This window comes from Dongia sp. (assembly GCF_041910485.1).
GTDB lineage: Bacteria > Pseudomonadota > Alphaproteobacteria > Dongiales > Dongiaceae > Dongia.
In genome coordinates this window covers 1-190,501 of the sequence record NZ_JAYRQR010000047.1, presented here as the reverse complement: position 1 = coordinate 190,501, position 190,501 = coordinate 1, and the positions used below count along the sequence as shown (strand labels likewise).

The 190,501-nt window shown below is 60.5% G+C and carries 168 protein-coding genes, 7 tRNA genes and 1 pseudogene; 114 read left to right on the top strand and 62 right to left on the bottom strand.

Annotated elements, in window-relative coordinates; translation table 11 throughout:
• On the bottom strand, window positions 1-426 hold a 426-nt coding region (locus ACE3PP_RS15720; protein WP_374383956.1), incomplete at its 3' end, for a LysR family transcriptional regulator.
• Between the two features lie 146 nt (window positions 427-572).
• Here ACE3PP_RS15720 and ACE3PP_RS15715 point away from each other — a divergent pair.
• From ACE3PP_RS15715 to ACE3PP_RS15700, 4 genes are all read left to right on the top strand, one after another.
• Entirely contained in the window at window positions 573-791 is a 219-nt protein-coding gene (locus ACE3PP_RS15715) for a hypothetical protein (RefSeq protein WP_374383954.1), read from the top strand.
• Between the two features lie 251 nt (window positions 792-1,042).
• Window positions 1,043-3,859 (top strand): DNA gyrase subunit A, encoded by a 2,817-nt coding sequence (gene gyrA, locus ACE3PP_RS15710; RefSeq protein ID WP_374383952.1) that lies wholly within the window; start codon window positions 1,043-1,045, stop codon window positions 3,857-3,859.
• Window positions 3,852-4,376 carry a pantetheine-phosphate adenylyltransferase gene (coaD, locus tag ACE3PP_RS15705; protein WP_374383950.1) on the top strand — a complete coding sequence of 175 codons (525 nt, stop codon included), beginning with the start codon at window positions 3,852-3,854 and terminating at the stop codon, window positions 4,374-4,376. Before gyrA ends, coaD begins: the two co-directional genes overlap by 8 nt.
• A 113-nt stretch (window positions 4,377-4,489) precedes the next feature.
• Window positions 4,490-4,564, top strand: a tRNA-Lys gene (locus ACE3PP_RS15700).
• A 38-nt stretch (window positions 4,565-4,602) separates the two neighbouring features.
• Here the strand turns inward: ACE3PP_RS15700 and ACE3PP_RS15695 are convergent.
• Window positions 4,603-5,730: an HPP family protein gene (locus tag ACE3PP_RS15695; RefSeq protein ID WP_374383948.1), complete on the bottom strand. Its 1,128-nt coding sequence runs from the start codon at window positions 5,728-5,730 to the stop codon at window positions 4,603-4,605.
• Between the two features lie 246 nt (window positions 5,731-5,976).
• Here ACE3PP_RS15695 and ACE3PP_RS15690 point away from each other — a divergent pair, with 246 nt between their 5' ends.
• Window positions 5,977-6,549, top strand: a complete 573-nt coding sequence (locus ACE3PP_RS15690; RefSeq protein WP_374383946.1) for a biotin transporter BioY — start codon at window positions 5,977-5,979, stop codon at window positions 6,547-6,549.
• Window positions 6,550-6,774: 225 nt separating this feature from the next.
• Here the strand turns inward: ACE3PP_RS15690 and ACE3PP_RS15685 are convergent.
• Window positions 6,775-6,849: transfer RNA gene (locus ACE3PP_RS15685), tRNA-Thr, on the bottom strand.
• A 453-nt stretch (window positions 6,850-7,302) separates the two neighbouring features.
• On the opposite strand from ACE3PP_RS15685, the gene ACE3PP_RS15680 reads away from it, so the two are divergent.
• Window positions 7,303-8,025, top strand: a complete 723-nt coding sequence (locus ACE3PP_RS15680) for a hypothetical protein (RefSeq protein ID WP_374383944.1) — start codon at window positions 7,303-7,305, stop codon at window positions 8,023-8,025.
• A gap of 6 nt (window positions 8,026-8,031) precedes the next feature.
• On the opposite strand, the gene hutC is transcribed toward ACE3PP_RS15680, so the two are convergent.
• Window positions 8,032-8,748, bottom strand: coding sequence for a histidine utilization repressor (gene hutC / locus ACE3PP_RS15675; protein WP_374383942.1), 717 nt, complete (start codon window positions 8,746-8,748; stop codon window positions 8,032-8,034).
• A 92-nt stretch (window positions 8,749-8,840) separates the two neighbouring features.
• Here hutC and ACE3PP_RS15670 point away from each other — a divergent pair, with 92 nt between their 5' ends.
• On the top strand, window positions 8,841-10,202 hold the full coding sequence (locus ACE3PP_RS15670; protein WP_374383940.1) for a formimidoylglutamate deiminase: 1,362 nt from the start codon (window positions 8,841-8,843) through the stop codon (window positions 10,200-10,202).
• A gap of 16 nt (window positions 10,203-10,218) precedes the next feature.
• Here ACE3PP_RS15670 and ACE3PP_RS15665 read toward each other — a convergent pair whose 3' ends face one another.
• The 7 genes from ACE3PP_RS15665 to hutU form a co-directional block, all read right to left on the bottom strand.
• Window positions 10,219-10,665, bottom strand: a complete 447-nt coding sequence (locus ACE3PP_RS15665; protein WP_374383938.1) for a hypothetical protein — start codon at window positions 10,663-10,665, stop codon at window positions 10,219-10,221.
• 117 nt (window positions 10,666-10,782) lie between these two features.
• A complete protein-coding gene (locus ACE3PP_RS15660) occupies window positions 10,783-12,141 on the bottom strand; it encodes a PepSY-associated TM helix domain-containing protein (protein WP_374383936.1) in 1,359 nt (452 codons plus the stop codon).
• A gap of 71 nt (window positions 12,142-12,212) precedes the next feature.
• Entirely contained in the window at window positions 12,213-12,635 is a 423-nt protein-coding gene (locus ACE3PP_RS15655) for a hypothetical protein (RefSeq protein WP_374383934.1), read from the bottom strand.
• Between the two features lie 52 nt (window positions 12,636-12,687).
• Window positions 12,688-13,476, bottom strand: coding sequence for an N-formylglutamate deformylase (gene hutG / locus ACE3PP_RS15650; protein WP_374383932.1), 789 nt, complete (start codon window positions 13,474-13,476; stop codon window positions 12,688-12,690).
• Window positions 13,476-14,057, bottom strand: coding sequence for a HutD family protein (locus ACE3PP_RS15645; RefSeq protein ID WP_374383931.1), 582 nt, complete (start codon window positions 14,055-14,057; stop codon window positions 13,476-13,478). The genes hutG and ACE3PP_RS15645 overlap by 1 nt, the downstream gene beginning before the upstream one ends.
• The gene (gene hutI / locus ACE3PP_RS15640) at window positions 14,048-15,271 is read right to left on the bottom strand and encodes an imidazolonepropionase (RefSeq protein WP_374383929.1); all 1,224 of its coding nucleotides are present in this window, start codon (window positions 15,269-15,271) and stop codon (window positions 14,048-14,050) included. Before hutI ends, ACE3PP_RS15645 begins: the two co-directional genes overlap by 10 nt.
• A gap of 14 nt (window positions 15,272-15,285) precedes the next feature.
• Window positions 15,286-16,962: a urocanate hydratase gene (gene hutU, locus ACE3PP_RS15635; RefSeq protein ID WP_374383928.1), complete on the bottom strand. Its 1,677-nt coding sequence runs from the start codon at window positions 16,960-16,962 to the stop codon at window positions 15,286-15,288.
• Between the two features lie 145 nt (window positions 16,963-17,107).
• On the opposite strand from hutU, the gene ACE3PP_RS15630 reads away from it, so the two are divergent.
• The gene (locus tag ACE3PP_RS15630; protein ID WP_374383926.1) at window positions 17,108-17,989 is read left to right on the top strand and encodes a DMT family transporter; all 882 of its coding nucleotides are present in this window, start codon (window positions 17,108-17,110) and stop codon (window positions 17,987-17,989) included.
• A 10-nt stretch (window positions 17,990-17,999) separates the two neighbouring features.
• Window positions 18,000-18,476, top strand: a complete 477-nt coding sequence (locus ACE3PP_RS15625) for a 2,4'-dihydroxyacetophenone dioxygenase family protein (protein WP_374383924.1) — start codon at window positions 18,000-18,002, stop codon at window positions 18,474-18,476.
• On the opposite strand, the gene ACE3PP_RS15620 is transcribed toward ACE3PP_RS15625, so the two are convergent.
• Both ACE3PP_RS15620 and ACE3PP_RS15615 read right to left on the bottom strand, forming a co-directional pair.
• The gene (locus ACE3PP_RS15620) at window positions 18,397-21,501 is read right to left on the bottom strand and encodes an efflux RND transporter permease subunit (RefSeq protein ID WP_374383922.1); all 3,105 of its coding nucleotides are present in this window, start codon (window positions 21,499-21,501) and stop codon (window positions 18,397-18,399) included. The two genes, ACE3PP_RS15625 and ACE3PP_RS15620, sit on opposite strands and share 80 nt — an antisense overlap.
• Window positions 21,502-21,513: 12 nt before the next feature.
• Window positions 21,514-22,629: an efflux RND transporter periplasmic adaptor subunit gene (locus ACE3PP_RS15615; protein ID WP_374383920.1), complete on the bottom strand. Its 1,116-nt coding sequence runs from the start codon at window positions 22,627-22,629 to the stop codon at window positions 21,514-21,516.
• Between the two features lie 289 nt (window positions 22,630-22,918).
• Between ACE3PP_RS15615 and ACE3PP_RS15610 the strand changes: the two genes are divergently transcribed.
• The 18 genes from ACE3PP_RS15610 to ACE3PP_RS15525 all read left to right on the top strand — a co-directional run bounded on the left by ACE3PP_RS15610 (window position 22,919) and on the right by ACE3PP_RS15525 (window position 40,744).
• Window positions 22,919-22,995: transfer RNA gene (locus ACE3PP_RS15610), tRNA-Asp, on the top strand.
• Window positions 22,996-23,267: 272 nt separating this feature from the next.
• A complete protein-coding gene (locus tag ACE3PP_RS15605) occupies window positions 23,268-23,633 on the top strand; it encodes an NADH-quinone oxidoreductase subunit A (protein WP_374383918.1) in 366 nt (121 codons plus the stop codon).
• 19 nt (window positions 23,634-23,652) lie between these two features.
• The gene (locus ACE3PP_RS15600; protein ID WP_374383916.1) at window positions 23,653-24,201 is read left to right on the top strand and encodes an NADH-quinone oxidoreductase subunit B family protein; all 549 of its coding nucleotides are present in this window, start codon (window positions 23,653-23,655) and stop codon (window positions 24,199-24,201) included.
• Between the two features lie 49 nt (window positions 24,202-24,250).
• Complete coding sequence (locus ACE3PP_RS15595; protein WP_374383914.1) at window positions 24,251-24,883, top strand: NADH-quinone oxidoreductase subunit C; 633 nt, start codon at window positions 24,251-24,253, stop codon at window positions 24,881-24,883.
• A complete protein-coding gene (locus ACE3PP_RS15590) occupies window positions 24,883-26,061 on the top strand; it encodes an NADH-quinone oxidoreductase subunit D (RefSeq protein ID WP_374383912.1) in 1,179 nt (392 codons plus the stop codon). The genes ACE3PP_RS15595 and ACE3PP_RS15590 overlap by 1 nt, the downstream gene beginning before the upstream one ends.
• The gene (nuoE, locus tag ACE3PP_RS15585; RefSeq protein ID WP_374383910.1) at window positions 26,058-26,699 is read left to right on the top strand and encodes an NADH-quinone oxidoreductase subunit NuoE; all 642 of its coding nucleotides are present in this window, start codon (window positions 26,058-26,060) and stop codon (window positions 26,697-26,699) included. The genes ACE3PP_RS15590 and nuoE overlap by 4 nt, the downstream gene beginning before the upstream one ends.
• Entirely contained in the window at window positions 26,699-27,982 is a 1,284-nt protein-coding gene (gene nuoF, locus ACE3PP_RS15580) for an NADH-quinone oxidoreductase subunit NuoF (RefSeq protein WP_374383908.1), read from the top strand. Before nuoE ends, nuoF begins: the two co-directional genes overlap by 1 nt.
• Before the next feature lie 24 nt (window positions 27,983-28,006).
• Entirely contained in the window at window positions 28,007-30,073 is a 2,067-nt protein-coding gene (nuoG, locus tag ACE3PP_RS15575) for an NADH-quinone oxidoreductase subunit NuoG (RefSeq protein WP_374383906.1), read from the top strand.
• Window positions 30,066-31,142, top strand: a complete 1,077-nt coding sequence (gene nuoH, locus ACE3PP_RS15570) for an NADH-quinone oxidoreductase subunit NuoH (protein WP_374383904.1) — start codon at window positions 30,066-30,068, stop codon at window positions 31,140-31,142. Before nuoG ends, nuoH begins: the two co-directional genes overlap by 8 nt.
• Before the next feature lie 12 nt (window positions 31,143-31,154).
• Complete coding sequence (nuoI, locus tag ACE3PP_RS15565) at window positions 31,155-31,643, top strand: NADH-quinone oxidoreductase subunit NuoI (protein WP_374383902.1); 489 nt, start codon at window positions 31,155-31,157, stop codon at window positions 31,641-31,643.
• A 29-nt stretch (window positions 31,644-31,672) separates the two neighbouring features.
• Window positions 31,673-32,290 carry an NADH-quinone oxidoreductase subunit J gene (locus ACE3PP_RS15560; RefSeq protein ID WP_374383900.1) on the top strand — a complete coding sequence of 206 codons (618 nt, stop codon included), beginning with the start codon at window positions 31,673-31,675 and terminating at the stop codon, window positions 32,288-32,290.
• Window positions 32,290-32,598, top strand: coding sequence for an NADH-quinone oxidoreductase subunit NuoK (gene nuoK / locus ACE3PP_RS15555; protein WP_320500986.1), 309 nt, complete (start codon window positions 32,290-32,292; stop codon window positions 32,596-32,598). Before ACE3PP_RS15560 ends, nuoK begins: the two co-directional genes overlap by 1 nt.
• Window position 32,599: 1 nt before the next feature.
• Window positions 32,600-34,552 (top strand): NADH-quinone oxidoreductase subunit L, encoded by a 1,953-nt coding sequence (nuoL, locus tag ACE3PP_RS15550; RefSeq protein ID WP_374383898.1) that lies wholly within the window; start codon window positions 32,600-32,602, stop codon window positions 34,550-34,552.
• Window positions 34,553-34,560: 8 nt separating this feature from the next.
• On the top strand, window positions 34,561-36,093 hold the full coding sequence (locus ACE3PP_RS15545) for an NADH-quinone oxidoreductase subunit M (protein ID WP_374383896.1): 1,533 nt from the start codon (window positions 34,561-34,563) through the stop codon (window positions 36,091-36,093).
• A gap of 19 nt (window positions 36,094-36,112) precedes the next feature.
• Entirely contained in the window at window positions 36,113-37,549 is a 1,437-nt protein-coding gene (nuoN, locus tag ACE3PP_RS15540) for an NADH-quinone oxidoreductase subunit NuoN (RefSeq protein ID WP_374383894.1), read from the top strand.
• Window positions 37,546-38,292: a biotin--[acetyl-CoA-carboxylase] ligase gene (locus ACE3PP_RS15535; protein WP_374383892.1), complete on the top strand. Its 747-nt coding sequence runs from the start codon at window positions 37,546-37,548 to the stop codon at window positions 38,290-38,292. The genes nuoN and ACE3PP_RS15535 overlap by 4 nt, the downstream gene beginning before the upstream one ends.
• A 17-nt stretch (window positions 38,293-38,309) precedes the next feature.
• Entirely contained in the window at window positions 38,310-39,083 is a 774-nt protein-coding gene (locus ACE3PP_RS15530) for a type III pantothenate kinase (protein ID WP_374383890.1), read from the top strand.
• Window positions 39,080-40,744, top strand: coding sequence for a ribonuclease J (locus ACE3PP_RS15525; RefSeq protein WP_374383888.1), 1,665 nt, complete (start codon window positions 39,080-39,082; stop codon window positions 40,742-40,744). The genes ACE3PP_RS15530 and ACE3PP_RS15525 overlap by 4 nt, the downstream gene beginning before the upstream one ends.
• Before the next feature lie 3 nt (window positions 40,745-40,747).
• Here the strand turns inward: ACE3PP_RS15525 and ACE3PP_RS15520 are convergent, their stop codons facing one another.
• Window positions 40,748-42,109: a hypothetical protein gene (locus ACE3PP_RS15520; protein ID WP_374383886.1), complete on the bottom strand. Its 1,362-nt coding sequence runs from the start codon at window positions 42,107-42,109 to the stop codon at window positions 40,748-40,750.
• A gap of 127 nt (window positions 42,110-42,236) precedes the next feature.
• Between ACE3PP_RS15520 and ACE3PP_RS15515 the strand changes: the two genes are divergently transcribed.
• From ACE3PP_RS15515 to dnaE, 8 genes are all read left to right on the top strand, one after another.
• Entirely contained in the window at window positions 42,237-42,704 is a 468-nt protein-coding gene (locus ACE3PP_RS15515) for a hypothetical protein (RefSeq protein ID WP_374383884.1), read from the top strand.
• Between the two features lie 110 nt (window positions 42,705-42,814).
• The gene (proS, locus tag ACE3PP_RS15510; protein ID WP_374383882.1) at window positions 42,815-44,131 is read left to right on the top strand and encodes a proline--tRNA ligase; all 1,317 of its coding nucleotides are present in this window, start codon (window positions 42,815-42,817) and stop codon (window positions 44,129-44,131) included.
• A complete protein-coding gene (locus ACE3PP_RS15505) occupies window positions 44,128-45,375 on the top strand; it encodes a lipoprotein-releasing ABC transporter permease subunit (RefSeq protein WP_374383880.1) in 1,248 nt (415 codons plus the stop codon). Before proS ends, ACE3PP_RS15505 begins: the two co-directional genes overlap by 4 nt.
• Window positions 45,368-46,069 carry an ABC transporter ATP-binding protein gene (locus ACE3PP_RS15500; protein ID WP_374383878.1) on the top strand — a complete coding sequence of 234 codons (702 nt, stop codon included), beginning with the start codon at window positions 45,368-45,370 and terminating at the stop codon, window positions 46,067-46,069. Before ACE3PP_RS15505 ends, ACE3PP_RS15500 begins: the two co-directional genes overlap by 8 nt.
• 101 nt (window positions 46,070-46,170) lie before the next feature.
• Window positions 46,171-48,126: a PhoX family phosphatase gene (locus ACE3PP_RS15495; protein WP_374383876.1), complete on the top strand. Its 1,956-nt coding sequence runs from the start codon at window positions 46,171-46,173 to the stop codon at window positions 48,124-48,126.
• 147 nt (window positions 48,127-48,273) lie between these two features.
• Complete coding sequence (locus tag ACE3PP_RS15490; RefSeq protein ID WP_374383874.1) at window positions 48,274-50,169, top strand: PhoX family phosphatase; 1,896 nt, start codon at window positions 48,274-48,276, stop codon at window positions 50,167-50,169.
• Window positions 50,170-50,324: 155 nt separating this feature from the next.
• Entirely contained in the window at window positions 50,325-51,050 is a 726-nt protein-coding gene (locus ACE3PP_RS15485; protein ID WP_374383872.1) for a hypothetical protein, read from the top strand.
• A gap of 242 nt (window positions 51,051-51,292) precedes the next feature.
• Window positions 51,293-54,727 carry a DNA polymerase III subunit alpha gene (dnaE, locus tag ACE3PP_RS15480; protein WP_374383870.1) on the top strand — a complete coding sequence of 1,145 codons (3,435 nt, stop codon included), beginning with the start codon at window positions 51,293-51,295 and terminating at the stop codon, window positions 54,725-54,727.
• A 13-nt stretch (window positions 54,728-54,740) separates the two neighbouring features.
• Here dnaE and ACE3PP_RS15475 read toward each other — a convergent pair whose 3' ends face one another.
• Window positions 54,741-55,523 (bottom strand): outer membrane protein, encoded by a 783-nt coding sequence (locus tag ACE3PP_RS15475; RefSeq protein ID WP_374383868.1) that lies wholly within the window; start codon window positions 55,521-55,523, stop codon window positions 54,741-54,743.
• Window positions 55,524-55,781: 258 nt separating this feature from the next.
• Here ACE3PP_RS15475 and rpsB point away from each other — a divergent pair, with 258 nt between their 5' ends.
• The 11 genes from rpsB to fabZ all read left to right on the top strand — a co-directional run bounded on the left by rpsB (window position 55,782) and on the right by fabZ (window position 66,736).
• Entirely contained in the window at window positions 55,782-56,564 is a 783-nt protein-coding gene (rpsB, locus tag ACE3PP_RS15470; RefSeq protein WP_374383866.1) for a 30S ribosomal protein S2, read from the top strand.
• 102 nt (window positions 56,565-56,666) lie between these two features.
• Window positions 56,667-57,587, top strand: coding sequence for a translation elongation factor Ts (gene tsf / locus ACE3PP_RS15465; protein WP_374383864.1), 921 nt, complete (start codon window positions 56,667-56,669; stop codon window positions 57,585-57,587).
• Between the two features lie 164 nt (window positions 57,588-57,751).
• Window positions 57,752-58,564: a UMP kinase gene (gene pyrH, locus ACE3PP_RS15460; protein ID WP_374383863.1), complete on the top strand. Its 813-nt coding sequence runs from the start codon at window positions 57,752-57,754 to the stop codon at window positions 58,562-58,564.
• Between the two features lie 23 nt (window positions 58,565-58,587).
• Window positions 58,588-59,145: a ribosome recycling factor gene (frr, locus tag ACE3PP_RS15455; RefSeq protein ID WP_374383862.1), complete on the top strand. Its 558-nt coding sequence runs from the start codon at window positions 58,588-58,590 to the stop codon at window positions 59,143-59,145.
• A 118-nt stretch (window positions 59,146-59,263) separates the two neighbouring features.
• Window positions 59,264-59,935, top strand: a complete 672-nt coding sequence (gene uppS / locus ACE3PP_RS15450; RefSeq protein ID WP_374383962.1) for a polyprenyl diphosphate synthase — start codon at window positions 59,264-59,266, stop codon at window positions 59,933-59,935.
• Window positions 59,919-60,821: a phosphatidate cytidylyltransferase gene (locus ACE3PP_RS15445; RefSeq protein ID WP_374383860.1), complete on the top strand. Its 903-nt coding sequence runs from the start codon at window positions 59,919-59,921 to the stop codon at window positions 60,819-60,821. The genes uppS and ACE3PP_RS15445 overlap by 17 nt, the downstream gene beginning before the upstream one ends.
• The gene (locus ACE3PP_RS15440; protein ID WP_374383858.1) at window positions 60,812-62,023 is read left to right on the top strand and encodes a 1-deoxy-D-xylulose-5-phosphate reductoisomerase; all 1,212 of its coding nucleotides are present in this window, start codon (window positions 60,812-60,814) and stop codon (window positions 62,021-62,023) included. The genes ACE3PP_RS15445 and ACE3PP_RS15440 overlap by 10 nt, the downstream gene beginning before the upstream one ends.
• A 64-nt stretch (window positions 62,024-62,087) precedes the next feature.
• A complete protein-coding gene (gene rseP / locus ACE3PP_RS15435; RefSeq protein ID WP_374383857.1) occupies window positions 62,088-63,224 on the top strand; it encodes an RIP metalloprotease RseP in 1,137 nt (378 codons plus the stop codon).
• A 17-nt stretch (window positions 63,225-63,241) separates the two neighbouring features.
• On the top strand, window positions 63,242-65,608 hold the full coding sequence (gene bamA, locus ACE3PP_RS15430) for an outer membrane protein assembly factor BamA (RefSeq protein WP_374383855.1): 2,367 nt from the start codon (window positions 63,242-63,244) through the stop codon (window positions 65,606-65,608).
• A gap of 31 nt (window positions 65,609-65,639) precedes the next feature.
• A complete protein-coding gene (locus ACE3PP_RS15425; RefSeq protein ID WP_374383853.1) occupies window positions 65,640-66,215 on the top strand; it encodes an OmpH family outer membrane protein in 576 nt (191 codons plus the stop codon).
• Window positions 66,216-66,274: 59 nt separating this feature from the next.
• The gene (gene fabZ / locus ACE3PP_RS15420; protein WP_374383851.1) at window positions 66,275-66,736 is read left to right on the top strand and encodes a 3-hydroxyacyl-ACP dehydratase FabZ; all 462 of its coding nucleotides are present in this window, start codon (window positions 66,275-66,277) and stop codon (window positions 66,734-66,736) included.
• Here the strand turns inward: fabZ and ACE3PP_RS15415 are convergent.
• Genes ACE3PP_RS15415 through ACE3PP_RS15405 form a run of 3 tightly spaced genes read right to left on the bottom strand, consistent with a single transcriptional unit; the run spans window position 66,733 to window position 69,217 of the window.
• Complete coding sequence (locus ACE3PP_RS15415) at window positions 66,733-67,068, bottom strand: AzlD domain-containing protein (protein ID WP_374383849.1); 336 nt, start codon at window positions 67,066-67,068, stop codon at window positions 66,733-66,735. The genes fabZ and ACE3PP_RS15415 overlap by 4 nt on opposite strands.
• Window positions 67,065-67,811 (bottom strand): AzlC family ABC transporter permease, encoded by a 747-nt coding sequence (locus ACE3PP_RS15410; protein ID WP_374383847.1) that lies wholly within the window; start codon window positions 67,809-67,811, stop codon window positions 67,065-67,067. Before ACE3PP_RS15410 ends, ACE3PP_RS15415 begins: the two co-directional genes overlap by 4 nt.
• Window positions 67,812-67,816: 5 nt before the next feature.
• On the bottom strand, window positions 67,817-69,217 hold the full coding sequence (locus ACE3PP_RS15405) for a PLP-dependent aminotransferase family protein (protein ID WP_374383845.1): 1,401 nt from the start codon (window positions 69,215-69,217) through the stop codon (window positions 67,817-67,819).
• Window positions 69,218-69,330: 113 nt separating this feature from the next.
• Between ACE3PP_RS15405 and ACE3PP_RS15400 the strand changes: the two genes are divergently transcribed.
• From ACE3PP_RS15400 to ACE3PP_RS15380, 5 genes are all read left to right on the top strand, one after another.
• Window positions 69,331-69,558: a DUF1127 domain-containing protein gene (locus tag ACE3PP_RS15400; protein ID WP_374383843.1), complete on the top strand. Its 228-nt coding sequence runs from the start codon at window positions 69,331-69,333 to the stop codon at window positions 69,556-69,558.
• Between the two features lie 28 nt (window positions 69,559-69,586).
• On the top strand, window positions 69,587-70,393 hold the full coding sequence (locus tag ACE3PP_RS15395; protein ID WP_374383841.1) for a PhzF family phenazine biosynthesis protein: 807 nt from the start codon (window positions 69,587-69,589) through the stop codon (window positions 70,391-70,393).
• Window positions 70,394-70,570: 177 nt separating this feature from the next.
• Window positions 70,571-71,710, top strand: coding sequence for an ATP phosphoribosyltransferase regulatory subunit (locus ACE3PP_RS15390; protein ID WP_374383839.1), 1,140 nt, complete (start codon window positions 70,571-70,573; stop codon window positions 71,708-71,710).
• 19 nt (window positions 71,711-71,729) lie between these two features.
• Window positions 71,730-73,025 carry an adenylosuccinate synthase gene (locus ACE3PP_RS15385; RefSeq protein ID WP_374383837.1) on the top strand — a complete coding sequence of 432 codons (1,296 nt, stop codon included), beginning with the start codon at window positions 71,730-71,732 and terminating at the stop codon, window positions 73,023-73,025.
• Window positions 73,026-73,035: 10 nt separating this feature from the next.
• Entirely contained in the window at window positions 73,036-73,539 is a 504-nt protein-coding gene (locus ACE3PP_RS15380) for a hypothetical protein (protein WP_374383835.1), read from the top strand.
• A 21-nt stretch (window positions 73,540-73,560) separates the two neighbouring features.
• Here the strand turns inward: ACE3PP_RS15380 and ACE3PP_RS15375 are convergent, their stop codons facing one another.
• Window positions 73,561-74,946, bottom strand: a complete 1,386-nt coding sequence (locus tag ACE3PP_RS15375; protein WP_374383833.1) for a protoglobin domain-containing protein — start codon at window positions 74,944-74,946, stop codon at window positions 73,561-73,563.
• A 425-nt stretch (window positions 74,947-75,371) separates the two neighbouring features.
• Here ACE3PP_RS15375 and ACE3PP_RS15370 point away from each other — a divergent pair, with 425 nt between their 5' ends.
• Entirely contained in the window at window positions 75,372-76,073 is a 702-nt protein-coding gene (locus tag ACE3PP_RS15370; protein ID WP_374383831.1) for a Crp/Fnr family transcriptional regulator, read from the top strand.
• Between the two features lie 6 nt (window positions 76,074-76,079).
• Here ACE3PP_RS15370 and ACE3PP_RS15365 read toward each other — a convergent pair whose 3' ends face one another.
• Together ACE3PP_RS15365 and ACE3PP_RS15360 are read right to left on the bottom strand one after the other, a co-directional pair.
• Window positions 76,080-76,535, bottom strand: coding sequence for a MaoC family dehydratase (locus ACE3PP_RS15365; protein WP_374383830.1), 456 nt, complete (start codon window positions 76,533-76,535; stop codon window positions 76,080-76,082).
• Window positions 76,532-77,962 carry an aromatic amino acid lyase gene (locus ACE3PP_RS15360; RefSeq protein WP_374383828.1) on the bottom strand — a complete coding sequence of 477 codons (1,431 nt, stop codon included), beginning with the start codon at window positions 77,960-77,962 and terminating at the stop codon, window positions 76,532-76,534. Before ACE3PP_RS15360 ends, ACE3PP_RS15365 begins: the two co-directional genes overlap by 4 nt.
• A gap of 177 nt (window positions 77,963-78,139) precedes the next feature.
• On the opposite strand from ACE3PP_RS15360, the gene ACE3PP_RS15355 reads away from it, so the two are divergent.
• The 3 genes from ACE3PP_RS15355 to ACE3PP_RS15345 all read left to right on the top strand — a co-directional run bounded on the left by ACE3PP_RS15355 (window position 78,140) and on the right by ACE3PP_RS15345 (window position 81,293).
• Window positions 78,140-78,616, top strand: coding sequence for a DUF992 domain-containing protein (locus ACE3PP_RS15355; protein ID WP_374383826.1), 477 nt, complete (start codon window positions 78,140-78,142; stop codon window positions 78,614-78,616).
• A gap of 130 nt (window positions 78,617-78,746) precedes the next feature.
• Window positions 78,747-80,783 carry a hypothetical protein gene (locus ACE3PP_RS15350; protein WP_374383824.1) on the top strand — a complete coding sequence of 679 codons (2,037 nt, stop codon included), beginning with the start codon at window positions 78,747-78,749 and terminating at the stop codon, window positions 80,781-80,783.
• Between the two features lie 15 nt (window positions 80,784-80,798).
• Window positions 80,799-81,293, top strand: a complete 495-nt coding sequence (locus ACE3PP_RS15345; protein ID WP_374383822.1) for a hypothetical protein — start codon at window positions 80,799-80,801, stop codon at window positions 81,291-81,293.
• Between the two features lie 39 nt (window positions 81,294-81,332).
• On the opposite strand, the gene ilvD is transcribed toward ACE3PP_RS15345, so the two are convergent.
• The 4 genes from ilvD to ACE3PP_RS15325 form a co-directional block, all read right to left on the bottom strand.
• Entirely contained in the window at window positions 81,333-83,183 is a 1,851-nt protein-coding gene (gene ilvD / locus ACE3PP_RS15340) for a dihydroxy-acid dehydratase (RefSeq protein ID WP_374383820.1), read from the bottom strand.
• 731 nt (window positions 83,184-83,914) lie between these two features.
• Window positions 83,915-84,757 carry a hypothetical protein gene (locus ACE3PP_RS15335; protein ID WP_374383818.1) on the bottom strand — a complete coding sequence of 281 codons (843 nt, stop codon included), beginning with the start codon at window positions 84,755-84,757 and terminating at the stop codon, window positions 83,915-83,917.
• A gap of 5 nt (window positions 84,758-84,762) precedes the next feature.
• Window positions 84,763-86,439: a hypothetical protein gene (locus ACE3PP_RS15330; RefSeq protein ID WP_374383816.1), complete on the bottom strand. Its 1,677-nt coding sequence runs from the start codon at window positions 86,437-86,439 to the stop codon at window positions 84,763-84,765.
• Between the two features lie 15 nt (window positions 86,440-86,454).
• A complete protein-coding gene (locus ACE3PP_RS15325) occupies window positions 86,455-87,768 on the bottom strand; it encodes a class I SAM-dependent DNA methyltransferase (RefSeq protein WP_374383814.1) in 1,314 nt (437 codons plus the stop codon).
• Between the two features lie 114 nt (window positions 87,769-87,882).
• On the opposite strand from ACE3PP_RS15325, the gene ACE3PP_RS15320 reads away from it, so the two are divergent.
• Window positions 87,883-88,680, top strand: coding sequence for a pyrroline-5-carboxylate reductase family protein (locus tag ACE3PP_RS15320; RefSeq protein WP_374383813.1), 798 nt, complete (start codon window positions 87,883-87,885; stop codon window positions 88,678-88,680).
• A gap of 255 nt (window positions 88,681-88,935) precedes the next feature.
• Here the strand turns inward: ACE3PP_RS15320 and rpoH are convergent, their stop codons facing one another.
• Both rpoH and ACE3PP_RS15310 read right to left on the bottom strand, forming a co-directional pair.
• A complete protein-coding gene (gene rpoH / locus ACE3PP_RS15315) occupies window positions 88,936-89,829 on the bottom strand; it encodes an RNA polymerase sigma factor RpoH (RefSeq protein WP_374383811.1) in 894 nt (297 codons plus the stop codon).
• A gap of 196 nt (window positions 89,830-90,025) precedes the next feature.
• A complete protein-coding gene (locus tag ACE3PP_RS15310) occupies window positions 90,026-90,997 on the bottom strand; it encodes an RluA family pseudouridine synthase (RefSeq protein WP_374383809.1) in 972 nt (323 codons plus the stop codon).
• Between the two features lie 10 nt (window positions 90,998-91,007).
• On the opposite strand from ACE3PP_RS15310, the gene ACE3PP_RS15305 reads away from it, so the two are divergent.
• The 3 genes from ACE3PP_RS15305 to ACE3PP_RS15295 all read left to right on the top strand — a co-directional run bounded on the left by ACE3PP_RS15305 (window position 91,008) and on the right by ACE3PP_RS15295 (window position 92,549).
• Window positions 91,008-91,316, top strand: a complete 309-nt coding sequence (locus ACE3PP_RS15305; RefSeq protein ID WP_374383807.1) for a DUF6476 family protein — start codon at window positions 91,008-91,010, stop codon at window positions 91,314-91,316.
• Entirely contained in the window at window positions 91,313-92,356 is a 1,044-nt protein-coding gene (locus ACE3PP_RS15300; protein WP_374383805.1) for a low specificity L-threonine aldolase, read from the top strand. Before ACE3PP_RS15305 ends, ACE3PP_RS15300 begins: the two co-directional genes overlap by 4 nt.
• A 117-nt stretch (window positions 92,357-92,473) precedes the next feature.
• Window positions 92,474-92,549 (top strand) — tRNA-Glu (locus ACE3PP_RS15295).
• Here ACE3PP_RS15295 and ACE3PP_RS15290 read toward each other — a convergent pair.
• Complete coding sequence (locus ACE3PP_RS15290) at window positions 92,509-94,134, bottom strand: recombinase family protein (RefSeq protein ID WP_374383960.1); 1,626 nt, start codon at window positions 94,132-94,134, stop codon at window positions 92,509-92,511. The genes ACE3PP_RS15295 and ACE3PP_RS15290 overlap by 41 nt on opposite strands.
• 536 nt (window positions 94,135-94,670) lie before the next feature.
• On the opposite strand from ACE3PP_RS15290, the gene ACE3PP_RS15285 reads away from it, so the two are divergent.
• Complete coding sequence (locus ACE3PP_RS15285) at window positions 94,671-95,666, top strand: hypothetical protein (RefSeq protein WP_374383803.1); 996 nt, start codon at window positions 94,671-94,673, stop codon at window positions 95,664-95,666.
• Window positions 95,667-95,776: 110 nt separating this feature from the next.
• Here ACE3PP_RS15285 and ACE3PP_RS15280 read toward each other — a convergent pair whose 3' ends face one another.
• From ACE3PP_RS15280 to ACE3PP_RS15265, 4 genes are all read right to left on the bottom strand, one after another.
• A complete protein-coding gene (locus ACE3PP_RS15280; RefSeq protein WP_374383801.1) occupies window positions 95,777-96,103 on the bottom strand; it encodes a hypothetical protein in 327 nt (108 codons plus the stop codon).
• A 106-nt stretch (window positions 96,104-96,209) separates the two neighbouring features.
• Window positions 96,210-96,770, bottom strand: a complete 561-nt coding sequence (locus tag ACE3PP_RS15275) for a recombinase family protein (RefSeq protein WP_374383799.1) — start codon at window positions 96,768-96,770, stop codon at window positions 96,210-96,212.
• A gap of 1,300 nt (window positions 96,771-98,070) precedes the next feature.
• A complete protein-coding gene (locus ACE3PP_RS15270; RefSeq protein ID WP_374383797.1) occupies window positions 98,071-98,400 on the bottom strand; it encodes a hypothetical protein in 330 nt (109 codons plus the stop codon).
• A gap of 300 nt (window positions 98,401-98,700) precedes the next feature.
• The gene (locus ACE3PP_RS15265; protein ID WP_374383795.1) at window positions 98,701-100,566 is read right to left on the bottom strand and encodes a sigma-54-dependent Fis family transcriptional regulator; all 1,866 of its coding nucleotides are present in this window, start codon (window positions 100,564-100,566) and stop codon (window positions 98,701-98,703) included.
• 232 nt (window positions 100,567-100,798) lie between these two features.
• On the opposite strand from ACE3PP_RS15265, the gene ACE3PP_RS15260 reads away from it, so the two are divergent.
• From ACE3PP_RS15260 to ACE3PP_RS15235, 6 genes are read left to right on the top strand one after another with little or no spacing between them, the layout of a single operon-like run.
• Window positions 100,799-101,851, top strand: a complete 1,053-nt coding sequence (locus ACE3PP_RS15260) for an NAD(P)-dependent alcohol dehydrogenase (protein WP_374383793.1) — start codon at window positions 100,799-100,801, stop codon at window positions 101,849-101,851.
• Between the two features lie 48 nt (window positions 101,852-101,899).
• Window positions 101,900-103,462 carry an ABC transporter substrate-binding protein gene (locus tag ACE3PP_RS15255; protein WP_374383791.1) on the top strand — a complete coding sequence of 521 codons (1,563 nt, stop codon included), beginning with the start codon at window positions 101,900-101,902 and terminating at the stop codon, window positions 103,460-103,462.
• 58 nt (window positions 103,463-103,520) lie between these two features.
• Window positions 103,521-104,402 (top strand): carbohydrate ABC transporter permease, encoded by an 882-nt coding sequence (locus ACE3PP_RS15250; protein ID WP_374383789.1) that lies wholly within the window; start codon window positions 103,521-103,523, stop codon window positions 104,400-104,402.
• Entirely contained in the window at window positions 104,402-105,244 is an 843-nt protein-coding gene (locus tag ACE3PP_RS15245) for a carbohydrate ABC transporter permease (protein WP_374383787.1), read from the top strand. Before ACE3PP_RS15250 ends, ACE3PP_RS15245 begins: the two co-directional genes overlap by 1 nt.
• Window positions 105,245-105,257: 13 nt before the next feature.
• Window positions 105,258-106,328 (top strand): ABC transporter ATP-binding protein, encoded by a 1,071-nt coding sequence (locus tag ACE3PP_RS15240; protein WP_374383785.1) that lies wholly within the window; start codon window positions 105,258-105,260, stop codon window positions 106,326-106,328.
• Window positions 106,321-107,391, top strand: a complete 1,071-nt coding sequence (locus ACE3PP_RS15235) for an ABC transporter ATP-binding protein (protein WP_374383783.1) — start codon at window positions 106,321-106,323, stop codon at window positions 107,389-107,391. The genes ACE3PP_RS15240 and ACE3PP_RS15235 overlap by 8 nt, the downstream gene beginning before the upstream one ends.
• A 10-nt stretch (window positions 107,392-107,401) precedes the next feature.
• Here ACE3PP_RS15235 and ACE3PP_RS15230 read toward each other — a convergent pair whose 3' ends face one another.
• The 6 genes from ACE3PP_RS15230 to kdpA form a co-directional block, all read right to left on the bottom strand.
• Window positions 107,402-107,608, bottom strand: coding sequence for a hypothetical protein (locus ACE3PP_RS15230; protein WP_374383781.1), 207 nt, complete (start codon window positions 107,606-107,608; stop codon window positions 107,402-107,404).
• A 125-nt stretch (window positions 107,609-107,733) separates the two neighbouring features.
• Window positions 107,734-108,429 (bottom strand): response regulator, encoded by a 696-nt coding sequence (locus tag ACE3PP_RS15225; RefSeq protein WP_374383779.1) that lies wholly within the window; start codon window positions 108,427-108,429, stop codon window positions 107,734-107,736.
• The gene (locus ACE3PP_RS15220) at window positions 108,426-111,113 is read right to left on the bottom strand and encodes a DUF4118 domain-containing protein (RefSeq protein ID WP_374383777.1); all 2,688 of its coding nucleotides are present in this window, start codon (window positions 111,111-111,113) and stop codon (window positions 108,426-108,428) included. Before ACE3PP_RS15220 ends, ACE3PP_RS15225 begins: the two co-directional genes overlap by 4 nt.
• A 16-nt stretch (window positions 111,114-111,129) precedes the next feature.
• On the bottom strand, window positions 111,130-111,699 hold the full coding sequence (gene kdpC, locus ACE3PP_RS15215; protein WP_374383775.1) for a potassium-transporting ATPase subunit KdpC: 570 nt from the start codon (window positions 111,697-111,699) through the stop codon (window positions 111,130-111,132).
• 16 nt (window positions 111,700-111,715) lie between these two features.
• On the bottom strand, window positions 111,716-113,767 hold the full coding sequence (kdpB, locus tag ACE3PP_RS15210; protein ID WP_374383773.1) for a potassium-transporting ATPase subunit KdpB: 2,052 nt from the start codon (window positions 113,765-113,767) through the stop codon (window positions 111,716-111,718).
• Window positions 113,768-113,778: 11 nt separating this feature from the next.
• A complete protein-coding gene (gene kdpA / locus ACE3PP_RS15205) occupies window positions 113,779-115,506 on the bottom strand; it encodes a potassium-transporting ATPase subunit KdpA (RefSeq protein WP_374383771.1) in 1,728 nt (575 codons plus the stop codon).
• A gap of 404 nt (window positions 115,507-115,910) precedes the next feature.
• On the opposite strand from kdpA, the gene ACE3PP_RS15200 reads away from it, so the two are divergent.
• Complete coding sequence (locus ACE3PP_RS15200) at window positions 115,911-117,635, top strand: ABC transporter ATP-binding protein/permease (RefSeq protein ID WP_374383768.1); 1,725 nt, start codon at window positions 115,911-115,913, stop codon at window positions 117,633-117,635.
• 10 nt (window positions 117,636-117,645) lie between these two features.
• Here the strand turns inward: ACE3PP_RS15200 and ACE3PP_RS15195 are convergent, their stop codons facing one another.
• Window positions 117,646-118,965: a GH1 family beta-glucosidase gene (locus ACE3PP_RS15195; RefSeq protein WP_374383766.1), complete on the bottom strand. Its 1,320-nt coding sequence runs from the start codon at window positions 118,963-118,965 to the stop codon at window positions 117,646-117,648.
• Window positions 118,962-119,534 (bottom strand): response regulator, encoded by a 573-nt coding sequence (locus ACE3PP_RS15190; RefSeq protein ID WP_374383764.1) that lies wholly within the window; start codon window positions 119,532-119,534, stop codon window positions 118,962-118,964. Before ACE3PP_RS15190 ends, ACE3PP_RS15195 begins: the two co-directional genes overlap by 4 nt.
• Before the next feature lie 176 nt (window positions 119,535-119,710).
• Here ACE3PP_RS15190 and ACE3PP_RS15185 point away from each other — a divergent pair, with 176 nt between their 5' ends.
• Entirely contained in the window at window positions 119,711-120,358 is a 648-nt protein-coding gene (locus ACE3PP_RS15185; RefSeq protein WP_374383762.1) for a phosphoribosyltransferase, read from the top strand.
• A gap of 73 nt (window positions 120,359-120,431) precedes the next feature.
• On the opposite strand, the gene ACE3PP_RS15180 is transcribed toward ACE3PP_RS15185, so the two are convergent.
• Window positions 120,432-121,133, bottom strand: coding sequence for an AAA family ATPase (locus tag ACE3PP_RS15180; protein ID WP_374383958.1), 702 nt, complete (start codon window positions 121,131-121,133; stop codon window positions 120,432-120,434).
• 75 nt (window positions 121,134-121,208) lie between these two features.
• Window positions 121,209-121,634 (bottom strand): annotated as a pseudogene (locus ACE3PP_RS15175) (phosphotransferase); the annotation flags it as partial.
• A 510-nt stretch (window positions 121,635-122,144) separates the two neighbouring features.
• Between ACE3PP_RS15175 and ACE3PP_RS15170 the strand changes: the two are divergent.
• A complete protein-coding gene (locus ACE3PP_RS15170; RefSeq protein ID WP_374383760.1) occupies window positions 122,145-122,642 on the top strand; it encodes a host attachment protein in 498 nt (165 codons plus the stop codon).
• An 11-nt stretch (window positions 122,643-122,653) separates the two neighbouring features.
• On the opposite strand, the gene ACE3PP_RS15165 is transcribed toward ACE3PP_RS15170, so the two are convergent.
• The gene (locus tag ACE3PP_RS15165; protein WP_374383758.1) at window positions 122,654-123,766 is read right to left on the bottom strand and encodes a murein L,D-transpeptidase; all 1,113 of its coding nucleotides are present in this window, start codon (window positions 123,764-123,766) and stop codon (window positions 122,654-122,656) included.
• Window positions 123,767-123,984: 218 nt separating this feature from the next.
• Between ACE3PP_RS15165 and ACE3PP_RS15160 the strand changes: the two genes are divergently transcribed.
• The 5 genes from ACE3PP_RS15160 (at window position 123,985) to ACE3PP_RS15140 (ending at window position 130,999) form a co-directional block, all read left to right on the top strand.
• Window positions 123,985-126,102, top strand: coding sequence for a mechanosensitive ion channel family protein (locus ACE3PP_RS15160; protein WP_374383756.1), 2,118 nt, complete (start codon window positions 123,985-123,987; stop codon window positions 126,100-126,102).
• 363 nt (window positions 126,103-126,465) lie between these two features.
• Entirely contained in the window at window positions 126,466-127,410 is a 945-nt protein-coding gene (locus tag ACE3PP_RS15155; protein WP_374383755.1) for a fumarylacetoacetate hydrolase family protein, read from the top strand.
• Between the two features lie 10 nt (window positions 127,411-127,420).
• Window positions 127,421-128,329, top strand: a complete 909-nt coding sequence (locus ACE3PP_RS15150) for an NAD(P)-dependent oxidoreductase (RefSeq protein WP_374383753.1) — start codon at window positions 127,421-127,423, stop codon at window positions 128,327-128,329.
• Between the two features lie 9 nt (window positions 128,330-128,338).
• Window positions 128,339-129,943, top strand: a complete 1,605-nt coding sequence (locus tag ACE3PP_RS15145) for a GMC family oxidoreductase (protein ID WP_374383751.1) — start codon at window positions 128,339-128,341, stop codon at window positions 129,941-129,943.
• A 165-nt stretch (window positions 129,944-130,108) separates the two neighbouring features.
• Complete coding sequence (locus ACE3PP_RS15140) at window positions 130,109-130,999, top strand: ferritin-like domain-containing protein (RefSeq protein ID WP_374383750.1); 891 nt, start codon at window positions 130,109-130,111, stop codon at window positions 130,997-130,999.
• 1 nt (window position 131,000) lies between these two features.
• Here the strand turns inward: ACE3PP_RS15140 and ACE3PP_RS15135 are convergent, their stop codons facing one another.
• Window positions 131,001-131,219 (bottom strand): hypothetical protein, encoded by a 219-nt coding sequence (locus ACE3PP_RS15135; protein ID WP_374383748.1) that lies wholly within the window; start codon window positions 131,217-131,219, stop codon window positions 131,001-131,003.
• A 531-nt stretch (window positions 131,220-131,750) separates the two neighbouring features.
• Between ACE3PP_RS15135 and ACE3PP_RS15130 the strand changes: the two genes are divergently transcribed.
• The 3 genes from ACE3PP_RS15130 to ACE3PP_RS15120 all read left to right on the top strand — a co-directional run bounded on the left by ACE3PP_RS15130 (window position 131,751) and on the right by ACE3PP_RS15120 (window position 137,228).
• Window positions 131,751-133,715: a methyl-accepting chemotaxis protein gene (locus tag ACE3PP_RS15130; protein WP_374383747.1), complete on the top strand. Its 1,965-nt coding sequence runs from the start codon at window positions 131,751-131,753 to the stop codon at window positions 133,713-133,715.
• Between the two features lie 164 nt (window positions 133,716-133,879).
• Complete coding sequence (locus ACE3PP_RS15125) at window positions 133,880-134,743, top strand: phosphotransferase (protein WP_374383745.1); 864 nt, start codon at window positions 133,880-133,882, stop codon at window positions 134,741-134,743.
• Window positions 134,744-134,753: 10 nt separating this feature from the next.
• Window positions 134,754-137,228, top strand: coding sequence for an FAD-dependent oxidoreductase (locus ACE3PP_RS15120; protein ID WP_374383743.1), 2,475 nt, complete (start codon window positions 134,754-134,756; stop codon window positions 137,226-137,228).
• On the opposite strand, the gene ACE3PP_RS15115 is transcribed toward ACE3PP_RS15120, so the two are convergent.
• Entirely contained in the window at window positions 137,229-139,247 is a 2,019-nt protein-coding gene (locus tag ACE3PP_RS15115) for a molybdopterin-dependent oxidoreductase (protein ID WP_374383741.1), read from the bottom strand.
• Window positions 139,248-139,356: 109 nt separating this feature from the next.
• Between ACE3PP_RS15115 and ACE3PP_RS15110 the strand changes: the two genes are divergently transcribed.
• The gene (locus ACE3PP_RS15110; protein WP_374383738.1) at window positions 139,357-142,758 is read left to right on the top strand and encodes an acyl-[ACP]--phospholipid O-acyltransferase; all 3,402 of its coding nucleotides are present in this window, start codon (window positions 139,357-139,359) and stop codon (window positions 142,756-142,758) included.
• Here the strand turns inward: ACE3PP_RS15110 and ACE3PP_RS15105 are convergent.
• Both ACE3PP_RS15105 and ACE3PP_RS15100 read right to left on the bottom strand, forming a co-directional pair.
• Window positions 142,738-143,742 carry an AbrB family transcriptional regulator gene (locus tag ACE3PP_RS15105; RefSeq protein WP_374383736.1) on the bottom strand — a complete coding sequence of 335 codons (1,005 nt, stop codon included), beginning with the start codon at window positions 143,740-143,742 and terminating at the stop codon, window positions 142,738-142,740. The genes ACE3PP_RS15110 and ACE3PP_RS15105 overlap by 21 nt on opposite strands.
• Window positions 143,743-143,793: 51 nt before the next feature.
• Window positions 143,794-145,755 (bottom strand): FAD-dependent oxidoreductase, encoded by a 1,962-nt coding sequence (locus ACE3PP_RS15100; RefSeq protein WP_374383734.1) that lies wholly within the window; start codon window positions 145,753-145,755, stop codon window positions 143,794-143,796.
• 174 nt (window positions 145,756-145,929) lie between these two features.
• Here ACE3PP_RS15100 and purB point away from each other — a divergent pair, with 174 nt between their 5' ends.
• Both purB and ACE3PP_RS15090 read left to right on the top strand, forming a co-directional pair.
• A complete protein-coding gene (gene purB / locus ACE3PP_RS15095; RefSeq protein ID WP_374383732.1) occupies window positions 145,930-147,228 on the top strand; it encodes an adenylosuccinate lyase in 1,299 nt (432 codons plus the stop codon).
• On the top strand, window positions 147,188-148,042 hold the full coding sequence (locus ACE3PP_RS15090) for a GNAT family N-acetyltransferase (RefSeq protein WP_374383730.1): 855 nt from the start codon (window positions 147,188-147,190) through the stop codon (window positions 148,040-148,042). Before purB ends, ACE3PP_RS15090 begins: the two co-directional genes overlap by 41 nt.
• Here the strand turns inward: ACE3PP_RS15090 and ACE3PP_RS15085 are convergent.
• Entirely contained in the window at window positions 148,039-148,368 is a 330-nt protein-coding gene (locus tag ACE3PP_RS15085) for a DUF1476 domain-containing protein (RefSeq protein ID WP_374383728.1), read from the bottom strand. The genes ACE3PP_RS15090 and ACE3PP_RS15085 overlap by 4 nt on opposite strands.
• 135 nt (window positions 148,369-148,503) lie before the next feature.
• On the opposite strand from ACE3PP_RS15085, the gene ACE3PP_RS15080 reads away from it, so the two are divergent.
• From ACE3PP_RS15080 to ACE3PP_RS14995, 18 genes are all read left to right on the top strand, one after another.
• Entirely contained in the window at window positions 148,504-149,253 is a 750-nt protein-coding gene (locus ACE3PP_RS15080) for an NRDE family protein (RefSeq protein ID WP_374383726.1), read from the top strand.
• 79 nt (window positions 149,254-149,332) lie between these two features.
• On the top strand, window positions 149,333-150,256 hold the full coding sequence (locus ACE3PP_RS15075; RefSeq protein ID WP_374383724.1) for a metal ABC transporter solute-binding protein, Zn/Mn family: 924 nt from the start codon (window positions 149,333-149,335) through the stop codon (window positions 150,254-150,256).
• A gap of 40 nt (window positions 150,257-150,296) precedes the next feature.
• Window positions 150,297-150,587 (top strand): hypothetical protein, encoded by a 291-nt coding sequence (locus ACE3PP_RS15070; RefSeq protein ID WP_374383722.1) that lies wholly within the window; start codon window positions 150,297-150,299, stop codon window positions 150,585-150,587.
• 3 nt (window positions 150,588-150,590) lie between these two features.
• Window positions 150,591-151,178, top strand: coding sequence for a DUF1007 family protein (locus ACE3PP_RS15065; RefSeq protein WP_374383720.1), 588 nt, complete (start codon window positions 150,591-150,593; stop codon window positions 151,176-151,178).
• Window positions 151,175-152,149 carry a nickel/cobalt transporter gene (locus tag ACE3PP_RS15060; protein WP_374383718.1) on the top strand — a complete coding sequence of 325 codons (975 nt, stop codon included), beginning with the start codon at window positions 151,175-151,177 and terminating at the stop codon, window positions 152,147-152,149. The genes ACE3PP_RS15065 and ACE3PP_RS15060 overlap by 4 nt, the downstream gene beginning before the upstream one ends.
• Window positions 152,150-152,308: 159 nt before the next feature.
• Window positions 152,309-153,073 (top strand): phosphoribosylaminoimidazolesuccinocarboxamide synthase, encoded by a 765-nt coding sequence (purC, locus tag ACE3PP_RS15055; RefSeq protein WP_374383716.1) that lies wholly within the window; start codon window positions 152,309-152,311, stop codon window positions 153,071-153,073.
• Between the two features lie 90 nt (window positions 153,074-153,163).
• On the top strand, window positions 153,164-153,406 hold the full coding sequence (purS, locus tag ACE3PP_RS15050; protein WP_374383714.1) for a phosphoribosylformylglycinamidine synthase subunit PurS: 243 nt from the start codon (window positions 153,164-153,166) through the stop codon (window positions 153,404-153,406).
• Window positions 153,407-153,409: 3 nt separating this feature from the next.
• Entirely contained in the window at window positions 153,410-154,099 is a 690-nt protein-coding gene (gene purQ / locus ACE3PP_RS15045) for a phosphoribosylformylglycinamidine synthase subunit PurQ (RefSeq protein ID WP_374383712.1), read from the top strand.
• Entirely contained in the window at window positions 154,096-156,300 is a 2,205-nt protein-coding gene (gene purL / locus ACE3PP_RS15040; RefSeq protein ID WP_374383710.1) for a phosphoribosylformylglycinamidine synthase subunit PurL, read from the top strand. The genes purQ and purL overlap by 4 nt, the downstream gene beginning before the upstream one ends.
• Window positions 156,301-156,318: 18 nt before the next feature.
• The gene (locus tag ACE3PP_RS15035; RefSeq protein WP_374383709.1) at window positions 156,319-156,555 is read left to right on the top strand and encodes a BolA family protein; all 237 of its coding nucleotides are present in this window, start codon (window positions 156,319-156,321) and stop codon (window positions 156,553-156,555) included.
• A 350-nt stretch (window positions 156,556-156,905) separates the two neighbouring features.
• Window positions 156,906-157,247, top strand: a complete 342-nt coding sequence (gene grxD, locus ACE3PP_RS15030; RefSeq protein ID WP_374383707.1) for a Grx4 family monothiol glutaredoxin — start codon at window positions 156,906-156,908, stop codon at window positions 157,245-157,247.
• Window positions 157,248-157,471: 224 nt separating this feature from the next.
• Window positions 157,472-158,440 carry an ABC transporter substrate-binding protein gene (locus tag ACE3PP_RS15025; RefSeq protein ID WP_374383705.1) on the top strand — a complete coding sequence of 323 codons (969 nt, stop codon included), beginning with the start codon at window positions 157,472-157,474 and terminating at the stop codon, window positions 158,438-158,440.
• A 272-nt stretch (window positions 158,441-158,712) separates the two neighbouring features.
• Window positions 158,713-159,618: a glycine betaine/L-proline ABC transporter ATP-binding protein gene (locus ACE3PP_RS15020; protein WP_374383703.1), complete on the top strand. Its 906-nt coding sequence runs from the start codon at window positions 158,713-158,715 to the stop codon at window positions 159,616-159,618.
• Window positions 159,615-161,606 (top strand): ABC transporter permease, encoded by a 1,992-nt coding sequence (locus ACE3PP_RS15015; protein WP_374383701.1) that lies wholly within the window; start codon window positions 159,615-159,617, stop codon window positions 161,604-161,606. Before ACE3PP_RS15020 ends, ACE3PP_RS15015 begins: the two co-directional genes overlap by 4 nt.
• Complete coding sequence (locus ACE3PP_RS15010; protein ID WP_374383699.1) at window positions 161,530-162,420, top strand: DeoR/GlpR family DNA-binding transcription regulator; 891 nt, start codon at window positions 161,530-161,532, stop codon at window positions 162,418-162,420. The genes ACE3PP_RS15015 and ACE3PP_RS15010 overlap by 77 nt, the downstream gene beginning before the upstream one ends.
• Window positions 162,421-162,465: 45 nt before the next feature.
• The gene (locus tag ACE3PP_RS15005) at window positions 162,466-164,886 is read left to right on the top strand and encodes an FAD-dependent oxidoreductase (RefSeq protein ID WP_374383697.1); all 2,421 of its coding nucleotides are present in this window, start codon (window positions 162,466-162,468) and stop codon (window positions 164,884-164,886) included.
• Window positions 164,887-164,896: 10 nt separating this feature from the next.
• Window positions 164,897-165,820, top strand: a complete 924-nt coding sequence (locus ACE3PP_RS15000; RefSeq protein ID WP_374383695.1) for a phosphotransferase — start codon at window positions 164,897-164,899, stop codon at window positions 165,818-165,820.
• Between the two features lie 105 nt (window positions 165,821-165,925).
• A complete protein-coding gene (locus ACE3PP_RS14995; RefSeq protein ID WP_374383693.1) occupies window positions 165,926-167,191 on the top strand; it encodes a hypothetical protein in 1,266 nt (421 codons plus the stop codon).
• On the opposite strand, the gene ACE3PP_RS14990 is transcribed toward ACE3PP_RS14995, so the two are convergent.
• Window positions 167,188-167,544, bottom strand: a complete 357-nt coding sequence (locus ACE3PP_RS14990) for an EamA family transporter (protein ID WP_374383691.1) — start codon at window positions 167,542-167,544, stop codon at window positions 167,188-167,190. The genes ACE3PP_RS14995 and ACE3PP_RS14990 overlap by 4 nt on opposite strands.
• A 69-nt stretch (window positions 167,545-167,613) precedes the next feature.
• On the bottom strand, window positions 167,614-168,048 hold the full coding sequence (locus ACE3PP_RS14985) for a hypothetical protein (RefSeq protein WP_374383689.1): 435 nt from the start codon (window positions 168,046-168,048) through the stop codon (window positions 167,614-167,616).
• Window positions 168,049-168,290: 242 nt separating this feature from the next.
• On the opposite strand from ACE3PP_RS14985, the gene ACE3PP_RS14980 reads away from it, so the two are divergent.
• Window positions 168,291-169,064 carry a class II glutamine amidotransferase gene (locus ACE3PP_RS14980; RefSeq protein ID WP_374383687.1) on the top strand — a complete coding sequence of 258 codons (774 nt, stop codon included), beginning with the start codon at window positions 168,291-168,293 and terminating at the stop codon, window positions 169,062-169,064.
• A 52-nt stretch (window positions 169,065-169,116) separates the two neighbouring features.
• Here ACE3PP_RS14980 and ACE3PP_RS14975 read toward each other — a convergent pair.
• Window positions 169,117-169,192: transfer RNA gene (locus ACE3PP_RS14975), tRNA-Asn, on the bottom strand.
• Window positions 169,193-169,458: 266 nt separating this feature from the next.
• On the opposite strand from ACE3PP_RS14975, the gene ACE3PP_RS14970 reads away from it, so the two are divergent.
• Window positions 169,459-170,184: a sugar phosphate nucleotidyltransferase gene (locus tag ACE3PP_RS14970; protein WP_374383685.1), complete on the top strand. Its 726-nt coding sequence runs from the start codon at window positions 169,459-169,461 to the stop codon at window positions 170,182-170,184.
• 33 nt (window positions 170,185-170,217) lie between these two features.
• On the opposite strand, the gene xth is transcribed toward ACE3PP_RS14970, so the two are convergent.
• The gene (gene xth, locus ACE3PP_RS14965; protein ID WP_374383683.1) at window positions 170,218-171,012 is read right to left on the bottom strand and encodes an exodeoxyribonuclease III; all 795 of its coding nucleotides are present in this window, start codon (window positions 171,010-171,012) and stop codon (window positions 170,218-170,220) included.
• A gap of 13 nt (window positions 171,013-171,025) precedes the next feature.
• On the bottom strand, window positions 171,026-171,376 hold the full coding sequence (erpA, locus tag ACE3PP_RS14960; RefSeq protein WP_374383681.1) for an iron-sulfur cluster insertion protein ErpA: 351 nt from the start codon (window positions 171,374-171,376) through the stop codon (window positions 171,026-171,028).
• A gap of 174 nt (window positions 171,377-171,550) precedes the next feature.
• Here erpA and ACE3PP_RS14955 point away from each other — a divergent pair, with 174 nt between their 5' ends.
• From ACE3PP_RS14955 to ACE3PP_RS14925, 7 genes are all read left to right on the top strand, one after another.
• Window positions 171,551-172,759 carry a deoxyguanosinetriphosphate triphosphohydrolase gene (locus ACE3PP_RS14955; protein ID WP_374383679.1) on the top strand — a complete coding sequence of 403 codons (1,209 nt, stop codon included), beginning with the start codon at window positions 171,551-171,553 and terminating at the stop codon, window positions 172,757-172,759.
• A gap of 131 nt (window positions 172,760-172,890) precedes the next feature.
• Window positions 172,891-174,096: an SPOR domain-containing protein gene (locus ACE3PP_RS14950; protein ID WP_374383677.1), complete on the top strand. Its 1,206-nt coding sequence runs from the start codon at window positions 172,891-172,893 to the stop codon at window positions 174,094-174,096.
• Between the two features lie 24 nt (window positions 174,097-174,120).
• Entirely contained in the window at window positions 174,121-175,125 is a 1,005-nt protein-coding gene (nagZ, locus tag ACE3PP_RS14945; protein WP_374383675.1) for a beta-N-acetylhexosaminidase, read from the top strand.
• Between the two features lie 73 nt (window positions 175,126-175,198).
• Window positions 175,199-175,897 (top strand): site-2 protease family protein, encoded by a 699-nt coding sequence (locus ACE3PP_RS14940; RefSeq protein ID WP_374383673.1) that lies wholly within the window; start codon window positions 175,199-175,201, stop codon window positions 175,895-175,897.
• Entirely contained in the window at window positions 175,897-176,865 is a 969-nt protein-coding gene (locus ACE3PP_RS14935) for a ScpA family protein (RefSeq protein ID WP_374383671.1), read from the top strand. Before ACE3PP_RS14940 ends, ACE3PP_RS14935 begins: the two co-directional genes overlap by 1 nt.
• Window positions 176,862-177,851, top strand: a complete 990-nt coding sequence (gene scpB, locus ACE3PP_RS14930) for an SMC-Scp complex subunit ScpB (RefSeq protein ID WP_374383669.1) — start codon at window positions 176,862-176,864, stop codon at window positions 177,849-177,851. Before ACE3PP_RS14935 ends, scpB begins: the two co-directional genes overlap by 4 nt.
• 101 nt (window positions 177,852-177,952) lie before the next feature.
• The gene (locus tag ACE3PP_RS14925) at window positions 177,953-178,384 is read left to right on the top strand and encodes a CBS domain-containing protein (protein WP_374383667.1); all 432 of its coding nucleotides are present in this window, start codon (window positions 177,953-177,955) and stop codon (window positions 178,382-178,384) included.
• A 28-nt stretch (window positions 178,385-178,412) separates the two neighbouring features.
• On the opposite strand, the gene ACE3PP_RS14920 is transcribed toward ACE3PP_RS14925, so the two are convergent.
• Window positions 178,413-178,892, bottom strand: a complete 480-nt coding sequence (locus ACE3PP_RS14920) for a PAS domain-containing protein (protein ID WP_374383665.1) — start codon at window positions 178,890-178,892, stop codon at window positions 178,413-178,415.
• A gap of 227 nt (window positions 178,893-179,119) precedes the next feature.
• Here ACE3PP_RS14920 and ACE3PP_RS14915 point away from each other — a divergent pair, with 227 nt between their 5' ends.
• Window positions 179,120-179,287 (top strand): hypothetical protein, encoded by a 168-nt coding sequence (locus tag ACE3PP_RS14915; protein ID WP_374383663.1) that lies wholly within the window; start codon window positions 179,120-179,122, stop codon window positions 179,285-179,287.
• Between the two features lie 40 nt (window positions 179,288-179,327).
• On the opposite strand, the gene ACE3PP_RS14910 is transcribed toward ACE3PP_RS14915, so the two are convergent.
• Window positions 179,328-180,911, bottom strand: a complete 1,584-nt coding sequence (locus ACE3PP_RS14910) for an ATP-binding protein (protein ID WP_374383661.1) — start codon at window positions 180,909-180,911, stop codon at window positions 179,328-179,330.
• A 265-nt stretch (window positions 180,912-181,176) separates the two neighbouring features.
• Here ACE3PP_RS14910 and ACE3PP_RS14905 point away from each other — a divergent pair, with 265 nt between their 5' ends.
• On the top strand, window positions 181,177-182,223 hold the full coding sequence (locus tag ACE3PP_RS14905) for a transglycosylase SLT domain-containing protein (RefSeq protein ID WP_374383659.1): 1,047 nt from the start codon (window positions 181,177-181,179) through the stop codon (window positions 182,221-182,223).
• A gap of 38 nt (window positions 182,224-182,261) precedes the next feature.
• Here ACE3PP_RS14905 and ACE3PP_RS14900 read toward each other — a convergent pair whose 3' ends face one another.
• The gene (locus ACE3PP_RS14900; protein ID WP_374383657.1) at window positions 182,262-183,650 is read right to left on the bottom strand and encodes a PLP-dependent aminotransferase family protein; all 1,389 of its coding nucleotides are present in this window, start codon (window positions 183,648-183,650) and stop codon (window positions 182,262-182,264) included.
• A gap of 79 nt (window positions 183,651-183,729) precedes the next feature.
• On the opposite strand from ACE3PP_RS14900, the gene ACE3PP_RS14895 reads away from it, so the two are divergent.
• Complete coding sequence (locus ACE3PP_RS14895) at window positions 183,730-185,136, top strand: aspartate aminotransferase family protein (protein ID WP_374383655.1); 1,407 nt, start codon at window positions 183,730-183,732, stop codon at window positions 185,134-185,136.
• Between the two features lie 55 nt (window positions 185,137-185,191).
• On the opposite strand, the gene ACE3PP_RS14890 is transcribed toward ACE3PP_RS14895, so the two are convergent.
• From ACE3PP_RS14890 to ACE3PP_RS14880, 3 genes are all read right to left on the bottom strand, one after another.
• Window positions 185,192-185,458: a hypothetical protein gene (locus ACE3PP_RS14890; RefSeq protein WP_374383653.1), complete on the bottom strand. Its 267-nt coding sequence runs from the start codon at window positions 185,456-185,458 to the stop codon at window positions 185,192-185,194.
• 136 nt (window positions 185,459-185,594) lie between these two features.
• Window positions 185,595-186,056 carry a CoA-binding protein gene (locus tag ACE3PP_RS14885; RefSeq protein WP_374383651.1) on the bottom strand — a complete coding sequence of 154 codons (462 nt, stop codon included), beginning with the start codon at window positions 186,054-186,056 and terminating at the stop codon, window positions 185,595-185,597.
• 9 nt (window positions 186,057-186,065) lie between these two features.
• Complete coding sequence (locus ACE3PP_RS14880; RefSeq protein WP_374383649.1) at window positions 186,066-186,971, bottom strand: phytanoyl-CoA dioxygenase family protein; 906 nt, start codon at window positions 186,969-186,971, stop codon at window positions 186,066-186,068.
• Window positions 186,972-187,173: 202 nt separating this feature from the next.
• Between ACE3PP_RS14880 and ACE3PP_RS14875 the strand changes: the two genes are divergently transcribed.
• Window positions 187,174-187,395: a hypothetical protein gene (locus ACE3PP_RS14875; protein ID WP_374383647.1), complete on the top strand. Its 222-nt coding sequence runs from the start codon at window positions 187,174-187,176 to the stop codon at window positions 187,393-187,395.
• A gap of 76 nt (window positions 187,396-187,471) precedes the next feature.
• On the opposite strand, the gene ACE3PP_RS14870 is transcribed toward ACE3PP_RS14875, so the two are convergent.
• From ACE3PP_RS14870 to rlmB, 3 genes are all read right to left on the bottom strand, one after another.
• Complete coding sequence (locus ACE3PP_RS14870; RefSeq protein WP_374383645.1) at window positions 187,472-188,509, bottom strand: Fe(3+) ABC transporter substrate-binding protein; 1,038 nt, start codon at window positions 188,507-188,509, stop codon at window positions 187,472-187,474.
• 129 nt (window positions 188,510-188,638) lie between these two features.
• Window positions 188,639-189,040, bottom strand: a complete 402-nt coding sequence (locus ACE3PP_RS14865) for an EF-hand domain-containing protein (protein ID WP_374383643.1) — start codon at window positions 189,038-189,040, stop codon at window positions 188,639-188,641.
• A 17-nt stretch (window positions 189,041-189,057) separates the two neighbouring features.
• Complete coding sequence (rlmB, locus tag ACE3PP_RS14860; protein WP_374383641.1) at window positions 189,058-189,873, bottom strand: 23S rRNA (guanosine(2251)-2'-O)-methyltransferase RlmB; 816 nt, start codon at window positions 189,871-189,873, stop codon at window positions 189,058-189,060.
• A 163-nt stretch (window positions 189,874-190,036) separates the two neighbouring features.
• Between rlmB and ACE3PP_RS14855 the strand changes: the two genes are divergently transcribed.
• The 3 genes from ACE3PP_RS14855 to ACE3PP_RS14845 all read left to right on the top strand — a co-directional run.
• Window positions 190,037-190,122 (top strand) — tRNA-Tyr (locus tag ACE3PP_RS14855).
• Window positions 190,123-190,188: 66 nt separating this feature from the next.
• A tRNA-Gly gene (locus tag ACE3PP_RS14850) sits at window positions 190,189-190,262 on the top strand.
• 98 nt (window positions 190,263-190,360) lie between these two features.
• On the top strand, window positions 190,361-190,501 hold a 141-nt coding region (locus ACE3PP_RS14845), incomplete at its 3' end, for a GTP-binding protein (protein WP_374383146.1).

The following is a 190,501-nucleotide window of genomic DNA, read 5'->3' as shown; positions in this document are numbered from 1 at the left end:
GGGTTCGAGGTGCGACCAGCTGGTGGCGGTTTCCAGCACCACGTCGACGCTGCCGGGCCGGGCGCGGTAGCGCTGCAGGCGGGTGAGGAGCCAGTTGGCGGCCAGCGCCGGGTCCTCAATCCGCAGGCGCAGGGAGAGGCCTTTGAGGCCCTTGCGCATCCGGTCGGAGACTCGGGCGAGAATGCGGAAGGCTTGGGTGAGGTCGTCTTTCACTTCCTGGCCGACGCGGGTGAGGACGATGCCGGTCCCCTGGCGCTGAACCAGGGCGCCGCCGATTTCGGCCTCCAGGGCCTTGACCTGCTGGCTGACGGCCCCTGGCGTCACGTTGAGCTCGTTCGCCGCCTGGCGGACACTGCCGAGGCGCGCCACGGCTTCGAAGGCCCGCAGGCCGGGCAGGGCGGCAAGACGTCGCGGATTGTTTAGCATAGCTAAACATATCCGTTACTAACTATCGCGTGTCAATCGGGCAGTTCGGTCCTAAATTACCACCACGAAACAAATGCTGCAGGGCGGCATGAACCTCCGGATGAGGACATGCGACGGACTGCAGCTAAATAACTGGAGATTAGATCATGCTGACCCGTCTGTTCCTCCGTGGCCGCGCCAAGGCGATCTCGCCCAAGCTCGAGACGGTGCTGGCGGATTACGACGCCCACCTGTTGCAGGATATGGGGTTGCTGCGCGATCCGGCGAACCATCTGATGCGCGCCCCGGCCGAGTTCTATGCCTACGACACGAGCAAGTTCATGCCCGGTTTCGCCCACGGTTTCGAGGGCCCGAAAGCCGCCTGATCGGGCGCCTTTTCGGACCCTTTGAAAGACCCGGACTCGACCCGTTCCGGGTGACCCCTACCGAAACATCCCTGACTTCTGCCCGCCGCCATCGCCAGATCGCGGCGGGCCTTTGTTTTTATTGACTTTTTTCCGCCTGCAGCCGTGCCGCTTTTGTTGTGGCGCCGGGGCCGATCTGCTATCTTCCGGACGCGGTTTCGGGGGATCCCGCGCTGCCCAATAAAGCATTGAATCACAAGGCATAATTTCCAGTGACTGAAACGCCCGCCACACCCGGATTCGATATCGCGCCAATCAATATCGAAGAGGAGATGAAGCGCTCCTATCTCGACTATGCGATGAGCGTGATCGTCAGCCGCGCGCTGCCCGATGTGCGCGACGGCCTGAAGCCGGTCCATCGCCGCATCCTCTACGCCATGAACGAGGGTGGGTTCTCCTCCTCCAGCGGCTTCAAGAAGTCGGCCCGCGCGGTCGGTGACGTGATGGCCAACTATCACCCGCACGGCGATCAGGCGATCTATGACGCCCTGGTGCGCATGGCGCAGGATTTCTCGCTCAGGGTGTTGCTGGTCGACGGGCAGGGGAATTTCGGCTCGATGGACGGCGATCCGCCGGCCGCCATGCGTTACACGGAATCGCGCCTCTCCAAGGCGGCCGAGGCCCTGCTCGAGGATATCGAGAAGGACACGGTCGACTTCCAGGACAATTACGACGGCCGCGCCCAGGAGCCGGTCGTCCTCCCCGCGCGCTTCCCCAATCTGCTCGTCAACGGCGCCGGCGGCATCGCCGTCGGCATGGCGACCAACATTCCGACGCACAATCTTTCCGAAGTGATCGACGCCTGCTGTGCCTATGTCGACGATCCGGGCCTCGGCATCGACGATCTGATGCGCTTCGTGCCGGGGCCGGATTTCCCGACCGGCGGCATCATTCTGGGGCGCAATGGCATCCGCGAAGCCTATCATTTCGGCCGCGGCTCGGTCGTCATGCGGGGGCGTACCCATGTTGAGGAGATCCGCAAGGACCGCGAAGCGATCGTCATCACCGAAATCCCGTACCAGGTGAACAAGGCCCGCATGATCGAGCGCATGGCCGAATGCGTGCGCGAGAAGATCATCGAAGGCATCGCCGATCTCCGCGATGAGAGCGACCGCGACGGTGTCCGCGTCGTCGTCGAACTGAAGCGCGACGCGATGGCGGATGTGGTCCTGAACCAGCTCTTCCGCTTCACGCCGCTGCAATCCTCTTTCGGCGTGAATATGCTGGCGCTCAACGGCGGCAAGCCGGAGATGCTGACGCTGAAATCGATCATCAGCGCCTTCGTCGAGTTCCGCGAGGAAGTGATCACCCGCCGGACCATCTTCGACCTCGGTAAGGCGCGGGAGCGGGCCCATGTGTTGGTGGGCTTGGCAATCGCCGTCGCCAATATCGACGAGGTGATTCATCTCATCCGCACGGCGCCGGATCCGCAGGTCGCCAAGGAGCGCCTCCTTGCGCGCGATTGGCCGGCTTCCGATGTGGCGCCGCTCATCCGTCTCATCGACGACCCTGAACACCCGATGGGTGAGGGCGAGACCTATCGCCTCTCCGAAGCGCAGGCGAAGGCCATTCTGGACTTGCGCCTGCAGCGCCTGACCGGCCTCGAGCGGGACAAGATCGCGGAGGAACTGAACGGCCTTTCCAAGGAGATCACCGATCACCTGGAGACGCTGGAAAGCCGACCCAAGCGCCTCAATATCCTCAAGAACGAACTCATTGCCGTGAAGAGCCAGTTCGGCTCGGCGCGCAAGACGACGATCGAGGATTCCGAGTTCGAGCACGATATCGAGGACCTGATCCAACGCGAGGACATGGTCGTCACGGTGACTCATGGCGGCTATATCAAGCGCGTGCCGCTCTCTGCCTATCGGGCACAGCGGCGCGGCGGCAAGGGCCGCTCCGGCATGTCGACCCGCGACGAAGATTTCGTAAGCCAAGTCTTCGTCACCAACACCCATACGCCGGTCTTGTTCTTCTCGACCAAGGGCATGGTCTACAAGACCAAGGTCTATCGCTTGCCGCTGGGCAACCCGCAGGCGCGCGGCAAGGCACTGGTCAACATGCTGCCGCTGGGCGAGGGCGAGACCATCTCGACCCTGATGCCCCTGCCGGAAGACGAGGCGACCTGGCGCAACAGCCATGTCATGTTCGCCACCGCCAGCGGCTATGTGCGCCGCAATGAACTCAGCGATTTCGTCGATGTGAAGGCCAATGGCAAGATCGCCATGAAGCTGGAAGAGGGCGACAAGCTGATCGGCGTCGCCGTCTGCACCGACGAGAACGACATTCTCCTCGCCGCCAGAAGCGGCAAGGCGATCCGCTTCCCGGTGACCGATGTGCGCGTCTTTGCCGGCCGCGATTCCGTCGGCGTGCGCGGCATCAAGCTGGAGAGCGGCGACAATGTCGTCTCCATGTCGGTCCTCAATCACATCGATGTCGAGATCGAGGAACGCGACGCCTATCTGCGCATCGCCGCCCAGAAGCGACGCGGCAGCGAGGAGGGGGCGGCGGAACCCGACGAGGCGCCGGCAGAGAATGCCGTTACCCTATCCCCCGAACGCGTGGCAGAGCTTGAGGCCAAGGATGAGTTGATCCTCACCATCACGGCAAAGGGTTTCGGCAAGCGCACTTCGGCTTACGAGTACCGTGTCACCGGCCGCGGTGGCCAGGGCATCGCCAATATCGAAACGTCGGCCCGCAACGGGTCGGTTGCCGCCTCGTTCCCAGTGACCGAGCGCGACCAGATCATGCTGGTGACGGATGGCGGACAGCTGATCCGCTGCCCGGTCCACGACATCCGCGTCGCCCGTCGTCAGACCCAGGGCGTCACCGTCTTCAAGGTTGCCGGCGACGAACAGGTCGTTGCGGTCGCCCACCTGCCCGATATCGGGGATGAGGGCGAGGATGCCGAGGAAGCCAACGGCGAGGCGACCGAGGGACAGGCTCCCGATGCTGGAGCCGCGGGTGACGACGGCCAGGGAGACGACGGCCAGGGCAACGAAGGCGCGGGGGAAGGGGACAATGGCTGAGGGCAGCGGGGCCAAGCGGATCGGCGTCTATCCGGGTACGTTCGATCCGGTGACCAACGGCCACATGGACATCATCAAGCGGGCTTGCCTGCTTGCGGACCGGCTGATCATTGCCGTTTCGACCAACGCCGGGAAAGGCCCACTCCTCACCATCAACGAACGCATGTCGCTGATGAAGGCCGAGATTGCGGACCCCCGGAACGGCCTCGACCCGGACAAGGTCGAGGTACGTGCCTTCGACAATCTGCTGATGCATTTCGTCGAGGAGATGGGGGCCCAGTTCATCATCCGGGGCCTCCGCGCTGTTTCGGACTTCGAGTACGAGTTCCAAATGGCCGGCATGAATGCCCGCCTGGACCCGCAGGTCGAGACGGTCTTCCTCATGGCATCAGAGCGCCAGCAATTCATCTCCTCGCGTTTCATCAAGGAGATCGGGCGGTTGGGTGGCCGGATTGATGAATTCGTGTCGCCACGGGTCAATGACTATCTGAAGAAGATTTTCAGCGACGGCCGGTAACAGGCTGATTATAAAAAATTAAATTTCCCGCTGAGCGCTGGGGTGCAGACCGGTGATGAGGCTTGCTTTTTCACCCGGATAATGGGATTTCATCGCCGCCGCAGTTGAAGGTGGGGCCGGTAGCTCAGCGGTAGAGCATCTGACTTTTAATCAGAGGGTCGCGGGTTCGAACCCCGCCCGGCTCACCAGTCCACCCAAATTCCATTCACTTCAAAGCATTCGCTTCTCATCCAACAGCCGGCACGCGGCCAAGGGTGGCGAGCAGATCTGTCTGCGTGACCACGCCGGCGAGATGGCCCGCCGCATCCGTGATGACCGCCGCGTGGGTCTTGCCGTCGGTGAGTGGGGCGATGAGATCGATCGCCGGTCGGTCGGCCTCTGTCGTCCAGGCAGGCGACATGACGGTTTCGACCGTGTCGCCGGGGCGGAGCAATTCGCGCAGACCCACCGCGCCCACCACCTTCCCGGCTGGGTCGAGCACCGGCAGCATACGGAGGTTCCGGGTGAGCAGAAGCACCCGCGCATCCGCCGGCGGTGTCTGCGGTCCGACATGGACGATGTCCCGCGACATGATGTCGGCGCAGGTGAGGTTGCCATGTCCGCGCTCCAAGGCCCGCAGTTCGACCCGGGAGAGGAGGCGGTCGAGATCGCCCCGGTCGATGTCGAAGGTCTCGCCAAGATCGGCCAGCGCGCCGTCGATATCACGGGCTGTGAAACCGATACGGGTTCCCGGCGCCAGATCCCTGGTGCCATGCGTGTTGACGGGGGCGGGGGCTGGTCGATGTGGGTAGTTGTGCTTGAGCAACCGGTGGTAGGCGAGTCCAACCAGGGTGATCAGCGCGGCGTTGATCGCCACCGGATCGAGCGCGAAGAGGAAGCCGGCATCGGTCACAGCCTTGCCGCCCAGGACGGCAAGCAGGGCAGCGGCGCCACCCGGCGGGTGCAGGCATCGACAAACCGACATCGCAGCGATGGCGAGGGCCACGGCCAACCCGGCGGCAAGGATCGGATCCGGCACCAACAAGGCGACGGCGATCCCGACGAAAGCAGAGATCGAATTGCCACCGATGATCGGCCAGGGCTGGGCGAGCGGGCTCGCCGGGACGGCAAAGAGCAAGACGGCGGTCGCGCCCATCGGGGCCACCAGCAGGGGCAAGTGGGCGATCTCGTTCCCGAAACTGCCCGTGCTGAAGATTCCCAACGTCAGCCGACACAAGAGATAGGTGACGCAAATGCCGACCAGGGCACCGAGACAGGCGATGGCCCGGTCGCGCCAAGTGGCGCCGGCCAGGATCGGCAGAAAGAAGCGCGGCTTGCGACCGGTCGGGTCCGGCGGCGGTGGGCAGGAAGGCATGGGCGGACTACTCGGTCGTGAGGTTCGGCAGCAGGCGTCGGCGGGCCGTCGATCGGCGCCCTACCGATTGCACCATGCTCGGCCCACCCGCTGGTTGCAACTTGCCTCAGAACGGCGTCTTTTGCACCGTTAACCCATTATGCAAGCGAAGGAAAAACCCCTTTCATATCAAGGATGACAGGCGGCTCGGTTCCCCGATATAAGCCACCCATCGCTCTTGCCCATTAGTTACAGGATCTGCCTCTCATGAACGCCATCACGGTGAATGCAACGCTCGCTGAGTCCTTCTGGTCGGGTCTGGCCGCAAGCCGCTTGCGGCAGGTCCTGGCTGTCCTGGTCGGCACCCTTGCGCTCGCGATCTCGGCCCGCATTCAGGTCCCGTTCTGGCCGGTGCCGATGACGATGCAGACTTTCGTCGTTCTGATGATCGGTGCCGCCTTCGGTGCGCGTCTCGCGGTCGCCACCTTATTCACCTATCTCTTTGAAGGTGCCATCGGACTTCCGGTCTTCGCCACCGGTACCGGCCTTGCCTACATGACCGGGCCGACAGCCGGCTATCTGATCGGCTTCCTGGCGGCTGCGACACTTGTCGGCTGGTTCGCCGATCGCGGCCTCGGCCGTTCGGTCGCCACGACGCTGCTGGCCTTCGTTGCAGGCGAGGTCGTGATCTTCAGCCTTGGCACCGGCTGGCTGGCCGCGCAATTTGGTGTCGAGAAGGCTCTGTCTGGCGGCCTGCTGCCGTTCCTGCCCGGTGAAGGCGTGAAATTGGCTCTGGCTTGCGCCCTTCTGCCGGTTCTGTGGCGCCTGAGCCGGCGCTGATCATTCGCCAGAAAATCCTGTAGCCGTCTTCAGCTTTTGCGCGACGAGAGCCCGGGGCAGGGCAACCTGCTGTGCGACGAGCTTGTCCGCTAGATCTCGACCGCTTGGACGATCATTTGCTGAAAGAGGTTGGCTCAGCCGCGCCGACGCCGGAACGGAGGCGGCCACACGCTGTTGGCCGCCGCAAAGGGTCCGGTGACTGGTGATTCGGATGACGGGGAGAAATGGTGCCGGCAGAGGGATTTGAACCCCCGACCTTCGGTTTACAAAACCGCTGCACTACCACTGTGCTATGCCGGCGACTTTGATTACTGGTTACTGCCCAATGCGTTATCGCCAAGTGCGTCAGAGCGCAACTCACTGCGACTGCCCATCGGGCCAGGATTGCAAAGTACGGCCCTACATAAACAAGCTTTTCCGAGGAGGGAAGGGCCTTCGACTGGCAAACCGACCTGAGACGCCAGAGAAAATTGGCCGGACAGGCCCTCTGATGAGGGGCCCAGAAACGATTGCGGACGTCCAGTGGGGATGGCACCAGACGTCCGCGGTCTGAAGCGGAGATGGGGACGGTTGGGTGACCCCGCTTCATGGAGAGAAACTAGGGTGTCACGCGTCGGCCGTCTGTGACTGGGGTCACAAAGACTGAAAAGACAGGTTCCTGTCGAGTGACTAGGTGACGCACTCATTGCTTGGCGTGGCGGCGGAATCTCGTTAGGTTCGCCGCCCTGTCCGATTGTCAAAACGGGGTTATCCGTGGCTTACGAGTTCACCGTCAAGCGCTGGTGGCGCAAGTTCAAACGCTATCTGGGCTGGCGGCTGCGCAATCCCTTCGCGCCCTATGAGGACTATTACGTCTATTCGGTGATGAAGAAGATCCGCCACGGTGCAGGTCATCCGGCCATCGGCTCGGCATCCCGGCCCGTGCGCGAGCATACCGAACTTCTCGATTTTCTTAAGAGGTACGGCCTCCAACCAAATGATGTCGCGGTCGACTATGGCTGCGGCTCGTTGCGCCTTGGTGCGGCTGTCATCGATTTTCTGGAGCCCGGCAAGTTCTGGGGCGTCGACATTACTGACGAGTTCTACAAGCTGGGTCTAGAGGCGCGTGATCCAGCATGGGTGCAGCAGAAGAAGCCGAAACTTGGAATTATCAATCCAGAGACCTTGGCCAAAGTGCAGGCAGACAAGCCCCGGTTGATCGGCTCATGGCATGTCTGCTCAAAGGTTCCCGAGGCGCGCCTCGACAGCTATATCGGCAACATCGTGTCGCTGATGTCACCGGGTAGCATTGCCATCATCCATTTCCCCGAGACTGCGGAGCGGCGACAATTGTCGGGTCTGGCCTGGAGCAGCCCGCGTTCGCTGATGGAGAAAGTGGCGCGCCGTCACGCCCCGAATGCAACGATCAGCTTCGATCCGTTGACTGACAAAGAGGTTGATGGCATTCGCCAGACATTGCTCGTCATCCGGACTTGAAGGGTTTCAGGACTTTGGTGCGATCCGGCCACTGAGCCGGTAGCGACTGCCCGGATAGACAAGCCGCACGTGGCTTACGGGTTTGCCAGCCGACCAGGTGCGGCGGGTGAGCTGCAGGCACGGCTCCTGCGCATCGATTTTCAGCAGCTTGCGTTCGGTCGCGTTCGGCAGCACCGCCTCGATGATATGCTCGGCTTCTGAGATGGGCGCGATTGCGGTCAGATAGACATAAGGTGTCTGGCGCGTGAAATCCTGATCGAGATAAGCGGCTGCGTGCCGTGGATCGACATAGCGGTCCTCGATCTGTACCGGCAGCTCATTTTCCCGGTGCAGAAGAAGCGAGTGGAAGACCCTCGTCCCGGGCCTGACGCCAAACGTTGCAGCGACATCGTCCGGCGCTGCTTCGGCCTTCAGGCTGATGACCTCAGCCCGATGCTCGTGGCCGCGCTCGGCAATCTCCTCGGCGATGTTGCGGACTTCGAAGAGGGCGGCCTGTGGCTTGACGTTCGCCACGAATGTCCCGACCCCCTGGACGCGCGTGAGGACGCCCTCAAGCGTCAATTCGCGCAGGGCACGGTTGATGGTCATCCGGCTGACCCCGAACGCCTTGACCAATTCCGCCTCGGATGAGATCCGGTCACCCGCATTCCAAGTACCAGCCGATATGCGGTCGGCGATCATGCGCTTGACGCGCTGATAATGTGGGACGATGTCCTGGTTCATTCGATGTGCGCCCAGATCAATGACCGGACTCGACAGATTTGCCGAAATCCAAGATATATATACATGTATAGACAGCTATTCGGATAGCCCCCATGCCCAAGTCCCTTTTTGCGCCAACAGCGTTGTTGCCCGAAGGTTGGGCACAGAATGTCCTCGTCGAATTCGACCGCAGCGGAATCATCACCAAGGTCCATGTCGGTGCTAGCGCACCTCAGGACGCTGTTCAATGCCAGGGGCCGGTCATCCCGGGAATGCCGAACCTGCATTCGCATGCGTTTCAGCGTGCGATGGCGGGACTCGCCGAGGTGGCGCTCAATCCGGAAGACAGTTTCTGGACATGGCGCGACGTCATGTACCGCCTGGTCGGCCGCCTGACACCGGACCAGGTGGAGGATATCGCACGTTATCTCTATATCGACATGCTGAAGGCCGGTTATACGGCGGTGGCGGAATTCCACTATCTGCACCACGATAGTGATGGCCGGCCTTACGCGGACCCGGCGGAAATGTCTCGGCGTGTCTTGCGCGCTGCCGAGCGAGCCGGCATCGGCATGACGCTGCTGCCTGTCCTCTATGCTCATGGAGGCTTCGGGGGAAGGCCGCCAAGTGACGGGCAAAAGCGTTTCATCCATTCGACCGACGGCTATCTCAAATTGCAGGAGACCCTTGCCAAAGATTGCCAGGGGCCAGGGCGGAGGCTCGGTTTCTGCTTTCACTCGCTGCGCGCGGTGACGCTGGAGCAGATCAAAGAAGTACTCGGCAGCAGTGCAGACGACCGCCCCGTTCATGTCCACATCGCCGAGCAGCAGAAAGAAGTCGACGATTGCCTGGCCTGGAGTGCGCTGCGACCGATTGAATGGCTCTACGACAATGTTGCCGTCGACGGCCGTTGGTGCCTCATTCATGCAACGCACGCGGAAGCCAATGAAGTGACTGCCATGGTGACGAGCGGCGCGGTGGCGGGCCTTTGTCCGACCACCGAGGCCAATCTCGGCGACGGACTGTTTCCGGCCGTGGACTTCGCGGCTGCGGGTGGCCGGTTTGGGATCGGGTCCGACAGTCACGTCTCGTTGAGTGTCGTTGAAGAACTGCGATGGCTGGAATATGGCCAGCGGCTGAAGCATGAGCGGCGCAATCGCCTTCATGATGCCAACAAACATGTGGCGGGCTATCTCTATCGGTCGGCGCTCGCCGGTGGCGCGCAGGCTCTGGGGCAGAATATGGGGCGCATTTCCGTGGGAAGCCGAGCCGATCTGGTCGTGCTGGATGGCCAGCACCCGCTGCTGGCGCATGTCGAGAAGGACGACATCTTGGGGCGTTGGCTTTTCGCCGGCCTCAACCGCATGGTGAAGGATGTGATGGTCGGCGGCGATTGGGTCGTGCAGGATGGTCGGCATGCCGATGAGATCGAGGCAGGTCGCGCCTTTGCTGCCGCCGTGAAGGCTGCAATCTAACCTTAGCTTCAAGCGGCTATAGCAGCTGCATTTCAAATCCGGCGGGCGCATCCGACCGGGCAATCTCGCCGAAGACAAGTCCGCCATAGATGAGATTCGGTGCGACGAAGCAGGCAACGCCCTCGACAAAGCGGGGGACCTTGTCGCGGATGGAGACGATCTGGCGCATCCAGATGGGCTTGTGCTCAGCGGCACAGCGGTGAAAACCGGCAAGGACGTCGGCACTATAGGGGCCGTGGAGAAACTCCTCCAGATCGTGACCACGCAGGTTCCGCTCGAATGCCCGATCGAGCGCCGTCCCGGTTAGACGGACGCGCAGATGAGAACCTGCAGCCGAATCCGGATGCAACTCGAGGATAAAGAGGTGCGGCAACACCTGTGGTGGAACTGCGAGCGGATCGAATGCCCCGACACCCTTGAGGCGTAGAAGCGCATCGGCGATCTGTTGCAGAATGGGATGCATCAAGGTTCTCCGATCGAACCGACGCCATGATCATCCCACGAACAAAACGGCCGTGCCAAGATCAGAGACCTTGCGTGGCAGCCGACCTCGGCTTTTCAGCCGAGGTCGGTGTCAGTCCTATGCCTGTTGAGTCTTTAATCCCTTCAGGAAAAGAAAATCGAACGCCAGCGCAACCAGGATGGAGGCGCCCGTCAGCGGAAAGAGAAGGCCAAGGGCGGCGACGATAGCGATAACACCTTTCGCCAGGCGATAGCTCGGTATCGTGCGCGGAGCACCGAGGCTGCCTTTGGGACGTCGCTGCCACCACATGACAATAGCCGAGACGGACATCAGGATGATGGCCAGGCATGCGGCCAGCATGACCAGCTGATTGACCCGGCCGAATTGCTGCCCCATATGCACGCTGACACCCCATTCGATCGCTTGACCGACCGGACCCAAATCCTTGAAGCCGGCGTCGAAGAGAACTTTCCCGCTGTATTGGTCGAGGTGGATGATCCGCTCCAGCGCAATTTCATCGGGATAGACGGAGGCCGAAAAGACGCCCTCCGGACTCTGCGGCAGATCGACAACATAGCCGGGTTGGATTCCAAGCTTATCGAAAGTCGCGACGGCCTGGTCGATGCTGAAAGCCGGGGCTCCCGTCGGCGTCGATTCCGGCATCGGCGCCTGTTCCATCGTCCAGTTGATCTGGCTCATCGCATCTTGCATCGGCACGGTCGAGACGGGGATGTCGTCCCAGTAACCGGTCGGATAGCCGAGCCCAGCCTGGTTGGCATAGGTGTTGACCTTGTCACCCCAGAAGCCCGACCAGGGGAGGCCGGTCACAGCCAGGAAGAGGATGACCAATCCAGTGTAGATCCCGGTCACGGCGTGCAGATCCCGCCAGAATGGCCGCCGCCGCGTCCCTTGTCGGATTTTGAAGGTACCAACATCGCGCCCGCGTGGGAGCCACAGATAGATGCCCGTGATGACCAGAATGATGGCCCATCCGGCCACGATTTCTATCACGCGGTTGGCGACCCAGCCGAAATATTCGAGGCTGTGGATCTTGCGCACCAACTTCATGAACGGGGTCCCCGCAAAGCCCGCATCGCCGAGAGTGCCCAGGACGGTGCCGTCATATGGATTCACATAGACCCGTTCTTTGCCGGCCTCGGACTTTACCGTCACGATGGCTGCGGAATCGGCGCTGGAAGGTGGTACATAGGTTGACGGCTTGCCCGGATGGCTCGCCAAGGCGTTCTCGACGATCACCGATGGCAACAGCATCTCCTGCGGCTGCGCGGCAACCTGCAGGTAAGAACCGTAGAAGGCGTTGTTGATCTCATCTTTGAGGAGATAGATCCCGCCGGTCACGGCCAGCATGATCATGAAGGGAATGACCAAGAGGCCCGCGTAAAAGTGCCAGCGCCAGATGGTCCGATAGAGTGGCGGCAGCGTCAGCGCCGCCGCCTCCCGAGTTGGAAGTGACATGAAAAATCCCTCGATTTAGGCCGCGCGAAGAACCCGCCCGGCCATTGCGACTGATGGAAGTGTGGCTTCGGTTAGGTCAGTCGAACCGGAGGGGCGCGATTGGCGAGGTCTGAGGGAAAGCGAGACGCCGGCAGAATGTGCGGCGTGGCAATGGCGCGCGGAGCCGGGGCGGAGCAGGGTGCAACCGGCATGAAGATGGGCGCTGGCGGCTGCGGCAGCGCAATCTGCCCGCCGATCCCGATGCAGGCAGTCTTGCAGTTGAAGCAATCACGATCGCTGGCAGGACTGCCAGGCGCTTGCTTGGTCGGCGTGGAAACGGCGCCGTCGGCGCACAAACTGACGAGGCCGAGTGCCTGCTGCTCGGCCATTGCAAACGCATGGGTGCTGGCCAGCGCCGTGCCCAGAACCGATTGCAGCAACAGGGCATAGGCGAGCGCCAACGTCCGGAGGACCGGGCGGTTGAAGGCAATCAGCGATGGTCGCGTGCGGCGCATGGGCTTCTTTTACGCGGCCGAGCGCTAAGCGGCAAGGGTGGCGCTGCGGCGATCAGGCGGGGCGCCAGCGGGCCAGGGTCTCGACAAACCGCGACAAAGGCTCCTGTACGCGCGTGGCGAGGTGGGGTTGATAGTCGAAAGGCGCCTCTTCGCGCATATAGGTGCGCTGTGCCAGTTCAAGCTGAACCGCGTGGATACCATTCGCCGGTTCACCATAGTGGCGCGTGATATAGCCACCCTTGAAGCGACCATTGACGACCCGTTCGTATCCCGGCACGTCGCACGCCGCGGCCAGCGCCGTCTCAAGTTCGGCCGCGCAGCTCTTGCCGTCGTTCGTGCCGATGTTGAAATCGGGCAATTCACCACTGAACAAGCGGGGAATGAAGCCTTTGATCGAATGGGCGTCGAACAGAACGGCATAGCCATGCGTGCTCTTGATCCGCGCCAGTTCGGCGCCGAGACGATTGTGGTAGGGCTCCCAAATCTCCGTTAGGGCCCGCGTCCTGACCCCATCGCCGGGCGCAGCACCTTGCCGGAACAAGGGTTGGCCGTCGAAAAGGATATCCGGGTACAGGCCGGTCGTCGCCGTCGCGTAGAGCGGTTTGTCGTCCGAGGGGCGATTGAGATCGATGTTGAAGCGCGACCAGCGCGCGACCAACAAGCCAGCGCCCAAAGTGCGCGCAAAATCATAGAGGCGCGGCAGATGCCAGTCGGTATCACAAAGGCCCTGCGCTTCCGGCGTGAGGCCATCTTCGACTTCCGGCAGCAACTCCGTGCCGACATGTGGCATGCTGATGAGAAGTGGGCTCGTCCCTGGGATGAAGTCGTAGGCCTGCAGCATTACCCATGTGCTTTCAGTGAAATGACCACCAGCCGTGCTTTGGGGCTGAGGACAGTGAGTTTCGTCAGCGCTGTCGTCTCACTGTCGAGGCGCAGCGTATCAGCTTCGGACATGGTGTGCCCAGCGACCGACACGCTGCCTTCCAAGAGGTGCAGCAGCACAAGCGGTGCGACGGCGAGGGTCAGGTTCTGCCCCTCGACAAATTGGAAGCCGTTGACGGAGGCGGCGCCCCATTCATGCCGCACCATGACGTTGAAATCCTGGATAGGGCCGTCGACCAGACGGCAATCCGTTTTCCATTCACCTTTGAAGGAATGCGGTTGAAGCGGTTTTGAGAGGACGACCGGTGGTGCACTGTCGCCAAAACTCAGGACCATGCCATGCCCTTTCACCAGCATGATCGTCCGGTCGATGCCGTTGAACGCCGAGAAGGGGCCCGAGGTCGCCACATCTGCAATCGACAGGCGCCAATTGAAGCCGCCATCGGGGGCCGGGTCCTGTAGCAATTCCAGTGTCGACCCGCCGCCATTCTTCCACGGCATGCGCTTGTAGTCCGCAGGACCCAAGGCAGTTACGCGCATTTCTTTACCCACGTACCGTTCTGAATAATGCCGCTGCAGGGATTGCTGCCGAACCAATAGCTGAGTTCCGCCGGCCGTTCGACCGACCAGATCGCGATATCCGCATTCATGCCCGCCTGCAATTGGCCATGCGTCTTCTGCAGGCCGAGCGCTCTGGCCGCGTGCCGGGTCGCCCCGGCCAGCACTTCCTCCGGCGTCATGCGGAAGAAGGTCGTAGCCATGCTGAGCATCAGCAGCAACGACAATGTCGGCGAAGTACCGGGGTTGTGGTCGGTCGAAATGGCAATCGGCACCCCGGCCTTGCGGAAGGCATCGACCGGCGGCAGTTTGGTTTCGCGCAGCGCATAGAAGGCGCCGGGCAGCAGTACGGCAACAGCCCCGGATTTCGCCATGGCGGCGATGCCGTCATCGCTGACATATTCCAGATGGTCGCAGGAGAGTGCGCCGAATTCGCTCGCAAGCTGCGTCCCGCCTTGGTCCGAGAGTTGCTCGGCATGAAGTTTCACTGGCAGGCCGAGGCGCTTGGCGGTCTCGAACACTCTGCGAGTCTGCGCGGTGGAGAAGGCGATTTTTTCGCAGAAGGCATCGACGGCATCGGCAAGACCTTCCCGCGCGATTGTGGGGAGAATCTCGTTGCAGACTTTATCGATATAACCGTCGCTATTGCCGGCGAATTCGGGCGGCAAGGCATGGGCTGCCAGACAGGTGGTGCGGATAGTGACCGGGTGTATCTCGCCCAGGCGCCGTGCTGCCGCCAGCTGCTTACGTTCATTCTCAAGGTCGAGGCCGTAGCCTGATTTGATTTCGATTGTCGTGACACCTTCCGCCGTGATCTCGGCAAGGCGTCGGGCGGCGCTGGCCGCCAGGCTGTCGATCCCGGCGGCACGCGTCGCCTTCACAGTTGAGGCGATGCCGCCGCCGGCCTTGGCGATCTCCTCGTAGGTGGCGCCTTTGAGGCGAAGTTCGAATTCGGCCGCCCGATCGCCGCCATAGACGAGATGCGTATGACAATCGATAAGGCCGGGACTGACCCAGCGCCCGCCGAGGCGTACATGCTCTTTCGCATTACCGGTAGGAAGGTCGCTTAGCGCCCCGACCCAGGCAATCTTGCCGTCCTTCAGAGCGATCACGGCATCTTCGATCGCACCATAGGGATTGCCGTTCTCCGACATGGTGGCGGCACGGCAATCGGTCAGCAGGATATCCCAGGTCATTTGCGTGCCGTGGTTTACTTGTTCAGCATCGGCAGATTTAGCCCTTGCTCGCGGGCACATTCAATGGCCGTTTCATAGCCCGCATCGGCGTGGCGCATAACACCAGTGCCGGGATCATTCGTCAGCACATTGCGCAGACGCTTATCCGCATCTTCCGATCCATCGCACAACACAACCATGCCCGAATGTTGCGAGAAACCGATGCCGACGCCGCCGCCATGATGCAGGCTGACCCAGGTGGCGCCTGATGCCGTGTTGAGTAGGGCGTTGAGAAGCGGCCAGTCGGAGACCGCGTCCGACCCGTCGCGCATCCCCTCCGTTTCGCGGTTGGGGCTGGACACGGAACCAGAATCAAGGTGGTCGCGGCCGATGACGATCGGCGCCTTCAACTCGCCCTTACGCACCATCTCGTTGAAGGCGAGGCCAAGACGCATGCGTTGGCCCAAACCCACCCAGCAGATGCGCGCGGGCAGGCCCTGGAACTTGATACGGCTACCGGCCATGTCGAGCCCGTTGTGGAGGTGCTTATCGTCCGGGATCAGTTCCTTAACCTTGGCATCGGTCTTGTAGATGTCTTCAGGATCGCCAGAGAGCGCCACCCAGCGGAACGGACCGACGCCGCGGCAGAAGAGGGGGCGGATATAGGCCGGGACGAAGCCCGGGAAATCGAAGGCGTTGGCGACACCCACTTCTTTGGCCATTTGGCGGATGTTGTTGCCGTAATCAAAGGTGGGGATGCCCATCTTGTGGAAGTCGAGCATCGCGCGAACCTGGATCGCCATCGATTCCTTGGCGGCCTTCACGACAGCTGCGGGGTCCTTCTGGCGCATTTCGGCGGCCTTGGCGAGGCTCCAGCCGGCGGGGAGATAGCCGTTCAGCGGGTCATGGGCACTGGTCTGATCGGTGACCATGTCGGGACGGATGCCGCGCTTCACGATCTCCGGGAAAATCTCGGCAGCGTTGCCGAGGAGGCCGATGGAGATTGCCTTGCCGTCCTTCTTCGCCTTTTCCAGGATGGCAAGGGCCTCGTCGAGCGAATTGGCTTTCACGTCGACATAGCGCGTTTCAAGCCGCTTCTCGATACGGGAAGGTTCGCATTCGACAGCGATCATCGATGCGCCTGCCATAGTTGCGGCCAGCGTCTGCGCGCCGCCCATGCCGCCGAGGCCACCGGTAAGGATCCAGCGTCCCTTGAGATTGCCGCCGTAATGTTGGCGGCCGGCTTCGACGAAAGTCTCGTAGGTTCCCTGCACGATGCCCTGGCTGCCGATGTAGATCCACGATCCGGCCGTCATCTGCCCGTACATCATCAGGCCCTTGGCATCGAGCTCGCGGAAATGCTCCCAGGTTGCCCAATGCGGCACGAGGTTGGAGTTGGCAAGCAGTACGCGCGGCGCGTTTTCATGGGTGCGAAAGACACCAACAGGCTTCCCGGACTGGATCAGGAGAGTCTCGTCCCCTTCCATCTTCTTCAGCGTTTCGACGATTTTGTCGAAGCAGGCCCAATTGCGCGCGGCCTTGCCGATGCCGCCATAAACCACTAGTTCGCCCGGATTCTCGGCCACTTCTGGATCGAGATTGTTCATGAGCATCCGCAAGGGAGCTTCCGTCGCCCAGGATTTGGCATTGAGTCCGGTACCACGGGGAGCACGAATGACGCGCTGGTTGCTGGACGTGACGGAAGCGTTCATGGAGCAGACCTCTGTTGGGCAACTTGTATAGACAGGTATGGACAATATCATCGTGCCTGAGGGCAGGCAAGTGTTGCGCGTTCTTATGGCGGCGCAGCCAAAGCCTCTGTAAGCTTATTTCTTAACAGGGGTAGGCGGGGGCGGAATGTCTAATGAAATGAAGGGCGTACTGCTGGCGATCGGCGCTACGGTCGGCTGGAGCCTGAGCGGCGTCTTCATTCGTTTCGTCCCAGAGATCGATGCCTGGACCTTCAATGCCTATCGCGGTGCCAGCATGAGCGGGGCGTTGCTCCTGTGGATGCTGCTGCGCTATCGCGGCGAGACCCTTTCGCATTTTCGCCAAGCGACTTTGGTGCCGTTGATTGCCACGGCTGGTTTTTTCGGCATCGGATCTTCGCTCTATATCCTGGCCATGCAGAAGGCGAGCGTGGCCGCCGTCTCTTGTGTCGCGGCCACGTCGCCGCTCTTTGCCGCGCTCCTGGCCTGGGTATGGCTGCGGGAGCGGACGCGACTTATCGTCTTTGCCGCCATTTTCATTGCTCTTGGTGGTGTGGCGATCGTCGCCTTCGGTGAAAGCGGGGCCTCTCTCTCCGGACTTGAAGGCGCGCTGATCGCGCTGCTGGTGGCTCTCTGCTTTGCGGGCCAAAGCGTCACTTTGCGCCGCTATCACTCCGTCGAAATGGCACCATCACTCATCGTCGGCGGCATCGGAATCTTCGTCGTGGTCTCCCTGACCCAGGGTTTGGCACCGATCAGCCTGCAGCAATTCTTGACCTTGGCGGCAATGGGCACGGTGCAATTGGCGCTGCCGCTGGTCCTCTACATGCGAGGTGCGCGCTATGTGCCCGCTGTTCAGATGGTTCTGATTTCGTTGGCCGACGCATTTCTGAACCCTTTCTGGGTCTGGCTCGTACATGGCGAAGTCCCTGAAACCAGCGTATTCTTGGGCGGCGCCTTGATCCTAGGTGCGATCGCTGCCGTTACTTTGCGCCGCGCCGCGCCCGACACGACCATGCCAGCAACTTGAAAGCGAGCCCATGAAGTTCGACAGCGTCAATGTGATGAGTGAAATCGTTCAGCATGTCTCTGAAGACGATCCGCTATGGGTTCCGCTGACCGATCAGGTGCAGTTGCGGCCATTGATGTTCGATTGTTCGAATGGCGCGTGGTCGAACCTCTTGAAGGTGACGCCGGGAGGTAGCCTCGCTTGCCACTATCACACGGCACCCGTACATGCCTTTGTGGTCGCAGGCGCATGGCGTTATCTGGAACATGATTGGGTCGCCGATACCGGCAGCTTCATCTATGAGCCGCCGGGAGAGGTGCATACGCTGGTCTCAGACGAGAAGCGGGGCATGACAACCTTTTTCGTCACGCGCGGCTCGCTGATCTACACCGATGCTGCCGGTAAACAGATCGGCTATGAAGATGTCTTCACCCGGCTTGCACGGTTCCGTGAGCATTTGGCGAGTCAGGGGCTGGATCAGACAATTGCTGATCAATTGATTCGCTGAACTTGGCGGCGATCAGCGTGTAGGCGACGGGTACCACGAACAACGTGAAAAAGCTGCCGAAGGTCAGGCCGCCGACGATGACCCAGCCGATGGCTTGGCGCGATTCAGCGCCGGCGCCTTCGGCATAGGCGAGCGGTATTGTGCCCAGGACCATGGCGCCTGTCGTCATCAGGATGGGACGCAGGCGCAAGACAGCGGATTCAATCACTGCCTGCTCAAGGTCAAGACCGGTCGCGCGTCGTTGATTGGCGAATTCGACGATCAAGATGCCGTGCTTGGTGATAAGGCCGATCAGAGTTACGAGGCCAATCTGGCTATAGACATTGAGCGTCCCGCTGGTGAGGCTCATCGCCAGCAGCGCACCTGTCATGGCAAGCGGCACCGTCAGCATGATGATGAAGGGGTCCCGGAAACTCTCGAATTGGGCTGAGAGGACCAGATAAATGAACGCCAAGGCCAAGATGAAAACGGTCAGGCCGCTCTGGCTGGAAGCCCGCAGTTCACGCGATTGGCCGGCATAATCGACCTGCATATTCGCCGGCAGGGTGCGGTCCGCAATCTCCTGCAGAGCATTGATGGCGTCGCCGGATGTATATCCGGGGCCAGCATTGGCCGAAATCGTCGCTGCACGCAACTGGTTCCAGCGGTTGAGGTCCTTTGGCGAAACCGTCTCGCGCAGGCTGACGAGATTGGAAAGTGGCACCATGCTGCCGCCGGCCGCGCGCATATAGATCAGCTTGGCCTGATCGGGCGTTGAGCGAGACCGGTCATCGACTTTGACGACAACGTCATATTGGCGACCGTCACGCTTGAAGCGCGTTACGTCTCGACCGGCAAGCAGAGACTCGATCGTCGTCCCGATGCGCTCCACATTGATACCGAGATCGGCCGCTTTGTCGCGATCGACGGAAAGGCGAATCTCTGGTTTGGACAGTTTGAGGTCGGAGTCGGGGTTGGCAAGGCGTGGGTCGTCACGTGCCGTATCCAGGATGGATTGAACGACTTCATCCAATTCTTCGTAGCTTCCGGTGCTGAGTACCACTAGTTCAGCCGCCTTGGTGTTGGGGCTTTGTCCAAGAGACGGTGGGACATTGGCAAAGACGTTGACGCCGGGCAACTGAGTCAATGGGGCGCGCAGGGATGCAGCGATCTCCTTCGACGATCTATCACGTTCATCCCACGGCTTCAGGCGTAACGGTGCCATGGCTTGCGATGGACTCTGGTTGCCGGCAACCGTGAAATAGGAGCGCAGTTCCGGTACCGTGGCGAAAATGCTCTCCATCTTTCTAACATAGCTCGACGTGTATTCGATGGTGGCGCCTTCAGGCCCGGTGACGGAGGCAAAAAGGATGCCGCGATCCTCCACCGGGGTCAGTTCGTGTTTCAGTCCCGAGAACAGCCAGACCGCGGAAGTCGCCACCAGCAGAACGACGATGACGACAAGCCAGCGCACGGCCATGCAGGCGCGCAGGGTAGCGGCATACGCGCGGGTCAAGCGGTCAAGCAGGAACTCAATGGCGCCGTAGATCGGGCCGTGCTTTTCATGTTCGCGGTCGGGGAGAATCTTGGCGCACATCATCGGTGATAGGGTGAGTGCCACGAAACCGGAAACGAGTACGGCGCCTGCCAGTGTCAAAGCGAACTCGGTGAAGAGCTTGCCGGTGCGGCCACTCTGTAGCGCCACTGGCACATAGACCGCAGCCAACGTGATGGTCATGGCCAGTACTGCGAACGCGATTTCGCGACTGCCGACAAGTGCCGCACGAAGGGGGGAGAGGCCCTCTTCGATGTGACGGTGGATATTTTCCAGCATGACAATCGCGTCATCGACTACCAGGCCGATGGCCAGAACGAAGGACAGCATGGTGAGCGTGTTGAGGCTGAAGCCGAGCGCGTACATGATGGCGCAAGCGCCGATCAGAGACAGTGGGATTGTCACAAGAGGAATGAGCGTCGCACGGAACGAACGCAGGAAGAAGATGATGACCAGGAGGACCAGTACGACCGCTTCGACGATGGCGCGGTAGACATTGTCAATCGACGTCTGGATGAAGGTCGATGAATCGTAGGCCATTTCCAGTTTCATGCCGGACGGCAAGCTCGCCTGGATGGCAGGAAGATTGGCGCGAATCCCGGCGGAGACATCGAGCGGGTTCGCAGTCGATTGCTTGATGATGCCGAGCGACACGCCCGTTTGGCCATTGATGCGCGTGCGTATCGTGTCGTCATATGCGCCGAGCTCCACGTCCGCTACGTCACCAAGCCGTACCAGCGCCTGTTCGGATTTCTTGACGATAATGGCGGCAAATTCCTCTGGCGTGGAGACGCCGGTGTCGGAAAGAACCGAGAATTCCCGCGCTTTGCTTTCGATCGTGCCGGCCGGCATTTCGACGTTCTGGCCGCGCAATGCGTCTTCCACGTCCTGAACGGTCAAGCGATAGGCGGCAAGACGTTCGGGTTTCAGCCAGACGCGCATGGCCGGCTTGCGTTCACCGAAGATGCGGACTTCGGAGATGCCTGAAAGTGTCTGCAGCTTATTCTTCACAAATCGATCGACGTAATCGGATATTTGCAGCGATGAGTCGACATCGCTGGTGAACGCCATCCAGATGATCGGTTGGGCGTCCGCCTCGACCTTGGCGATGACCGGTTCCTCGACATCGTCCGGCAACTTGCCGCGTGCCCGCGAAACTCGATCTCGCACGTCTGCTGCTGCGGAATCGATGTCACGGCTTGGTCGGAAAGTGATGCTGATGCGCGATGATTCGGCGCGGCTTGCTGATTTGATGAAGTCGATGCCTTCGATACCGGAGAGGCTTTCTTCCAGTTCCTGCGTGACCTGCAGCTCCATGATTTCGGCAGAAGCGCCACGGAAGGTCGTCGAAACGCTGACGACCGGCTCGTCGATGTCGGGATACTCGCGCACCGTCAGGCGTTGATATGCGATGATGCCGATCAGCAGAACGACAAGATTGATGACGGTGGCGAAGACGGGGCGGCGGATGCACAGCTCGGGAAGGCGCATATCCGAACTCTCCTAGGGCTGGGCAATCGAAACATCAGCGCCTGGGCGCAGCTTGATCTGGCCGTCAGTGACCACAGTCTCGCCGGCGGAAAGGCCTTCAACGATCTGCACTTGACCCGCCTGACGGAGTCCCGTTTTCACCGGTTTCATGACGGCTTTGTTGTCTTCGACTGTATAGACGAAGACACGGTCGCCGCGTGCGACGAGGGCTTGCTCTGGAACGACGACGGCATCGGCAATTCGGCCCGCATCGATCTCGACTTCGATGAACAAACCGGGTTTGAGGCGGCTTTCAGAATTGGCGATCTCGGCACGTACTGAAACTGCGCGAGCTGCAGCGTCCAGCTGTGGATCGATGGCTAGAATGCGACCGGTGAAAGTTTCGCCCGGAAAAGCATCTGTCGAGATGATGACCGGTGTGTCTTGTTTGAGAACAGCCAGCTCCGTCTGCGGAACTGCGAAATCGACGTAAAGAGGATCGATGCGGCTCAGTGTAAAGATTGCCTGGCCGGCTGACAGATACTCGCCCACGCTGACTTGGCGTAAGCCGAGCGCGCCACTGAAGGGGGCCGTAATTCGGGCCTTGGCGAGATTCGCTTGAGCAAGATTGAGGGCCGCTTCAGCCACCCCCAATTCCGATGCAGCCTCATCGACTGCTTTCGGTGTTCCGGCACCTTTGGCCATCAGGCTTGTCGCGCGCTCCGAATTGGCCTTCCAGAGTTTACGTTTCGCGTCTGCTTCCGCCACTTGCGCTTCGTAGATTGACGTGTCGAGCTGGGCGAGCAGATCGCCCTTGTTGACTTGGTCGCCCTGGGCGTCGGAAACGCTGACGAGGCGGCCGGGGATCTCGGGGCTGATCGTTACTGTATTTGAGGCGGTGAGTGTGCCCACCGAGCGGGACTGCCGAATTAGCGTCTGACTTTCCGCCTTGGCCACATAGACCGACACTGGCGCGTTTCTTTGGCTACCGCTGGGATTGGGAGCAGCAGCGGATGAAGGCAGCAGCCCGGCCGGCAAAAGGTCGGCGGGCAAATAGTCCCGCCCCCAATAGATCGTGCCGGCGAGAGCGGCGAGAATGATCAGCGCGAGTAGGCGAGGGGCGTGGGATTTTTTGTGCCGCTTGGTCATCTTGTCACTAGAGTGTCCGAATCAGGGGGGCTCGGTTGCACGGCGAAGGCATTTGGCGCTGGGATTGCGTGGCGTGAGCCAAACTGGCTGTCGATTTTAGGCAGCCCGTATTTCACGTATGATGGCGACAAATCCTGCGCGGAATCAGCATAGAACGAAATCATGGCAAAGTGTTGCACCGCATCGGAAGAATTCGCTGCCGATGCGTGTTGACAGGGGATGCGGCATTGAAGTACATGCTGCCCCGCCGAACAGACGAGGCCGGTTACCGGCTTCGATCCTGTCTTGCGCGGGTGTAGCTCAGTTGGTTAGAGCGCCGGCCTGTCACGCCGGAGGCCGCGGGTTCAAGTCCCGTCACTCGCGCCATTTTCCTTTACAAAAAATGATCTGAATCAAGATATTAGGTCCTGTTGGGGACTTAATTCACGCTGCGTTTTGGTGGTTTTTGCCCTTCCTTGGCTGCGTTAACCTCTTTATAGTGAGGCCGCCCGGAGTCGTGCCAGTAAGCGCGATCAGGGTCTTTTGCGCTGCGAAAAATTGGCGTAAAGGACGCTGTCTGCGGGCAAAGAGGTCGGCCAGCCGGTTCTCAGCGGGCTGAATCGGCCAAAGTAGGGTGATGGAGCGTAGGAAAAGCCGGGATGGACGACCTACTTAAAGAATATCTGCCGATCCTGATTTTCTTGCTGATCGCTACGGCGCTCACGCTGGTGATGGTCACCGCATCGTTGATCGCCGGCAAGCAGAACCCGGATTCCGAGAAGCTCTCGCCTTACGAATGCGGTTTCGAGGCGTTCGACGATGCCCGCCGTCAATTCGATGTGCGCTTTTATCTGGTTTCCATTCTTTTCATCATCTTCGATCTGGAAGTTGCCTTCCTCTTCCCTTGGGCGGTTTCGCTGGGGAACATCGGCGTTTTCGGCTTCTGGTCGATGATCATTTTCCTTGGCGTCCTCACCGTAGGGTTCATCTACGAGTGGAAAAAGGGCGCCCTTGAGTGGGAATAAGGGGAGCGGGAGTAAGCCAATGAGCCAGCCCCAATCAGTGCCAGCCAGCGGAATTCTGCGACCCGGGTCGGCGCAGGACCAAGTGCTGACGCAGGTCACCAACGAACTGCAGGACAAAGGCTTCGTCATCGCACAGATGGACAAGCTGGTGAACTGGGCGCGAACCGGTTCGCTGTGGCCGATGACCTTCGGCCTGGCCTGCTGCGCCGTCGAAATGATGCACGCCTATATGGCGCGCTACGATCTCGACCGGTTCGGCGTCGTGCCGCGAGGGAGCCCCCGCCAGTCCGACGTCATGATCGTCGCAGGGACGCTCACCAACAAGATGGCCCCGGCCCTGCGCAAGGTCTACGACCAGATGGCCGAGCCGCGCTGGGTCATCTCCATGGGCTCCTGCGCCAATGGCGGCGGCTACTACCACTATTCATATTCGGTCGTGCGCGGCTGCGATCGCATCGTGCCGGTGGATGTCTATGTTCCGGGCTGCCCGCCGACGGCTGAGGCGCTGGTCTATGGCATCCTGCAACTGCAGAAGAAGATCCGACGTACCACGACGATTGCGCGCTGACAGCGCATCGACCGGCGCGTACTAGGGGAAGGGTAGGGATAACACCATCATGACGGACGTCTATCGCGAGCTCGGCGAATATATCGCCGCCGCCCTCGGGGATGCGGTGCTGCGCACTGAAGTGGCCCTGGGCGAATTGATGGTTTATGTGCCGGCCGCACGGATTGAGCGGGTGCTCGGTTTCCTGCGCGACGATGCAAATTGCCAATTCAAGATGCTGATCGACGTCTGCGGCGTCGACTATCCGGAACGGGCGGATCGCTTTGACGTGGTCTACAATCTGCTGAGCCTCAGCCTCAATCGCCGCTGCCGCGTGAAGGTCGCAATCGGCGAAGACGATTCGGTTCCCAGCGTTGTCGGCGTTCACCCGTCCGCGGCTTGGTTCGAGCGCGAAGCCTATGACCTTTACGGCATTTTCTTTGACGGCAATCCGGACCTGCGGCGCATCCTCACCGATTACGGTTTCGAGGGGCATCCGTTCCGCAAGGATTTCCCGCTCACCGGCTATGTCGAGGTTCGCTATGACGAAGCGCTGAAGCGCGTCGTCTATGAACCGGTCAAACTTCAGCAGGAATTCCGATCGTTCGACTTCCTGTCGCCTTGGGAAGGCATGCTACAGCCGCGCCCCGTTCTGCCGGGTGACGAGAAAGCTGGGGAAGCCCCGGCTGGGAAGACAAACTGATGGCCGAAACCCATATCAAACCAATGACCATGAACTTTGGGCCGCAGCATCCGGCGGCCCACGGTGTGTTGCGTATGGTCATGGAAATGGATGGCGAAATCGTGCGCCGCGTCGATCCGCATATCGGCCTGCTGCATCGCGGCACCGAGAAGCTGATCGAGTACAAGACCTATACGCAGGCCATTCCCTATTTCGATCGCCTCGATTACGTGAGCCCGATGTGCCAGGAGCATGCTTTCGTGCTCGCCGTCGAGAAGCTCCTTGGGCTCGAAGTGCCGATCCGCGGCCAGTATATCCGCGTCATGTTCGACGAGGTGACGCGCATCCTCAATCACCTGCTGAACATCCCGGCCTATGCGATGGACGTGGGCGCGGTAACGCCGTTCCTGTGGGTGTTCGAGCAGCGCGAATTGCTGATGGAATTCTACGAGCGCGTTTCGGGTGCGCGCCTGCACGCGGCTTACTACCGGCCGGGTGGCGTTCATCAGGATCTGCCGGCCGGTCTGCTCGAAGACCTTTGGGCCTGGAGTGAGAAGTTTCCGAAGATCGTCGACGATATGGAAGGGCTTCTCACTGAGAACCGCATCTTCAAGCAGCGTCTGGTCGATGTCTGCCCGGTCTCGGCCGAGGATGCGATTGCCTGGGGCTTCACTGGCCCGGTGCTGCGTGCTTCGGGCGTGCCGTGGGATTTGCGCAAATCGCAGCCCTATCTCGTCTACGACAAGATGGATTTCGATATTCCCGTCGGGAAGCACGGCGATTGCTACGATCGCTATCTGGTGCGTGTCGCCGAGATGCGCGAGAGCCTCAAGATCGTGCGTCAGTGCATCAAGGAAATGCCGGGTGGCCCCGCCACGTCGACCGATCACAAGGTGACGCCGCCCAAGCGCGGTGAGATGAAGCATTCGATGGAAGCGCTGATCCATCACTTCAAGCTTTATACCGAGGGCTATCACGTGCCCGCCGGCGAGACTTACACGGCAGTCGAAGCGCCCAAGGGCGAATTCGGCGTCTATCTGGTCTCCGATGGCAGCAACAAGCCGCATCGCTGCAAGATCCGGGCGCCGGGCTTCCCGCATCTCGCGGCTATGGATTTCCTCTGCAAGGGCTACATGCTGGCGGATTCGGTGGCGATCCTCGGCTCCCTCGACATTGTGTTCGGTGAGATCGACAGATGAGTGCACACGCAAACACCGATGTGGTTCAGCCGACCAACTTCGCCTTCAATGCTGAGAATTTGGAGAAGGCGAAGAAGATCATCGCGCGCTACCCGGAAGGGCGTCAGCCGTCCGCGGTGATGCCGCTGCTCGATCTGGCGCAGCGCCAGGAAGGCTGGGTTTCACGCGTGGCGATGGACGTCATCGCTGGCATGCTCGACATGGCGCCGATCCGCGTCTACGAGGTCGCGACCTTCTACACGATGTACAACCTGCAGCCAGTCGGTAAGCACCTCATCCAAGTCTGCCGCACGACCCCGTGCTGGCTGCGTGGTTCCGACAAGCTCACCGATTATCTGCAAAAGCGCCTTGGCGTCGGCATGAAGGAAGTGACCAAGGACGGTCTCTTCTCGATGATGGAAGTCGAATGCCTTGGCGCCTGCTGCAATGCGCCGATGGTGCAGATCAATGACGATTTCTACGAAGACCTGACGCCGGAAACGCTCGGCAAGGTCCTCGACGAACTGGCTGCTGGCCGTAAGCCGCAGACCGGTCCACAGAACGGCCGCCGCGCTTCGATGGCAGAGGGTGGGCCGACGATCTTGCAGGAGATTCCGATCTCCTACGACATGACGCGCGATCTGGCGGGAGGTAAGTGATGCTCCAGGACAAGGATCGCATCTTTAAGAACATCTATTGCCAGGATGATTGGCGCCTCGCCGGGGCTCGCCGTCGCGGCATCTGGGATAACACCAAGGCCTTGCTGGAAGTCGGCCCCGACAAGATCGTCGACGAGATCAAGGCATCGGAATTGCGCGGCCGCGGTGGTGCCGGTTTCCCGACCGGCATGAAGTGGTCCTTCATGCCCAAGCAGTCGGATGGTCGTCCGTCCTACCTCGTGGTCAATGCCGATGAATCCGAGCCCGGTACCTGCAAGGATCGCGAGATTCTGCGCTTCGATCCGCACATGCTGATCGAAGGCTGCCTCATCGCTGGCTTCGCCATGCGCTGCAAGGCGGCCTACATCTATATTCGCGGTGAGTTCTATCAGGAGGCGATGCACGTCCAGGCGGCGATCGACGAAGCCTATGACGCCGGCCTCATCGGCAAGAACGCCTCTGGTTCCGGCTATGATTTCGACGTCTACCTGCATCGCGGTGCCGGCGCCTATATTTGCGGCGAAGAATCCGCGCTGATCGAAAGCCTGGAGGGCAAGAAGGGCCAGCCGCGCCTGAAACCGCCGTTTCCAGCGGCCTGCGGTCTCTACGGTTGCCCGACCACGGTCAACAATGTGGAGACCATCGCTGTCACACCGACAATTCTGCGACGCGGTGCATCCTGGTTCGCCGGTCTCGGTCGGCCGAAGAATGTCGGCACGAAGCTCTTCTGCGTGTCGGGCCATGTGAACAAGCCCTGCAATGTCGAAGAAGAAATGGGCATTCCGCTGCGGGAGCTGATCGACAAGCATTGCGGTGGCGTGCGCGGCGGCTGGGACAATCTGCTGGCGGTCATTCCCGGCGGTTCGTCGGTGCCGATGCTGCCCAAGCATATCTGCGACGATATCCTGATGGATTTTGACTCGCTTCGTGCGGTTCAGTCCGGCCTTGGCACGGCGGCCGTCATTGTCATGGACAAGTCGACCGACCTTATCGAGGCGATCACGCGCTTTGCGCATTTCTACATGCATGAGAGCTGCGGCCAGTGCACGCCGTGCCGCGAAGGTACAGGGTGGATGTTCCGCATCATGACCCGCTTCGTGAAGGGTGATGCCGATCCGTCCGAGATCGACATGCTGTTGGAAATCTCTAAGCAGATCGAAGGTCACACCATCTGCGCGCTGGGCGATGCGGCGGCGTGGCCGATTCAGGGTTTGATGCGTCATTTCCGTCCGGTGGTCGAGCAGCGCATGCGCGATTTCCGTGGCCGCCAGGCGGCCGAGTAGGGCTGGGGAGTAGGGATCTAGATCATGCCGAAGATGACCATCGACGGGATTGAGATCGAGGTGCCGGCGGGCATTACCGTCCTGCAGGCCTGCGAACTCGCCGGCAAGGAAATCCCCCGTTTCTGCTATCACGAGCGCCTGTCGGTCGCCGGCAATTGCCGCATGTGCCTGGTCGAGCAGGAGAAGGCGCCGAAGCCCGTGGCGAGCTGCGCCATGCCCGTCGCCGAAGGCATGGTGATCAAGACCGATAGCCCGCTGGTCCAGAAGGCCCGCAAGGGTGTCATGGAGTTTCTGCTGATCAACCATCCGCTCGATTGCCCGATCTGCGATCAGGGCGGCGAATGCGATCTGCAGGATCAAGCGATGGCCTTCGGCAAGAGCTTCTCCCGGTACAATGAGGAAAAGCGCGCCGTCACCGACAAGGATTTCGGCCCGCTGGTCCGCACCGAGATGACGCGTTGCATCCAATGCACGCGGTGCATTCGCTTTTCGACCGAAGTGGCCGGCGTCGAAGTGCTCGGCGCCGTCGCTCGCGGCGAGCACATGGAAGTCACGACCTATGTCGAGAAAGGCATCGCGTCAGAGCTCTCCGGCAACCTGATCGATCTCTGCCCGGTCGGCGCGCTGACCTCGAAGCCTTATGCGTTCACGGCACGTCCGTGGGAACTCGCCAAGACGGAATCTGTCGACGTGTCGGATGCCGTCGGCGTCAATATTCGCATCGATAGCCGCGGCCGCGAAGTGCTGCGCGTCTTGCCGCGCCTCAACGAGGACGTGAACGAAGAATGGCTCGCCGACAAAGGCCGTTTCTGGGTTGACGGATTGAAGCGCCAGCGCCTGGATCGCCCGTTCCTGCGCGAGAATGGCAAGCTGCGCCCCGCAACTTGGAACGAGGCCTTTGCGGCGATTTCTGCCAAGGTCAAAGGCATCGATGGCAAGCGAATCGCTGCCATCGCTGGCGATCAATGCGATGCCGAGAGCATGTTCGCCCTCAAGGAACTGATGACGGCATTGGGTTCGCCCAACATCGATTGCCGCCAGGATGGATCGGCGGCCGATGCGAGCGTTCGCGCCTCTTACCTTTTCAACAGCACGATCGCGGGCATCGATAAAGCCGACGTAATCCTGCTCATTGGCACCAATCCGCGTTGGGAAGCGCCTGTCCTCAATGCTCGTATCCGCAAGCGTCATCTGAAGGGCGGCCTGAAAGTCGCGAGTGTCGGCGGTGTCGGCGAACTCACCTATCCGGTCGATATGCTGGGTGCCGGCGGCGAAACGCTGAGCCAACTCGCGAGCGGCGGCCATTCCTTTGCTGAAGTCCTAAAGAATGCCAAGGCGCCGATGATCATCGTGGGCCAAGGCGTGCTAGCGCGTCCCGACGGTTCAGCCGTGCTGGGTCTCGCCAAGAAGCTTGCTGACGCAGCCAACGTGGTGCGCGACGGCTGGAACGGTTTCAACGTGCTTCAGACGGCGGCCTCCCGTGTCGCTGGTCTCGAACTTAGGTTCGTACCGCAGAGTGGCGGCCGCGATGTCGCCGGCATTCTCGATGGGGCCCAAAAGGGCGAGGTCGAGGTGGTCTATTTGCTCGGTGCGGATGAGATCGATACCAACCGCCTCGGCAAGGCGTTCGTGATCTATCAGGGCCATCATGGAGACCGTGGTGCGCATCGCGCCGACGTGATCCTGCCGGGAGCCGCCTATACCGAAAAGGACGGCACCTATATGAACCTTGAAGGGCGCGCCCAGCTCGGCCGTTTGGCCGTGTTCCCACCGGGCGATGCCAAGGCGGATTGGAGCATCCTGCGGGCGCTTTCCGAAGTGATCGGCAAGAAGCTCGGTTATGACAGCCTCGAGCAGCTCCGCCGCAAGCTCTATCAGGCGAACCCGCGCTTCCAGCGCCTCGGCGCGATCGAACCGGCTGCATGGGCCGCATTCGGCGGGCAGGGCGAAATTGGTCGCGATCACTTCCGCTCTTCGATCAGCAATTACTATATGACCGACCCGATCAGCCGCGCCTCGGCGACGATGGCGCAGTGCACGGAACGCTTCGTGCCAACGGCTGCCGGCGGAAAGACGGGCACCCATGGCTGAGTTCTTTACAACGACCTTCGGTACCTATCTCGGCACCACGATCTTCACGGTGCTGATGATCCTTTGCATCATCGTGCCGTTGCTGCTGGCCGTTGCCTATCTGACCTTGGCGGAACGCAAGATCATGGCGGCGATGCAGATCCGTCGTGGCCCGAACGTGGTCGGCCCTTTCGGTCTGCTGCAACCGATCGCCGACGGCGTCAAACTCCTGTTCAAGGACACGATCATCCCGTCGGGCGCCAACCGTGTTGCCTTCGTCGTGGCCCCAATGATCACCTTTATCCTGTCCCTCGTTTCCTGGGCGGTGATCCCCTTCGATGACGGCGTGGTCCTGGCCGACCTCAATGTCGGCATTCTCTATCTCTTTGCCATCTCCTCCTTGGGCGTCTACGGCATTGTGCTCGCCGGTTGGGCTTCGAACTCGAAGTATCCGTTCCTGGGTGCGCTGCGCTCGGCGGCGCAGATGGTTTCCTACGAAGTCTCGATCGGCTTCGTGTTGGTGACTGTGCTGCTTTGCGTGGGTTCACTCAACCTCAACGACATCGTGAAGGCGCAGGCCACTGTCTGGTTCTGCATCCCTCTGCTGCCGATGTTCGTCGTCTTCTATATTTCCGGTCTCGCCGAGACCAACCGTCCGCCCTTCGATCTGCCGGAAGCGGAATCGGAGTTGGTTGCCGGTTACTTCTCGGAATATTCGGCTTTCACGTTCGCACTCTTCTTCCTCGGCGAATACGCCAACATCTGGATGATGAGCGCCATGACCTCGATCCTGTTCTTGGGTGGCTGGCAGGCGCCGTTCAACGTGGCCCCATTCACTTGGGTCCCGGGCTTCATCTGGTTCGCCCTCAAGGCCAGCTTCATCGCCGCCAGCTTTGTCTGGGTTCGTGCGACCTTCCCGCGCTATCGCTATGACCAGTTGATGCGCCTGGGTTGGAAGGTCTTCCTGCCGCTCTCTTTGATCATGGTGATCCTGACTGCAGGTGTGCTTGTCGCAACCGACAGCCTGCCGAAAAAGGGCGCCGTTCTGCCAGCTGCCGCGGTCGAAGAGACCGCGCCGGCCAGCAATTGAGGAATTGGGACCATGTCAGCCATCAGCCGCACGCTTAATAGCTTCCTCCTCAAGGAACTCGTTTCAGGCATGGCGCTTACCTTCTCCTATCTCTTCAAGGAAAAGGTGACGATCAACTATCCCTACGAGAAGGGGCCGATCAGCCCGCGTTTCCGTGGTGAGCATGCTTTGCGTCGCTATGCCAATGGCGAGGAACGCTGCATCGCCTGCAAGCTGTGCGAGGCGATCTGCCCGGCACAGGCCATCACCATCGAAGCCGAGCCGCGCGACGACGGCAGCCGCCGCACCACGCGCTACGACATCGACATGACGAAGTGCATCTATTGCGGCTTCTGCCAGGAGGCTTGCCCGGTGGATGCCATCGTCGAGGGTCCGAATTTCGAGTTTGCCACCGAGACGCATGAGGAGCTCCTCTACAACAAGGAGAAGCTGCTGCGGAACGGCGAGCGCTGGGAAGCCGAGATCGCCGGCAATATCGCCGCCGATGCGCCCTATCGCTGACGCCGGATAGGGTGGGGGAGAGACGTTAGATGATCGTGCAGACCATCGCCTTCTATGTATTCGCCGCAGTGGCCGTGATTTCGGCCTTGCTGGTCGTCGGGAACCGCAACCCGGTCTATTCGGTGCTGTTCCTGATCCTGACCTTCTTCAATGTCGCGGCCTTGTTCGTCCTCATCGGCGCCGAGTTCCTGGCCATGATGCTGGTCGTCGTTTATGTCGGCGCCGTTGCGGTGCTGTTCCTCTTCGTCGTTATGATGCTCGACATCAATTTCGTCGAGTTGCGCCAGGGCTTCGTGCGCTATCTGCCGATCGGCGCCGTGGTCGGCGTTATTCTCGCCGCCGAACTTGTATTCGTAATGACCGGTACGGGGCTCGGCACTGCCACCGCCGGCGCACCGACGCCACCGATCGACCAGGTAAGCAATACCGAGGCGCTCGGAAACATCATGTACACCCAGTATTTCTACCTGTTCCAGGTCGCCGGCCTCGTGCTGCTGGTGGCGATGATGGGGGCTATCGTGCTGACCCACCGCGAGCGCGAAGGTGTGCGCCGCCAGCGCATCGCCGCCCAGGTCGACCGGACGCGCGCTTCGGTCCAACTGACCAAGGTCAAGACCGGCGAAGGCGCCACGGGAGGTGTCAAATGATGACGATCGGCCTTGAGCACTACCTGACCCTGTCGGCAATCCTCTTCACGATCGGCATCTTCGGCATCTTCCTCAACCGCAAGAACGTCATCATCATCCTGATGTCGGTCGAGCTGATGCTGCTCTCGGTGAACGTCAACATGGTCGCTTTCTCGCATTATCTGAACGACATGGTCGGGCAGGTCTTTGCGATGCTGATCCTCACCGTCGCTGCTGCCGAAGCTGCGATCGGTCTCGCCATCCTGGTGGTCTTCTTCCGTACTCGCGGCTCGATCGCCGTCGAGGACGTCAACGTGATGAAGGGCTGACATGAATCTCGACGTCGCCATCGTTGCCCTTCCGCTGCTGGGCGCCCTCATTGCCGGCATCGGCAATCGCCGTATCGGCGACCATGCCGCGCAGTACATAACAGCTGGCCTGATGCTGGTCGTCATGGTGATCTCCTGGATCACTTTCTTCGACGTGACCGGCAACGGTAATGTGCGTACCACCGAGCTCTTCACTTGGTTCCAGACTGGTGACTTCCGCGCTGCCTGGGCACTGCGCATCGACCAGCTCTCGGCGGTTATGCTAATCGTCGTCAACACGGTTTCGGCGATGGTGCATGTCTATTCCATCGGCTACATGCATCACGACAAGTCGGTCCCGCGCTTCATGGCCTATCTGTCGTTGTTCACCTTCTGCATGTTGATGCTGATCACGGCGGACAATTTCATCCAGATGTTCTTCGGCTGGGAAGGCGTGGGCCTCAGCTCCTACCTCCTCATCGGCTTCTGGTTTGACCGGCCGAGCGCAAATGCGGCTGCCATCAAGGCCTTTCTCGTTAACCGTGTCGGTGATTTCGGCTTTGCCCTCGGCATTATGGGCTGCTTCCTGGTCTTCCACACGGTCGAGTTCAAGCCGATCTTCGAAGCCGTAATCGCGGGTGAGACGCCACCGACCTTTAACTTCCTCGGCTATGAGCTCGATACGCTGACCACGCTTTGCCTGCTGCTTTTTGTGGGCGCTATGGGCAAGTCTGCGCAGCTCTTTCTGCACACATGGCTGCCTGACGCCATGGAAGGCCCGACCCCGGTCTCGGCACTCATCCATGCCGCGACCATGGTGACGGCCGGAGTCTTCATGGTCTGCCGCCTGTCGCCGATGTTCGAATACGCCCCCTATGCCAAGGAGGTCGTGACCGTGGTCGGTGCCTCGACCGCCTTCTTTGCGGCGACCGTGGGTTTGACGCAGAACGACATCAAGCGCGTCATCGCCTATTCGACCTGTTCGCAGCTCGGCTACATGTTCTTTGCGGCCGGTGTCGGTGCCTATGGTGCCGCAATGTTCCACCTCTTTACGCACGCCTTCTTCAAGGCGCTGCTGTTCTTGTGCGCCGGTTCGGTCATCCACGCGATGTCGGGCGAGCAGGACATGCGTAAGATGGGCGGCATCTATAAGCTCATCCCCACGACATACGGTCTGATGTGGATTGGCAACATCGCGCTGGCTGGTGTCGGTATTCCGGGCGTGTTCGGTTTTGCTGGCTTCTATTCGAAGGACAGCATCCTGGAGTCCGCCTTCGCGGCGCATTCTGGTGTCGGGATGTACGCCTTCTGGCTCGGCATCATCGGTGCGGTGATGACGGCGTTCTATTCCTGGCGCCTCATCTACCTGACCTTCCACAACGAGCCGCGTGCTTCCCATGACGTTATGCACCACGTCCATGAAAGCCCGAAGGTGATGCTCATTCCGCTTTTCGTGTTGGCGATCGGCGCCGTCTTTGCCGGTTTCATCTGGCATGAAGGTTTCGTCGGGACCGAGATGGAGCATTTCTGGGGTGAAGCGATCCACTTCGCTGCGACCAATGAAGTGCCGCACCATGCCCATGACGTTCCGCTGTGGGTGAAACTGCTGCCGCTCGCGGCCGGCCTCTTCGGCATCGCTTTTGCAAGCTATGCCTATCTGGTGCAGCGCGGTCTGCCCGGCTTCTTTGCCAGCGCGTTCCGTCCGCTTTACCTGATGTCCTACAACAAGTGGTATTTCGACGAGCTCTACGACGCCATCTTCGTCAATCCGGTGAAGGCACTTGGCCGCTTCCTTTGGAAGAAGGGCGATGGTGCTGTCGTCGATGGCACAGTCGATGGGCTCGGCTGGCTTACCGGCGAATTCTTCGCCAAGCGCGCCAGTGCCCTGCAATCGGGCTATGTCTACCACTATGCTTTCGTCATGCTGATCGGCATCGTCGCCTTGGTCAGCTGGTACATTTTCGCCTTTAAGTGAGAGACGTGATGAGCGCCAGCATGCCCATCCTCAGCCTGACGACGTTCCTGCCGCTAGTGGGCGCGGCGCTCATCCTCATTCTGAAAGGTGAGGAAAAGGCCGTTGCCCGCAACGCACGCTACATTGCGCTGTGGACCTCGCTCATCGTCTTCGCCATCTCGCTGGTGATCTGGTTCGACTTCGACCGCTCGGTCGTCGGCTTCCAGTTCGAGGAAAAGGCAGAGTGGCTGCCGACCCTCAACATCAATTACCATATGGGTCTCGACGGCATCTCGATGACATTTGTGCTGCTGTCGACTCTGCTGACGCCGATTTGCATCCTGGCCAGCTGGGAAGCGGTCGAGAAGCGCGTCAAAGAATACATGATCGCCTTCTTGGGCCTAGAGACGCTGATGGTCGGCACCTTCTGTGCCCTCGACTTCATTACCTTCTACATTTTCTTCGAAGGCGTCCTCATCCCGATGTACCTGATCATCGGTATCTGGGGCGGCCCGCGCCGCGTTTATGCCTCGATCAAGTTCTTCCTCTTTACCCTCGCGGGCTCGGTGCTGATGCTGCTGGCGATCCTTGCCATGTACTCCATCACCGGTACCTCCGATATCCCGAAATTGATGGCCTACGCCTTCGACACCGGCATTCAGAAGTGGCTATGGCTGGCGCTTTTCGCTTCCTTCGCCGTAAAGGTGCCGATGTGGCCGGTCCATACCTGGTTGCCCGACGCCCACGTCGAAGCGCCGACGGCTGGTTCGGTCATTCTAGCCGGCGTGCTCTTGAAGATGGGCGCCTACGGGTTCCTGCGCTTCTCGATTCCGATGCTGCCCGAGGCGTCGGCCTATTTCACGCCGCTCGTCTATTTCATGAGCGTCGTCGCGGTCATCTACACGTCGCTGATCGCCCTTGCCCAGGAAGATATGAAGAAGCTCATCGCCTATTCGTCGGTGGCGCATATGGGCTTCGTTACGGCCGGTATCTTCTCGATGACCCAGCAGGGCCTCGAAGGTGCGCTGTTCCAGATGCTGTCGCACGGCATTGTCTCCGGTGCGCTCTTTCTCTGTGTCGGCGTCATCTATGACCGGCTGCACACCCGCGAAATCGCGCGCTATGGCGGCCTTGTGCATCGCATGCCGAAATATGCTGTCGTGTTCATGATCATGACGATGGCTTCTGTCGGTCTCCCCGGCACCAGTGGTTTCATCGGCGAGTTCCTGGTCATGGTCGGCGTCTTCCAGTCCAGCACCTGGGTGGCTCTGCTGATTGCGACCGGCGTCATCCTCGGTGCCGCCTATATGTTGTGGCTCTATCGCCGCATCATCTTCGGCGAACTGGTGAAGGAAGATTTGAAGACCATGCTGGATCTGTCGCTGCGCGAGAAGATCGTCTTCGCGCCGCTGCTGATCCTGGTCTTCTGGATGGGTATCTATCCGATCAGCTTCACGTCGATCTTCGGCCCGACAGTCACCGATTTCATCCAGGATTACGCGCCGCGCATGGAGGCCCTGGCGGCCCCGGCGGATGCGGCTCCTGCTGAAGCAACGCAGTAAAGGCGAGGGCAGTCCCGTCATGACGTTCACCGACCTCAATCTTGGCCTCGCCGCGCCGGAGATTTTCCTGGCGATCGCCAGCCTCGTGCTGCTCGTTGTCGGCGTCTCGCTGGGTGACAAGCATATGCGCCTGATTGCCTGGGCCAGCGTTGTGTCGCTGGCTGTTGGTATCTTTCTCACTCTCTCCGGTGCCGAGAGTGGCTTGGCGTTCCAGGGGTTGTTCGTGGCCGACGGCTTTGCCCGGTTTGCCAAGGTTCTTTCCTTTGGTGCGGCTGCCGTCGCTATCATCATGTCGCTCGACTATGCCGAACGCGAGAATATGGCTCGTTTCGAGTTGCCGATCCTGATGCTGCTGGCCAGCCTCGGCATGGCGTTGATGATCTCAGCCAACGATCTGATCTCGCTCTATGTTGGCCTCGAACTGCAATCGCTGGCGCTCTACGTCGTTGCCGCTATCCGTCGCGACACGGTGAAATCGACCGAAGCCGGCCTCAAATACTTCGTCCTTGGCGCCCTTTCTTCCGGCATGCTGCTCTACGGTTCGTCGCTGATCTATGGCTTCACCGGTTCGACCAATTTCTCGGTCCTGGCGAGTGTGCTTTCGGGCGAGGCCGGTCTTGGCCTCATCGTCGGCATCGTGTTCCTCTGCGCCGGTCTTGCGTTCAAGGTCTCTGCCGTTCCCTTCCACATGTGGACCCCCGATGTTTACGAGGGTGCGCCGACGCCGATCACGGCCTTTTTTGCGGCAGCTCCTAAGGTCGCAGCGATCACGCTCTTCACCCGTGTCCTTGTCGGTCCGTTCGGCGACATGGTCGGCCAGTGGCAGCAGATCATTATCTTCATCTCGATCGCTTCAATGGTGCTCGGCGCCGTCGCCGCGATCTACCAGAAGAACATCAAGCGCCTGATGGCCTATTCATCGATCGGCAACGTGGGCTATGCCTTGGTTGGTCTGGCAACGGGTACGCAGGAGGGTGTTTCTGGTCTGCTGACCTATATGGCGATCTATATCGTCATGACGACGGGTGCTTTCGCGGTCATCCTCGCCATGCGCCGCAGGGGGCAGGCAGTCGAGGAGATCAGCGATCTCGCTGGTCTGTCCCGCTCTCAGCCGGGCCTTGCCTATGCACTTGCCATCTTCATGTTCTCGATGGCCGGCATCCCGCCCTTCGCCGGCTTCTTCGGCAAGCTGTTCGTCTTCATGGCGGCGATCCAAGAACATCTGTATGTGACGGCTGTTGTGGGCGTGCTGGCCAGCGTGGTGTCGGCCTTCTATTACATTCGCATCATCAAGGTGATGTTCTTCGACCAGCCGACCGAAGGTTTTGACCGGGTCACACCGACGCTTCGTATCGTGCTCGCCGTGACGGTTTTCGTCATCACCTTCGGCTTCCTGGCGGGTTCGCCGTTCTTCGACATGACGGCCGACGCCGCGAGTGTGCTCTTCGCCGAATGAGCCTGATCTTCCGCGTCGAGACCTTAGCGGAAATCGGCAGCACCAATGACGCGCTGAAGGCGCGTGCGCTCTCCGGCACCGAAGAAGGCGTCGTGCTGCGTGCCGACGTGCAGACGGCCGGGAAGGGGCGCCGTGGTCGCAATTGGGTATCTGAAGCCGGCAATCTCTATATGTCGATGCTGCTGCGGCCTGGAAAGTCGCCGGCCGAGGCCGCGACCCTCGGCTTCGTGGCGGCGATTGCCTTGGGTCGGCTCCTTCGCGCGGTGCTATCGGTCCCAGTGCAGCATAAATGGCCTAATGACGTCCTAGTGGATGACCGCAAGATTTCAGGCATCCTGCTCGAATCCGGCGGAGTAACCGGTGGCAAGGTAGATTGGCTGGTGCTTGGGATTGGCGTTAACCTGCGGCACCATCCGGCGGAGACTCTCTATCCGACCACCGATCTCCTTGCAGTGGGTGGTCCTGCGCTCACACCGGACCAGGCCCTGGATCTGCTGCTCGGCGAATTCCATCCGTTGTACGAGGCATGGCTTGCCAGTGGCTTTGCCGGGGTCCGCGCAGACTGGCTGGCACATTGCCGGGGGCTGGGCGAACCGATCGTGGCGCGCCTAGAGCGGGAAGAGATTTCAGGCCGTTTCGAGGATATCGACGCCGATGGGACGCTGCTGTTACGAATGAACAGCGGAGAACTGAAGCGCGTCGCGGCGGGCGATATCTTCATGGTGCCGCGGCCGGCCGCGTGACGAGAGGGAAGGGAACAATGCTTCTCGCGATCAATGCCAATAATACCAACGTGAAGTTCGCGCTATATGACGGCGACAAGGCCGTGGGGGACTGGCGCATCAAGACAGAGGCCGCGCGAACCGCAGACCAATATGTGGTTTGGCTCAATCAGCTTCTCGCCATGAAAGGGCTGACGCTGAAGGCAATCGACGCGGCCATCATCGCCACTGTGGTTCCGCAATCGCTGTTCCATCTCAACCTGCTCTGCGAGAACCATCTCGGCACAAAGCCGATGGTGGTGGGCGATCCGGCTGTTAAGCTCGGGATCGAGGTAAAGATGGACATTCCAATGTCTACCGTTGGCGCAGATCGCCTGGCCAATGCAGTCGGCGGACACCTCACCTACAAAGGCCCGCTGGTCGTTGTCGATTTCGGTACCGCGACCACCTTCGACGTGGTCGACCAAGGCGGCAACTATATCGGTGGTGCCATTGCCCCTGGCATCGTGCTCTCGGTCGAGATCCTGCATAGCGCCACGGCCATGCTGCCGCGTATCGTTGTCGAGCGACCCAGCCGCGTTATCGGCAAAAGTACGACCGAAGCCATGCAGTCCGGCATCTTCTGGGGCTACGTCGGCCTTGTGGAAGGCATGGTGCAGAGGATTTCGGAAGAATTTGGCGCGCCGCTTGATGTGGTGGCAACCGGGGGCTTGGCACCGCTCTTCCACGGCAATACGCCCGTGATCACTCATCTCGATCCCGATATCACCATGCGGGGTCTTGTCGAGATTTATCGCCGCAACCGCTCATGATCGATCCTTTCAAGCCCGGCAAAGACGAGCTCCTGTTCCTGCCCTTGGGCGGGTCCGGCGAGATTGGCATGAATCTCAATCTCTACGGCCATAACGGCAAGTGGCTCATGCTCGATCTCGGCATCTCGTTTGGCGATGACAGCATGCCGGGCATCGACGTGGTCATGCCCGACCCGACCTTCATTTCCGAGCGTGCGGCCGATCTGGTCGGGATCGTGCTGACCCACGCACACGAAGATCACATAGGCGCGGTTCCATATCTTTGGAATCGATTCCGCTGTCCGCTTTACGCGACACCATTCACGGCCTCCGTTCTACGCCGGAAGCTCGCCGAAGTTGGGCTTGAGCAGGAGGCCAAGATCACCATCATTCCGATGTCGGGCAGCCGCGAGATCGGCCCCTTCACGGTCGAACTCATCACACTTACCCATTCGATCCCCGAACCCAATGCCGTCGTCATCCGGACGGCGCATGGCGCGGTGCTCCATACCGGCGATTGGAAGCTAGATCCCGAACCTCTGGTCGGCGAGACGACCGATGTCGCGGCCCTGCGCCGTCTCGGCGATGGCGGCGTGCTGGCCATGATCTGTGATTCCACCAATGTCTTCGTCTCAGGCACGTCGGGTTCCGAGGCTGATGTTCGCGCCTCGCTGATGGATGTGGTTGGTCGCCTGAAGAACCGGGTCGCGATCGGTTGCTTTGCCAGCAATCTCGCACGGGTCGAAACCATTGCGCGGGTTGCGGCGGCACATGACCGTCATTGCGCCCTTATCGGAAGGTCGCTTTGGCGCATGCTCGAATCCGCCCAGGAGAACGGCTATCTGACCGACCTTCCCAAGTTTGTCACGGAACATGATGTCGGCTATTTCCCGCGTGAAAATATCCTGATGATCTGTACCGGCAGCCAGGGCGAGCCACGCTCGGCATTGACGCGTATTGCTCGCGGTGAGCATCCGGTGCAGCTCGAGGCGGGCGATGCGGCCATCTTCTCGTCGCGTGTCATTCCCGGGAATGAGCTGTCAATCAATCGTCTTCACAATGACCTCGCCAAGCGTGGCGTCGAGGTGATCACGGACCGCGATGAGGATGTGCATGTCTCGGGTCATCCCGCCCGCGACGAGCTTGCTGAGATGTATCAGATGGTCCGCCCTCGTATCGCCTTGCCGGTGCATGGCGAAGCGCGCCATATTCAGGAACATGTAGCTTTCGCCAGGGAATGCCAGGTGCCGGAAGCCTTGGCGCCCGAGAACGGCATGCTCATCCGGTTGGCGCCCGGCCCGGCCGAGATCGTGGCGCGCGTGCCCGCCGGCCGCTTGGCCCTTGACGGAAAGGTCCTGGTATCCGCCGACAGCGAGGCGATCCGCCATCGCCATCGTCTCAGCTTCAACGGCGTCATCATGGGCTCGGTCGTCGTCGACAAATCGGGCAAGCTCTTGGCGCCGCCCCAGGTTTCGTTCGAGGGGCTGATGGATGCCGCGGCGGCCGGCGATGCCATCGCCACCATACAGGCAGCAATTGCCGAGGCACTGGTCGAATTGCCGAAATCAAAGCGCTCGGACGACGCCGAGGTGGCGGAGGCCGCTCGGCTTGCGGCGCGGCGTTGGTATCACAAGACCTATGACAAGAAACCAGTGACGAAGATCCACGTGATCCGAGTCTGACCGCTAGCCGCGCGACATAAATCCGTTGCGCCCGAACAGATAGATGATTGGGCCCGAGGGGAGCAGCGACAGCAGTTCGGCCAGCAGGAACGGTAGTGCCATCCAGCCGATCGCAGAAATGAACCGCAGGGCCTCGGCCTCAACCAGACCCACCGCCAGCACCAGGAAGTCGATCAGGATCATCGCGACCAGCAGGGTCAGCAAGGCATATTTGCGCACATCATTGGCGCCACGCTGAAAGCCTAGCGCGGTCAGCAACAGTGTGGCCAAGACGGCGACATGGCTGCCGGCAAGGGCTGCGGTTCTGCCCTCTACCCACATGTCGATAGGGAAGGGACGGCCAAAAGGGGTTGCACCGTCCAGCAAATGCCACTGCCCCGTGATTGTTTCCATCCCTGCCCACAAGACCAGGGCCGAAACCAGCATGATCTGGAAGAAACGGGCGCGGTGGCCATAGTGGCGATAGATCCAGGCGAGTAGCACGATACTCCAGGCAAGCCCCATGGCACTGTCGATCAGCGACAGAAGCAGGACCAGCAATAAGGCGAAGCCCCAAATAGCGGCTTCCACCACTGGTGGCTCGGCCGTCTCGTCGGCTGCCAGCACGAAGAGTGGGGCGATCCCCAGGGCCATTACTGCGGCTGCTAATAGCATGGTGCCGTCGCTGAGTACGCTGGGCCCGAAGCCGAGCGTCGGCAGCGTGACACCAAGGAATAGGGCCATCAGCATCGGGATGATGGTAGTCGTACTCTGCTCGCGCAGCGAACTGCCGATCAACGTTCCGGCCATGGCAAGGCTTGCAACAAGAAATGGCAAGGCGACGACAAGCAGGACGATGCGCGCATTGTCCCCATCGCTCGAAAGCTCGAGGAGGCTGACCAGAATCCCGAAAGCCGATTCCATTGCTGGTGGATCGGTGAAATGAACGATCGCCAGACCAGCAAGGGCGATCGCCGGGATCCAGACCCACAGCAGGTCTATTCCATGCCGTTCGACGCAGGTGACGATATGCTCGACCGCTGCTGCTGCCGTCAGCAGGGCGGCAATGGCGAGCCCAACCCAACCCAATGCTGTCAGCCCGGGAAGAATGAAGAGAGCGCAGACGATTGCAGGCCCCATCAGCAGGTCGCGGCGCGCAATGACCCGCAGGGCAGGCAATCGGTCAATGAGAGTGGCCGGAACGAGGAGCGGAAAGGCGAGGGAGAGCCAGGCAATGGCAACAGGCAAGGGTTGCGGATTGAGCTCCGGCCGCAAGACCGGCAGACAATCCGCAATCATGACACCAAGCCCGGCAGTTGCCAGACCGATCTGGCGCAGCCGAGTCATCGTGTTGGCCGCTGGCTCCTCCGAAAAGGGACCTGCCATCCGCTATCTCCAGCTTCCCCACCACCAGCATCCCTGCCCAATCGCCAGCGACGGGCCGAGACGGAAATAATCTTTCGTCACCAGAGCGTTACTCGCGACCCGCTGGGCATGCTGCTAGACTGCTTGCATGACCAGCCAAATCCTTGACCCGACCGAGCCCATCCCTGTGATCGATCGCCGCCGAATCGCGATTATTAACGCGCTGCTGGCCATTCTTACCTGCTTCGCTGGAGCATTGCCAGCAAAGGCGGATATTGCCGTCACCCGGGAGGATTGCGCCCGGCTGGTCAAATACCGGCAGGCGCCGGGCGTCGAATATCAGCCCGGAATCGACGTGCGCGGGAACCCCGTGGCGCCGGCCGATCTGGGCGGCGGGTACCAGATCAAGCCCCCGGAAACGATCATTATTCCGATCGAAATCCTTATCCAGGACAGGTTCCACATCCCGGCCAACTCGGCACTTTGGAATGCCAAGGCCCAGGTCGGGGTGGTCACCGTCAAAGGTGATCAGGTCTTCTACGAAGGTCAGCTTCTCGGGGATGCCGAGGCGGCAGCCTTGGAAGAAGTTTGCCGAGAACGGGCGGGCCAGCCCTAAAACCCTATGGGCCATTGGCTTACCAGCCGCCGCGCTTGTGGACAGGTAAAGGGGCATTGCCTAAAGTCCCCCGCCGATCAACGACCATTCTCGAGCCCAAGGCCTTTTCCATGCGTTCCAGTCAATTCTTCATGCCGACCCTCCGGGAGAACCCCTCGGAGGCCCAGATTGTCTCTCACCGCCTGATGCTGCGCGCCGGCATGGTGCGGCAAGCCAGTGCGGGAATATATTCCTGGTTGCCGTTGGGTTTCAAGGTGCTGAAGAATATCGAGCGCATTGTTCGCGAGGAGCAGGATCGCGCCGGTTGCCAGGAAGTGCTGATGCCGACGATCCAGTCGGCGGACCTCTGGCGCGAGAGCGGTCGCTATGACGATTACGGCAAGGAGATGCTGCGCATCACCGACCGCCATGACCGCGAGATGCTCTACGGTCCCACGAACGAGGAGCAGATCACCGAGATTTTTCGCAACGCCGCGAAGAGCTACCGCGACGTCCCGAAGATGCTCTATCACATCCAGTGGAAGTTCCGCGATGAGGTGCGTCCCCGTTTCGGCGTCATGCGCGGCCGCGAATTCCTGATGAAGGACGCCTACAGCTTCGACCTCGATCAGGCCGGTGCCAAGCGGGCCTATAACAAGATGTTCGTCTCGTACCTGCGCACCTTCGCGCGGATGGGCTTGCGCGCGATCCCGATGGCGGCGGATACCGGGCCGATCGGCGGCGACCTCAGCCACGAATTCATCATTCTCGCCGACACCGGCGAGAGCGCCGTCTTCTGCGACAAGAGCTTCATCGAGCGCGATGTGCTGTCGCTCGACATCGACTACGACAGCGATCTCGAGCCATTGGTGAAGCAGTGGACGACCGACTACGCCGCAACCGACGAAAAGCACGACGCCGCGAAGTTCGGCGCCTTGCCGAAGGACCGCCAGGTTGAAGCGCGTGGCATCGAAGTCGGCCATATCTTCTATTTCGGCACAAAATATTCCGAGCCGCTGCGTGCTCAGGTGCAGAATCCGGAAGGCCAGACCGTTCCGGTCCATATGGGCTCCTACGGCATCGGTGTTTCGCGTCTGGTGGGTGGTATCATTGAAGCCAGCCACGACGACAAGGGCATCATCTGGCCGGAAAGTGTTGCCCCCTTTAAAGTCGGCCTCATCAACCTCAAGGCTGGCGATGCCGTGACCACCCCGATGGCGGACGAACTCTACGCCAAGATGCGCCGCGCTGGCATCGAAGTCCTCTATGATGACCGCGATGTCCGCGCGGGTGAGAAGTTTGCGCAGATGGATCTCATCGGCCTGCCCTATCAGGTCGTGGTTGGTCCGCGCGGTGCCGCCAAGGGCGAAGTGGAGTTCAAGCTCCGCAAGACCGGCGCCGTCGAGGAAATCTCGGCCGAAGCGGCACTGAAGAAGCTCGGCGCATGATCTTTTCCGCCTTCGAGCGCCTGGTGGCGATGCGCTATTTGCGCGCGCGCCGCCAGGAAGGCTTCGTGTCGGTCATTGCGCTGTTCTCGTTGCTGGGAATCGGTCTCGGCGTGGCGACGCTCATCGTCGTCATGTCGGTGATGAACGGCTTCCGTGCCGAATTGCTCGATCGGATTTTGGGATTTAACGCGCATCTGTCGATCAGCGCCAACAGCGGCTCGGTCCAGGACTACGACAAGCTCACCAATGTCCTGCGTGCTTTGCCCAGCATCGCATCAGCGACGCCGATCGTCGAAGGCCAGGTCTTTCTGACGGGGCAGGATGGTGGTGTCGGTGCCATCCTTCGCGGCGTGCGCCTTGAGGATTTGAAGGCCAAGGCGCTCATTGCCGACAGCCTCGTCGCGGGCTCCATCGATGGCTTGCGGAACCCGGACGGAATCATCATCGGCCAGGCAATGGCGCGCGCCATCCGTGCCGGGATCGGCAGTGAAGTGACGGCGATTTCGCCGGACATCAATGTGACCATGGGCGGTGCCATTCCACGCATGAAAACGTTCACGGTGGTCGGCATCTTCAATGTCGGCATGTACCAGTATGACAACACCATCGCCTTCGCGAATTTGAAGATGGGCCAGATTTACTTCAAGGTGAAGAACGGCGCGACGAACATCGAAGTGATGGCGAAGAACATCAACAATCTGCCGACGGCCAAGTCGGAAATCATTGCCTCGATCGGCGACGGTTACCATATCGGCGATTGGCAGGAAGCGAACCGCGACTTCTTCACTGCCGTTGAAGTCGAGCGGAACGTCATGTTCCTGATCCTGACGCTCATCATCGTCGTTGCTGCCTTCAATATCATCAGTGGCCAGATCATGATGGTGAAGGACAAGGCGCGGAACATCGCCATCATGCGGACGATGGGCGCGACCCAGGGCATGATCCTGCGCATCTTCCTGCTGTCGGGTGCCAGCATCGGCATCGTCGGCACGATCTTCGGCTGCTTGCTGGGCGTCGCATTCGCTGCGAACATCGAGACGATCCGGCGCGGGCTTGAGAGCATCACAGGCACGGATCTCTTCAACGAAACGATCTATTTTCTCTCCAAGCTGCCGGCGATCGTCGATCCGTTGGAAGTGGCCTTGATATCGGCGATGTCGCTGGTCCTCACCTTGCTGGCCTCGATCTACCCTGCCTGGCGCGCCGCGCGTCTCGATCCGGTGGAGGCCCTCCGCTATGAGTAAGGGCCACGCCAACAATGGCGACGTGGTGCTGGAATTGAAAGGCATCCGGCAGAGCTTCGCTCAGGCCGACGGGCGCCTTGAGGTCATTCGCAATGCAGATCTGATCCTGCGGCGTGGCGAGATGGTGGCGTTGATCGGCCCATCCGGGTCCGGAAAATCGACGTTGCTGCATATCACCGGTATGCTGGAAAAGGCCGTGGACGGTGAAATCATTGTCGGTGGCAAAACGATGAATGCCCTGGGCGACGACGCGAAGACGGCGGCGCGCCGACAGACGATGGGCTTTGTCTACCAGCATCATCATCTGCTGCCTGAGTTCTCGGCGCTGGAGAATGTGATCATTCCGCAGATGATCGCCGGAAAATCGCGCAAGGAGGCGACGCCGCGCGCGATCGATCTTCTCACGCGCGTAGGTCTCGCCAAGCGCCTCGACCACCGGCCTGGCAAGCTTTCCGGTGGTGAGCAGCAGCGTGTCGCCATTGCTCGCGCCCTGGCAAATGATCCAAAAATCCTGCTGGCGGACGAGCCTACTGGAAACCTCGATCACAACACATCGGAAGATGTGTTTGGGATGCTGCGCAATCTTGTTCACGATTTCGGCGTGGCGGCGCTGATCGCCACGCACAATCTGGAGATTGCGGAACGCATGGACCGGGTGGTGACGTTGCGCGACGGAGAACTCGTCACCGCCTAAAGTCGGATGGCCGGTCATTGGCCCGTCATGTCTCTGACCGCAGAATGTCACGAAACGCGGTTATAGCGCCCTCATCGCTTTAGACAGAGGAGGCTCACGCGATGACTGAACGTCATTACCGCATGCCGGTGACGATCAATAACGAAGACGATCGCAACCCATCCAACCCGAGCGCCGGCCAGACCATGGCCGATCTCATCGTGCAGCGCATGTCGCGCCGCGCCGCGCTGAAGGGTTTGCTTGCGAGTGCTGCCGTGGGTGCCATCGGCGCCGGTGGCGGCTTCATGGCGCGCTCGGCGAAGGCTGCGCCGGCGCTGTCCTTCAGCGAAATCGCCCATGCCTATGACGAGAATCTCCACATTCCGGCCGGGTACACGGCGAAGGCGATTCTGCGTTGGGGCGATCCGATCATTGCCGGTGCTGCTGATTTCGACGCTGAGAAGCGCGATGCTGCCGCGCAAGGCCAGCAATTCGGCTACAACAACGACTTCATCCACTTCTGCCCGCTGCCCGAGGGTTCGGACAGCAGCGACCACGGCCTGCTGGTGGTCAATCACGAATATACCGACGCCCACATGATCTTCCCCGGTTTTGCGGACGGCAAGGAAGCCCTGGCCGGCACGACCGCGGAAATGGCGGCCTACGAACAAGCCGCGCACGGCCTGTCGGTTGTCGAGATCAAGAAGGACGGCAACAGCTGGTCGGCGGTGGCGGACGGCAAGCTCAATCGTCGCATCTCGCTGGCGACCGAGATGGAATTGGTCGGTCCAGCTGCTGGTCATGACCGCCTGAAGACGTCGGCTGATGCCACCGGCACCAAGGTCTTCGGCACGATGAACAATTGTGCCGGCGGGTGGACTCCCTGGGGCACGATCCTGTCCGCCGAAGAGAACATCCATCAGTATTTCGGTGGCGATCCGGCCGGCACCGCGGAAGCGGCCAACGCCAAGCGCATGGGCATCAAGGGCGAACCGTCCTATGCCTGGGGCAAGTTCGACGCGCGCTTCGACGTGACCAAGGAACCCAATGAACCGAACCGCTTCGGCTGGATCATCGAAGTCGATCCCTATGATCCGACGTCGAAGCCGGTCAAGCACACGGCGCTGGGCCGCTTCAAGCATGAAGCGGCGACCACCGTCATCAACGGTGACGGCCGCCTCGTCGTCTATACCGGCGACGATGAGCGCTTCGAGTATGTCTACAAATTCGTCAGCAACGGCACTTTCGATGCGGCCAAGGGCCGTGCCAATTCCGAACTGCTCAATGACGGCACCCTCTATGTGGCGAAGTTTGACGCCGAGGGCAATGTGACCTGGCTGCCGCTGGTGCACGGGCAGGGCGACCTCACCGAGGCCAACGGGTTCAAATCCCAGGCTGACGTGCTGATCGATGCCCGCCGCGCGGGCGACGTGCTGGGTGCGACCAAGATGGACCGCCCGGAAGATATCGAAACCAGCGACAAGACCGGCAAGGTCTATGTCGTTCTCACCAAGAACGACAAGCGCAAGGCCGACGATCTCAACCCGGCCAACGACCGCGCCGAAAACAAGTGGGGCCATATCATCGAGATGGTCCCGCCGATGGTTGACGGCAAGGCCGATCACGCCGCGACGGCCTATGGCTGGAGCGCCTTCATTAAGGCGGGCAACCCGAATGACCCGGCGGAAGGTGCCGGCTATGGCGGTGCCGTCAGTGATGCGGGCTGGTTCGCCAACCCGGACAACGTCGCCTTCGACGCGTCGGGTCGCCTCTGGATTGCTACCGACGGCTTCCCGGATTTCGGCGTCCATGATGGTCTCTGGGTCACTGAGACGGAAGGTGAGGGGCGCGCGATCACGCGTCACTTCCTGGGTTGCCCCCGCGGCGCTGAGCTTTGCGGCCCGGCCTTCACGCCGGACGGAAAGACCCTTTTCGTCTCCATCCAGCATCCGGGCGAAGAAAAGGGCGCGAACTTCGCGGCGCCGTCGACTCGTTGGCCGGACTTCAAGGAAGGCGTGCCGGCACGTCCATCCGTCGTTGCCGTGACCAAGGACGATGGCGGCGAAATCGGCGCCTGATCTCCCAGTTGGTTGAAAAGACAGGAAGCCCGGCCGGACCGTTCCGGCCGGGCTTTTCTGTCACATATCCTTCATGAATTGGCCGCGTGATCCGTCATTGCCGGGGACTACGCAGAACCTCTTCCCATTCCCCGACAGGAGGCAACGATGGCGGTAAATCCGCAAAAGTCATCGACACCCACATATGCAGAACTCGTGTCCGCACGCTTCTCGCGCCGCACCATGTTGCTCGGCGCAGCCGGCGCTGCTGCGGCGTCTGCCATGTCGCTGCGTTTGCCTGGCGCCCAGGCTGCCGCCAGCGCCTCGACTCTGACTTTCCCGGAACTGAAGAAGGTCTATGACCAGACGCATCACGTCGCCGATGGGTATAACGCCGACATTCTGGTGCGCTGGGGTGAGGCGATTCTGGGCGGTGCCGATCTGGAGGCAGGCCAGCAGAGTGCCGCCACCCAGGCCAAGCAGTTCGGCTACAATTGCGACTTCATCGGCTATCTGCCGCTGCCGCTCGGCTCGACCAGCAGCGATCATGGCCTCCTTTGCGTCAACAACGAATATCCCGATCCGCACATCATGTTCCCGGGTCTGACCGAGGATGATGCCGCCAAGAAGATGTCGGAAGATCAGATCCGAACGATCCAACAATCCTGGGGCCATTCGATCGTCGAGATCAAAAAGGAAGGCGGCAAGTGGCAGGTGGTGAAGGATAGCAAGTTCAACCGCCGTATCACCGGCACCACTGAGATTGCGATCTCCGGGCCGGCTGCAGGTCACAAGCTTCTGCAGACATCGGCCGATCCGACCGGCACCAAGGTCTTCGGCACCGGTTACAATTGCTCGGGTGGCGTGACGCCCTGGGGCACGGTCCTTTCCTGTGAGGAAGGCCTCTCCGATACATTTGGTGGCGACCCGGCCAAGGGCGGCGATCCGAAGCTCCTTGAACGCTATGCCTATGATGGTTCCGATTATTATGGCTTTGCGCGCATCGAGGCGCGTTTCAATCTGGATCAGGAAGCGAACGAGCCTAACCGCTTTGACTGGGTTGTCGAGATCGACCCTTATGCACCCGACGAAGCGCCGGTCAAGCGCACGGCGCTCGGCCGCATGGGGCATGAAGCCGCGACCTCGATCGTCAACAAGGACGGCCGTGTCGTCGTCTATACCGGTGACGACGACTATTTCGAATATATCTACCGCTTTGTGAGTGCCGGCACGTTCAACCCGGACGATCGGGCTGCCAACAAGAAGTTGCTGGACGAAGGCACCTTGTCGGTGGCGAAGTTCAGCGACGACGGGATGCTGACATGGATCCCGCTCATTCATGGTCAGAATGGTCTGACGGCCGAGAACGGCTTCGCCGACCAGGCCGAAGTGCTCATCAAGGCGCGCCTTGCCGGCGACACTGTCGGCGCCACCAAGATGGACCGGCCGGAAGACATGGAACCCAATCCGGCGACCGGTCGCGTCTATGCGGTGATGACCAAGAACAAGAAGCGCAAGGCCGATCAAGTGGACGGCGCCAACCCGCGCGCAGAGAATCTCTATGGCCACATCCTGGAAATGCTCCCGCCGGGCGAGGGCAAGGATGCGGACCATGCCGCCGACACGTTCAAGTGGGACGTGTTCCTCCTCGCCGGCAATCCGGCCAAGGCGGAAGAGGGGGCAAAGTACAATCCGGGTATCAGCCCTGACGGCTGGTTCGCTGCTCCCGACAACATCGCCTTCGATCCCAAGGGCCGCATATGGATCGCCAGCGACGGTGCCACCGATTTCGACATCGCCGACGGTCTCTATGGTGCTGACACGCTTGGTGATGGGCGGGCGTTGCCGCGCTTCTTCTTCGCCTGCCCGACAGGTGCTGAAATGTGCGGCCCTGCCTTCACGCCGGATGGAAAGACGCTCTTCGTCTCCGTCCAGCATCCGGCCGAAAACTCGGAGAGCCTGGACAAGGTCACAACGCGCTGGCCGGACTTCGGCGCCGACAGTCTGCCGCGACCCAGCGTCGTTGCTATCACCAAGCAGGATGGCGGCGAAATCGGTGGCTGACGGGCCGAGTCATGGACTTGTCATGCGCCTGCAAAGGAGCAGCAACCGGAATCGCGCATTCTCCTGATCAGAGAGGGTGCCTAGCCCGGGCCACGGATCGTTCAACAGATCTTTGGCCCGGGCTGGGGCATCGCAGGATCGGGTGAGGTGCCGCTATGACCGTGCAGACCAAATTGATCGGGGCCAATTCATCCGGAATCAACAGCAAGGTCGCTGCTCCGGCGGTCGGGCTTTCCCCTGACATTCAGGATATCGTCACTTTGCGCCGTGACCGCTGGCTTGACGGCCCGGAATCGGCGGGTCTCGCCGACGCAGGCGATCGTAACTGGTCGGAACGAGAGACCGACTTGGCGTGGGAGCGACTGGCGCGCCAGCGTTTCGGCATCGGTATGGCGTTCGTCGATGTCGCCAACGGCGTGGCCTATGCCATTGATGTCGACAGCGACGTGTTGCTCTATCGCGTCGTGACGTCACGGGCCGCTGATCGGCATCTCAATCTGGCCCAACTCATTGAATTCGGCGAAGTGGCTGTGGCGCGCTTTGTCGCCAATGGCATCCTGGAATGGCTGCCGCTGAGTGCCGCCCGCAATCTGCAGCAGGCGCGTCAGAATGCCCTGCGCCTTGGCGCCACACCGTTACGCCGTCTGTTCGCGCTGATACCGCTCAAGACCGCGGGTGGCATTCGCTTGGCGTCGACCGGTGGTGCCGAGGCGCTGACCCTTGACCTCGTACCGCCCAATGTCGGTGCCCAGATCTATCCGCATGCGCGGCGCTTTGCCTGGAACGAGGTCGATGCGCCGATGAGCTACGGTTTCGGTACGCCGGCTGCCGAGCAGATGCCGGCTGGTCTTGCGGCGCTATTCTCGCAACCCTGGCAATAAGTTCTAAACCCCGTCCTCGCATTGCTTTCCCGTCCTGGTCGTTGGCCAGGTCCGGCCGAGATCGTCCCCCGAACGATGGATCTTGGCCTCACTAGGCCCTCCGCCCTGTCCACGGAGGGCTTTTTCTTTGGCGGATCGAGGGGGAGGGAAACGAGGGTTTCCGCCAACTTGCCGTTCTTCCATCACCCGGTGAATCCTACTAGAGTCGACCGTCCCACGACTCACCGGTCCAGATAGTTCCAATGCCCCACGCCGATTTTGTCCATTTGCGCGTTCATTCTGCCTATTCCCTCTCGGAAGGGGCGATCAAGAACAAGCAACTGGTCGAACTCTGCAAGCGCAATTCCATGCCGGCCGTCGCCGTGACCGACACGGGCAACCTGTTTGGTGCGATGGAGTTTTCCAGTCTGGCCAAGGATGCCGGCGTCCAGCCGATCACCGGGTGCCAGCTGGGCCTTGCCCGTGAGCGGGATCCGCATCAAATGCAGATACCGGCCCCGGACCAGATCGTCCTGTTGGTGCAGTCCGAGCTGGGTTATGCGAACCTCGCTAAACTGTCGAGCGACGCCTATCTGAAAAGCGAGCCCGGAACTCCACCGCAGATTTCCTTGGAGGATATCGCGGCCCATGCCGACGGCTTGCTTGCCCTCACCGGCGGGCCCAAGGGGCTCATCGGGCGCCTGTTGCAGGAAGGGCAGGACCAGGCAGCGGAGGCGGCTCTTTTGCGCCTGGCTGCGATCTTTCCCGGTCGCCTCTATGTCGAACTGATGCGCCACGGGCTCGACGACGAGGCTCGTATCGAGGAAAGCCTCATCAACCTGGCCTATGCGCACAATCTGCCGCTCGTCGCCACGAACGATGTCTATTTTTCCGACGAGGGTATGTACCTTGCGCATGATGCGCTGCTCTGTATTGCCGGCGGCACCTATGTTGCCGAAACCAACCGCCGCAAGGTGACGCGCGAGCATCGCTTCAAATCCGGCGCCGAAATGGCCCAGCTCTTTGCCGACATTCCCGAAGCGATCGCCAACACATTGGTGATTGCCCAGCGTTGCGCCTACATGCCGCCGGCGCGCAAGCCGATCTTGCCGGCTTTCTCCGATGGCAAGAGCGAGGACGATGCCCTGCGGGAAATGGCGGCGCAAGGCTTGGAGAAACGCCTGACCGCGATGGACATCTCGGAAGAGGCGAAGAAGCCCTATCGCGACCGGCTGGAATTCGAGCTCGGCGTCATCATTCAGATGGGCTTTCCCGGCTACTTCCTCATCGTTGCCGAATTCATTCAATGGGCGAAGGCGCACGGCATTCCGGTAGGCCCGGGTCGCGGTTCCGGCGCCGGTTCGGTCGTTGCCTGGTCGCTCACCATCACTGACCTCGATCCATTGCGTTGGGGCCTCCTCTTCGAACGTTTCCTCAATCCGGAACGTATTTCGATGCCGGACTTCGACATCGATTTCTGCCAGGACCGGCGCGAAGAAGTCATCAAGCACGTCCAGGAACGCTACGGCCGAGACAAGGTCGGGCAGATCATCACCTTCGGTAAGCTGCAGGCGCGTGCTGCCGTGCGCGACGTTGGGCGCGTGTTGCAGATGCCCTATGGTCAGGTCGACCGGCTCTCCAAGCTCATCCCGAACAACCCGGCCAATCCGATCACCCTGAAGGAAGCGATCGAGGGCGAGCGCCAGCTGCGCGATGCCATGAGCGAGGATCCCAGTGTCAAGCGCCTGATGGAAGTCGCGCAAAAGCTCGAGGGTCTCTACCGGCACGCTTCGACCCATGCCGCCGGTGTAGTCATCGGTGACCGGCCGCTCGATCAACTGGTGCCGATGTACCGAGACCCGCGCTCGGACATGCCGGTGACGCAGTTCAACATGAAGGATGTCGAAAAGGCGGGCCTCGTCAAATTCGACTTCCTCGGTCTGAAGACACTCTCGGTCCTGCGCACGGCCGATCGGCTGCTCAGGAAGCGCGGCATCGAGATCGACATCGACCATCTGCCGCTCGATGATGCCAATACCTACGAAATGCTTGCCAAGGGCGATGCGACCGGCGTGTTCCAGCTGGAAAGTTCCGGCATGCGCGACGTGCTGCGCAAGCTGAAGCCCGACCGGTTCGAGGACATCATCGCCGTCGTGGCGCTCTATCGTCCCGGCCCGATGGACAACATCCCGAAATACATCAATTGCAAACATGGGCGCGAGGAGCCGGACTATCTCCATCCCTCGCTCGAAGGAATCCTCAAGGAAACCTTCGGCATCATGATCTATCAGGAACAGGTCATGCAGATTGCCCAGGTGCTGTCCGGCTACAGCCTGGGCGGCGCCGACCTGTTGCGCCGCGCGATGGGCAAGAAGATCAAGGAGGAGATGGAGGCCCAGCGCAAGCTGTTCATCGACGGCGCGGTCGAGCGCAAGGTGAAGGCGGAGAAGGCTGGCGAGATCTTCGATCAGGTCAACAAATTCGCGGGCTACGGCTTCAACAAGAGCCATGCCGCAGCCTATGCGCTGGTCGCCTACCAGACCGCTTATCTGAAGGCCAACTACCCGGTCGAGTTCTTCGCTGCGTCGATGACCTACGATATGGGCAATACCGACAAGCTCAACGCCTTCCGCCAGGAACTCAACCGCATCGGCATCAAGCTGCTGCAGCCCGATGTCAACAAGTCGGAGCCCACATTCGCGGTCGAGCAGCAGCCGGACGGTACGCTGGCGGTTCGTTACGCGCTGGGCGCCGTCAAGAATGTCGGCATGGGTCCGGTCGAAGCGATGGTGAAGGCGCGCGATGCGGGCGGCCCCTTCAAAAATCTCGAGGATTTCTGCGAACGCATCGACCCCAAGGGGCTCAACAAGCGGCAGGTCGAAAATCTTGTCCTGGCCGGTGCTTTCGACAGCCTCAATCCCAACCGCCAGCAGGTGCATGACAGTGTCGAACAGATGCTGCGGCAGTCGCAGGCGGCACATGAGGCCAAGGGCAGCAACCAATCGAGTATGTTCGCCGAGACGACACAGGTGCGCCTGACCCTGCCGCCCGTGCAGGATTGGCTGCCGATGGAGCGGCTGCAGCACGAATTCGGTGCCATCGGCTTTTATCTCTCGGCGCACCCTCTGGACTCATACGGCGCCAGCCTGAAGCGTCTGGATGTCGTTCCCTTCGCCGACTTGCCCGCTTGGCTGAAGGCCAAAGGCGCCTCGAAGGCGCGGGTTGCCGGTCTCGTCGTCGGCAAGCAGGAACGTACCTCGCAGAAGGGCAACCGCTTCGCCTTCATCCAGCTGACCGATCCCAGCGGTATGTTTGAAGCAACCATCTTTTCCGAACGCCTGACGCAAGCCCGCGAAATGCTGGAACCTGGCCGGGCACTCCTCCTCAACGTCGATTGCCGACAGGAAGAAGAGGGCGGCTTGCGCCTCATGGTGAACGAGGTTTCTAGCCTCGATCAGGCGGCGGCGGCCACGGCGGCGGGCCTAAAGATCTTCCTCAAGGATGCAAGCCCGGTCGATCCGATCAAGCAGGTCCTGACCAAGGCGGGAAGGGGGAAGGGGCGCATCGAGTTCGTCATCGACCTGCCCGAACAAAAACGCGAGGTCGACATCACGCTCCGCGAGCAATTTGCCGTGACACCTGCCGTGCGCGGTGCCATCCGCGCCATGCAGGGTGTCGCCGAGGTGATGGATACCTGAGACGGTCGTTCAGCTAGAACGCGTCAAACCGGTACGTAAAACCGACCATCATCATATGGCTCGATAGATCGACGGAACTGTCAATGTCGCCAGGGCTGGCAGGCTGAGACGCATTGAAGACGTGGGTACTGTTGTCTACGGTCCCAAGGTCGGTATAGGAGTATTGCGCGGAAACGGACCAGTTCTTGTCGATGGCATAATCGCCGCCGATACCAACAACGTAGCCCAGCTGCGTTTCCGAATCGGAGCTATGTCCTTCCCCGCCCGTACCGACGGTATCCGAGTAATCGGTCTCTATTTTGAGCCGGCTAAGGGTGGGGCCGGCCATGACATAAACCAGCCAATTGTCCTGTGCCCAACCGAGGCGGGGACGCAATGCGACCATCCAATCGGCTTCCACGCGCTGCTTCAGCGTAAATTCCGCCCCCGCGAGGCTGATCCAGTCTTGCGTGCTGCTGCGCTTTTCATCCCACAACAGCAGGTCGCCCGTGGCGCCGACGCCGAGGACGACATTGCCGAATTGGCGCGAATAGCCCAGCTGCAAGCTGGCCGACCAATCCCAATCGGTCGGGCTGCCACTTCCGGCATCCTTCAACTGCGTATGGTCACTGGCGTCCGTGAAATAGGCGCTCGGCTTGACGCCTTCGGCTTCAGTTTCGGGGGTGAGGATGCCGCCGCCGGCAAGGGCGCTGATGCTGAATCCCGACCAATCGACTTCCGACGCGGACTGCGCCGCTGCCTGCACGGAACTCAGGCCAAGACAGCAGCCCGCCAGCAGAATTGCCCTGCGAATCATTGATATATCCCCATCCCCACGCGATCCTGCCAATATTCCTATCTGGGCGGGATTTTCTGGTCAAGCCGATCCATTAACACTTTCCCGGGACCAACCCTTGCCATTTCGGCCGTAACCCTGTATTTCACCGCCACTAACAAACCGCATGCGGGTTCGCGCGCTGTCGGGGAGACATCCCGGCAGACTTCGCTCCGGTGTTCTAGATCTTTGATTTGGAACGCAAAATCCGCAGAGGCTTAACCGGAAAAGGACTTTGAAATGGCGCTGCCACAATTCAGCATGCGTCAGCTCTTGGAAGCTGGCGTTCACTTTGGTCACCACACCCGTCGTTGGAACCCGCAGATGGCCCCCTATCTGTTCGGCGTCCGTAACGGCGTGCATATCATCAATCTCGAATACACCGCCCCGATGCTCGAGCAGGCGATCAAGACCGTGCGCGACATCGCCGCTGCCGGTGGTCGTGTTCTCTTCGTCGGCACCAAGCGCGCCGCGGCCGACAAGGTCGCCGAAGCTGCCAAGCGTTGCGGCCAGTATTACGTCAACCATCGTTGGCTGGGCGGCATGCTCTCCAACTGGAAGACCATCTCGCAGTCGATCAAGCGCCTGCGCGAGATCGAGGAGAAGCTGACGACCAACACCGTCGGCCTCACCAAGAAAGAACTTCTGATGATGACCCGCGACCGCGACAAGCTGGAGCGCGCGCTGGGCGGCATCAAGGACATGGGCGGCCAGCCCGACATCCTCGTCATCATCGACACCAACAAGGAATCGCTCGCGGTGAAGGAAGCCAACAAGCTTGGCATTCCGATCGTCGCCATCCTTGATTCGAACTCCTCGCCGGAAGGCATCAATTTCCCGGTTCCGGGCAATGACGACGCCATCCGCGCCATCTCGCTCTACTGCGACCTCTTCTCGGGCGCCGTGCTCGACGGCCTGCAGCAGGAAGCGATCTCCTCGGGTGCCGACATCGGCGAATCCGAAGAGCTCCCGGCCGAACAGATCCCGGGCGACGAAGGCATCGAGCAGGGCGCTTCGGCGTAACGATTGCTTCGGCATAGCGTGGGGTCCGGGGCGTTACCGCGCCGGACCCCATTGCCACATCTGAATACCCAGTTACCGAATTAAGACGGAAGGATAAGGACCATGGCCGAGATTACTGCTGCGCTCGTGAAGGAGCTGCGCGAAGCCTCTGGCGCCGGCATGATGGATTGCAAGAAGGCGCTCGGTGAGACCAACGGCAATATCGAGGAAGCGATCGACTGGCTGCGCAAGAAGGGCCTTGCCGCCGCTGCCAAGAAGGCCGGCCGCGTCGCCGCCGAAGGCTTGGTCGGTGCTGCCGCCGAAGGCAATGTCGGCGCGCTCGTCGAAGTGAATTCCGAAACCGATTTCGTCGCCCGCAACGAGCAGTTCCAAGGCTTCGTCTCGGCCGTCGCCCGTCTGGCGCTGGCCCATGACGATGTCGAGGCGTTGAAGAACGCCAAGCATCCGGAAGGCGGCACCGTCGCCGAGAAGCTGACCAACCTGGTCGCCACCATCGGCGAGAACATGAACCTGCGCCGCTCGAAGCGCCTTGCCGTCTCGAACGGCGTCGTCGCTTCCTATGTGCACAATGCCGCCGCTCCGGGCATGGGCAAGATCGGCGTGCTTGTGGCTCTGGAATCGACCGGCGATGCCGCGAAGCTCCAGGCGCTGGGTAAGCAGATCGCCATGCATGTGGCCGCTGCCAACCCGCAGTCGCTCGACATCAGCAGCGTCGACCCGTCGAGCCTCGAGCGTGAGCGCGCCGTTCTCACCGAGCAGGCCCGTGCTTCGGGCAAGCCGGAAGAGATCATCGGCAAGATGGTCGAAGGTCGCGTCCGCAAGTTCTACGAGGAAGTCGTTCTCCTCGAGCAGCTTTACGTCATCGACGGCGAAAGCCGCGTGAAGCAGGTGGTCGAAAAGGCCGCCAAGGAAATCGGCGCCCCCGTGAAGCTGGTGGGCTTTGCCCGTATGGCCCTGGGCGAGGGCATCGAGAAGGAAGAAAAGGACTTCGCGTCCGAAGTCGCGGCCCAGCTCCGCGCCTAATTGTCCGGTTTTCGGCGGGTGCTTCCTGCGCCGCCGAATCGGGGTATAGTTCGGCGGGCGCCGGCCATCTGGTCGCCGCCCGCCAGCCGCCCATTTCCAAGAGCGGCCGCCTGGTCGAAACCCCGGCTGGGCCTAGATTACAGAGAGTGCAGGGAGAATTGCGTATGTCCAAGGCTGGTGCATCGTCGACGGTCGCTGAAGGTGAACATCCGACCGTCGCCCATGCCCCATCCGCGCCGCCCCCGGGCCTCCTCTATAAGCGTGTCCTGCTGAAAATCTCCGGCGAGGCCCTGATGGGCCAGCGCGACTACGGCCTGGAACCAGCAACCGTCAATCGCGTCGCCCAGGAAGTGAAGACCGTCCACGAGCTCGGCGTCGAATGCTGCCTGGTCATCGGCGGCGGCAATATCTTCCGCGGCATTGCCGGCGCTTCCGAAGGCATGCAGCGCGCCTCGGCCGACTATATGGGCATGCTGGCGACCGTCATGAACGCGCTCGCCATGCAGAACGCGCTCGAGCAGCTTGGCGTCGATACCCGGGTCCTCTCCGCCATTCCGATGCAATCGGTGTGCGAGCCCTATATCCGCCGTCGCGCCGTGCGCCATTTGGAAAAGCGCCGCGTCGTGATTTTCGCGGCCGGCACCGGCAATCCCTATTTCACGACCGATACCGCCGCTGCCTTGCGCGCGTCCGAAATGGGTTGCCAGGCGCTTTTGAAGGGCACCAAGGTCGACGGCGTCTACAGCGCCGATCCGAAGATCCACAAGGATGCCGAGCGCTACCAGCAATTGAGCCATCAGGACGTGCTGGCGCGCGACTTGAAGGTGATGGACGCGACGGCGATCGCACTCGCCCGCGACAACGACATTCCGATCATCGTTTTTTCGGTTCACACCCCCGGCATGATGGCCGAGGTGCTGCAGAATCGCGGCCGCTTCACGGTGATCGGCCATCGACACGAAAAGACCAAGAGCTGACTGAAAGGGTAGGAGAGGGTTCCATGAGCGATCCGCGTCTCGAAGATTACAAGCGCCGCATGGACGGCGCGCTGGAGGCCCTGCGCAAGGAATTCGCCGGCCTTCGTACCGGCCGCGCCTCGGTCAATCTGCTGGACCCGGTCCAGGTCAGCGCCTATGGCAGCACGATGCCGCTCAACCAGGTTGGCACGGTCAGCGTGCCGGAGCCGCGCATGATCACGGTCCAGGTCTGGGACAAGGGCATGGTCTCGGCGGTTGAGAAGGCCATCCGCGACGCCGGCCTCGGCCTCAACCCGGCCAGCGACGGCACCACTGTGCGCGTGCCGCTGCCTGAGCTTTCGCAGGAACGCCGCCAGGAACTGACCAAGGTCGCCCACAAATACGCCGAGCAGGGCCGCGTCGCGGTCCGCAACGTGCGCCGCGACGGCATGGATTTCCTGAAGAAGCAGGAAAAAGACCACAAGATCACCGAGGACGAGCACAAGAAGCTCGCCGACCTGATGCAGAAGCTCACCGACGAGCATGTGAAGAAGGTCGACGAGACGCTGGCGTCCAAGGAAAAGGAAATCCTGCAGGTCTGACCCTGCGGGTTTATCCGTGAGCCAGCCACGCCTCATTGCCGAACCGGTGCCGGCGTCCTCCGAGACTACTCGGGTGGCGAGTGGCGATGCACGGCCGCCGCGTCATGTCGCCATCATCATGGACGGCAACGGCCGTTGGGCGCGGGCGCGCGGCTTGCCGCGGACGGTCGGCCACAACAGCGGTGCCGAAGCCGTGCGGCGCGCCGTCAAAGGCGCCATTTCCTGCGGGGTCGAATATCTGACCCTGTTCGGTTTCTCCTCCGAGAATTGGAAGCGCCCGCTGGCGGAGATCGACGATCTCATGGGGCTCCTGAAGCTCTATCTCCGCCGCGAGATCGAGGAACTGCACCAGAACGGCATTCGCATGCAGGTGATCGGCGACCGCTCGCGCCTCGGGCCCGACGTCGTCGCCCTGATCGAGGCGGCGGAAACGAAGACCGCCGCCAACAAAAAGCTCACCCTCACCATTGCTCTGAGCTATGGCTCGCGGGCAGAGATTGTCGAGGCGGCGCGTCGCGCGGCCGAGGCGGTGGCGCGTGGCGAGCTGACGCCGGACCAGATCGATGAGACGCGCTTCGAGCGCTTTCTCTTTACCGCCGGCATGCCGGACCCGGACCTCCTCATTCGTACCAGCGGGGAAAAGCGCATCAGCAATTTCCTGCTCTGGCAGTGCGCCTATGCCGAGTTCGTCTTCCTCGAGAAGCACTGGCCCGATTTCGGCCAGGAGGACATGAAGGCGGCCATCGCCGAATTCCACGGCAGGAACCGCCGCTATGGCGCCACCGAATAGCCAACCCAAGAAGGTGAGCAATCTCACCGTCCGGATCATGTCCGCTCTGGTCCTGATCCCGGTCGTGGTGATCGTCGCCTATCTCGGCCAACCCTGGTTCGACGCCTTCGTCATTCTGTTCGCCGCGATCATGGCCTGGGAATGGGCGCGCATCGCCGGCCGTCGCCGCAACCCGGCCGACCCCAGCCCGGCAGCCCGCCTGCCGGTTTCTGACTGGACTTTGGCCGGTTTGGGTCTCGTGGCGATTGTGCTCCTGATCCTGCTCGATGCGCGGGGCGACGTCTTCGGCCTCTCGGTGCAGGTACTCCCGGTTACGACTGCGACCGCGATCGGGGTGATCCTCGCCACTCTGTTGGCCCTTCCCCGGCATTGCAGCCGCGCCATCTGGTTTGGTCTGGGCGTTCTTTACGTGGCGGTCCCGGCGATCGCCCTCCTTTGGGTGCGCGACGACCCGGTGACCGGGCAGGGGATCGAACTTCTGGCCTGGATCCTGGCCCTGGTGATCGCCACCGATACCGGCGCCTATGCGGCCGGCCGGTCGATCGGCGGACCGAAGCTCGCTCCCGCCATCTCGCCCAACAAAACTTGGGCGGGGCTCTTGGGTGGCATCGTCGCAGCGGCCATAGTCGGATTGGTTACCGGTCTTCTTCTGGGGCTTCCAAGCATTTGGAAATTAATGATTTTGAGCGGCGGACTGGCTGTGATAGAGCAGGTCGGCGATCTCATCGAATCCGCCTTCAAACGGCGCTTTGGGATGAAGGACAGCAGCCATATAATCCCGGGTCATGGGGGCGTCCTGGACCGGGTGGATGGGCTGCTGGCGGTATCGGTTGCCGTTGCGGCGTTGGACTATTTTGGCGAAGGTAGTGTGCTCTCATGGTTATGACCGGAACGGTGACGGAGCTTAAATCTCCCGCGACCGGCCCCCGCAGCGTCACGGTTCTTGGTTCGACCGGTTCGGTCGGCTGCAACACCATCGACATGATCGAGCGCAATCCCGGCGCCTACCGGGTCGAGGCGCTGACCGCCCACGGCAATGTCGACCTTTTGGTCGAGCAAGCGCTGAAGCTGAAGCCGCGCCTCGCTGTCACCGGCAGGCCCGAGAATTACGACAAGCTCAAATCGGCCCTCGCCGGGACCGGTATCGAGGTCGCCGCTGGCCGCAAGGCCGTGATCGAAGCAGCCGAGCGACCGGCTGAATGGGTGATGGCCTCGATTGTCGGCGCCGCCGGCCTGGAGCCGACACTGGCCGCCGTCCGCCGCGGCGCCCTCATCGGCCTCGCCAACAAGGAAACGCTGGTCTGTGCCGGGTCACTGATGATGAAAGAGGTGGCCAAGCACAAGGCCACCATGCTGCCGGTCGATTCCGAGCATTCGGCGATCTTCCAGGTCTTCGACTTCGACAAGATCCCGGCGATCGAGAAGATCATCCTCACGGCCTCGGGCGGCCCGTTCCGTACCAAGACCTATGCCGAGATGACCGAGATGACGCCGGCCCAGGCCGTTGCCCATCCCAACTGGTCGATGGGTGCCAAGATTTCGGTCGATTCCGCTTCGATGATGAACAAAGGCCTCGAACTCATTGAGGCACACCATCTTTTCGGCCTACCGGAAGACCAGATCGATATCCTCGTTCATCCGCAATCGGTCATCCATTCGATGGTCGCCTATCGCGACGGCTCGGTCCTGGCACAGCTGGGAACCCCCGATATGCGGACACCGATCGCCTATGCGCTGGGCTGGCCCAATCGAATTGAGGCGCCCTCGGCCCGGCTCGACTTCGCCAAGATCTCGCAATTCACCTTCGAAGCGCCTGATCCTGAAAGATTTCCGGCGCTGCGCTTGGCGCGGGAGGCATTGAAGGCCGGTGGCCGTGCGCCCACCATTCTCAATGCCGCCAATGAGATCGCCGTGGCGGCTTTCCTCGGCAATGAGATCCGGTTCACGGATATCGCGGCCAGTGTCGAAGCGGTCCTGGCCAAGATGCCGGTCGGGTCTCTCACCAGCATCGACGACGTGCTGGCGACCGATGCCGAAGCGCGCCAGGTCGCCGGGGTCGAGGTAGCGGCGCGGCGCAAGAACAGCTAGGTCTGTCAGGGCACTGAAAGACTTGGTCTGATAACGGGTTAGGGAAACAGGGAGCAAAGTTGGTATGGACATCGCCGCGGACTTCTCGCGCAACGTCTTCGTGTTCCTTCTCCTGTTGACCCCTTTGGTCTTCGTCCACGAGCTCGGCCACTTCCTGGTGGCGCGCTGGTGTGGCGTCCGTGTTGAAGTCTTCTCGATCGGCTTCGGCCGCGAACTCTTCGGCTTCACCGACAAGCATGGGACACGCTGGAAATTCAGCCTGCTGCCGCTGGGCGGTTACGTGCGCATGTTCGGCCAAGCACCCAACGAATTGGAAGGCGGCGAACTGCCGGTCGAGATGAGCGAGGCCGACCGGAAAGTTTCGTTCATGAACAAGAGCGTCGGCCGTCGCGCTGCCATCGTGGCCGCCGGTCCGATTGCCAATTTCATCTTCGCCATCCTGGTCCTGACGGTCCTTTTCTGGGGCTTCGGGAAGCAGTTCATCTCACCGGTGATCGACGAGATCAGCCCGGGATCGGCCGCGCAGGAGGCCGGTCTGCTGCCGGGTGACAAGATCATCGCTCTCAACAGCCGGCAGATTGCCACGTTCGAGGAGGTGGCGGACTACATCCACCTCAATCTGGATCAGCCGCTACAAGTCACAGTCGAGCGCAACGGTGCCCAGCAAACCGTAATGGCGACACCCAAGATCATCGTGCAGAAGGACATTCTGGGCCGAGACGCCCAAGTGGCCCGTCTGGGCGTGATCAGCAAAAGCGGTGGCCCGATGATTCAGCTTGGGCTCACCGATGCCGCCAAGGCAGCAGTGGACTATTGCTATACCAAGACCACCGAGATGCTGCAGGGACTCTGGCAGATGATCTGGGGCGTCCGGCCGGCGAGTGAGATTGGCGGCGTCCTTCGAATCGCCACGCTTTCCGGGGCGGTCGCCGAAATCGGGTTCTATCAGTTGACGATTTGGGCCGTGATGCTGTCCCTCAACCTCGGACTTATCAATCTATTCCCGGTCCCGATGCTGGACGGTGGGCATCTTGCCTACTATGCGGTCGAGGCGGCTCGGGGGCGGCCGTTGAGCGAAGGGGCTCAGGAGTGGGGGCTAAAAATCGGCCTCGCCATGGTACTTAGCCTCATGATATTTGCCACTTGGAACGACTTGGTTTATCTGAAAGTCGTCGATTTTTTCCACGGGCTCTTCACCTGAACCGGATGATGCGTAAAATGGCTTTCTTGCGTACGCTGCTTTGCGCCCCCAGGGGGAGGGCCGGCACTTCCAGCGTTACCCGCGCTGTCATCCGTGGCGTGTTTGCCGCTGTCTTGCTGGCGGCCATTGCCGTGCCGATGCACCGCGTGGCGCTCGCCCAGTCGATCAGCGCCGGCGACCCGATCCAGGAAATCCGGATCGAAGGCACCCAGCGAATTGAGCCGGATACGGTCCGCAGTTACATGGGCGTCAACCCGGGCGATCCGTTCGACGCCAAGGCCATCGACAAGGCGCTGAAGAACCTTTTCGCGACTGGGCTCTTTGCCGACGTCAACTTCCGCCGCGAGAACAGCTCGCTGGTCGTCCAGGTGACGGAAAATCCGATCATCAACCGCATCGCTTTCGAAGGCAATGATCGCCTCGACGACGATCAATTGCAGACCGAAATCCAGCTTCGCCCGCGCGTCGTCTACACGCAGCAGCGCGTGCAGTCGGATGTGAAGCGCCTGCTCGATCTTTATCGCCGCAACGGGCGCTTTGCGGCCACGGTCGATCCCAAGGTGATCAAGCTCGATCAGAACCGCGTCGATCTGGTCTTCGAAATCAATGAAGGCGACACGACGGATATCGAGCGCATCGACTTCGTCGGCAACAAGGTGTTCGACGACGACGATCTGCGCGATGTGGTCATCACCCGCGAAAGCGCATGGTTCCGTTTCCTCAGCAATGCCGACACCTACGATCCCGATCGGCTGACGGTAGATAAGGAGAATTTGCGCAAATTCTACCTTGAGGAAGGCTACGCCGATTTCCGCGTCGTCTCCGCGGTAGCCGAACTCTCGCCGGACCAGGAAGCCTTCTTCATCACCTTCACTGTGGAAGAGGGGGAGCGCTACAAGCTCGGCAAGGTCGACATCAAGACAACCCTCAAGGACCTCGATCCGAACTCGCTTTGGAGCGAAGTCCAGACGGGTGAGGGCGATTGGTACAATGCGACGCTGGTCGACAAATCGGTCCAGGCGATCGCCGACCGGGTGGGAAGCCTCGGTTACGCCTTTGTCGACGTGCGCCCGCGCATCAAGCGCGACGCCAAGAACCACGTTCTGGACCTGACCTATGACATCCAGGAAGGGCCGAAAGTGTATGTCGAACGCATCGACATTACCGGCAACATCCGTACCCAGGACAAGGTCATTCGTCGCGAATTCCGCCTCGCCGAGGGCGATGCGTTCTCAACCGCGAAGATGAAGCGTACCGAGCAGCGTCTGCGCAATCTGGGCTTCTTCGAAGCGGTCGATATCCAGACCGTGCCGGGCAGTGCGCCGGACAAGACCGTGGTCAAGGTGAAGGTCGCCGAACAATCGACCGGCGAACTGACCTTTGGTGCCGGCTTCTCGACGGCGGACGGTCCCTTGGGCAATATCGGCGTGCGTGAACGCAACCTGCTCGGTAAGGGACAGGATCTGCGCTTGAACTTCACGCTGTCCGGTAAGCGCTCGCAGGTCGACCTCAGCTTTACGGATCCGTATTTCCTGGATAAGGATATGTCGGCCGGCTTTGATCTGTTCCACCGTCGCTTCAATGATGTGCACGACGACAATTACGATCTGTCCCAGACCGGTTTTGGTCTGCGCATGGGGTATGATCTGACCGAGTACACCCGTCACACGCTGGGTGTCCGAATCAGTGCCGACAAAATCTCGGATGTCGACAAGGATCTGTCGGAAGCGATCCGCGACGAAAAAGGCTATACGCTGCGTACGACCTGGAGCTCTGACATTACCTACGATCGGCGCGACAATGTCGCGGATCCGCGCGATGGCTATTTTATCGGCCTATCTAACTCTATCATTTCTGTGCGTCCCGATTTCACTGACGAAGAGTTTAACCTTCAGTCAATGGTGCGCGGCGGGTACTTCTATCCGGTAACGGATGACGTCTCGATCGGGTTCTCTGCCGAGGCGGGTTACATCGCAGCGCCATTCGGCGGCAGTGTTCGCGTGACCGACGCTTTCACGCTCGGCGGTCAGAATCTGCGCGGCTTTGAAAGCGCTGGTGTCGGCCCCCGCGATGCGGACACGCACGACGCTCTGGGTGGCCAGTTCATCTTCGACGGCACGCTGCAAGCCAGCTTCCCGATCGGCCTGCCGGAAGAGTTCAACGTTCGTGGCCGTGCCTTCACCGATTTCGGTACGCTGACGGGGACGGATCTGATCAGCAATGTCGATGTTGATGACGACGCCAGCTTGCGTGCTTCGGCCGGTGTCGGCCTGACCTGGGTGTCGCCATTTGGTCCGATTGCGGTCGACCTCGCTTATCCGCTTTTGAAAGAGGATTACGACAAGACGGAGTATTTCCGTTTCAGCGTCGGGACCTCGTTCTAAGGTTAACAATTTGTCCATTGGAGTTACGCGCGTGTTTAAATTCCGTTACATGACGAAGGTCGCCTTGGCTTTCGCCGCGGCTCTCTTCATTTTGTCCAACGCCCAATCCAGCATGGCGCAATCGGCGCCAGCTACGGATCCGGCGTCGATTCCGATCCTGATTGGCGTGGTCGATGTCGAGCAGGTGCTGTCTTCGTCAACGGCTGGGCAGGCTCTGTCCAAGCAGTCCGAGGCCTTGCGCAAGCAATTCCAGGCCGATTTCACCGCCAAGCAGAAGGAATTGCGGGCTGCCGGCGATCAGTTCAACAAGCAGCGCGCCAGCATGACCGAGGCCCAGGTGGCCGACGCGGTGAAGAAGCTGCAGGACAAGGAAAACGCCTACCGCAAGGAATTCGAAACCAAGCGGAAGAGCCTCGATACATCCTTCGGCAATGCCCGCAAGAAGATCTTTGAAGCGCTCAACAAGGCTGTTCTCGACGTGGCACAGGCGCGCAAGCTGACACTTGTTCTTAAGAAGTCTGTCATCGTCGTTAGCGCCCAGGCTTGGGATATTACCGACAGTGTCATCGCGCAGCTCAACAAGATCCTGCCGTCGGTGAAGATGTAGCCTCGGCCCGTCAAGGGCCGGGAGGAGCTGTCGATCAGTATGAGTAAGAAGGGTCAGTGATGACGGAGCAAGCGGCTGCCGGCGGGGTTATCGATATTGCGTCGATCATGCGCATGATCCCGCATCGCTATCCCTTCTTGCTGATCGACCGGGTGATCGATGTCGTCTCGGGCGACAGCGCCACCGGCATCAAGAATGTCACGGTCAACGAGCCGTTCTTTCCCGGCCATTTTCCCGGCGCTCCTGTCATGCCGGGCGTCCTCATCGTCGAAGCGATGGCGCAGACGGCGGCGGTTATCGCCGTCCATGCACTGGGTTCCGAGGCCGAGGGCAAGATCGTGCTCTTCATGAGCATCGACGATTGCAAGTTCCGCCGCCCGGTGACGCCGGGTGACCAGCTGCGTCTCGAAGTGAAGAAGGACCGCGCCCGCGGTCCGGTCTGGCGCTTCATGGGCACCGCCAAGGTGGACGGTCAGGTGGTGGCCGAGGCGACTTTCGCCGCCATGATCCGCGACCGCTAGGCGCCCACGATCCAGCGCGTCGCGAAGAAGACCGCCATGCCGATGAGGATCGTCGGCATCAGCTTCTTCCATTTCCAGCTCACGACCGCCGCAACCACGGCGCCTACCAGATAGGGATTGGTGTAACCAGGCTGAATGCCCTGGTCGGCATCCGGATAGAGCGTTGCCGGCACGATAATGGCCGTCAGCACGGCGACCGGCACGAAACCGAGCGCCCGCTCGACGATGGGCGGAAAGCGCACGTGATCCGCAAAGAGATAGACCGGCCAGCGGATGGCGAGGTTGATGAGCGCCATGCCGCCGATCATCAGGACAATCTCGATGGCGCTCATGGCATCACCTTTTCACCACGCCGGTACCGCCGCTGCCACTCCTGGGCGACGAGGCCGACCAGGATGCCGGCAAGTGCCCCCAGCATCAGGCCCAGCTTGTAGGGCAGGGCATTCCCCAATGTGGCAACCAGCCCCGCGACGATCGCGGCCAGCCAGAACGGGGCCGAGCGCAACGCCGGCACCACGATGCCGGTGAAGGTCACGATCATCGCGAATTCGAGGCCCCAGTTCTTCACTTCCGGAAATTGGGTACCGATCACGATCCCCATATAGGTCCAGAACTGCCAGTTGAGATACATGCCGAGGCAGGAGGCCAGATAGTACCAATGCGCATGGGGCGCATTCCCTTCCTCGCGATAGCGCCGCTCCATCACCGCGAAAGTCTCGTCGGTCAGCATCGCGGCAAGGCCGAAGCGCCAGCTCTGATTGAGGTGCCGCACATGATCGACCAAAGTCGCCGCATAGAGGAGGTGCCGCAGATTGAGGATGAGTGTGGCCAGCCAGATCACGCCAAGGGCCGATCCGGTGCCCAGCAGCAGGATGGCGATGAACTGTGCCGAGCCGGAGAAGACGAACAGCGACATGCTCATCACCGCGAGCGGCGAGAGACCGGCGCCGGTCGCCAGCGTTCCGAAGATGAGGCCGAACGGGAAGGCTGAGACCATGAGCGGAAAGGTGGCGGCAAGACCCCGCATCGCTTCCGTTCGCGCCGAAGCCGGACTGCCGAGGGATTTCTCCGTCATGGAACTCACACGATGCCGAAGCCGGACGAGTTCGGCGGACAGCGCAGCAGATCGGCGATGCGCTGCAACGCCACTTCCAGCACGCGGCGATCGGCGGGCGCGCAGAGGCACAGGCGGACGCCGTTCGGCGCATTGCGCGTGAGCGAGAAGATCGTCGCCGGTGAGACGCCGACACCTTTCAACCGCGCCTGCAGTGCAAAACCGTCGGCGGTCCAGGTCTCGGGCAGTTTCAGCCAGATGTGATAGCTGGATTCGTCACCGCAGATCTGCACATCGGCAAGGATGCGCCGCGCCATGCGCTGGCGCGCAATGGCTTCGATGCGGTGCGCCTCGGCCAGGTCCATGCCGGTCCCGTCCTCGACCCAGTCGGCGGCGATCTCCGCCGTGAGCGGCGCCGCCATCCAGGTGGTCGAGCGCACGACCTGGGCAAATGAATCGAGAGCGCCTTCGGGAATGGCCAGATAGCCGACGCGCAAACCCGGCGCCATCGACTTCGAGACGCTGGTGAAATAGTGGCCCAGTTCCGGCGCATGCGCCGACAGCGGCTCGATGGTCCGCGTGCCGAGGAGAAACCCATAGACATCGTCCTCGACGATCTTCACGCCGTGCCGGCGTGCCACTTCGGCGAGCGCTCGGCGCCGTTCCGCCGAGACGACGATGCCGGTCGGGTTGTGCATGTTGACGACGCAGTAGAAGGCCTTGGGGCGCAGGTTGATGCAGGCCTGCTCGAATGCTTCCGGGTCAACGCCGTCGGCATCCATCTGCACGCCGTGGAGACGGATGCGCAGGAAGTCGGCAAGGCGCCGCAGGCCCGGGTAGGTGACGCTCTCGGTGACGACGACATCGCCGGGCTCGGTGATCGCGCCGAGTGCGGCCGTCATCGCATGCTGGCCGCCGGCGGTGACGATGACGCGCTCCGCCGCCACAGGATAGTGATGCTCGCCAAGCCATTGCGCACCCGCTGCGCGGTGGCGGGGCAGGCCGACATGATGGTGATAGTCGAGCAACGTATGGATGCCCGGTCGTGCCGACATCCGCTGCAGCGCCGTCGACAGCAGCGCATCGTTGGCGCGCGGTGTCGGGAAGTTGATGGAAAGATCGATGAAGCCGCCCGCTTCGATTTCTACGTCGCGGTCGATGGGCATTTCCGGCCGGCGGCGGACGTCGGGCCGGACGAACGTACCGCGCCCAACTTCGCCGCCGATGAGGCCGCGCCGCTCGGCTTCGGCATAGGCGCGCGTCACCGTGCCGACAGTGACCCCCAGCCGGTAAGCGAGTTCCCGGTGCGTGGGCAGGCGGGTCCCCGGCGCCATGCGCTGCTGGCGGATGTCTTCAGACAGCGCGTCCGCAATCGCCAGATAGCGGGGGCCGGGAAAGGCGGAAAGATCGGGTTGCCAGCTTGTCATGGTGACAATGTATCGATTGACTCGCGATAGTGTCAAAACAATTATGCGGTCGCGGGTACAATCCCGCGCAATGAATCGAATTCATTAACTTTATGTCAGCATAGGAGAACAAAATGTCTCGATACAAGTTGCCGGCGTTGTCAGGTCCATCCCTCTTCGGCCGACCTAGCTCCCGCGCTGCCGTGGGTCTTTCCCGCCGCATCGTGACCTATCTTTTCGATTGTCTCGACGTCTACCGGCAGCGCCGCGCGCTCGAGGCGCTCGATGATCGGCTGCTCAAGGATATCGGCCTCACCCGCTGCGATGTCGAAGCCGAAGTCTCGCGTCCGTTCTGGCGATGATGCGGGCGAGGGGAAGGGAGAACTGATCATGAAACACCCGATTTACCAGGTTGATGCCTTTACCGACCGCGCCTTTGCCGGCAATCCGGCCGGGGTAATGCCGCTCAACGTCTGGCTGCCTGATCAAACCCTTCAAGCCATCGCCGCCGAGATGAATCTCGCCGAAACCGCCTTCTTCGTACCCACCGGCGCAGGTCAATACCACCTGCGCTGGTTCACCCCGACGGTCGAGGTCAAGCTGTGCGGCCACGCCACCTTGGCCTCGGCTTTCGTGCTGACGCGCTTTATCGACAAGAGCCTCACGGAAATGCGCTTCGACAGCCTGTCCGGGCAGCTCTTCGTACGTGTCGACGGTGATCGGCTGGAGCTCGACTTTCCATTGCTCAGCTTCGAGGCGAATTCGGACGCCACCCTGCCGGGGCGCATCGCTGCCGCCATCGGCCAGCAGCCGGTCGATGTCGTGGCGAGCCCGGTCTACGACGCCTATCTCGCGCGCCTGTCGGATGGTGCGGCAGTGCGTGCCGCGGTCCCGAACTTTCCGGCCATTGAAGCGCTGGGATGCGACCTCATCATCACCGCGGACGGTGCCGGCGAAGGGGTCGATTTCGTCAGCCGCTTCTTTGCCCCCCTGCATGGCATCCCCGAGGATCCTGTTACGGGCTCCTCGCATTGCGTGCTCGCCCCCTATTGGCAGCAACAATCTGGGCGCGCGCAATTCCATGCCCGCCAGGTCTCCAAGCGGGGTGGCGATCTGTGGCTGACGATGAAGGGCGACCGCCTGCGGATCGCCGGTCACGCGGTCTGCGTTCTGCAGGGTGAAATCGAGGTAAATTAAACGCTTAGGTGCCGGAAACGCAGGGGCGGGCAGCCCCTGCGACCAGCGCCGCTCTTGCACCGCGAAAGGCTTTGCGCTAATAGCCCTTGCCCAAGCGGTCCGGCGATGAAGCGCCTGCTTCCCGCCGCTCTGTTCGGGCTTCCGTCGCGACCTTAAGTCCCGAGCCCGAACCTGAAGATGACCAGCGCATCCAGCAATAATGCCGGCGAAAAGTTCCTGCTGCCTGCGGGGTTGGGCGATGGCCTCCCGCCGGAAGCCGGTTTCGAAGCAGCGATCGTTGAGCGCCTAGTGGGCACCTTCGCGCGCTGGGGCTATGAGCGCGTCAAACCGCCCCTCATTGAGTTCGAAGACTCGCTCCTTGCCGGTCCAGGCGAGGCGATGGCCGCCCACACCTTCCGCCTGATGGATCCGATCTCGCAGCGCATGATGGGCCTCCGCGCCGACATGACGCCGCAGGTCGGCCGCATCGCCGCAAGCCGCCTCCAGAAGATGCCGCGCCCCTTGCGCCTCTCCTATGCGGGGCAGGTGCTGCGCGTGAAGGGCGAGCAGATGCGCCCCGAACGCCAATTGGGCCAGGTCGGGGTCGAACTGATCGGCACCGAGGCTGCGGCCGCCGATGCCGAGGTGGTTCTCCTGGCGGTCGAGGCGTTGACCAGCCTCGGCGTGCGCGATCTCGCCGTCGATCTCAACGTGCCGCGCCTCGCCCCCAGCATTTTGGGTGCCGGCCACAGCGCCGATCTCATCGCCGCCCTAGATCGCAAGGATACGTCGAAGGTGACGGAACTGGCGGGCGCACAAGCGCCTATGCTCCTCGGGCTGCTGCGCGCGGTGGGGCCGGTCGAAACGGCGTTGCCCGTGCTGGAGAGCCTCGATTTGCCGCCGCCGGGTGCCGAGGTGCGCGCCAATCTTGCCGCCATCATTGCGCTCATCCGCAAGTCGGCGCCCGGTCTCACCCTCACCATCGATCCGACCGATCATCGCGGTTTCGAATATCACAGCGGCATCGCCTTCACGCTGCTCGGTCGCGGCGTGCGCGGCGAGTTCGGGCGTGGCGGTCGCTATGTCAATCATGCGGGCGAGGCCGCGACCGGCTTCTCGCTCTATCTCGACACGCTGCTCGCCACCCTGCCGGTTCCGGCCGGGGCCAAGCGCGTCTTCATTCCCTTGGGTGGCGATTCTGCAGCGGCCCTTCGTTTGCGCAACGAAGGCTGGGTGACGGTGCAGGGGCTCGATGCCGCCGACACGCGCGCCGAGGCGGCGCGGCTCAAATGCTCGCATTATCTCGAGGGCGGCCAGGCGCGCGCCCTCAAAGACTGATCTCAGGCAGAGGAATATCATGGCTAATGTCGCGGTAATCGGCTCGCAATGGGGCGACGAGGGCAAGGGCAAGATCGTCGACTGGCTCTCCGAGCGCGCCGACGTCGTCGTACGTTTCCAGGGCGGCCATAACGCGGGTCATACGCTGGTCATCGGTGGTGTCACCTACAAGCTGTCGCTGCTGCCTTCCGGCATCGTGCGCCCGGGCAAGCTCTCGGTCATCGGCAACGGTGTCGTGGTCGATCCTTGGCATCTCCTGAAGGAGATGGACGGATTGCGCGGGCAGGGCGTCTCGATCACGCCGGACAATCTCGTCGTCGCCGAAAACGCGGCCCTCATCCTGCCGCTCCACAGCGAACTCGACAAACTGCGCGAAGGTGCCGCCGAAGGCAGCGCCAAGATCGGCACCACCGGTCGCGGCATCGGCCCGGCCTATGAAGACAAAGTTGCGCGCCGCGCCATCCGCGTCTGCGACTTGGCCGATGCCAAGGGCCTTGAGGGCAAGGTTGAGAATCTCCTGCGCCATCACAATGCCCTGCTGAAGGGCATGGGGGCGACCCCCGTCGACGGTGCCGATCTCCTCGCCAAGCTGCGCGCCATCGCACCGCAGATCGCGCCCTTCGTGCGCCCGGTCTGGGAAATGCTCGATACGGCCAGAAAGCGCGGCGACCGCATCCTGTTCGAAGGCGCGCAGGGCGTCATGCTCGATGTCGATCACGGCACCTATCCTTACGTCACCTCGTCGAACACGGTGACGGGGCAGGCGGCGACTGGCTCCGGCATCGGTCCCTCCGGCATCGGCTACGTTCTCGGCATCACCAAGGCCTATACGACGCGTGTCGGCTCCGGCCCGTTCCCCTCGGAACTCACCGATGAGATCGGCGAACATCTCGGCGCGCGCGGCAAGGAGTTCGGCGTGGTGACGGGGCGCAAGCGCCGCTGCGGCTGGTTCGACGCGGCCCTCGTGCGCCGCGCCGCCAAGGTCGCCGGTATCCACGGCATCGCCTTCACCAAGCTCGACGTGCTCGACGGCATGAAGGAACTGAAGATCTGCACCGGCTACGAGATCGACGGCAAACCCTATGCCTATCTCCCCGCCGCGTCCGACCTGCAGGCCCGCGCCAAGCCGGTCTACGAAACGCTCGAAGGCTGGTCTGAATCGACCCAGGGCGCGCGCTCCTGGGCGCAACTCCCGGCGACGGCCATCAAATACGTTCGCCGCGTCGAGGAACTGATCGAAGTGCCGGTGGCGCTTCTCTCAACAAGCCCGGAACGCGATGACACGATCCTGGTGAAGGATCCGTTCGCGGATTGAGGAGTAGGCGATGAAGCGCTGTTTTTCTGCTGTGCTCGTGGTGCTGATCACAGCACTAGGTGCGTGCAAGTCGACATCGACTCCTGCGCCAGCCGTGACAGCGTCAGGTGATGCCGTGAATGGAATGCTCGCCGCTGATAACATTGCCATTACTGTGGGTCGCTGTGTTCGCGTGAGCGGCTCAGCGGATTGTCATTCAATTGCAGAAGAGCCATTGGTTCTGTCGCCGGCTAGTCGGTTCTTCATTAGTTGCCTCTCCGAGAGGTCGAATGGCCGCGTCATCTATATCGGTGATGCTGCACCACCTGCGGGGAGATGGGTCGACATCTCTGTGCCTGAGGACGAGGCGCCATCAATCGACGGAACGCCACGCCAATCGGCCATCGCGGCTCTCTACCAACATCAAGGAAAATTCGTCAGAGGGTTCCAGTATAACTGGGGTGTCAATGACATGTCGCTGCATCACATATGCGACAAAATCATGCAAGACATTGTTCTCCCTGAAGTCAGGTAAACTGACGGACCTGCCAATCGATCAGCCCGCGACCCGCTGCAGGAACTTTTCGATTTCCTGACGGACCATCGTCGTCTGCTTGGTCAGCTCGCCGGCGGCGATCAGCATATTGGTGGCTGAATCGCCGGCTTCCGCTGCACAATTGCTGACGCCGGTGATGTGCTCGGCGACCGAGCTGGTGCTGTCGGCGGCCTGTTGCACATTGCGCGCGATTTCCTGCGTTGCGGCACTTTGCTGCTCGACGGCAGCGGCGATGGTCGACGTCACGTCGCTCATGCGCGAAATGGTGCCGGCGATGTTGCCGATGATCGTCACCGATTTGCGCGTCTCTTCCTGAATGGTGCGGATCTGGCCGCCGATCTCCTCGGTGGCGCGGCCCGTCTGGCCTGCGAGACTCTTCACTTCCGATGCGACGACGGTGAAGCCCTTGCCGGCTTCCCCGGCGCGCGCCGCTTCGATCGTGGCATTGAGCGCCAGCAGGTTGGTCTGCTCGGCGATGGCATTGATCAGCTTGACCACATCGCCGATCTTTTCCGCGGCCGAAACGAGACCCTGGACAGAACCATCGGCATTGCGCGCCTCATTGACCGCAACGCCCGATATATCCTTGGATTGCTGCACCTGATTGCTGATTTCGACGATTGAGGCGGAAAGCTGATCCGCTGCGGCAGCAACCGCATGCACGTTGCCCGTCGCCTGCTGCGATGCATCGGTGACGGTGCGGGCCGTGTTGCTGGTCAGCGAAGTGCTGTCGCCCAGCGATTTCGCCATCGCCTGCAACTCGACAGCAGCCGCATCGACCGATTGCAGCGCGCTTTGGATGATAGCGGCAAAATCGCTGACCGCTTCGGTCACTTGCCGTTGCCGACGTGCCCGCTCCGCCATCATCGCTTCCTGATAGGTCGAGATGGACAGATCGATATCCAGCATCACCGCCGTCGTCACGGCACCGCTCAAGGCGCCGGCATGCCCGCGCACGAACGGGCGCTGGCGCGTCGCGATGTTGAGTAGCTTGCGCAGCACGAAACTGTAGGCGCCGATATACCAGCGCGGTGCCAGGCCGATGCGGTTGTGGGCATGGCCGACGGCGCGCACGCTGTCGAAATATTCGCGGTCGAAGCGGCCTGAAAAAAGGCGCTCCCAATGCTGCGCCTGCGCCTTCATCAGGCGCGGCCGTTGCTCGCCGACGAGCGCTGCGAGTTCCGGTATGCCGCCGACATGATTGTAGAAGGCATCGAGGATGCCGGGCAGCGCCGGCTGCACGATCGGCCAGAATTCGCGCAGCAGCTTGCTGGTTTCCGGCGTGATGCAGAGATAGGTGAGGCGGCCGTTTTCTTCGTCCGCCGCAATGGCCGTTGCGGTCTTGGTCTCGATCTCAATCGGCCTGTGTAAAGTGAGCTGATCCATTTCCACGACCCCCTAGATTCGCAGATACAGAATGAGCAGGCATGACAGTACTTGATCGGCACGACAACTTGCTGTCTGTTGCAGCGGTGTTTGCGTCGTCAACCAGCGCGATGCGTCAACAGAACGCAGCTGATGGGTATGACTATTCGCGCTTCTTACTCAACCCGATATCGCAAAGACGGGTCTGTTTTCAGACAAAGCGATCATAACTTTCGTCGGATTGAGTTTTTTTATAGTTAAAATCGATGCAATTGCCGCAATTTAAATGAATATCTAGGTAGTATATCTAAGTATGCAAACTCGCGTTGGACTTGCTACTTCGTCGCGTTGACAGTGTCGCCGGGCATACCGAGATCAGTAATAAAGATGGCCAATAAATGATCTTTTCTCGGGCCCTCGTGATTGACGACAAAAAGAGCGTTTGAATGACGGTAATGTCCGCCTTGCCGATCTCCTGTGCGCAATGTCCGCGGTTGAGAACGGCGTTCTATCGCAGCGAACAGCAAACATTGGTCGAGATGAACGAGTTGCGTACCGGCAACCGTCACTATCCGGCCAAGCGTACGATTTATCGCGAAGGCGAGCCGGCATCTGAGATGCTCATCATCTTTGACGGCTGGGCTTTCCGCTACAAGCTGTTGCCGGGCGGGCGTCGCCAGATTCTCTCCTTCCTGCTGCCGGGCGACGCCATTTCGATGCCGCTCATCACCAGTGATCGCCTGCCATATTCTGTTCAGTCATTGACGGCCGTCACCGCCTGTTCGTTCGAGCGCCGCTGCTTTGCCGATTTCGTCACGAAGCACGACAATATCGCCCGCCAAATGGAATCCTGGTGCATCTCGGCGATGGCCGCAGCCGATGAGCGCTTGGTCGATCTCGGTCGGCGTTCGGCCTACGAGCGTGTCGGTCGGCTCATCAACGATCTTCTGGTCGTGATGGAGCAGAAGGGGATTCCGACGGTCAATCCGATCTATTTCCCGCTGGGGCAAACTCATATTGCCGATGCGTTGGGGCTTACCGCCATTCATGCCGGGCGCGTGCTGCGTCGCCTGCGCAAGGAAGGTGTGCTGTCGCTCCACCGCGGGCGCCTCGATGTGATGGATCGGGCGGCGCTGCGTCGTCTGTGATCATTTTCACGCGACCTGAATCGGTCGCCTCGGCACGATCAGGCGGGAAGTCAGAATCTGCAACACTTCGCTGCGCTGATTGCGCGTCTCGCTGCGCATGATGACTGAGCCGCGATCGGGCTTCGAGCGCGAGGGCTTCACTTCCAGGATTTCGCTTGTCACCTGAAGCACATCACCGGGGCGCGTCGGTTGCGGCCAAGAAATCTCGCCGCCGGCTCCGATCAAGCCGCCGGCAATGCCAGGCTCTGTCGCGGTCAGCAATTTCATGGTGATCGCCGCCGTGTGCCATCCGCTCGCGGCCAATCCGCCGAAGAATGTGTCCTTGGCCGCAGTCTCGTCGGTGTGAAAGGGCTGCGGGTCGAACTGTCGTGCGAAGGTTTTGATCTGCTCGACATCCAGCGTATGCGTCGGGCTGACGAAGACGCGGCCCGGCTGCAGATCCTCGAGATAGAGCGTCGTCATAAGGCTCCCTCATAAATCTCGGCGCGAAAAGCGTCGGCGAGTGATTTGAGATCGGCCCCGAACACACGTGATGCTGTCATCGGCGGGAAGTGGCGGCGGATGGTCGCAAGTGTCGCGGCCAGTGCCGGTGTTGCCGCGCGCTCGGTCATGTGGAGAGCCTGCGAGGCGACCGCACCCAGCATCGCAAGGCTTGCTTCAAGGCAGCGCCCGGCTTCTTCCTGCGCCTTCCACGCAAGGCCCGTCATGGGGGCGACATCGTTCTGGCCGAAGCCACCCGCTTCGCTGCCGGGCAGGAAGGTGCGCTGTGCCGCGCGCCTGGCCTGTTCGACATAGCCTACATGGGCAAATCCCATGATGCCGATATAGGCTTCTTCGGCCGCCTGCAATTGATCGGGCAGCAGCGAATAGCGCCCGTCGAGCAGCTTTGTGTTCTGCCGTTCGGCAAGAATGCAGAGATCGGCTGCGGCTGCGGCAAGATTATCGAGTGCCGGATAGGCGCGTGCGTTGTGATAGCCACCATTGCTGAACACGCGCGCCTTCGGATGATCTGTGTCTGGCATCAGGAAGACCGGATTGTCGGTAACCGATTGCAACGAGCTTTCGGCGATCTCCTCTGCCTGTGTCACCGCTCGGCGCATCTGGCCAAGAACGCGCGGCAGAATGCGATAGGAAACCGGTGCCTGATACGGGCGGCGCGGCTGTGTGCCGCCCTCAAGCAGCCCACGCAGGCGCTGCAGCACTTGCGCCTCGTAGGGATCGCCCCACAGCGTCTCGAACGCGGCGTCATAGGCTTCGAGCGGCGCCTTGATCGCCTCGGCGGAAAGAGCGAAGACACGTTCAGCGAGATCGAGCCGGCGGCGCATGGCGATCGCTGCATCGGCGATGAGCGCGCTTGCGGCCGGCGATCCGTTGATGAGCGAGAGCGCGTCCTTCTCGCCCAGCGGAACTCCTTCGGCGAGTTCGACGATGAGCGGGGCCATCCAAAGAATTTCACCGGCACCACCTTGGCCTTCGATCGAGACACCGGGCAGCTTGCCGTCGAGAAGGGCTGCGACACGGTCGGCCAATGCCGGCGTGATCGCCGCATGACCTTCGATGAAGTTGGTCAGGCGCGCGAGGACGATGCCGCGCGCCACACGCTCCGGCGCCGCTTCACCGAACGCCACGGCCGGGCTGCGCGGCGGCCGCTGTGCATGCGCGCGCCGTGCCTCGCCGGTCAGTCGCTTGTTGGCGTGCTGGCCATAGCCGCTGGTGACGCCGTAAATGGTGATGTCGGGATCGGTGTCGATGAGGTGCAAGAAGGCAGCGCGGGCTTTCGTCATCGCATCCTGGGCGGTGTTCCCCAGGCGGACGCCGGACCCCTCCCAGGCAACCTGCCGGTAGGTGGCAAGGGTCATGTCCGTGCGGCGGTTGAGTTCGATGGGCATGGGCCAGTCTTTCGCAATGATGTGCCGCCTAAGTGTTAGTCGATTCGGGTGGCCGCCCCGAATGGCTTCTGGGGATGGGTCCCATGTCTTTTGGGAACTTCCTCCGAATTTGCCTGTTGATGCCGGCGAGCGGGTCCGACACCTTGAAGTCGGGACGGCCGAATCGGGAGAAGCCAAATGAAGCTCAGTTCATATCTGGCCGGTGCTGCGGCCGCCGCCGTCATCGCCATCGCTGCCGGCCCGTCGCTTGCCGCCAACGGCGTCAATGTCGGCGTGCTCGATTGCCGGGTGGGCGAAAGTGTCGGCTACATCATCGGCTCGACCCGTGCCATCACCTGCGACTTCAACCGGTCCGACGGGACGGTCGAGCATTATCATGGCGAGATCCAGCGCTGGGGCCTCGATATCGGCTTCACCCGCGAGGCGCGGATGTTCTGGGGCGTGCTGGCCCCCGGCCATGTCGAACCGGGCGCTCTGGTCGGCACTTATGGCGGGGCGGGGGCGGATGTTTCGGCCGGTCTCGGCGTCGGCGCCAATGCGCTTTTTGGCGGCAGTGCCCGGCAGATCGCCCTGCAGCCGGTCAGCGTCAACGGCAATGTCGGCGTCAATGTGGGCGCCGGGGTGCAGCGCCTGCGCCTGATGGTTGGAAAATAGGCGAAAATTCCGCCTCTCAACCCCTTATTAACCAGTCCGGCATCAAAACTGCATATCCGATGGGACCTGCCCGGAATCCACCGGCGCGGGGTAGAATTTGCCTGTGGATGGGCCTGGGTCAGAGCAGCGGATGGCGACGCCGAACGTTCAGGATGTGGTGGAGCTTGGCGAGCGCTTCGAGATAGCGCCCGGCCAGCGCTTGGCCGTTCATGACAGCGGCTTGGCCGAGGCCTATGCCGCCGTCGACCGCATCGATTCCTCCCGCAAGGTCTTCGCCCTCATCGGTCCCGGGCATCTCGCGACCCGCGGCCTTGCCATAGCGCCGACGCGGAGTGCCGCCGGCACCTACCTGCTGTGGCCGCTTGCCAGCGCCATCGTCGACTGGCCGGTCGGGATCGAAGGTGGTGGAGAAGTCCTGTGGGGCCGGCGCCCGGCCTTCATCTACAGCATGCCCGCCGGCGAGAAGCTCAGCGGGCCGAAAGGCCAGATCCCGCAGCTTGCCGAAACGCAGCTCATCAAGAATTTCATTCAGCCGGCGATCCAGCTCATCCGCGATCTGGTGCTGATCGGCTGCCCGCACCGGGCGATCCGGCCGGACAATATCTATTTTCAAGGCGGCAATTCCGGCGACATCATGTTCGGCGATTGCCTCGCCTCGCCGCCGGGCAGCAATCAATCCGCCGCCTTCGAAACCGTCGAGAACGCGATGTCCGATCCGATCGGGCGGGGTGGCGGGTCGATCGCCGACGATATCTATGCGATCGGCGTGATGGGGCTGATGCTCTATCTCGGCCGTGATCCCGTGGCGGGGGTGAGCGACGAGCAGATCATCAACGCGAAGATCAATGCAGGCTCCTTCTCGACGCTGGCGGGTGGCGAGAAGCTGGCTCCGAGCCTGGCCGAACTGTTCCGCGGATTGCTCTGCGACAAGGTCTCGGACCGCTGGACCATCAAGCAGCTGGAAGGCTGGATGACCGGCGCCCACTTCAACCCGACGCTGCCGAGCATCCCGCAGCGCGCCTCGCGGCCGCTGAAATTCTGTGGCGGCGAATATCTCAACAAGCCGGCGCTGGCGCATGCCATGTCGCGGCATTGGAACGAGGCGATCGCGCTGCTCTCCAGCGGCGATTTCGACAATTGGTACAAGCGCGGCTTCGGCGACGAAAAGGCGCCGGACAAGATGAACCGCATCCACGGCCTGTCCGCCGCCTATGGTCCGCCGGCCGGCATGCGCGACCGGGCCGTGTCGCGCTTCATCATCCACATGGGCGGCAGCCTGCCGCTTTGCTACAAGGAGATCCGCACCAGCCTGGTCGGCCTCGGCGCGATCCTGTCGCACAATTACGAACGCCGCGAGCGCGTGCAGCAGGTCGGTGAGCTCATTCACGCGCGGCTGCTGCACGCTTGGTTCGAAGAGCAGCCCAATCTGCGCCCCGAGCAGATGCAGCTGCGCCGCTCGCTCGAAGTGATCGACAAGGTGATCGACCGGCAAGGACCGGGCTTTGGCATCGAGCGCGTGCTCTATGAGCTCGATCGCGGCACGCCTTGCAAATCCTCGTTGATCAGCGATTACTACGTGGTCGACAGCGCCGACCTCTTGCCCGCGATCGATGCCGCCATACCGGGCGCGCCAGCGGGCACGCTGCCGATGGACCGCCATATCGCCGCCTTCATCGCTACCAATATGAAGCGGTCGATGGACACTGAAATGATTCCGCTGGCCAACCGGGCCGACGAAATCAACTACCGCGTCGGCATCCTGCGCCTGCTGGCGATCGTGCAGCGCGTGCATCAGCAATACGAATTGCCGCGCCTAGCTGCCGTTGTCGTCGAGATGCTGGAGCCGGTCATCGGCGCCTTCCATAACAGCGGCATGCGCGAGCATCTCAAAGGTGAGATGGCAAAGCATGCGAAGGATTGCCGCTTCGACGAGATGCTGCTGCTGCTCGACGGCGAGGGTTCGCTGCGGAAGGCCGACAATGAAGGCTTTGCGGCAGCGGTGCAGGAATACGCGCATCTTGAGCGCGGCCGCGCGTGGCTCGCGAATGGCGGCCTGACCGATACGACGCGGATACGCGGCATCGCGCACAAGGTGGCGGCGATGACATCGACGCTCGCTTGCTCGGCCGGCCTGGCGGCCTATGGCCTCTTTGCGGTTCTGTTCTAGGGGAGGGCGCGGGACATGACCGACAACAGCGCGCCGGCAGGTGGATCGATCGGGATCAAACCGATGGTCATCGCCATTCCGGTCCTGCTCATCGCCCTGGTGTTCCTGCCGTCGGCAATCGTGATCGGCGTCGGCATGATTCCCACCATCGTCGCGCGCGTGGTCGATACGTCGCCGGGCAAGCGCCTGACCGTGACGGTGGGCGGTTTCAATCTGCTCGGCTGCCTCTATTTCCTGCACAAGATCTGGGCGGCGGGGCAGGGCATGGGGGATATCCAGCCGACGCTGATGAACAGTTTCGGCTGGCTCTCGGCGCTGGTCGGGGCCGGTGTGGGCTGGATCGTCTTCGGCTTCATGCCGGTCATCATCGGCAAATTCGCCGAAACCCAGACGGCGCTGCGCCTGCGCAGCATCACCAAGGACCAGGAGCGCCTGGTCGAGGACTGGGGCGAATCCGTGCGCGGCATGTACGGCGTGCACGAAGTCCCGGCGCCGAAAGACGAGGACTGAGAAACTCAGCCCTCGCTATTCGATCAACCTATCTGCCGATCAACGCACCTGATCAACGTCGCGGATGGCGCCGCGTGCCGCACTCGTCGTGAAGGCGGCATAGGCGCGGAGTGCTGCCGAGACGTTGCGCTTCCTCGCGCGCGCCGGCTTCCACGCATCCTTGCCGCGCGCTTCTTGCGCCTTGCGACGCGTCGCGATCACATCATCGGCGACGGCAAGCTGGATGGTGCGGTTGGGAATGTCGATCTCGATCCGGTCGCCATTCTCGACCAGCGCGATCAAGCCGCCTTCGGCCGATTCCGGCGAGACATGGCCGATGGAGAGGCCCGAGGTGCCGCCCGAGAAACGCCCGTCGGTGATGAGCGCGCAGGCTTTGCCGAGGCCCTTCGACTTCAGATAGGAGGTCGGATAGAGCATTTCCTGCATGCCGGGGCCGCCGCGCGGACCTTCGTAGCGGATCACCACCACGTCGCCCGCCTTCACTTCGCCCAAGAGAATGCCGGAGACGGCATCGTCCTGGCTTTCATAGACGCGGGCCGGTCCGGCGAAGACATGGATGCTCTCATCGACGCCGGCCGTCTTCACGATGCAGCCGTCGAGGGCGAGGTTGCCCTTGAGGACCGCGAGGCCGCCATCCTTGGAGAAGGCATGGGCGGCATTGCGGATGACGCCCTTCTCGCGGTCGAGATCGAGCCCGTCCCAACGCTTGTCCTGGCTGAAGGCGGTCTGCGTCGGCACACCGCCGGGGGCGGCGAGGAAGAATTTCTGCACGCTCTCGCTGTTGGTCTGGGCGATGTCCCAGCGGCGCAGCGCGTCGCGCAGCGACTTTGCATGCACGGTCGGCTCGTCGCCGTTGATCAGACCGGCGCGGTCGAGCTCGCCCAAAATGGCCATGATGCCGCCGGCGCGGTGCACGTCTTCCATGTGCACGTCGGACTTGGCCGGCGCCACCTTGCAGAGGCAGGGCACTTTGCGCGACAGGCGGTCGATATCTTCCATCGTGAAATTGACGCCGGCTTCGTGCGCCGCCGCCAAGAGATGCAGCACCGTATTGGTCGAGCCGCCCATCGCGATGTCGAGGCTCATCGCATTCTCGAACGCCTTGAAATTGGCGATGGCGCGCGGCAGCACGTTCGCATCGTCTTCCTCATAATAGCGGCGCGTGATGTCGACGATGAGGCGCCCGGCTTCGAGGAAGAGGTTGCGGCGGTCGGCATGGGTCGCGAGCGTCGAGCCGTTGCCGGGGAGCGAGAGCCCCAAGGCTTCGGTCAGGCAGTTCATCGAATTCGCGGTGAACATGCCGGAGCAGGAGCCGCAGGTGGGGCAGGCGGAGCGTTCGATCTTCTCCACCTCGGCATCCGAGTAATGGTCGTCGGCGGCGGCGACCATCGCGTCGACCAGGTCGAGCGCCACCGTCTTGTCCTTCACCACCACCTTGCCGGCCTCCATCGGGCCGCCGGAGACGAAGACGACGGGGATGTTGATGCGCAAGGCCGCCATCAGCATGCCCGGCGTGATCTTGTCGCAATTCGAGATGCAGACCATCGCGTCGGCGCAATGCGCGTTGACCATGTATTCGACGCTGTCGGCGATGAGCTCACGCGAAGGCAGCGAATAGAGCATGCCGTCATGGCCCATGGCGATGCCGTCATCGACGGCGATGGTGTTGAATTCCTTCGCGACACCGCCCGCCGCCTCGATCTCGCGCGCCACCATCTGCCCCAGATCCTTCAAGTGCACATGGCCCGGCACGAACTGGGTGAACGAGTTGACGACGGCGATGATCGGCTTGCCGAAATCGCCATCCTTCATGCCGGTCGCCCGCCAGAGGCCGCGCGCGCCCGCCATGTTGCGGCCGTGGGTCGTCGTTCGGGAACGATAGGCAGGCATCACTCTGTCTCCTCGGGGCGGCTGGCCGACGGCATGAGCTGCCGGGCTGGCGGCCGGTATTTATGTTTCCAAAAACGCGTCGCCGCGTGTCACAAAGTGTCATATGGCAGCCGGCTGGACCGGTCAAGGAACCGAGCCGTGCGCTGTGCGCAGACGCTTATGAGCGACGTTTGCTACCCTTTTTGGAAAGCGGGAAGGGGAAGAAGCGAAAGAGGAGGGGAAGGCCGGTCATCTGCAATCGCCCGAAACAGGTTCAGCGGAGTTAGGGTGCAGCGTCCGCCTCTCGCACCAGCCGCGTTGCAGCCCCCTCCGACCAAAGGGGATGGCATGACCCAGCCAATCGGGACGCCGCTTCTCCCAACGCGCGCGTGCGGAGGGCGGTCTATCCAGGACTGCCCGCAGGAGATGGCTTATCCGCCCCATCCAGGCAGGGATCGCGTCACCCCATGCGACCCAGGGGAGCCGGCGTCTCGCCGCGGCAGAAGCGGGTGCGCGTCGGGGGCTTTGTCATGGGCCCGGAGAGGGCTCGCCCCAAACGATCACCGTATCCGGCCTGCGCCTCCAATCAAGGGAACCTGTACCGGTGACAGCCGAGCGATTGCAGATGACCAGCGCCCCGGTCATTTCGAGAGAGATGTGCACAAGTGGAATAGTAGCAAATTCCTAAGTTGAAGTCAAGAACAAAATGGGAACTTCACTCAGCCGCGTTTATGGGAAGGCTCAATCAAGACCTAGAACGGCCTGCCTGCCGCCCAGTTCTTTCTTTGCTCTAAAAACTCAAGATACAACGCCTTGGGTCGTATTGTCCGAGTAACACTGACCGAATCTGCAAAGAGATAATAGTATTGACGAAAAAGTGTCTTATCTGTCCTGTAATCGCCCGTCCATTCGGTATCTGGAATCCTGGACAGGAGCTCATTGAACACCAGATTGTTTAGGGTCTTAACGAAGCCAGTGCTAATAGCAATCATGTTTTGTAGTGCTGCGTAGTCAAACCGCAATGGCTTCTCTAGGAGCTTGCTGTGATCAGCTAGCCCCAAAGCAATTGCATTCCTAACGCCCAGCTTACCAAATCTGTGCACGGCACAGTGTCTAAGTTGACAGACACGTACGTAGTCGGTGATTGCTCGTTCAAGGGCTGGAGGAGTAGGCCCTTTGATTGACATAAGCGACTTCAGCGCGTCCTCGATGTTCTTCTTACTAATGAATGTCATGCCCTCTAGTAGAGCCTCTGGAAGCAATTCCCTATCGAGAAGCGTAGCAGCCCCGTAAGAGACTGGGTGTTCATTGACACAGTCCTTGCATATTGGGTCAATGAGTATCGTGCGCCTGAATAGTGTCCGAACAAAACTCTCTACTGCTGCTACAACTCCGAGCATCACCAACTGACCTTGGAACGGATCAAAGTTGGACGGTGTTGGAGCAAGCCTATTGATAGCTTGAAGTCGGGTCAGAAATTCATCGATAGCTGAGCCCTTTGCTTCCTTGTAGGAAGCGTCAAAAAGAGACTGAGTTGCTAGAATGGGATTCGCGGCAGCAGTGCAGACGGTGAGTTTGGCTTTGAAAACACTCATCGCGATCACGACAGAAATTCATCAAGTGTGATAGCTACTTTTTGAATTATGCCTCCAGCTCGAATGGGGCCGACATAACTTGCTTGTTGCAGGTCGGCGGATGCATTTTGTGAAGCAAAAACATGTCCAATCGTTCGAATTTTAGTGTCCGCGTGGACTCTCTTTATAAGCGCGCTGCTGATGCCCGGTACCTTTTCCAACGGTAGTTTCATGCAGTTTTCAAAAAGAGAAGATGCGACTAACTCCGCCCCACACTCGTGGCAATAGCGTTGTGATTCATTGATTCTCGCCGTCCCGCACTTTTGACAAGGCGGCAGATCAAGGTGCATTTCATCTGCCCGAAGCAAAGATGCCATATTGCGCCGAATGGGATGCTTCGCAGGCGCTTTCTGCATATAGCTTGCAACGTCTTTAAAGGAAGATGCGCGTCCCTGGCGAAACAATCCTTGAAGATAAAGAAATGCCAAATGTGGAATGTATCGGTCGTATTTTCTACTAGGTCCGTGTGACACTGCCTGGAGAGGGAACAGCATGCCGACTTCGATCAGAAACTTTAACATACGTTCCACGAGTGGAGTTCGGTCAGCGTCTTGCTGCAGGCCGAATATGATATTCCGATGACCAGTATCTTTAATATGGGCAGAAACCACAGCTGAAACTACGTGATCAAAAAACTTACGCCCCGTCGCGACTAACGAAGAGAATTGCCTAAGCTTAATGCCCAATGAGTCGAACTCCGCACCAACCAACTCTGCATGCCGTTCAACAATCTTGTTGATTTTCTGCTGAGAGGACCCAGCGCTACTATCGAGATACTCCCGCAGCAGTCTCAAATATGCTCTTGGTATACCGAATGATACGTACTTAAACATCTCCAATAGATCGTCGTTGATGCTAATCAGTTCATTCGACGTGAGGCGGCGATTGCCAATGTCACCCATTATCTTTGTATATTCACTGTCCTCAATTGAGAGCCAAAGAGGAATCTCTTCGGCTTCATGGGAGGCATGAAAGGTGGGGCCATATTGTGTGGAGCCAGGATAAACGGAGGCTTTCGGCGATATGGTCTCAGTTTTAAGCAGTCGAAACACATCAAAGAAAGCAATGAGATATTGAGATGTCAGGCTAAGTGCGGCGTCATCCAGAAGCAGGATCGCGCGCTTGCGCCCAAACTGTTTGCAAAGATGATCAATAGCAGCAATGACGTGCGAAATCGTAAGTTCGCGGCCATAGGTGTCGTATGCCGTCTTGCCCGATCCGCGTTCCAGTAAGGAGACGAGTTCAGAGAGTCTTTGCTGGTTGTATACCTCGCCCAAGGAAGAAAGGGCGCTCTCTTCGGCTGTGGAGTCATTCAGAAAGTCAAAGCAACTTAGGAGCAATTTTGCTAGCACCCACGAGTGAAAACGCTCTTTAGCGTCGGGGGCGGTTGTGAGCAATGGCTCCAGATTTAGATACCTATTGAAACTCGCATAAAGAGCGAGAGGTGCATCGCTATTGCGAATGGCATGTGAATATGTGAAGCGCATTAAATGCGTCTTGCCAGTCCCGCGCGGACCGATAAGAAGCTTGGCTCCAGGGGCCAAGAGCTTCTTTCGAGCTCTCCTAAATATCTCGCCATCTGCCAACGAACTATCAATTGCTTCCAATGACAGTTGGTCTGCGCGCTCCTCGAAATCGCTCATCTCATTTCCTTCTGCTTAGGGCGACTTCTTTTCGCTCGCTTTTGTTGCTCGAAGCACAGGAAAGTGCTCAAGTTCTCGCTTTGGAAGCTGTTGTGCGCTGACTCCATACGCCTTTGACTCAATCCACTTTCTCCCGCGATCACTACTCAATTGCGCTAGAATTGTCCGACGCAACGCCCTCGGAACCTCAATTCTGTAAAGGCAATCGCTCAGCGCGGGATTGCCCGCTTTGACCCCTACCACCTTCGTTGCAAGGTTCCGTCCAACTCTCGCAATGAGAATATCTCCAGCCTTGGCCCGAATAACACTTTTGCCATTAAAGAGCGAGTTGGCATCGCTAGAGTAGCCTGAAAAGTCACGCCAGCTTCCCATGTCTTTTATACTTAGGTCGCGGGTGTGAAGAACTGGGAAATCAGCACGCTTGACTGCGGCGCTAGTCAACGAGCCTCGTTGTATGGTTTTGCAAATATCTGAGAGTTGTAGGCTAGCAGATTTCGCTCTGCATACTTGGAGTTCGGCAGAATGAAAGAAGTAATCTAAACGGAGTGCTGCCCTGTCTTGATCTACGCAAAGCGTTTTCATTGACGAGCTATCTGTTTCTAACGCAGCGACAACAATTGGTCTGTTGTTTGGTGTGGATTTTGAGATAACCAGTATATGGGCCAGCGCATCTGTCCGATGAAACGATCTGCGAGGCAAACGTACGCATTTGACTATTGTGTATTTTCTCAGCAGCTGCTTGCGGAATTCATAGTGTCGAGCAGAAGACACAAGCGTATCTGGAACAATAATGCCCAGAGTTCCATTCGTCTTTAACAGTCGCAAGTTCTGAGCAAGAAATATTAAAGCGGCGTCAACAGTTGAGAGCATCACTGAGGTCGGCGCGAGGCCTACATCCTCTAGAATCTCTCCAAACCCCTTTCGCCACTTTTTGACAATAAATGGAGGGTTGCAGACTGCGGCATCAATTGGTTGAGCGTTTTGAATTAACGTTGGCAACCGACAGTCTAATGCATCTGCCTCGATGTGATTGTGATCTATCTGCCTGATGTTGTGGAATGCACTCTTCAAGAACGACGACGCATCCCTATCAATGTCGACAGTTAAAAGGTTCTCCACGTTCCATTGATTGATTGCTGCGTGTGAGAGATGCCCGGATCCTGCCCCAAGATCCAGCAGTCTTCTCGGGCGAATTTTTGCCATCTGCTGTACCAGCTGATTGCTGATCTCTCGTTTCGTATAGTATCGCCCTAGGCTATCCGTCGTTCCGCTGTGTTCAGGCGCGTAGTCTGTTTGATGAAGCATGTCATCCCCACATTTGCCATTCATGTTAACTAAGATCGATGCTGGGGAAAGGCAATTCTTATAGTAACAGACGAGCTGAGTTCATTAAAGACCATTAATGGTAGATAACCCAACTTTAACCTGCTCCGGGCGAATCTTATGCACATCACCAAACATCTTGGCATCATCGGCGGCAATGGCTGGCTCGGCAACGCGATGGCGCTTGCAGCTGTCGAGCGTGGTCTGGTCTCGGCTGGACAAGTGACGCTCTCCAGCCGGTCGGGATCGCGCGGGGCGGATCCGATCGCGGGGGCCACTTGGACGCGGGACAATGCCGCGTTGGCGTCGCGGGCCGATATCATCGTGCTCTCCGTGCGGCCGCAGCAATTCCCGGAGGTCGAGATCGATGCCTCCGGCAAGCTTGTCGTCTCGGTGATGGCGGGGGTCTCGGCGGCGACGATTGCGGCGCGGACGGGCGCATCGCGCATCGTGCGCGCGATGCCGAATGCGGCGATGGAGATCCGCAAATCCTTCACGCCCTGGTATGCGACGCCCACTGTCTCGGCGGAGGAGAAGGCGACCCTCCAGGTGCTGTTCGATGCGTGCGGTGAGGGGGCTGAGGTCGCCGAGGAATGGCATGTCGATTATTGCGCGGGGCTCACCGGGTCGGGGGCCGCTTTCCCGGCGCTGCTGGCGCAGGCGATGATCGCGCATGCGGTGGCACAGGGCCTGCCGCCGGATTTCGCTGCGCGCGCGGCGAAGAGTGTCGTGGCGGAGGCGAGCCAGTTGCTCGGCGGGCCATCTGGCGACCCGGCCCAGATGATCGCATCGATGATCGGCTATCAGGGGACGACGGCGGCGGCACTCGAGACCATGCAGGCGCAAGGCTTCATGGAGGCGGTCGCCGCCGGGCTCGACGCGGCGCTCGCCAAGGGGCGGAAGATGGCGGCGGGGTGATTGAGGGGCAAGAGGCGGCCTTCAACTCGGCTAGCGCCGACACCCCCACCCTGACCCTCCCCCTGAAGGGAGAGGGAATTTGACCGAGTTCGATGAAGCGTTGGTGCGAGACCCGCTCTGATCCCCTCGCCCTTCAGGGGGAGGGCCCGCCGACGAATGTCGGCATGCGCCGACAGGGGTGGGGGCGCTCCGCCCCATAAGAAAAAGGCGAGCCTTGCGGGCTCGCCTTTTGTCGTTCGGGATGTTGCGGCGGCGTTAGGCCATGTCGCCGATCAGCTTTTCGTCGATCGCCTGCTTGCGGATCGAGCGTTGCAGCTTGTCGAAGGCGCGCACTTCGATCTGGCGCACGCGTTCGCGGCTGATGCCGAATTCGGTCGAGAGATCCTCGAGCGTCGTCGGTTCATCCTTCAAGCGGCGCTCGACCAGGATCTTGCGCTCACGCGGCGTCAAGCTAAGCATCGCCTTGTCGAGAAGCTTCTTGCGGCGGCCGAACTCCTGATCGTCGGCGACGCGGGTCTCCTGGCTCTCGGTCTCGTCGACCAGCCAATCCTGCCACTCGCCTTCGCCGTCGATGCGCAAGGGTGCGTTCAAGGAATGATCCGGCGCCATCATGCGGCGGTTCATGTCGACCACGTCGGTCTCGCTGACATTGAGACGCGTCGCGATCTCCTTGACGTTCTCAGGCGTCATGTCGCCTTCTTCCAGCGCCTTGATCTGGCCTTTGACGCGGCGGAGGTTGAAGAACAACTTCTTCTGCGAAGCGGTCGTGCCGATCTTCACCAGCGACCAGCTGTGCAGGATGTATTCCTGGATGGCGGCGCGGATCCACCACATCGCATAGGTGGCGAGGCGGAAGCCCTTATCCGGGTCGAAGCGCTTGACCGCCTGCATGAGGCCGACATTGCCCTCCGAGATGACTTCGGACATGGGCAGGCCATAGCCGCGATAGCCCATCGCGATCTTCGCCACGAGGCGCAGATGGCTCGTCACCATGCGGTGGGCAGCCTGCGGGTCCTGATGCTCCTGCCAGCGCTTGGCCAGCATGAACTCCTCGCCGGGCTCCAGCATCGGAAACTTGCGGATCTCCGACAGGTAGCGACCGAGGCTGTTCTCACCAACAAGGGCCGGAAGGGTGTTCGTCGTTGCCATCTTTTCCCCAATCTTTCTGCCGCCGGTCTTTCCCTTGATTGACCGGCTTGCTCTCCAATCCTGGCCACCGATCGTGACCACTTTAAGGCAGAAACCTGCCTAAAGCTTGACCAAGAGAGTCGGCTATCGTCTTAGTTAAGATAGGTTAACAAAGCGGATCTTCAAGTCCCGCTGAATTCCTAAACGGATCAAGCAGTTACTTGGTTCCGAGGATCCGGATCAACTCCCGCATATCGGCGGGAATTTCCGACTCCCACTCCATATACGCACCGGATCGCGGATGGTTTACACCGAGGAGGGCGGCATGGAGCGCCTGGCGCGGGAAGGCCTTGGCGGCCTCGCGCGCGGCATCCGAGACCTGGGCCCGCCGCGCCGTTGTGGCGCGGCCATAAACCGGATCGCCGATGAGCGGGTGGCCGATATGGGTCATGTGGACGCGGATCTGGTGCGTGCGGCCCGTCTCCAGCCGGCATTCGACCAAGGCGGCGCCCAGGCCAAAAGAGAGTTCGACCAGGTAATGGGTGATCGCTTCCTTGCCGTTGCGGGAGACCACGGCCATTTTCTGGCGGTGCGTCGGATGGCGGCCGATCAGCGTTTCGATGGTGCCGGCCTTGGGGGCGGGCAGGCCCCAGACCAGGCATTTATAGGCACGCTGGATGTCGTGGGCCGCAAAGGCTTCGGAGAGGGCGTGGTGCGCCGCATCGTTCTTGGCGGCGATGATGAGGCCGCTCGTATCCTTGTCGATCCGGTGGACGATGCCGGGGCGCTTCACCCCGCCGATCCCCGAAAGGCTGTCGCCGCAATGGGCGATGAGGGCGTTGACCAGGGTGCCGTCGGCATTCCCCGGCGCCGGATGGACCACCATGCCGGCCGGCTTGTCGACCACGATGATGTCGGCATCCTCATAGACGATGTCGAGCGGGATCGCCTGGCCCTCTGGCTCGGGCGGGGTGGCGTCCGGCACATCGAGCCGGTAGATCTCGCCCGGTTTGACCCTGAACGAGGGCTCGTCTATCGTCGCGCCGCTTGCCGCCGCAACGAGATTTCCGGCCTCGATCAAGGCCTTGAGGCGCGAGCGGGACATGTCCGGCAAGAGGGTTGCGAGCGCCCGGTCGAGGCGTTCGCCGGCCGCTTCCGCCGGTATGCTGAGCTCTAATCTGTGGGTCATTGGGTGCCGCATGAATGATGTGACGACGGAAGTACCCCGCCAGATGCGGTTTCTCAAGGCATTGGTGATTTTCTTTGCCCTGGTCCTCGTCGCGGCGGCCCTGTTCCTGGTCTATGTCGGCACCACGCGGATGGGGAGATCGGGCTTCGATTTGGCCAGCCTGCCGGTGCCGGATGGCTGCCGCGTCGAGCAGATGGCGGCGGAAGGGGACCGATTGATCCTCTCGATCGGCGGGCGGGACGATTGCCGCCGGGTGCTGATCGCGGATATGAAGACGGGGCGGCTCATCGGCCAATTCGAGTTGAAGGCACATCCATGAATTTCTGCAGCGACAATGTGGCGGGCGTTGCGCCCGAGATCCTGGCGGCCATCGGCCGCGCCAATGAAGGGACGATGTCCTCCTATGGCGGCGACGAGATCACGGCGCGGGTCGAGAAGCGCCTTGCTGAGATTTTCGAACGCCAGGTCTGGGCCTTTCCGGTCTCGACCGGGACGGCCGCCAATGCGTTGGCGCTGGCGACACTGACGCCCCCCTATGGCGCCGTCTATTGCCACCCGGAAGCGCATGTCATGGTCGATGAATGCGGTGCACCGGAATTCTATACCGGCGGTGCCAAGATCGTGCCTATCGCGGGCGAGGGTGGCAAGATTGTGGCGAAGGATGTGGCCGCGGCGCTCGACAATGCGCGCGCGGGCGATGTGCATCACGTACAGCCGGCGGCGGTGAGCCTCACCCAAGCCAGCGAATGCGGCACGGCCTACACCGTTGGCGAGGTGAGTGCCATCGCCGAGATCGCGCGGCGCCACAAGGTGAAGCTGCATATGGACGGCGCGCGCTTTGCCAATGCCGTGGCGCATCTCAAGGTGACGCCTGCCGACATCACCTGGAAGGCCGGCGTCGACGTGCTCTCCTTCGGCGCCACCAAGAACGGGGCGCTCGCGGCCGAGGCGGTCGTCTTCTTCGACGCGGCGCTTGCCGAAAGCTTTGCGTTCCGCCGCAAGCGCGCTGGGCATCTCATCTCGAAGATGCGCTTCGTCTCGGCGCAGCTCGATGCCTATCTCGAAGGCGATCTGTGGCTGAAGCTCGCCGCCCACGCCAACGCCCAGGCGCAGAAGCTGGTCAATGGCCTCAAGGCCGTGCCCGGCGTCCATCTCCTCTATCCGGTCGAAGCCAACGAGATCTTCGTGCGGCTGCCGCTCGAGACTGTGGCTGGCCTCCGCGCCGCCGGGTTCCAGTTCTACGACTGGCCGGGGGCGGCGCCGGGCACCATCCGCCTGGTAACCAGCTTCGCCACCAAGCCGCAGGACGTTGACGCCTTCATCGCCAAGGCCGCATCACTTGCCAAGGCGGCCAGCTGAGGCCGGCTCGACGGGAGAAAAGCGTTGCAGGTGAAGGTGTTAAATGACGCTTGATTGCCGCGCGCCAATCCTCTAAGAGTTCGCCCGCGCCGCGCATCTGCCCGCGGCCCATCTAGGGTCCCCATCGTCTAGTGGCCTAGGACACCAGCCTCTCACGTTGGTAACACGGGTTCAAATCCCGTTGGGGACGCCACCGACATCACTAGTTCCGGTTTGGCTTTGTTCTTGCCTTGTACGAGGGCCGACAGAGCAGACACCTGGCTCACTATCTCAGCTTCCAGCCCACGCTTGCCGGCAGTGGGATGCAAAACGATCTGGTCGATAAGACCCCGGAGGAGGGTGGCGGCCTCAGTCCGCTCGCTCGGTGCCGTCAGAGCCTCGCGCAGGCGGTCCAGGCGCGCGCGATAGAAGTCAGCCAAGTTGGGGTGTAGCTCCAACACGCCGTCCGTTGGAGCCATTGCCGCTTCGGTTCTGATTTCCTCGCGACGCTTTTCCAGCTGGACAAGTTTGAGGCGCATGGCCGGGGTGTCGATGCCATCGGCAATAGCGGCCACCAATCGTTCAATCTGCGCCGATGTTTCGCGCTCAACCTTTGCGGTGGAGGCGCGGCGCCGTTTCGCATCGGCGGAAATAGCGCGTGCCTGGCTTTCATACTCGTCAATGAAGGCCGCGATGGCCTCCGGCCGCATCAGGTCCTCGGACAACCCCGAAAGAATTTCATTTTCAAGGCGCGAAGCTTTGATGCGCCGTCCGTTCGAGCAGTCACCACCTTCCCTGCGGCGACGGCAACCCAGATATTCGGCGTCCACCATGATGTAAGTGCTCCCGCAGCACCCACAAGTGACGAGACCGGAAAGTAGATGTTTCGGGCGCCGCTGGCGGCCGGGGTTTTCCGAGCCACAACGTCGCAACACCAAATGGCGCTGCACCTTCTGCCACAGCTCGTCACTAATTATCCGGAGTGAAGGAACCTCTTGCGTCTCCCATTCGGATTCTGGATTGGTGACGGCGGTCCGTGAGCCGGTATCCGGGTCTATCCGGAAACCCTGGCGATTGTAGACGATGCGACCGATGTAGATCGGGTTGTGCAAAAGGCCGTTGAGGCGCTTCCTTTGCCCGGTGATGGTGGACGCGTTCCACTGCCGGCCCCGAGGGCTAGGGATGCTGTCAGCATTGAGCGCTCCTGCAATAGCTCGGGGAGACATCCCGGCCGCGTATTGCTCGTAAATGCGCACGACCACTGCCGCTTGCTCCGGGTCGACCTCACGGAGACCCCTTACCGGCTCGTTCTTTTCATCGAACCGGGGCACCACCCGGTACCCGTAGACGAGGCCACCAGGAGCGCGACCCGCTTTGACGCGGCCACTCTGGCCACGACGGACACGCATTCCCAGATCTTTCAGGAAGAGCGCATTCATCGTCCCTTTGAAGCCGATATGCATCGGGCTGATTTCGCCCTCCGCCAAGGTAAGGACGGTGACACCCGCGTGAGCAAGCCGCTTATAGATAGCGGCGATATCCTCCTGGTCGCGGCTGAGCCTATCCAGCGCTTCGGCGATCACGATATCGATCCGGCCTGCCTTGGCGTCTTTCAGCATTCGGGCAATCTCGGGACGTCCAAGCAGGCGCGCTCCGGAAATCGCCGCGTCACTGTAGACATCAACCACCTCCGCGCCGATTTCGGACGCTCGCCGACGGCAAAGACGCACTTGGTCTTCAATGGAAGTCGGCGATTGGAGGTCGCTACTGTACCGCGCGTAGATCGCTGCCCGCTTCATTTACGTTCTCGTTGTCATTGGTGATTGCGCTCTGCATTTGGTCGATATCCAGCGGAGCGGGTATATATCTTGCGGTCGCCGCCTGGCGCCCCAACAAGCGCGCGATGGCCACGATGTTGGGGTGCAGCATCACTGCCGGCGAAAAAGCTTGTGTAATGGCTTCTCTCTACATTCTGGTTAGGGGGTGCTGGGTTCTCTCGGTGCGAGCAGGGAACATCGTTCGCGGCAGGCAACGCCCTATTATCCTGACAGAGGCGGGCACCAATCCCCAATAGCAGATTTCAAAATAAATTTTGAAATGCGCTCTTGGCGTCGGCGTTTATGGCGGCTAGCCTTTCAAGGCGACAAAGGTCAGTTCGGCCAAGTTTGATCAGGGCCTTTCAGGATTTCGAACGCCAGAACGGGCATATTGTTGGACTTTGGCCGTGCTGAAAAAGGCGAAGGCGCATCTTGGTATGTGTAGCGTAGCTACCGTATCATGTGCCTAGCATCCCTAGGCGAAGGCTAGGAGAGGCAGCAAACATCAAAAGGATTGAATGGACCAAGAGGTTGGGGCTACCGGTACGCCGGGAGCTAACGCGCGGGGACCCGAGTGCCGCGCTCAGAACGCAAAACGGGCGCGAACAAGAACCAGCGACAGCGAACTTTCCCTTATCGAGCGCGGACCACTAGCGGGATTTCCCCGCAAACCTCCGAAGAACGCGCGGGAATATCTGACCGAACAGCAAATCCTTAATATCGGGAACGCCTTTCGGTTCTCGGAACAGCTTCCGGCAGGCTATCGCCTCACACTTGGGCTGACGATCATTATGGCGAACGTGCCGAGCCGCGAGGATATCGGCCATCACCTTGAACCGTCCAAGTACAGAGCCATGCTCACTTCAATCCTTCAAGCCATCGCCAAGATCGCGGCGCGGAAGGGGATTGACCTGTCGTACCTTTACGTTTGGGAAGCCAGCAAGAAGATGGGTGAACATGTCCACATCATGCTGAACCTGCCAATCACCATGATCGGGCGCGTGCGGGCACTCCTGAGGGACCATTATGGCCTGACGGAGAAGAGCGGCTTTCAGTTTTCCCGTGGAGGCTGGAAGAACAGCTCCGCGACCGACACGGGCCACGGCATGCTGACGCCGGGGATGCGATCCGGTTTCATTAAATACGTTTGCAAGGGATATGACCCATCCGCGTTTCGATATTACGGCGCCGATCAGCAGTATTTCGGCCATCTTTTGGGCCTGAGGTACAAGAAGGCCGGCGTCGTGAGCGGAAAGCGCTGCGGGACGAGTGAGAATCTGGGTCAAAAGGCGAGAAAGCTCGCAGGATGGACCGAGATCACTGATCTTGGAGAGCTTGGTAGCTTGCTGCACCAATACAATGACACTTCCGACGGGGCTGGAAAGCCTTTTGGGCGCAAAAAGGATGCTCGGCGGGGTGTTGCAGGAAGAAGGGCGCAGGCCGCTCCTAGGCGGTCAGGAAAGCGGTCAGCGGTCACTGCTGAGCTTCCGGCAGAGCACCATTTGGAGCATTAAAGGAAGACGAGTGTTTGAGCGAGGGGACAGCGAGCCTGTGGCCAGCTGCCCCCTCGACGCCGCCAAAATCACGGTTGGTTTAGGGGTAGTATAACTGACCTAAATGCATCCTATTCGAATGGGTCCGGCTCGGTTTCTGGATAGCTTGGGCGGTCGCGAGATAGGTCGCTTACTCGGTTATGCCCGAGCAGCAGATACACGGTATCGACACTGTTATGCAGCCGATCGCGGATAACAGTGGCTTCCATGACGGAGAAGAACTCGGCGCCGCGTTGGTAAGCGAGGTACATCGCTGCCGTCGCGATGAGCGAGCAATGCCACTCCGCATCGAAATGGACGCCAGCCTTGGCTTCCGCGTCGTCAAACAAACGGGTCAAAGAATCGTAATAGCCGGCCACCGAGGCGGCGCCTTGGCGGAGATCTTCGATTGTTTTCATGGTCAACCTCTGGACGTGCAAGAGCATGCCGGAGCGGCACGCTATCCGAGGTTGGGTGATGGGTGGGTCTGTCTCGGCGCCATCTAGGAGCAGCTAGTCCTGGCTGTCAACCGGAGGCCGGTCCCAGCAAGCGGTAGATAGAAGGCTTTGAGAGGCCGTAGGAGGCCATCAGGTCACGAATTAGCTCTCCACCCGCGCGCCGGGCCTTTAACTCGGCCACCTGATCATCCGTTAGGGTGCGTTGACGCCCGAAAGCCACCCCACGCTCCTTGGCCTTCGCAATCCCTTCTAGCTGCCGCTCTTTGCGGATATCTGCTTCGAATTCAGCGATCAGCGCCAACAGACCAACCATGAGCTTTCCGTGCTTCGTTGTGGTGTCTAGCTCCCTCTGGTCAAGGCAGCGGAAGCCCACACCTTTGTCTTTCAGGCGGGCAAGGATTGCGTAGAAGTCCGATGTCGAACGGGCGAGCCGGTCTAGCTTGGTCACCAACAGCACGTCGCCATCTCGAACGTAATCGAGGCATTTGCTAAGTTCGACGCGCTTGCCATCGAGGCCAGATTTCTTCTCGGCGTAGATGTTCTCCGCGCCAGCGGCTTTCAGCATGTCCTGCTGTACGGTCAGAGTTTGACCAGTCGTGGACACACGGGCGTATCCGATAATTGGCATGACTCATATCCTTTTAAATGATGTGAGACGCGCACAATAAGACATTATTTGAGACACTACAACCGCTACGTGTCAGAAGGTATAAAATTCGAGACTGTTGAGCGATGTGAACGAATCTATCGATATCGAAGATGTTTCAGCCGACGGAATTGGTAGTTTGACGGCGTCCTAGCCCGGTGAGGCCAATCAATGGCAAACATCTTCTATGCCCTAATTCTCTTCTCGCCCTACGTGCTGGGTCCTTGGATCCTAGTCGAGGGCCTAGTTCGCTTGCTGGCAGGAAGGTGGATGGGGTGGGGATGGAGGCTATGTGTCTTGGCTCTGAGCGTCCTCGCCATGCCGTTTACAGCGATCGCATATCTGATTGCTATAGATGCCAAGTGGTAAGTACCAATGGCAGGTTCTGCTCCCGAGCGAGCCGCCTTGTCGCGGCAGCGTAGTTATTGGTCCTTCAAACCTTCGGTAGCCTTCGCGCGAAGTTATCCGACTGGTGGGTACTATTGTAGATTCCGCTCTGCATTTTCCAAGAGGGGGGGAGAGGGGGTAAACGCGGTCGCCTATAAAAGAGTCCATGCATACGATTTCGCGCGGGCAGCGCAAATTTTTCTAAAAATTCTAGTGTCGATCACCAGCGCAACTTAGAGTAAACGCGTCTATCAGCTGTCGCAAAGTGACCGGCACCCAACGGGCGACGATCTCAGATCCTTCGCAGGGTGCGCCACCGGATATAGAGGCGAGGAGTCAGTTATCGCGATCTTGCCAGAGAAGAAAATATGTTGGTTGTGACTTGCCGCTGAAAAAATCCACCAAACTGGATTTGATTGCCAAAAATTCTCTGCAACAAAAAGTATGCAGCTGAGATGAACTATAACATGAGACATGCCCTCAAGATTCTTGGGCTGTTCGTATTCTCAGAGAGGCTCGCATGTCATCATATTAAGTTCTTTGGCTTCGGAAGTAGAGTCCCCGCCGTCAATTTTGCGCGCCCCTCCTCCCAGTGGATAGCAGCTAATGACATGCCTGAAGACGCGAGGATAAGAGTTGGGATCTGGACAGCCGAGGTATTGCTTTCTCATTTCCTTCTGTAGGGTAAAAACAACCTTAGGCACTTCGATCTTAGTCGATATTATATCGTAGAATTCCTTAAGCGAATTGCTGTTGTTCTGTCGCATTCTCCAGAGTACGTGCGATTTCATTTGAAATAAGTCCCAATATGCTAAGTTCTCCTCAGGACATTTCTCTCCATCGCTTGGCTCTTTGTTACCGCACCCGTAAAAATGTGGGCTTTGCCAAAACCTCACTAGCTGAGTTGCGAGTTGTACTTCGTCGCATGCGAATGAAATGGATGGCTCGCAAGCCTGTTGACGTTTTGAACGTTACGCACCCCAAGCAGAGCGAGCGGCGATCCGCCGATTGCACCAGCGTGGTGACTTTTGTCGAACGGCACCGGCAATGCGGGCACTTTAGGAGTGAGGAGGCCAGCGCGCTGTTTGACCATCGCCAGAAGCTCAGCGCGGTCGTCGGGTGAAAGCTGACCGTTGCAAGCCAATCGGCGCAGTGCGTCACGCTGCCAATCCGGCAGCTTTTGGGACCAGGCGACAATGTCGTCAATCGGTAGCGTAGAAGACATTTGCCCGCCCCAGAATAAAGTTAACGGACTATGTCATTTCCGCGCCAATAAATCCATAGGTTGCGCGACCTTCATTTGACTGCGCGCATTCGCTGCTCTTGGGTTCCTGTATTGTTCTGACCTGGAATTTGCTGCGTGGGGGGAGCATGCCGGAAGTTCGAGAGCCGTAGTCAATGCTACAGCTTGATCCGAATGGTCGTCTTTGGCATTCGGTGATATCGCTTATATCCCTTTGGGGACGCCACTTCCTCCCAGAATCAGTCGCCGCCCACCGCGATCACACGGCTTCAGCCACGCGCCTTAATTCGTGCGCAGGTGTTTGTAGATCGTGGTGCGGGAGACGTTGAGGATGCGGGCGGCTTCGGCGATGTTGGCGCCAGTCATTTCGTAGGTGTCGCGGATTTGCTGGCAGCGCTGGCTCTTGAGTGCGTGGCCGGCGCAGTCGGGGCAGACGTCCTGGTGCGGGGCGAGGTCGGCGAGGACGGTGGTTTCGTCGAGATAGTTGGAGCCCGATTGCACGACGGCGCGGTTGAGCGCCGCATTGAGTTCGCGGACATTGCCGGGCCAGGGCAGCAGGCGCAGCCGTTCGATTGCGGCGTCGGTGATCGCGATCTCCGGTGAGATCTGGTGCAAGAGATGATGGACAATGGCCGCGAAGTCGCCGCGCTGGCGCAAGGGCGGCAGCTTTATCTCGACGCCGTTCAGCCGGTAGAAAAGGTCGGCGCGGAACTGGCGCTGGGCCACCATCTCGCGCAGGTTGCGGTTGGTCGCCGAGACGATCTGGACATCAACCTTCTGTACCGTATGGCCGCCCACCGGGCGGACTTCCATGTGATCGAGGAAGCGCAGCAGCGAGGTTTGCGCGGCGAGTGGAATATCGGCCACCTCGTCGAGGAAGAGGGTGCCGCCATGCGCCTGGCGGGCGAGCCCGATCGCCCCTTCGGCCCGAGCATTAGTGAAGGCACCACGCTCGTGGCCAAACAATTCGGCGATGAAGAGTGATTCACTGATCGCGCCGCAATTGACGGCGACGAACGCACCCTTGCGGCCGCTCAACGTGTGGACATGGCGGGCCATCAATTCCTTGCCCGTGCCGGTTTCTCCGGCGATATGGACGGGCGTGCGCCGGGCGATGGAGCCGGGCAGGGTGGCTACTTGCCGGCGCAGCGCCGGATCATCAAGGACGAAACCAACATCGTCACTGGCCGGCACGGTTTCCGCGACTTGGCGGCGCTGGCCGAAGGCCTGCACCCCGCCATTGCGGGCGCCGATCTGGCGGCAGACCATGAAGACGGTGGAACCGGAGCGATCGCGCAGGCGGATGGTGCCGCCGCGCAGCAGACTGTCGACCGCCGTGCCGAGCTTGGCGTCGAACAATTCTTCGAAACCCGTGCCGACATGGGCGCTGAGTCCGGCGAGGAGGGCCTGGCTCGGCCGATTGAGCGACCGGATCACCCCATCCCGCGACAGGGCCAGAAGACCGGCTGAGAGCGTATCGAGATATTCGATGCGGGGGTGAAAGGCGGCGATGAGCAGGTTCGATTGCTGTTGGTAGATGAGGCTGTTTTCGATCTGCGCCGCCGCCATGCGGACCAGCGCATGGGTGTGCTGCTGGCGCGCATCATTGGCACAGGAGGCATCGAGCAAGCCCACGATCTCGCCCGTTGAATCCAGTATCGGCGCCGCCATGCAGCTGAGATGGCTGTGGTTCGTGAAGAAATGCTCGCGGCCGTAGATGGCGATGGGCGCGCGTTCCAGCAAGGTGAGGCCGAGGGCGTTGGTGCCGCGGTTGCATTCGCGCCAGATGCTGCCGGGAATGATGGAGCGGCCGGCATCGCTTTCGGCGAATTGGTGATCGCTGATCGTATCGAGGACGACACCATCGGCATCGCCGAACGCGATCATGAAATTGGAGCCGGCGATCTGCGAGTGAAGGAGCTGCATTTCGGCAATGGCCATGCGGCGCAGCAGCGCGTTCCGTTCGCGCCGGTCGCGGAGGTCGTCGGCGGCGATGACAATGCCCTCGGGCTCGCGGCGCGGGTCGAGCCCCTGGTCCACGCAGCGTTCCCAGCTGCGCGCCACCTGATCGGTCAGAACCCCGTTTGGAAAACGCTTTCCCTGCTCGAGCGCACTGCGCGCACGCTCGATCCCCGACATGATCGCCATCGTCCCTCCCAGGACTTTTTCTGGCTCTTTATGGCGACAGGATCGGCGGAAAGCGTTCCTGGCGCAATATTCAGAATCTGAACACTTGTCCTGTTCGACTGTTCAGATCCTGGTCGCATGAGACGCTCTAAAAGACGGCCATCCATTTGATTTTGCGTTGATTTATCGGATGGCACGGACCGTGCTGTTGAGCCTCCGCCAAATTCCCGTCGAGGGGATCAAGGAGGAGCAAATGAAGGCACAGGTTCTTAGGGCGTATGACGACAAGCTGACGGCGCCCAACTGGGTGAGCTACGAAGACGTGGCTGATCCCAAGCTGGTCAAGTCAACCGACGTCATCGTCCGCATCGGCGGCGCGGGTGTCTGCCGCACCGATCTGCACATCATCGAGGGCGTCTGGCGCCCGCACATGGACCCCAACGGCGACAAGCTGCTGCCGCTGATCATGGGACATGAGAATGCCGGCTGGGTCGAGGAAGTCGGCAAGGAAGTCGAAGGCATCAAGAAGGGCGATCCGGTGATCGTCCATCCGAAGATCTCGAACGGGACGTGCCTTGCCTGCCGGCGCGGCCACGACATGCACGGCCCGGGCAAGTTTCCGGGCCTCGACAGCAATGGTGGCTATGCCGAGTATTTGGCGACGTCGGAGCGGAACATCATCCCGTTGCCGCGGAGCCTGGCGCCCAAGGATGTCGCCCCTTACGCCGACGCGGGCCTTACCGCCTATCGCGCGGTCAAGAAGGCGGCCCAGCAACTGCTGCCCGGCGAACGCTGCGTCATCATCGGCGCCGGCGGCCTCGGCCATATCGGCATCCAGTGCATGCGGGCGATGTGCGCTGCCGACATCATCGTGGTCGACCTTTCGGATGCGTCGCTGCAACTCGCCAAGAAGTGCGGCGCCGATCATCTGGTGAAGGCGGACGGCAATGAAGTCGAAGCCGTGCTGGCGCTCACCGAAGGAAAGGGTGCCGAGGCGGTGCTCGATTTCGTCGGCGAGAAGGGGACGACCAGCAAGGGTCTCGCCATGACCCGGCCGATGGGCAGCTATTACGTCATTGGCTATGGCGAGGATATCCGCGTACCGACCGTCGACATGGTCATCACCGAACGCAACATCATCGGCAATCTGGTGGGGACCTGGGCCGAGCTCACCGAGCTGATGGCGCTCGCCGATCGCGGTCTCGTTGAGCTGGCGACCGCCGAATACAAGCTCGCCGATGCCAACAAAGCACTGCAGGACCTGCATCACGGCCGCATCCACGGCCGCGCCGTTCTTATTCCCTGAGGGCGGTCCGATCCATCAACGATAAGAAGTGAAACGAGGAGGAACGATATGAGGAAGTTTGCTCGACTGCTGTCGACAACCTGCGCACTTGCCTTGCTGACCGGCCAGGTGGTGCCCGCTGTCGCGGACGATATCGACTATACCGCCTATGGCGATTACGGCGCCTATGGCAAGGCAACCGATGTGCCCGGTGCCTGCTCCTATGCCGATATCGACAAAAAGGACTATTCGGGCCGCAGCCTGAAGATCATCACCCACGCCGTGCCGGTGATCGGCGAGCCCACCGACCTGCACGCCAAGCAGTTCGCCGCCCTCACCGGGGCCAAAGTGGATGTCGTCCACGTGCCCTTCGGCGATCTCTACCAGCGGATCATGATCCCGTTCCAGACGCATCAGGCGGCCTATGACGTGATGTTCTATGCCTCGCTGTGGATCGGCGATCTGCATAACTTCCTGGCGCCGGTGCCGGATGCCTACAAGCAGGTAAGCGGCCTCAAGGACGTCACGAAGAACTACCAGGACGTCGCAACCTGGGGCAGCGAGATGGTGCAGTACCCGATGGATGGCGACCGCCACTATCTGAAGTACCGTTCTGACGTGTTTGCGAATCCGGACTTTCAGGCCAAGTTCAAGAAGGATACCGGCAAGGATCTGGCGGTGCCCACGACCTGGGAAGAATATAACACGGTCGCGAAGTATTTCTCGGGTTGGGACTGGGCCGGCGACGGCAAGGATCATTTCGGTTCCGCCGAAGTGACCAAGCGCGACGATCTGATGTTCTCGGCCTTCATCAGCCGCGTCGCCGCCTATGCGAAGAACCCCAACGTCAAGGGCGGCTTCTTCTTCGACCTCGCGACGATGGAACCGCAGGTCAATAATCCGGGCTGGGTGAAGGGCTTGGAGATGTTCATCGACGCGCAGAAGAGCTTCCCGCCGGGAGGTGCCAATTTCGGCCTCGGCGACGAGATCTTCTCCTTCGGTGGCGGCCAGACCCTGATGAGCTACAGCTGGGACGATGCCTTCATCCAAGCGCAGGAGGCCAAGAGCCCGATCCGCAACAAAGTGATGGCGGCCGAACTGCCGGGTGCCAACGAGGTCTGGAACCGCACGACCCAGACATGGGATCACTTCGACCAGCCGAACCGCCCGCCCTACATCACCTGGGGCTGGACCTCGGCGGTGAACAAGGAGTCGAAGAACCAGGACATCGCCTTCGACTTCCTGTGCTTCTTCTCCAACGAAGCGAACGCCAACCTCGATCTCCAGATCGGCCGGTTCGGCGTGAACCCCTATCGTAACGCGCATTTTGATCCGAAGTTCTGGCAGGAAAAGCTGGGCTGGGATGAGAAGGTGGCGGCGACCTATGTCGAGACCTTGTCTGGCATGGATAAGAGCAACAACCGCGTCTTCGATCTGCGCGTGCCCGGCGTCAACCAGTTCATGTCGACGCTCGCCAACGGGGTCGCGGAGGCTATGGCGGGGCAGAAGTCGGCCCAGGAAGCCTTGGACGGCGTTGCCGCCAAATGGCGCGAAATCGTCGAGAAGATCGGCAAGGACAAGGTGCGCGAGGCATATGCCAACGTCGTCGCCCTTGAAGACGCTGGTCGGTAATTGACACGGGCCGGGCACGATCCATGTGCCCGGCCCGATTACCTTGCATGGTGACGTTATGACCGGTGCCTGGTTTCGCGGTTACAAGCTGGCCTTTCTGCTGCCTGGTTTGCTGGTGCTGCTATCCATCATTCTATTCCCACTGCTTTTCACGATCCGCGTCAGCCTCTCCGGCTGGGATGCGATCACGCCTGAGCTGAACTTCGTCGGCTGGCGCAATTACGGCAATGTGCTGGCGGATACGCGCTATTGGGAAGCACTGACGCGCCTCGGCCTGATGGCGGTAGGCACCGTGCTGCTTGAATATCTGCTGGGGCTCGGCATGGCCTTGCTGGTCTGGCGCGATGTCGTCGCCCAGCGCTTCTTCCGCGTGCTGTTCCTAATGCCGATGATGACGACGCCAGTCATCATGTCCGTTGTCTGGCGCACCATCTTCCATGAATCGCTGGGACCGGCCAATGATTTGTTCGCGCTCGTCGGCTTGGGGCCATTTGCCTGGCTGACCTCCAGCAGTCTTGCCGTCGTCAGCATCATGGTGGTGGAGATCTGGCAATGGACGCCGTTCATCTTCTTGCTGCTGCTGGCGGGCCTTCTCAGTCTGCCGCGCGAACCGTTCCTGGCGGCGGCTATTGACGGTGCCGGACCGATCCGCACCTTTTTCAACGTCACGCTGCCCATGCTGCTGCCGGTTTCGGTCGGCGCCATCATCATCCGATTGATCGAAGCGTCGAAATTGATGGAAACGGTCTATGTGCTGACGTCGGGCGGGCCTGGAACCGCGACAGAGACGACCGGCTACTACATCTATATCCGGGGCCTGCGTGATTTCGAGATCGGCTATGCCTCGGCCCTCTCCATCACCTATCTCGTGACCATGATCGCGACACTGACGATCGTGACCAAGCTGCTGGTGCGCTTCGTCCTGGAAGGACGCAAATAATGCCTGCTCTCTATCGCACGCTGAAATATGCCGCCATCTTCGCTTGGTCGGCCTTCGTCGTCGCACCCTTCTTATGGGCGCTCACCACCAGTTTCAAGACGGCCAACGGTGTAACGGGTGGCCCGACCTATATTCCCTGGCTGCAATACGAACCGTCGACGGAAGGCTGGCGCAACCTGTTCGGCGGCGCTGGCGGCATCGATGTGGTCGGCCCCTATTGGGACAGTGTGATCGTCACCTTCGGCGCTAGCGCCATCAGCCTCATTCTCGGCACGCTGGCTGCCTATGGCTTGTCGCGCTTCCAGTATCGCTGGGGCTTCGTACGGAACGGCGATCTCACCTTCTTCTTCATTTCGCAGCGCATCATGCCGCCCATTGTGCTGGCCATTCCGTTCTTCCTGATGCTGCAATTCCTCAACCTGCTGGATTCGAAGATCGGGCTGATCATCGTCTATGTCGCACTCCTTATGCCGATTGCCGTCTGGGTGCTTATCGACTTTTTCAACAACATTCCCCGCGCGATCGACGAGATGGCCATGCTGGACGGCTGCACGCCCTTCGGCGCCTTCTTCAGGGTGGTGCTACCGAACAGCCTTCCCGGCCTGGTCGTCGCGGGCATGTTCTGCGTGATTTTCGGGTGGAACGATTTCTTCTTCGCCTTCACGCTGACCTTTACCGATACGCAGATCCTGCCGGTGGCGGTTGTGGCGCTGAATTCTTCTGTGACACCCTGGTGGAGCCTTTCGGCCTCGGCATTGATTTCGGTGGCTCCGCTGGTCCTCATCGCGTTCCTTGTCGAACGATATCTGTCACGCGGCAGCCTCGCCGGCGCCATTCGCTGAGGGGGCCGAAATCATGTCGCTGGAAATATCGAACCTCAACATCGTCGAAGATGGTCAACCTTTCGTCAGCGATCTTTCGGCGAATTTTCCGCGCGGTCGCCTGACGACGGTGCTGGGGCGGACCCTTGCCGGCAAGACGACTTTGCTGCGCAGCATCGCCGGACTGCAGACGGCGGATGCGGGTCATATCACGCTGGACGGGAAGCGGCTCGACAGCCTGCCCGTTTGGGAACGGGACACGGCGATGGTCTATCAGCAATTCATCAACTATCCACATCTGACCGTCTTCGAGAATGTCGCCTTTCCCTTGCGCCGGGCAAAGGTGCCGGTGGGGGAGATTTGGCCGCGTGTGACGGCCGCCTTGGCGAAAGTCGGCTTGGCCGAGTTTTCCGACCGCAGGCCGTCGCAGCTGTCCGGTGGGCAGCAGCAGCGCGTTGCCTTGGCACGCGCGCTGGTCCGACGCAGCACGATCCTGCTGCTCGATGAGCCGCTCGCCAATCTGGATTACAAGCTACGTGAACAGCTACGTGACGAGTTCCGCAACCTATTTGCCGACCAGCGGGATGCGATCATCGTCTATGCGACCACGGAACCGGCCGAGGCGATCATGCTGGGTGATCAGATCGTGGTCATGCATGAGGGGCGCATTCTGCAAGCCGGAACACCGCAAGAGATCTATGCGCGGCCGGCGACCATTGAAGTGGCGCGGTTGGTCGATGATCCGCCGATGAACATTCTGCCGGCACGGCTTGCCCGCGGGCGGCTGCAGATCGCAGCGGATTTCGACTTGGCAACAGCGCCCGGCATGGTTGGGCTGAAGGAGGGGCCCTATCAGGTCGGTATCCGGGCCCAGGACGTAACGCTCTGTTCGGAAGGCGGTATCGGGGTAACGCTGGCTTTTTCGGAGATCTCCGGTTCCGAGACGTTTCTTTACGTCGACAGCGCGTTCGGGGAATTGTCCGTGCAGTTGAAGGGCATTCACGATCTGGTGCTGGGAACGAATTTGCGTGTTCGTTTCCGACCCGAGCATCTCATTCTCTTTTCCGAAGACGGCAAGCTGGTGATGGGGGCGAATCATGGCTGACATTGCGCTGGTCGGTATCGGGCATCGCTATGGCCAGCGGCCCTACGCGCTGGAGCCGTTGGACGTGACTTTCCAGCAAGGGCGCACCTATGCGCTGTTGGGGCCGTCGGGTTGTGGCAAGACGACGATGCTCAACATCGTTTCGGGCCTGTTGCGGCCGAGCGATGGACGGATCCTGATCGATGGACGTGACATGACCGACGTGAAGACGGCGGCGCGCAATATCGCCCAGGTCTTCCAGTTTCCCGTTATCTACAGTGCGAAAAGTGTGGCCGACAATCTGGCCTTTCCCTTGATCTGCCGGCGCTGGCCAACGGCGAAGGTACGGGCGCGGGTCGAGGAGATCGCCGCGTTGCTGGGACTGGACCCGATCTTGGGCAAGCGCGCACGTAACCTGACGGCGGACCAGAAGCAGCTGATCTCGCTTGGTCGCGGCCTGGTGCGCGACGATGTGGCGGCGTTGCTGATGGATGAGCCGCTTACCGTGATCGATCCGCAGAGCAAATTCGCCCTACGCCGCAAGATCAAGGCAGTGATCGAGCAGGCGCGACTCACGGTCGTCTATGTGACGCACGACCAGAATGAGGCCATGACCTTTGCCCATGAGGTTCTGGTGATGAAGAATGGCACCGTCGTGCAACAAGGAACGCCGGACGAATTGTTTGAGCGACCCAAGACGACCTATGTCGGTTACTTCATCGGTTCGCCGGCGATGAATTTCCTGGATCTGGTGTTGAAACCGGATGGGCTGTGGATTGAGGGAACAAAGACGGTTCTGCCCATTTCGGAACGGGCGGGGTTGACCGGTCGCAAACTGCAGCTGGGGATCCGCCCGGAGCACCTGTCACTTGCGGGTGCAACAGAGCAGCCGCTGGTCACCGGGCCGATTGTCACCCAGCAGGATTGCGGCAGCAGCCGCATCGCCCTCGTTCAGGTTGGTGAAACGATCGTTCGCGTGAAGGTGGGACGAGACGATGTCCTGCCCGAGGGCATGGCAGCCTTGTCGGCACCACGTGACAAATGGTGCCTCTATGCCGACGGTGCCCTGGTAGGCGGTACGTGACCTAACTTGCTCAGGACGTGATCGTCGGCGCCAGTTCGCCGCGCAACCCGGCGCGGTAGCCCTGTTCCCATTCCTCACCGAAGACATCCGGTGTCTTGGGCGGCATGCTGCGGGGCGCGTCGGAGGCGCTTTCGTGCCGGACGCGATCGCCGGCCTCATATCCGTGGGCGAACGCCTGGGTGGGCGACAAGGGTGACGTGGTGTTGAAGCGCGTCATGGGTTGGCCTCCTGACAGCTAGCTTGACACAAACAAAGTTAGACAATGTTGGTTCCGCCCTTGAAGCGGGCAGAACGTCGCTGCGACAAGTCGCATCAGGGCTGCTGCAGGTGCGAAAGGATTGCTTACTTACCGGCCGGAGCCAGGCGATAGCCAACGCCGGGTACGGTCTGGATGAAGGCCGGGTGCTGCGGATCGGTTTCGATTTTCTGTCGCAGCTGACGCACATAGACGCGGAGATACTCGATATAGTCGCCCTGGCCCGGCCCCCAGACGTGGGTGAGGGCCTGTTGATGGGTTACCACCTTTCCGGCATGTTCGGCGAGGTAAAGTAGAAGGTCGAACTCGCGGCGTGAGAGCTTTACCTCAGCCTCGCGCAGACGCACCTCGCGCGCGAGGACGTCGATGACCAAGTCGCCAAGGCGCAGCACCGCATTCTGGCCCCGCTGCTGCAGCCGATGCCGGAGGGCCGTGCGGACGCGCGCCATGAATTCGTCGATGCCAAAGGGCTTGGTCACATAATCGTCTGCGCCGCCGTCAAGGGCCGCGACCTTGCCCGCCTCGTCATCGCGCGCCGACAGGACGATAATGGGCAGCGGTGATTCAGTGCGGATGCGTCGGACCAAATCCTGGCCGTCCATATCGGGTAAGCCCAAATCGACGACCGCGAGCGCATAGGAACCACCCGCCAGTGCGGTGAGGGCCGCTTTACCCGTTTCAGCCTCAGACACATCGAAACCGTGCGCAATCAGGCTGCTCTTAAGGAAGCGGCGGATGGCGGGCTCGTCGTCGATGATGAGGACTCGCTGTGGGCCGCTCAAGACATCACCTGGAGGGTAAGTGGGAATGAGAGCGTGAAGATGGCGCCGGACCGATCGGTTCGGTTGCCTGCCTGGATCCTAGCTCCCATCGCCTCGGCAAAGCCACGGCAAATCGCCAATCCTAAACCGGTTCCAGCGCGACGGCGATCGGTGGCGCTGACACGGAAGAAGCGGTCGAAGATGCGTTCCAACTGATCGGGAGGAATGCCCGGTCCCTCATCGCACACACTTAGCCTCACTGTATCCTGGTCCTGTCGAGCACTTATGTGGATTTCGCTGTCGGATGGCGCGTATTTCGCGGCATTGTCGAGGAGATTGAGGAGGATCTGTCCGGTGAGTGTCGGATCGATATGCAGCAAAGGCAGAGCGGGCTGAAACTCGGTTGTGACACGATGCTGCGCAAGAATCGGAGCGGCCTGTGCAATCGTGGTTGTGACAATATCGGAGAGATCCGTTGGCTGGGCTGAAGGGGCGAGGGCGCCCGCCTCGAGGCGAGTCATATGTAGAATGTTGCCGATGAAGCGATTGAGGCGCTCGGCTTCCTCCTGCGCGGTGCGGAGGAGATCCTCACGCGTATCGTCGGGAAACTTTTGCCAGAGCGAGCGCAGGCTGGAAACGGAACCGATGATGGAGGCAAGCGGCGTCCGAAAATCGTGCGAAATCGACGTGAGCAAGGCCGTGCGCAATTTTTCCGTTTCCGTGACCACACGCGCCTTGTCGATATCTTGCTTCAAATTGATGCGCTCGATCGCGACCGCCGCCTGATCGCACAGAGCGTCGAGCAGGCGCTTCTGATCTGGGGTGAGCATGGCCCCGGGCTCTTCGCGGTCAAGGCCCATGACACCGATTTTGCCGCGCTCGGTGGCCAAGGGCAGGAAGAGGCGGCGGGCGCCCGGCAAGGTCTCCGCGCCACGACCCGCCGGCTTTCCATGGTCCCAGGCCCAGCGCGCGGCCGCCAGATCGGCCGCGTTGAGCTCGTCGTCGGGCGGATAGCCGATACGAACGGCGATGTCCCCATTGGGTTCCGGCAGCAAGAGGATGACATGGACCCGCAGCATCAAGGCAATCTGATGGGCAACCGCCCACAGGAGATCGTCCATTTCGCCGATCGCCGCCACCTTGCGGCTGAAATTATACAGTGCTGCCGTCGATGCCGCGCGTTGACGCGAGGCGCGCGCCTCTGCCTGCACCTTCGCGGTCAAATTGCTCGTCAGTATGGCAACAATGAGAAAGAAGAAGAGTGCGATGACGTTGGATGGATCGGCGACGGTGAACGTGTGAATCGGATCTAGGAAGAAATAGTTGTAGGCAAGCGTGCTGAGGATCGAGGCAAAGAGCGAAGGCCATAGTCCATAGTTAACTGCGGAGAACAGGACTGCGGCAAGGAACATCATGGAGATGTTGGGGAGATCGACAAAACGATCGATCCAAAGACTGGCCAATAAAGCGAGGCCAACCGTAAAGGCACTGCCGATATACGGTGTCAGACTGAAGGTGCCTTCGACCTCGGCAATTTCACCGCTCTGTTCTTCTTCGCGTACATGTTCTCCGGCGACGACATGAATGCCGATATTGCCGGATGCGCGGACCAGCTCGCGCACGACGGAGCCGTGCAGGATTTCGAACCAGCGGGACCGGTTCGACTTGCCGATGATGATTTGGGTGATGTTATTGCCCCGCGCGTAGGCAATGAGGTCGGCTGCAATGTGGTTGCCGGGCAGCGTGACGGCATCGCCGCCGAGACGCTCGGCGAGGCGCAGCGCCTCGTCAATCCGGTCACGGTCCTTTTCGGCAAGATGATGATAGCGGGTTGTTTCGACATAGACGGCGCTCCAGCGCGCCTGCAACCGATCGGCCGCCCGCTTGGCATAGCGGACCAGGCCGAACGAGGCTGGATGTTCATTGACGCAGACCAGCACCCGCTCTCCCGCCGCCCAAGGGCCGGCGATGGCATGGGCCTGCATGTAGTTGACCATCTGATCGTCGACACGTTGCGCTGTGCGTCGCAGGGCTAGTTCGCGCAGAGCAGTGAGGTTGCCTTCCGAGAAATAGTTCTGCAAGGCGCGCTCAGCGGCATCGCCAAGATAGACCTTGCCTTCCCGAAGGCGCTGGATCAGGTCTTTCGGCGTCAAGTCGATGAGTTCAAGTTCGTCTGCGCGGTCGACGACATGGTCGGGCAAGGTCTCACGGACGCGCACATGGGTAATCTGCGCTACGATGTCGTTGAGGCTTTCCAGATGCTGGATGTTGAGCGTCGAATAGACGTCTATCCCCCGACTGAGCAACTCCTCGACGTCCTGGTAGCGCTTGCTGTGGCGGCTGCCTTCCGCGTTCGTATGCGCGAGTTCGTCCACCAGGACGAGCTGCGGCCGACGGGCAATGATGGCGTCGATATCCATTTCAGGAAGATCATGGCCACGATAGGCGACCCTTGCCCGGGGGATGATTTCCAGCCCCTCAAGCAGTGCCTCGGTCTCGGTGCGGCCGTGGGTCTCGACGACACCGACGACGACATCGGTACCTTCTTGGCGGCGCTTCTTGCCGGCCAGCAGCATTTCATAGGTTTTGCCAACGCCAGGGGCCGCCCCGAGAAAGATCTTGAGGCGGCCGAGATGTTCCGCCTGCGCGGATTGCAAAAGTGCATCCGCGGAGGGGCGGTTCAGCTGTTCCGGCGCTGTGGCCATTTATGGCGCTATTCCGTCATTGAGCGGTGAGCCCATCAAGAGCGAGATTGAGCGTTAGCACATTGACCCGGGGCTCGCCAAGAATCCCAAATGTGCGGCCTTGGATCTGCTGGTCGACCAGGTTCCGAACCACGGCTTCGTCCATTCCTCGGGCCTTTGCTACGCGCGCCACTTGATAGTAAGCGGCGGCGGACGTCAAATCCGGGTCAAGGCCGCTGCCCGACGTCGTGACAAGATCAGCCGGAACCGGCGTTCCTGCCTCGTCCCGTTCGGCGGCAACGCTTGCCGCTACGCGATCGACCAGGACCTTTGAGGTCGGCCCGAGATTAGAACCCGAGGATGCGGCCGCGTCGTATCCATTGGCGCCCGCGGCGGACGGGCGACTGTGGAAATAGGTGGCGCCAGCAAAGCTCTGACCGATGAGGCGCGAGCCGATGATGCGGCCGTCCTTCACGATTAAGCTGCCGTGAGCGGCGTCCGGGAAAGCAAGGCCGGCGATACCGGTGACGGCCATCGGATAGATCACGCCCGTGATGACGGTCAGAATGATCAACAGTAGAAAGGCCGGGCGCAATTGCGCAAGCATAGTGGTTCTCCGTTCCTTATACCATGTGGAGCGCGTTGATGGCGACGTCAATCACCTTGATGCCGATGAAGGGCACCAACAGACCACCGACGCCATAGATAAGCAGATTGCTGGCCAACAGCGATCCAGCGCTCTTGGCCTGATAGCGCACCCCTTTGAGGGCCAAAGGAATGAGCGCCACGATGATGAGGGCGTTGAAGATGATGGCCGAGAGAATGGCGCTTTCCGGTGTCGACAATCCCATGATGTTGAGCACGCCGAGTTGGGGATAGAAGGCGGCAAACATGGCCGGGATGATGGCGAAGTATTTGGCCACGTCATTGGCGATGGAAAAGGTGGTCAGGGCGCCGCGCGTCATCAGCAGTTGCTTACCGATCATGACGATTTCGATAAGTTTGGTCGGGTTGCTGTCCAGATCGACCATGTTACCGGCTTCGCGTGCTGCCTGGGTACCGGTTTGCATGGCGACGCCCACATCGGCCTGCGCCAGTGCCGGCGCGTCATTGGTCCCGTCACCACACATCGCAACCAACTTGCCCTTGGCTTGCTCATCGCGGATGAGCTTAAGCTTTGTCTCCGGCGTTGCCTGGGCGAGGAAGTCGTCGACGCCCGCTTCGGCCGCGATGGCCGCAGCCGTCAACGGATTATCGCCTGTGATCATGACGGTGCGAATACCCATGCGCCGCAACTCTTGGAAGCGCTCACGGATGCCGCCTTTAACGACGTCCTTTAGATGAATGACGCCGAGTGCGCGATCATCGTCGACAACGGCGAGAGGGGTTCCGCCGCTTTTGGCGATGCGTTCAGCGATTTCATTCAGTTCCGGGGAGATGCTGGTAAGACCGCCTTTACGGGCTTTGAGAAACTCGAGTACGGCGTCAACGGCACCTTTGCGAATGGAGCGACCGTCGACATCGATTCCGCTCATGCGGGTTTGCGCGCTGAACGGCACGAAAGTCGCATGCATTGGTGCCATCTCGCGACCGCGCAGCCCGTATTTTTCCTTGGCGAGGATCACGATCGAGCGGCCTTCCGGTGTTTCGTCGCTGAAAGAGGCGAGTTGGGCGGCGCTGGCAAGTTCTTCGGCAGCAACACCGCTGACCGGTACGAACTCGGCAGCCAAGCGATTGCCCAGCGTAATCGTGCCGGTCTTGTCGAGCAGCAAGGTGTCGACGTCTCCGGCGGCTTCGACCGCGCGCCCCGACATGGAAAGCACGTTGAATTTGACCAACCGATCCATGCCGGCAATGCCGATTGCCGAGAGCAGGGCGCCAATGGTTGTGGGAATGAGCGTCACAAACAGGGCGATGAGGACAATAACCGATACCGTACCACCGGCATAGGCAGCAAAGCTCGGGATGCTCGCCACGGCAAAGATGAAGATCAAAGTCATGCCGGCCAACAGGATGTTGAGCGCAATCTCATTGGGTGTCTTTTGGCGCTTGGCGCCTTCGACGAGACCAATCATGCGGTCAAGGAAAGTTGAGCCCTGGGCGGCCGTGATCTTCACCTTGATTTCATCCGAAAGGACGCGCGTCCCGCCGGTAACAGCCGAACGATCGCCGCCGCTCTCGCGAATGACCGGCGCAGACTCACCGGTAATGGCCGATTCATCGACGGACGCAACACCTTCTACGACTTCGCCGTCGCCTGGTATGAGGTCACCGGTTTCGACCAGGACGATATCGCCTGGCTGCAAGGAGAGGGCGGACACGATTTCATAGGGCTTCGTTTGTCCGAGCTTCTTGGCAGTCGCGTTGATGCGCGACTTTCTCAGCGCGTCGGCCTGTGCCTTACCGCGTCCTTCTGCAACTGCTTCGGCAAAGTTTGCAAAGAGTACAGTCACCCAGAGCCAGCCAACCAATTGGCCGGCAAAAAGGGAGCCGTTCCCTTCAATGAAATCTCGGGCGAAGAGAATTGTGGCGATCACGGCCACCAGTTCGACCGCCAGCATGACTGGGTTGGTGTAGAGACTGCGCGGATCCAGCTTTTTAAAGGAGGCAATGGCGGCCTCGGCAATGATCCCGCGATCGAGCAGCGTCGATTTGCGCTTGGATGGGTTGGACATTTTACAGTTCCTTAGAAGAGCTGACCGGCCTGCATCATCAGATGTTCGACCACAGGGCCGACAGCCAATGCCGGGAAGTAGGTAAGGCCGCCCACAATCAACACCACACCGACGAGAAGAGCGATGAAGAGAGGGCCGTGTGTCGGAAAAGTGCCGACACTGGCAGGGGCCGATTTCTTGGCGGCTAGCGAGCCGGCGATGGCCAGCATGGGCAGGATCACAAAGAAACGGCCAATGAACATCGCGATGCCCCCGGTCATATTGTAGAATGGCGTGTTGCCGGTGAATCCACCAAAGGCGCTGCCATTGTTTGCGGCACTGGATGTGTAGAGATAGAGAATCTCGGAGAAGCCGTGGGGGCCGCCATCCTGAACGCTCTTGAGCGCGTCGGGGAGCACGGTTGCCAGAGCGGTGAAGCCGAGAACGACCAAGGGGATGCAGAGAATGGCAAGGACGGTCATTTTGACCTCGCGTGCCTCGATTTTCTTTCCGACATATTCCGGCGTACGCCCCACCATCAGCCCTGCGATGAAGACCGACAGGATGCAAAAGAGCAGCATGCCATAAAGGCCGGCGCCAACGCCGCCGATGATAACCTCACCCAGAAGCATGTTGACGAGCGGGATCATGCCGCCGAGGGCCGTGAAGCTGTCATGCATCGCGTTGACGGCGCCGCAGGAAGCGGCTGTGGTGATGACGGCAAAGAGCGAGGAATTGGCGATGCCGAAACGGACTTCCTTGCCCTCCATGTTGCCGCCGCTTTGCAAATTGCCAGCGACCTGGTCGACGCCGAGTGCGGTAAAGGCTGGATTTCCCTGCGCCTCGGCCCAGTAGCAGATGCCGACACCGATAAGGAACAGGATACCCATTGCCGCGAAGACGGCCCAACCTTGGCGCTGGTCCCCGACCATGCGACCGAAGACGTTGGTCAGCCCGGCGCCGATGGCGAAGATCGCCACCATCTGGATGAAATTCGATAGGGCCGTGGGGTTTTCGTATGGATGTGCTGCGTTGGCATTGAAGAAGCCGCCACCATTGGTACCCAGCATCTTGATGGCAACCTGCGATGCGACGGGACCTTGGGCGATCGTCTGCTGCGCGCCCTCAAGAGTCGTTGCGCTGACATAGGCATCAAGGTTCTGCGGCATCCCCTGCGTCACAAGAAAGAGGGCGATCAGGAATGCCAATGGCAGCAGGATGTAGAGCGTGCAGCGCGTCAGGTCGACCCAGAAATTGCCGATCCCGGCAGCCGAACGACGCGCGAATCCCCGAATGAGCGCTACCGCGAGTGCAATGCCGGTGGCGGCCGAGACGAAGTTCTGGACGGTGAGACCCAGCATTTGGGTGAGGTAGCTCATCGTTGTCTCACCGGCATAATTCTGCCAGTTCGTGTTTGTCACGAAGGAGATGGCTGTGTTGAAGCTAAGGTCCGGCGCGAGCGCGCCAAATCCTTGGGGGTTCAACGGGAGGTATTGCTGCAGCCGCATCAGCGCGAACAGCAGCAGGAAGCCGGCGCCGTTGAAGAGCAGCATGGTCAACGCGTAGACGGACCAGTGCTGGTCTTCCCTGGGATTGATCCCGCAAACACGATAGATCGCCCGTTCGACAGGGCGGAGGAAAGGAGAGAGAAAAGTCGTCTCGCCCGCGAAAAGGCCAGTCATATAGGCGCCCAGCGGCTTGGCGAGCGCAATGATGACGACGCAGAACAAGCCGATCTGAAGTAGACCGTTGGCAGTCATGAAATCACCGGTGGGTCAGAGTTTTTCCGGCCAGATGACCGCGAAGGTCATGTAGCCGAGGAGCAGCACGACGGCCGCCCCACCAAGGAGCAGATCAAGAATCATTTACAATCAGCCTCAGATATGGGCGCACGCCCGCGCATAAAGGCAGGCCGCAATGAAGAGACCCGCTGCGAACGCAGTATAGAGAATGTCGACCATGGTTCATCCCGTTGCTTGGAGGACCATGATTAATTACGTGTGGGCGGCATAAAGATTCGAGACGATTTTGGCGGGACCGGCATAAAGAGTGCATAAAGAAGCGGCGCGCTGCCGAACTTGGAATATCGCTAAATCAATAGGTTAATAACCTGGATGGGTTCTGCTATGCTCTGGCGGGGGTGGGCAATTCGAAGCGGATTGGCATGAGTTGGTGGGCAGCTATTCGGCATTTCTGGCGTGTTGCCGGTGGGTACTGGTGGGCAGAGCATCGGTGGCTGGCCCGATTCCTGGTGCTGGCGCTGATTGCGCTGACGGTGGCGCAGATCAGTATTCCGGTTGCCATCAATCTTTGGATTCTTGATCTCTTCAATGCATTGGAGAGTCGGGCTATGGACCGGCTATCTTTTCTGCTTATCTTCCTCTTGCTCATCGTTGTAGCCAATGTCGTGATCGTCAATCTGCATCTGCGTGTGAAGCGGCAATTGCAGATCGGGTGGCGGGAATGGCTGACGGAAAAGATCACGAACGAATGGATGGTGGCGGGCAGGCCCTATCTGCTGACCTTTGTACCGGGCGCCCATGACAATCCCGACGGACGAATTGCCGAGGACGTACACAATGCGACGGAGTATGCGATCGATCTGTCGCATTCGCTGCTCTATGACGTCCTGCTGCTGATCAGCTTCACGCGCATTCTCTGGTCCCTTTCCGAGCCACCCTACTATTTGATCGACGACGTTCAGATTCATCTGCCCGGCTACCTGATCTGGATCGCCATTGTTTACGCTGCAATCGGGACGATCTGCGCTCTGACATTGGGGCGATTCCTGGTGCGATCCGTCGACCGGCGACAGACGGCCGAGGCGGACTTTCGATTTGGTCTGGTGCACGCGCGCGAAAATGCGCTGCGAATTGCATTGGCCAAGGGGGAGGCGAATGAAAGAGACAATTTTCGCCGCCTGTTTTCCGGTGTCCATGTCGCCTGGGACGGCGTTACCGCGGCGCTCGCGCGCATGTTCTATTTCAGCTCGAGCTGGTCCGTGCTGTCGCAGGTATTCCCGACCCTCATCATGGCGCCACGTTACATGCTGGGGCTCATCACTTTGGGCGCGCTGATGCAGACGGCCCAGGCGTTTCAGCAGACTGTCGCAGCTCTTTCCTGGGCCATCGACAATCTGGGCAAGTTCGCCGATTGGCGCGCATCCGTCGAACGGATGATGGGACTCCATGACGGGATTGTCGCTCTGGGGCATGGCAGGGAAGGTGGCATTGAAATTGTGGCCTCGAACCGGGCGGCTCTGACGCTGCACAATGTTTCAATCAGTAACGCCGCCGGCGACGCCGAGTTGGCGGCCGTCAATGCCGAAATCCGCCCGGGGGACCATCTGCTAGTGACTGGAGAGACTGGCCCGGCTGCAAACATCATGAAAGCCGTGGCGGGGCTGTGGCCCTGGGGTACCGGGCGGGTCGAGATTCCGGCCGGCGCCGAGATCTATTTCATGCCATCCCGGCCGTACATGCCCGCCGACAGACTGCGCAACGTCCTATGCTATCCGCTTCCGCCATCAGCGCGAGACGAGGCTGCGATCGTGGCGGCTCTTCGGCAAGTGGGGCTCGATCATCTCATCGATCGGCTGGAAGAGGTGGCGAAATGGGATCAATCGCTGACTGCCGATGCGCAGCAGCGCCTTGGTTTCGCTCGCTTGCTGTTGCAACGACCCAGCTGGATATTCCTTGAGGACGCGACAGAAGCGCTCGATGTGACTGGCCAGAGGGAGATGGTGCAGCTCCTCAATCGCGAATTCTCCCATGCCGCCATCGTTGCCATCGGCCACCGCGATACGCTGTCGGGGTTCGGCACCCGGGCGGTCAGCGTGGTGCGCGATGCCGGCGGATTGATCCTGAAGGACCTCTCACCGCCTCGATAGCGGATGCCGGTCAAATGTCCACGCGTCCGGCAATGAGATCGCTGAACCAACGGCCGGACGCTTTGACGGTACGTTTGCCGGTCGCGAAGTCGACGAAGACCAGACCGAAGCGGTTCGAATAGCCGGAGCCCCATTCGAAATTGTCGAGTAGAGACCAGACGAAATAGCCACGGACGTCGGCGCCAGCGGCGATCGCAGCGCGCATCGCCCGTATATAGGCGCTGAGATATTTGATGCGGTGCGGATCGTCGATTTCGGCACCGGTTTCCGCGCGACCGCCACAGCCATTTTCGGTCACGTAGATCGGCAAGCGGTAACGACGGGATAGGTCGATGAGCTCGTCACGGAACATGTCGGGAAAGATCGGCCAGCCGATATCCGATTTTGGTGCGTCGGCCGGAGCTCCGCCCCAAGCGAACCCCCAAAGCGCTGCTGGATCGGCCTTGGCGAAAATCGGGCCGTAATGGTTGAGACCGAAATAATCGCAGGGGCGGGAGATCCGAGCCATATCGCCGGGCCGTATGAAAGGGGCAAGATCATCGGCGAGTGCGGCGGGATAGACACCGTTCAATTGCGGCTCCGGAAAGGCGTCATTCCAGAAGGCGTGCAACTTTCGCGCGGCGAACGCGTCGGCGTCGCTGTTCGATTCCGGGATGACACGCTGGCGGTTGTGAATGCAGCCGACGCGCGCCCCCGGGACCAGAGCACGGAGAGTATCGACAGCGACGCCGTGTGCCAGATTCACATGGTGGATCGCCTTGAGGTGTGCCGTGCGATCGATCTGGCCCGGCGCGGACCAATCCATGGCGTAACCGAACAAGGTGAAGACGGAGGGCTCGTTGATGGTCGCCCAACGCTTGACGCGATCGCCATAGCGGCGGGCGAGGAGGGCCGCGTAGTCGGCGAACCAGCCGACGATATCACGGTTGGTCCAGCCGCCCAGGTCCTCCAATGCCTGTGGGAGATCCCAATGATAGAGACACAGCCACGGCTCAATGCCAGCGGCAAGCAATCCATCAATGAGGCGATCATAAAAGGCCAAGCCAACTTCATTGGTAGCGCCCTTGCCGTTAGGCAGGACACGGGGCCAAGCGACAGAGAAGCGATAGGCGGGTATATGGAGGTCGTGCATCAGCGCGGTATCTTCGCCGAAGCGATGGTAGTGATCGCAGGCGATGTCGCCCGTATCGCCATTGGCAACCTTGCCTGGTGTCCGGCAGCGTGTATCCCAAATGCTGGGCTTGCGGCCATCTTCCGCGACGGCGCCCTCTATCTGATAGCTGGATGTCGAAACACCCCAGGTGAAACCGGTCGGCCAGCGCGTGGTCATGATGAGTCCTTTGGAGTGTCGGGTTGGCCGGCGGGGTCGCCACGCCGTTCCTCGCCGTCATAGGTGACGATGCGCCGGCGGCGATCTGGTCCACGATAGACGTTGCCTTTCACGAAGGCCCTCGGGGCCTTTAAGGCCAATTCAATACGATCGAGAAGTCCGCCGGGCGAAATCGGTTTGGCGAGGATTTCGGTTGCGCCGCAATCGCGCATGCGACGCACATTGTCTGCATCTGTGTGGGCCGAAACCATGATAACGGCAATTTGCTGGTAGGGTTGTCCTTCGGCTGCTCTGATCCGGCTGATGAAATCGCTGCCGACGTGGGTTCCGATCATCTGGTCGGCGATGACCAGATGATAGCGGTCCGTTGCGAGAAGAAGGAGCGCGTCTTCGGGGTTGTTAGTGACGCTGACGCTTTCTGTGCCAAATCCTCGAAATATCTGCTGAAGCAGGCGTCCGAAAAAAGCGTTGTCATCCAGCACCAGGACCGTCAGGGCCGAATAATCAATTTCCCCATTTGACTTGCGCAAAGGGCGCCTGACACTGTCGGTCGGTTCACGATCAGACATTGCTTGACCCAAAAAAGCGTCACATTTCAGCGACTCAGGATTGGCTCCCAGTCCGCTCCCCTTATTGCAAAGCATATTTCTATTTGGCACTCAACTGATGGCCGAACGAATGATCCAGATCATGCGGTGGGTCCGTGCCTCTGATATATAAAGAACTCCCCATTGGAGTGGACCAGATGACCTTTGCCGACAGGAGCGAGGCGGGCCGCCGACTGGGTGTCCGCCTGAAAGCCAAGGGGTTTGAAAAGCCAATTGTTTATGCTCTGCCGCGCGGTGGCCTGCCGGTGGGGTTTGAGGTCGCCAAGATGCTGAAATGCCCCCTGGACATCGTTCTGGTGCGAAAAATCAGGGCGCCTTTTCAACCGGAATTGGCCTTGGGCGCCGTGGTGGATGGCAGGCCGCCTGAAATCGTGCTCAATGATTTCGCCACCCAGCTGCAACCGTCCAAAGAGGCAATTGATGCTGCGGCCAGATTGGAATTGCAGGAACTGGCCCGGCGTCGCGCCATCTATCTGGCGGGGCGGCCGACCGAGCCGGCCAAGGGGAGGACGGCGATCGTGGTTGACGATGGTTTGGCGACCGGCGCGACAGCGCGTGCGGCGCTGCGGGCCATGCGTCGCCAGGAGCCCAAGCGGCTGATTTTGGCAATTCCAGTCGCAGCGGTGGGCTCATTGCGCGATCTTTCAAGAGAGGCGGATGAGATCATTTGTCTGGAGCAGCCGGAAGATTTTGACGCGGTCGGAGCATACTATCTCGACTTCACCCAGTTGAGCGACGCTGAAGCTGTTGAGATTCTCTCCAAGGCCCGGGCAAATTTGGTTTGAAACAGGCTGGTAGCCAAACAGGCAATCGGCATTCGGCTCGTCGCGCTAACCGAGGCCGAAGAGCCAAATTCCGTCATGGCCTGAGGTACGCCTCAACCGCTCGGACGACAGCATCAAGTTCGTTGCCCGCATCAATCTGTTCCCAGTCCATCTCTCCGACATCATAGGTCAATTGCTGTTCAAGGACCTCGGCGGTTGCATCCGAGGCATCGTGTCGACGAGCCACGATGCGCCGGCGCAGCACATCGGGCTCACCAGTCAACCAGACGCCGCAGAAGGGTATTTTGAGTCGGGCGGCAAGGCCCTGCATGGCTGCGCGCTCGCCATGACGCGCCGCGACGGAATCAAGAATGACGCTTTGTCCCGAACGAAGCGCTGCTTCGGCTGAATCGAGGAGGGATCGGTAGACGCGGTCGCTAATGTCGGCGGCGTAGGCGTCGGCAGGCAGGCGTTCTTCCGGCGCGCGGCCGAACAGTCGCTTGCGAAAGACATCGCTGCGCAGCACTCTGGCGCCCGGCGCACGCCCGATGGCGGCCGCCACGGCTGCGGCAACGCTTGACTTTCCGGTGCCGCTAAACCCGCCAATTGCGATCAACTGCGGTGAGGCGGACTTCAATTCGTGGCAGGCGAAATCGAGATAGGCTTCCGCCTTGGCGCGGGTCGCCTGACTATCATCATGCGCGGTCGCCAAAGTCGTGGCTGTCACGTGCGCGCGAACTGCCGCCCGCAACGACAGGAATAGCGGCATCAACGGCAGGCCCGTCTCGTCGTTCATCAGATCCATGTACCGGTTGAAGACACGGGACGCACCTCCAGCAAGCCCACGGAATCGCAGATCCATCAACAGGAAGGCAAGATCGTAGAGTGTGTCGGTACAGGAGATGAGCGGACTGAACTCGATACAGTCGAAGATCGTCGGTTCGCCATCGAGCAAACATATGTTGCCGAGGTGGAGATCGCCATGACATTGCCGGACATACCCGTCAAAGCGCCTGCGTTCCAAGAGTTCACCCGACGCTTCGAATGCTTCAGCCGTCGCTCGCTTCAGGGCATCAATCTGCGGGAGGCGGTTGCCCCGCCCGAGCGTTCGTCGCAAATTCTGGTCGTTGATGGCAATGACAGCGGCAATACCGGCGGCGCCCCCTTGGTCCGTGCGCAAGTCGGCGGACCGATGAAAGGCCGCGATGCGGTCGGCAAGGCGCAAGAGATGCTTATTCGTCAGGTTATTTGTCTCAGCAAGGTTGCTGAACAGGCTTTCCTGCGGGAAGCGTCGCATGACCACCAGCCAATCGACTGGTTCTCCGTCTCCCCCGAAACCGAGCGAGCCGTCGGACCGACGCCGGACGGCGAGAACGTCGAGATAGAGGTCGGGTGCCGTCCGGCGGTTAAGGTCCAGTTCTGTTCGGCAGGCCTGTTCGCGAAGCGCCAAGGTGCCATAATCCAGGTAGGAGTAGGTAACTGCACGTTTGAGCTTGTAGGCGCGATCGCCAACCAGAAATATGACAGAGGCGTGGGTTTCAATCGTTTCGACCGAAACAAGGCCAGCTTTCCCGAAAGCGGCATAGCTCGCGGGTTGCCGCAAAAAGTCGACCACGACAGCCTGGGCATCCTTCGCGGCTGCGACGATTGCTCCAGTCTCAGCGCTATTCCCAGACAATGTTTTCCTCCTTACGATCCAAATACATCCACCTGAATCCAGGTGGATAGAAGGGCGATTTGACCTGTATCAACACGGCCTCGGTCATTCGGCCCGAGAATTCTACCCGTCAAGTTTCAGGAGGCTCTCATGAAATCCGCACCAAAGACCAGGGCGTCGCGCAGTAAAGATATGCGGACCTGGATAGTCATTGCTGATGGCGGTCACGCCCGAATATTGGAAAGTGATACCCTGCATACCGGGGTGGCTGTTCGCTTGGAGATGCATTCAGACTCTCGCCTGATTGGTGGGAAATTGGCGGCCGACCGGTTGCCTCGAGCGCAAGAGAGCGCCAATTCGGCGCGTCACGGAATAGAGCCGCGCCTGTCTCTGAAACAGCATGAGAAGGATCTGTTTGTGGCGAGGCTTGCCGATTATCTCAAAGGTGGGAGGAGCCGCTTCGATCAACTGGTCATTGTGGCGCCGAGCCGGATCGGAAAGTCGCTGGTTCAATTGCTCCCTCCACCGGTAGCGGCGAAAATTGCACTGTGCCGCAATTCAGATATGACATGGATGGGTGTAGCCGAAATTCTCACCCGCTTGGGGCCGATCGGCAAGCAGTTGCAGAAGAGTCGCGAAGGCCAGTGAAGAGGGGCGATCTATTGGTTCCCATCCTGGTCATAAATGTCATTTCTGAAATGCACCGTGTCGTCTGGCTCGACCCAAGCTGTGTCGTAAACGAGATGGATCGGCATGGGCCGGTCCAGCCTGACGGTTGCCGTCTTTCCGGTGGCTACGGCAGATGCGATGTCCAGCTCATCCCAACCGGTCTGGCCCTTCAGCAGATGGCGCGCCAGCTCCTCGGCGTTCGACAGGCGCACGCAACCATGACTAAGGTGCCGCTCGTCCTGGCCAAAGAGGCTTGGCGCATTGGTATCATGCAGATATATGCTCTCATCGTTCGGGAACACGAATTTGTACCGACCTAATGGATTGTCGGGACCAGGCGCCTGCTGAATCATGCCGTCCACCAGACTCATATGATGGGCGCGCATGTAACCCGGCTCACGACGGATGCGCGGCATAAGTTCCGATTGCGCGATATGTGGAGGGACCGACCAAGTTGGATTGAAGACGAGTCGATCGATGGTCCCGTCTAAGCGCGGCGTTTGCCAGTTCGGACGACCGACGATGACTCGCGTTTCGAAAAGGACCGCTCCGTTGTCGACAAGCCTATAGGTTGCCGCCGCTGTGTTGACGGCGATGTAGCGATCTCCCCAGTTGCGCTTCTCTCTCAACTGACGGCTCAAATTCTGGCGAAGCGCGGAGAGGCGGCTGGCAGCGGGGATATTGAGCGCAGTGAGCGTGCGACGGCCGAGAACGCCATCTTCGGTCAGTCCGGTCCGGTGCTGGAAGCGGATCAGTGCGGTGTGAAGGTCGGCATCGAACAGGGGCGACTGCGATGGCTTGGCCAGATCGCCCTCGACAGCCAATCGCGCACGGAGTGTCGGGACCAGGGGGCTCGAATCGCCTTGTCGCAAGCTTTCTGTCGGCGGTACGAGGGGCCAGCCACCGCTGGCGGTGATCTGCTCATATTGTGCGATGGCGGTGCGCAGGCGCCCGATCTCCGGCGTTTCTGATGAAGTCGGGGGGAGATTTGCAGGCTGTTCAATGGGCTGGGTGACGGTAGGGGGTGATGAAGGCGTCGAAGGTGCGGGTTCAGTGCCCTTGCTCGTGCCAACGGTCGGGTTGGTGCATGCGGCAAGAAACATGAGCGCAGTTGCCACGGCGCAGAACTGGAGGCGGTGAAAGTGCAAAAGCATGGTGGCGGGCCCGGATCGTTGTCCGAAAGGATGCCACATGAAATTGGGGGCGGGTTGAGGTAAATCAACGGTTGCTGTGAAGCGACGCAATCCCCAGTAGCGCCATACTGGGCAAGACCTCCAAAAAGAGGCAGCATAGGGGGGAGGCAAAGGCAAGGAGAGACTTGATGTTTGCGCGTGTGGTGGGGTGGATGGTGCTGGCTGTGGCAATATGCCTGTCTGGCCAAACCTGGGCGCAATCGAACTCCAGCACAACTTCAGCGCCGCCACAAATCGAGGAATTGCTGCGCCTACTTGATGATCCGGCCGTCAGGGAATGGGTGGCCTCCCAGCGACCCAATCCAGAAGCAACGAAGGTCGCATCGGAGGAGATTGCGCCCGGAATCTATATCGACCAGCGCCTTGCCGAGATCCGAAGCCACATCGCCAATCTGATGGCGGCGGTGCCGCGGTTGCCTGCTGAGTTTGGTCGGGCCAGGGATATCGTGATGGTGGAGTTCGAGAATCGCGGGATCGTCCGGATCGGCTCCCTCATTCTTGGATTCTTGGGCTTGGGATGGGTCCTTGAGTCATTGTTCCGCTGGGTCACCAAGCCGATACAGGTCTGGATCGTCAACATTCCACTGGACACTGTGGGCGAAAGATTGCGGGCTGCCGGAATCCGGCTGTTGTTCGGACTGGGGTTGGTGATTGCCTTCGCGCTAGGCAGTGTCGGTGCTTTTCTGGCTTTGACCTTACCGCCATTGCTGCGGGAAATCGTCCTTGCCTATCTGAGCGCCTTTTTGATCCTTCGTATGACATTGGTAATCGCCCGTTTCATTCTGGCGCCAGGTGGCGAACGGTTCCGGCTTGTGCCGGTCAATAGTGAAGCAGCGTGGTTCTGGTATCGACGGCTTGCGATTTTTGTTGGCTGGCTGGCGCTGGGATGGGTCTCCGTCGGTCTCCTGGGCACATTCGGCTTTGCATATAGTTCGCGCGTTTTGATCGCCTATGGCCTGGGGCTTGTGCTGCTCGCTGTTTGCGTAGAGGCGATTTGGCGCCGCCCGCCGGCGGATTTGACGGCCAGCATGCCGCTGCAAAACTCACACCGTGGCATCGTCAATTGGTTGCTTACGGGATATGTTGTCCTGCTGTGGGTGCTGTGGGTTGCCTCAGCCATGCCCACGTTCTGGCTGGCCGTTGCAGCGGTGGGTTTGCCGACAGCGATCCGTAGCGCACGTCATGCCGTCAATCACGTGTTGCGGCCGGCCGGTGCTGCGGTCGCGGGCAATGTACGCGGTGTTGCCGAGGTATCGATCGAACGCGGTGTTCGCGCACTATTGATCATCTGTGCCGCGTTGCTGCTGGCGCGAGCATGGCACATTGATCTCGTCGCGATGACCATGCAGGATACGCTTGGTACTCGTCTGACCCGAGGGATATTGAGTGCAGTCGTTATCGCCCTAGTGGCCGAGTTCATCTGGTATGTGGCGCGCGCTGTCATCGATGCCAAACTCGCAAGCGTCCCACAGAGCGCTATTGCTGACAGCGAGGATCTGCGGCGACAGGCGCGCTTGCGGACCTTGCTGCCCATCCTTCGGAATATCTTGTTTGTCGTCATCAGTGTCATTGCGCTGTTGATGGTACTGTCCGCAATGGGCATCGAGATCGCGCCATTGATCGCCGGTGCAGGCGTGGTCGGCGTCGCAGTTGGCTTTGGTGCCCAGACACTGGTCAAGGACATCATCAGCGGCATGTTCTTCCTGCTGGATGATGCTTTTCGTGTTGGTGAGTACATCCAGAGCGGCAGCTACAAGGGAACGGTGGAATCTTTCAGCCTGCGGTCTGTCAAGCTGCGCCATCACCGCGGCCCCCTCTACACGGTTCCTTTCGGCGAACTGGGAGCGGTTCAGAATATGAGCCGCGACTGGGTGATCGACAAGCTGACGATCGGCGTTACCTATGACACCGATTTGGAAAAGGCGCGCAAGTTGATCAAGGAAGTCGGCAAGGAACTGCAAGCCAATCCCGAGTTCGCGCCGAACATTCTGGAACCACTGAAGATGCAGGGCGTCGAGCAATTTGGGGACTATGCGATCCAGATTCGTATGAAGATGATGACCAAGCCGGGAGAGCAGTTTGTCATTCGTCGCAAGGCGCTGGCGCTCATTCGGAAGGTGTTCAATGAAAATGGCATCAATTTCGCGCAGCCGACGGTGCAAGTAGCCGGCGGGGGCGAGCATGTCAGTTCGGCGGCAGCGAAGCAGGTGCTGGATCTGGCGGCGGCACCGCAAGGTGATGCTTAACCACGCATCACCTTGACTCACCGGGCGAGGGCCCCATAGAAAATATCATATGATTAATTGACCGTGCCTTCGGCGTCGTGGCGCACGCACTACCTTGCCTAAAGACAGGAATCCAATATGGATATTTCGCTAAGTCCATCGGTTGTGCTGCCGGAGGACGGTTCAGCTGGAACGCTGGTTGGCCGCGTTTGGGCACCGGGACCAAATGCCGGGCCGTGTGTGGTGTTGGTTGATGGTGATGCGCTGAGAGACCTTTCTGCCGCTATACCGACCGTGGCAGGCCTCCTTGCCAGCGAAAGCGTCCTAACTACAGTGCGAGCAGCCGCCGCCAAGGCACCCGTTCTGTGCAGTCTTGCCGAATGCTTGGCCAATACGCCGTCGAACCGCCGCGATCCAGCCAAGCCTTATCTGCTGGCGCCGACGGATTTGCAGGCTATCAAGGCGTGCGGTGTCACATTTGCAGCCAGCATGCTGGAACGCGTGATCGAAGAGCGGGCAAAGGGTGATCCGGGAGCAGCGGAAGGCATCCGCCGGGTGATCGCCAAGGAGATCGGCGGTGATCTGCGGCGGATCAAGCCGGGCTCCCCTGAGGCGGAAACCCTCAAGCAGGCGCTGATCGAGCGGGGTATGTGGTCGCAATATCTGGAAGTCGGCATCGGCCCCTATGCCGAGGTCTTCACGAAGGCACAGCCCATGTCAGCGGTGGGGGTGGGGGCCGATATCGGCATTCATCCGGAGTCCAGTTGGAACAACCCAGAGCCAGAGGTGGTACTGGTCATCGACCCCGCCGGCCGCATCGTCGGCGCCACGTTGGGCAACGACGTCAACTTACGTGATTTCGAAGGGCGTTCGGCGCTGCTATTGGGGCGCGCCAAGGATAACAACGGTTCCGCAGCACTCGGCCCGTTCATCCGTCTGTTCGACGACACCTTCACAATCGACGATTTGCGGCAGGCCGACCTTTCAGTGAAAGTGACCGGGCTCGACCAATTCGTCCTTGATGACCGGTCATCCATGCGCGAGATCAGCCGCGATGTCACGGACCTTGCGAAACAGACACTGAGCCGTAACCATCAATATCCGGATGGGCTGGTGCTCTATGTTGGAACCATGTTCGCACCCATCAAGGATCGCGGTGCTCCGGGCATGGGATTCACCCACAAGATCGACGATGTCGTGACCGTGGCTACGCCCAAGTTGGGGGCATTGGTCAATCGCGTTCGCCTGACGACAGAGATTGAGCCGTGGACGTTTGGGTCACGAGCGCTGATGGAAAACCTCGCACGTCGCGGTCTGTTGGCGCGCTAAGGAGCGGGACATGAAGAAGATCGAGCGCGTTGGATTGATCGGTGCTGGCCTGATGGGACACGGCATCGGCAAGAACATTCTGGCCAAGGGATACCGTCTTTCGGTTCTGGCGCACCGCAACCGGGAACCTGTCGACGATCTCATTGCCAAAGGTGCGACGGAGGCCAAATCGCCGGCGGAGCTTGCAGCGTCATGCGACATGGTTATCACCGTGGTCGGCAATTCGGTGCAGATGGAGAACATTGTCCGGCGCGCGGATGGCTTGCTGGCCGGCATCCGGAACGGCACGATTGTCGCCGATTGCACGACAGCCCAGCCGGACTCCAGCGTGGTTCTGGCGGCGGAGATCACGGCGAAGGGTGGTCACTTTGTCGACATTCCGATGACACGAACGCCGAAAGAGGCGGAAGCGGGTAAGCTGGGTTTGATGACTGGTGGCGACAAAGCGGTCCTTGCCCAAATCAATCCGGTCCTGGAATGCTTTGCTGATACGATCGTCCATTGCGGTGATGTGGGCGCCGCGCATAAGGCGAAGCTGATCAACAACATGCTCTCGCTCGGCTATGCGGCGGTGACGGCCGAGGCCCTGTCGGCTGCGAAGAAATCCGGCGTGGACCTCAATGCTCTGCGCCAGATCGTCAGTGCCGGCGGAGCCAACAGCGTGATGTTCCAGCGGCTCGCCGCTTATCAGATCGATGGGGACAACACGCAATTGCGCTTTGCCGTCGCAAACGCCCAGAAAGACGTGCGCTACTTTCTGCAGATGGCCGAGACGTTGCCGATTCCGACTTTTGTCGCTTCGGCTGTCCATCAGCTCTATGCGATGGCGAACGGTTCCGGCTATGGCCAGCACTATGTGCCCGAAGTAATTGACGTTCTGACGGAACTCGGCGACAACGCCCTGGCACGCGACGATTGACAGGGATAGATGGTGCCGCCACGCCGTTTAGGGGAATGGGACTTCGTAATTGTCGGAGCTGGCTCGGCAGGTTGCGTACTGGCGAACAGGCTGTCCGCATCGCCTTCCAACCGGGTGCTGCTGCTGGAAGCTGGCGGCAAAGATGATTACATCTGGATCCACATCCCGGTCGGCTATCTCTATTGCATGAACAATCCGCGGACGGATTGGGGCTTCAAGACCGCTCCGCAAACCGGACTTAATGGACGAGCGCTGAATTATCCGCGCGGCAGGGTTCTTGGCGGCTGTTCCTCGATCAACGGCATGATCTATATGCGAGGCCAGGCGCAAGATTATGACGGTTGGCGCCAAATGGGGAATACCGGTTGGGCTTGGGACGATGTATTGCCGTATTTCATCCGGTCGGAACGGCATTTTGCACCCGTTGAAGGCGTTCATGGCGCCGAAGGGGAATGGCGTGTGGAGGAGCCGCGTATCCATTGGCCAATCCTCGACGCTGTGCGTGATGCGGCTGAGGAACTCGGCATACCCAAAGTTGACGATTTCAACCGCGGCGACAATGAGGGTTCATCCTATTTCCAGGTGAACCAAAAGAAGGGCGTGCGTTGGAACACGTCGAAAGCTTTCCTGCGGCCAGTTCTTCAGCGGCAAAATCTGACCGTCATGACGGGGGCGGTTGTCGACAGGCTGCAGATAGATGGACAGCGCGTCACTGGGCTTACGTGCAAGATGGGCGGGGAATTGGTTGAGATCGTGGCCAGGCGTGAAGTCATTCTGTCGGCCGGCGCGATCGGTTCACCGCACATCCTGCAATTGTCCGGGATAGGTGCCGGCGAAATCCTGAAGTCGGCCGGAATAGAAGTGCGTCATGAATTGCCCGGCGTTGGCGAGAATCTGCAGGACCATCTACAGATCCGGACTGTATTCAAGGTAGATGGAGCGCGGACGCTAAACCAGATGGCCGGGAGCCTATTTGGCAAAGCGAAGATTGTTGGCGACTATCTGCTACGTCGGCGTGGCCCTATGACTATGGCGCCGAGCCAGCTCGGCATCTTTGCAAAATCGGATCCGAGCTTTGCTACCGCCAACATCGAATATCACGTCCAGCCATTGTCACTCGATGCGTTCGGAGAACCGCTGCACGCGTTCCCTGCCATCACCATGTCGGTTTGCAATCTGCGGCCGGCAAGCCGTGGATCGGTGCGGGTGATTTCGGCTGACTCAGATGTGGCGCCTGCAATCAATCCGAATTACCTTTCGGACGAGACTGATCGCAAGGTTGCTGCTGATTCAATTCGACATGCTCGGCGATTAATGGAAACTCGCGCCATGTCTCGCTTCACGCCGACCGAATTCAAGCCCGGGATTGAATACCGAACCGACGGTGATCTGGCCCGGCTGGCCGGCGATATTGGCACGACCATCTTTCATCCGGTCGGGACCGCCAGAATGGGGCGTGACTCGATGGCGGTGGTCGATGAGCAACTGCGTGTGCATGGTGTTGGCGGCTTACGCGTCGTGGATGCTTCGATCATGCCCACAATAACCTCGGGCAATACGAATTCGCCCGTTATCATGATCGCCGAAAAGGCCGCGGCGTTGATCCTGGGATAGGCCGTTAACCGGCCGCTGGGGGCAAATCCGTGCCAGATTGTCGCACTCCATTCGAGTGACGGATATCACGGTCGGCCGGTAGCCGACTTGTCCAGGGATATCTTGCGTGGCATAAACCGCAACAAGCCATAGGGGCTTTTCGCTTGCGCCACCATGGATTTCGAGATGCTTGATATCGCCCAGTATGACCCGACGCCCTATTATAACTGGTCATTTCCAGACCAGGGCCGATTGCAGCCGGGCGGCAAAGCCCATCGGGATGCTTTTTGCCGCCTGCTGACCGAGACCTACAATCCTTATAAACCAGCCGTCATTCCCTGGCCGGACCTGTCGCCAGCGGAGCTGCAACGACTGGCTTCCCTTCCGTTCTGGGATACGGCTGTCGCCATTGAAGGGCGAGCCTCGCTTCGGATGGAATGGCAGGCCAATCGATTGTCAGATCCCGTGATCGCCGAGGCGCTCAGTCTCAATGCTGCAGAGGAGCGTAGACACAAGGAAGTTCTGCATAACATGCTGACTTTCTATCGGATCGAACTGGGGCCGGAGCCGATCTATTTGCCGCCGAATAATCCGGAGTTCGGCTTCTTGCGAACCGGATTCGGTGAGTGCATCAATTCGTTCTTCGCTTTCGGCCTGTTTGATTTGGCGCGGAGTTCTGGCTTCTTTCCGCCTGCACTTGTCGAAACGTTCGAGCCGGTCATCCAAGAAGAAGCCCGGCACATCATGTTTTTTGTTAATTTTGTCGCCTATCGTCGTGCCAATCTGGGTTTCCTACGGCGCTGCTTGTTCGACGCGAAATGCCTTATTGCCATCGGCGAGCAATTCGCATCGAGAATCGGGATGGCCATCGAGACGCGTCGCCGTCGCCGGAAAGGCGTTCGGTCGAATTTCCTGACTGACGGCGCCAGTGCCGTAGCCACAGGGTTTTCGAAGCGCCAATTCTTTGAGCTTTGCCTTTCTGAAAACGATCGGCGCATGAAGGGTTACGATGCGAGGTTGCTGCGGCCGATGATGATGCCGCGCCTTATGCGCCTAGCGCTTCGATTCATGAAATAGATCAATTGCCCACAGCTTTGGCCAGGGTGCGGACTGCATCTTCGAGTTGAGCGAGTCGGCGAAAGCGACTGCCTTCGATTATTCTGAAGCGCGGGTCGGCCGCGATAAAGCTGAAGCCGCCGCGTTCCCGCAGAGCAAGACCTGCCGAAATACCAGATACCTCGATCGCGAAAGCGGGATTGTTTTCGTTGGCGGCAGATTGGTTGATCGCGCTGGACACGTGCGTCTCTCCTTTGTCTTCGGCAGCGAGTTCTAAGCCGAATCAATGACAGCAAAATGAAGCGATATTTGGTGAAGCGTTGAACGTTCAGTTCAACAGCAGGTTCCTTCGGTTTGCCCCGCGCATTTTGCTTCCTGTTGCTCGTATCCATTTGTCATGAGGGATACTCGTTCTGGCTGGCATCCGCGATCTTCGCCGTGGTGCCTTGGGTTTGGTGTCGCGGTGCAAGTTGCACTGTGCAAGGCTCGCGACCCTGCGATCGTGGGCCGGCCGCCCGTTGAGCCGAAGCTAGGCTCTGAGTGCCGGGGGAAAAAGCGAGATTTACTCTCCAGAGACAGCAATTTTCTTCGAGCCGGTCGGTTGGGGCGACCCTTTGCGCCATTCAGGTTAGGAGAAAAGAGCTAACCGGGGCTTCGACGGAATGCCTTCAAAGGTGCCTTCGCCAGATGTTACAATTTTGTCGCTCTAAGCCAACTTGGGGTACTTACGAACTGGCTTTTTCACCGACAATCCATAGCTCTGGGGGCATGCATGAGCAGCGTCTTCAAGACCTTCCGGATCTCCTGGCAGATCCAATTGGTGAGCCTCGTAGCACTGAGCGGTTTCCTCGGAATCCTTGTCTACTATCTCGTGGCTGACTCGAATCGTGCTGACGAGCAAGAACAGGCGAATGCTGCAACGGCGATCTACGTCATCGCCCAAGATCTCCGATACGATTTTCTAAACGCGCGACGGCGCGAAAAGGACTTCTTGCTGCGTCTGGATGATAAATACGTCAAACAGCATGATGAGGTGATGCAAACTATCGCGGCTCGTCTCGATGCGTTGAGCAAAGCGGATCAAGCTGGCGCATATGGCGAGGCGATTACCGCAATTAAGGCTGGGATCGGAGAGTATCAGCAAGCCTTCATCGCGACGACGTCGGAATGGGGAAAAATCGGGCTCAATGATGAGCTTGGATTGCGTGGTGAACTGCGCAAATCCGTTCATCAGATCGAGGATCGCTTGAAGAAGCTTGCGGCAGACAAACTGACGATCACGATGTTGATGTTGCGGCGTGCGGAGAAGGATTTTCTGCTACGCCTCGATCCAAAGTATGTCGAAGCGCACGCAAAGACTGCCGCGTCATTTATCTCTGACATCGATGCGTCTGAGATGGCGCAGGGCGACAAGGATGACATCAAAAAGTTGATGAAGGCCTACGCGGACGACTTTCAAGCCGTTGCTGCAACACGCCTCAATATCGTCGTTGATGAGAAGACGCTGTCGGACAGCTTTGCCAAAGTCGATCCGATAGTCACGGATATGATCGGCCGGATCAATCAACAGTTTCAGTCAGCAAATGCCGCAGCAACGGAGGTGAGCGCTAGGACCAGAGTCTGGATTGCCGCAGCCATTGGCGTAGTAGCCTTGCTCGCCGTTCTGGTTGCAGGCTTCATCGGCAATAGGATTGTAGGCCCGATTGCGGCGATGACGAGAGCTATGCTTGAGTTGGCCAGCGGCCGACAGCAAACGGCTATTCCGGCCACAGATTTCCGCAATGAGATTGGCCAAATGGCCCAGAGCGTCGAGGTCTTCAAGAACTCGATGATGGAATCACAGCGGCTGGCTCGTGAGCAGGCAGAAGCGCAGCAAAAGCAGCTGGAACGTGCCGAGCGCATGCAGGCGTTGACACTGGCATTTGACCGTGAGGTCGCAGCGGCTCTATCCACGGTCAATGATGCTGTAAGAGAGATGGAGAGGACCGCGGGTTCGATGGCGGATTCAGCACAGTCTGTCAGTTCTGGTGCGCAAGCGGTTTCATCCGGCGCCTTGGAGGCGTCGTCGAATGTGCAGACTGTGGCCGCCGCTACCGAAGAGCTCAACGCTTCGATTGGGGAGATTGGCAACCAGGTGACGATGTCGACGAAGGTCGCCGAGGATGCTGTTGCCGAGGCGGAGCGGACAACCAGCGTGGTGAAGGGCTTGGAGGCTGCTACGGAGCGGATTGGGCAGGTTGTGACCCTGATCCAGGATATTGCGAACCAGACCAATCTGCTGGCACTGAATGCGACAATCGAGGCTGCGCGCGCGGGTGAGGCGGGCCGTGGGTTTGCCGTTGTTGCCAGCGAGGTCAAGAATTTGGCGCAGCAGACCGGCCGCGCTACGGAGGAGATCGGTCAGCAGATTGGAGACGTCCAGAGTTCAACCGGCACAGCTGTTGGCGCGATCCAGCAGATATCCGACACAATCCGCCGTAGCCATGAGATTTCGGCGACGATCGCGGCAGCTGTCGAAGAACAGACGGCGGCCACGCGGGAAATCGCCCGCAATGTAGAGGAGGCGGCCAAAGGAACTGAGGAGGTGACGAGAAACATCTCGGTAGTCAACGATGCAGCTCGCGCCAGCAATGATGCCGCTGCGACCGTTCGCACCTCTGCTGGGGCGCTCGCACAGCAATCCGCCCAACTTGATCATTTGGTGAAAGGGTTCCTGAGTGACGTCAGGGCGCTTTAGGTAACTTATTGAAAAGATATGCGAATAGTCGCTTTTCGATGAGCTGAGGCGCTCAAAACAACATCGAATCAACATTGAATGTGCCTTCATTGTTGACTTTTTCCGCATTCAATGGCGAATGATGGTCAAAAGTTGAAGCAATGAGGCGGTACATGCGGGAGGCTATGGCGAGGGTCGAGGCACTGGCCTGTTGGTCGGCGCCAGTGCGCCCGGAGATCATCAAAGGCGGCATCACCAACGCCAATTTCTGCGTCGAAGATGCTGGGCGACGTTTTTTCGTCAGAATCGGCGATGACATCCCCGTGCATGGCGTGATGCGTTTCAATGAGCTGGCGGCGAGCCGGGCGGCGGCGGAATGTGGATTGTCGCCGGCCGTAATCCACGCCGAACCCGGTGCCCTGGTGTTCGAATTCGTCGATGGCAAGACCCTTTCGGCTGAGGATGTCCGGCATACGTCAATGCTGTCCCGCATTCTGCCCCTTATCCGTCGCTGTCACCGGGAAATGCCGCTTCATGTGACCGGTCCGGCCCTCATCTTCTGGGTGTTCCACGTCCTACGGGACTATGGGCATTCTCTGAAAGCGGGTAACAGCCGGCATCTGAGCGTCCTGCCGCGCTTGCTGGGTATTGCGGCCGAACTCGAAACGGCCGTCGGTCCGGTCGATATCGTCTATGGCCACAATGATCTGCTGCCAACGAATTTCATTGATGGTGGGGATCGGCTATGGCTGATCGACTGGGACTATGCCGGCTTCAATTCGCCGCTCTTCGATCTAGCCAATCTTTGCTCGAACAACGAGGTATCGCCAACCGATGAGGTTGCCCTGCTCGAAGCCTATTTCGAGCGACCGGTCGACAGCGAATTGTCGCGCCGCTATCACGCGATGAAATGCGCATCTCTGTTGCGCGAGACGATGTGGAGCATGATTTCCGAAATCCATTCGACGCTGGATTTCGATTACGCCGCCTATACCGCCGAGAATCTCGCGCGCTTTGAACGCGCGCTCGGTGACTTCCGGAATATGTAAGGAGTTTTCTATGAGTGATTTCCCGACTTCGGCGCGTGCCGTCATCATCGGCGGCGGCATCATCGGATGTTCGACCGCCTATCATCTGGCTAAGCTCGGCTGGAAGGACGTCGTGCTGATTGAGCGTCACAAGTTGACCAGCGGATCCACCTGGCATGCGGCCGGCCTTGTCGGCCAGCTTCGGACTTCGGCCAATATCACGCAGCTCCTGAAATACTCGGTTGAACTCTACAACAGGCTGGAAGCTGAAACGGGGCTGGCCACCGGTTGGAAGATGAATGGTGGCTTACGACTTGCCTGCAACCGGGCGCGGATGACCGAGATCGAGCGCCAAGCCACGACGGCGCATTCGTTTGGTTTGGAGATGAACCTGCTGACGCCGAAGGAGGCGCAGGATCTGTGGCCGATCATGGATATCGGCGATCTGGTGGGCGCAGCCTTCCTGCCCACTGACGGTCAGGCCAACCCAGCCGATATCGCCCAGTCGCTAGCCAAGGGTGCGCGTCTCGCCGGGGTGAAAATCATCGAGGAGACGGCCGTCACCGGTATCGACGTGGTGAAGGGGCGAGCGGTGGCCGTCCAGACCGAAAAGGGGCGCATCACCGCCGACGTGATCGTCAATTGCGGTGGCCAATGGGCGCGTGAGATCGGTGCGCTGGCCGGTGTCAATGTGCCGCTGCAATCGGTGCAGCACCAGTATATCGTCACGGAACCGATGGCCGGCGTGCCCAAGAACTTGCCGACACTCCGCGATCCGGATCGCCTCATCTACTTCAAGGAGGAAGTCGGCGGCCTAGTGATGGGTGGGTATGAGCACAATCCGATTCCCTGGTTGCCGGGGCAGGATCGCTACTCGCTTCCGGGCAATTTCGCCTTCCAGCTTTTGGAGAACGATTGGGACCATTTCGGCCAATTGATGGAGCAGGCGCTTGCTCGCGTACCGGCGCTCGAGAAGGCCGGTGTCAAGCAGATGATCAACGGTCCGGAAAGCTTTACGCCGGATGGAAATTTCATCCTGGGCGAGGCGCCAGAAGTGAAGAACTTTTTCGTTGGCGCTGGCTTCAACGCCTTCGGCATTGCCTCCGGCGGCGGTGCCGGGCGGGCGCTTGCGGAATGGGTCGCCGGTGGCGAAGCGCCGATGGACTTGTGGCCGGTAGATATTCGGCGCTTCGGCTCTGTCCATCGCGACAAGAACTGGGTGCTGACCCGTACGCTTGAAGCTTATGCGCATCACTATTCGATGGCTTGGCCGCACGAGGAACTGGAGAGCGTGCGGCCGGTTCGTGTCTCGCCACTTTATGCGAAGCTGAAAGACCAAGGCGCGGTCTTCGGCTGGAAATTGGGCTGGGAGCGGCCGAATTGGTTCGCACCAAAGGGTGTCGAGCCGAAAGATGTCTATTCTTATGAAAGACAGAACTGGTTTGAGCATGTCGGCAATGAGCATAAGGCCGCGCGGGAACGTGTCGTTCTGATTGACCAGACCTCTTTTGCCAAATTCATGCTGATCGGCCGCGATGCCGAGGCAGCGCTATCGTGGATTGCCAGCAACGAAGTCGCCAAGAAGCCGGGGAGCATCATCTATACCCAGATGTTGAATCAGCGTGGTGGTATCGAATGCGATCTCACCGTCACGCGGGTGGCGGATGATGCCTTTTACATCGTTACCGGCACGGGTTACGCGACCCACGACTTCCATTGGATCAGTTCGCATATACCGGCGGGCCTCGATGCGCGCCTGATCGACGTTACGTCGGCCTATGGCGTTCTATCATTGATGGGGCCGAAGGCGCGCGAGGTTTTGGCAGCCGTGACGGCGCAGGATGTCGGCAATACGGCCTTCCCGTTCGGTACTGCGCAGGAGATTGCCATTGGCGGTGCCGTTGTGCGGGCGCTGCGCGTCACCTATGTCGGCGAGCTCGGCTGGGAACTGCATATTCCCGTTGAGTCTATGGTTGCCGTCTACGACACATTGTGGGCCGCGGGGGCCAAGTTCGGCATTGCCAATGCGGGCTATCGTGCCATTGAAAGCCTGCGTCTGGAGAAATTCTATCGCGCCTGGTCTTCTGACATCACACCGGATCATTCGCCGTTGGAAGCCGGCATGGGGTGGGCGGTCAAGCTGAAGAAGAACGTTCCCTTCCTGGGGCGCGAGGCCTTATCGGCCATGTTGGAGAAGGGCGGGGTGCAAAAGAAGCTCCCCAAACTCCTGGCCTGCTTCACGGTGGACGATCAGAGCGTGGTCCTGCTTGGCCGCGAGACGATTTTCCGCAACGGCAAGCAAGTCGGCTGGCTGGCGTCCGGTGGCTATGGCTATACGCTCAGCACCAATATCGGTATCGGTTACGTGCGCGACCCGCAGAACGGCGTTTCGCCGGAAGAGGTCCTGAGCGGCACCTATGAGCTGGAAATCGCCTGCCGGCGCTATCCCGCCAAGGTCAGCCTGCAGCCGCTCTACGACCCCAAGAACGAACGCGTCAAAATGTAATCAGACCGAAGCGACCTCAACTTCAATCCCGTGCACGGAAGAGCTTTCTGCCATATCGCTCTTCTGGCCGGGGTTGAGCGCGTTGACGCTGAGACCGCCGGGGATAAGCTTAGGCCAACGGCTTTTTGCTGCCAGGGCGACGCCACGCGGAACCAGTGGTGCCACATCCAGGATCATTTCGATGCTGGCCGTCGCATTGCTGACGGATACTTTCGCGCCTGCCTCAAGACCGCGCGCTTTGGCGTCATCCGGATGTAACATCACATGCTCCGGCCCCAGCTTGGCGGCGATTTTCGGGTCATTGTGATAAGAACTGTTCATGAGCCAGCGGGAAGCTGGTGACAACAGGCGCAGCTTTGACCCAGAGGGATGGGGATCGACACTCGGCATGGGGATGCGCGGATAGCCGTCCGCCTCGGCGGCAGCACTGGCGAATTCGATCTTCCCGGAAGCGGTTCCGAATTGAAGGTCCGGAAACTGCAGGACAGGCTCCGCCCAGCGCTGTACCGTGCCTTTCAATTTGAGAGTGGCAAAGCTCTCCAGTCCGACCTGTCGGGCGAGATTGTTCAGGATTTCCTCATCGCTTTCGAACAACTCTGCGTCCGTAAATCCCATCGCCCGGGCAAGGCGGCGGAAGATTTCCTGGTTCGGTAAGGCGAGCCCGAGGGCCGATGTGGCCGCGACCTGGGCCGAGACGGTCAGGTCGAAATAGGACAAGACCAGATCGTCGAACTCTAGGAATGACGCGGCCGGCAGTACGATGTCGGCATGATCCACCGTGTCGGTCGGGAACAGGTCGATGGCGACGTGAAACAGATCGTCGCGGTTGAGAGCATCGCGCAGTTCCGCCTGGCGCGGGTTGGAGGCCGCGATGTTGATGTTCCAGGTGATCAAGGCGCCGGCGCGGTTACCATCGCGCAGCAGGCTGACCAAGTCCATATGGCTGACGGTCTGCCGCTCGTTCCGGCGCAGATGGGGCGTTTCCAGATAGTCACCATCTATGCCGCGGCGGCCGCCGCCGTTGAGATAGAGGAGGCCGGCGCCGGGCTTGGCAAAATTGCCCGTAACTGCGGGCAGCAGGCTCACGGCACGAAAGACATTGCCGCCCATCGGCTGGCGCTGCAGCCCCTGGCCCAACCAGAGCAAGGCCGGGCCACTGCCATACAGTTTGGCCGCGGCGACAATATCACCTGCGGGCACGCCGGTTGCGCCCTCGGTCCAGCTTGGTGAGGCTTTGGCGATGTGTGCCTGAAGCTCTTCCCAACCGACCGTATGGCTGCGAATGAATGCTTCGTCGACGAGCTTCTCGGCAACCAGCACATGAAGGATGCCGTAGGCGAGGGCGGCGTCGCTTCCGGGAAAGGGCTGCAAGTGCAGGTCGGCAATGGCGGCGGTCTCATGCCGGACAGGGTCAACGACGATGACCTTGGCTTCGGTCTCCTGGAGCCAATGCTTGTGCCGATGCGGCGCGGAGGCCGATGGATTGGCGCCCCAGACCAGGATGCAAGCAGCTTCCTTGGCCATGCGTGGGTCGAAGCCATCGGTCGACGTGCCATAGAGATAGTTGAGGGCGGCATGCCCAGCCGCGTTGCATATGCTGTCCGGATCGACCTCGCTGGCACCGAGGCGGTGGAAAAAACGCTGCGGAAAGCTGCCGGCTATGGCCGAACAGGTGCCGGTATAGTGCGTATGCCAGATGGCCTCGGGACCCTGTGTCGCCGCGATCGCCTGGAAGCGGTCAGCAATGGTCGAAATGGCTTCGTCCCAGCCGATCGGTTCGAATCGGCCACTACCTTTGGGGCCGGTACGCCTCAAAGGCGATGTCAGCCGGGCATTCCGGTCGAGATAGGCACCGTTATAGGCGATGGCGCATTTTCCGCACAGCGCGCCGCGGCTGACGGCGTGGTCCGGATCGCCCAGAACCTTGATGCGGCCATCGGGTGATTTGGCGACGGCAATGCCGCAGGCATCATAACAGTCGCGGGGGCAGGTCGTCTTGATGATGATCTTTTCGGTCATGATGCGCCCAGTCTAGCGAGGCGGGTGCTATGTGAACAGGCCTCGCATTCGCTTGCTTGACTTGGGCGCCCGCCACCCTGATTTTGTCAAGGAAATGAGGGGGAAAGCGATGAACGACCGTTCCTATCTGCGATTGGTGTTCGATCCTGGGTTTGCCTGGATGCTGCTGACGCAGTTTCTGGGCGCGCTCAATGACAATCTCTATCGCTTTACCGTTACCTTCCTGGCGATTGACCTGGCGTCGGCGCAACCGGACGCTCTCGGTGCCAATACCTACATCTCGATCATCGCTGCCCTGTTTGTCGCTCCCTACCTGCTGTTCTCAGGCTATGCTGGTCAGTTGGCCGATAAATTCTCGAAACGATCGGTGCTGATCTTCACCAAGTCCTTCGAAATCGTCGCGATGCTGGTCGGACTGGTCGCCTTTATGCGCCACGATATCAACATGATGATGGGTGTCATGTTCCTCATGGCGACCCATTCGACGTTTTTCAGTCCTGCGAAATATTCCTGCCTGCCCGAACTGCTGCCTGAGCAGGATTTATCACGGGGCAACGCGCTCATCGAAATGAGCACGTTCTTGGCGATTATCATCGGCACGCAATTGGGTGGTCAGCTTTACCAGTCGCTTGGTCATTCACCGTTCGGCATGGGCCTGATTCTTCTTTCCGTGGCAATCGTCGGTTCGCTGGCCAGTCTGGGCATCGGGCGGACACCCGCCCCACAGCACAAAGTGCCATTCACCTGGAACCCAATCGCCGGCATAGATGGCGGCTTCAAAGAACTGTTCTCCAATCGCCGGCTCTATCTGACGGTCCTCGGAATATCCTGGTTCTGGTATCTCGGCGCGCTGGTGCAGATATCAATCCCGCTATATGGCACGAAGCTCCTGGGCCTCAGCGAAGGGGCAACCGGTGGGTTGTGGGCTGCTGTTGCGATTGGTATCGGCGTCGGCAGCATGGTTGCCGGCCGCCTTTCCGGCCACAAGGTCGAGCTTGGGTTGGTGCCGATTGGGTCGATTGGGATGGGCGCCGCGGCAATCCTGCTGGTCACCGCCGACACGATTACGGGTGCCATTCTCTGGCTCACCGTCCTTGGCTTCTTTGGCGGCTTTTACGTGGTGCCGCTTAACGCGATGCTGCAGCAAAAATCTTCCGCCAGCGCCCGCGGCAGCATTATCGCGGCCAACAACATCCTCAACTTTATCGGCATTCTGTTGGCGGCCGGCTGCAACTACCTCTTCGGCAGCGTCATGGCACTGTCCCCGGATCAAGTCATCCTGGTCGGGGGCGTACTCAGCTTCCTGGTGACCGGATACATCTTTCTGCTGCTGCCCGATTTCTTCATTCGCTTCACCCTGTGGCTGCTTACCCATTCCATCTATCGCATCCGTATCGTCGGGGCAGAGAACGTTCCCCTCAATGGGCCGGCACTTCTGGTGTGCAACCATCTTTCCTTTGTCGACGGCCTGCTGGTCGGCTCCTGCGTTCAGCGCTTTGTCCGCTTCATGGTCTACGCGCCCTTCTTCAATATTCCCGGACTCGGTGGGTTCCTGAAGGTGATGCGTGCCATTCCAACAGGCGGCGGCAAAGTGCTGGAGCCGATCAAGAAGGCGCGCAGCGAACTTGAGGGAGGGCATGTCATCTGCATTTTCGCCGAAGGCTCCATCAGCCGGACCGGCAATATGCTGCCCTTCAAGCGCGGGTTCGAGCGGATCGTCGATGGTCTCGACGTGCCGATCATCCCGGTTCACCTCGATCAGGTCTGGGGCTCAATCTTCAGTTTCAAGAATGGGAAGTTCTTCTGGAAATGGCCCAGCCGCTTCTTCTATCCAGTGACGATCACTTTCGGGAAACCGTTAGGGGCTGGGACGCGGGCCTGGGAAGTCCGTCAGAAGCTCCTTGAAATGGGCGGCGATGCATTTCGCGTGCGCAGGAAGGCCGACGATCTTGTGCCGGTTCGCTTCATCCAATCGGCCAAGAGATACTGGTTCCGAATGGCGGTGGCGGATTCCCTTGGACGTGAACTCAACTTTGGTCAGGCCCTTACCGGCGCACGATTGCTGGCGCGTTGGTTTGCCCATGAGCGGCCAGGTGACAAGATGGTGGGGGTTCTCCTGCCAGGCTCCGTAGGGGCGGCTCTGGTCAACATGGCGCTGATGCTGTGCGGTAAAATCCCGGTCAATTTGAACTTCACGATTGGCGCGGCGGCAATGGAGTCGGCGATCCAGCAATGCGGCATCAAGACGGTCGTGACCGCGCGCGCTTTTCTGACCAAGGCGAAGCTCGAAGAACGACCGGATATGATCTTTGTCGAGGATTTGCTGGCCAAGCAGAGCAAACTCGCTCAGTCGCTCATGTATGTAGCAACCCTGTTGACGCCGACTTCCTTGCTGATCCGGATTGCAGCGCCGCGCAACCAGTCAATCGACGATCTTTGCACAGTGATGTTCAGCTCCGGCTCAACGGGTGAGCCGAAGGGTGTCATGCTTTCCCAGCACAACGTCATTTCGAACCTGGAAGCGATCGCGCAGATCCTGTGGGTGCAGCGGGACGATCGGATCGTCGGCGTTCTGCCGTTCTTCCATTCATTCGGCTTCACCGGGACGCTGTGCCTGCCGATCGTCATTGGTATCGGCGCGGTCTATCACGCTAATCCGCTGGACGCGAAGACCATCGGCGGTCTCATCCGCAAGTACAAGGCAACGATCCTGATTTCGACGCCGACTTTCTGCCAGGCCTATCTACGGATGTGTCCGCCAGAGGATTTTGCGAGCCTCCGGCATGTGGTGGTCGGTGCTGAACGGTTGCGACCTGACCTTGCCGCCGCCTTCAAGGAGAAATTCGGCCTGGATATGCTCGAAGGCTATGGTGCCACGGAGATGGGTCCCGTTGTTTCGGTCAATGTGCCGAATGTCCTCGGTGTCGGCGAACTGCAGACAGGCCACAAGCCCGGTACGGTCGGACATCCGGTCCCGGGTGTCGCCGCGCGCATCGTCGATCCGGACACATATGCGGATCTGAAGGAGGGCGAGGAGGGCCTGCTGTTGCTGAAGGGGCCTGGCCGTATGGTTGGCTATCTCAACAACCCGGAAAAGACCGCCGAGGTTATCCGGGACGGTTGGTATGTGACCGGTGATATCGCCGTCTTGGACGAAGACGGGTTCATACGTATCACCGACCGACTGTCCCGCTTTTCGAAGATCGGTGGCGAGATGGTCCCGCATCTCAAGGTCGAGGAGGCGATGATGCGCATTCCTGGCATCAACGGTGCCAACGTGACAGCAGTGCCTGATGCTGCAAAGGGTGAGAAACTGGTTGGCTTCTATGTGGCGGATGAGGCAATGGCGCCGGAAATTCTTTGGCAGGGGCTGAACGAATCTGGATTGCCGAAAATCTGGGTCCCAAAATCGGCCGACTTGCACCGCATCGAGGAGTTGCCGGTTTTGGGCACAGGCAAGACGGATCTCAAGCGCTTGAAGACGATGGCCCTAACCTTGACGGCGAAATAAACGGAAGACCAGCGGTGCTGCCACGACGATCATGAAGATCCGGACGACATGATGGCTTGAGACATAAGCCGCATCGACCCCAAGAGCGAGAGCGATCAGGCTCATTTCCGCCAAGCCACCAGGGGCGAAGGCGAGCAACGCCGAGGCAAAACGCTGGTTGGCCGTTGCGTCGACCACTAGGCCAAAGGCGGCCGCCAGCAGCAGGAGGATGGCTGTGGCGCCGATGGCAAGGAGAATGCCGCGGACGACAAGTCGCAGCGGCAGTCCTGTAAAGCGGGCCCCGATCATCGATCCGACGACGATCTGTGCTATCGCCACCAGTTCGGCGGGCGGACGTGACGTCGTCCACCCGAGGACGTGCAAGATCGCACTGACGATCATCGGGCCCACCAGCGCATAGGCAGGCAGCCTCAATAGGCGGGCGCCAAAGAAACCTATGATGCCGGCACCGGTCAGCCACAGAAGATCGACCGCAGCCACACCCTGCGTCGTGGCCGCAAGGCTCGTTCCAGATGGCGTATATCCGCCCAGCCAGCGATAACCGAAGGACAGGACGAAAACGGCCACGAGGATGCGGGCGCCATGCGCCAGCGAGATGCGCGCTTCATCGCCCCCGAAGGCGCTGCCGGCCAGAATCATTTCCGAGAGCCCGCCTGGGGCAGCGGCAAAATAGGCTGTGACGGAATCGTACCCGGCAAATCGGATGTAGTAGAGACGCACCAAGAAGGTCGCAGCGACCACATAAAGCCCCAACCACAGAAAGCTGATCGACCACAAGGCGAGGTGATCGATGATCTGGGGTGTAAAGGCGCTGCCCAGCATGATGCCAAGTATGGCCACAAAGACCATGCGCAGGCGCGGCATCATGGCGATGCGGACACCCGACACGGCGGCGACAGTGGTGAAAGTCATCGCCCCCATCATCCAGGGTAGCGGCAGATGAAGCAGATAGAAAACACCACCACCGGCGCTCCCGAGGAGCAAGCAGAGGATCCGCGCCCGGTGCGTGGGTGAAAGGTCCAGGCGCACCGCTCGTCAGATCTCCGCCGTGACTTTGAGGCCTTCCAACACGGCTTCTTCCGCTGTTCTTGGTGTCAGGCAGTCACCAATGACATGCACCTCACCAGACCAGTCGGCGAGCTCATCCTCGAGATCCGCATGACGTTCGTGGCCCAACGAAGCCACCACGGTGTCGATCGCCTCGAAGATGATCGGTTCGCCGCTCGTCGCATGCTGGAAATAGGCTGTATCACCGTCGACGCCATACAGTCGGGCGTAGGGAATGATCTCGACATTCAGCTTGTGCAGTTCACCCACCCAATGGTCGCGCACATATTGATGGATGCGCTGCCCCGCCATGTAGCCGTCGACGCACAGGCGGACGCGGCAGCCGGCGCGTGCCAATTTTTCGGCAAGACCCATGCCGATCCAGTCGCAGCGCCAGTCGGCAACGACGACGGATGATCCGATATTGACCTGGTCGCGAATGACATCCCAGGCGTTGACAACATGACCGCCCTCGACACCTTCGATACCGGCATTCAAGGCGGAGCGGGGTTTGGCACCCGTCGCAATAATCACTGCATCCGGCCGTTCTATCTCGACGAGCGCTCGGGTCACTTTGGTGCGCGTGCGAATCTCGGCGCCGCCCAACTGAACTTCACGAGTCAGATTGGTCACGATGCCGCCGAATTCGGCGCGGCTCGGCAACATCTGCGCAAGAAGGGCTTGGCCGCCCAACCGCTCTCCGGCTTCGCAGAGGATCACCTCGTGGCCGCGTTCCGAGGCAACGGCTGCTGCCTTCATGCCGCCGGGGCCGCCACCCGCGATGAGAATCTTCTTTTTGCGCTGGATCGGCTTGCGCACGCCGTAGACCATCTCGCGTCCCGTCTCCGGGTGCTGAATGCAGGAAATCGGATAGCCCGCATGAAAATGGCCGATACAGGCCTGATTGCAACCGATACACGCGCGAATGTCATCAAGCCGACCAGCTTCCGCTTTCCGGGGCATGTCGGGGTCGCAGATCATGGCGCGGGTCATGCCGATGAGATCGGCGGAGCCGCTGCCGAGGATCTTTTCGGCGTCCTGCGGCTGATTGATGCGACCGGCGACCAGCACAGCCGCTCTGACCTTGGCTTTCACGGCTGCGGCGAAAGGGGCCACATAGCCGTTGGCGAAAGCCATGGGCGGGGCGATATGGACGGCCCCGCCGAAACTTGCCGAAGAGCCGGCGATGACGTTGAAATAATCCATGACATCGTCAAGGGCCACGATGGCGGCAAGGCTCTCATGCTCCTGGAGGCCGTTATAGTCCTTGTCGTCGCCGCTGATACGCAGGCCGATCACCATATCCGGGCCGACTTTTGCGCGGATCGCCTCAGCGACCTCCCTGGTAAAGCGCAGCCGATTTTCGAAGCTGCCACCATATTCATCGTCGCGCTGGTTCGTGCGCTCGTTGAGGAACTGCGCCGGCAAGTAGGCATGACTGGCGACGATCTCCACGCCGTCGAGGCCACCTTTTTGCAAACGCAAGGCGGCGTCGGCATAGCCATTGATGATTTCGCGGATCATCGCCTTGGAGAGGGGGCGTGGCATCACATGGAAGCGTTCATTGGGAATGGCGGACGGCGCATAGGCCACCGGCGCCGTTCCGTCCTGGCTTTCCATGATCTCGCGGCCGGGGTGAAACAACTGGCCGAAAATCTTGGTACCATAGGGCCGGCAGGCGTCGACCACGGCACGGTAGCCCGGGATGCAATCGTCTGTCGTCGCCATGATGAGATGCGAGGTATAGCGCGCCGTTTCATGAACGCCCGCCACTTGCATGATGATCAGGCCGGCGCCACCCTCAGCCCGCGCCTGGTGATAGGCAGCCAACTTCTCATTCGGGACGCCGGTAGTCGGCATGGTCGTATCGTGGCCGGTCGAGAAGATCCGGTTCTTGATCTCGCAGTTCCGGATGGTGAAAGGCTGGAAGAGGCGGGGAAGGGCGGTCATATTCTGGCTCGCGAGGGCTGGGCTGGCTGGAACTGCCGGGGAAACTATCGCGCCTTGGTACGGCTTTGAAGGGCCATCTTGCGTCGCTTTAGCGCTAAATCGGCAAAAACGGTTGACTCTATGGCGCTTTGCCGCTGATTTGGCGCCGACTCCCCTGACGCTTAAGAGGCAAGCATGATTCCGCGCTATTCCCGTCCCGAAATGACCAAAATCTGGGACCCGGAAAACCGCTTCCGTATCTGGTTCGAGATCGAGGCCCATGCCTGCGATGCGCTGGCGGAATTGGGCGTCATCCCCCAGGAGGCGGCCGCTGAAATCTGGGCAAAGGGCAAGTGGGAAGTTGCCCGCATCGATGAGATCGAGCGCGAAACGAAGCACGACGTCATCGCCTTTCTGACGAATCTGGCCGAGTATGTGGGGCCGTCTGCCCGCTTCGTGCATCAAGGCATGACTTCCTCGGACGTACTCGACACCTGCCTTGCCGTTCAATTGAAGCAGGCTGCCGATCTATTGCTGGACGATTTGGACAGGCTGCTGAAGGCACTGGAGAAGCGCGCATTCGAGCACAAGCTGACGCCCACCATCGGCCGCAGCCACGGCATCCATGCCGAGCCCACCACTTTCGGTCTTAAACTCGCCTCCCACTATGCGGCCTTTGCCCGGGCCAAGCAGCGGCTGGCAGCGGCCCGCGACGACGTGGCCACCTGCGCGATTTCAGGCGCTGTCGGTACCTTCGCCAACATCGATCCGCGCGTCGAGGCGCATGTCGCCCGCAAGATGGAATTGAAAGTCGAGCCGGTCTCGACGCAGGTTATTCCGCGTGACCGGCATGCCATGTTCTTTGCCGTGCTCGGTGTGGTTGCGAGTTCCATCGAAAATCTGTCGATCGAGATCCGGCACCTGCAACGCTCGGAAGTGCGCGAGGCGGAGGAGTATTTCTCGCCTGGTCAAAAGGGGTCGAGTGCGATGCCCCACAAGCGTAACCCGGTTCTGTCGGAGAACTTGACCGGCCTTGCCCGCGTCGTTCGTGCGGCGGTCAATCCGGCCCTGGAAAACGTGGCGCTTTGGCACGAGCGCGACATCAGCCATTCGTCGGTCGAACGTGTTTTCGGGCCGGACGCCACCATTGCATTGGATTTTGCACTTAACCGCCTCGTCGGCCTTGTCGAGAAGCTGATCGTCTATCCGGAATCGATGCAAGCCAATCTCGACCGTTACAGCGGGCTGGTGCATTCCCAGCGTGTCCTGCTGGCACTAACGCAGGCCGGCATGAGCCGCGAGGATTCCTATCAGGCTGTCCAGCGCAACGCGATGAAGGTGTGGCTAGAAGGCAAGGACTTCATGACGGAACTGAAGGCCGATGCCGAAGTGACCAAGCGTCTGACAATGCCGCAGATTGAGGCTTGCTTCGATCTCGACTACCATTTCAAGCATGTCGACGACATCTTCCAGCGGGTTTTCGGTCGCTCTTGATACGCTGATCGGATTTTGCGCGGCGCATCCCGTTGCCGATACGGATGCGCCGCGCGTCCTGACGCGCCTGAACTCCGGACCGGACGCCATCATCGATTGGCGCGAGCGTGGCGTGGTCGCGGTCCTGCTTGACAGCGTTACCGGCACGAATGGGGCGATTCCGGTTGAAGTGGTCGGGGCGATCGGCGGTGCCATGTCCGCGACGTTGGCGGCCGACTTGCTGACCGAAATCGACCTTCGCATGGAAAGCCTCAATGTGAAGGGGGTCGAACTCGCGATCACCGAGCCCTGGGAACCCCACCAGAATATTGCCCGGCAACGCGGCTATGTGCTTGCCTATCACGATTGCGACATGGTGTGCCGTGACGCTGCTTGGGGGCCAGACCGGCCCATTCCAGCCAGCGCCGAATGGCGCGATGCTTGGCCGGAACATGTTGAAGAGTATATCGCCGTACTGCACAGCGGTTTTTCAGACACGCCCGGCGCCTTCATCCCCAGCGCCGACGAAGTACGCCGGTATCTGCAGCAATCCGGTATTCGGGCGCGGATTCTGATTGAGAACGGCCGTGGCATCGGCTTGCTGCGTTATACGGAACCGCGCGCTTATATCAATGCGGTGGTCCGTGCCGGCAGCGAGCGCGGCCGCGGTATCGGGCAACTCATCATGGACGAAGCTCGCCGCCAGCTTGGTGACAAGAAGCCCATGCGTTTGACTGTGGTCGATACGAATACAGCGGCGATAGAGCTCTATCGCCGCTGCAATTTTGTTGTTGAAAGACGGTTGCCTGTCTTAAGCCGCAATCGCCCGGCTTAAGAGTTCACTTCCGTCATGATCTGTTGCTTCGCGGTGGCGAGCAGCTCGTCCATATGCTTGCGCAGGCGGTGCTCGCTCATTTCGACATTCTTTGCCTTGAAATCGCCCAGCACTTTTTGCAGCACATCATCGTCACCGGGTTTTTCGAAATCAGAAGCGACCACGCTCTTGGCATAGGCTTCCGCCTCGCTGCCGTCGATCCCGAGCAGCTTGGCAGCCCACAGACCCAGCAGCTTGTTGCGCCGGCTGTTTACTTTGAACTCCAGTTCCTTGTCGTGCTTGAACTTGTTCTCGAAGGCGGTCTCGCGCTCGTCGAAAGTGGTCATCCCTGTGCAATCCCTTGAAAGATTCTGAGGTATCTCAACTCGGTGGAAAAATGGTTGGCCGACGCGTTCCAGTCAAGTCTAATAGGGCGTGGCAAGTTGCCTCCGAACCCCCAATGATTTCAGCCGGTTGGGCCAATGTGTAGTGTCATCATCCTTTCCCGACCGGATCATGAATGGCCGATTCTGATCGCCGCCAACCGGGATGAGATGCACGAACGCCCCTGGCAGCCCCCCGCCCGGCATTGGCCGGACCGGCCCGAAGTGGTGGCGGGACGGGATATTTTGGCCGGAGGATCGTGGCTGGGAATCAACGATTTTGGCCTTGTGGCTGGCATTCTAAACAGGCGGAATACCCTGGGCCCGGAGTCCGGAAAGCGCTCGAGAGGGGAACTAGTGCTCGATGCGCTCGATTTTGCTGATGCCGAAGATGCGGTGGCGATGCTCCGAGAACTGGATGCATCGGCCTATCGGCCGTTCAACATGGTGCTTGCGGACAATACCCATGCCTATTGGCTGCGGAACCTGGGGACGGAAATCGAGGCGCTGCCACTGCAACCGGGGCTGTCGATGCTCACAGCTATGGATCTCAATGATCTAGGCAGTGCGAGAATTCGTCATTTTCTGCCGCAATGGCGCGCGGCTTCCGTTCCGGACCCGATAAGCGGTGACTGGGGGGAATGGGTAGGGCTCCTCCAGTCGCGCGCCTTTGAGCAAGGCGGCGATGGCTTCGATGCGATGTACATTGTATCCAATACGGGGTTCGGGACGGTTTCATCGTCGCTAATTGCCCTGCCATCGGTCGATCATGCCGAGCGCCGGCCCGTTTGGCGGTTTCTGGGTGGTCGGCCGGAGAGTCACGCCTGGCAGAAAATCGATCTCGAATGATTGATGGTTTCCCATCTTGTGCTGCCCGAGTATCTTCGATATATGTTATGTTATAACATTATATAGAAGGCCTGCGACGATGCGTTTCGTACCTCTCTTCATTTCCTTGGTCGTCTTTTGCACCAGTGCGTTGCCCGCATTTGCTGTGGAGGCGCGGCTCAAGGTCGTTGCCACGTTCAGCATCGTGGCGGACCTAACCCGTCAAATCGCCGGCGATGAAATCGATCTCGTGACCTTGGTTGGTGCAGGCGCAGACGCGCATTCGTATGAACCCACGCCTGAGGCGCAACGCGCTGTGAGCGGTGCGTCGCTCATTGTTGCGAACGGGCTCGGATTTGAGCCCTGGCTGGATCGCCTGACCGAGGCAGCGGGATTCAAGGGCAAAGTTATTGTCGCTACGAGAGGGATAGAGCCCCTGGCTTGGGCCGAGGAGGGGCATGGCGAAGGCGAGGAGGCGGGAGATGATCACGATCACGACGCCGTGGATCCTCATGCTTTTCAGGATCCCAAGCTCGTTCTTACCTATATCGACAATATTGAAGCGGGGCTGGCAATCGCCGATCCGGCCAACGCGACCACTTTCGCCACCAATGCCGAATCCTTGAAGGCGAAGTATGTGAAGCTGAATTCGGACCTTGATGCCTCTCTTGGGGCCTTGCCGCGTGAATCCAAACGAATTCTGACGTCACATGATGCCTTCCAGTATTTCGGCCATGCATACGGTATCGAGTTCGTCGGTGTGCAAGGAGTCAGTACAGATTCCGAGCCTTCCGCTCAGGATCTAAAGGAGATCGTTCGGCAGATCAAAGAGGGTGGGATCAAAGCCCTTTTTGTCGAAAACATGAGCGATCCGCGCTTTTTGGAAACAATTTCGGCTGATACTGGTGTCGCAATTGGCGGTGAACTCTATTCAGACTCTTTGTCCGATGAGTCCGGTCCGGCGCAAGACTTGCTGTCGCTCTTCCGTCACAATCAGTCAGAATTGCTCAAGGTATTGAAGTGAGTTAGTGTTCCATCGGTTTGTTGTTCCTGAGGCTAATTCGATGATATCGCGTCGCGCATTGCTGCTCGGTGCCGGTGGCAGCTTGGTTGCTTGTGGGGCGTATAGCTCTCAAGCGTTGGCTCTTTCCGAGGAGCCGATGCACCCAGAAGATCTTTCGGTGCTGACTCTGGCCTGCCAAAAGCCGGCAACCCATGTTCAGTTCTTGGCAGATGCACGTCTTGCTCTGAGTGAAGAAATCAAGCTTGGCCTTAAACCGGCGACAGCGACGGAAATGGTCGTATGTCCGCTCTGTCACTGTTCGTTTCAGGTCGTGCCGGACGTGATGTTCTAAGCTGTGCGGATAAGCTCTGCTCTCTTCGGAGTCGCGGCGGCCACTCTGGCAACGCCAGCCTTGGCTCACCCTCACGTTTTTATCGACAACCAGGTTACGTTGCTTGTGGACCGAGGTGTGCTGACCGGATTCCGCACGATATGGCGCTTCGATGAGATTTTTACGGCCGACCTCCTATCGCAATACGACCAGGACGGTGACGGGCAGTTCAGTCCTGCGGAAAGCAAGGACGTGCGGGACGGAACGTTGCCCAACCTGAAAGGGTTCCACTATTTCACCTACGCATATGTTGGGGGCGGTGACCTCGGCGTGATAGATCCGGCTGACTTCAGTGCGGACATTGTCGATGGTGTGGCCCGCTTCAATCTGGAATTTCGACTGCCGACTCCTGTCGACGCAAAGCAACAAAAAGTCGGTATCTCGGTCTATGACAACGAGTATTACGTCGAAGTGCTTTTGGCGCAGGCCGATCCGGTGAAGTTGGAAGGCGCTGGAAATGAGGCATGCAAGGCTTCCGTCAAGGATGACCAGACGCACGCATACTTCGGTGGTTTTGTTGTTCCTCAGCTGATCGAACTGAGTTGCCAATGAAGTTGCTGGGCATTCTGCTGGCGATGTTGCTTTTCTTCTCTGTCGAGGCAGTGCGTGCTGAGGAAACGGCGCAGCCTGTATCACCGTTCGGCACTGGTGCGGCGGCGAATGAGAGCACTGATGCTGGCAGCCCCAGCGCAATCGTCTTCATCGGCCGAACCTTTGTGACTTGGCAACGCGATGTCAATCGGGCGATCAACCAGCGCTTGCTCGCAATCAAGCGCGGTGACGATAACACGGCCATCTGGGCCGGAATCGGGATCGCGTTTCTCTACGGCGTTTTTCACGCTTTGGGGCCAGGCCACGGCAAGACCGTCGTCATTGGCTATTTCCTTGGTCGACATGCGCGCCCGTGGCGCGGCGTCGTTATGGCGGCGTGGATCGCGGCGAGCCACGTCGTAGGGGCAATCGCCATTGTCGGAATCGCACATCTGCTTCTATCGCGCAGTCTTGTGTCGCCAACGAACGAGTTCTTCTGGCTAAGGGCCGGCAGCTATCTGGCCATCATCGTAATTGGTCTATTGATGCTGCGGGACTGGATGCGGGGTGGGCATGCCCATGCCCATGCCCATGATTGCTCAGGCGAACATCACCATGCCCATGCGGGCGACCATGTGTGCCAAGCCGGCAACAACGAATGGTTGGATCGACGGGCGCCAATTGAGCAGCGATTGCTCGCGCTGGCTGCCGGTCTGGTACCGTGTTCGGGCGCTATCCTTATCCTCCTATTTACACTTGGAAATGGGTTGATTTTTGCTGGGCTGCTTATGTCGGCGGCCATTGCCGTGGGGATGGGGCTCACTTTGGCCGGTTTGGGGGTGGCCAGTATCCTCTTGCGCCAGCAAGTGTCGCTTCGCTTGCCGGAAGGCGGGCGCACGCAGCATTGGTTGGCTTTGACCGGTCCGGTCTTGGTCCTCATGATCGGACTTTGCCTGCTTGGGCTAACGCTCATATCCAGGTTAGTTTGGTAACATATTGAAATAAATAACTATAATTCCATTTTCTTTGATCCTCCGCAGCGGCGGTGAAGCGTTGTATTGAGCCCCCCTTGCTGCTAGAAGATGGCCGAATCTCGGTGGGCGATGGACAGTGAGTCCGGTCGGCTCGCCGCGCTCTATTGGAGATCCCCCATGTCCCGCCGGCGCCGTATCTACGAAGGCAAGGCAAAGGTCCTGTTCGAGGGCCCGGAGCCCGGCACGCTGGTGCAGTATTTCAAGGACGATGCCACTGCCTTCAATAATCAGAAGAAGGGCACCATCACCGGCAAAGGGGTGCTTAACAACCGTATTTCCGAATATCTGATGCTGCGCCTGGGCGAAATCGGCGTTCCGACCCATTTCGTGCGCCGTCTCAACATGCGGGAGCAATTGGTCCGCGAAGTCGAGATCATTCCGTTGGAGGTGGTCGTTCGGAACGTCGCCGCAGGGTCGCTCGCAAAGCGCCTTGGCATCCCCGAGGGGACCCAACTGCCGCGGTCAATCATCGAGTATTACTACAAGTCCGACGAACTCGGTGACCCGATGGTTTCGGAAGAGCATATCACGGCTTTCAATTGGGCCCTGCCGCAAGATCTCGACGAGATGCTGGCGCTGGCCCTGCGCGTGAATGACTTCTTGACCGGTCTGATGCTGGGCGTCGGATTGCGGCTGGTCGATTTCAAGCTTGAATTCGGCCGGCTCTACGAAAATGAAGAGATGCGTATCGTGCTGGCTGATGAGATCAGCCCGGACAATTGCCGGCTGTGGGACGTCAAGACGGGCGAAAAGCTCGACAAGGATAGATTCCGCCGCGACCTCGGGAATGTTGAAGAGGCCTATCAGGAAGTCGCGCGCCGTCTCGGCATTTTGCCCGAGGGTGGCCCGCGCGACATGAAGGGTCCGAGTACGATGCAATAGGGTATCGACCCGGCTGATAGGGGCGCCTTTTGGCGCCCCATTCATTCCAGGGTCAGCAGTTGATTTAGAGTTCTTTACAAAGGAAGCGTCATGAAGGCTCGCATCCATATCACCCTCAAGTCCGGCGTCCTCGATCCCCAAGGTCGTGCCATTGCAAGCGCCCTCCATGCACTCGGCTTCGACAGCGTCGATGACGTGCGTCAGGGCAAATATATCGAAGTCGATCTCAAGGAGAGCGACAAGTCGAAGGCCAAAGCAGCTGTCGATCAGATGTGCGGCAAGCTGCTGGCCAACACGGTTATCGAGAACTACGCCATTGATCTGGTGGACTGACCCATGAAGGCAGCGATCGTCGTCTTCCCCGGTTCAAATCGTGAGAACGATGCCAAGGCCGCATTGACGCAGGCGATCGGACGCGAGCCGATCATGGTCTGGCATCGCGATACTTCTTTGCCGAAGGTCGATCTGGTGCTGGTGCCCGGCGGCTTCTCCTATGGCGACTATCTGCGCTGCGGTGCCATCGCCGCCAATTCGCCGGTCCTGCGCGAAGTGAAGGCGCGAGCCGAGCAGGGCATGGCGGTCATCGGCGTCTGCAACGGCTTTCAGATCATCACAGAGGCTGGCTTGTTGCCTGGCGTTTTGTTGCGCAATGCAAATCTGAAGTTCGTCTGCCGCAATGTCGGCCTTCGCGTCGAGACATCGAACTCTCGCTTCACTTCTGCCTACAAGAAGGGGCAGGTGCTCTCAATCCCTGTGGCGCACCACGACGGCAACTATTTTGCGGATGCCAAGACGCTCGACGAGCTTGAGGCGGAGGATCGCATTGCCTTCCGCTATTGTGGTCCCGAAGGCCGTCTCGACAGCAAATACAATCCAAATGGATCAACCCGCCATATCGCGGGAATCCTCAACAAGAAGCGAAACGTCTTGGGAATGATGCCGCATCCGGAAAATGCGATCGAATCCCTGCAGGGATCGACTGACGGCAAGGGCCTGTTCCAGAGCATGGTGGAGGCCGTGTCGTGAGTGCTGAACCGAAGATCACACCGGAAATCGTCGCGGAACATGGCCTGACCGCCGACGAGTACAAATTGGTGCTGGAGATCATGGGCCGTGAGCCGACGATGACGGAGCTTGGCATCTTCTCCGTCATGTGGTCAGAGCATTGCTCCTACAAATCCTCGCGCGTCCATTTGAAGAAGTTGCCGACCAAGGCGCCCTGGGTCATTCAAGGTCCGGGTGAGAATGCCGGCGTCATCGATATCGGCGATGGGCAGGCTGCCATCTTCAAGATGGAAAGCCACAATCATCCGAGCTTCATCGAACCGTATCAGGGCGCCGCAACCGGTGTCGGCGGCATCATGCGCGACGTGTTCACTATGGGCGCGCGGCCGATCGCCAACCTCAATGCTCTGCGCTTTGGTGAACCGGGCGACCCGAAGACCAAGCATCTCATCAGCGGTGTCGTCGCCGGTATCGGCGGCTATGGCAATTGCATGGGCGTGCCGACGGTCGGCGGCGAGGTCAATTTCCATTCCAGCTATAATGGGAACATCCTCGTCAATGCCATGACGGTGGGTCTCGCGGATACGAACAAGATTTTCTATTCGGCGGCTGCCGGTGTCGGCAATCCGGTGATCTATGTCGGTGCCAAGACCGGTCGTGACGGCATTCACGGTGCCACGATGGCGTCCGCCGAGTTCACCGAGGATTCGGAAGAAAAACGCCCGACGGTGCAGGTGGGCGATCCGTTCACTGAGAAACTGCTGCTTGAGGCGTGCCTTGAGCTGATGGCAACCGATGCCATCGTTGCTATTCAGGACATGGGCGCCGCTGGCCTGACGTCTTCTTCGGTCGAAATGTCGTCGAAGGGTGGCCTCGGCATCGAGCTCGATCTCGACAAGGTGCCGGTGCGCGAAACCAAGATGACGGCCTACGAGATCATGCTGTCGGAAAGCCAAGAGCGTATGCTCATGGTCCTGAAGCCTGAGGCACGGGACAAGGCGCGCGCGATCTTCGAGAAATGGGAACTCGACTTCGCCGAGATTGGCGTGCTCACCAATTCCGGCCATCTCGTCCTGAAGAAGGATGGCAAGGTCCAGGCCGATATGCCGGTCGCACCTCTGGTCGACAAGGCGCCGGTCTATGAGCGCCCGTGGGTTCCGACCCCGGCGCAGCCCGTCATCAATGCCAAGGACGTACCGGCACCGAACGATCTGCTGGGGGCCCTGAAGACGTTGATCGGATCGCCTGATCTCGCCAGTCGTCGCTGGGTGTGGGAACAGTACGACCACCTTGTCATGGGACAGACGGCACAGCGCCCCGGTGGCGATGCAGCGGTCGTGCGCGTGCCGGGCGTCCCCGGCAAGGCGCTCGCCATGACGTCCGATTGCACACCACGCTATGTCTTTGCCGACCCGAAGCAGGGCGGCGCCCAGGCCGTTGCCGAAAGCTGGCGCAACATCACGGCGGTCGGTGCAACGCCGCTCGCGATTACCGACAACATGAATTTCGGCAATCCGCAGCGGCCCGAAATCATGGGTCAGTTCGCGCTGTCGATCGAAGGCATGGCGGATGCGTGTCGCGCCCTCGACTATCCGGTGATCTCCGGCAACGTCTCGCTCTACAACGAGACCAACGGCAAAGGCATCCTGCCGACACCCACCATCGGCGGCGTGGGGTTGATGAAGAATATCGACCGCATGGCGACGGTCGCCTTCAAGGCGGAAGGCGAAACGGTTCTGGTCCTCGGCGAAAGCAAGGGCTGGCTTGGCCAGTCCATCTATCTGCGTGAAACGCAGGGTCGGGAGGAGGGCGCTCCGCCCCCGGTCGATCTGGCGGCCGAGCGTCGCAATGGCGATTTCGTTCGCGGGTTGATTGCTGCTGGTGAAATTGTGACCTGCCACGACATTTCCGACGGTGGCCTTCTCGTTGCCGTGGCCGATATGGCGATGGCGGGCGGGGTCGGTGTCACGCTGACAACGCCGCAGGGTGATGTGCCATCGCATGGCTATTGGTTTGGCGAAGACCAGGCGCGTTACGTGATCGCGGTGCCAGCCACGGCGGCAGCCAGTATCGAGGCGAAGGCCAAAGCGGCGGGCGTGCCGGTTGAAAATATCGGGCTGACCGGCGGTGTGGATGTGATTCTTGATGGGCGCAAAATGCCGATCCAGGATCTGAAGCAGTCTCATGAAGCATTTTTGCCGACCCTCATGGGCGCGGCCTGAGTTACGGGAGTTCCAGTCATGGCGATGGAAGCCAGCGAAATCGCACGCCTCATCAAAGAGGCGCTACCCGATGCGGAAGTGACGATCGAGGATCTGCGCGGCGACGGCGACCATTACGCCGCGCAGGTCATCTCGGCGGCTTTCGTCGGCAAGTCGCGCGTGCAGCAGCACCAGATCGTCTATGCCGCCCTGCGCGGCAAGATGGGTGACGAGTTGCACGCTCTGGCGCTGCAGACGTCAGCGCCGCTGGCATAGGCCACCACGAGACCCGCATCCCGGCTTTCACGCCGGTCATGCTGGCACCATTTACCGGTGCGCACGCCATCTGGCTGGAGCGAAGCAGCTTGGGGGATTTCCTGGACGGTCTGGCGCTGCAACGGGTCATGATCGCAGGTCTTGGAACCATAACCACAAATCCATTGTTGATTTGACGATGGTCCTTTTTCGCCGCCATTCGGCTGAGGTTTGAGATCTTTTCCCTCGCGCCCCTGCTGAGGCGGCGGCAAAATGCAGCACGGTCCGCAGGGCAGGTACTCAGCCTCGACAATTGACATTCATTTGGAATGCCGCCATATCGCGATCAAGGACAGCAAAGGATCCAAGCCATGAGCGACAATCCCGTTTTCGACCGTATCCGCGACGATATCGGCAGCAATGACGTGGTGCTTTACATGAAGGGAACCCCCGTATTCCCGCAATGCGGCTTCTCTGCCGCCGTGGTACAGGTGCTGAGCCATCTGGGCGTGAAGTTCAAAGGGATCGACATCCTGCAGGATCCGAGCCTGCGCCAGGGCGTGAAGGAATTCACCAACTGGCCGACCATTCCTCAGCTCTATGTGAAGGGCGAGTTTGTCGGCGGCTGCGACATCATCCGTGAGATGTATGAGTCCGGTGAACTGCAGCAGCTTTTCAAGGATAAGGGTGTCGCGTCGAGCCAGGCGGCCTGAGCCAAGGCACTTCAAGCCACATCTGACAAAATCGATTATGGCCGTCCCGCCGCGCGGGGCGGCCATTTTCTTTTGTGTGATTGGACCGGACGGTCAAATCCACATCGATTCCACGAATTTCGCACAATTGGCTTGCGAACCCGAAACGCCTATGGCTAAATTTTCAAACTAATACACAGCGCCCCGGCGAACGGGGCCAGTTGAGGCAAATCGGGAGACGTGGAATGACGATGACCTTCCGCCGCAAGGCGATGGGTGCCGCATTGGCCTTGGCCATCGGTGCCGGATTTGGTGCAATGCCCGCCACGGCCGAAGGGCCGGAAAGCACTGACCCAATCAAGATCGCACTCTTTGACTGGACGAGCGTCAATCTGAACGCGACCATCCTGTCGAAGATCCTGAAAGCGCATGGTTACAACACCGAATTGGTGACGTCGGACTATTTGGCGAGCATCCAGACCGGCTTGCGTACCGGCGATCTGACGATCGGCATGGAATATTGGGATACGACGGCGCGCGAAGCGATGGCCGATGCCGACGCCAGCGGCCAGACTGAGAATCTCGGTCCGATCGGCCCCAAGGCCAAAGAGGAATGGTGGTATCCCGAGTACATGAAAGAAAAGTGTCCGGGCCTGCCGAACTGGGAAGCGCTCAAGAATTGCGCCGAAGCCTTCTCAACCCCTGAAACGGCACCCAAGGGCCGTTACCTTGGCGGTCCGGTCACCTGGGGCGGCTTCGACGATGAACGTGTTGAAGCACTCGACCTGCCGTTCGAGGTCGTGCATGCCGGTACCGATGCCGCCATGTTTGCCGAACTTGAATCCGCTTATCAGCGCAAGGCGCCGATCATCTTGTGGATTTACACGCCGCATTGGGCGCCGGCCAAGTACAAGGGCGAGTGGGTGCAATTCCCCGAATGGACGCCGGAATGCTACAGCGACCCGGCCTGGGGAACCAACCCTGACAAGGCGTACGATTGCGGCAAGCCGCACGGCGAGATCTACAAATACTCTTGGAAGGGTTTTGCGGAAAAATGGCCGCTCGCCCACAAGATCGCCAAGAACATGAAGTTCTCCGACGATGAGATGAACGCGCTGATTGGCCAAGTCGACCTCGACAAGAAGTCCCTGGACGAAGTGGCGGATGCGTGGATCGCAGCCAATCAGGACAAGATCAAGCAGTGGGCTGAGTAAGCCCGGTTCCCTAGACTGGCCGGGCCCGTTCCGCGAAACGGCCCGGCCATTTCTTTGCTTGGAAGTACGCATTCTCGGATTTGAACATGGGACGGAACAATGGGCCGACGGACAATTCAGACAGGCGGCCGTCGGCTGGCATAGATGAAGAGCGCCGGGTAAAGCTCTCTTGCCAGAATGTTTGGAAGCTGTTCGGGAACGGGTCCGAACGGCGGTTCGATGCTGCCGATCTGGCCCGAAAGAATTCTGAGGAGCTGGGCGCACAAGGGTTGATGGCAGCGGTCCGCGACGTGACGCTGGATGTTCGCGAGGGTGAGATATTCATCCTGATGGGTCTCTCAGGTTCCGGCAAATCAACACTGTTGCGCTGCCTCTCGCGTCTTATCGAACCATCAGCCGGGGCCGTGATGTTCGATGGCGTGAACCTGCTGGACGCAGCACCTCAGGATCTGATCGAGATTCGCCGTCACAAGATGGGCATGGTCTTCCAGCATTTTGCCCTGCTGCCGCATCTCACTGTGATCGACAATGTGGCCTTCCCGTTGTCGTTGCAACGGGTCGGCAAGAGCGAGCGGATGCAGCGTGCTCAAGAGGTGTTGGAACTCGTCGGCCTTAAAGGCAAAGAGCTTAGATTCCCGAGGCAACTTTCCGGCGGTCAGCAGCAACGTGTCGGCATTGCGCGATCGCTCGCCGCAAATCCGGAACTCTGGTTCCTCGACGAGCCTTTCTCGGCACTCGATCCGCTCATCCGCCGGGAGATGCAGGTTGAATTGCAGCGGCTGCAGAGCGTACTGAAGAAGACGATCGTCTTCGTCACGCACGATTTCGACGAAGCCATCCGACTCGCCGACCGCATTGCCATCATGAAGGATGGTGCCGTCGTACAACTAGGAACACCGGAAGACCTGGTGCTCAACCCGGCCACCGACTATGTCGCCGAATTCACTGGCGACGTCGACCGGGCCAAGGTGGTCAGCGCTGGTCGTGTCATGCGCCCCCTGAGCGGCGTCGCCCTCGCTGGCGAGGTCAATGAACGAGACAAGATTGTCGCGATTGCGCCACGGATCATCGGTGCAGGCCAAGCCTTTGCGGTGTGCAACGCCTCTGGTGAGGCCTTGGGTGAGATAGATCCGGAAACCGTTCTCGGCATCCTTCTTGAGCGTGGTTCACGGCAATGAGTGTCGAAACGGCCGCGGGCGACATCGCCATTCGCCGCTCAAGTTGGCCGCTCATTTGGTTGGGCTTTGCTGTAGCCATTCTCATCGTCTGGCTCTTGCGCGACAGCTTGGGAGCGCTGGTCAAGTATCCGGACAAGCTGGAGCTCAATCTGGCAAAATGGATTGGCTTGGGTGCCAAATGGTTGGTGTCCCAGATTGACTTCGTCACGCGCGCTCTGGCGGGGGTGATCGAACTGCCGCTCAAAGCCGCCATTGCCCTGCTTGCAAAGGGCGTCCTGGCGCAGAACGACGCGATTCTATTTCCCCGCCTCTCATGGGTTGGAATAATCGGCGCTGCCGCGCTGGCTGGCTATGCCTATGGCGGCATTCGCACCGCGCTGACGGCATTTGGTTGTTTTCTCTACATTGCGCTCTTCGGCCAGTGGGACAGCGCCATGCTGTCCTTGGCCTCAGTCATCATCTGCGTGCCGGTAGCCGCCGCTTTCGGATTGGCCCTGGGTATCGCCTCGTTCCGCTATCCTCGCATTGCAATATGGGTTGTCCAGCCAATGCTGGATCTCATGCAGACGATGCCGACATTTGCCTATCTGGTGCCGGTACTGTTGCTGTTCGGCTTCGGACCGGTGCCGGCGCTGGTGGCGACGGTTATCTTTGCGGCACCTCCCATGGTCCGGGCGACCGTGCTGGCGCTGAGGCACGTTCCCGACGAAGTCATGGATTTCGGCAACATGGCCGGCTGCACGCCGCACCAGAAATTGTGGCGCATCATGTTGCCCACCTCGCGTGCCATGCTGATGGTGGGCGTCAATCAAGTCATCATGATGACGCTCAATATGGTCATCATTGCCTCCATGATTGGCGCGGGTGGCCTTGGCTTCGACATTCTCCTTGCCTTGCGCCAGGGCGATATCGGCCGTTCGGCCGAAGCTGGGCTTGCGATCGTCACATTGGCGGTTGCTCTTGATCGCATCAGTCAGGCGGCCGCCCAGGAACGCGCGCGGAGCGTGAGGCTTGTTGGTGAGTCCTTTGCGAAACGTCACCCGATTTTGATGGTAGGTCTCGTCTGGCTCGCGGCGACAACCCTGCTCAGCCTGTTCGTGCCCGCGTTTGCAAAAGTACCTGACGCGATAACGTTGTCTGTCGGCGGGTCGCTTGATGCCTTCGTGAAATGGATCAACGTCAACTTTTTCGATTTCATTGAAGCGATGCGCACTTGGCTTCTGCTCAACGTGATGAACCCGGTGAAAATCGGACTATTGACCGCACCTTGGGTCACAATCTGGGGGGCGCTGGTGCTTGCTGGCTGGCAGCTCGGTGGGCGCAAGCTGGCACTCCTGGTCGCTCTTCTCATCGCTTTCATGCTCGTGGCCGGGCAGTGGGAAAAGACCATGATCTCTGTCTATCTCTGCGGCATATCAGCCATCATAGCGGCATTGATCGGCATACCGATCGGTGCCTGGGCGTCCCGCAGCGATTGGGCAAATCGTCTTGTCACGCTGATTGTCGACACGCTGCAAACGATGCCGACCTTCGTCTATCTGATCCCGGTCGTCATGCTGTTCCGGGTGGGCGATGTCACCGCGATGATCGCTATCGTCTCCTTCGCCGTGACACCGGCCATTCGCTATACGGCCCACGGTCTGCGCAATGTCTCGCCACAGGTAATCGAAGCTGCACGGGCCATGGGGTGCACGCCGCGGCAGATACTGTGGCGCGTCCAGGTTCCGCTCGCATTGCCGGAAATCATGTTGGGCATCAACCAGGTCATCCTCCTGGCGCTCAGCATGCTTGTCATCACGGCGTTGGTGGGGACACGGGACCTTGGTCAAGACGTTTACATCGCCCTTACCAAGGCGGATCCGGGAAAAGGGATCGTTGCCGGCCTGTCGGTGGCGTTCCTCGGCATTGTCCTTGATCGGCTTGTTGCAGCCGGCGCGATGCGGGCAAGAGAACGGCTGGGCCTACAGGCCGTTGGCCAGCACATCTAGAGGGACTGGAATCATGTCGAATGATATTGAAGCCCTTTCCGACCTCCGCCTCAATCCGCGGCAGGCGCGGATCATGGAAGTGCTTCGGCGCGAGCGACTGCTGGCCGTCACGCAACTTGCCGAAACCCTTGATGTTTCGGGTGAAACGATTCGGCGCGATCTACGGCTTCTCTCGGCCAAGGGGTTGGTGGAGAAGAGTCACGGCAATGTGCGCTGGCGGGATCGCAGCGACGATCAGCCGCTGCAGCGGCGCATGCTCGACAACATGGCCGGCAAGCAGGCGATTGCCCGCGCTATCGCCGACGAAATCAGTGATGGCGAGTCAGTGTTTCTGGATACCGGGTCGACGAACACGTACGTGGCTCAAGCATTGAAAAGCCGACGCCATTTGACGGTCGTGACCAATTCGGCGCCGATCGCGCAACATCTCAGCACCGGCGAAGGCAATCGCGTCTACCTTGCAGGTGGAGAGCTGCGCGCCGACGACAGCGCCGCCTTCGGCCCGGCGGCCATTGCTTTCCTCCAGCAATTCATGGTGAAGACAGCAATCATCAGCGCATCCGGTTTGGATCCGGCTCTGGGTATTATGGACAATCATCTGTGCGAGGCGGAAGTCTCGCGGTCCGTACTGGGTCACGCCGAGCGGGTGATCGTGGGCGCCGATTACACCAAGTTCGGGCGCCACTGCCTGGTTGCGGCCTTCGGCTTCGATGTCGTCGATCTCCTCGTAGCTGACCAGATGCCGACCGGCCAACTCGGTGAGGCGATCGAGCGTCACGATGTTGAGGTCTTCATCGCCGAGATGGCTCAATAAGAAAACAGATCAACAATTACTGTCAGGACGGAGTGGGTTCAGAAGATGAGCGGTCGTCAGCATGCGGAAATTCTCATCATTGGCGCCGGTATCATCGGCTGCTCGATAGCCTATCATCTGACTCGGATGGGCAAGAAGGATGTCGTGATTCTGGAGAAGAGCGGCATCACGCATGGCGCCACATGGCATGCCGCGGGCCTCGTGGGGCAGTTGCGATCGTCCCGCAACGTGACCCGGATGCTGCGGCATTCGGTCGAGCTTTACGACAAGCTCGAAGCCGAGACGGGCATGGCGATCGATTGGAAAAAGTATGGCAGCCTTCGTCTTGCCTGCTCGACCGAACGTGAAATGGAAAACAAGCGTTCCCTCACCATGGCCAAGAGTTTTGGCCTCGAAATGCAGGAATTGTCGCCGAAGGAAGCACAGGACCTCTTCCCGATCATGAGCACGGAGGATGTGCGCTCTGCCGTCTACATCCCTTCCGACGGATATATCGATCCATCGGGCGTCTGCCAGGCTCTTGCCAAGGGCGCCAAGGATAAGGGCGCCCGCATCATCGTCGGCGAGCGTGTCACCGGCATGACGGTGGAGAACCGGCGCGTGACCACGGTCAAGACCGACAAGGGCGAATGGACTTGTGACCTTGTTGTCAACTGCGCCGGCATGTGGGGGCATGAGGTGGGGGAACTTGCCGGTGTCCGTATCCCCAGCTTCGCCGTCGAGCATCAGTATCTCCTCACCGATCCCTTGCCGGACGTGCCGAAGAAAATGCCGACCATGCGCGACCCGGACCATCTGGTCTATTACAAGCCTGAGGTGCGCGGTCTCGTGATCGGTGGCTATGAGCCCGACACGCTGCCATTTTCCCCAGGCGGCATTCCGAGGCATTTCGCGCAGGAGCTGCTGCCCGGCAATTTCGAGCGGTTCGAGATGCTGGCGAAGCTGGGTGGTAAACGGACTCCCATCATCAATACCGTCGGGGTGCGGGAACTCATCAACGGTCCGATTCCATATTCGGCGGATTCCGATTTTGTGATGGGCAAGTCGCCGGAGCTGGACAATTTCTTCGTCTCGGCTGGTTTCCTCTACGGCATCGCCGCCGGTGGCGGTGCCGGCCGGATGATGGCGGAATGGATCGTTGACGGGTCGCCCAGCCTCAATCTTTGGCCGCTCGATGTGCGGCGCTTCAATTTCCATCACAATACGCGCCATTTCATGTATCCGCGCGCCGTGGAGCTCTATGGCCATCATTACAAGCTGCATCGCCCAGGCGACGAGCATGAGACGATGCGCGGCATCCGGCGTTCGCCGCTTTACGAGACGTTGAAGGCGCGGGGTGCGGTGTTTGGGTCACGTGGCGGCTGGGAGCGGCCGAACTGGTTTGCGCCGGCTGGCGTCAAACCGGTGGATGAACCGGCTTTCGATCGCGCCAAGACCAACTGGTTCCAGCATGTGGGGGCCGAGCATAAGATTGTGCGTGGCGGTGTGGCGCTCATCGACCAGACCTCGTTTGCGAAGTTCGAAATCATCGGACCCGGTGCGGCGGCAGCATTGCAGAAGCTGGCTGTGTCGGACATGGACAAGCCCGTCGGCAGCACCGTTTATACCCAGCTGTGCAATGAGAAAGGCGGGATCGAAAGTGATCTGACCTTCTCGCGCCTGGCCCTGGACCGGTTCTATTTCGTCACCGGCAGTGCCTTTGGCCTGCATGACAAGCAGTGGATCGAAAGCCATCTGCCGCGTGACGGATCGGTACAGATCGTCGACGTGACGTCTGCGCGCGCCGTCATCAACATCTGCGGACCTAAATCGCGAGATGTCTTGGCGGAAGTGGCCGAGGAGGATGTTTCCAACGCGGCCTTTCCTTTCTCTACATGCCGTCAAATCACGGTGGGTGCGGCGCCGGTCCTTGCCATTCGCATCGGCTATGTGGGCGAGTTAGGTTGGGAGCTGCATGTCCCGACCGAATATGCCGCCCATGTCTATGAGGTGCTGCGGGCGGCCGGTGAGAAGCACAACATTGCCGACGTGGGTTACCGCGCCATCGACTCCCTGCGCATGGAGAAGGGCTATCTCTATTGGTCGTCCGACATTACGCCGGACTATACGCCGTACGAAGCCGGTCTGGGCTTCCGCGTCAACCTGAAGAAGGGCGACTTCATCGGCCGTGGGGCTTTGGCCAAACAGAAGGAAGCCGGCATCAAGCAGAAGCTTTGCACCTTCACTTTGGAGAAGCCGTTGCCGCTCTATGGTGGCGAAGCTGTCATTCATAATGGCAAAGTGGTCGGCGTCACCACCAGCGGCAATTTCAGCTACACCTATGGCAAGTCGGTTGCCTACGCCTACCTGCCGATCGAAATGAGTGTGGTCGAGGATTTCACCGTTGAATCGTTTACTGAGCAATCTGGGGCGAAACGGCATGATGGGCCGCTCTATGATCCCAAGAACGAACGCCTGAAGGCGTGAGGGGGCGAGGATGCAGGACGAAAAGATCATCGGCGATGCCATGCGCCGTATTCCCTTGCTGGCTGGACTCGGTGTCGGCGACATCACTGCAGAAAGGCTTGGGGGCCTCACCAATCGCAACTACCTTTTGGGCACGCCCAAGGGGAAGTTCGTTCTGCGCATTCCGGGCGAAGGCACCAGCGAGTATATTTCTCGGCACAATGAGGCACATGCTGCGCAGGTAACGTCGGATATCGGCGTCAACGCGCCGCTGGTCTATTTTGATGAGAGCGATGGCGTGCAGCTGGCGGGCTTTATCGAAGGGGCCCAGACGATGAATGTCGAGCGCTTCAAGGACCTGGGCTCCGTGCGGCGCTCGGCCGAAGCGTTGCGCAAGGTACACGGGAGCGGGAAGAGCTTCCTCAACCGTTTCGAACTCTTCCAGATGATCGATGAGTATCTTGCCATTCTGGAAAAGAAATCGGCGCCGCTCCCCGATGGCTATCACGATGTGAAGCGGGAGGCGGAAAGTGTGCGCAAGGCACTTGGTGCGCGGCCGCTTCCGATCGTCCCCTGCCATTGCGATCCGCTGGCGGAGAATTTCCTGGATACCGGGCGTGCCGTGCATGTGATCGATTGGGAATATGCCGGGAACAATGACCCGATGTGGGACCTGGGCGATGTCTCCGTCGAAGCGGCCTTCGGGCCGGAGCAGGACGAGGTCCTGCTCGAAGCCTATTTCGGTGGGCGTGTTCCTGCGGGCGATCGGGGGCGCATGGTTCTCTACAAGGCGATGTGCGACCTCCTTTGGACGCTGTGGGGCATCATCCAGCACGTCAACCAGAATCCGGCGGATGATTTCTGGGCCTATGCGGTCACGCGGTTTGAACGGTGCAAGAAATTGATGGGCAGTACCGGGTTCGGTGGGCATATCCAGGCCGTCGTCGACGGCTAAGGCATGCCGCTGCCGCAGGTCTGAATATACGTCAACAGCCTTGTCTTTTGTGCCGGCTTGCTCTCTCCTGGGCGCCAAGTAAACCAAGGTTTCGGGATAGCCGGCATGGACGATCGGGTTTCACCGCGAAAGGCTGCCATCGCAGCGCGCGTGTTTGATGATGGGCTTTTGGCCGAAGAGGCGCCGCTTATCGGCGTCATTGATACCGATGCGCTCTACAGCACGATCAACAATCTGCGGGCGAGCTTTCCCAATTTCTTCACCCACGCCTTCGCCGCCAAGGCGAACACCATGCCTGCTGTCCTCGACATGATACGGCGCTGGGGCATGGCCTGCGAAGTGGCGAGCCCCGGCGAATACCAGGCTGCTGTGCAAGCAGGCTTTACCGGTGGCGAGATCGTGTTCGACAGTCCCGCCAAGACGAATTGGGAAATTGATGCTGCGCTTTCCCACGGCGCGACCTTGAACATCGACAATTTCCAGGAACTGGCCCGGGTCGATGGCTGGCTCGCGAAGAAATCGTCGCGCTCGATTATCGGCCTGCGCATCAATCCGCAGGTGGGCGGCGGTGCCATTGCGGCCATGAGCACGGCAACATTGAGCTCTAAGTTCGGCATTGGGCTTGAGGATGGCGACAATCGGCAAAGGCTCTTCGATGCCTATGCGGCGCGACCCTGGCTGACGGCGCTTCACACCCATGTCGGTTCGCAGGGGTGTCCCCTCGACCTCATTGCGGCTGGTATCGCCAAGACGTTCAATCTGGCGCGCGAGATCAACACGCGGCTCGGCCGCAAACAGATCACGACGGTCGATATCGGCGGTGGCCTGCCGGTGAATTTCGCCAGTGAAGAAGTGACGCCGACCTTTGCCGACTATGTCGCGGTGCTGCGGCAGGCCGTGCCCGATCTCTTTGCCGGCGAGTTTCGGATCATCACCGAATTTGGCCGTGCCGTCCTCGCCAAGGCTGGCTTCATTCTGGCGCGCGTCGAGTATACGAAGGAGCAGGGCGGGCATCCGATCGCCATCACCCATGCCGGCGCACAAGTGGCTACGCGCACCGTCTTCATGCCCGAAATGTGGAAGCTCCGTGTCTCGGCGCTCGATGCGCGCGGCCGACCGAAGAGCGGTGCCAAGATTGCCCAGGACGTCGCCGGGCCATGTTGTTTCGCCGGTGATGTCGTAGCCCATGCGCGACCCTTGCCGCTGCTGGAACCGGGCGATTTCGTCATGTTGCACGACACCGCCGCCTATTACTTCTCGACCCCCTTCGTCTACAACAGCCTGCCGGCCATCCCCGTTTATGGGATATCGGGCGCCGACGGCGCGCTGGAAGTCACCGAATTGCAGAAGGGCGGAACGCTCAGTTTCTAACGGGCGACCACCAGCAGCCCGGACACGATCAGCGCGATGCCGATGGCATGGCGCCAGCCGACACTTTCGCCGAAAAAGAACGCAGCGCTGAGCGGGACCAGAACGAAGCATAGCGCATTGAAGAGAACCGCGGTCGACAGCGGCACGCGTTGCAGGATGGCAACCCAGAGGACGGTGGCGACGCCATAGAGGATCAGTGCCATCCACAGCCAATGATTTGTGATGAGGAGGCGCACATCGCCGATGCCACTGATGGTGCTCGAACTCTGCGCCGCCTTCTTGAACAGCAATTGTCCCGACGACAGGATCGCGACATAAAGGCCCAAGGCGGCCAGCATTTCCTTGCCGATCACGGCGTTCCCCCAACACGACGCTTGCTGGGGCGGAGTCTGAAGGAAGGGTGGTTCCGCCGCAAGCCGCGTTTAGGAGGCGGGGAGGGGTGCTGCCGCCGGGCTTTCCGCCGTCGTCGGCACGCAGGCGCGGATCGCCGCATCGGCGCGGTGCCAATTGTCCCGCGCCATGTCCGGGAAGACCCCGCTCACCTGATGCGTCGGCCAATAGAGGTCGCCGTTATAGAACTTCACCAGTGACTTGTTGTTGGGATGCGGCTCGACCGTGACGAAGGCGATGAGGCCGCCGCGCGGTGCATAGACGCTGATCTCCGCCTTCGGCCCGAAGAAAAGCAGGTCAGGGGCGGCCCCCCGGAACTCGTTGGCCAGAGCCTGGGCGAGGCAATTGGCCATGGTTTCCGGCGATTGGTCGACCCGGGCGGTGATGTCCGGCTTGGCGAGCATGTCGGTCGAGGTGCAGGCGGCGGTGCCCAGCAGCAGGACCAGGGAAGCGAGCAGGGGACGCATGGACGGTTCCTCGGCAGAAAGTTTGTCCCCAACGAAGCATGCGGCATGCCAGCGTGGGAGTGAAAGGCGGGCTGCCCTTATCCCTTTGATATCTCTTTAACTATTTTACAGATAGCGTTGTAGGAATGAGATGCTGCCCGCTTCGTCGGGTATGCGGCACGCAAATGAGGGGTTGCCGTGACGGTGTATGTGTCGATTTTGCCGGGTTCCCGACTGCGGCAGATCCTTCAATGGGGTGTTTCATGTGCCGTTGGCTGACCTATTGCGGCGAGCCGATCTACCTCGACAGCGTGATCTTCGAGAAAGAGAACTCGCTCATCCACCAAAGTCTCAATGCGCGCCGCAGCCACGTCACCACGAATGGGGATGGATTCGGCATCGGCTGGTATGCCGAACGGCCGGTTCCGGGGACCTACCGGGACATCCTGCCGGCCTGGAACGATGCCAATCTTCGCTCGATCGCGCATCAGATCCGCTCCGGCCTGTTTCTGGCGCATGTCCGCGCTTCGACCGGCACGGCGACATCGCGGGCCAATTGCCATCCCTTTGCCCACGGCAAATGGCTGTTCATGCATAACGGCCAGGTCGGCGGCTACGACCGCATCCGCCGCAAGCTGGAGGCTCTGGTCGACGATGCCTATTACGTGCATCGTCTGGGGACGACCGACAGCGAACTCATTTTCTACCTGATGCTCTCTCTGGGGCTCGATCGGGACCCGCTGGCGGCCGCGCAGAAAGCAATGGGGCTCGTGGTCGGCTTGATGCGCGATGCCGGTATTGCCGAGCCGCTGCGCTTTACTTCCGTCTTCACCGATGGCGCCGGAATCTACGCGGTCCGATTTGCCACCGACGAGGCGCCGCCCTCGCTCTTCTGGCGCTATGAGAACGACCAGTTGCTGATCGTCTCCGAACCGCTCGATGACGACCAGCGTTGCTGGCACGAAGTGCCGGCTGGGCAGATGATGGTGACCGAGCGCAACACAAGGGTCGACATGGTGCCGTTCCTGCCGGCTTGAGCCCAATAAAACAAACGGGTCGGAAACCTTGTGGCTTCCGACCCGTTCGAATTGGCTCCTCGAGCTGGACTCGAACCAGCGACCTGCGGATTAACAGTCCGACGCTCTACCGACTGAGCTATCGAGGAATAAACGCTGCCCTCGACCGCGAGGTCCGGCGCGTTGGGCCAGCATATAGCAGAAGCCCCGCGCCGATGCCAAGACCTTTCTTCATCTTTTAGCTGGGCTGCAACAGGCTGATTTCAATACGAATTTTACGGCAGCGAATTGTCGCACCAATCCCCTGCGGGGGTTGACAGGGGCGCTTCGATCCCTAATTCTCCGGCGCCAATTCCATTTCAAATCAGTGATGTCCGGGCCGCCATGTCCGGGCATGTCAGTCATCGGAGATTCCATGAAGGCCGTCATTCTGAGCGCGGGCCAAGGTTCGCGACTGTTGCCGTTGACCGAAGGTCGGCCGAAATGCCTGTTGCCGCTCGGCGACAAGACGCTGATCGAATGGCAGATCTGGGCGCTGACTCAGGGCGGCGTCGACGATATCGCCGTGGTCGTCGGCTATCATGCGCAGGATGTCGTGGCGCTCCTGAAGAAGCTCGAAGGGCCGAAGCTGAAGATTCGCACGATCTACAATCCCTTCTACAAGCTCGCCGACAACCTCGCCTCCTGCTGGATGGCGCGGCACGAGATGAACAAGGATTTCGTCATCCTCAACGGCGACACGGTGATCGAACCGAAGATCTTCCAGAAGCTGATGTCGAGCCCCGCCGCGCCGATCACTGTCACGATCGACAAGAAGGAATCCTACGATTCCGATGATATGAAAGTGCATTTGAAGGGCACGCGGCTCCTTGAGATCGGCAAGACCCTGCCCGCCGAGCGCACCAACGGCGAATCGATCGGCATGCTGCTTTTCCGTGGCGAAGGCCCGAAGCTCTTCACCGACACGCTCGATACGCTCATGTACACGCCGGAAGGGGTGAAGTGGTGGTATCTGCGCGCGATCGGTCAGATCGCCGAGCACCATCAGGTCGAGACCTGCAACATCGAAGGCAGCCTCTGGGGCGAAGTCGATTTCCCGGCCGACCATGCCCGCGTTTCTCAACTCGTGACTGAGTTCTGAAGATCCGGCGCGACCGCTGAAAGGCGGTTGCGATCAGACTTGCAAGTCAACCCAGATCGGCGTGTGGTCGCTGGGCTTTTCCTTGCCGCGCGGTGAGCGGTCGATCTCGCAGGCAGCGAGGCAATCGGCCGCCTGCGGTGACAGAAGCAGATGGTCAATGCGCAGGCCGTTATCGCGCTGCCACGCGCCCGCCTGATAGTCCCAGAACGTATAGCGATGCCCCTCGGGATGCAGATGCTGGAAAGCGTCCGTATAGCCGAGGTTGAGGATCTCCCGGAACTTCGCCCGTGTCTGCGGCCGCGCCAGCGCATCCTCCGCCCAAGCGGCGGGATCATAGACATCGCGATCGGTCGGAATGACGTTGTAATCGCCGCCAAGCACCACCGGCTCTTCCAGCTTCAGCAGTGCAGCAGCGTGCCGCTTCAGATGCGTCATCCATTCCAGCTTGTATGGATACTTTTCGCTTTCGACCGGATTGCCGTTAGGCAGGTAGATCGTGGCGACCCTGATCTGATTCCATTTCCCGGGCGAAGGCACGTCGACCAAGGCTTCCAGATAACGCGCCTGCTCGTCCGCTTCATTTCCGGGCAGACCCTTCTGCACCACCTTGAACGGCGTCTTCGACAGGATGGCGACGCCGTTATAGGTCTTCTGGCCAAGCGCCTCGGTGTGATAGCCCAGCGCCTCGATTTCTAGGCGCGGAAACTCGGCCGTCGTGCATTTGATTTCCTGGAGGAGGGCGACGTCGGGCGATGCGGCCTTCAGCCAATCGGTGACGTTCGCCAGCCGCGCGCGCAGCGAGTTGACGTTGAAGGTCGCGATCTTCAAGGGATGCGTCGGATCAGACGGAGAAGGAATTGCCGCAGCCGCAGCTAGATGCCGCGTTGGGGTTCTTCACCTGGAACGAGGCCCCGACCAGATCCTCGACGAAGTCGATCTCGGAACCCGTCAGCAGGTCGAGCGACGTATCGTCGATCACGACCCTGATGCCGTTCCGCTCGAACAAGTGGTCGTCCTGCTGTGCCGATTTGTCGAAGGAGAAACCATACTGAAAGCCAGAGCAGCCGCCGCCCGACACCGACAGGCGGAGCATCAATTCTTTGTCGCCTTCCATCTCGATGAGCTGGGCGATGCGGCGGGCAGCGTTTTCGCTGACGGTCACCTGGCGCTCGGCACTCATGGCATCGGTCATTTGGGTCACTCGGATCTTGGCTGAACTTGGTGGATTATCTAGGTGAGCCACCTGGAAAGTCAAACGCCGTCAACGCATGGCTGGCATCTATGCCCTTACGACGGTTGTGTTTTTTCATCTGCCCAACCTATTTCTGCAATAGTCATGCGTCTTGGCCCCTGATAGGGTCCGATCATGACTTTTGCAGCTAATACTCCTGCATCCTTCGCCTGTGATCCGGCTGCAACCCGCGGTCGCCGCCTGCCTGAGAGCGAGAGCCCGATGCGTTCGGTCTACCAGCGCGACCGGGACCGGGTCATCCATTCGGCGGCCTTCCGGCGCCTGAAGCACAAGACGCAGGTCTTCGTCTATCACGAGGGCGATCACTACCGGACCCGGCTGACCCACAGTCTGGAGGTGGCTCAGATCGCGCGGACCATCGCACGGGTGCTCGGCCTCAACGAGGACCTCGCCGAAGCGCTGGCGCTCGCGCACGATCTCGGCCATCCACCCTTTGGCCATGCGGGCGAGGACGCGCTTGCCGCCTGCATGGCGGATCTGGGTGGCTTCGATCACAATGAACAGACATTCCGCGTGCTCACGTCGCTCGAGCGCCGCTACGCCACCTTCGACGGGCTCAACCTGACGTGGGAGATGCTGGAAGGGATCGTCAAGCACAACGGCCCGCTTCGGGGACCCCATGCCGGTGCGCGCAGCCTCGCGCATGGTGTGCCGGCAACGATTGCTGCGTTCGATCGCGATTGGCCATTGGATCTCGACGGCTTTGCCTCGGCCGAGGCCCAGGTGGCGGCCCTTTCCGACGACATCGCCTACAACAATCACGATATCGACGATGGGCTTCGCGCCGGTCTGTTCGGCATCGATGATCTGCGCGACGTGCCCCTCGCTGGTCCGGTCTTTGCCGAGGTGGCGGCCCTCTATCCCGGGCTGGAAGCGACGCGCATGATCCACGAATCCGTCCGCCGAATGATCAATGTGATGGTCAGCGACGTGATCACGGAAAGCCGGACCCGGATCGCCCGTGCGGCCCCAGCCACCGTTGCCGATATCCGTTCGCTTGCGGAACCGGTCATCTCCTTCTCTGAAACGATGCGTGCGCATGATGCCGGATTGAAGCGTTTCCTGTTCCAGCGCATGTACCGGCATGAACGCATCAACCGGACCATGTCCCAGGCCAAGCGCGTGGTGGCCGACCTTTTCGACCGGCATCTCGACGAACCTGAGCTGCTGCCGCCTGAATGGTCCAAGGGCGCGCTTGGTGCCGCCCGTCCGCAGCAGGCGCGGGTGGTGGCGGACTACATTGCTGGCATGACCGACAAATTCGCCCTCGAATGCCACGAGCGATTGTTCGGATCCAGCTTGCTTGTTTCAGAAAAATCCTAAGCGAATCTGGACGTTAAGCAGATCTATCACGGCCCTGTGGCTTGACCGACTCGGGCTCAAACTGGTTTGATTCTCATTGATTGCTGGTGTTTGCGCCGGCTCGTGACTTTTGGCGTTAAGGACAGCGTTCAATGACGACGGAAACACCCCGCCCGGAGCAGATTCAGGCCAATGTCGCCGCTGCGCTCAGCCGCCTGCGCGGTGAACTCGCGCCGAGCGTGCCTGGCCAGCCGGCCTCTGCGGCACCCGGACAGCCCACCGAGGGACCGATCGGCACCGAGGTTGCGTCGTCAGCCGAACCGGCACCCGCCCCGGCGTTTCTGTCGAGCTCCAACTTGGCGAGCCCCAACTTGGCGAGCCCCAGCCTGACGGCGCCAGATCCCAGCATGGCCCTCAACCCGAGCAAGCCCTCGGGGGATACGTCTGAGACCCCCTTTGGCCGCATCACCGGCCTCACTGGCACCGAGCAGCCCGATCTTCTGGCCGGCATCGGAGCCCCGCCTTTGGCGGATATTCCGGACGCCGAGATGGAGGCCGCCAAGCGCCGGCGGCGATTCCGCAACCGCCTTCTGGCGGGCGGTGTCCTGGTGATCGCCCTCGCGGGCTTCTGGTTCTGGAGCGGGGGCGGCGAGTCCGGCAATGAACCGGTGCCGGTGATCACCGCCGACAGCACGCCTGAGAAGGTGAAGCCTGCTGACGAGGGCGGCCTCGATGTGCCCAACCAGGATGTCGCCATCTTGAACGGCGAAAATTCAAACGCCCCGACCCAGGGTGAAACGGTGCTGCCGGCACCCGAGCAGCCGGCAACGCCGCCGACCCCACCGGAGCCCGCCCCGGAAGCCGCGGCGCCCGAGATGCCATCTGACACCGGAAACGGTATCCCGACTGTGGCGGCACCCGCCGTCGACGCGATTCCGACCGTGCCCGCGCCAACGGTCCCGGCTCCAACCGATACGGCTTCCGCCGACAGCACGGCGCCGGCCGAGACACAAACGGCGACAGCGGCCCCAGCCGAGCCGGCGACCACCCAGCCCGCCGCCGCTGAACCGGCCGCAGCCGAAGCCGCGCCGGCGGCAGCGCCGGCCGCAACGGGTTCGGCTCGTATCCAGCTTGCGGCTGTGAAGAGCGAGGCAGCGGCGCAGAAGGAATGGGCGCGCCTGCAAAAGGCCAATCCGGACCTGCTCGGCGGCCTCTCGCTCCATGTCGAACGGTTCAACAAGACCGCGAGCGAAGTCTATTATCGGATCCAGGCGGGCCCGCTCGCCGACAAGGCCGCCGCCAAGCAGCTCTGCGCCAAATTAAAGCAAAATAATCAGGCGTGTATCGTCGCTAATTAAAGCGATTTCTCGGGGGATATTGACATGCCTTTGGCAGCGATTTTGGGCTGCACCGGCCCGGAGTTGAGCGCGGCGGAGCGCGAGTTCTTCCGTAGCGTCGATCCGCTTGGCTTCATCGTGTTCGCGCGCAACCTGATCGATCCCGATCAGTCCAAGCGTCTGATGGCTGACCTTCGCGCCACAATCGGTCGCCCGGACGCACCGATCCTGGTCGACCAGGAAGGCGGGCGCGTGGCCAGGCTGAAGGCTCCGCACTGGCGCCATCCGCCGGCTGCGGACCGCTTCGGCGCCATTGCCGCCTCCGACCGCGCCCGGGCTGCCGAGGCTGTCCGCGTCAATCACGAGCTCATGGCGGGCGAAATGCGGGCCATCGGGATCAACGTCGATTGTGCGCCACTGATCGACGTGCGCGTCGAGGGCGCTCATGACATCATCGGCGACCGCGCCTATGGCACCGACCCCTATCTGGTCGCCGACCTTGGTCGGGCGGCGGCCGAGGGGCTCATGGCCGGTGGCGTCATGCCGATCATCAAGCATATCCCCGGGCACGGCCGATCGATGGTCGACAGCCATTTCGACTTGCCCAGGGTCGATACGGATTTCGACACGCTGGCCGATACCGACTTCGTGCCGTTCCGCGCGCTCCACGACATTCCCTGGGCGATGACGGCGCACATCATTTACAGCGCCATCGATCCGGATCAGCCGGCAACACTCAGCCGAACGGTCATTGCCGAGGTCATCCGGGGCGAGATCGGCTTTGCCGGCCTTCTGCTCTCCGACGATCTTTCCATGAAGGCGCTCAAAGGCGGGCTCGACGAATTGTCGGCAGCGAGCCTTGAGGCCGGTTGCGACGTGGTTCTCCACTGCAACGGCGACATGGCCGAAATGGAGAAGGTCGTGCGCGGCACCAAGCCCTTGTCTTCGGCGGGTCTTGCCCGATATGAACAGGGCCAGCGACGCCTCAATGCCAATCCGGACTTCGATCTCGCTGAACTTCAGGTTGAACTTACTGAGTTAATGGCCTGAATTTGTTATTTAAGCGCGGGGAAGAGTACGGCGACCGCGAGCTTGGACACGGCACTCTTTTGAGGAGCTTCGCTTGAACGGTCTCGACTTAACCAGCCTCGTGCAGATTGCCACGACCTGGGCGCTGCCGGTGTTGCTGGCCATTACCTTCCACGAAGCCTCGCACGCCTTTGCCGCCTGGCGATTGGGCGATGACACGGCCTATCTGCAAGGGCGTGTTACCTTCAACCCGCTCAAGCATGTGGATCCCTTCGGGACCATTATTTTGCCGGCTCTGCTGTTGCTGTCAGGGACTGGATTTCTGTTCGGTTACGCCAAGCCGGTACCGGTCAACTATCGCCGTCTCAAACACTTCCGGCGCGATTCCGCCATCATCGCCTTTGCTGGCCCGGGCAGTAACATGATCCTGGCTTTCCTGTCGGCGCTTGCCTTGCATGCGGCCGTCCTGGCGCCTGATTGGATGGCGGAGTGGGGTGTTCAGACCCTCATAAACTCCTTACGTCTCAATATTATGCTGGCGATCTTTAATATGCTGCCTTTGCTGCCGTTGGATGGTGGCCGAGTCCTTGCCGGGTTGCTGCCGCCAAGCTTGGCGCGCCCCTATTTCCGGACCGAACGCTACGGGATGTTGATCCTGATCGGCCTCATTTTCCTGGTGCCGATGATCGGTCAGCAATTGGGGCGCGATATCGATATTTTGGGCTGGATTTTGGGCCCGGCTTCCGACTATCTCCTGCATCTTGTTGCAACCCTCGCGGGGCTGAAGGGCTAATGGCGTCTTGGATCGCCGACGACGAAACGGACGCGCCGGCGGCTGAAACCGCCGCGGAGACACCTGTGCCCGAAACCGAGCAACCGGAAGGCGCGGGTGCCGCAGGCGGCGACGATGAGGGGCCGGTGGCGGCAGAGGAGCCCACTGCGGATCAGCCTGCGGGCGATCTGCCTGCGGGCGATCTGCCTGTGCCGGCCAATGACGATGGCGAACTACGCCTGGACCTTGATGGTTATGAAGGTCCGATCGACATCCTCCTGACGCTGGCCCGCGAACAGAAGGTCGATCTCAAGAAGATTTCGATCCTGGAACTCGCCGACCAGTATCTCGCCTTCATCAACCATGCCCGCAAGCTGCGCCTGGAACTGGCGGCCGATTATCTGGTCATGGCGGCGTGGCTCGCTTATCTCAAATCGCGCCTGCTGCTGCCCGAACCGCCCGCCGACGGCGAGCCGACCGGTGTCGAGCTGGCAGCTGCCCTTGCTTTCCAGCTGCAGCGTCTCGAGGCGATGCAGAAGGCGGGGCAGGCGCTCCTCGCTTTGCCGCAACTCGGGCGCGACGTCTTCACGCGCGGCGCGCCGGAACCGTTGAAGGTCGTCGATATTCCGGTCTTCGAACTGACACTCTACGAGCTGCTGAAAGCCTACGGCACTCATCCGGGCCGCAAGCGCGAAGCTATGCTGCAAATTCAGCCGCTTAATCTCTTTTCCATGGACGATGCCCTGAAGCGCATCGGCGACATCATCGGCCATACGCTTGACTGGACGGTCCTGCAGAACTTCCTGCCCGACGGTCTCAAGCAGCCGCTGCAGCGCCGGGCCGCGGTGGCGGCGACCTTCGCCGCCTCGCTGGAACTTGCCCGCTCCGGCATCATCAATCTGCGCCAGGAAGGCCTGTTCGGGCCCATCTACATGAAGCGCGCCGAACCGCGTGCCGACAATTCATCCAATGAAGCGACACCGTCATGAGTGAAGATAGATTCGAAACCCTGCGCTTCTTGGAAGCTGTCCTGTTTGCTGCGTCCGAGCCGCTCACCGAAAAGACGCTGGCTCAGCGCCTGCCGGACGATGCCGACGTCAAGGGGTTGCTGGAGGAACTCAAAGGCCATTACGCCAACCGAGGCGTCAACCTCCTGCAGTTCGACGGTCGTTGGGCCTTCCGCACGGCGCCGGATCTGTCGCACCGCATGTCGATCGAACGCAAGGTGGTGCGCAAGCTGACCCGCGCCGCGATCGAGACCTTGGCCATCATCGCCTATCACCAGCCCGTCACCCGGGCTGAGATCGAAGAGATCCGTGGCGTCGTCATCTCGAAGGGGACGCTGGATTCCCTCCTGGAAGCCGAATGGATCAAGCCGGCCGGCCGGCGCGAGACGCCTGGTAGGCCGGTGACCTGGGCGACGACGACGGCCTTCCTTGAGCATTTCGGTCTGGAGAGCTGCGCCGCGCTGCCGGGTGTCGAGGAATTGCGGGCGGCGGGTCTCCTTGATTCCCGTTCCGCCATTTCGACCCTGGGGACCCAGGGCACGACCGTACTGCCGCCGGATGCCGGTGAGGCCCAGGCCGAGGAAGAGGCCGCGATCGAATTGCGCGGCGAGCCCGAGGCGATCGTCGCGGAGGGCGAGGCAGCCGAGAAATCGAACGACGAACTAGCTGAGGAGCGGCTGGCGGACGACGCTTATGAGGCCGAGCTTCTGGCCCGTGCCGAGGCTGCCGAGGAAAGCGAGGAGGCGACCCCGCCCTTCGCCCCAGCCGATGAGCATGAAGAAGCGATCGATCCCGAAGGCGACGAAGACGACGGGGAAGAAGACGACGGGGACGAAGATGAAGAGTCGGATGAAGACGAGGAATCGGATGACGATGCCGATTTCGACGATGATGACGATGACGCCGACGACGACGATGATGACGATGACGGCGAAGAAGATGACGACGACCGCGTGAACAAGCCTTAGGACTGCACGCCTTTCGCGACTGCAAAAATATTGCCTTCTTCTGAATTCGCGTTACGCTTCTCGCTTGGCTGATGGATCAGCCCGAAAGAGAGGTGGCTGCGATGACTGTTGCGAGCATCCTCAAGCAGAAGCCGAACCGGCTCATTTCAGTTGGTGAAAAAGACAGCCTTGCCGATGTGGCGGCAATCCTGACGCGCGAGAATATCGGTGCCGTGACCGTCCTTGACGGTCAGGGCGAAATGGTCGGCATCGTGTCCGAACGCGATCTTGTCCGCCAGATCGCCCGCGAAGGCGCCGGCGTCCTCGGAAACAGCGTTGCTTCCGTGATGACGAAGAGTGTCGTCTGTTGCACGCCTGAGGATTCGATCGAAGGCACGATGGCTCTGATGACGGAACGTCGCTTCCGGCATCTGCCCGTGCGCAGCCAGGGTCGCATCATCGGCATGATATCGATCGGCGACGTGGTGAAACGCCGCGTCGAGGACGCGGAACGCGAAGCGGCGTCGCTCAGGGACTATATCGTTCGCGGCTGAAGGTCGTTCCGCGCCGGTGGCTGGCGGGTTAGGCGATCTCGCCTTCGTCGGTGGGGCGGAAGTAGATTCCGACCAGGACCATGTCGACATGTTCCTTGTCGGCCGACAAAGGCAGGATCAACTTCGTCTGGCGGGCGAAGACGCCATCGCTGTTGGTGAAGTCGGCTTCGTAATAGGCGGGGCACTTGCCCTCGAGAACGGCGGCATACTGGTCCATAAGAAGGCGGCGCTCATCCTCGTCGGTGAGGCTTTCGACACCGTGGCCGGTGCGCCGCGTGCCGTAGTAATGCTCCAGATTGGTGCCGTCCAAGCGGATTTGATAGTTGTAAACGTCGCCATGAAACTCGATCAGCATCAGATTGCCGAGCCAGTCCTTCATCTCCAGCGGATCGATATCGGCACGCGCCGGCAACCGGCCGTCATGAACCTTGCTGTGCCAGTACTCATAGAGCGTGCGCAGGCGCGGCTCCGATATGTCGAACGGCGGTTCTTTGGTGATCAGTGTCATGCAGCATCGCACTTATGCGCCGGGCACGGCGACGTCACCGCACCCCGACAAACTAACGAATAATTTACCATGATGAACGGCTCATTTCATCAACTACGCAACCAAACCCCGCTTTTGCGTGTTAAAGGCGTTGTCTCCGACCGACGCGCCACTGGGATCGTCGAGCGGAAAACTCGGCGTAAAGGGTGCGAAGCCCTGGTACTTCCGTGCTCATTTTGGAGGTCACGATGAAAAGGCATACTCAACTGATCATTGTTGCCGGCCTGCTGCTGCTGACGGCCTGCGCTGAAAGCCGGATCTTTGATACGAACTGCAGCGGAAACGGATTTTTCTCGAATCCCGGCTATTGCACCGACACGCTCCTCCCGTACAAAGGGCCGTGGGGCACGCACTAAGCCGGTGCGACCGACAATCATCCAATAATTGCCGGGTGCCTCAGTCGCCTTGCTGGTGGCCACTGTCCGAAAGGGTGGTATAGCAACCGGCAAGGCCGCTGGCGATGACGCGGCTGGCCGGAAGGTCGACGCGGACCGTCGTACCTGCGCCGGGTTCGCTGGTGATCTCGATTCGCCCCTGATGCAGTTCGATCAGGCTGCGGCAGATGGCAAGGCCCAAGCCCGTGCCTTCCTGCTGGTGGAAGGCTTGCCGGTTGACCTGGACAAAGGGTTCGAAGACGCGCTCCAGGTCCTTGGGCGGAATGCCGATACCGGTATCGGCGACGGTCAGGCTCACACCGCCCTGCGGACTGCGTGCTGCCGAGACGGTGACGCGACCGCCGGAAGGTGTGAACTTCACGGCGTTGGTCATCAGGTTGAGGACGATCTGCAGCAGCCGCCGGAAGTCACCGCGCACGACGGGCAGGTCGGCCGGCAGCTGCAAGTGCAGTTCGATACCGCTCTTGGCGGCGCGGGTGGCCAGCATGGTCGCACATTGCCGCGCGATTTCGTCGAGCCGCACCTCATTGTCCTCGATCCTGGCCTTCCCTGAATCGAGTTTCGAATAGTCGAGGATCTCCTCGATCAGGCGGAACAGGATGCCGGCGCTGGCGTGGATGTCGTGGGCATATTCGTTGATGCGTGCCTGGCCCGCATCGTCGCGGGTCAGCAGGGTGATCAGCTCGGAAAAGCCCATGATGGCATTGAGCGGCGTGCGCAATTCGTGGCTCATGCTGGCCAGGAACTCGGTCTTTGCCCGGTTCGAAGATTCCGCCTCGCGTCGCGCCAGCATCAGCTGGCGCTCGAAATTCTTGCGCTCGGTGACGTCGACGACCGTTCCCTCATAGTGTTGCGGGATCCCGTGGCTGTCGCGCACCAGGCGCGCATTCTCGGAAATCCAAATGCGCTCGCGCGTTTTGTGGCGATAGATCTCGGATTCGAAATTGCGCACGATGCCGTCCCGCCCGACGATGCGGACGAATTCGCTGCGCCGCTTTGGATCGACATACCATTCGACGGCAATGTCGTTGACGGCGGTGATCAGCTCTTCCGGCGTGTCATAGCCGTTGATGCGGGCCAGCGCCTGGTTGGCGCTGATCATGCGCCCTTCGAGGCTTGTAATATATGTGCCATCGAGGGCGTTCTCAAACAGGCCGCGATAGCGCTCCTCGGCCACCCGCAGGGCGTGCTGCGATTCGACCAGCGCCGTGATGTCGATCGCCGTGCCGACCAGAACGGCACCCGTTCCCTCGCCATGCACAGTGGCCGATTGCGAGATCCACAAGCTACGCCCATCGGCGCGTACCATCTGGCTTACTTCGTTGCTGAGCCGACCGGTGGTCGAGACCTTTTCCCGGAGGGCCGCGAAGACCGCCGGATTGGCATAGAACCGCTCGTTGCTGTCTCCGGCCGCCTGCTTCAGGGCCATCACGGTGGGAAAGCCCATCATTTTGGCCATGGCCGGGTTGGCGTCTATCAGGCGCCCGCTTGTATCGGTCATGTACATGCCGATATCGGCCCCAGCGAAGACGAGGCGGTGGAAATCCTCTGGCGTCAAGGGGGCCCCTGTCAGCAAAACCAGCACGAAAATCCCAGAATCGATTTGATGTTAAACCGCTCGGCAAAGGGTGAACAAGGATTCCCGGCCAGGCACCCGCAAGCATTCGGCCCCCGACTTGGCATGCTGATTGCTGGGTAAGGTTGGCTTTCCAGGCGGAATCCCCCCGATTCCGCCGAGCGAATGGAAAAAGCAGCAGCGGAATGGGTACGAACGGACATATTTCAGGCAGCGGATCGGCAGTTCTTGCCGATTTCGGCGCTTGTCCGGCGGCTCCCGGGACGGTCGCCCCATGACCCCGCTTGTGACACTCGCCGGTGGTGCCGGCCAAGACGTTTCCATCCGCTCGGATGTACTCGCCGGCATCCAGCAGGCCAGCCTCTCCACCGGCGTTGAATTTTCCTATCTGATGGCCCAGGCCAATCGCGAGAGCAGCTTCGACCCCAGCGCCCAGGCGCGGTCGAGTTCCGCGGCCGGCCTCTACCAGTTCGTCGAACAGACTTGGCTCGGCGTGGTGAAGGCGCATGGTGCCGAATACGGCAAGGGCGATCTCGCCGATGCGATCACCAAGCGCAGTGACGGACATTTTGTTGTCGGCAACGCAGCGCTCCGCGAGGAAATCCTCGACCTGCGCCGCGACCCCAGCTTCGCCGCCGCGATGGCGGCCGAACATGCCGCCGACAACAAGGCCAAGCTTGAAGAGAAGCTCGGCCGCGAGATCAACGGCACCGACCTCTACATGGCGCATTTCCTGGGGCTGAGCGGCGCGCTCAAATTCCTGCGCACGATGGAAGAGAGCCCGGACCGCACCGGCGCCAGCCTCTTTCCCAAGGCCGCTGCCGCCAACCGCAGCGTCTTCTATACCGACAGCGGCCGCGCCCGGACCGTTTCGGAAATCTACGACAAGTTCGACGCTGCGATGGATGCCGACATGGCAGCCTATGCGTCGCTTGAAGGCAGCGGCGCCACCGCGGCTTCGGCGACCAATTCAGATGCCGGCAACGGCACGCCGACCCTCGTTGCCGACAACAGCTTCAGCAATTCGCTGCCGGTCAGCCCCAATGCCGCCTTCTTCGGCAACTTCCGCACCGTGGGCTCGATCGACCGCATGGTCGCCGAGTCAGACAGCAGCAACGGCCTCGGCAAGGTCGGCAGCTTGCTCTCTCCGTTGATGCTGGTGACGCTGGCGGCCTTGCCGGTCAGCGGCGACGAGGAAGAGGGCGCCAAGCAGGACGATGTCGCCAAGGTGGGTGGCGCGGCAGCACAGGGCGGCAGCCTCTACAACAGCCTCAACGATCCCCTGCATCTCGACCTGCTGCGCTCCGCAGCGGCGATCTGATCCTGTCCGATCGGCTGGTCATCGGCTACGCGTGAATGTCAGACAATGGCAGGGCCCGGCATCGGGTGTGTCGCCATGAGTTCGGCAAGAACGGTAAGACCTCGCTGCAAACGCGTGCGGTCGGTCTCATAGCCCAGCGCGATGCGAGCGTGCCGGGATGCATCGCTTGGCTTCAGCAGGAAGAGTGAGCCCGCAGCAATCTTGACGCCGCGCGCTGCTGCTGCGCCGACAAAAGCTTCCTCTGACCAGCCATCCGGCAGGCTCAGCCACAGATGGAAACGCAATCCCAATTGCGTGGCGATCGCGGAACCGAGCGTCTCATGTGCCATGTCCAGGCGCGCGGACATTTCCAGGCGCATGCTCTGATTGAGTGCGTCGGCCGTCCCATCTTCGATCCAGCGATGGACGATCTCGGCAGTGAGCGGCGAGGGCATCCAGCACGACATTTGCACCACGTTGCGTATCGTCTCGCGCCAACGGGCGGGCACAAGCATCATTCCGATGCGCAATCCGGGCGCCATGCATTTCGAGGCGCTGGTGACATAGATGGTCCGGTCGGGAGCGAGTTGGGCCAATGGTGGCGGCCGGTCTTCGGGCAGAAAACCAAAGACGTCGTCTTCGATGATCTGCAAATCGTGACGATCGGCAATCGCGGCAATGGCACCGCGCCGTTCGGCGCTCATCGTGGTTCCGGTCGGCGAATGCAATGTGGGCATGCAGTAAAGAACGCGCGCGCCGGTGCGACGGCACGCCTCGTCGAGTGAGTCCGGGCAAAGGCCCTCCTCATCGAGTTCGACCGGCTGTGTCTTGAGCCCGAGGCAATGCGCCATCTGATTGAGAGCCGGGTAGGTGAGGCGTTCGGCAAGGATGACATCGCCCGGTCGCGCCAGCGTCATCAATGCCGTGAGGAGCCCGTGCTGCGCGCCATTGGTGATGACGATGTTCTCAGGCGCGGCCGCGAGGCCGACCCGCTGCAGCCACGATGTTGCGGATCGCGCATGCGCTTCGATGCGGCCTTGGACTTGGTGATCAACCAGGAAATCGGCGCTGCCGTCCCGCGCGATCGCCTGCAAGGTCGCTTCAAGTCTAGCGCCCGCATCGACCTTGGGCGGCAGATTCATGACGAGACCGATGTGATCGTCGCTCTGTCGGACAGGGCCAAAAAGAACGTTGCCCACTGGCGCGGCGCCGCCTTTGACGAAAGTCCCTCGGCCGACTTCGCCGGTCAGCAATCCACGGGCTTCGGCCGACCGGTAGGCACGCGTCACGGTTCCCAATGACAGGCCGAGGGCGAAAGCCAATTCGCGCTGCGGCGGCATCTGCGTGCCTGCCGGCAAGGTTCCATCGACGATGGCTGCAGCAATCGCATCGGCAAGGGCACGGTGCTTCGGGGTGCCGGGGACGAGCTTCGGAATCCATATTGTCATAGAAATAATTAATACATTGACGACCGAAACGGGTCAAATGACTAATACAATTATCGCTTCACGATAGGGCAATGCGACCATGAACCTCGATCAATCGATGCGCCGCTTCGATGCTTGGAACCAGCCGCCGACAGGCGGGACACAGGACGTGTTCTATTCGCGGAAATCGATCGTTCCGCTGCCGATGATGGAGCGGGCGGAAGGCATTTGGTTTTGGGACGAGAGTGGCAAATCATATATCGACGCTTCCTCTGGTCCGATGGTCAGCGCGCTCGGGCACGGAAATCCGCGGGTGATCGATGCCATCGCGCGCCAGGGCCGCAAGCTCGATTACGCCTATACGCTGGTCGCGCGCAATCGCCTCAATCTGGATTATGCCAGCCGGCTGGCCGACATGGCCGGGCCGGGTTTCGAGCGCGTCAGTCTCTGCTCGGGCGGGAGCGAGGCGATCGACAACGCGCTGAAGTTCGCGCGGCAATATGCGCTTGCGCTGGGCCAGCCGACACGGCGGCGCGTCATTTCGCTGGAGCCGTCATATCATGGCGCCACAATTGGCACGCTGGCGGCCGGTGGAAATGTCGCGCTGCATCCTTTCCTCGATGGCTTTGCAACGCGCGCCGATCTCGTGCCGGCCCCCTTTGCTTATCGGCTCCCCGAAGGCGAAACACCGGAAAGCTATGCGGCACTTTGCGCCCGCGCGCTTGAGCGAAAGATCGAGGAGCTCGGGCCTGAAAACGTCCTGGCCTTCCTTATCGAGCCGGTCGGTGGAATCTCCAGCGGCGCGGTCGTGCCGCCACCATCTTATTTCAAGGCCATTCGCGAGATCTGCACGCGCCACGGACTCTTTCTGATCTTCGACGAAGTTTTGTGCGGGGCAGGGCGCAGCGGCAAGTTCATCACGGCACATCATTGGCCTAAAGCGCTGCCGGATATCATCGTCCAGGCCAAGGGCATTGGCGCCGGCTACGCGCCCTTGGGGGCCATGTGGGTGTCGCGTGCGCTGGCTGATCCTTTGGCGGAAATTGCTGGTTTCGATTTCAGCTATTCCTACAACGCCAATCCGATGGCTTGCGCCGCTGGATTGGCCGTGCTCGACGAGTTCGAGCGGCTTGATCTTTGTGCCAACGCGGCAACCCGGGGCGCCCAGCTGCGAGCCGGCCTCGAAGCGCTCCAGCAGCGCTATCCGATCATCGGCGATGTGCGTGGGATGGGGTTGTTGCTGGCGGTCGAGCTTGTTGCCGATCCGGTGACGAAGGCGTCACTGCCGGCAGAATTTCAGGCGACCAGCCGTCTGCGCATTCATGGGTTGGAGCATGGCATCATGCTCTATGCGAGGGCTTCGGCCGGTGGCCGCTTCGGCCAGTGGTTTCTGCTCGCTCCACCGCTGACCGTTACTGCCGCCGAGATCGAGGAAATCCTCAGCCGCACCGACAAAGCTCTTCGCGACCTCAGTCGCGATGCGGCAGTGGCGGGATATCTGGCTTAGAGACGGGCCCGAAAAGGCGCGAGCCGGATGACGCGGCGCAGCGGCGATTTAGGATTTAATGGCTCTTCGCCTCGACGGCGCGGCGGCCGGCATCGGTCAGCTTGCAGACCAGCCAATCGGGCTTCAGCGGGTTGGTGAACCAGGGCTCGGCCCAACCATGATCGATGCAGGCGCGGATGGTGCGCTCATTGACCTTCTGACCCCATTCGTCGAACAGCGGCAGCTTGCCGCCCGGCTGCTTGAGACCCTTGGTCAGCCACGACAGCTCTGCATCGGACGGTTTCTCATTGGCAGCGCTGGCGGTGCTTGTTAGGCGCGACATCTAGACCCCTCGAAATACGCGAACCCCACTTGTCATCAGAATAGCTTAATCGCCAGCATGCGCCAAGCAGTCCGACTCATCTCATGCGTTCGCCGCTGCCTCCTAGCCTATCGGCGGGCGCCCCGGCAATGCCTCTTCATTGGCGGTAGGCTGGAATCTCCAGGCCCGGGATTTTGAGACGGGGAATCTCGATCGCCGGGCAATGATCCATGACGACAGTGAGGCCGGCGGCGCGTGCTTCTTCGGCGGCCGCCTCGTTGATGACGCCAAGCTGCATCCAGACCGTCTTGGCCTTGACGGCGATGGCCTCGCGCGTCGGTTCCAGCGCCGCCTCCGAATTGCGGAAGATGTCGACCATGTCGATGCGGCCGTCCTTCGCCTCCGGAATATCGGCAACGCGCGCATAGACCCGCTCACCGTTCAGCATCTGTCCTTCCAGGCCCGGATTGACCGGAATGACGCGGTAGCCCTGCCGCTGCAAATAGCGCATCACGCCGTGGCTCGGGCGCTCCGGCTTCGGGCTCGCCCCTACCAGCGCGATGATGCGCGTCTCGCTCAGGATCCGGCGCAAGGTGGCGTCGTCGGTGTGCATGCTCATCGAACGCTCTCAGCCGTCATAGGTTGCGGCCTGTTGCGCAAAGAATGAGGCCTGCTTGGGCAATTGCGGCAGCTTCAATTCATTGGCGACGCAGCGCACGCGGCCCGTGCGTTCGCCATGTACGATGCGGCCTTCATGGGTGGAGGGCAGCGGGTTGGGCGAAAGCGGAATCGCATCTTCGGCCGAATAGACGCAGATGAAGAGCGTGCGCGGCCGCGCCGATTTGTTGGGTGCCGATCCATGCAGCAGGCGCGTATGCATGAAGCACACGCTCCCCGCGGGTCCCACGCACTGCGCCGATTTGGCGCGCAATTCGCTCTCCATCGCCACATCGACGGCGCCGGTAAAGCGCCCCTCATGCCATAACTCATGAAGCGGTCCGCGATGCGAGCCGGGCAGGACCTCCAGCGGCCCATTCTCCGCCGTCACCTCATCGACGAAGATCAGCGCCGTGACCAGATCGTCATTGCTGTGGGGCGTGAACGGAAAATCCTGATGCCATTTCACCAGGGTCGCGGCACCCGGCAGCTTCGAATTGATCTTGGCGTGATGGAACTTCACATTCGGCCCGATAAGGTCGGCGACCAAGGCCGGCACGCGGCTCTCAGCCATCACCGCATCGTAATCGGCCGAGATCTCGGTCGGCGAGTTGACGCGGCGCAAGGCGGGCTTTTCCGCACTGTGGCCGGGCTCCAGATCGAAGCGCGGGCGGCCATCGGCGATGCTGCCCCAGGGGGCGTCGTGTTGCCGACTCTCCCGCACCCAGCTGTCGAATTCGCCTTTCAGCGCGGCAAGCTCGGCCGTGGTCAGCACATTCTCGACCAACAGATATCCGTCCCGGTGGAAAGCGGCGCGTTGGGCTTCGGACAGGGTCAGCGCCGGAACTGGGCCTGTGGCCGATTGTGTGAGTGTCATCGTTTTTCCCTCCCTGGCGCCGTCGCAAGTGGCGAAGCGGTGGCGGCAGAATATCGCGTCGAATCAGGGCGGTCGAGACGGACACTGCGGCAACGCAATTTAATTACTTAAAACTCTATTAAATTCCCGAGCGATAGTGCTTGCCCTTGCGGCCCGAAAGGCCAATCTATCAGGCAACCCTAACGTAACAGGAGCTTGGATCATGGCAATCGGCCAGGTCGGAGCGGTGGCTGCCGGTATCGAGGCAGCGCGTTATTCCGGCGTCCAACAGAGTTCCCAATCGGCGAGCGCCAATGCGGTGCAGCGCCAGAACAATCGCACGGCCGAGGAAGCCGACCTCAAGAAGACCGAAGTGGTCGAAGAGGCCGGCGAATCCGGCGATGTCAGCGGCACCAGCGCAAAGCGCCTCGACATCACCGTCTGATTTCCGCGCATCATTCGCGCAAAAAGAAACGCCGCCGGATTTCTCCGGCGGCGTTTTCGTTTCTGCTCGGTCGGCTTCAACGCCAGTCGGCGCGGTCCATGATCATCACGGCTTCGGCGTTGTTGCGCCCGAGTGCCGAGACGTTGACTTCGTCGCGTTTGAAATCGCCCCAGCTGGCGACGATGTCCGAAACCTTCGAGCCGGCGACGACCGGGTATTCGAAATTGGCGCCGGAGAAGATTTCCTGCGCTTGCGCGCCCGCCATGAATTCGAGATAGGCGATGGCATTGTCCTTGTTGGGCGCATATGTGGCGACGCCGGCGCCCGAGATGTTCACATGCGTGCCGCGATCGCCTTGGTTCGGGAAGAAGACGGCGAGGTTCTCAAGGCCCTTCTTCTCTTCCTCCTTGGTCGATGACAGCATGCGCGCGAAGTAATAGGTGTTGCTGATCGCCACATCGCCTTCGCCTGCAACCAGCGCCTTGATCTGGTCGATGTCGCCACCCTTGGGATCGCGTGCGAAATTGGCAACGAGGCCCTTGGCCCAGGCCTCGGCTTTTTCCGCGCCGTCATGTTCGATGATCGAAGCGAGCAGCGACTGGTTGTAGATGTTGTTCGACGAGCGGACGAGCAGGCGACCCTTCCATTTGGGATCGGCGAGATCCTCGTAGGTGCTCATCTCCTCCGGCTTCACCTTGCGCTTGTCGTAGACGAACACGCGGGCGCGGGTCGAGAAACCGAACCAGTGGCCATCGGGTTCGTGATAATGCGCCGGGATCTTTTCATCGAGCAGTGCCGACTTGGTCGGCTGGAAGACGCCCGCTTCCTGTGCGCGCCACAGATTGCCGGCATCGACAGTGACGAAAACGTCGGCCGGCGAACTCTCGCCCTCCAGCTTCACGCGCTCCATCAACTCCTCGGCCGTGCCCTGGATGACGTTGATGCTGATGCCCGTCTCTTTGGTGAAGAGGCCATAGAGGGTCTCGTCGGCGGGATAGTGGCGGGCGCTGTAGATGTTCACCTCGCCGGCGGCCAAGGCGCGGCGGGCGACGAAGGGGGCGGCGAGGGTGGAGAGGGCGAGGGCGGAAAAGCTGCGGCGGGAGAGGTGGCGCATGATGGGCATCGATCCTGGAGGAGGTGCGATTGAGAATAACTTGCAGGAAAGATATAGGGGGCGATTCCGGGGTGTTTCAAGGGCCTTTTCGGGGTGATTCCGGAGGCGAAAACTATCTCTTTTGCGACGCTACTGTGCCACACCCGACAGAAACTCGTCCCGCGTCACGATGCCATCCTTGTTGGTGTCCGCCCGGTTGACGAGCTCGACGCAATAGGCCTGGTCCTCGTTGAAGTCGACTTGGCCATCGCCGTTGAAGTCGGAGGCCTTGAAGCGGGCGGTGAAGAAGTCGATCGCATCCTGCCGGTTGGGCGGGATGCCATAGGTGTACTCGTCCAGGGACAGACCACCGTCCTTGTTGTCGTCTATCCGCTTGAATTCCTTGGCGGAAATGCGTTGCAGATCCTGCAGGGTGAAGCCGCCGGTCTTCCTTTGGTCGAGCCGGTTGAAATAGGCCGAGCGGAAATCCGGGCTCTGGGCGAAGGCCGGCAGAGCGACTAGGGTCGCGAGCAGGATCAGGGCGAAACGCATTGAAAATCCTTGGAAAATTACCGTGCCAATTCATACAGGGAAATGGCGGCGGCGTTCGACACATTGAGGTGATCGATCGGCCCGGAGGTGGGCAGGCGGACCAGCAGATCGCAATTCTCGCGCGTGAGGCGACGCAGACCGGCCCCCTCGGCACCCAGGCAGAGGGCGACCTTACCCCCTGATTTCACGGAGGAAAGTGCCTGCTTCGCCTCGGCGGCGAGGCCGATGCACCAGAAGCCGGCCTCCTTCAGTTCCTCCATCGCGCGGGCAAGGTTGGTAACGCGCACCAGGGGCACATGTTCCAGGGCACCGGAGGCCGATTTCGCAAGGATTCCGCTCTCCGGCGCCGCATGCCGTTCGGTGAGGATGATGCCGATCGCCCCGAAAGCCGCAGCCGAGCGCAAGATCGCCCCCACATTATGCGGATCCGTCACTTGGTCGAGGACCACGACAACCGCATGGGGGCGGTCGCGGGCGATGTCGCAGATTTCGTAAATATCCGTTTCCGGCAAAGGAGATACGCGGGCAGCGAGGCCCTGGTGGACGACGTCGCGCCCGACCAGCCGGTCAATCACGTCGCGCTCGACGATCTCGACATCGACATTGCGACCGAGTGCCGCAGCTCCGTCACCGGCAGCGATGATTCGATGGACCTGGCGGCGCGGATTCTTGAGCGCCTCGGCGACCGCATGGTGCCCGAAGAGCCAAAGTGACCCCGGTGGACCACCAGCCGGTAATTTTGTTTCGGGCCGATGCGATTCCTGCCGGGCGGGGCGATCGGTCGGTCTTTCCCGGTGCTTGTGTGGGGGCTTTGTCGGCTTGCGCGGGGGCATGGCGGTCTCTATGATCTGTACTACAAACGGAGCTTTACCCTAACTCCCTTCGGGCCGGAATCGAAATCGGCGCGGACGGGAGTTTTTGCTGTGATTTCAAGTTGACACGGTGCGGTAAATGCTCATAAGTCCGCGTCTCCGCTCCGGCGGAGTCGAGCGCAGTGGAAGGGTGCCCGAGTGGCTAAAGGGGACGGGCTGTAAACCCGTTGGCTTCGGCCTACGTAGGTTCGAATCCTACCCCTTCCACCAAGCTCCCCTTCGGTCGTCCGCAAGGATTGCCGGGGGTGGCAAGGCGATCGGAGACGAGGTGATCGGGCGGGTGTAGCTCAATGGTAGAGCTCCAGCCTTCCAAGCTGGCTACGCGGGTTCGATTCCCGTCACCCGCTCCAACAGTTTCGCCGGGGTCCGGTTCTTCTACCGGGCCATCGGCAGAGTGAAGAGTTTAGAAGAAACGATTTCAATCTGGTTCTCGTAGGATTGTACGGACATGGCGAAGGCTAAATTTGAGCGTAACAAGCCGCACTGCAACGTCGGCACGATCGGCCACGTTGACCACGGCAAGACGTCGCTGACGGCGGCGATCACGAAGGTTCTGGCGGAAACGGGCGGTGCGACGTTCACGGCCTAT

Excerpts from the sequence above, each read along its gene's own strand:
- ACE3PP_RS15715 (WP_374383954.1), top strand. The coding sequence starts at position 573 with ATGCTGACCCGTCTGTTCCTCCGTGGCCGCGCCAAGGCGATCTCGCCC.
- coaD (WP_374383950.1), top strand. The coding sequence starts at position 3,852 with ATGGCTGAGGGCAGCGGGGCCAAGCGGATCGGCGTCTATCCGGGTACG.
- ACE3PP_RS15695 (WP_374383948.1), bottom strand. The coding sequence starts at position 5,730 with ATGCCTTCCTGCCCACCGCCGCCGGACCCGACCGGTCGCAAGCCGCGC.
- ACE3PP_RS15690 (WP_374383946.1), top strand. The coding sequence starts at position 5,977 with ATGAACGCCATCACGGTGAATGCAACGCTCGCTGAGTCCTTCTGGTCG.
- hutC (WP_374383942.1), bottom strand. The coding sequence starts at position 8,748 with ATGAACCAGGACATCGTCCCACATTATCAGCGCGTCAAGCGCATGATC.
- ACE3PP_RS15670 (WP_374383940.1), top strand. The coding sequence starts at position 8,841 with ATGCCCAAGTCCCTTTTTGCGCCAACAGCGTTGTTGCCCGAAGGTTGG.
- ACE3PP_RS15665 (WP_374383938.1), bottom strand. The coding sequence starts at position 10,665 with ATGCATCCCATTCTGCAACAGATCGCCGATGCGCTTCTACGCCTCAAG.
- ACE3PP_RS15660 (WP_374383936.1), bottom strand. The coding sequence starts at position 12,141 with ATGTCACTTCCAACTCGGGAGGCGGCGGCGCTGACGCTGCCGCCACTC.
- ACE3PP_RS15655 (WP_374383934.1), bottom strand. The coding sequence starts at position 12,635 with ATGCGCCGCACGCGACCATCGCTGATTGCCTTCAACCGCCCGGTCCTC.
- hutG (WP_374383932.1), bottom strand. The coding sequence starts at position 13,476 with ATGCTGCAGGCCTACGACTTCATCCCAGGGACGAGCCCACTTCTCATC.
- ACE3PP_RS15645 (WP_374383931.1), bottom strand. The coding sequence starts at position 14,057 with ATGCGCGTAACTGCCTTGGGTCCTGCGGACTACAAGCGCATGCCGTGG.
- hutI (WP_374383929.1), bottom strand. The coding sequence starts at position 15,271 with ATGACCTGGGATATCCTGCTGACCGATTGCCGTGCCGCCACCATGTCG.
- hutU (WP_374383928.1), bottom strand. The coding sequence starts at position 16,962 with ATGAACGCTTCCGTCACGTCCAGCAACCAGCGCGTCATTCGTGCTCCC.
- ACE3PP_RS15630 (WP_374383926.1), top strand. The coding sequence starts at position 17,108 with ATGTCTAATGAAATGAAGGGCGTACTGCTGGCGATCGGCGCTACGGTC.
- ACE3PP_RS15625 (WP_374383924.1), top strand. The coding sequence starts at position 18,000 with ATGAAGTTCGACAGCGTCAATGTGATGAGTGAAATCGTTCAGCATGTC.
- ACE3PP_RS15620 (WP_374383922.1), bottom strand. The coding sequence starts at position 21,501 with ATGCGCCTTCCCGAGCTGTGCATCCGCCGCCCCGTCTTCGCCACCGTC.
- ACE3PP_RS15615 (WP_374383920.1), bottom strand. The coding sequence starts at position 22,629 with ATGACCAAGCGGCACAAAAAATCCCACGCCCCTCGCCTACTCGCGCTG.
- ACE3PP_RS15605 (WP_374383918.1), top strand. The coding sequence starts at position 23,268 with ATGGACGACCTACTTAAAGAATATCTGCCGATCCTGATTTTCTTGCTG.
- ACE3PP_RS15600 (WP_374383916.1), top strand. The coding sequence starts at position 23,653 with ATGAGCCAGCCCCAATCAGTGCCAGCCAGCGGAATTCTGCGACCCGGG.
- ACE3PP_RS15595 (WP_374383914.1), top strand. The coding sequence starts at position 24,251 with ATGACGGACGTCTATCGCGAGCTCGGCGAATATATCGCCGCCGCCCTC.
- ACE3PP_RS15590 (WP_374383912.1), top strand. The coding sequence starts at position 24,883 with ATGGCCGAAACCCATATCAAACCAATGACCATGAACTTTGGGCCGCAG.
- nuoE (WP_374383910.1), top strand. The coding sequence starts at position 26,058 with ATGAGTGCACACGCAAACACCGATGTGGTTCAGCCGACCAACTTCGCC.
- nuoF (WP_374383908.1), top strand. The coding sequence starts at position 26,699 with ATGCTCCAGGACAAGGATCGCATCTTTAAGAACATCTATTGCCAGGAT.
- nuoG (WP_374383906.1), top strand. The coding sequence starts at position 28,007 with ATGCCGAAGATGACCATCGACGGGATTGAGATCGAGGTGCCGGCGGGC.
- nuoH (WP_374383904.1), top strand. The coding sequence starts at position 30,066 with ATGGCTGAGTTCTTTACAACGACCTTCGGTACCTATCTCGGCACCACG.
- nuoI (WP_374383902.1), top strand. The coding sequence starts at position 31,155 with ATGTCAGCCATCAGCCGCACGCTTAATAGCTTCCTCCTCAAGGAACTC.
- ACE3PP_RS15560 (WP_374383900.1), top strand. The coding sequence starts at position 31,673 with ATGATCGTGCAGACCATCGCCTTCTATGTATTCGCCGCAGTGGCCGTG.
- nuoK (WP_320500986.1), top strand. The coding sequence starts at position 32,290 with ATGACGATCGGCCTTGAGCACTACCTGACCCTGTCGGCAATCCTCTTC.
- nuoL (WP_374383898.1), top strand. The coding sequence starts at position 32,600 with ATGAATCTCGACGTCGCCATCGTTGCCCTTCCGCTGCTGGGCGCCCTC.
- ACE3PP_RS15545 (WP_374383896.1), top strand. The coding sequence starts at position 34,561 with ATGAGCGCCAGCATGCCCATCCTCAGCCTGACGACGTTCCTGCCGCTA.
- nuoN (WP_374383894.1), top strand. The coding sequence starts at position 36,113 with ATGACGTTCACCGACCTCAATCTTGGCCTCGCCGCGCCGGAGATTTTC.
- ACE3PP_RS15535 (WP_374383892.1), top strand. The coding sequence starts at position 37,546 with ATGAGCCTGATCTTCCGCGTCGAGACCTTAGCGGAAATCGGCAGCACC.
- ACE3PP_RS15530 (WP_374383890.1), top strand. The coding sequence starts at position 38,310 with ATGCTTCTCGCGATCAATGCCAATAATACCAACGTGAAGTTCGCGCTA.
- ACE3PP_RS15525 (WP_374383888.1), top strand. The coding sequence starts at position 39,080 with ATGATCGATCCTTTCAAGCCCGGCAAAGACGAGCTCCTGTTCCTGCCC.
- ACE3PP_RS15520 (WP_374383886.1), bottom strand. The coding sequence starts at position 42,109 with ATGGCAGGTCCCTTTTCGGAGGAGCCAGCGGCCAACACGATGACTCGG.
- ACE3PP_RS15515 (WP_374383884.1), top strand. The coding sequence starts at position 42,237 with ATGACCAGCCAAATCCTTGACCCGACCGAGCCCATCCCTGTGATCGAT.
- proS (WP_374383882.1), top strand. The coding sequence starts at position 42,815 with ATGCGTTCCAGTCAATTCTTCATGCCGACCCTCCGGGAGAACCCCTCG.
- ACE3PP_RS15505 (WP_374383880.1), top strand. The coding sequence starts at position 44,128 with ATGATCTTTTCCGCCTTCGAGCGCCTGGTGGCGATGCGCTATTTGCGC.
- ACE3PP_RS15500 (WP_374383878.1), top strand. The coding sequence starts at position 45,368 with ATGAGTAAGGGCCACGCCAACAATGGCGACGTGGTGCTGGAATTGAAA.
- ACE3PP_RS15495 (WP_374383876.1), top strand. The coding sequence starts at position 46,171 with ATGACTGAACGTCATTACCGCATGCCGGTGACGATCAATAACGAAGAC.
- ACE3PP_RS15490 (WP_374383874.1), top strand. The coding sequence starts at position 48,274 with ATGGCGGTAAATCCGCAAAAGTCATCGACACCCACATATGCAGAACTC.
- ACE3PP_RS15485 (WP_374383872.1), top strand. The coding sequence starts at position 50,325 with ATGACCGTGCAGACCAAATTGATCGGGGCCAATTCATCCGGAATCAAC.
- dnaE (WP_374383870.1), top strand. The coding sequence starts at position 51,293 with ATGCCCCACGCCGATTTTGTCCATTTGCGCGTTCATTCTGCCTATTCC.
- ACE3PP_RS15475 (WP_374383868.1), bottom strand. The coding sequence starts at position 55,523 with ATGATTCGCAGGGCAATTCTGCTGGCGGGCTGCTGTCTTGGCCTGAGT.
- rpsB (WP_374383866.1), top strand. The coding sequence starts at position 55,782 with ATGGCGCTGCCACAATTCAGCATGCGTCAGCTCTTGGAAGCTGGCGTT.
- tsf (WP_374383864.1), top strand. The coding sequence starts at position 56,667 with ATGGCCGAGATTACTGCTGCGCTCGTGAAGGAGCTGCGCGAAGCCTCT.
- pyrH (WP_374383863.1), top strand. The coding sequence starts at position 57,752 with ATGTCCAAGGCTGGTGCATCGTCGACGGTCGCTGAAGGTGAACATCCG.
- frr (WP_374383862.1), top strand. The coding sequence starts at position 58,588 with ATGAGCGATCCGCGTCTCGAAGATTACAAGCGCCGCATGGACGGCGCG.
- uppS (WP_374383962.1), top strand. The coding sequence starts at position 59,264 with ATGGACGGCAACGGCCGTTGGGCGCGGGCGCGCGGCTTGCCGCGGACG.
- ACE3PP_RS15445 (WP_374383860.1), top strand. The coding sequence starts at position 59,919 with ATGGCGCCACCGAATAGCCAACCCAAGAAGGTGAGCAATCTCACCGTC.
- ACE3PP_RS15440 (WP_374383858.1), top strand. The coding sequence starts at position 60,812 with ATGGTTATGACCGGAACGGTGACGGAGCTTAAATCTCCCGCGACCGGC.
- rseP (WP_374383857.1), top strand. The coding sequence starts at position 62,088 with ATGGACATCGCCGCGGACTTCTCGCGCAACGTCTTCGTGTTCCTTCTC.
- bamA (WP_374383855.1), top strand. The coding sequence starts at position 63,242 with ATGGCTTTCTTGCGTACGCTGCTTTGCGCCCCCAGGGGGAGGGCCGGC.
- fabZ (WP_374383851.1), top strand. The coding sequence starts at position 66,275 with ATGACGGAGCAAGCGGCTGCCGGCGGGGTTATCGATATTGCGTCGATC.
- ACE3PP_RS15415 (WP_374383849.1), bottom strand. The coding sequence starts at position 67,068 with ATGAGCGCCATCGAGATTGTCCTGATGATCGGCGGCATGGCGCTCATC.
- ACE3PP_RS15410 (WP_374383847.1), bottom strand. The coding sequence starts at position 67,811 with ATGACGGAGAAATCCCTCGGCAGTCCGGCTTCGGCGCGAACGGAAGCG.
- ACE3PP_RS15405 (WP_374383845.1), bottom strand. The coding sequence starts at position 69,217 with ATGACAAGCTGGCAACCCGATCTTTCCGCCTTTCCCGGCCCCCGCTAT.
- ACE3PP_RS15400 (WP_374383843.1), top strand. The coding sequence starts at position 69,331 with ATGTCTCGATACAAGTTGCCGGCGTTGTCAGGTCCATCCCTCTTCGGC.
- ACE3PP_RS15395 (WP_374383841.1), top strand. The coding sequence starts at position 69,587 with ATGAAACACCCGATTTACCAGGTTGATGCCTTTACCGACCGCGCCTTT.
- ACE3PP_RS15390 (WP_374383839.1), top strand. The coding sequence starts at position 70,571 with ATGACCAGCGCATCCAGCAATAATGCCGGCGAAAAGTTCCTGCTGCCT.
- ACE3PP_RS15385 (WP_374383837.1), top strand. The coding sequence starts at position 71,730 with ATGGCTAATGTCGCGGTAATCGGCTCGCAATGGGGCGACGAGGGCAAG.
- ACE3PP_RS15380 (WP_374383835.1), top strand. The coding sequence starts at position 73,036 with ATGAAGCGCTGTTTTTCTGCTGTGCTCGTGGTGCTGATCACAGCACTA.
- ACE3PP_RS15375 (WP_374383833.1), bottom strand. The coding sequence starts at position 74,946 with ATGGATCAGCTCACTTTACACAGGCCGATTGAGATCGAGACCAAGACC.
- ACE3PP_RS15370 (WP_374383831.1), top strand. The coding sequence starts at position 75,372 with ATGACGGTAATGTCCGCCTTGCCGATCTCCTGTGCGCAATGTCCGCGG.
- ACE3PP_RS15365 (WP_374383830.1), bottom strand. The coding sequence starts at position 76,535 with ATGACGACGCTCTATCTCGAGGATCTGCAGCCGGGCCGCGTCTTCGTC.
- ACE3PP_RS15360 (WP_374383828.1), bottom strand. The coding sequence starts at position 77,962 with ATGCCCATCGAACTCAACCGCCGCACGGACATGACCCTTGCCACCTAC.
- ACE3PP_RS15355 (WP_374383826.1), top strand. The coding sequence starts at position 78,140 with ATGAAGCTCAGTTCATATCTGGCCGGTGCTGCGGCCGCCGCCGTCATC.
- ACE3PP_RS15350 (WP_374383824.1), top strand. The coding sequence starts at position 78,747 with ATGGCGACGCCGAACGTTCAGGATGTGGTGGAGCTTGGCGAGCGCTTC.
- ACE3PP_RS15345 (WP_374383822.1), top strand. The coding sequence starts at position 80,799 with ATGACCGACAACAGCGCGCCGGCAGGTGGATCGATCGGGATCAAACCG.
- ilvD (WP_374383820.1), bottom strand. The coding sequence starts at position 83,183 with ATGCCTGCCTATCGTTCCCGAACGACGACCCACGGCCGCAACATGGCG.
- ACE3PP_RS15335 (WP_374383818.1), bottom strand. The coding sequence starts at position 84,757 with ATGAGTGTTTTCAAAGCCAAACTCACCGTCTGCACTGCTGCCGCGAAT.
- ACE3PP_RS15330 (WP_374383816.1), bottom strand. The coding sequence starts at position 86,439 with ATGAGCGATTTCGAGGAGCGCGCAGACCAACTGTCATTGGAAGCAATT.
- ACE3PP_RS15325 (WP_374383814.1), bottom strand. The coding sequence starts at position 87,768 with ATGAATGGCAAATGTGGGGATGACATGCTTCATCAAACAGACTACGCG.
- ACE3PP_RS15320 (WP_374383813.1), top strand. The coding sequence starts at position 87,883 with ATGCACATCACCAAACATCTTGGCATCATCGGCGGCAATGGCTGGCTC.
- rpoH (WP_374383811.1), bottom strand. The coding sequence starts at position 89,829 with ATGGCAACGACGAACACCCTTCCGGCCCTTGTTGGTGAGAACAGCCTC.
- ACE3PP_RS15310 (WP_374383809.1), bottom strand. The coding sequence starts at position 90,997 with ATGACCCACAGATTAGAGCTCAGCATACCGGCGGAAGCGGCCGGCGAA.
- ACE3PP_RS15305 (WP_374383807.1), top strand. The coding sequence starts at position 91,008 with ATGAATGATGTGACGACGGAAGTACCCCGCCAGATGCGGTTTCTCAAG.
- ACE3PP_RS15300 (WP_374383805.1), top strand. The coding sequence starts at position 91,313 with ATGAATTTCTGCAGCGACAATGTGGCGGGCGTTGCGCCCGAGATCCTG.
- ACE3PP_RS15290 (WP_374383960.1), bottom strand. The coding sequence starts at position 94,134 with ATGAAGCGGGCAGCGATCTACGCGCGGTACAGTAGCGACCTCCAATCG.
- ACE3PP_RS15285 (WP_374383803.1), top strand. The coding sequence starts at position 94,671 with ATGGACCAAGAGGTTGGGGCTACCGGTACGCCGGGAGCTAACGCGCGG.
- ACE3PP_RS15280 (WP_374383801.1), bottom strand. The coding sequence starts at position 96,103 with ATGAAAACAATCGAAGATCTCCGCCAAGGCGCCGCCTCGGTGGCCGGC.
- ACE3PP_RS15275 (WP_374383799.1), bottom strand. The coding sequence starts at position 96,770 with ATGCCAATTATCGGATACGCCCGTGTGTCCACGACTGGTCAAACTCTG.
- ACE3PP_RS15270 (WP_374383797.1), bottom strand. The coding sequence starts at position 98,400 with ATGTCTTCTACGCTACCGATTGACGACATTGTCGCCTGGTCCCAAAAG.
- ACE3PP_RS15265 (WP_374383795.1), bottom strand. The coding sequence starts at position 100,566 with ATGGCGATCATGTCGGGGATCGAGCGTGCGCGCAGTGCGCTCGAGCAG.
- ACE3PP_RS15260 (WP_374383793.1), top strand. The coding sequence starts at position 100,799 with ATGAAGGCACAGGTTCTTAGGGCGTATGACGACAAGCTGACGGCGCCC.
- ACE3PP_RS15255 (WP_374383791.1), top strand. The coding sequence starts at position 101,900 with ATGAGGAAGTTTGCTCGACTGCTGTCGACAACCTGCGCACTTGCCTTG.
- ACE3PP_RS15250 (WP_374383789.1), top strand. The coding sequence starts at position 103,521 with ATGACCGGTGCCTGGTTTCGCGGTTACAAGCTGGCCTTTCTGCTGCCT.
- ACE3PP_RS15245 (WP_374383787.1), top strand. The coding sequence starts at position 104,402 with ATGCCTGCTCTCTATCGCACGCTGAAATATGCCGCCATCTTCGCTTGG.
- ACE3PP_RS15240 (WP_374383785.1), top strand. The coding sequence starts at position 105,258 with ATGTCGCTGGAAATATCGAACCTCAACATCGTCGAAGATGGTCAACCT.
- ACE3PP_RS15235 (WP_374383783.1), top strand. The coding sequence starts at position 106,321 with ATGGCTGACATTGCGCTGGTCGGTATCGGGCATCGCTATGGCCAGCGG.
- ACE3PP_RS15230 (WP_374383781.1), bottom strand. The coding sequence starts at position 107,608 with ATGACGCGCTTCAACACCACGTCACCCTTGTCGCCCACCCAGGCGTTC.
- ACE3PP_RS15220 (WP_374383777.1), bottom strand. The coding sequence starts at position 111,113 with ATGGCCACAGCGCCGGAACAGCTGAACCGCCCCTCCGCGGATGCACTT.
- kdpC (WP_374383775.1), bottom strand. The coding sequence starts at position 111,699 with ATGCTTGCGCAATTGCGCCCGGCCTTTCTACTGTTGATCATTCTGACC.
- kdpB (WP_374383773.1), bottom strand. The coding sequence starts at position 113,767 with ATGTCCAACCCATCCAAGCGCAAATCGACGCTGCTCGATCGCGGGATC.
- kdpA (WP_374383771.1), bottom strand. The coding sequence starts at position 115,506 with ATGACTGCCAACGGTCTACTTCAGATCGGCTTGTTCTGCGTCGTCATC.
- ACE3PP_RS15200 (WP_374383768.1), top strand. The coding sequence starts at position 115,911 with ATGAGTTGGTGGGCAGCTATTCGGCATTTCTGGCGTGTTGCCGGTGGG.
- ACE3PP_RS15195 (WP_374383766.1), bottom strand. The coding sequence starts at position 118,965 with ATGACCACGCGCTGGCCGACCGGTTTCACCTGGGGTGTTTCGACATCC.
- ACE3PP_RS15190 (WP_374383764.1), bottom strand. The coding sequence starts at position 119,534 with ATGTCTGATCGTGAACCGACCGACAGTGTCAGGCGCCCTTTGCGCAAG.
- ACE3PP_RS15185 (WP_374383762.1), top strand. The coding sequence starts at position 119,711 with ATGACCTTTGCCGACAGGAGCGAGGCGGGCCGCCGACTGGGTGTCCGC.
- ACE3PP_RS15180 (WP_374383958.1), bottom strand. The coding sequence starts at position 121,133 with ATGAACGACGAGACGGGCCTGCCGTTGATGCCGCTATTCCTGTCGTTG.
- ACE3PP_RS15170 (WP_374383760.1), top strand. The coding sequence starts at position 122,145 with ATGAAATCCGCACCAAAGACCAGGGCGTCGCGCAGTAAAGATATGCGG.
- ACE3PP_RS15165 (WP_374383758.1), bottom strand. The coding sequence starts at position 123,766 with ATGTTTCTTGCCGCATGCACCAACCCGACCGTTGGCACGAGCAAGGGC.
- ACE3PP_RS15160 (WP_374383756.1), top strand. The coding sequence starts at position 123,985 with ATGTTTGCGCGTGTGGTGGGGTGGATGGTGCTGGCTGTGGCAATATGC.
- ACE3PP_RS15150 (WP_374383753.1), top strand. The coding sequence starts at position 127,421 with ATGAAGAAGATCGAGCGCGTTGGATTGATCGGTGCTGGCCTGATGGGA.
- ACE3PP_RS15145 (WP_374383751.1), top strand. The coding sequence starts at position 128,339 with ATGGTGCCGCCACGCCGTTTAGGGGAATGGGACTTCGTAATTGTCGGA.
- ACE3PP_RS15140 (WP_374383750.1), top strand. The coding sequence starts at position 130,109 with ATGCTTGATATCGCCCAGTATGACCCGACGCCCTATTATAACTGGTCA.
- ACE3PP_RS15130 (WP_374383747.1), top strand. The coding sequence starts at position 131,751 with ATGAGCAGCGTCTTCAAGACCTTCCGGATCTCCTGGCAGATCCAATTG.
- ACE3PP_RS15125 (WP_374383745.1), top strand. The coding sequence starts at position 133,880 with ATGGCGAGGGTCGAGGCACTGGCCTGTTGGTCGGCGCCAGTGCGCCCG.
- ACE3PP_RS15120 (WP_374383743.1), top strand. The coding sequence starts at position 134,754 with ATGAGTGATTTCCCGACTTCGGCGCGTGCCGTCATCATCGGCGGCGGC.
- ACE3PP_RS15115 (WP_374383741.1), bottom strand. The coding sequence starts at position 139,247 with ATGACCGAAAAGATCATCATCAAGACGACCTGCCCCCGCGACTGTTAT.
- ACE3PP_RS15110 (WP_374383738.1), top strand. The coding sequence starts at position 139,357 with ATGAACGACCGTTCCTATCTGCGATTGGTGTTCGATCCTGGGTTTGCC.
- ACE3PP_RS15100 (WP_374383734.1), bottom strand. The coding sequence starts at position 145,755 with ATGACCGCCCTTCCCCGCCTCTTCCAGCCTTTCACCATCCGGAACTGC.
- purB (WP_374383732.1), top strand. The coding sequence starts at position 145,930 with ATGATTCCGCGCTATTCCCGTCCCGAAATGACCAAAATCTGGGACCCG.
- ACE3PP_RS15090 (WP_374383730.1), top strand. The coding sequence starts at position 147,188 with ATGTCGACGACATCTTCCAGCGGGTTTTCGGTCGCTCTTGATACGCTG.
- ACE3PP_RS15085 (WP_374383728.1), bottom strand. The coding sequence starts at position 148,368 with ATGACCACTTTCGACGAGCGCGAGACCGCCTTCGAGAACAAGTTCAAG.
- ACE3PP_RS15080 (WP_374383726.1), top strand. The coding sequence starts at position 148,504 with ATGTGTAGTGTCATCATCCTTTCCCGACCGGATCATGAATGGCCGATT.
- ACE3PP_RS15075 (WP_374383724.1), top strand. The coding sequence starts at position 149,333 with ATGCGTTTCGTACCTCTCTTCATTTCCTTGGTCGTCTTTTGCACCAGT.
- ACE3PP_RS15070 (WP_374383722.1), top strand. The coding sequence starts at position 150,297 with ATGATATCGCGTCGCGCATTGCTGCTCGGTGCCGGTGGCAGCTTGGTT.
- ACE3PP_RS15060 (WP_374383718.1), top strand. The coding sequence starts at position 151,175 with ATGAAGTTGCTGGGCATTCTGCTGGCGATGTTGCTTTTCTTCTCTGTC.
- purC (WP_374383716.1), top strand. The coding sequence starts at position 152,309 with ATGTCCCGCCGGCGCCGTATCTACGAAGGCAAGGCAAAGGTCCTGTTC.
- purS (WP_374383714.1), top strand. The coding sequence starts at position 153,164 with ATGAAGGCTCGCATCCATATCACCCTCAAGTCCGGCGTCCTCGATCCC.
- purQ (WP_374383712.1), top strand. The coding sequence starts at position 153,410 with ATGAAGGCAGCGATCGTCGTCTTCCCCGGTTCAAATCGTGAGAACGAT.
- ACE3PP_RS15035 (WP_374383709.1), top strand. The coding sequence starts at position 156,319 with ATGGCGATGGAAGCCAGCGAAATCGCACGCCTCATCAAAGAGGCGCTA.
- grxD (WP_374383707.1), top strand. The coding sequence starts at position 156,906 with ATGAGCGACAATCCCGTTTTCGACCGTATCCGCGACGATATCGGCAGC.
- ACE3PP_RS15025 (WP_374383705.1), top strand. The coding sequence starts at position 157,472 with ATGACGATGACCTTCCGCCGCAAGGCGATGGGTGCCGCATTGGCCTTG.
- ACE3PP_RS15020 (WP_374383703.1), top strand. The coding sequence starts at position 158,713 with ATGGCAGCGGTCCGCGACGTGACGCTGGATGTTCGCGAGGGTGAGATA.
- ACE3PP_RS15015 (WP_374383701.1), top strand. The coding sequence starts at position 159,615 with ATGAGTGTCGAAACGGCCGCGGGCGACATCGCCATTCGCCGCTCAAGT.
- ACE3PP_RS15005 (WP_374383697.1), top strand. The coding sequence starts at position 162,466 with ATGAGCGGTCGTCAGCATGCGGAAATTCTCATCATTGGCGCCGGTATC.
- ACE3PP_RS15000 (WP_374383695.1), top strand. The coding sequence starts at position 164,897 with ATGCAGGACGAAAAGATCATCGGCGATGCCATGCGCCGTATTCCCTTG.
- ACE3PP_RS14995 (WP_374383693.1), top strand. The coding sequence starts at position 165,926 with ATGGACGATCGGGTTTCACCGCGAAAGGCTGCCATCGCAGCGCGCGTG.
- ACE3PP_RS14985 (WP_374383689.1), bottom strand. The coding sequence starts at position 168,048 with ATGCGTCCCCTGCTCGCTTCCCTGGTCCTGCTGCTGGGCACCGCCGCC.
- ACE3PP_RS14980 (WP_374383687.1), top strand. The coding sequence starts at position 168,291 with ATGTGCCGTTGGCTGACCTATTGCGGCGAGCCGATCTACCTCGACAGC.
- ACE3PP_RS14970 (WP_374383685.1), top strand. The coding sequence starts at position 169,459 with ATGAAGGCCGTCATTCTGAGCGCGGGCCAAGGTTCGCGACTGTTGCCG.
- erpA (WP_374383681.1), bottom strand. The coding sequence starts at position 171,376 with ATGACCGATGCCATGAGTGCCGAGCGCCAGGTGACCGTCAGCGAAAAC.
- ACE3PP_RS14955 (WP_374383679.1), top strand. The coding sequence starts at position 171,551 with ATGACTTTTGCAGCTAATACTCCTGCATCCTTCGCCTGTGATCCGGCT.
- ACE3PP_RS14950 (WP_374383677.1), top strand. The coding sequence starts at position 172,891 with ATGACGACGGAAACACCCCGCCCGGAGCAGATTCAGGCCAATGTCGCC.
- nagZ (WP_374383675.1), top strand. The coding sequence starts at position 174,121 with ATGCCTTTGGCAGCGATTTTGGGCTGCACCGGCCCGGAGTTGAGCGCG.
- ACE3PP_RS14935 (WP_374383671.1), top strand. The coding sequence starts at position 175,897 with ATGGCGTCTTGGATCGCCGACGACGAAACGGACGCGCCGGCGGCTGAA.
- scpB (WP_374383669.1), top strand. The coding sequence starts at position 176,862 with ATGAGTGAAGATAGATTCGAAACCCTGCGCTTCTTGGAAGCTGTCCTG.
- ACE3PP_RS14925 (WP_374383667.1), top strand. The coding sequence starts at position 177,953 with ATGACTGTTGCGAGCATCCTCAAGCAGAAGCCGAACCGGCTCATTTCA.
- ACE3PP_RS14920 (WP_374383665.1), bottom strand. The coding sequence starts at position 178,892 with ATGACACTGATCACCAAAGAACCGCCGTTCGACATATCGGAGCCGCGC.
- ACE3PP_RS14915 (WP_374383663.1), top strand. The coding sequence starts at position 179,120 with ATGAAAAGGCATACTCAACTGATCATTGTTGCCGGCCTGCTGCTGCTG.
- ACE3PP_RS14905 (WP_374383659.1), top strand. The coding sequence starts at position 181,177 with ATGACCCCGCTTGTGACACTCGCCGGTGGTGCCGGCCAAGACGTTTCC.
- ACE3PP_RS14900 (WP_374383657.1), bottom strand. The coding sequence starts at position 183,650 with ATGACAATATGGATTCCGAAGCTCGTCCCCGGCACCCCGAAGCACCGT.
- ACE3PP_RS14895 (WP_374383655.1), top strand. The coding sequence starts at position 183,730 with ATGAACCTCGATCAATCGATGCGCCGCTTCGATGCTTGGAACCAGCCG.
- ACE3PP_RS14890 (WP_374383653.1), bottom strand. The coding sequence starts at position 185,458 with ATGTCGCGCCTAACAAGCACCGCCAGCGCTGCCAATGAGAAACCGTCC.
- ACE3PP_RS14885 (WP_374383651.1), bottom strand. The coding sequence starts at position 186,056 with ATGAGCATGCACACCGACGACGCCACCTTGCGCCGGATCCTGAGCGAG.
- ACE3PP_RS14880 (WP_374383649.1), bottom strand. The coding sequence starts at position 186,971 with ATGACACTCACACAATCGGCCACAGGCCCAGTTCCGGCGCTGACCCTG.
- ACE3PP_RS14875 (WP_374383647.1), top strand. The coding sequence starts at position 187,174 with ATGGCAATCGGCCAGGTCGGAGCGGTGGCTGCCGGTATCGAGGCAGCG.
- ACE3PP_RS14870 (WP_374383645.1), bottom strand. The coding sequence starts at position 188,509 with ATGCGCCACCTCTCCCGCCGCAGCTTTTCCGCCCTCGCCCTCTCCACC.
- ACE3PP_RS14865 (WP_374383643.1), bottom strand. The coding sequence starts at position 189,040 with ATGCGTTTCGCCCTGATCCTGCTCGCGACCCTAGTCGCTCTGCCGGCC.
- rlmB (WP_374383641.1), bottom strand. The coding sequence starts at position 189,873 with ATGCCCCCGCGCAAGCCGACAAAGCCCCCACACAAGCACCGGGAAAGA.